This window comes from Pseudobutyrivibrio ruminis CF1b (assembly GCF_000424005.1).
In the GTDB taxonomy this organism is placed as follows: Bacteria; Bacillota; Clostridia; order Lachnospirales; family Lachnospiraceae; genus Pseudobutyrivibrio; species Pseudobutyrivibrio ruminis_C.
Window position 1 is genome coordinate 461,372 of the sequence record NZ_AUJB01000008.1, and the last position, 230,686, is coordinate 692,057.

The window sequence follows — 230,686 nt, forward strand, 5'->3', positions numbered from 1 at the left end:
GTATTCCAGATTGTAGGCGCTTCTACAGAGCGTATGGCACTTCTTAATGAAGGAGATGCATTCGCTGATTTCGTAGGTCCTTTAGGACAGCCTTCAGAGCTTTGTCTTGAAGAAGATTTAGAAGAGACTAAAAAGAAGAGCATAGTCTTCATCGCAGGTGGTGTTGGTACAGCTCCAGTATATCCACAGGTTAAGTGGCTTAAGGAGCACGGTGTTAAGACTACAGTTATTATTGGTGCACGTTCAAAGGATATCCTTTTCTATGAGGACGAGATGCGCGAAGTAGCTGATGAGCTTTACCTTGCAACAGATGATGGTAGCTATGGTTTCCACGGAAATGGTTGCCAGCAGCTTCAGGCACTTGTTGACGCAGGAAAGAAGTACGATCACTGCGTAGCAATCGGTCCTATGATTATGATGAAATTTGTATGTCTCCTTACAAAGGAGCTTGGCATTCCTACAGTTGTTTCTATGAACCCAATCATGGTTGATGGAACAGGTATGTGTGGAGCTTGCCGTCTTGTAGTAGGTGATGAGGTTAAGTTTGCTTGCGTTGATGGACCAGAGTTTGATGGTCACCTTGTAGACTTTGATCAGGCTATGGCTAGAGCAAAGCAGTACAAGACAGAAGAAGGCAGAGCACTTCTTAAGCAGCAGGAAGGTGACACACATCACGGCGGATGTGGACATTGTGGAGGTGACAAGTAATGGGAGACGTTTTAGTTAGAGTACCTATTTCAGAGCAGGACCCAAAGGTTCGTGCTACAAACTTTGAAGAGGTTTGTCTTGGATATACAGAGGAAGAGGCAGTAGAAGAGGCAGGTCGTTGCCTTAACTGTAAGAAGCCTATGTGTGTAGGCGGCTGCCCAGTTTCTATCAATATTCCTGCATTTATCGAGCAGGTTAAGGAGCGCAACTTTGAGAAGGCTTATGAAATCATTTCTGAGTCATCAGCTCTTCCAGCAGTTTGTGGTCGTGTTTGCCCACAGGAGTCACAGTGCGAAGGCAAGTGTATCCGTGGTATCAAGGGTGAGGCAGTAGCTATCGGAAAGCTTGAGCGTTTCGTTGCTGACTGGGCTCGCGAGAATGGAATTAAGCCAAAGAATACATCTACTCCAAACGGACACAAGGTAGCAGTTATCGGTTCAGGCCCTTCAGGTCTTACTGCAGCTGGCGATCTTGCAAAGCTTGGTTATGATGTTACTGTATTTGAAGCCCTTCACGAGATGGGCGGTGTACTTGTTTATGGTATTCCAGAGTTCCGTCTTCCAAAGGACAAGGTAGTAAAGGCAGAAGTTGAGAACGTAAAGGCGCTCGGCGTTAAGTTTGAGAAGAACGTAATCATCGGTCGTTCAATCACAATCGATGAGCTTATGGAAAAAGAAGGCTACGAGGCTGTATTCATCGGTTCAGGTGCTGGTCTTCCAATGTTCATGCACATTCCTGGTGAGCAGGCTAACGGTGTATTCTCAGCAAATGAGTACCTTACACGTAACAACCTTATGAAGGCTTTCAAGGAAGGTTATGACACACCAATCGCTCGCGGCAAGAAGGTCGTAGTAGTAGGTGGTGGTAACGTAGCTATGGATGCTGCACGTACAGCACTTCGTCTTGGAGCAGAGGTACATGTTGTATACCGTCGTTCTGAGGCAGAGCTTCCTGCAAGAGCGGAGGAAGTTCATCACGCTAAAGAAGAGGGCGTTATCTTTGACCTTCTTCAGAATCCAGTTGAGATCCTCGTTAACGAGGAAGGCTCAGTTCGTGGATGTAAGGTTATCAAGATGGAACTTGGCGAGCCAGATGCTTCAGGCCGTCGTCGTCCAGTAGAGATTCCAGGTAGCGAGTATGAAATCGAGTGCGATACAGTTATCATGTCACTTGGTACATCTCCAAACCCACTTATCTCTAGCACAACATCTGGTCTTGATACAAACAAGAAGGGTTGCCTTATCGCTACAGAGCAGGGCGCTACAACAAAGGATGCTGTATTCGCAGGTGGTGATGCCGTTACAGGTGCAGCTACAGTTATCCTCGCTATGGGCGCAGGTAAGACAGCAGCCGCAGCAATCGACGAGTACTTCAAGTCTAAGAACTAGACTAATATCAACTATATGGCGGTCTCTGGGAATCCCAGAGGCCGTTTTTTTATGCAATTTAGTCAGCTTGCCCCAGCCCCTAGATTTTTATGGTGGCCCGCTATGGCCCTGGTGTGTCCGTCTCCCTCACCTTCCACTATCGCTCTCACAGAATTATGATTTTCTAAATACTACGTGTCGCTTTCTTAATTGGTAAGTGTCTTTTCAATTCTTTGCACTTCTGTCAAGAATGTGTGCTTAACACAGACATGAATTTTATTTTATTTAATATTCTCCAAAATTTTTGTTGAAGGTTGCTGGACATTTGGAATGAGCTTAGTAGAACTTAAAGAGATATTTGAATTGTAAGGGCAGCTGCCGCTAGGACGGCGGCAGCAGTGGTCACCTGAAACAGGACGTTGAATGTGCCACGGTGCCCTTACAACCAAATATCCCTTTTTTAGTTCTACTTAGCAAATGGAACATGAAAGCAACCTCAACAAATAACTTTGGAGAATATTTATAGATACCTAACATGTCTGTGGAAAGCACAACATTCTCTTCGAAGTGCAAAACCAGTGAAAAGACACTTACAAAAGCTCCACTTGTAGTATTAAAAAAATCTATAATTCTGCTCAAATGCTTTAGTGGAAGGTGGGGGAGACGGACACCCCAGGGCCACAGCGGGCCAGTGAAGGTAGTGTGGGGCTGAGGCAGGGCTGAAATTTGGGCACAAAAAACGGCCACCATAAATGGTGACCGACATATATTAAATATTAGTCTTCGTACTGACCAAAAGCATACTTGAAGAATGATACTGGCTCCTTGCCTGCGTTCTTCTGAACTCTGCAATACTTCTCATAATCTGAATAAATTGTGTACATCTGGAATGATACTTCTTCGAACATTCTTATTTCCTCCTAAAAAATCTCTCTGTTTCTTGTTTACATGGCACATGATAAACCCCTGGTTGTACTTTGTCAACAAAAATATTGTAAAAGAATTGTGAAAAATGGACAAACCTATTTCTATTGAGTTAGTTTCCATGTCTGTGGTATTATTTATGTAAGGAAACTCGATATACAAATTATAGTTTTTGGGAGTAAAAACGTATGAATGAAAGAATTTTAGAGGGTGCGTTAAACGTATTCAAGGAAAAAGGTCCTAAGTTCACAATGGACGATCTTGCATCTGAAATGAAGATGAGCAAGAAAACTATCTACACAGTTTTCAACGATAAGAATGAATTAATGTGTGAGATGGTAGATTACGCCTTCAACATTATTAAGGAGGAAGAGGATAAGGTTTACAAAAATGACAAGCTTTCTACTGTAGAGAAGCTTAGAGGTATTCTTGTTGTACTTCCAGAGAATAGCTATGGATTTGATTATGCAGCCATGCAGCAAATGGCTGAAAAGTATCCTATGGCTCATGAGAAACTTAATAATCGTCTCGAGAGTGGATGGGAGAAGACTTTCGACCTCCTTAATAAGGGGATGGAAGAAGGCAAGATTAGAAAGATTAATCTTGAAATTTTTAAGCTTATTTATGGTTCCAGCGTAGAGCGTTTATTAATGGGTGATTTCCTTAAGGAAAGCAAAATGGATTATCCAACTGCTTTAAAGGAAGTCGTTGATGTACTTATTGATGGAATTCTTATAAAGGAAAAGTAAATGGCACAAAGAATTTATTTAGATAGAAAATGGCGATTTAACGAAAACTTTTCTGAGGATATGATTAATGAGCCAATGGAAAGCAGCACATTAGTCAACATTCCCCACACTGTTAAAGTGACTCCACTTTCATATTTTGATGAGAACATCTACCAGATGGTGAGTGGATATCAGAAGAGTATTTTCGCTCCTACTCAGTGGGAAAATCAGTTTGTTTCACTTGTTTTTGAAGGCGTAGGCCATGCTTGTGATGTTTATGTGAATGGAAAGCATTTGAAACATCACGAATGTGGATATACTGCTTTTTCTGTAGATATCACAAAGGTGCTGAAGCTTGGCGAGGAAAACCTAATCACTGTTAAAGTTGATTCCAGAGAGACACTTAATCAGCCTCCATTTGGTTATGTTATCGATTACATGACATATGGTGGTATTTACAGAGATGTATATTTCGAGGTTAGAGAAAAGGTTCATTTCAAAGACCTGATAGTTCAGCCATCATTACTGGAGAGAGTTTCTACTAATAAGAGATCTCCTAAGCAGATAAAGATGATGAATGTTCAGGGAATTGTTAAGACTGAGTGCTTCTTCAGAAAGAACGTATATAAGCTGGCAAGCCAGGAGAGATTATTCATCAGACAGTATTTGGACGAAGATTTATTATTCTCTCAGCCTGTAGGTGGTCTGGAGGAGAAAGACGGTGGATATTACCTCAGCCTTACAAGTGCACCTTCTACTGTAAAGCTTTGGGATATCGAAAGCCCTAGTCTTTATACTCTTAAGACACAGCTTATTCTTGATGATAAGGTAGTGGATGAGGTTAAAGAGACTATAGGCTTTAGAAGCTCAGAGTTTAGAAAGAATGGATATTACCTTAATGGTAGAAAGGTAAAGCTCAGAGGATTAAACAGACATCAGTCATATCCATATGTTGGTTATGCTATGCCAGAATCCATGCAGCGACTTGATGCAAAGATTCTCAAAGAGGAACTTGCATTAAATGCAGTAAGAACATCTCATTATCCTCAGTCACATTACTTCATTGATGAGTGCGACAGATTAGGACTTTTAGTATTTACAGAGATTCCTGGCTGGCAGCACATCGGTGGTAAGGAATGGCAGAATATTGCAGTAGAGAATACAAAGGATATGGTTCGTCAGTATAGAAATCATCCTTCCATTATTCTCTGGGGTGTTCGTATAAACGAATCACCAGATTGCGATGAGTTCTATGAAAGAACAAACGCAGCTGCCCACGAGCTTGATCCTTCAAGACCAACAGGTGGTGTAAGATGCATAGCAAAGAGTAATCTTCTCGAAGATGTATACACATACAATGATTTCTCATTCTCAGGAAAAAATAAGGGATGTGCTAAAAAGAGCGACATTACTTCTAATGAAGAAAAGCCTTATTTAATCAGTGAGTACAATGGTCATATGTTCCCAACAAAGCCATTTGACTGGGAGGAGCACAGGCAGGAGCATGCAATCAGACACGCAACAGTTGTTGATGCGGTGGCAGGAGAGGCTGATATCGCTGGCGCATTTGGCTGGTGTATGTTTGACTACAATACTCACAAGGATTTCGGTTCGGGAGATAGAATCTGTTATCACGGTGTAATGGATATGTTCAGAAATCCAAAGCTTGCAGCTTCTGTTTATGCAGCTTTCTCTGACACAGAGACAGTTTTGGATGTTACTACAAGCTTTGATATCGGAGAGCATCCAGCATGTAATCGTGGTAAATCTTACATTATTAGCAATGCTGATTCTGTGAGAATGTATAAGAATGATGTGCTTATTAAGGAATATGTTCCAGAGGATAGCAAATTCCAGAACATAAAGCATGGACCTATTTTGATAGATGATTTCGTAGGTGATGCTATTGAGCAGGACGGCGAATTCACAAAGGGTCAGGCTAAGCTTATTAAGAAAATCCTTAATGAGGTTACATTAAAAGGATTCAGACCTACACCAACACTTGCATGGAACGCATTCAGACTTGTTGCTTTCCATGGCGTGAGTCCTAAAAAGGCAGTGCCAATCTACAATAAGTTTATTGGTGACTGGGGTGGAGAATCCCGCGAGTATAAGTTTGAAGCTATTAAGGACGGAGAGGTTGTTAAGACTGTTAAGAAGGCGGCAGTTACTCAGGCTAAGATTGAGGCAAAGGCCAGCCATACACTTTTAACAGAGCTTCACACTTATGATGTGGCGAATATTCGAATTAAAATAGTAGATCAGAACGATAATCAATTGTTCTATTTTGCTCAGCCGCTGAGTTATGAAATTGAGGGTCCATTTGAGATACTTGGACCTAGTGTGGTTTCGCCAATGGGTGGCTGCACGGGAGTATATATTAAATCTATTGGTGAAGATGGCGATGGAAAGCTCACTATCAAATGTGACGGCCTAGAGCCAGTTACCATTGGATTGTCGGTGGAATGTTTAACTAAGTAATTAAGAGGGGTAAAGGTATAAGTAATGCAAGATAAGAGTAAAGTTATTTTTGGAAATGTTATTGCAGACAAAGATTACAACAAGGCGTGTAAATCTAAGAAAAAGTATGCCAAGAAATTTGGTGACGATTCTAATGTTGATTACAACATTGTTATCGAAAAGAATGCTCACATTGGCGATGCTCTTGGGGTTTATGACGTTCTTTTAAAGGATGGTCAGTCTAAGGAGCAGTTCGATACAGAAAAGGGTATTATTGTTGGAAATATCAGAATGGGATTCGGTCATTACCGTATTTCAATGGCTATGGCTTCAGCTGCAAAGGCTCTTGGCTATACTCCATACTGGATGGATTTAAATGGCTATCCACAGACTACATGTACAAAGGTTATCAGCCACCAGAACGATTTGTATTCAAAGGGCTCACGTATGTCAAAGAACAAGCTCTTCAACAAATTTATCTGGGAGCCAGCTAACTATGAGTGGTTCAGAAAGCTTTCTTATAATTCTTCAGATCAGAAGAACGCTGAGCTTATGGCACCTGTATATAAGAATGTACCAAAAGAGATTCCTGTTGTTGGAACTCACGTATGGCCGGCACAGGCAGCTATTCATGCTGGTATGAAGTACGTTGTAAATGCTATTCCAGATAACTGGCCAATGGCTCTTCATTTTGCAGAGGGCAGCGTTCACACAATCCAGTGCAAGAATGCTTACATGGGATACCGTATCTGTAATGGTATGGCACCAAATAATGCAGTATGTAATCCAATGCCAAATGATGATTTGGTTTACACAGGTCACTACATTGACCATGAGCTTGTTAGCAATATCGAGGCTGACTGCGATGCAAGAATGACCAGAAAGCATGATGGAAAGGCTATGCGTTTCCTTCTTACAATCGGTGGTGCTGGTGCTCAGAAGGAGATTTTCGCAGCTATCATAAAGTACCTCCTTCCAGCAATCAAGGAAAACAAGGCTATGCTTTATGTAAACGTTGGTGATTACAAGAATGTATGGGATGACCTTATGGCTGAGATTCCAGAGATGAAGGCTGTAGCTACTGAGCATTTCAATGAGTTTGAGGCTACATCAAAGTTTGCAGAGGATGCTATTACAGGTGATGTTTCAGGTATCCACGGCTTCTACCACGAGAACATTTTCGAGGCAGTTTATGTTACAAATCTTCTTATGAGAAGCTGCGATGTTCTCGTTACAAAGCCATCAGAGCTTGCTTTCTATCCAATTCCCAAGCTCTTTATTAAGAGAGTAGGAAAGCATGAGATGTGGGGCGCTATTCATTCAGCGGAAATGGGAGATGGTACATTAGAGTGCAGAGACATTCCTCATACTATTCAGATGATTGATATGTTTATGAAGGATGACAAGCTTCTGACAGATATGTGCGAGAGCATTAAGGTTAATAAGACAATCGGTCTCTACGATGGAGCTTACAAGGTAGTTGAGCTTGCTATGGGACTTAAGAATAAGTAATAAGGGAAGGGTAATTAAAATGGAAACACGAAAAAAATTAACAGGTACTGAGAAATTTGCCTATGGATTGGGAGCTGTAGGTAAGGATATGGTGTATATGCTTTCAGCATCATACATTTCAATATACTTTTTGGATGTAATGGGAATATCTGCGGTAGCTATAGGTATTCTTCTTATGGTTGCAAGAGTATTTGATGCTTTTAACGACCCATTAATGGGTGTTTTGGTTGCTAAGACAAAGTCACGTTGGGGTAAGTTCAGACCTTGGCTGATGATTGGAACCGTAACTAATGCTATTGTTCTTTATATGATGTTTAGCATTCCACCTTCACTTGATGGTGCTGGGCTTGTTGCATATGCATCTGTCACTTATATCCTTTGGGGCGTTACATATACAATGATGGATATTCCATATTGGTCAATGGTTCCTGCTTTTACAGAGTCAGGTAAGGAAAGAGAAGGCCTTTCTGCATTTGCTCGTTCATGTGCAGGCGTTGGTTCGGCACTGGTTTCTATTATTACTGTTATGAGTGTTGGTGCTCTTGGCAAGATGTGCGGAGGCAACACAGATAACGAAATCAACAGACTTGGATATAGCAAATTTGCACTTATTATTGCGTTAATATTTGTTGTATTTATTTCAATTACATGTCTTTTCATTAAAGAAAAATCTACAGTAGATATGAAGTCAGCCTCTATCAAAGACATGTTTAAGGCTCTTATTCAGAATGATCAGGCTATGACAGTTGTTATTGCCATTGTTATGATTAACACTGCACTTTATTTTACTCAGCAGTTGGTATACTTTTTCTTAAAGTATGATTTTAGCCCTGCTACATATCGTGATGATTTTACTCTTTTTAATACTGTAGGTGGCGGTTGCCAGATATTAGCAATGATGCTTTTATTCCCAATACTTAGAAAGTTTATGGATACAGTAAAAATATTCTATACATGCTTTGGAATGGCTGTTTTCGGATATATTTTGATTATTATCATTGCACTTTCAGGAACAGGAAAAATTACGTGGCTTCTTATTCCTGCAGCTCTTATTATGGCTGCAGTAGGCGTTCTCAATGTAATCATTACAGTATTCCTTGCAAATACAGTAGATTATGGCGAGTGGAAAAATTACAGAAGAGATGAATCAGTTATTTTTTCTATGCAAACCTTTGTAGTTAAGCTTGCATCTGGTATTTCAGGCTTCATGTCATCAATGGTGCTTGCTATATTTAGTATTAATCCTGATAAAGAGGCAAAAGTAGTTAAGGCTATTTCTGATTCACAGAGATTTGGTCTTCGATTTACAATGACACTTATTCCGATTGCTGTTCTTGCGATTGGCGCTATTGTATTCAAGAAGCGTTATATTCTTTTTGATACAAAGATGGATGAAATTACTGATGAAATTGAAGGCAGAAAAGCTATTTCATAAGATAGGAGAATAAAAATGATAAAAGCTGATGGTAAAGTATTTATTTTAAATACTAACAATACTACATACGCATTTCGCGTATTAGAGACAGGTCAGCTGGAACATTTGTATTATGGAAGGCTCATCCACGAGGATGAGCCATCTGTGCTTAATGAAAAGCGCGCATTTGCTCCAGGAAATACTGTTACTTACAATTCTGAGCATCCTGAGCTTACTTTGGAGGATGTCAGACTTGAAACTTCAGCAATTGGGAAGGGTGATTTCAGGGAGCCTATGGTAGAGGTAATCTGCGCTGATGGCAGCAGCACACTTGATTTTGTTTATGACAGCTATCAGGTAATTAACTGTAAGCCAGAGCTTCAGGGACTGCCTAGTTCATATGATGAGGATGACAATGCCAAGACACTTGAGGTTACATTAAAGGATAAGAATCATGGATTTACATTGGTGCTTTCTTATTCAGTGTTTGAGGAGTGTGATGTAATTACACGTACTGCCAGATTTATTAACAGCTCAGATGAATCTGTTAAGCTTACACGTATGCTTTCCATGATTCTTGACTATGATAGAGCAGGCTTAAAGGTAACTTCATTCCACGGTTCCTGGACAAGAGAAATGAACAAGGCTGATATGATTCTTACAGCAGGAAAGCTTGTTAATTCATCTTTTACAGGCACAAGTTCTAATCGCTGCAATCCCTTCTTTATGGTCGCAGAAGCTGATACCACAGAGACTGATGGCGATGTTTGGGGATTCAACCTTGTATATTCAGGCAACCACTATTCAGCTACTGAGGTATCACCTTGGGGAAAGACAAGAGTTGCCTATGGTATCAATCCACAGAACTTCTCTTGGACACTTGAGGCAGGAGAGGAGTTCCAAGCTCCAGAGGCAGTGCTTACATATTCTGGCGCTGGCTACAGACAGATGAGTCTGAACATGCACGATTTTGTTCGTGAGCACATCACCAGAGGCACTTGGAAGTATAAGGAGCGTCCAATTCTTATCAACAGCTGGGAGGCATCATATTTTGATTTCACAGACAAGTCTCTTGTAAAGCTTGCAAAGACTGCCAAGGATACAGGCATGGAACTTTTTGTTATGGATGACGGCTGGTTCGGCGAGAGAAATGATGATAAGAGAGCTCTCGGAGACTGGGATATCGTAAATACGAAGAAGCTTCCAGGTGGCCTTGAGGGACTTGCAAAGAAGATTAACGACCTTGGTCTTATGTTTGGTCTTTGGGTGGAGCCTGAGATGATTAATGTTGACAGCGAGCTTTATCGCAAACATCCAGAGTGGGCTATCGACATTCCGGGAATGGATCACGCTGAGGGACGTAATCAGAGATTACTTGACCTTTGCAATCCAGAGGTTGTTGATTACATGATAGACAGAATGAGCGAAGTTTTCGCTACACCTGGTCTTTCATATATCAAGTGGGATATGAACCGCAACTTCTCAGATTACTATTCAAAGTATCTTCCGGCTGAAAAGCAGCAGGAGGTTAGCCATAGATATGTTCTTGGATTCTATAGACTCCTTAGAACACTTGCAGAGAAATTCCCTGACATTCTTATGGAGGGATGCGCATCAGGTGGAAACAGATTTGATCTTGGCGCCCTTTGCTATTACCCACAGATTTGGGCAAGTGATAACACAGATGCAGTAAGCCGACTTACAATTCAGAATGGTTATTCATATGCATATCCACAGAGTACATATACAGCTCATGTATCTGCATGTCCAAACCATCAGACACTTCGTGTGACACCTATCGAGAGCCGTTTTGCTGTAGCAAGCTTTGGTGTACTTGGTTACGAGCTTAATCTTAATGAGGCAAAGTCTGAGGACATTGCCAGCGTTAAGGCTCAGATAGAACTTTATAAAACATACAGAAAGACACTTCAGTTCGGAGATTTCTATCGCCTTAAGGATGGAAACATCTACGAGTGGAGTATTGTGGATAAGAATAAAAACACTGCTGTAACTATGCTTATGCAGCGTGAGATTATGGCAGGAGAGCAGTATCTTAGAATAGATCAGGCCGGGCTTGATAATGATTCTAAGTATCACTTCTTTGGAAGAAAGCTTGAATATAATCTTAAAGGATTTGGAGATTTAGTTAATACAGTAGCGCCTGTTCATATCAAACAGGACGGCGTACTTCATAACGTAATTGCGAAGTTCGTAAAGATGCCAGGAGAGAATGAAGACTTTGTAGCTTCAGGAGATACACTTAACAATGCAGGTGTAAAGCTTTCACAGTCCTTCGTAGGAACAGGATATAACGAGCAGGTTCGTTACTTCCCAGACTTCGGAGCACGTTTATATTTTGCAGAGAGAATATAATAAAAGCAACTTGTAGCTATCAATCTCTTAGAGTTACTCAAGCGAAACTTTCTATGTTGAGCGGAGTAATTCTAAGGATTGAGAGCGTAACAAGTTGCTTTTTATTTTGACTTTTACTGTACTTTTTTATCAATGTAGTTGCTTTTGTATTTACTGTATACAATCTTTTGTGCTTTGTACAATCCTGTGTATCCTGATACCCAGTAAGAGAAAGCTACTGCTAAAAGGAAGTAAGGCATTGGCTCGTAGCCGAATAATTCAAAGCAGATAAGTAAGCTTGATATTGGACAGTTGGTAACTCCGCAGAAAAGAGCACCCATTCCTACGGCAGCCATAAGTGGTGCCGGAAGACCGAGGATTGGTCCCAGCGCAGCGCCTAAGGTCGCACCTATAAATAATGTTGGAACGATTTCACCACCTTTATATCCGCAGGATAATGTGAGGGTGGTGAAAATTATTTTAAGTAAAAAGAACTGTAATCCAATAGTTGCACCTGTAAAGCAGGATGCGATGATTGCAGAACCTGTACTATTGTAAGTCTGGTTTCCGACTAAAAGAGTAAGTATAAGAACTGAAGTACCACCAACAACAGCTTTTATGTATGGGTTAGTGAGCTTTCCTGAAAGGAACTCTTCATATTTATGCAGACAGGTACAAAACAATATTGATACGAAACCGCATATTACAGCGAAAACACATATTAAAACTGCGTTCTTAACTCCAAATGAAGGAATGTCAGGGATGAGATATTCATCAGCACCTAATCCCATTTTAGCTGCTATAGCTCTTGCTACAAGTGAAGAAATAACACATGGTACCAAAGCAGCATAGTGCATGATTCCTACAGAAATAACTTCCATAGAAAAAATTGCGGCAGCCATTGGTGTTCCAAACAATGCTGAAAAGGCTGCACTCATTCCACACATAATCATAGTTTTTTTATCTGTAGAATTAAGTCTGAAGGCGCGTCCAATCCCATTTCCAATGGCACCTCCCATCTGAAGAGCAGCACCCTCACGTCCGGCAGAACCACCGATTAAATGTGTAATGCAGGTGGCAATAAAGATCAGTGGAGCAAGTCTAAATGGAAGCTTTTCATCAGATTGAATGGCAGCAATAACGGTATTTGTTCCGCTGTCTTTTTCCTTTAGAACGGTTTTGTATATAAATGTAATAATGACTGCACCAACAGGTAGAAAATATATAATCCAAGGATGGGCTTCTCTTGTTTGAATAACAAATCTCATGGAAAGACCAAAGGCTGATGCGAAGGCACCAACAAATAATCCTACAAGTATTGAAGCAATTGTCCAGGATACTACAGACAATGCGCGATGGCCGTTGTGGTCTATTTTATGATAGGCTTTTTTCTTAAATTCGTCGTTAATCATGGTGTTCCACCTTTCTTTTTTATCGATAGTTTATATGCTATCATTATTACATATTATAGAAAAGGTATTTTTATTATGAAGAATGTTTTTATTGTAAACAAAGCATCAAGAACAGGAAAAGCGGCTGATACCTGGGCGAAAATAGATGAGTATTTGAAAAATAACAAAGTGGAATACCAAATCTTTTTTACTGCAGGAGCAGGTGATGCTACAGAATTTGCCCGTCAGGCTACAAGCTCGGGGGAGAAGGTAGGTCTTTTTGTTATGGGGGGAGATGGCACTTTAAATGAGGCTTTGAATGGAATAGCTGATTTTGAAAATACATTATATACCCCTTTGCCATCTGGTTCTGCAAATGATTTTGTGAGTGGTATTGGCCTTCAGGGGGATGTCGTTGATATTCTCGATAGAGCATTAAACACAGAGGAATACAAAATATATGATATAGGTAAGGTTATATATGAAGGCGGGGAGAGACTGTTTGGGGTCAGCTCTGGGATTGGAGTAGATGCCTATGTGTGTTTACAGGCTTTGACCAGCAGGTTAAAGAAATTCCTCAATAGATTTGGCCTGGGCGCTGCCACCTATGGGCTCCTTACTGTAGGTGATATTTTTACCATGCCATTTATCGATGGTGAAATTACCACATGGTTTAAAGATGAAAAGAGAGAGTTTTATTTTAATGGTACTATCTTTGCAGCAGCTATGAACTGTAAGGCCGAGGGTGGTGGAATACCTATGGCGCCAAATGCCAGACCAGACTCAGGATACCTAACAGCTTTTTGTGCTCATGATATAAGTAGACTGAAATGTCTGTGCCTGTTACCATTTTTAATAGCTGGAAAGCATGAGGGTAAGCCTGGTTTTAATTTATTAAATTTTGATAAAATCCATATCAAATTAAAATCGCCAATGTGCCTTCATGTAGATGGGGAACACGTTGGATTTTTTGAGGAAATTCGCTTTGAGTGTTTGCCCCATGCCCTGAAAATACGTGGCTGATGCTTATACAATTTATAAAAAAACTATTAAATAATCCACAGCTGTCGCATTGTTATTTTCTTTATACAAGGGTATAATGTTATAGAAAGTAACGGGGAGATTATTCTCAAAAATAATTAATAAGGAGGATGGAAATATGATTTTCCAAATTACTAATCTTTGGCAGATTCTTGGCTGGTGCTTAGTATTTGCTGGATTAATTCTCATGAATGAAATCGGCCGTCGTACAAAGGTCGGTGGAATGATTATCTTCGTAATCATCCCAGCTATTCTTACAGTTTATTTCATTCTTGCACATGTTGGTATGTTCGGTGGCGCAGCTAACCCTACAGTTGCTTATATGGATGGATGGTTCCACTACTTCAAGCTTTACGCAGCAGATATCGGATGCGTAGGTTTCATGATGATCAAGTACAAGTGGGGCATCGGTAAGGAAAAGTGGTTCGCATGGTGGCCTTGGTTTATCGTTGCAGCAAACATCATGATTGCTAATGTTTCTGATATGGAGTCTGCACTTGCAGCTTATCAGATTTCTGGTACTCTTTCAGGTGCTTGGTGGGCTTCAAACGAAGGTGTATTCATCTACGGTGGATGGTGGAACGTTGTTAACGCTATCGCTGGTATGATCAACATCTTCTGTATGACAGGATGTGTAAAGCTTTACACATCAAATGACAAGAATCAGTCAGATATGATTTGGCCAGACATGACAGTTTGGTTCATCATTGCATATGATGTATGGAACTTTGAGTACACATACTTAAATCTTCCTACACACACATGGTACTGTGGTGTTGCACTTCTTCTTGCTCCTACATTTGCTAACGCACTTTGGAACAAGGGTGCATGGATTCAGAACCGTGCTAACACACTTGCAATCTGGTGCATGTGGGCACAGGTAGTACCACTCTTCCAGCTTAAGGGTACATTCGCAGCTGTTCTTCCTCGTGTATACGGTGGCGCTACAGAGGCTGGTATCACAACAATGGATCTTTATGAGAAGGCTATCGCTCTTTACAATGCAGGCCAGGGCAAGACAGCAGCAGCTGGTGAGGCTATTGCAGCAATGGGTATCACAGCAGATCCTACAATGCAGGGCTTCGTAGCTATGATGGCACTTGCTGTTAACGTTGTATGTATCTCTGTTATCATCAGAAATGCAATCAGAATCGGTGGAAACCCATATTCTAATTGCGTATTTGAAGGAACAAAGGATTTCGACGAGGCTATGGCACGTGCAGCTAAGTAATTAATTTCACAGATTATTCTAAGCCCGGACAGTTTATCTGTCCGGGCTTATTTGTTATAATCAATTATAGTGGGGATAAGTGGGGGCTGATAATGGATATTATTAGGGGTTATGGAACAAGGCCACGTTGGCAAAAAACAGCTACGTTTTGTTTGTTGATGGCAGTCTGTATAGGCATCAACTTTTGTGGTGCTTTTTTTGCTAAACTTCTTGGCTTGCCCCTTTATTTAGATTGTATAGGTACCATGCTGGCATCTATGCTTGGTGGATATATATCAGGTATTTTTGTAGGATTGTTCAGTTCTATCTTAAATGGTATTTTTAGCGATCCGCGATTGGTTTCATATGGCGCTCTTAATGTTTTTATTGCCATATTTACAGCATGGGCATGTACCCATAAATGGTACAAAAAGCCTTTAAGATTTTTTACAGCAGTAATAATATATGCATTTTTAGGTGGATTTTTAGGCTCTATTCTTACTATTGTTCTTTACGGGTTTGGAAATGGAGTAGCATCTGGCTCTGTTGTTTATTGGTTTTCCGACATGGGAATGCCTAGATTGCTTGCTGAGATGCTAGGGGATTATTGTGTTGATATTCTCGATAAGTTTATCTCTTTTACAATAGCTGTTTTTGTCTGCACGGTTATGCCTAAGCAGATTAGAGGAAAGTTTAAGATTCATTCCTGGAAGCAGATGCCACTTAAATCAGACGCAGTACAAATCCTGCTAAACAATAAGACCAGAGGAAGATCTCTTCGAAACAAGATTATTTTCGTTTTGATTTTAATGGCCACTCTTATTGCAATAGTTTCAATTTCTATCAGTTATGCTTTATTTGTAATTACAATCGAAGCTTTTGCGAAAAGAGAGGGCGTAGTAGTTCCAAACTTTGTACTGGAAATATGGTCTGAAAAGTACCTGGTAAATCAGCTTTCGCTTTTTATAGGTGTATTTGTTTTTATCATTGTATTGTTTTTATATATAGCCAGATATCATCTGATTTTGCCTCTTAATTCCATGGCATATACTTTGGGATACTATTCCGACAAGGAAAATCGTTCTTTCGAGGAGATGGCAAAGGTTTTCGACGGACTTAGGATTCACACAGGTGATGAAACAGAAAACCTCTATCTTTGTATCGCTGATATGATTAAGGAGAGTGCTAATTATCTGGCAGATATTCAGCATAAGAATGCTACGATTTCCGACATGCAAAATGCAATGATTATTGTTCTTGCAGATATTGTAGAGAGTCGAGATCACAATACAGGAAATCATATTAAAACTACAGCTGAATATGTTGAGTTGATTATTGATGAGATGCTCTTTGAAAATATATATCAGGACCAGCTTACATCAAAGTTTATTTCAGATGTTTATCAGTCAGCACCTCTGCATGATATCGGTAAGATTAGCGTCAGTGATGTAATTCTTAATAAACCAGGCAAGCTTACTGATGAAGAATTTAATCTTATGAAAAAGCACACAATTGAGGGTGCAAAAATCATAGATAAGGTAATAGATACTGTCCCAGATTCAGATAATATTTATTTGAAGGAAGCTCGCGATTTGGCACTTTATCATCACGAGAGATGGGATGGCACAGGATATCCATATGGCATTGCAGGAGAGGAAATACCTCTTTCAGCCCGAATAATGGCGGTAGCAGATGTATTTGATGCCCTTGTATCAAAGAGGAGTTATAAAGAAGCCTACGATTTTGATAAGGCTATTAGCATAATAGAAGAAAGTGCGGGAACTCACTTTGACCCGTTGATTGTAAAAGCATTTATCAATGCTAAAGAAAAAATCAGAATAATTACAGAAGAGAAGGACTCGATTAATGACTAAAGTTTATTACTTGATGCATAGCTCTTTTTTAGTGGAGCTTGAAGACAGATATTTGCTTTTCGATTATTTTAACAAAGCTGTCTGTGAGGAGGTGGTAGCCTACAGAGGTTCGCTACCAGAACTGGATTCCAACAAAGCACTTTATGTGTTTGCCAGCCACAGTCACAAGGATCACTGGTGGCTTGAAAATCTCAGACTGGCAGATGACAGAACAAATGTGAAATTCATCCTTTCTAAGGACATTCGCCTTGGCAGGAATTACTTAACAAGAAATGGCTTTGATTTATCCATAAAAGATAAAATTACATTTGTTGCACCTCTTAAAAAGTATCAGGTAGATGATATGACTATCGAGACACTTCGTTCTACTGATGCCGGAGTGGCATTTGTGATAAATGTAAATGGCATGAATATTTACCACGCAGGTGATTTGAACTGGTGGAACGCAGAAGGCCGTGGAGAACTTTATGGTGAGGTTTACGGCCGTGAATATAAACGTGCCTTAAAACCAATTATGAACAGACATTTTGATTTAGGTTTTGTGGTACTCGATTCCAGAATGGGAGAAGATGGTTACTTCCTGGGAATGGAGCACTTTGTTAAGAATATTGAGTGTGACTATATTTTCCCAATGCATATGTGGGGCCAGTACCAGTGGGTTGAAAGATTTAAGAATCGTCCTGGCATGGCCAATCTGAAGGACAGAATTATCGACATCGACCAGGAAAATATGATTTTTGAAATAGAGGACTAGAATGGTTTTTAGCAAGAGCCTTACGGCTGAGGAATTTAATCCCGAGGTCATCATGAATTCTGGACAGGTTTTCAGAATGAAAAAGGAGACTAAGGGAGCTGATGGCATGCCAGATACTTACAGTGCATGCTCAGGAGATAATGACATATATTTTTATTTGAACAGAGAAAAGGACACCTGGGATTTTGCCTGCGAGGAAAATCAGTGGGATTTCTGGCAGAGATATTTTGATTTTGATACAGATTACATTGCTTTTAATGACAAAATTCGAAGCAGCAGTGATAAATTTTTGAAGGATGCATTGAAGGATTCCTTTGGAATGCGTATCCTCAGACAGGATTTGTGGGAAGTATTTATTTCTTATGTTATTTCCCAGAATAATAACATCCCAAAGATTAAGAAATCTATCCAGATTTTATGTGACAGATATTCTGATGGAATACATTTTCCAAAGGCTGAGACATTGTCCTACATACCTGAGGCGGAGCTGATGGATGGCACAGCTTTAGGCTATAGAGCAGATTACATCATTGGCATTTCACAGAAGGTGGCAGCAGGTGAGCTGGATATAGAAAAAATAAGCAAGCTGCCATATGATGAAGCTTATGGAAAGCTTCTTGAAATAAAGGGGATTGGGCCAAAGGTAGCCAACTGTATTATGCTATATGGGTTCCATTTTATGGAGAGCTATCCAATCGATACCTGGATGAAAAAGATTATTACAGAAGATTACAGTTCCTATACAAAGGACAAATATCTTGAATATATCAATGATTGTTACAGCGGATATCAGGGATATGTACAACAGCTTCAGTTCTATCACAAACGTAAATCAAAATGATTAACTATAAAAAGGGATTGAATAATGTTTAAATTACACATTTTCGCGTTACTATTAGGCACAATTTTAGACTTTATAATCGGTCCGCTTTACACCGTATGGAACCCATTTGATTCCATAGGTCGTTGGATCAAATTCCTGGACAGAGCACTTTTAGGGGATGAGATAATTCTCCTGGAGGATTCAAAGCAGAAAAATCTTGGACTTTGGATTCTGTTTTTAGTGTTACTTCCTGTGGTGGCAGTGGTAAGCTTCTTCGTGATTTTGGGATACGAAATAGCTCCTTTTGTAGGGGTGATTATTGAAGCTATCGCCACATATTTCTGTCTCGAAGCCAACCGTCTTTTTTATCTGGGAAGAGAAGTGATGAATTCCTACTACGGAGATGGAATTCCTGCTATGAGACATGCCCTTGAGCTTCTCACTGGAGGGGATGTGGAAGAGGATGATGAGGAAAGCCTGACTGCAAGAGCTGTTACCTATATAGCTAACGAGGCGGGGGATAGTGTTGTTTCACCACTTTTTGTTATGTTTCTGTTTGGACCTGTTGGAGGCTTCATCTATCGCACAGTTGATTTGATGGACGCCAGACTGGGCCATAAGAATAAAAGATATAATGAATTTGGGTTCTATACTGCCAAATTTAATCAAATTATTGACTGGCTTCCAGGAAGAATTTCCGGCGTGCTTGCAGTGTTTGCAGCAAGATATACCTTCGGAGATTTCCACGGAAAAAATGCCAGATACATCCACCTGAGAGACAGATATAAAGCTATCTCAGCATTTGCCGGAGCAATCGGTATTTGTCTTAAGGATGAAAGCATTGGAGACGCTGACAAAGTAGCAGAACCAAAGGACATCAGGATTGCTACAGCTCTTATGAGAAACATGTTTTTACTCTGTCAGCTGTTTTTAGTGATTTTATTGTTATTTTTCTGAAATACTGGTGGAATTTGAAAATAGTTTGCATTATAATTTGAGTAAGTATGTAATAAAGGTTTAATTGGTTACAAATATTGTGATTTAGGAGGAATTGCCATGTCTGCATTTTTATCTACTTTTGCAAGTTATCTGATTAAAATGATCATACTGGTTGCGCTAGGGATCTGCGGAGGCTTCATTGGAGTTAAGCTTCGCAAGTCAAAAAATAGGAAAGAAGGTATTGAGGAGTAATCCTTCGTCTTCTTCCAAGTAATATATTTTGGAGGACTTTGTTTTGAATAACGGTGTTAATGATTTACGACGCGCCTACTTGGAGTTCTTTGAGAGCAAAGATCATCTTTGCCTCAATAGCTTTTCTCTTGTACCACAGAATGACAACTCTTTGTTGCTCATCAACGCTGGTATGGCACCACTTAAGCCATACTTCACAGGTCAGGAGATTCCACCAAGAAAGCGCGTCACTACATGTCAAAAATGTGTTAGAACAGGTGATATCGATAATGTAGGTAAGACGGCTCGCCATCTTACTTTTTTTGAGATGCTTGGTAACTTCTCTTTCGGAGATTACTTTAAGCACGAGGCAATCGCATGGTCTTGGGAGTTTCTTACAGAGGTTCTTAAGCTTGATGCAGATCGCCTTTACCCATCTATCTACGGAGAGGATGAGGAAGCATTCGAAATCTGGACAAAGGAAGTTGGTGTAGCTCCAGAGCGCATCACACGTTTCTATCGTGATCCTGAGACAGGCGAGTGCGACAACTTCTGGGAACACGGTGCAGGTCCTTGTGGTCCTTGCTCAGAGATTTACTACGACCGTGGTGAGAAATACGGATGCGGAAAGCCAGATTGTAAGGTTGGTTGTGATTGCGACCGCTTCATGGAGGTTTGGAACAACGTATTTACACAGTTCAATGGTGATGGCCATGGCGGTTATGAGGAGCTTTCTCAGAAGAACATCGATACAGGTATGGGTCTTGAGCGTCTTGCAGTTGTTATGCAGGATGTAGATTCAGTATTCGATATCGATACAATGAAGGCTATTCGTGACAAGATTTGTGAGATGTCAGGAAAGAAGTATCAGGTTGATGCTCTTGATGATGTTTCTATCCGTCTTATCACTGACCATATTCGTTCATCTACATTCCTTATTTCTGACGGTGTTACACCTTCAAATGAGGGTAGAGGGTACGTTCTTCGTCGTCTTATTCGTCGTGCTGCTAAGCATGGTCGTGCACTTGGTATTTCAGGTACATTCATGGCTAAGCTTTCAGAGACAGTTATCAACGAATGTAAGGATGGTTACCCAGAGCTTTGGGAGAAGAGAGAATTCATCTTCAAGACTCTCACAGCTGAGGAAGAGCAGTTCAATAAGACAATCGACAATGGCCTTGAGATTCTTGCTGGTATGGAAGAGAAGCTTGTTGCCGCAGGTTCTAAGGAGCTTTCAGGTGAGGATACATTCAAGCTTTACGATACTTACGGATTCCCTGTAGATCTTACTGCAGAGATTCTTGAGGAAAAGGGCTTCACATACGATGCTGCAGGCTTCGAAGCTTGCATGGAGAAGCAGCGTCAGACAGCTCGTGCTGCTCGTAAAGAGACAAACTACATGGGTGCTGATGCATCTGTTTATGATGATATCGATCTTTCTGTTACATCTGAGTTCGTAGGTTATGACAAGACTACATCAGAGTCTACAGTTACAGTGCTTACTACAGAGACAGAGATCGTTGATACACTTGCAGAGGGAATGATTGGTACTATCATCGTTCCTGAGACACCATTCTACGCTACAATGGGTGGTCAGATTGGTGATACAGGTGTTATCTCTACAGCTAACGGACAGTTCACTGTTAAGGATACAATCAAGCTTAAGGGTGGAAAGATTGGTCACGTTGGTGAGATGACTACTGGTATGATTAAGGTAGGCGAGAAGGTTACACTTACTGTTGATGCTGAGCGTCGTGCTCGCATCTGCAAGAACCACTCAGCTACTCACCTTATGCAGAAGGCACTTCGTGAGGTGCTTGGTACACACGTAGAGCAGAAGGGTTCTTACCAGGATGCTGACAGAACTCGTTTCGATTTCTCTCACTTCGAGGCAATGACAGCAGAGGAAATTGCTAAGGTTGAGAAGATGGTTAACGAGAAGATTGCTGAAGGCCTTGCTGTTGAGACAGCTATTATGTCTATCGACGAGGCAAAGAAGAGCGGTGCTATGGCTCTTTTCGGTGAGAAGTATGGCGATACAGTTCGTGTAGTTAAGATGGGTGATTTCTCTGTAGAGCTTTGCGGTGGTACACACGTAAGCAACACATCAGAGATTTCCGCTTTCAAGATTCTTTCTGAGTCTGGTGTAGCCGCTGGTACACGTCGTATCGAGGCTATCACTGGTTCTGCAGTATTCGAATATTATGCAGACCTTGAGGCAAAGCTTAACGCTGCAGCTGCAGCACTTAAGTGTAAGCCAGCAGAGGTTGAAGAGAAGATTGCACACCTTCAGAAGCAGCTTAAGGAGACAAACTCAGAGCTTGATTCTCTTAAGGCTAAGGCTGCACAGGCAGCTGTTGGTGATGTTATGGATTCAGTCGTAGAGGTTAAGGGCGTTAAGCTTCTTGCTACATCCGTAGCTGGTGTAGATATGAACGGTCTCCGTGATCTTGGTGATGATCTTAAGACAAAGCTTGGCGAGGGTGTTATCGTTCTTGCGTCTGATTGCGATGGCAAGGTAAATCTTGTAGTAATGGCTACAGATGCCGCACAGGCAGCTGGCGCACATGCTGGTAACCTTGTTAAGGCTATTGCTCCTAAGGTTGGCGGTGGCGGCGGCGGTCGTCCAAACATGGCACAGGCCGGCGGCAAGAACCCAGCAGGTATTGCAGATTGCCTTGCAGAGGCAAAGAGCGTACTTGAGGGCATGCTTTAATTAAAACAATATTTAATAATTCAGAGCTTTCTTGGTAATACAAGGAAGCTCTTTTTTTGTCAACTTAAAATTCTGAACATTCAGTGAATAGATTGTGAAATGCAAGAAGAGTCAGAAAATTTACGCTACAATGACAATCGCCGCAATAGTTATATGGTATAACTATTCGTTATAAAAACACTATTGTTTTTCAATTTTAAAGGTGAAAAGTATGGAAAATGAGATTAAATGGTATCACAAGAAATGGGTGAGAATAGTGGCTGGAGTGTTGGCAGTTGTCATGATATTTACAACTGTTGGCTATGTTATGCTTCGAAATGAGGCAGATGAATTATATAAAAATCTAGCAGATTCAGACGAGTATTTGAAACGAAATAGTAGGAGTTTTTCTGACTCTTTTGATGCTGATAATTTGATTTTAAACATGAGTCAGTATAGCGATTTAAAGAAGTTGATGGAGGATGGTAAATACGAGGAGTCTATTGTCAAAGTTAAATCACTTCTTGAAACCGAGACTGATAGTGCGCGCGTTGAGCAGCTTCACGAGCTTTTATGCGAGCTGGATTATAACGTGGGAGACTACGAGGAAGCTGCAAAAGAAGCTGATATTTGCATTGACAGTTTAGAGGCTGCTAATACGTCATACCTGTTTTATTATCTTGGTGCAGTATCAAATATGCATACAGGTGAATACGATAAAAGCGTTAAATACATAGATACCATTTTGGAGCTGGGGGATGACCCACAGTTGTTCTACTACAGAGGCATTAATAATATGGCTCTGCAGGAGTTTGGAGAGGCATCTTCTGACTTTGAAAAATCCATAGAGTTGGGAAAGGATGATATTGATTTATATTACGATTTAGGAATATGTCTTATCTCAAACGGAGATGTTGATGAAGGTGTAGCAAAACTTGGATATGTAATTGATACGGACGATAGTCCGGAATTGACTGAGGCAGCCCAAAATATACTACTTGCAATGAGTCAAGAAGAGTAGGTTTTAGAGTAAAAAGTAGCGATGTGATTGTAATAGTTTTGAGTGAGGGCTCTACTATGGGAAAAGGATTCAGATTTTTTACAAACCTTGTATTTGCATTGGTGATATGTTTTGGGTTATGTGGTATTACTGTATATGCGGAGGAAGATGATTCGACAGCGGAAGCAGCTGAGCCTCAGGAGGCTGAGGAAGTTGAAGCTGAAACTGTTGATACAGTAGTGAAGAATGCAATTCAGACACAGATAGAAGAGGCAATCAATAATCTGGAAGATCCAGCTGATTGCTATGTTACTGTGGACAGTGGCACTTATGATGGCAATATTACATTGCAGGGTGCAGATCTTTCTAAACTTGGCGACAAGACTCTTTATATTCTTGGTGATGGTTCTTACCAGACAGATGAAGAGGGCGAACTAATTAAGACTACTATTTCTGCAGCTGGAAATGGTTCAGCTACAGTGAATGGTGATATTTATATTGATGGCCTCACTGTCATTCTCGGTGGAATTTATCTTTCTATGGGCAATAAAATCACTGTAATCGATTCCGACACAAGCATCTATGGAACAACAAAAGATGACAATCTGACAGTAGATGCAGGTAAGGATGCAAAAATTAAGATTGATACTGGTGAGGGGGCTGATACCATAATCATAAATGGGGTATCCGGTAGCTCTAGTTTGGATAATCCATTTGTTACCAATACAGGTTCAATAGTTATCGAATTGACTGGTGGTGATGGAGCGGATGTTTATGAAATAGACACCAGTGTTGGTGGAGATTTGATGTTAAAGACTCTTTTAGATCACGTATATGAGTCGGCTACGGCGATTACCATAAATGGTGATGCAGATGACAGATTACATCTTACGGGTTCGTTGAACAAGGATAGCGTTGATAGTGTTATTCATGGCAGTTCAGATAGTAGTGTTTCAGAGGAGAAGACTTATATCCAGAAAAAATCTTCTGATGAGTTTGATATTAATCTGGTTTCTGAAAAAGGTCTAAAGACACAAATTAATTCTATTGGAGTAGGTTCATTCACAGATGAACTTGAAAATAAAACTGAGGTGGTATTCAAGCAGGGAACAACTCCTATTCAGAATAAAGCCTTTATAGATTATGTCATTAGTCTTGAGGATACCACGAAAACTTCTATTACTGTTATTCCATCTGCTTTAGCAGATAATCTTGCACATTCTTTTTCACAGCTTAAGGTTGGAAAAGAACGTAAGGCAGTAAAAGTTGGAAATATTACAACAAATGGAATGAACCTTTTAATAGTTGGTAAGGAGGTAAAGGTTCAGGGGAACATTGATACAGGTTCAGGAAATGTAGTTATTAGAGCCAATGATTCAGATGACTACAATATCGATTTGAGTGAGATGATTCCAATGCCTGAATCAATTTCAGAAATTGTTCAGTCGGCAGTTCCTAATGATGGTAAAGCCTCTGTATTTAGTATTAAATCTACAGCATCTGTAGATGTGGAAGAAGGCAAGACCATAAAGGGAAATAACATCGACATTAAGTCTAGCAGCAAGCAGGACCAGCCACTTGTACCAGAGGCAGACAACGAGGCATTAAAGGGAATTAACTTTATAGCAGTCAAGGTTGGTAAGGCAGTTGTTAATCTCAAGGGAACAATCCAGGCAGCTGGTTCAGTTATAGGTAGAGCAATTTCAGCTATTACTACAGCAGCTTCCAATGAGAATCTTGCAAAGTGGTATATTCCAATCGCTGCAGGTGTACTTTTAGGTGAAGCTGGAATTAGTGTTCTTGGAAATATTACAGCAAGGGCAATTAAGCTTTTATCTGACAGCACAGTGAACTTAGAGGTTGCATCTACAGTAGGTGCACTTCCAGTTTCAATTTCTGTTGCAGCTATAGATAATGACTCTAAGGTAGAGGTTAAGGGTAATGCATATCTGAAAGCAGAACAGAATATTTCCATGGAGGCAACTGGAAAGATTAAGGCATCCACTGTTTCTCATGCAAAGAACAAAGAGAAGAAGGATGAGAAGGGACAGAAGACAGGTGCCGATACTGATGATGGAGATGGTGACCAGGCGGCAAAGAATAACGGAGCAAATACAGCAGACGGTGAAGAAGTAACTGAGTCAGGTAACCTCTATGGAGGATTCATAGCGGTTTCTGTAGCTATTCAGAATGTAGTAGCACATGTAATAGAAAACGCACTTGTAGAATCAACAAAGGGTTCTATAAATATTCTTGCAGAGGCACTTGAAAGTGTATTAACATCTGCAATCTCTTATGTACCTGAAACAGCAGATGATGCTGAAGGCGAAGATGATAAGGATAATGGTAAGGCAGCCAGTGATGCAGATACAAAATCTGACAAGGAAGGCGACGATACTGATAAGCGTTCAGTAGAAAATTCAAAGGATAGTGCTGCAAGTTTGCTTACAGCAGCTGGAAATACAAAAGAAGAAAATCAGATTGGCGATAAGCTTGATTCTGATGATAAGGATAAGATTGACAATTTAAAGAAGGGAATAACAGGAGACGATAAAGAGAATCCATCTGAAGAAGGTGAGGAGCCTAAGGAAGATGAAAAGAAGCAGGATGGAATAGACAAGGTATTTGATGATGCAACTCAGTCTGCAGATCCTGAAAACGATTCTGCTGCATCTGTAAAGAAGAGCTCAAGCCAGCTTGCAGGAGCATTGGCTGTTAACGTTCTTTTGAATACAGTAGAAGCTATTATCGAAACAACTAAGTCAGTCAAGGCTGTTGCCGGAGCAATCAGATTATTAGCTGATGCTTTCACATATTCAAAGGCAATAGCTAACGCATCCCAGGTTCAGAGTGCACAGGATGAGGATGATGCAAATGTGGCTGTAGGAGCGGCAGTAGCAATTAATATAGTTGATCACGAGAGCTTGGCAGAAATAAAACAGGGTAATATTGAGGCGAAGGAGCTTGTTGTATCTGCAAACTCTGGTTCAGAAGGTTTGCCTGTAACAGTTCATACTGAGGCAGTAGCTGGACATACAGATAAGAGTGAATATGGTATCGCAGGTGCAGTAGCTATTGATGTAGCTTCAATTAGTACAAAGGCTCTCGTAGGTGAGAAGGCTAAGCTTGTTGTTACTGATGATGGTTTAACAGTAAAAGCAAATTCAAATGAAAATATAAAGACTATTTCTACAACCAACGAAGAGATTGGCGAAAGCAATGCAAGGGTTGGTGTAGGTGTAGCTATTTCTGTAGATGTTTGTGGTGTAGACACTATTGCTCAAATTGGTTCTGAGAATGCGCAGACAGTTATCAATAGTGACATCGCATCCATGGCAATTGATGCTGCAAATAATCTTGTTGAAGAGATAGAAGCTACAGCAGGTGCAACTGGTAAGGTGGGCGTTTCTCCATCTGTAACAGTTGTTGTTTCCGGTGCAAACACAGAAAGCTATGCATACTTTATTCCTTCAACAGAGATAACAAATATGGATGGCGATTTTGAGCAGGACGCTACAAATAATGTAGAGCGTACTGTATCTGCTGACGCAAAGGCAGAAAGCCAGAATGGTGGAAGCGGTGCTTTGATCGTTACTGTTCTTAATGATAGTGCATATGCAAAAGGTAAGAGCGAAATCAACGCAAATAATATTAGGATTAATGCAGTTTCCAAGAGTGTATTAACTAAGGCTCATGCTCGTGCAAGCTCAAAGGGTGCAATGAAGAATGGTGGAAAGACTGATGGCGACTCTGATGACGGAGATGCTGATGCGGGTAATGGTGATGGAGACCAGGATAAGCAGGCAGATGAAGCCATAGCTGGTGCAAAGAGTCTTTCTAAGAATGTTGGTACAAAGAATGTAAATGAAAATGAAGTAGATAAGTTGACTGCAAACCGTCAGAAGGGACAGACCGCTGAGGGTTCAGTTAGTGTGGCTGCAGCTTTTGTTGTCAATGTAATGAGCAACGAGAGTATTGCAGTATTTGAGGTGCCAGTAATTAACGCGCCTGAAACTGCTATAGAGGTTACATCTTCAAATACAACTTCTGCATACGTATTTGCGGATTCATCTTCAGTAGCAGCTAAGTGTGATTCTAATGGTCAGGTTGAGTCAGGTTCTTCTGTAGGCGTTGGAGCAGCAGTTGCTATTAACGTAATTACGATTAAGAATGAAGCTCACATTAAGACAAATGGAGATATCAAGGCTAAAGATATTAGAGTTACTGCAACTAATGCTATAGATGAAACATACAATTATGACGTTAACACTTTGAAGACTTATGCAGTATCAGGTGCAGGTGCAGGCAATGTTGGTGTTGCTGGTAGCGTGGCAATAGCAGTGATAAATGGTAATGTTGATGCATTTATTGACTGTGGAAATAAGACCATTTATATAGTAGATGAAATTGGTAATATCTATATCCGTGGTTCTATCGACAATAATGAGGAGACAATTGCCTCTGCAGCTCTTTTAAATGGTGAGCCAGATAAGAATGATACAGATAAGGATGGCAATGAAAATGAAGCTATAGCAGACAGCAAAAAGGCTGAAGGTAATGATGGTAACAGTAAATCCGATGATGGAAAGAAGATTGTCGAAGTAAATGGAGAAAATAAGCAAAATGCTGGAGGACAGGATAATACTGCTACAAATACAAAACCTCCAACAGATTCAAATAATAATCCAAAGAATCCTAATGCTAAGGCAGGTGAAGAAGGTAAATCTTCATCTGTAGGTGTTGGTGCGTCTGTTGCACTTAACTACAGCACAATTGAGACAAACGCATATATTAATGCTTCAAAGATTGAAGCAAATTGGGGTGTAAGAGTATTTGCAGTTGAAAATATTGATAGATACACATTTGCAGTAGCAGGTACTGACCCTGTAGCGAAGGGAGCATCTTCTGCTATGAATACAGTTGTGGATGCTTCTGTTGCACTTCTTATTGAATCAGATCGTGTAAATGCATTTATAAGTGGACAGCCAACCATTAATGCATTTGAAGTTGCAATTGAAGCAGTTCATAGTGGGGAAGCAAGAAATCAGGCTAGTGGTTTTGCAGTTGGTAATCAGTCTGCAATAGGTGCTGCAGTTGCCTTTATATGGTCTGACTCTCAGGCAAAGGCTACCTTTGATGGTGTTATTACTGCAGCGGCTTTATATATAAATGCCGAAACCAGAGATACGGATCGAAGCCTTGCACTTGCATTAGCAAAGGGTACTACTCAGGAAAAGGCTAAGCCTGACAGCTCTGCTCAGCCTGGTACAAAGAATAATGATAACAAGACTGCAGAAAAGATAAACACTGCTTTAAATAAGACTAAGTCTGACAAGGCTGAAGGAGAGGCTACTAATTCAAAGGCTCTTTCTACAAATCTTTTAAAAACACAAAATGTTAAGACAGAATCTACTTCTACTAAAGACAGTAGTTCTGAAACAGGCAAGGCTGTAATAGAAGCTGAAGGTACTGTTAATACAGAGGTGACTAATAAGAACCAGTCAGGAGCTGGAAACAACAATATATCTACAGACGCTAAGGGTACAGAATCAAAGAAGGTAGATGTAGCTGCAGCTCTTGGTATCCTTGTGGCAGACCATAAGGCTGAAACATCTGTAGCAGGCAAGATTTACTGTTCTGAAGTAACAGTAAAAGCTAAAAATGATGCTAATTTCTCAGCCCTTGGAACAGCTATTACTATGACACAGCTCCCTACTACAGCAGCAGTAGCTCTTGGTGTTGCAGTTGCGGTAAATAAGGGTGAGGCCATTGCAAAGTTGGCAGATGGCATCGTTATTGCACCTAAGAAAGAAAATGAAGATGGATTCTTCATTATTATTTCTGCTGATGTTAATCAGAACTGTGACAATAATTATTTTGGTGCCCAGGCAGTTTCAGGAAGCATTGCAAAAGCTCAGGGTAATAATGATACTAAGGTGGCAGCAGCAGGTGCAGTTGCAATACTTATAACAGATGCAAATGCACAGGCAATAGTTGGTGACAATGCTAATCTTAAGAGTGGTGATATTAGTATTACAGCTAAGGATGACTACAAGTTATATGTAAGGGCAGGTAGTCTTAGCTATTCAACAAAGGCTAATGTTGGACTAGGCATATCTTATGGCATGCTATATGCAAACGACAGGATAAGTGCGTCTATAGGTCGTAATGCTGTAATAGAATGCAGGTCACTTGATGTAGAGGCTATTAAAGTACATGAAGATTTATTAGAAGGCCAGGGTCTGAAGGAATATATTGATAAGGCAATGGAGGTCTATGATGGTATTTCTTCTAATAAGACAGTAACAGCCAGGGGGGATGGTTCAAATGAAGAAGTAGTTATAGCAGATAGTGATATTAAGAGTATTTATACTGTTCAGGAAGCAACAAATATCATAAATCTCTTTGTATTTGATAACTATCATGTTGAAAGCTTTAGCGGTTCTGCAGCACTTGGACAGGGCGATTTTAATGGTGCAGGAGCAGTATCCTTTGCATTGCTTAAAACTGATGTAAACGCTGTTATTGGTGAGAATGCAAATATAAAGTTGATAAAAGGTTCTCTAAATTATGGTGATTACTCAGAAGATGAAGATGATTATAGACCAAAGGACGTATATGTATATGCTTCAGACAAGGCTGATTCAGGACTTTACACCATCGGTGTGGCTGCAGGAAATGCAAAGAACACTGCAGGTGCGTCTATAGTTGTTTTGATTGATCATAGTAATGTAAAAGCTGAAATTAAAAATGGAGCTGAAATCAAGTCAGAGAATAAGGGTGGTCTCAAGATACAAGCTGAAACAGGTTTGAATAATCTTATTGTTTCTGTGGCTTCAGCAGTATCCGCAAATGCATCTGGAACGTCAATTGTTGGTGGAAATGTAAATGTATTTGTAACTGACCATAAGACAATAGCTCAGCTTCATGATGGAGCAAATGTTGATGTTTACGGAAATATTGATGTTAACGCAGATTATGCAAACGATACAATCCTTGTAGCAGCAGGTGTTCAGGGGGGAAAGACTGGCACTGCAGTTGCAGGTGGAACAGTAGTAGTTGGAATTAATAAATCAGACACAGAGGCTCTTGTTGGTTCAGAAAATAGTGTGAATAAGACTTTATTGAAGTCTAGAACCGGCAATGTGAATGTTAAAGCAAATTCTATAGATAAGGCAGTAAGTGTTCTTGCAAGTGCTTCAGTAGCCATTGGGTCAAAAGCGGGTGTTGCAGCTGTTATTGACGTGCTCATTTCTAAGGCAAAGATTCTTGCAAAGATCATAAGTAAAGCTGATATTACTGCACAATATGGAAATATTAATGTTATAGCTTCTTCTGATACAAAGTTTACTGCAGTTGATGCTAATGTAGCCCTTGCTTCAAGCGGAACAGCTGCAGGTGGTACAGTGCAGGTAGGCGTATTTAGAAGAATCGTGGAAGCAGCAGTAGCTAAGGGATGCAATCTTATTGCTGGCGGCAATGTATTAATTAGTGCATACGGCGATGATAGAATGCTTGATATTCTCGCTGCCGCAGCAGCAGGTTCAGAGAATGCTATTGATGGAGTTATTGTTGTATCAATTGAGGAGAATATAATCAGAGCTATCCTTGAGAGCGATAAAAACAATGCTTCAAGGATTGATGCAGATGGTTCTATAGGTATTTCTTCATATCTTGATTCTGATACTATGCTTATTGCTGCTGGACTTAATGCAGCAAAGACCGTTGCTGCTGGAGGAACTATCTCTACAGTAATATTAAATAATACTATAGAAGCTGTAGCAGATTCTTATTCTTCACTTTATAGTGGAGGACTTAAGGCTCTCGTTATTCCTTCAGTTACAAATGGCTCAAAGGATAAAAAGAAAAAGATACGTGGTATTGCAATAGACTCAGGTGAAAACTCTGTATTCAGACTTATTTCTGCTGCAGGTTCTATTTCTGGCAAAGTGGGTGTAGAAGGTGTTATCAATACAGTAGTTAAATCATCTAAGGTTCACTCTTATGCAAGAGGTCATAACACATTAAAGGCAAAGACAAAAGAGGGCTCTATACCTTCAGATTTAGATGTTCCCCTGGATATTCAGGTCGTTGCCAATACATATAATAACAATATAGATGCAGCTGGAGCTTTAGCTGTAGGTGGAACCGTTGGTGTAGGTGTATCTATAGTAACGTTTGTTAATAGTGCAGAGGTAATTGCTGCAATTATTGACTTATCAGAAATTACATCTGATGATGGAAGCGTTAAAGTGGATGCTTATGCTTCTGAAAATGTGACTCTAATTGCAGTCAGCTTTGCTGGAGCAGGTACTGCAGCTGTTGGTGTGGCACCAAACGTCCTTGTATACAACAATAATGTAAAAGCATATATAACTGGTGAAAACAAAAATGTATATGCTAAAAAAGATATATCTGTTACTTCAACTGCAAATACAGATATTATATTGAATGCAGGTGGAGTTACAGCAAGTGGCACTGCAGCTATTTCCCTTGAAGGAAATGTAATTTACTTCAATAACAACAGTTCAGCATACATTGGACCATTTGTTACAGTTACAACTAAGAATGGTGATGTAACTATAAAGTCATCTACTACAGAAACTCTAAATGAAAATGCTGGTGGTATTGCTGGTTCAGGCACTGCAGCAGTAGGTGGTTCTGCTGATGTAGTAATTACAAATATTAATTCTAATGCCTATACGAGTGATCATGTAATAATAAATTCTGGCAAAAATACTAACATACAGGCAATTGATGATTATAGTTTCATAGGTATAGCAGGAACTATAGGAGGAAGTGGTACAGCAGCTGTAATAGTAAGTGCAATTGTTGCGGTTACACATAATACAATTAAAGCTCAGATTGGCGAATTAAATACCATTAATAGTGCTAGTGACATAAAGGTAGAGGCAAAATCTTCTAGAATAGTGGATACATTTGGACTTACTGTAGGTGCTGCAGGAGCTGCAGGTGTAAGTGGTGCTGTTGTAGTAATAGTAGAAGGAAAAGGAATTGATAAAGACTCTTATGATAGATTCCACGAAAATGCAGGTATTCATCCGGAAGAGATTGCTACGAATGGATATAAATATGCGGATACAAGAGCAGGAGAAACTTATAAAGTTGATAATCTAGTCGATGAGATTAAATCATCCACAGAGCCTACAAGAGATTCTGCCCAGACTATAGCAGATAAGGGGGCTAATGGTGGAACATATCAGAATTATGCAAACGAAGAAGGAAGAAGAGTTGAAGATGCAAAAGCGCAGAATACGTCGCTAGCTAATGCTACATCTGAGAATCTGTCTGGAAAGATTACAGATGCAAGTGATGTTAATCTTGCATACGTAGGACAGGGTTCAGTTCTTACAGCTGGTTCAAACATTAATGTAGTATCTACAGAAAACGTAGGCGCTCTTGTAATATCTGGTGGTGCAGGTGGTGGTACTGCTGGAGTAGGTGCAGGTATTGCTGTAGTGATAATCACGTCAAATGTATCTGCCCTTGTAGATTATAATGCAGTGCTCAATGCGGGCAAAGACATAAAGGTTGAAGCTACATTAACACATGAGAACGTTAAAATAGATAATTCTAGTTTAAGGTTTTATAACAGTGCTCGTACATACATAAGTGGCTCTGATACAGTTAGCAAAGCAAATTCACTTGAAAAAGACACAACAGGCAGCAGATTGTCTAATTACGGTATTTTTATTGTAAGTGGTGCAGTTGCTGGTGGTGAGGTAGGAGTCAGCGCATGTGTTTCTTATTTCAACAATTCTGCTGATGTAAGAGCTGTTGTACATGGAATAGTTTGTTCAGAACGCGGTAATATAAATATCACATCTAAAGTTGATTTAGGAAACGTAGGAGTACTTAATGTTTCATTAAGTGGCGGAGCTGTAGCTGTATCTGTAAGTGTAGCTATTTCTACAAACGAGGCAACAGTAAAAGCTACTCTTGATACAGATAGTGTTGCTCAGGAAAACACTGCTAATAAGGGTTCAATAAATGTTAAGTCTACTACCAATGCACACCTGCTCACTGTTAATGGAGCTTTTGCAGCAGGCGGAGTAGCTGTATCTCCTTTGGTATCCATATCAAATAGCAGAGTGGATTCAAAAGCATACATTGGTGGATATACAAGAATTAGATCAAAGAAATTAGATGTTAAAGCAATAGTAGAAGGAGATATTGAAGCATATCTTGGCAATTTAAATATAGGAATAGGAGCAGTTCCAGTAACGGTAGTTATTGCCAATAATAAAACAATTAACAAAGCGTATGTGGGACACTATGTTGATAATCCTAACAATTATGGTTATATAATTGCTGATTCACTGGATATTACTGCAACAGTAAATAGTAGTCTTTGTGTACATGGTTATTCAGTTGCCACAGGTGTTTATTCTGTAAATGGAACTGTTGATATTGCTGACAACAATGCAGAAAACAGTGCATATATTGAACGCATGAATACTTATGTTACAAATGATATAAACATACTTGCTGGTATGGCTGGATCTACAAAGGTTGTTGTTGGTAGTGTTTCTGCAGGTGTAGTAGGTGCAGGTGCAGTAGTTGCTATAGCAAATATTAATGGAATCAATAAAGCCTATGTAGAAATGGGAAGCTTTGAGCTTAAGAGTAAAAATCTTAGGGTAGAAGCTGCTGGTCTTACAAAGGATAGTGCATATGAAACAGAGGCTGTTACTACAGCACTTACAGGAGCGGCCGGTATTACGTTTGCTGCTACAATAAATTTTGTATATGCTACTAATAATGCGGTCAATGAAGCGCTGATAGATACAAATGGGATTCTTACGGCTACAGATAGTATTAAAATTATAGCAACAGGCAAGAGTAAGGCTTTGGCTGTAGGTGTATCTGGTGCGGTCGGAGGTGCGACAGGTAGTGTTGTATATGTAGAAGCTACTTTATCAGGAACAAATAAAGCTTCGCTTGTAGGTAAGTCGAATGCTGTAGTTACAACAAATTCTTTAGATATTTTATCTACAAGTAATGAGGTGAATACAAAGCCTTCTGATGTAACTATAAGTGTTTTGGGCTTTATAAGAATATCAATTGAACCTGAGGCAGCTGCTGAAGCTCGAATTTATGCAGGTGATATTAGTCTTGGCTCTTTGTCTGTCAACAAGGCAAATGCAGAGTCTTCTATGACAGTTACTGCCAATGTTAAATTTGATGGCGAAAAGCTTCAGATAGGCAATGGTAATGGCGAAATTAATATTAAAGTAAATGGTGCCAGCACAGCCAGAGCAAGGTCTGATCAGGCTAATCTTCAGTTTGCAGCCCTTGGTGCTGTAATGGTTGATGCAAATGCAGCAGGTGAATATAAAGCCACCTGGAATAATACCGCTAAAGAAACAGTAATAAGTGTTAAAGATATTAATATAATTAACAATTATGCATCCAAGGCAAATGCTAGTTTAACTCCATCTGCTTTTGGAGTGAATATTAGTTTTACTGACGCTAAATCTAATAATGCTACAGCTATGGCGTCTTCTATAGGTAAAGCTTCTGCAACAGGTGATATTAGTAATGCAACAGGAAACGTTAATATTGCCAGCATAGGAAGCTTAGTAGAAGCTTATGCCCATATTGAGGGAGTACTTGTAACAGCAGAATTTGCTAAAATTGTATCAAACATCTCAACAGCTAAAGTTGAAGTAGATAATTCTGCCTCCTTAGATGGAAGAAACAAAAATATTACTGCAAAGAATCTTACTGTTTTGGCTAAGCTTAATGAGGTTAATTCTATCGCCAAGGGCGGTTCGAATTCAAGCAAACTAAATCTTACATTTGTAGAGACAGATTATACTAAAATTACTGCTAAAGCAGATGTTATCAATAACGCATATATTAATGATGCAAACATAAATGCAACAGGAGCAGTTAATGTAATCGCAGATGTTGAAAAGGCAAGTGATGAAAACAAGTCATTAGGAAATGTTGTTCATGTTGAGGCTACTGCTGACCAACCAAAATACTCTATAAGTGTTGCAAGTGCTAACGTTGTGAGTACGGAAACGGATGCCGTAAGTACTGTTACCGCTAAGATTGTTGGAAAGAGTAATATAACAGCTAATCAGATAAGTGTTACATCTGCTGATGGCACGGAAGTTTCATCGAAGGGTAGTGCGCCTCAGGCTCAGATTGAGACTAATAGCGTTAACATTAAGGCTGCAGATATTTGTAGAGTAAAGGTAATTACCCAAGCTGCACAAGCTAGAGCAAGAGAGGTTGTTTCAGAGATTGGAGATAATGTAACTCTTACAGCAACTGGAAACAATATTGCAGTTCTTGCATTATCTGAACTGGACCTTTATACGCATCTAAATAAGATGAGTAATTATTCCTTAGTCAAGCTTGGAAATTATTCTTATGGAGTAGAAGTTGGTAAAACTTTTGTAAAAGCAAATATTTACGGAAAGCTCATATCTAATGGTAATGTGGATATTCTTGCAAAGGATAATGTCAAGTTAAAGGTAGATCCACTTGAGATTTTAAATGTAACTATTTTTCTATCTACTGATTTATTAGGAGCCTCAACAATTTGGAGTAAAGTCGAATCACAGAATGTAAATGTTATTTTAGGAAATGGTTATGATAGCTCTATTGAAGCTCCAAATGGAACCATTACTGTATTAGCAGTTTCATCTGGCGATGTTGAGAATGAAATTATTAATACTAATAAAGGTTTAGGAAATAAATGTAAGTTACATATAAGAGATGAGTATACTCGCTATACGACTGTGGATGTAAAAGATAACACGACTATATTCGCAGGATATGGTATTGCAATAAAAGCAGATGCTCAAAATGTTAAGATATCAAGTGCTGCTAATGGAGAGGCTCGTACGGCTGTAGAGATTTATGAGGTTTGGCCACAAATTAAATATAACGAGAATACAAATATTAATATTGGTGGTGGATGTGATATCACAGCTCAGCAAGGAGATAATTATATTGCGGCTCAATCAGAGAGCGATTTGAGTGCAAAAGCTAAGTATCACATTGAAAAAAATGCATATGGTACAAATAAACCTTTTACTCAAATCATTAGTATTGTTGATTTGAGAGTAGTCATTGCATCAAATAGTAACAAGAGAACTAATATTTACGGCAAAAATGTTACTATAGGAGCCTTTATTAATTTACAGAATCATATGTCAGAAGCTATTGCGGAATCCATTAGCGTAGTATCTGATACAATAGCGTCAAGTAGTGTGAATTCTAATAATTACTTGCTTGTAAATATTGGGAATGCAAGCATTATAGGTTATGACACAATATTTATATTTACCGATGCAAAAAGCCTTGAAGAGCATTCTAAATCGTATGCCAAAATAGAAGGCTTTTCTGGTAAAGTTACTGCTGAGGCTAATGTTGCAGGTAGTGTTATTGGTGATATTAACATAGGTAATAACGCCTATAAAGCAGTTATTATGGGTCCAGAGATTGTTATTAATAATGGACTTGATGACACTAAGATTAATATTAAACGTGATGTAGAGGCATATGGAGATACTATTGTTGAGGAAATAACAACATGGGTAGATGAAACCGTAAACGAAATTGAGGAGGAGACCAAAGACTGGCCATGGCCATTTAATAAACTTGTAGAATATTTAGTAGTTCGTCCAGTAAGATGGATAAATGAGAAAACTCAAAAAATTACGCACTCAGAGGTTACTAAGGAAGCGAAAGGTAATTATGAGATTAACGGCAAGGTTAATGTTAATCTTGACTTATATTGTAGTGAATATGCTGCAGGTGTTAACATTCTTATCGATGAAGATGGTAATGTTATAGCAACTGGTTTAAAGAATCCTGGTAATTATGTTAGTGTAGATAAGGATGCAATAACAGTTCATGACATTAAACGAACCAGAGGTGGTAAGTTTACACTTAAAGCACCAAACTGCAATGCAAGTGGAACTATAACCTATTATAATAGCGTATATATCCCAAGCCTAAATATTGATAATTATTCGGATCTTCCTTTATACATTAGGAATATCTCTATGGTTAGCGATGTGGCAAGAGATGATAGTGATGCTTTTGTAACAGTGGTTACTATGCCACGTGGAATTAATATTGTTAATGCGTCACTTGAACCAACAAGAGTTGAGATTATTTCACATGGTAATGGCGATGTAATATTTCCAACCGGTAAAGGTGGAAATGGCAGGTCTTCATATGACGATTTTGATGCAGGAGAAGGAAGCATCTACATCAAGATGAACGGAGGCAATGTATACACGCAAGGTAATGCATTTGTTGTGGCAAATACATTTAAGGTTGAAGGTGCTGGAGCGATAGGACGTTGCAATAATGTGGGCGTCTTAGACTCTTCTAATCCTTTCAATTTGTATTTGAACACAGTTGCGTTTATTAACAATAGTTACGTTAAGCGAGATGTAGATGTTGCAAGTGTATCTCTTGATGCTAAAGATTCAATTAATATTATGATTACACCTGTTGTACAGGTATTTGAGAAGGTAAATGAAATCTTATCAAGTGTAAGAAATTTTATCATTAGAAGTCTTAAAGCTAATAATGTATTACTTCAAATTGCTAATCAGTACTATACAACAATGATTGTTCCGTCTAATGGAACAGGTAAAGGGAAGAATAGTATTAGAGAATTCTTATCGAATGGTGCAAACTATAATGCTTATTTCTGGCTTGATACTGTAGAAGCAGATACTTTGCAAGTGGATGTTCCAGCTCCAAGAGGAAGTAGTACATACACTATATACGTAGATCCTGAAGGCTATAAGGTTAACAATCTTATTCTGAATCTTGGAAACCGAGTTGAATGGAAGTTCTATAGCAGTTATGATGTAGATTTATTTGGAGATGGATGGATTATTCAGCGGATATATGATAGAAATACGCGAGATTACATTGAAACATTAGAACTTAATGTAGAAAAAGAGAAGGAGGAAAAACTTCCAGTACTTAAGCATCTTAGAAGAACCCAGAGGAACAATACAGATGCAAACATTAAAAATGAACCAACACCACTCGGCTTCTTGGGAATTACCAGCATTGCAGGAATTTTAAGTAAACTTAAGAATGTAGTCGATTTCTCATTAGTTGTTAATATAAGTGGTTTGGATGCAGTTCTTGTTGCTAATGATTGTTCTGTTAATAGTATGCAGCGTGTAATTCTTGATTTATATACAGGTTGTGTGAACTTGGTTCGTAAGCCAAACGATTATAGCAATGCATTAAAAAAGTGTTTAGAGTTATTTGAGAATATTAAAAAGGTAGGAGGGGAGTATTATGAGGCGGCTAAAGATAAGCTGAATGAAGTAGTTGATAAACTATTTGAAGGAGGTAATCTTTACTTTTTTGACAAAATATTTAAAAAGTTTATTAATGATAACTTGTAAAATCTATGATTATAGTTGACAAATAGATATTTTATGCTAAAATGCTTGTTAGTGCTTTTAGATTAATGAGTACAAGTCCCCAAATGGAGGGAGGTTAGGATTAGACTATGTCATATGTTACAGTTAAAGAAAACGAGTCATTAGACAGCGCTCTTCGTAGATTTAAGAGAAACTGTGCTAAGGCTGGTATCCAGCAGGAGATTCGTAAGCGTGAGCACTATGAGAAGCCTTCAGTAAAGCGTAAGAAGAAGTCTGAGGCTGCTAGAAAGCGTAAATACTAATTTACAGCTTACAATTTTGAATTTATGGCCTATATCGTTACGGCGGTATAGGCTATTTTTCGGTTTATATACATGGAGGTTTTAAATGGCTTTTACAGTTGAAGAAGAAATTAAGCGTCGTCGTACATTTGCGATTATTTCCCATCCCGATGCTGGTAAGACTACTCTTACAGAAAAGTTCCTTTTATATGGAGGACAGATTAACCTTGCAGGTTCTGTAAAGGGTAAGGCTACAGCTCGTCATGCAGTATCTGACTGGATGGAAATCGAGAAGGAGAGAGGTATTTCAGTTACTTCTTCAGTTCTTCAGTTCGAGTATGATGGCTATTGCATAAATATCCTTGATACACCTGGACATCAGGACTTCTCAGAGGATACATATCGTACACTTATGGCAGCAGATTCAGCTGTAATGGTTATCGATGCATCTAAGGGTGTTGAGGCACAGACACGAAAGCTTTTCAAGGTCTGCGTTATGAGACACATCCCTATCTTTACATTCATTAATAAGATGGATAGAGATGCAAATGATACATTTGAGCTTCTTGATGATATTGAAAATGAGCTTGGCATCGCTACAGTTCCAGTAAACTGGCCAATCGGTTCAGGTAAAGAATTCAAGGGTGTTTATGATAGAAATACACGCTGTGTTCGTATGTTCTCTGATACACAGAAGGGGACAAAGCAGGGAGAGGAGCGTATTCTTTCTATCGACGATCCAGCTTTAAAGGACGAAATCGGACAGGATAAGTACGACCAGCTTATGGAGGAGCTTGAGCTTCTTGATGGTGCTGGCGCTGAATTTAATCAGGAATTAGTTACAGCCGGAGAGCTTTCACCAGTATTCTTTGGATCAGCTCTTACAAACTTCGGTGTTGAGACATTCCTTGAGCATTTCCTTCAGATGACATACAGCCCACTTCCACGTAAGAGTGACGCTGGCGAGATTAGTCCATTCTCTGAGGATTTCTCAGCTTTTGTATTTAAGATTCAGGCAAACATGAACAAGGCTCACCGAGACAGAGTAGCTTTCCTTCGTATTTGTTCTGGCACTTTCGATGCTTCAAAGGATTACTTACACGTTCAGGGCGGCCGTAAGGCTAAGCTTTCTGCTCCACAGCAGATGATGGCTGATGAGCGTAAGATAGTAGATAAGGCATATGCAGGCGATATCATCGGTGTATTCGATCCAGGTCTTTACAGCATTGGTGATACATTTACTTCAGCTAAGAAGCCATTTAAGTTCGAGGGTATCCCTACCTTCGCACCAGAGCATTTCGCACGTGTTCGTCAGATTGATACTATGAAGCGTAAGCAGTTCATGAAGGGAATCACACAGATTGCACAGGAAGGTGCCATCCAGATTTTCCAGGAATACAACACAGGTATGGAAGAAATCATCGTAGGTGTTGTAGGTGTTCTTCAGTTTGACGTTTTAAAATATCGTTTGAACAACGAATATAATGTAGAAATCGGTCTTGAGAACCTTCCATACGAACATATCAGATGGATTGAAGGAGATTACGACATCAATAAGATCTCTGGTACTTCTGATATGAAGAAGATTAAAGACCTTAAGGACAGACCACTTCTCTTATTTGTTAACTCATGGTCTGTTGGAATGGTTCTTGATAGAAACGAAGGTCTTGTTCTTTCAGAATTTGGTACTAACTAAAATCGTTATAAAAAGTGCTTGACTTACAAAAGATAGGCATGTATATTATTGGGCAGTGGCGTTCGCCACTGTCTTTTTTGTTTTTGTTTTTATTCTAATTTTTATCCCATTTTATTGTTGACATTTAATACCCATTTCACTATTATTATATTAAAAGAACGAACAGTTGTTCCGAACGGAGGTTTTATAAAATGGCAAATGAAGATAAGCTTAGAGCATTAGATGCGGCTATATCACAGATTGAGAAGCAGTACGGTAAGGGTTCAGTTATGAAGCTTGGCGAGGGCGCTAATGTACAGGTTGAGACAGTTCCTACAGGTTCTATCAGCCTTGATATCGCACTTGGTCAGGGTGGCTTCCCTAAGGGCCGTATCATTGAGATATATGGACCAGAGTCGTCTGGTAAGACTACACTTGCACTTCACGCAGTAGCAGAGGTTCAGAAAGCAGGCGGTATCGCTGGTTTCATCGATGCTGAGCACGCTCTTGATCCTAAATATGCTAAGGCAATTGGTGTTAACATCGACGAGTTATACATTTCTCAGCCAGACAATGGTGAGCAGGCTCTTGAGATTACAGAGACTATGGTACGTTCAGGCGCTATGGACATCATCGTAGTGGATTCAGTAGCAGCCCTTGTACCAAAGGCAGAAATCGACGGAGATATGGGAGACAGCCATGTTGGTCTTCATGCACGTCTTATGTCACAGGCCATGAGAAAGCTTACAGGTATCGTTGCCAAGACAAATTGCGTAGTTATCTTTATCAACCAGCTTCGTGAGAAGGTTGGCGTTATGTTTGGAAATCCTGAGACTACTACAGGTGGTCGCGCCCTTAAGTTCTATGCATCAGTTCGTATCGATGTACGTCGTATCGAGGCTCTTAAGCAGAACGGCGAGGTAATTGGTAACAGAACACGTGCTAAGATCGTTAAGAATAAGGTGGCACCTCCATTCCGTGAGGCAGAATTTGATATCATGTTCGGTGAGGGAATCTCACGTGAGGGCGACATCCTTGATGTAGCTACAAATCTCGATATCATTCAGAAGTCAGGCGCTTGGTATGCATATCTTGGTGAGAAAATCGGCCAGGGCCGAGAGAACGCTAAGATTTACCTTAAGCAGAATAAGGATGTTTGCGAGGAAATTGCAAACGCTATTCGCGAGCACTACGCTGAGACCGACGAGAGCGAAGTAGGCTTAGTTGGCGGTGAAAAGGAAGATATACCTACAGAGGTTATTGAATAATTATGGAAATCACATCTCTTGTTAAATTATCCAAGGGAAGAGCAAAAATCTGTCTCGACAACGGGGCAGATTTTGTTCTATATAAAAAAGAATATGAAAGCTATGGTATAGAAGAGGGGGCAGATTTATCCCCTGCAGACTATGAGGAGATTTGCACCGAGATTCTCATACCTCGCTGTAAGAAGCGCGCTCTTCATTTGCTGGAAAAGCAGGACCGCTCAGAGAAGAACCTTAGAGATAAACTAAAAGAAGGCGGTTATTCATCGGATATCATCGATATTGCCATAGATTATATCAATGATTATGGCTATCTGGATGATGCCCGTATGGCTGCCAGTCATGTTCGTTTTTACCAGGACAGCCGCAGTCGTAACAGACTTCGTCAGGACCTTATGGGAAAGGGCATTTCTTCTGATGTAATCGAGCGTGTTTTAGAGGAAGAATATACTGCAGATGAGCAAGAATTGATAAATCGACTTCTTGAAAAGAAGGGCTATGATAAAGAAAATGCCACTTATGAGGATCGTGGAAAGATGTATCGATTTTTGGCAGGCAGAGGTTTTTCATCTGAATCAATTAGTAAATCCTTAAATTGAGATTTAATTAAGCATAATTTTATTTAATTAAATTAAAACAAACTTAACTCATGCCCAGACTACTATATATAGTATACATTTTCTTGACATGAGCCCATTATAAAGTTAAACTAATTGTGTTGAAGTTTATAAATGAGAGCATTTATTTTAGCTTTTATTTTATATTCAAATTTAGAAAATTTTATAAGGAGGTGCTCCTGTGAACGTTGTAACGGTAATAGTTATTTGCCTTATCGTTGCAGTTGTCGCAGCTGTTGTTACACTTTTTGTAGCCAATAAGCATCATGAGACTCAGGGCAAGAATAAAGTAGATTCTGCCGAGGCTAAGGCTCGTGAGATTATTGATGAGGCTGTAAAGAGTGCGGAGGCCAAGAAGAGAGAGGCGATGCTCGAGGCTAAGGAAGATGCCATGAGACAGAAGAACGATCTCGACAAGGAAATCCGTGAGCGCCGAGCAGAGATTCAGCGTAGTGAGCATAGAATTTCTCAGAAGGAAGATAACCTTGAGAAGAAGCTCGAAGCGGTAGAGAAGAGAGAAGCTGAATTCGCTCGTCAGGAACAGCAGTTAAACAAGCAGCGAGAAGAGGTTGCAAAGCTTAATCAACAGCGTGTACAGGAACTAGAGAGAATCTCAGGACTTACCTCCGAACAAGCAAAAGAACAACTTTTAAAATCTGTAGAAGAAGACGTCAAATTAGACGCAGCAAAGCTTATTAAGGAAAGTCTTACTCAGGCAAAGGACGAAGCTGAGAAGAAGGCTCGTGAGATCGTTGTTAGCGCTATCCAGAAGTGCTCAGCAGATCACGTTGCAGAGACTACTATTTCAGTAGTACAGCTTCCAAATGATGAGATGAAGGGACGTATCATTGGTCGTGAGGGTAGAAATATCCGTACACTTGAGACAATGACAGGTGTTGAACTTATCATTGATGATACTCCAGAGGCAGTTATTTTATCTGCATTTGATCCAGTTAGACGTGAGATTGCACGTATTGCATTGGAGAAGCTCATTGTTGATGGTCGTATCCATCCAGCGAGAATTGAGGAGACTGTTGAGAAGGCTAAAAAGGAAGTAGAACAGCAGATTCGTGAGGAAGGCGATGCAGCCGCTCTCGAGGTTGGTGTTCAGGGTATTCACCCAGAGCTTCTTAGATTACTTGGAAAGATGAAATTCAGAACTAGCTACGGTCAGAATGTTCTTAAGCATTCTATCGAGGTTGCCCAGTTATCAGGACTCCTTGCTGCAGAGCTTGGTCTTGATGTGAGAGTGGCTAAGCGTGCTGGTTTGCTCCATGATATTGGAAAGGCAGTAGATAGAGAGCAGGAGGGTACTCACGTACAGCTCGGCGCAGATCTTTGTCGTAAGTACAAAGAGTCTCAGACAGTAGTAAATGCTGTAGAGGCACATCATGGCGATGTAGAGCCAGAAACACTTATAGCTTGTATTGTACAGGCAGCTGATACTATCAGCGCAGCTCGTCCAGGTGCTCGTAGAGAGGCTATGGAGACATACACAAACAGATTAAAAGAATTAGAAGAAATTTCTAACAGTTTTAAGGGTGTTGAAAAATCTTTTGCTATTCAAGCAGGTAGAGAGATTCGAATCATGGTGGTTCCTGAACAGGTTACAGATGCCGATATGGTCATCATGGCGAGGGATATTTCAAAGCAGATAGAAAATCAGCTTGAGTATCCAGGACAGATTAAGGTTAACGTAATTCGTGAGTCACGAGTTACAGATTACGCGAAGTAATTACTGGGCGGCTGGTTATCCAGCCGCTTTTTTAATGGAGGAACATAATAATCATGGAACAGATTAAAAGAATAGATAGAAAATTGGTTCATAGTGGAGCAATACTGGATTTTTATGAAGACACTATGCTTCTTCCAAATGGCAAAACAGAGACATGGGATTTCATCAGTCACAGAATGGGCGCAGCATGTGTACTTGCTGTAAAGCCAGATGGAAAGATTCTTATGGTAAGACAGTTTAGAAATGCACTTGATAGAGAGACACTTGAGATTCCTGCAGGTAAAAGAGATTCTGTAAATGAAGATACAGCTATTTGCGCAGCAAGAGAGCTTGAGGAGGAGACAGGATACAGAGCTGGTAAATTAGAAAAGCTACTGTCTCTTAAATCGACAGTAGCTTTTTGTGATGAGCTTATTGATGTTTATCTTGCCACAGACCTTGAGAAGGTTGGAGAGCAGAAGCTTGATGAATCTGAAGAAATCGATATCGAAGCATGGGATTTAAATGACCTGCTTGATATGTGCTATTCAGGAAAGCTTCAGGACGCCAAAACTGTGGCTGCTATAATGGCTTATGCAGCACGCCGTTAGTTTCTCTCGGCAATTGTATAAAGAAGGTGACGTGTGTCTTCCCATCCAAGGCATGGGTCTGTGATTGACTGGCCGTATGTCTGGTTTTCAGAGATAGGCTGGCAGCCTTCCACAAGGTAAGACTCAATCATGACACCTTTTACTAACTTCTTAATATCATCTGAGTGGTTGCGGTTGTGCATCACTTCTTTCACGATGCGAATCTGCTCCTTAAACTGCTTGTTTGAGTTTGAGTGATTTGCATCGATGATACATGCTGGATTCACCAAATCCATTTCCTCATACATATTGTGAAGACGAATAAGGTCCTCGTAGTGGTAGTTCTGAGTGCTGTTGCCGTGCTTTGAAACAGCTCCACGTAAAATAGTGTGGGCAAGAGGATTTCCTGTAGTGGTAACCTCGTAGCCTGAGAATGTAAAGTGATGTGGATGCTGTGCTGCATACACTGAATTAAGCATTACTGAGAAATCACCTGATGTAGGGTTCTTCATACCAGAAGCTACATCAAAACCTGAAACAGTGAGACGGTGATGCTGATCCTCTACTGAACGGGCACCGATGGCAACGTAAGAGAGAAGATCATCAACATATCCCCAATTTTCAGGGTAAAGCATCTCGTCAGCGGCAGTAAGCTCAGATTCTGTCATTGCACGGATGTGCATTTTTCTCATGGCAATAAGGCCGGCGAGCATATCTGGAGCTTCATTTGGATCAGGCTGGGATGCGATACCCTTGTAGCCGCTGCCAGTAGTACGAGGCTTGTTTGTATAAATACGAGGAACAACTAAAACTTTGTCTTTGATATCCTCAGCAACTCGTGAAAGCTTGCTGATGTACTCGCAAACAGCGTCTTCATTATCAGCTGAGCAAGGTCCGATGATACATAAAAATCTGTCGTCTTTTCCAGTGATAATATCAGCTACTTCCTTGTCGCGCTGAAGCTTCAGCTGTTGAACCTTCTCAGGTACAGGAAGCATTTCTTTGATTTCTTCTGGTGTGGGCATTTTCTTTAGGTAATTAAAACTCATTATTATTCCTCGTTTCTATATAAAATATTTTTGTTTAACTATTTCAACAGGCATGTCCTGCTCGGTCCAGAGCTTGAAGGCTGCGGCACCCTGATAGAGCAGCATGAATTTGCCGTTCATTGTTTTACATCCTACAGAATCAGCGTCCTTGAGAAGACGTGTCATTTCAGGATGATAGATGGTGTCGCATACTGTAAGGTTTGGATGAAGGAACTCTTTTGGAACAAGAGAAGTATCATCATCGCCCATGCCTACATTAGTACCATTTATAAGGATGTCACTTTCCTGAAGGGAAAATTCCATAATATCTCTGTCGGCAATGTCATAAACAAATACATCGCACTCTGTAGCCTTGGAAATCTTGTCGGCGTAATCGACAACTTTATCAAAAGTAGCATTTTTGCGTTTAAAAATATTTATTTTTGAAACGCCTTCAGTGGCTGCCTGAGTGATGATAGAAGTGGCAACACCGCCTGCTCCAAGCATGGAAATGGTAGAGCCTATGTATTGAATTCCACATTCTGTCATGGACTGAAGGAAGCCGATTCCATCGGTGGTATAACCGTAGAGTTTCCCATCTCTGTTTACAACTGTATTTACGGAATGAGCAAGAGATGCAACTTCATCAATCTCATCAAGGAGAGGAATGATGGAAGTCTTGAAAGGCATAGTAAGGTTAAAACCGCCGCAATTCATGGCTTTCAGGCCATCCACAACCTTGGCTAAATCATTAGGCTCAAGGTTAAATGCCATGTAAGAATTATCAAGTCCAAGGGTATCAAAAGCCAGATTATGCATGGCTGGTGAGATACTATGTGCAACAGGGTTTCCAAGTAAACAATATAATCTAGTGGAACCAATTGGATTCATACCTGCTTATCCTCCTACAAAAAATTATTATGATTTTAAATTATTATGATACTTTAATCAACTAAAGTCCACCCAAAAAATAAAGGTTTTCTGATTTGATGTGAGTAGTAAGTTGTGATACAATAAACCGGCAAGTAAATTAGTAGGCGTAGCGTAGTTGGATAACGCATCGGACTCCGACTCCGAAGACCGCCGGTTCGAATCCGGCCGTCTACAGTTAAAAGCCTACAATACTCACCGGAGGGGCACATGGATATTCATAAGTTAAAAGATAAGGTTAGATATATAGCAGGAATTTGCGGCGATTTCGTCGTTTTACATAAGAGATACTTTTTAGCTGGTTGCATTTTCATTTGCATGGCATGTGTTTTATTCTTAGGCACTGGAAAGTCAGCTAGCCAGGAAAAATCAGTTGAAGGCGTTTACAAGAATTACAAAGAAAATAAGAACGAAGAGCTGAATAAATTAATAAATGATTATTACAAGGCATACGCTTCAGGAGATACTGATGCTCTTAAGAAGGTTGCCGATCCTGTATCAGATCAGGAAGTTAGCTACATTCAGTTTTACAGCCAGTATATCGAGAGCTTCAATGATGTAAAGATTTTCACAAAAGAGGGTCTTTCAGAAGGTTCATATCTTTGCTCTGTTAGAGTAGATCTTAAATACAAGGATATTAAGACACCAGCACCTGGTCTTGATTTCTTCTATGTAGAGACAAAGGATGACAAGCTTTTCATCAACAATATTTACGGTTCATTCAATCAGACAAATAACATCTACGAGATGGATACAGAGATTTCTGATTTGATTGCTATTTTTATCCGTCAGCAGGATAAGTTAGATAAAGAGGCAGAAGTTACTGACGAATACGAAGCAGCAATCGAGAAGGACGCTGATCTTAAAACATTTATGTCGGAGACACTTCAGGCTGCTATCGTTCAGTGGAATTCTGATTATCAGGTTCAGGTAGCTGCCGCAGCTGAAGAGGCTGCAAAGGCTGAGGAAGAAGCTAAGGCAAAGGCAGAAGAGGAAGCTAAGGCTGCTGAAGAAGCTGCAAAGGCTGCAGAAGAGGAAGCTAATTCATTCACAGCCAAGACAAATGCTAAGGCTAATGTTCGTGCACAGGCTGATAAAAACAGCGACAGACTTGGTTCTGTACAGAAGGGCACTGAAATCACTGTTTACGGTGAAGAGGGCGACTTTTACAAGTTTGATTACAATGGCACAAAGGCATATATCACTAAGGATGCTGTAACAGTTTCTAATGGAGATGCCGCTGAGGAGACTCAGGAGGAAGAGGAAGAGACACCAGCAGCTACACAGAGCTTCAACAAGGGTGATAAGATTACAATCAAGTCCACAACAAACATCCGCTCAAAGATGGACACTTCTTCATCTAAGGTAGATGTAGCATACAAGGGTGACACAGTAGAGGTTATCATGAGCTATGCAGAGGGATGGACAAAGGTTAAATTTAAGAAAAAGGAAGGCTTCATTCGTACAGATCTTTTATCTAAGTAAGTCTTTCTGCTAATAAACTAAGATATTTATGGAGACCATGAATTTGGTCTCCATTCTGATATATGGATGGAGGCTTTAGTGGAAGAATTATACAGATTAAATAAATATTTGTCTGATGCGGGAGTGTGTAGCCGTAGGGCTGCGGATGCTGCCATTGAAGCCGGAGATGTTATGGTAAATGGCCAGCCGGCTGTGATGGGAATGAAAGTGTCTGCTGCTGATGAGGTTTTGTTTAAGGGCAAGCTTGTTTCAAATGTTGGCAAAAAGCAGGTGCTTATCGCCTACAACAAGCCGGCAGGAATAGTTTGCACAGCTGAAAAGCGTGAGAAGAATAATATTGTGGATCATCTGAATTATCCTGAGAGAATCTACCCTATAGGTCGTCTGGATAAGGACAGCACAGGGCTGCTTTTACTTACAAATCAGGGTGATTTGGTTAATAAGATAATGAGGGCAGTAAACGCCCATGAAAAAGAATATATTGTCACTGTTGATAAGGAAATTACAGCGGATTTCATTAAGCAGATGTCGGCAGGTGTGTATCTCACAGAATTAGAGACCACCACCCGCAAATGCCAGGTGACAAAGCTTGGACCAAATAAGTTTAAAATCATTCTTACCCAGGGATTGAATCGACAGATTCGCCGAATGTGCCAGGAGCTCGGCTACAGAGTTCGCACTCTTAAGCGCGTAAGAATAATGAATATCGAGCTTGGAAATCTGAAGGAGGACACCTACAGAGATGTGACTCCTGAGGAGCTGAAAAAGCTAAATAAAATGTTAGAGGGATCAAAGAATTAATGGAACTGAAAGAATATAAAAAGCTGGTAGACCAAATCGACTACCACATGGACCGATACTACAACCAGAACGAGCCAGAAATCAGCGACTATGAGTACGATCAGCTGATGCAACAGCTCAAGGCAGCTGAAGCTGAGCACCCAGAATGGGTAACACCAGATTCTCCAACACAGAAGATTGGTGGCGTTGCCATGCGTGAGGCAGGCGTAAAGGTTACTCACGATGTGCCAATGCTTTCTATCGAGGATGTCTTTACTAAAGAGGACGTAGTAGCATGGGTTGAAAAGGTTAAGGCGGTTCATCCAGATGCAAAGTTTTCTGTAGAGGCTAAGATTGACGGCCTTTCTATGACTCTCAGATATGAGAGAGACAGCCAGGATAAATTAAAGCTTAAGCTTGCCGAGACCAGAGGTGATGGTCTTATTGGTGAGGACGTTACAGAGAATGCTTTGGTTATTCCTGATGTTAATAAATATCTTGATTTACCATACGATTCACTTCAGCTTCGTGGAGAAGTTTACATGTCCCATGAGGATTTCGACAGATACAATGAGGAGCAGGAGCTTGCAGGTGGAAAGCTTGCAGCCAATCCTAGAAACCTTGCTGCAGGAACACTCCGTCAGCTTGATGCAAACATCACTAAGAAGCGTGGCTTGAAGATGTTTGTGTTCAACGTTCAACAGGGACCAGAGGAGCTTACTGAGAGCCATTGTAAGGGACTTGATATTTTGGACGAGCACAATGTGCCAGTTGTTTTCCATCGTATATGCGATAATTCAGAGGATATTTTATCTGTTATCGATGAGATTGGCGAGAAGAGAGAAGAGTTTGAATTTGATATAGATGGTGCGGTAGTAAAGATTGATCAGGTTGCATATCGTAGCGATTTCTCTACAAGCAGCAAATATTCAAGTGGTCATATCGCATATAAGTACCCACCAGAGGAGAAGGAGACAAAGCTTTTAGATGTAGAGCTTTCAGTAGGCCGTACTGGTCGAGTAAATCCTACAGCTATTTTTGAGCCAATTCGTTTATGCGGTACAACAGTTAGCCGTGCTACTCTTCACAATCAGGATTTTATTGATGAACTGAACATCGGTATCGGAGATACGATAGTAGTTTATAAATCAGGCGAAATCATTCCTAAGATTAAAGAGGTTAAGCACGATAAACGTCCAGATGGAGTTAACACATATAAGATTCCAAGTGTCTGCCCAGCCTGTGGCGGCCCTGTATCAAGGGATGCTGATACAGCAGATATGAAGTGCTCTAATCCTAGCTGTCCAGCTCAGTTAGAGCGTCATATCATTAATTTTGTATCAAGAGATGCTATGGATATTAGAGGATTTGGTGAAGTATATATCATCGACCTTGTAAGAAGAGGGTACATTAAGGACATTGCTGATATCTATTCTCTTAAGGATAAGCGAGATGAGCTTATTGAGGAGGGGATTATCGGTAAGGAAAAGAATACTGACAAGCTTTTAGCGACAATAGAAGCATCTAAAGAAAATGATGCAAATAAGCTCTTTACAGGCTTTGGTATTCCTAATGTTGGAAAGGCTGCTGCAAAGGCGTTACTTGGACAGTTCAAGGACATCGAAAAAATCATGGAACTGTCAGAAGAAGAGCTTATGCAGGTTAATGATATTGGAGAAATCAGTGCCAAATCTATTTATGATTATTTGCACGACCCTGTAAATATTGACATTATAGGCAGATTAAAGGCTGCAGGTGTTAATATGGAAGAGGAAGAAAAAGAAGGCGCTACAGACAAGCTTTCAGGCCTTACCTTCGTAATCACAGGAACACTTCCTACTATGGGCAGAAAGGAAGCTCAGGAGCTCATAGAACTAAATGGTGGTAAATGCGCCGGCTCTGTTTCAAAAAAGACCAGTTATCTTGTAGCTGGGGAAGCGGCAGGAAGCAAGCTTGATAAAGCCAACACATTGGGCGTGACTGTCCTTTCAGAGGAAGATTTATTGGCTATGGTGAATAGCTAAAAGTTTGTTGCTTATTCCATAAATGTACACATTTTAGGTGTAAAATCATGATATGGATGATATTCGCAATCTTCAACAGAAAAAGATTTTGATACTGCCTATGCTGACAGCTTTTGTTACAATTTTTCTGTTAGCAATAAGTGGTAGCATGCTCACAACGTCTTCTGAATCTGATATCAGCCCTTTGGAGAAGGGGTGGTCTATTAGTCGTGACAATTCAGTGATGAAAAACGTTGTGCTGTCAGAATATCATATAGGCCGCTCAAAAAGAGGTGATGTCATTACCATTTCAAATAAGATAAAAGTTGGCTCAGATTGCAATACTCTTATGTTTAAAAGCGAGCTATCGGCTATAGAGGTGCTGATAGATAATGAGCTGATGTATTCTTTTGGGCAAGATTTTTTTGAAAAGAGGATGTTTATACCTAAGCTTTTTAATTTTGTAACGCTTAATTTAAGCCCAGGTGTTCATGACGTTACAATCAAATATACTATTGGGGATGATTTTGCCATTAGACAATTATCCCCAGTTTTTTACGGTCAAAAACGTGACTTGATTCGAGCTTTTTTCAGCTTTAATAGAACTACCATTTTCATTGGTGGATTTTTAATTATATATTCATGTCTTTTATTTTCACTTTGGATTTATCTTTTACTCACTCACAAAAGTGCATTACAAGTTTATATTAGTGCGGATTTTGCTATGCTATTAGGATGCTATATATATTCTAGTAATGATATTTTATGTATATTGGGCGGACTTCATCAGGAGTTCTTTTCTATGATGGAGTACATTTCGTTTTATCTGTTTCCACTTGCTTTTTCAATGCTTTTTTATTCTTTGCATTCCGATGTTGAGGAAAAAAAGCAGAAAATTATTATTGTCTTAAATATCGTATTTCCGATTATTATTTTGTTACTGCATTTTTCTGGAGTGGTACACTTATACTTTTTCAAGGATTTTGTGGGAACGGTTGATGTTGTGGAAATTCTAATTCTGTTACCTATTCTCATTAAATGCTTAAAAAAACAAAGTGACAGTCAGGAAGATGTAGATTATATCGTTGGTGTTGATGCAGAAATTTATCTTATGATAGGGTTCACGATATTGGTGGCTTCAGCTCTTATAGAAATTTTTTTAAGTGTAATTTGGGGGACGAATGAAGATTTTACTCATGTTACTCTGTTTACCTCTATAAACTTATTTGAGATTGGAATGCTTTTCTTCATGGTGTGCCATTTTATTTATTATTTCATTAACAGTATTAACCATATGAGTGCTCAGAGAATGAAAGCTCAGTTGGAAGGCTTGGCATATACAGATGCATTAACTGGATTGATGAATAGAGCGGCATGCAGTCAGGAATTTGCAAATTTGCAGGGAGATTATGCTATCGTCAGCCTTGACCTGGATAATTTAAAATCTGTTAATGATACCTTTGGCCACGCAGTAGGTGATGATATGATTAAAGCTTTTGCAAAGGCTTTTGATAATTCTTTTAGTGATGCTGAGCTTAGGGCGCGCACTGGTGGTGATGAATTTATAGCTCTTTTTAAGAACAAAAAAGCTGATGCTATAGAAATGTGTATAAAGAAGTTTATGGATGAAATGAATCACTTTAATGAGGGAGATAGCAAATTTAAGTTGTCTGCATCTGTCGGATATGCTTTTAGTAATGAGGTGGAGAGCAGGAAATATGCTGATGTTTTCTATCTGGCTGATCAGCGTATGTACAGAATGAAGGAGGCGCATCATGGTTAAAACGGTATTTAATCTTGCGATATCCTTCATTGCATTTATCGTGCTTTTAATTATAGGCCATTTCTTTTTGCAGGCAGATAGTAAATACAATGTGGAAGAGCTTAATGAAGGATGGGATGTATATTATAATGATTCAAAATTTGAGGATGTTCAGATTTCGCAACTAAGGAATATTATTGGAAATGGTACATTTAAAGGGGATACTATTGTTTTAATAAAAAGAGATGTCGATTTAAGCAAGTATGTGGATGCTACTTTATTTTTTGAGTCTAACTATAGTGCATGGATGCTGTTTGTAGACTCAAGAATGGTGCAAAGTAACCAGGTGGAGGCATATAAGGCTGGTAAATTTATTGGTTGTGAGAATAATTTTGCTATTTTGCCAAAGCTGTATATGCCTGTAACCATAAAGCTTTCTTTACTAATCGCGGAGGATAATGCCTATGGGTATTTCGAACCACCGGTATTGGGTGGCTATTTAGATGTACTTCAGTATACCATTCTTAATCATGTATTTATTTTTATTTCCTCTGCATTTTTGATTATATTTGGTGTGATATTTTTTGCGATAGGAGTAGGCTTTCGAAGCGATATACCAGAAATCAATATGCAGATTTATTCATCACTGTTGTTTATTGTTCTTGGAATTTGGTTTTTGACCCAGTTTAAGCTGTTGGATTTATTTATAGAAACTTATGGGCATCAGACAGAGATAGAGTACATATCACTTTATATGGTAGTGCCATTTATGTACATGACAATGGGGTGTATGAGAAATTATCTTGAACGAAAGATATTCTTGGCTTTTGCAATCAGTGGAACTATTGTTCCTATATTACTTATAGTACTGCACTTTATGGGCAAGGTGCATATCAACAAGCTTCTATTTATATATCAGCTTGATGCTATGGTACTAATAGTTTTTATGTTTGTAATGATATTACTAAAGGATGCAAGGCAACATTTAGTTTCGCGGGCTCAGTTTTTGCAGCTTACAGGACAAGCTCTTTTGGCGGCATCATTTATTTTTAATTTGTTTTTTTACTATCTGGAAGTGATGGGAGTTTCAAAGCAGATTATGCTTTCAAAAAAAGCTGTTCCTTTAGGTGCGATGTGCATGGTTTTTGTGACCTTGTTGAATTACTATATTTTTATTTCAGATACATTTTCACGTCACAGGGAATATCAGTCTCTGAAACATCTTGCATATGCGGATGAGCTTACAGGGTTACCAAATAGAGCGAAATACGATAATTTCATGGAAAATCTTAATCAGCTGGAGGATGATTATTGTATTATAAGTATTGATTTGAATGGACTAAAAGCTGTAAACGACAATCAGGGACATCTTATGGGGGATAAATATCTTATTCAATTTGGAAAAGTATTGAATCACATATTTGGCAGAGAAGGGTTTGTTGCAAGAATAGGTGGAGATGAGTTTGTAGCCATACTTACTGGCGAAAAAATAAAAATTGTGGATCGGTTGATTAAGAATTTGAATACGGCATTAAAGCAGCTGAACAGCGCAGATTCCTCGATTCCTCGAAGCACAGCAGTAGGATATGCTTTTAGCTATGAGCTTCCGGGGGAGGATTCTAATTCTATTTATCTTTTGGCGGATGAGCGTATGTACAAGAATAAACAATTAACTCATGGCGGAAGGAGATAGGTTGTGTTATCATTAGTAAAGTTATTTATTTTACTAGATGATAAGGAGAGGGTAAGTATGCCAATTAGAACACAAAACGATTTACCTGCTAAGGCAATACTTGAGCAAGAGAATATATTTGTTATGGACGAGAATAGGTCCACTCATCAGGATATCAGACCTATCTCGATTGGGATTTTAAATCTAATGCCTTTGAAGGAGGCTACAGAGCTTCAGCTTTTGCGCTCCCTTTCCAATACACCACTTCAGGTGGATGTGACTTTCCTCACTGTCGGAAGCCACGAGAGCAAGCACACAAGTAAGACTCATCTTGATACTTTCTATGAGCGCATTGAGGATGTATATGACAGATATTTCGATGGTTTGATTATTACTGGTGCACCAGTGGAGCAGATGCCTTTTGAAGAGGTAGATTATTGGGAGGAGCTCACTCATGTGTTTGAGTGGACAAAGACTCATGTAACATCTACACTTCATCTTTGCTGGGGATGCCAGGCAGGATTATATTACCGCTATGGCATTAATAAATATGATTTAGATGAGAAGAAATTTGGTATATTCCCACACAGAGTTCAGAACAGAAAGATTCCACTTGTTCGTGGATTTGATGATGTTTTCTATGCGCCACACAGCCGTCACACAGGCGTACGCACAGAAGATATAGAGGCTTGTAAGGATCTTGTAGTTTGTGCTAAAGGAGAGGAAGCAGGAGTGTTCCTTTGCATGTCTAAGGATGGCAGCAATATTTTTGTGATGGGACACCCAGAGTATGATCGATTCACTCTCGATAACGAGTACAAGCGCGATAAGAACAAGGGATTGAAAATTGAACTCCCTGTTAACTATTATCCAGACGATGATCCAGAGCAGAAGCCGCTGCTTCAGTGGCGAAGCCATGGAAATATCATGTATTCTAACTGGTTGAATTATTACGTATATCAGAACACCCCTTATGAGTGGAATAAGATTAGCGAAAAATAGCGGATTTATAAGGATTTTTGCTATTTATGTAAACTGTTATATCTTATCGTAACGTATCGTAAGTTGTCATAACTTGTGGTGTCAAAATGGCGTAAAATAAGGATTTTTGAAAAGGGTGTCATGAGAAAATGGTGTCAAAATGGTGTCAATTTTTTTGACACCATTTGCCTTCCAAACTGAATATTTTTGTTACATAGAGTAGGTATTCTTTATTGAATAACTGCTCTTTTTTTGTCTCACTTATAGACAAAAATGAAATATTCATAAGGAGGTTAGTTGTATGGACTACGAACAGTTCAAAGAGCAGTTCAAAGAAGACCTTAAGAGTAATCTTGAGGCAAAAGGGCATGATATCGCCAGTGTAGATATCGCACCTTCACAGAAGCTTAATCAGGATGGTTATGATGCAATTTCTGTTAAGCTTGAGAATTCCATGATGGGACCTAGTGGTAATTTCTCAAATCTGTTTGCAGCATATGAGAAAACAGATGATTACGACCTGGTTCTGAACCACGCGACAAGGATGATGGATGACGCTATTTCTAACATGCCAAGCTACGATGCAAATCAGCTTACAGATTATGATTTCATCAAGGACAAGTTGGTACTTGAAGCAGTAAATGCTGAAAAGAATGCATCACTTCTTGAGAAGGTTCCTCACAAAGATATGGAGGATATAGCGATTGTATATCGTGTATTGCTTGGACAGTTGGATGATGGAATAGCATCAGTCGTTGTGACAAATGAGATGCTTGATAAGATGGATATTACAAAGGAGCAGCTTCATCAGGATGCTCTTATTTCATCTCCAGAGATTAGACCAGTTGAGGTTAATACTTTATTTGGAACAATTGCAGAGCTTATTCCGGATGCAGGATTTATGATTCAAGCTGACGGGCCAGAAGATCGAATTCTCGTTGGTACAGTGGCAGATAAGCATCATGGAGCTGGTGTTATTGCTTATGAGGGCTTCTTGGATGAGCAGGCAAAAAAGATGGGAGAAGACTTCTATATTATCCCTTGTTCAATCCACGAGGTGCTTTTAGTACCTGAGTCTATGGCTCACGATATAAATGCTCTTAAGGATATGATTTCCGATGTGAATTCATGTGAGGTTCCACCAGAAGACATCCTTTCGGATAATCTATATCACTATGATTCAAAGGAAAAGGTATTTGAGCTGGCAGAGAACTTCAAAGAGCGAATAGCTACAAAGGAGCGTGAGCCTGATAAAGAGGCTGAGAAAGAATCTGCTGTTGGTAAGCTTAAGAAGACCCAGGATAAGGTCAAGGAAGCTCCCCAAAAGGAGCATAAGCCGAAGTCTAAGGATAAAGGCGAAATGGCTATTTAGGCCAAATAAACTTAATACGAAAGGTGAGATGTAATGTCTAAAAAATATTTTTATGGTCGGCGGCAAGCTGACCTTTTTTCATTTGTAAGAATGCCAAAGCTATTGTTTTCAGAGGAGATGTTTGACAAGCTTTCCCTTCAGGCAAAGGTCTTGTATGGTTTCCTTCTGGATAGGATGAGTTTATCTGCAGAGAATGGATGGTTTGATGATGAAGGTAGAGTCTTTGTTTATTACACGGTTGCAGAGGTTGAAAAGAACTTTAAGTGTGGTAACAAAAAGGCCTGCAGTTTCTTCCAGGAGCTTGAGGATTTCGAGCTTATTGAAAAAAAGAGACAGGGATTAAATAAACCAAATCTCATCTATGTATTGGACTTTTCAGAGGAAGTGTCGAACGGACACTTCCGGAAATGTCCAAATGACACTTCTAGAAATGTCGAAAAAACATCTCAAGAAATGTCGTATGAACACTCTAATAATACTGAGTTTAATAAAACTGAGTTTATTGAGACTGAGTCTAGTCATGTCAAGTCTGAGAATGAAGGTGGTGTATGTGAAGGGCAGGACGAGACAGGACTTAAGAAAGATAACTATTCTGCAATCAGAAGTTATGTTGCAAAGCAGATTGGTCTTGAGGCTTTAAGAGTTGATTATCCGGATAACAGTATTGTGAATGAGCTCTATGAGCTGATTGTTGATGTGGTGACTTCTTCTCGCAAAGAGATTGTCATTTGTGGGGATACGAAGCCAATGAGCGTTGTTAAATCACAGTTCATGAAACTGAATATGTTTAACATCGTATTTGTTTTAGACAGGCTTGAGGAAAACAAGCCAAGCATCAGGAACATAAAACAGTATCTGCTTGCAGCTTTGTATAATTCTCTGATGACTACAGAGGCCTATTATCACACTCGTTGTAACAATGAAATTTTTAAGAATGAAGGAGGGCTAAACAATGAGTAAGCCAGTTGTTATGGCATTAGTAAATCAGAAAGGTGGGACTGGGAAAACCCAAAGTACAGAAAATCTTGGGATTGGTCTTGCTGCCGAAGGGAAAAAGGTTTTGCTTATCGATTTGGACCCACAGGGTTCACTTACCATCAGCCTTGGGTATCCAAGAACTGATGAGATACCGGTAACGGTAAAAGACATTATGGGAAAGGTGCTTAATGAGCAGCGGATTGAGCCAGGTGAAGGAATCCTTCACCACAAAGAAGGCGTTGATTTGCTACCAGCAAACATAGAGCTGTCTGGTATGGAATTATCTCTAGTAAACTACATGAGCCGTGAGAAAGTTTTAAAGGAATACATTGATTCCGTAAAAACGAATTACGACTATGTGTTAATTGATTGTATGCCTTCACTTGGAATGCTTACCGTAAATGCGTTAGCAGCTGCAGACCAGCTGGTTATTCCAGTTCAGGCTCAGTATCTTTCTGCTAAAGGTTTGGAGCAGCTTTTACAGACTGTTAGCAAAGTAAGAAGACAGATTAATCCTAAGCTTAAGATTGATGGAATTCTTCTTACCATGGTGGATAACAGAACAAACTATGCTAAGGATATTAGCAATTTGATTCGCGAGACTTATGGAACAAAGCTAAAGGTTTATAAGACTGAGATTCCTCATTCTGTCAGAGCTGCAGAAATCAGTGCTGAAGGAAAAAGCATTTATGCACATGATCCAAAGGGAAAAGTTGCAGATGCATATAGAGAACTTACAAAGGAGGTATTGAAGAATGGCGAAAGAGCGCGCAAACATTCAGCTGAGCAGTTACGATGATATTTTTGGAGGAGCTGTAGATGTGGAAGCAGCTAAGGCACCAGAAGGTGATGTAGTTGTTGAATTACCTCTTACTGATCTGCATGCTTTTGAAGGACATCCCTTCAAGGTAAAAGATGATGAGGATATGGCAAAGACTGTAGAATCGATTCAGGAGTTTGGTGTTTTACAGCCAGCCATCGTAAGACCTGATGGTGATGGTTATGAAATCCTTTCTGGTCACAGAAGACATCATGCCTGTGAGATTGCAGGACTAGAAACTATTCCTTGTATCGTAAGGGATTTGGATGATGATGCAGCTACTATCTTGATGGTAGACAGTAATTTGCAGAGAGAAGAGATTCTTCCTAGTGAAAGAGCCTGGGCTTATAAGATGAAGTTGGATGCTATGAAACATCAGGGAAAGGTAGCTCAATTAACTTCGGACCAAGTTGGTCCGAAGTTGAGCACTGAAATAATTGCGGAAGAAGCTGGTATTTCAAAAACAAATGTTAAGCGATACATTCGTCTGACAAACCTATGTCCAGAACTTCTAGACATGGTAGATGATAAGACAATTGCTTTTAATCCAGCTGTTGAGCTTTCCTTTTTAAATGCTAACCAGCAGAAGGATTTACTAGAAGCTATGGATTATGCTCAGTCCACACCTTCACTTTCTCAGGCGCAGCGAATTAAAAAGCTAGCTCAGGAAAATAAAATAACAGCTGAGGGGATGGGAATTATTCTTTCAGAAGAAAAGAAGCAGGATGTAGACAGGGTTACTCTTAAGAATGATGTGCTTAAGAAGTATTTTCCTAAGAGCTATACTCCACGTCAGATGGAAGATACGATTATCAAGCTATTGGAACAATGGCAAAAGAAACAGAGAAATAAAGATATGTGTTTATAGGAGGATAATCAGATGAGTGGTTATGAAGTGAGCATTAGTTTTGATGATATCGAAGATAAGGAAAAGCGGGATCAGGCAAAGAGGCTGGTAGCATATCAGTCCCTTTTAACAAAAGATACTGATGAAGAAAAGAGAGCAGCTGCCAATAAATAGGTTAGCTGCTATTTTTATGGAAAGGAGGTGAGAGCTTGCAGGAAGAAATTGAGGAGAAAACAGTCCGGCTTGCTATAACAGGTTCAAGACTAACTGTTAATGGAATTATTTCAGCTGTTAGGCTTTATATGCGCCATAGGGCAAATAAAAAGCTTGATAGTATTGATACTCATATTCAGGGTAAACAGTCTATTGATGAGCTTATTAAGCAGAATCAGGGTGTTGCTAGTATGGAGATTGGTGATAAAGGAATCAAAACCTTTGAGAGAATTGCCAAGAAATATGGCGTGGATTTTGCCATTATGAAAGATAAGAATCAGAATCCACCAGTGTATACAGCTTTCTTTAAAGCGAGAGATACAGATGCTTTAGAGGCAGTCATGAATGAGTATGCACAAAAGATGGTTAAGCGAGAACAAAGACCTAGTGTCAGAGAGAAGCTTAAGCGTCTCGTTGAAAAAGTGAAATCGCAACCAAAGAAAACAAGAACAAAGAAAAAGGAGCAGGTTAGATAAATGACAAAACAGCAGAAACGTTTGATTCTGCTGAACGTTCCTTACGTGTTGATGGGACTATTCGCAACAAATCTTGGAGAGGCTTGGAGAATAGCAGAAGGTGCAAATGTTTCGGAAAAGTTTGATGGATTATTTCAATCTCTTCCTATTGCTCTTTCTAACTTTCTCCCTAGCCTTCATCCATTTGATTTGATGGTCGGTATTGTTATTGGTGTTGTGATGAAGGTTGTTGTGATAATGAAGGGGAAGAATGCTAAGAAATATCGCCATGGTGCGGAGTATGGAACAGCACGATGGGGAAATCAGCAGGACATAGGGCCTTTCGAGGCTCCAAAGTTTGAGGATAATATCATCCTCACCCAAACAGAGCGACTGATGATGAGCAGTCGCCCTAAACAACCAAAATATGCAAGAAATAAAAATGTATGCATCACTGGTGGTTCAGGTTCAGGTAAAACAAGATTCTTTTTGCTGCCGAACCTACTACAGATGCATTCCAGCTATGTTGTTACTGATCCAAAGGGAGATGTAGTTATTAAATGTGGTAAGACGCTTTTAAAGCATGGCTATAGATTGAAGATATTTAATACAATCAATTTTAATAAGAGTATGCACTACAATCCTTTCGAGTATATTCATACAGAAAAAGATATCTTAAAGCTGGTAAATGCTCTTATTACTAATACAAAAGGCGATGGCAAGTCAGGTGACGAGTTCTGGACCAAGGCAGAAACCCTGCTTTATTCAGCACTTATTGGTTATATCCATTATGAGGCTCCTGAAGAGGAACAGAACTTTAGCACTCTCTTAGATTTTCTGAATGCATCAGAAGTCAGAGAAGATGATGAAGATTTTGAGAATCCAGTAGACATTATGTTTAATGAGCTGGAGAAAAAGGATCCTGAACATTTCGCTGTTAGGCAATATAAGAAATATAAGTTAGCAGCTGGAAAGACAGCTAAATCTATTCTTATTTCATGTGGTGCCAGACTAGCTCCATTTGATATTAAGGAGCTACGTGAGATTACAGAATATGATGAACTTCAGCTTGATACCTTAGGTGATCAAAAGACTGCCTTGTTCCTCATCATGAGTGATACAGATGCTACATTCAATTTCTTGATTTCACTGATTTACACTCAGCTTTTCAATTTGCTTTGTGAGAAAGCTGATGATGTTTATGGTGGCAAACTGCCTATTCATGTACGTTGCCTTATAGATGAGACAGCAAACATCGGTCAGATTCCAAACCTAGAGAAGCTGGTAGCTACAATCCGAAGCCGTGAGATTAGTGCTTGCCTATTTCTACAAGCCAAATCCCAGCTGAAAGCAATCTATAAAGACCACTGTGACACAATCATAGGTAATATGGATTCACAGTTGTTTTTAGGAGGTTCTGAGCCTACTACGCTGAAGGACTTAAGCCAGGCATTAGGTAAAGAAACTATTGATATGTATAACACTGGAGAAAGCAGAGGTAACAATCCTTCGTTTTCAACCAACTATCAAAAGGCTGGTAAAGACCTAATGACTATGGATGAGCTTGCAGTGCTTGATGGAGATAAATGCATCTTGCAGCTTCGTGGTGTAAGACCATTTTTGTCGGACAAATATGATGTCACTCAACATCCACTGTACCAGGAGACTGGAGAATATGATCCTAGAAATAACTTAGATATTGAGAAGTATCTTAGGAGTGGATTAAAGGTCAAAAGTGGAGAAATGTTTGATGTGGTGAAGATGTAATGGTATGGCGGTTGGCGCAGGCTTGCCGCCAAAATATAAAAAATTATCTATTTTGATTGTATTAAAATTGCTATACTTTATGTTGTAACTAATTAAATATGATGAGAACTCATTTATACGTAAATTCTCCAAACTGTTTTGAGGATATTTTTTCAAGTGCCCGCATTGGAAGAATTATAAGATAAATGTGTTTATCGAAATGAAAGCGCTATTAGGCGGAATTATGCTCTACTTAATAGTTCTTCTACAAATCGGAATTTTTAGAGGCAAATTATTGAAAGGAGCGGTCATGGAATATGTTCATGTAACAAAAGATAACCTCGAAGAGGAGCATATTTGCTGCGCGATATCAAATAATAAGGATGTTCAGGTTTCTTCTAAGAAGGCATGGCTTTCGGAGCGGTTTGATGAAGGACTTGTTTTCCTAAAGAGCGTAGAGCGCGGAAAGTGCTTTATCGAATATATCCCGGCGGAAAACGCATGGATTCCGATAGAGGCAGATGGATATATGTACATTGACTGTCTTTGGGTGTCCGGGGCTTTCAAAGGACATGGATATTCTACTGATCTACTTACTGCCTGCATCGAGGATACTAAGGAAAAAGGGAAAAAAGGGCTTTGTATTCTTTGCGCTTCAAAGAAGAAACCGTTTCTGGCTGATCCGAAGTTTCTGAAGTACAAAGGATTTGTCGTGAGCGATGAAGCTGATAATGGGATTCAGCTTTGGTATATGCCATTCGATAAAAATGCAAAAGCTCCGGTGTTTAAGGAATGTGCAAAACATCCGCATATAGAAGAGAAGGGATATGTTCTGTACTATACGAATCAGTGCCCGTTCAATGCAAAATATGTCCCGGTTTTGGAGCAGACGGCAAAAGAAAATGGTATTGCATTCAAGGCAATACATCTTGAAAGCAAAGAAGAAGCACAAAATGCACCGACACCGATTACGAATTATGCGTTGTTCCATGATGGAGAGTATGTTACAAACGAGCAAATGAACGATAAGAAATTCTTAAAACTTACAGGAAAGTGATATTCGTATTAACCGGAATACAATGTAGACCGACAAATCGGAGTTTGTTAAGCTTGATAAATGAAGGGATAATTGATGGCAAAAAATAACAAAAAAGTAACTAACATATTTGAGGTTATTAGTAGATTACCTGATGTGGAATTTAAACATTCATTTATTCCACCACTATTTTTATTGTGCGGATTTATACCATTCATCATAGATGGAATTGTTAATAAGTTTTTTATAGTATTAACTATATGTATATTTATTTTATGTCCTTTTATTATGCTTATTTCTTTATTTGAAAAAGAAAAGGAATACAAACACATCAAAATGTTGATGGTATTTGAGAGCGAATTGATAGTAGTTTTAACAATTACTATAAACTTATTAATCTATTATATTTTTGCTAATCTGTTGATTAACATAGCAATCACATTGCTTTTCATCGCATTAAGAATATTTAAAATTTATCGACTTGAGAAAAAAATAGAGGAAAGAACATATGGATATAATATGGATGGAAAGGTTAACTTATCCATTATTGGATTGGCGAGTTATATCGGTGCTAGATGCGGAATCTCAGCAAATAATGCCACAAATCCAGCAATTAAAAGCGCCTATTTTCTATTAATTTTGTTATTAATTGGAAATGTCCTTTTGATTTTATTTGCTGTGGATCCAATTGTTGCTTTTAGGATTAAGCTTAGAGAGAAAAATAAAGCGGTGAATTAATGGCAGAACCAAGATTTAGTGATGAATACTTCCAGAAAGCCATTCTATGCTATGAGGTTAGAAGCAATTAATCTGCTAATAGTATTTGACATAAACCATTAGATTGGATTCAATTTATTGTGTAAAATAATTAGAATATTTCTGCTAAACAACTTCAGGTTTGTCGAACTGAATATGAACCTTACATAGACCAGCGATTCTGGGGACGCCCAGATTCTCTGGTCTATTATTATGCCCAAAATCAGGTGCGCAGGATTAGGGTGTGAGACGTAACTATAAACTATATTTTTTAAAAGAAAGGAAAATTCGGAAGCTCGCTGCTTCCGAATGAAGGTGAAAAGATGATGGAGAGATTCCGGATGAAGGACAATGGATGATGGTGAGTTTTCGAACCAGGTATCAAAATGGCATTTTTTAATTCAGGTGTAGACGTAATGGGAACTTTAGTAACAGCAATCGGCGCAGGCCTTGGAGTTTGGGGCGCTGTAAACCTTCTTGAAGGATATGGCAATGACAATCCAGGCGCTAAGTCGCAGGGAATGAAGCAGTTTATGAGTGGTGGTGGAATCATCCTCATTGGTGTTAAGCTCATTCCACTCCTTGCAGGCTTGTTCTAAAGCTGGTATTAGAGTTTAATATTGAACCTGAAATTGGGGTTGGCGGCTTAATGAGCTGTCAGCTCCTTTTATGTTAAAGACGAAAGGAAGACATATGGATATAATATTTGATTCAATGGCTGACTATATGAAAAGTAAGCTGATTGATGGAATTATGTGGTGTCTAACAGGTCTTTTTGATGGTGTAAATGCAGAAGTAGCTAAAGTGACTGGTCAGGTATCAACAGGGCCAGCAACATTTATCGATGGAGTTTACCCTCTAATTAAATCGACTTCAGAAACGGCGTTAATGCCTATTGCGGGAATGATTCTAACGTTTATTGCGAGTTATGAGCTGATACAGCTTGTGGTGGCTCATAATAATCTGGCAAATTTTGAAACATGGATTTTTATGAAATGGCTGATTAAGACTTTTGTAGCGGTGATGGCAATAACACATTGCTTTGAATTTACAATGGCTATCTTTGATGTGACTACTCATGTAACATCACAGGCAGGAAGCTTTATTACTAATTCAACAGAAGTAACGTCATTTCAGCTGGCGACATTGAGAAGCACACTTGAAGGAATGAGTGTGGGTGAGATTTTACCTCTGTATGCAGAAGTTACTGCTTTGGCTGCAGGCTTCAAGATAATCCAGCTTATTATATTCGTTGTTATCTATGGACGAATGATAGAAATCTATTTGCTAGTTAGTATGGCTCCAATTCCATTTTCAACATTTGGAAATAAGGAGCAGAGCCATATTGGACAGAATTACGTTAGAAGCTTGTTAGCTATTGGATTCCAAGGTTTTCTGATTTTAATTGTTGTTGGTATATACGCAGTATTGATTCAGAACATCACTATTTCTGATGATATCGCTGGCACAATGTGGGGAGTACTTGGTTACAACATACTTCTTGTATTTAGCTTGTTTAAGACAGGCACTCTATCAAAAAGAATATTTTCAGCACAATAAAAGAAAGGATAGATATGGCAGTAAATGTAAAAGTCCCCAGCGATTTAACCAGGATAAAAGAAAAGGTTGCTTTTGGACTAACAAAAAGGCAGGTGATTTGCTTTTCTCTTGCTGCGCTTATAGGTATTCCAACATTTTTCTTGATAAAGAAGATTGCTACAGATATAAGCGTTCCAACGTTTGCGATGATGGCGGTTATGATGCCGCTATTTTTTGTGGCTATGTTTGAGAAAAATGGAGATACAGTAGAGCTGATTATGCAGCGAGCAATAGAGTTTAAGTTCAAGAAGAATCAGGAAACTGTTTTGTATGACAGAATGTATAGAAACGGGATATGCCTTACAGATGGAGACCTATATACAAAAACAATAGAGTTCTCTGATATCAATTATAAGCTGGCATCCGATGAACAAAAAGAGATTATTATGGATCAGTGGAAGACATTCCTAAATTACTTTGATACTTCTGTAGAATTTGAAATCACCTTTGCTAACGTATATGCGAATGCGAAGGATTTGGAAGAAAAGCTGAAGGTAAAGACCACAGGAGATAAGCTGGATGAGCTCAGAAAAGAGTATTCTAAGATGCTCCTGCAAAACAAGGGGTGCCTGGATGATGTGCTTATAAAGAAGAGATATCTAACTTTTGGTATTAGAGCCGAGTCTGTAAAGGAAGCTAAAAGCAGACTGGCAAAGATTGAAGATAAGGTGATTGATAACTTTGAGCAGATGGGGGTAGGTGCAAAGATACTAGATGGAGAAAAACGAATAGCGATTCTTGCACAGATGAACCTAGAGAACAATTCTCTAGAAAAGAAGATTGATTATCCATCGAAGAGTATCTTTAAGAAACCAGAGTATTTTGGTCAGGTAAGTTGCTTTTCTTATGATGCTCCAGAGATTTCAGATCAGTTTATTGAGAATCTACTGAATTTGGATTGTCAGCAGTTCATTAGCATTCATCTACAGTCTGTTAATCAGAATGAGGCTATTAGAGGCGTTAAAAGAAAGATAACAGATATTGATTCGAATAAGATTGATGAACAGAAAAAGGCTGTTAAAGGTGGCTATGACATGGACTTGATTCCAAATGACCTTAATCTATTTGGAAAAGATGCCAGCTCAATGCTTTCTAATCTGCAGAGTCAGAATGAGCGAATGTTCCACATGACGTTCCTGTTAATGACAACAGGTAAAACTAAGGAAAGTCTTAAGAACAATGTGAAACAGCAAAAGAGCATAGCTCAGCAGTTCAGCTGTGAGACCTATCCACTGGATTACAGGCAGGAGAAAGCACTTAAGAGCGTAATGCCGCTGGGCATTGATTTAATCAAAAAGTACAGGAAGGTAACTACTTCATCTGTAGCTATATTCATTCCATTTAGAATACCAGAGCTATTTAAGGAAGATGAGAATGATTTGTATTATGGTAGAAATGCTCTTACAGGTGAGCTGATATTTGCTGATAGAAAGAAGAACAATAACCCTAATGGTATGTTCTTTGGAAAGCCAGGTTCAGGTAAGTCTCTTGCAGCTAAAAGAGAGATTGCTAACGTGGTGCTATCAAGTGATGATGACATCATTATCAGTGATCCGGAAAGAGAGTATACGCCACTGGTAGAACTGTTTGATGGGCAGGTAATTCACATCAGCCAAAAGTCTACTCAATATATTAACCCTATGGATATTAATGATAACTATGCTGATGGTGAGGATGCAGTATCACTTAAGGCAGAGTTCTTGTTATCTTTATGTGAGCTTATCCTTAATCAGCGCAATGGCTTGACGGGTATACAGAAGACCATCATAGATAGATGCATCAGAAATGTATATGCCAAGTACTATGAGAATCCAATACCAGAGCGTATGCCCCTATTAGAAGACCTCTATAAGGAGCTTATGGCCCAATCTGAGCCAGAGGCGATAGAGGTAGCAACATCATTAGAGCTTTATGTAAAAGGCTCTCTAAACGTCTTTAATCATCGTACCAATGTAAATATTAACAACAGAATAGTGTGCTATGACATCAAGGATTTAGGTAAGCAGCTTAAGAAGGTAGGTATGCTTATTGTTCATGATCAGGTATGGGGAAGAGTCACTATGAATCGTGACATAGGAAAGACCACCCGTTACTACATGGATGAGTTCCATTTGCTTTTAAAGGATGAGCAGACAGCAGCCTATAGCGTAGAAATCTATAAGCGATTTAGAAAGTGGGGAGGTATCCCTACAGCCTTAACGCAGAATGTAAAAGATGTACTCTCCAGTCCAGAGATTAGTAATATCTTTGAAAACTGTGAGTTTGTCTACATGCTTAATCAGGGCTCTGAGGATAAGCAAATCCTGGCGGAAAGTCTTGGAATCAGTGAAGCTCAGCTTAAGTATGTAACCAATGCTCCTTCAGGTAGAGGATTGATGTTTTGTGGAAGTGTAGTTCTTCCATTTAAGGATAACTTCCCTAAGGACAATATGCTCTATCAGTATCTGACTACTAAGCCAGAGGAGCTTGCAGCCATTAAGCAGAGGGGAGGTATGTAATGTATGCATACAATCAGGATGAAAACGTAGGTGGAGATGCGCTGGATTATGGCCTGTCTGCAGCAAGTGAGACTCATGAGCTAACAAAAAAGATGATTAGAAAGAGAATCAAGAGGGCTCAGATTCAAAAAGAACAGGCTAAAGCTGCAACAGAAGCTACTAAACAGTCATCTAAAGCAACTGCGGAGGTTTCAAAAAAAGCTGCTGAAGAAGCAGCGAAGATTGCAAAAGAATTGTTTGATGCAGCTCGTAAGGCTATCCAGACTATTATAGAGTTTTTGATAGAAAATCCAGTTGTGCTTGTAGCGATTATAGTTATTGTAGCGTTATTTCTTGTGTTTCAAGCTTTTAAAGTGGAAATACTTACAATGTTTGGCTCAATGAGTGAAACTACTGTTGCAGGAACCTACACAGCCTACGATGAAGATATCATTGGCGTAAACTCTGATTACAATAAGTTGGAGAAAGAGTTAAGGAAAACAATAAACAATACGGAAACAGATTTTCCTGGATACGATGAATATGAATATCAGCTCGAAGAGATTGGTCATAATCCCTACGAGCTGATTTCTTATTTAACAGCTGTTTATGAGAACTTTACTAGGCGCGGTATGAAGGAAGTAATAAAAGAGTTATTTAATTTACAGTACAACCTTTCATATAGTTCCAGAGAAGAGACCAGGTATAGGACTGTTACCAAGTATGGTATAGAGAATGGTGAAGTCTATTCCTACCAGGAAATAGAAAGTTATACAGTAAGCATTCTCACAGTAAAGCTTAATAACAGAGGGCTTGGAAAAGTAATCGAAGGAAAGCCACTAACAGAAGTTCAAAGAGCCAGATACAATGTGCTTCTAGAAACAAAAGGAAATAAGCCAGATTTATTTGAAGACCTATATACAGATGTAGAGATTCCAGAGGATTTAGAAGTTCCTCCAGAAGCTTTAACGGATCAGACTTTTGCGGCAATGATAGCAGAAGGAGAAAAGTACCTGGGGAGAGCCTACGTATGGGGAGGCAGTAGTCCAAGTACAGGATTTGATTGTAGTGGATTTGTATGTTGGGTATTAAATCATTCTGGCTGGAGTGTAGGAAGAACAGATTGTAATGGTCTTAAAGCTAAATGCACTGTGGTTTCTGCAGAGGAAGCAAAGCCTGGAGATTTGATTTTCTTTAAAGGAACTCAAAGGAACAAAGCAGGAGCTACTCATGTAGGGATTTATTGTGGAGATGGAATAATGCTTCATTGCGGCAACCCAATTCAATACACATCTATTAATACCAACTACTATAAAAAACACTTTTTATGCTATGGCAGGCTGCCATAGGTGAAGGAGGATTTATGTTTGAAAGACTGGACAAAGTCAGAAGTGATTTAAAACGTGCTCAGGCAAAAAGGGATGAGTGGGATAACAAGGTAAAAGCTCTTCAGAAGAAATGTGCTGAGTTAGAAAAGACCTGTATTCATGAAATGATGGTTGCAGCAGATTTAACACCTGAACAGTTAGCAAATCTCATTGCTTATTCAAAAGATAATTTACCAGGCAATAAGCCGATAGAAGAAATCGCAAATACGAATATATCAAAGGAGGAAGATTTTGATGAAGAGGATGAAAACTAAGCTGATGATGCTTACAATGATTGGAATGCTTGCAGCAGCATCTGTTCCAATAAGTGCGAACGCACAAGTACCAGATAATGTAGATATGTCTGTAATAGATGAAGATGAATCTACAGAGGACGAGACACAGGCAATTGAGGAGATGGGGCCACTTACTCCAGATGGAAACCTATCGATTGTTGATGACTATGGAGCTACAGAGCAATCTGGAAAGCAGTTCATTACAGTTACAACAAAGGATGGAAATATCTTTTATATCATCATAGATAGAGACGATAATGGGGAGAACACTGTTCACTTCCTTAATCTTGTTGATGAGCAGGATTTGATGGCTTTATTAGATGATGATGAGAAGAAGGAATTAGAAAAAGCCAAGGAAGCTGCTGAAGCTGCAAAGGTAGATACAACAAAGACCGATACAACGGATTCTGAACAAGATGATAATCAGCCAGTAAAAACAGAGAAAAAATCTGGTAAAAGTAATGTTTTGGTTGTTTGCATCTTGATAGGAATGGCTGGTGTAGGCGGTCTTTATTTTTATAGCAACAAAGGTAGCTTTATTAAGAAAAAGAAAGGCCCAATCATAGATGACGATGAGGAATATATTGAGATTCCTTCAGAATCTGAAGACAAAGATTATGAGGATGTGCCTGTAGAATAGGAGGAAGCCTATGGATGGATTAGACATTGCAAATGAAAGACTTTCAAAGGAAGAGGAACTTACTGATGTAGAGGAAAACATTTTGCAGCAGCATACAATCTTTTCAAAAAAGAATTATTTGAAGTCTGCAGAAGATGCTGTTGAAGGGAATGACAATAACTTTGATGGCATCATAAATAATCTTCCAGAGGATAGTCCAACAGAAGTGACTTATAAAAAGGCAAAGGAGTTTGAAGAGAAAAGGCAGAGTGCCTGGGAGGCTGAAAGAATTGCAAAGACGCAGAAATCGCATCACTGTGAGACTTACAGATGATGAGCTGCAAAGAATGAAGTTTAAGATGGACGAGCTGGAAATAACTAGCATGAGTGCTTACATGAGAAAAATGATTCTTGATGGCTATTGTGTAAAGATTGATACCAAGGATTTGAATGAAATGGTCTATCTGCTTCGAATGTGCTCTAACAATTTGAATCAGTATGCTAAGAAAGCAAATGGTCTTGGCGTTGTATATGCAAGTGACATAAAAGACTTGCAGAAACGACTTGATAATATTTGGGAAGGCACAAGAAACATTATGCAGAAATTTGCAGCAATAGAATAAGTCGTATCCTTGTTATTTCTTTTTTTATTAAATAGACTAGTAAAAAAGATAACACATGGGAGGTTAAGATTTATGTTTGTAATGAGAGCATTATTAAAAATAGCATTGTTTCCACTAGTTGTTTTGCTTACAATGGGTTCAGTTTTGGCAAAGCTTTCTATAGAAATTGGAGCCAGAGTAGGTGCTATAATTATCAATGTTTTTCTTGTGATAGGCATCATTAATCTCATAGGTCACGATGTTGCTCTTGCAGCAATAAGCGGAGTAATCATTGGACTTGTTCTACTTGCAATATTCTTTGCAGCAAATGTACAGTTGTTGTTTGATTCACTTAGGGATTCTCTAAGGCGAATCTAAAAATAAAAAATCAATGGAGCGATCTTTTCCGATTTGGAGAAGGTCGCTTTTTTGATAGAAAGGAAAATCTATGGCGGCTACAAGACTAATGCCTTTGCATGTAACAAAGGGCAAAGATTTGGCTAAGTGCTTACAGGAAAGAATGGACTACACGGAAAACGAGCTGAAGACAGAACAAAAGAAATACGTCACAACCTATGGTTGTGATATTGAAACTGCAAACGAGGAGTTCATGCTTGCACACAAACTATACCACGACAGAGTTCGCTCAGTTCGTAAAGACGAAGTTATTGCTTATCAGATAAGACAGTCATTTAAGCCAGGGGAGATAACTCCAGAAAAAGCAAATGAGATTGGTTACGAGCTGGCCATGAGATTTACCAAAGGTAAGCACGCATTTACGGTTTGCACTCATACGGATAAGGCGCATATTCATAATCATATAATATTCAATTCTATAGCTTTGGATGGGAAGAGAAAATTCCGAGACTTCCGTCATAGTGGAATGACAGTCGGGAGAATTTCAGATATTCTCTGTTCTGAAAATGGGCTTTCTATTATAAATCCAGCACCTCGTAGTGAAAGGAAAAACCGAGGAAAGTATTATCGAGAAAATAACAGCAAAAGGCTGGAATTTATCAAGGATGTTGAAAACAAAGTTCTTGAAGGAAAAGGCAAAGGTTATATCAACTGGGCAAAGAAGTTTAATGCAAAACAGGTTGCTAAAACATTACTTTTTCTGCAGGAACATGAGATTGAATCTTATGAGCAATTGAAAGAAATAACAGATGAACGCTGCGGAAGAATGCAGGAATTGCAAGATTCAATGAAAAAGAAAGAATTGCGTTTGCAGAAAATCAAAAAATTGCAGAAGACAATTGTTGATTATGCAAAAACTAGAGAGGTGTTTGTCGCTTATAAGAAGAGCGGATATAGCAAGAAGTTCTGGGAAGAACACGAAGCTGATCTTCTGATTTATAAAGCAGCTGAGGATGTATATAAATCTCTTCCAAAGGGAACCAAGCTGGATATGAAAAAACTCAGAAAAGAATATGGAGAAATCTGTGCTGAGCGAAAAAAGGAGTTCCTAGAGTACGCTGAAATTAAGAAAAACATGAATCAGTATCTGATTGCTAGAAAGAATTTGGAAATGTTGTACCAGCAGGAAGAAGAGAAAAATGAAAAAGAGGGTCGACGCAGTCGTACCCGAAACTCTCATTCGCAGAATGAGTTGTAAAAGCCGCAAAAAGCATTTGTCGGACAAATGCCCTGCTTGCCACGCGAAAATATTGGCCCTGGGCCAACACTAGAATGAAAAACTTAAGGAGGATTTAAAACATGAAAATTAACGTAAAAACAAATAAGCTTGAGGCATCAACTAACAACGTCAGAGGTCTTTGCTCTGTCACATTTGGAGATAGTTTCGTTGTGAAGAATATCACAGTTGTAGAAAGTAAGAAGGGTGAGTTGTTTGTATCAATGCCTTGCTTTAAATCTAAGAATGTGGATGAAGAAGGAAACCCTATTTTTAAGGATATCGCATTTCCGATTACAAAGGAATTCAGAGAGGAGCTTTACAAACAGGTGTTAGCTTCTTATGAATCAGGTGAATCAAAGGAGTTTGAATGGAAGTAAAGGAGATCACGGAGAAGCTTGAGGAAGGCCTTCGTGATCTTTTTAATTCCGAAAAATACAAAACCTATCTTACTACCATGTCAAAGTTTCATAACTACAGCTTCAATAACACTTTGCTAATAGCAATGCAGCGTCCAGATGCAAGTCTGGTTGCTGGCTATGGAGCATGGCAGAAGAATTTTGATCGTCATGTAAAGAAAGGTGCTAAGGGGATCAAGATTATCTCCCCTGTGAAAATCAAAGTTGAAGTAGATGATGATAAAGCAGAAAAGGAAGGTGCAAAGAAAACTGTTGAAGTGACAAAGTTTAAAGTATCCACAGTATTTGATGTGTCTGATACCGAAGGAAAAGAATTGCCAAGCCTTGGAGTGAATCAGTTGTCAGGGCAGGTAGAAAAGTTTCATCAGCTTACAAAGGCTTTAGAGAAAATCTCAAAAGTACCAATTGAGTATAGAGACATCCAGGGAGAAGCCAAGGGATTCTATTCCAATAGGGACAATAAGATTGTGGTTCAAAAGAATATGACTCAGGTACAGACTCTCAAAACGCTGACTCATGAATTAGCTCATTCCATGCTTCATAGTAAAGTTGCTGAAAATGAAGGAGCAAACAAAGATAGAAGAACAAAAGAGGTGGAAGCGGAATCTGTAGCTTTTACAGTTTGCCAGCATTTTGGAGTAGATACTTCTGATTATTCCTTTGGATACATCGCAGGCTGGAGCTCGGGTAAGGAAATGGAAGAACTGAAATCTTCCATGCAGATCATCAGACGTACAGCAAATGAAATCATAAATGGAGTGACTACAGAACTTTTAAAAGAAGAAAATGCCAAGGAATTTGAAACTTCAAATGATGAGGTGGCTTTCAAAATTGGAAATGAATATCTGTCGGTTCAGACTACTGATGAAGGCTATGATTACACAATCTATGACGAAAACCTTCGAGTGAAAGATGGCGGTGTGATAGATAGACCGAATGATTCTATTGCTATTGTCACAGCTGAAATCGTTGCAAGTGAAATGATGGATACTTCTAGTGGAGTTAAGAAAATTGATTTTGATAAGCTTCAGGAAGATGCTGCATACAAAGCTGCCTACGATATCGAAAATATGGTAGCCGATAAAAAGCCATCAGTGCTAGAACAGCTGAAAGATAAATTCTCAGTGAAGAGTCATTTCGAAAAGAGGCCTGATGATGTGAGCCTGTAGGAGGTCGATTATGGAAAAATACTATATTGAACTTTATGATGGCAAGAAACGAGTAGGAAAGGAAAAGCTTGAAGTTGAGGATTACGATGAAGTTCTCAAAAGAGTTGCGGAGCTAATGGATACGCCTTATAGGATTGAGATTTTTGATGCTACAGCGTATAAGAATAGGCATAGGGAAGATATGGTTCTGTGAGGAGGATACTCGATGATGACAAAAGGCAATGGCAAATACTGTCATTGCCTTTTGTTAATATGTTGCAAATTGTTTAAAACAAGGAGTAATAAGTATTTATGACTATAGATGAAATAAAACATACATATTCGATGAGAGATATTGTTGAAAGTTATGGATTATCTATCACTAGAGCAGGATTTTGTCGTTGTCCTTTTCATGGAAAGGGAAGTGAAAGAACTCCTAGTATGAAAATATATGAGGATACATTTTATTGTTTTGCCTGCAATCAAAAAGGGGATATTTTTGCTTTTATTCAAGAATATGAAGGCATTACTTTTAGAGATGCTTTTATTAAGCTTGGTGGAGAATATAAGTATACAAGTAAGGAGGAACGAAAGAAATTACAAGAGAAATGGAAGCGACAAAAAGAGGAACGAGAGCGAAAGAAAGCAGAAGATTTGGCTTTTAAAAATATGCTAAGGGATGCCATTACTATAACACAATCTATTGACACAGAACCTTATTCTAATGAATGGTGCATTCTTAAAAATGCTAATCCAAAGCTTGTTTATTGGTGGGAATGTTTATTAGATGGAGAAGATATAAATCGAGAAGATGTATCAAAAGTAATTGCTAATTTGCATAAAAAATTAGAAGAAATAAAAAAATGAAGACAATGACAAAAGGTGACATCGTAATTTGATATCTTTTATCCAAGAACAAGGAAAAAGAATTCCATAGGAGGTAAATTATTATGGAAGATAAGAATGCAAGAATTGAAAAGCTTAAAGCTGCACAAGAAAAGATTGATAAAAAAATAAAAGAGTTGGAGGAGGCTAAACTCGAAGAAGAACTTGAAATGGTGGAAGACGTGAACGCAGAAAAGACAGATGAAGAAGATATTGTCAATGTATCAAAAAAGACTAATGAATGGAAAAAGGTGGCAGCCGTTGCTGGTATAGCTGCAGTAGCAGGCACTGGAGTATTTTTAGCAGTGCGTCAACCTTGGAAAGCTGCAAAAGTAGTTTGTCATTTGGGTCATGTTGTATAAGGAGAACTAGGTATGTGTAAGTTCATAAGTAGAGTAGTGTTTTGTGTTGCCACAGAGCTTGTCGCCCTGGCTATTGTAGACAAGATTAGAGGTGAAAAGAACGAAGCCTCTGATTTTAGTAATAATTAAATAATAGACGCAATACCAACTGCCCGGTTTTTTCTAGCAGTTGGTATTTGTATTTCAAGAAAAGGAGTAACTATATGACTGATGAAAAAATGTTTGACAATGAGTGCAAGAATGATAAACGTGAAAAAGATAATTGCACTCTATATACATCCAAGGAGAAAAGAAGTCTTTGGATATATGGACGCATAGATGAAAAGACATGTGCAGATGCAGCCTATTTTATCTATATGATTAATTGCGAAGATGATGATAGAGCTGACTATAGAAAAAAATACAAGCGTAAGCCAATTAAACTCTACATAAATTCGTATGGTGGAAGCATTTACGATATGTGGGTTGTGATAGATTCAATTTTGACATCTAAAACCCCAGTACATACATATTGCACGGGGTATGCAATGAGCGCTGCTTTTCAGATTTTTATATCAGGAAAGAAAAGGTATGTATCAAAACACGCAACTCTTATGTACCACCAAATGTATGCTGGTTTTTGGGGTAAATATCAAGACTTAGTCGAAGATCAGCAGCGAAATGATTATATGAATGAAGAACTTGAGGATTTCGTGATTGAGAGAACAAGTTTAACTAAACAGAAACTCAAGGCGATTCGTGAAAAGAAACGTGATACGTATTTTAATGCAGACGATGCAATAAAAAATGGAATAGCTGACAAAATAATAGAGGAAGCTGATATAAAGGCAAAAAAGCATGAAAAATAGGATTTGTGGAATGTGCAATTGCGGGAAGTTACACCCACTTAATGAGACTAATTGGTTTGAGTGTGCTAATTGTGAAGAGATATTTGAATTAGATGATTGTGGAGAATTCAAGATTGTGGATTATGAAGCATGGGCTAATCAAATATATGGTCTGAAAAAAATAGCCATTATTAATAATTGACAGAATGTGTCATACCAAAATGCTAACGTACATATAGAAACAAAAAAGTGATATCTAATTAGGAGTTCTATATGGCTAAAGAAAGTGAAGAAGAAAAGGCTCAAAAACGTGTAAATGAGCTACACAAAAAGCATGTTGAAGCAGGTTACCAATGGCTGGATGCAAAGGTGGTTGAGATATACCATAAAAAAGCATTATCACTAAGTACGTCAATTAACGATGTTGGAGCCAGGCGTCAATTACGAATTGAGCTCCAACAAAAGTACGGTTTACAGGAAATAGAAGCAGTAAATATTTTAAATGGATACAATGTTAATGACTACATAACGAAGTATTACCGTATTGAGCATAAGATACCTACGCTTAGAATTAGGCCTAGTAAGGATGATTTCTCAGACGAAAATGACGATGATTGGAGCTAATAGGAGCTGGTAGTATGAGAAGGATAATATAAAAACCATATGGGACTATGAGTTGGGGTAAAAATGTATAACAAATTAAGCAAAAAAATTTCTAAAAATACTGTGAATAAGGACAAAAACTGTCTTTTAGATGGTAAAATTGGGATTGTATAAGTGGTAAATGGAGGGAATATTGTTATGACTACAGATGCCTATTGGCGCATGTGGTTTTTGATTAGCGCCGTGGGAATACTGTGGTGCTTTTTTGTTTGTGGAGGTAAGAAAATGGGAAAAGATTTTGAAATTACAGTTACACATGTAGTTAAAGCAAGTTTGGGACCAGAAGATAATGAACGTGTGAATAATATTTTAAAAGAATTGAAATCTGTAATAGCAAAAAGTATAGCAAAATTCGATGATACTGATTATTTTGAGAATGGCTATGATGCTTTTTTTCAGTTATCCAATTCTGATTATACCGAACTTGTGGAATCAGTATATAAATGCTTAGAATCCGCACTAAGTCTTGTAGGAAGACGAAGAGTACAAGAAGCTTTTTTTAGAAATTATTATGATCTTTGCGATAAAGCTCTTAATGGAGAAGAATATGCAGATGAAATTATTACTATTTCATGGGGAAAAGATGAGATAGAAGAAATAAATGTAGATATTCATTCTGTTAGAGGAATAATTGAGGCTTCATTATGGCTGGCTGGAGTGGACATAATACGATCATTATGTACACCAGGCAATATTCCTAAAATAAGATAACCAAGAGGATAAAGACATGGCTAACAAAATAGAGAGAATACTTGGATTATATTCGAAGCTAATTAATGGCGGAACAGTCTATAAAGCTGAGGCTGCAACAAATTATGACGTTGATGAGAGAAGTATCGCAAGAGATATCAGTGATATTCGTGATTACTTAGATAGATCGCCAAGGAACAGACGAGGTGCTTTTTTGTTAAGTTAGCATCATACGTTTATCAAAAAAGTGTTGTGTGACAAAGGAGAAGTATCAAATGAGTGAGAACTATAAATCTATAATTTCTGATAAAAAAGTTGAAGCAGAAAAATTAATGACAAGCGAGCAATTTACTGCTTGTGATGCGGCTATACATACTGCATCGGTTGCTGCTGGAGCTATAGGTACGATTCCAACACCAGTAACGGATTCTATTTCGGATGAGCAGATTAAAATGGCGATAGCTTTGGGGAAAATTTTTGACCAAAAACTATCAGAAACTGCTGCTAAAGCACTAATTAGCTCTGTTGAATCAACTTTTGTCGGGAAAACGGGTATAAAACCTATTCTAATAGCCGGATGGATGGCTTCGGTTGCAGTAGCTGTAGGACGTACAAAAGCAATTGGTTGGTCTTTGGCTGTTGATTTTGCAAAGAAACAGCAGTAATTAAATACATCTCATTTGTAGATTAAATATGGTCGCTTGGTTCACTTTGGAATGTAGGAGTTACCAATATGAGGAAAGAGGATTTATTAGTAAAAAAAGTAATTGATACTATTAATCACAATCCATCATCAGATAATATCCATATTATTTTCAGACCAAAGATTTATGTATTAAATGATGAATACTATTACCTAGAGCTAGAATGGTCTATATCTGTACATGAAGTATCTATTCAAGAAGAGTTGAAAGCAGATATATCAGATGGAGATATTTTTGAAATTTGGCCAGATGCAAATATTATTGCTCGTGATGGAATATTTATATATTTGGATGATGTCGACATTGGAGAAGATGACATTGATTATTATGACCTTTGTAGTTCTGCTAAAGAAGTATTTGAAGCACTGTACAATATTGTCTATGAATTTACAGTTCAAAGAGAACATCTAATTGAGAAAAAGGATATGGAAACAATCAACAAATCATTAGATGAATATAGAAAGAGAGTGTTTAATATAATTTTTTACGAAACGGAAGAAAAGTAGAGGGTGAACATGGCTGATAAAACTGAACGCATTCTTGGATTATATTCAAAATTAATAAATGGTGGAACTGTTTTTAAAGCTGAAGCTGCCGCAAACTATGGTGTTGATGAACGAAGCATTTCTAGGGATATTAGTGATATCAGAGATTATCTGGATATTTCTGGACCAGAAGATGGCTGCATTAACACTATTGTCTTTGATAGAAAAATTGGTGGCTATCGACTTGAAGAAATCTATAAGCAGAAGTTTACAAATCCTGAGATTTTAGCTATTTGCAAGATTTTACTTGCTAGTAGAGCTCTTACTAAAAAAGAGATGGAACAAATGCTTGAAAAATTAGTGGATAGTTGTGTTCCTAAAGGGAATCAGGAGATAGTTAGGAATTTAATACGAAACGAAGAATTTCACTATATCGAACCACATCATAAAACCGTTTTTATAGATAGAATGTGGAAGATTGGTGAAGCAATAAACCAACATCACTATATTGAAATTCAATATAAAGGTGTTCAAGGAAAACATGGGCATACTAGAAAGATAAAGCCTGTAGCAATAATGTTTTCTGATTACTATTTTTATTTAGCAGCATTCATTGATGATGAGGAAGTTAAGAAGAATTTTGATGTCATAAATGATGCAAATCCTACAATCTATAGAATTGATAGAATGCAGGATTTCAAAGTGTTAGATGAGACTTTTAAGAATCCATATTCTGAAAGGTTCCAAGAGGGAGAATTTAGGAAACGTGTTCAGTTTATGTTTCCTGGTAAGCTAAGGAAAGTGAAGTTTGAATATAGAGGGTATTCTGTAGAAGCAGTGTTGGATCGGTTACCTACAGCAGAGATAAAGAGCGAGAAATATGATGAAAGTCTTGGAAGAAATATTTATGAAATAACTGCTGAAGTTTTTGGTGATGGAATAGATAGATGGATTAAATCACAAGATAAAGATGTTGTTCTTAAGTAAGCATTTATTTTTAGGAGGGTAGATTATGGCATCATTGGGAAAGGTATTAATTGGAGCAGGCGTAGGAGTACTGGCTGTGGCAGCGGCACCTTTTACAGGTGGTGGTTCTGTATTAGCTGGAGCATCATTGATGGGGTCGTTAGCTGGAGCTGGTGTTGCGGCTGCTGGAGCAGGTATTGTTGGAGCAACTGCAGCTGTACTCTCAGATGACGATGATAAGGAAACAAGAATTGTTAATAATTCTGAATCAACAGAGGATGAACAAAGTGTTGAAGAGGTTGATAAAGATTCAGATTCGTTAGGTGCTAAGACTGAGAAGAAAAACAAAAAGAGCTTTTCAGAAGATGAGCTGAATTTTCTATATACGGTTTTATCTGTTTCATACTATGTAGCATATTCAGACAATGAATTCCACAAAAAAGAAAAAGATATTATAGACGCTAAAATTGATGAAACATTAGATGGTGTGCCTCAAAAGATAAAACAGAAGGTAGTAGAAATTCAAAAGAAGGAAGAATGGTCATTTGAAGATGTAAAGATATATCTTGATAACATTACTGATTTTAACCAATTTGAAATCATTAAAGAATGGATTTTAAAAATAGCAATGGCGGACGATGTTTATAGTGATAGTGAGAAGGAAGTAGTAAATATCTTCGAAGAATATGTTAGGAAAAGGGAGGGGGATTTCCCACAGAATGCATATTCACTATTGGTAGTAGAAGAAGATGGAGTAATAAAAGATTTACGTCAGAGCACAGAGGAACTAAAATGGTTCTCCTTAGCTAAGGAGGATACATTGTGTCAAAAAAAGCTTATTGGCAAAGGTTTTGATGAAGCATTAGATGTTTTGAAAGAGTACTTTGATGATGAAGAAGTTGTTTCGTACTATAAAGGTGGAATTGTATTTAAGGGTGATGGTGAGTATTTAAAGAAGCTAATCAAAACAATAAAACATATAGAAATAGATATAGCTGATTAAATAGGAGGAGCCTTATGAGTGTTTTGGACAAAGATTTTATTACCTCACATAAAATTAATAGTTTTGTTAATAGCTTGGGAAGAGAAAATATTGGTAATCAGGTAAGTATTATTCATAATAAGAAAGAAAACGTTTTATCTAGATTGGTAGAAGAACAAAAAAATCAAAATAAGATTTCATATTTGATTAATGAAATTGGAATTAACGTTTATCAATCATACTTGAAATTTTTGACAAAACATGATGAGGCAGGCATGGGGTTATACACCCCTGTGGCTGATATATATGATAAGTTTAAGGCAGATAATCGAATTAGATTCTATAAAATAACCAAGTGGGTTAATGACAAAGAAGAAAAAAATATAGAGAAATTAGCTAATGTTTATCAAACGCTAAATGGAGAAACTGCTAATGTATGTTTATTATTTCATCGTACGGCTGAAAAGACGGAAACATATATAGCTGTTGTAAACAATGAAGCTACGGACGCGCTGGGTGTAACTAAAAAATACGCTAAATTAGTAAATAATGCATTTTCTGGAAATTTTCCAGGTATTGAATTTTTTCATGAAGAGGGAAAGGGGACTCCTGATTTTTTAAATTTCGAAAAAATAAAGAATAGTAATGTTGCTTCAGTGTCATGTATACCATCTGAAAAATCTGAAGATTTTATTAGTCAGAGTATGGAAAAACTTTTAGATGGTGTTATTCCTGCGGAGGGGAAGGAATATACGGTAATGCTTTTGGCCGAACCAGAAAAAAATTTGGCTGAAGTAAAATCAGATCTTTCATCGAATTATACAAATTTATCAAAATATGAATCTTGGCAGCAAAGTTTTAGCTTAAGTGACAGCAAAAATAAGAATACAACAACTTCGTATAGTTCTAATGTAAGTGCCATATTGATTAGTAAGAATGACTCAGAAAGCATTGCAGAAAGCCAAACATTAGGTGCAAGTGAGAGTATGGTCCAAAATAACACAAACTATGCTGTGAAACATACATTGGAACTAATGGATAAACAGATGGAAAGACTAGAAAAATGCTCTGCATGTGGTATGTGGAATTTTGCTGCTTATTTTATATCAGATGATATAGTTACAACCAATAATTTGGCACATATTTATATGTCGCTAATTGAAGGAGAGGATTCATATTTGTCTGAATCGGCTATTAATGTATGGAAAAATCAATCAGACGATGAAGAAGAAACTCAACGAGTTCTTAAATCATTAAGTATACTTCAACATCCAGTTTTCACATTAAATTATGAAAGTATAACAGATGATGAACTAAGCATATTACCGGCCTGTGTAAATGCATCTGTTAGAATGTCGGGAACTGAGTTAGCGCACGCACTTAATTTCCCAAGAAAATCGATTAGTGGCTTACCAGTCTTAGAAAGTGTTTCTTTTGGTAGAGAGGTATCTACCTATGAGAATAATGAAAATGCTCTGATTAATGTGGGAAAAGTTTATCACATGAGAAATGTAACAAATACAAATATACAGATTGATGTAAATAGCCTTTCTTCGCATGTTTTTGTTACAGGTTCTACAGGCACAGGAAAATCTAAATCGATTTATGGACTTCTAGACAATTTGTTTAATTATGATAAAGGAATTCATTTCTTAGTTATAGAACCAGTTAAAGGAGAGTATAAGTACACATTTGGTAAACAACATAATGTTAAAGTATTTGGATCTAACCCTAATTATACAGATTTGTTTAGGATTAATCCATTTTCTTTCCCGCAGGAAATACATATTTTAGAGCATATTGATAGACTAGTGGAAATCATGAACGTTTGTTGGCCAATGTATGCAGCAATGCCAGCTATTTTGAAAGATGCAGTAGAGGAATCATACAAGCTTTATGGATGGAATTTGAAATCTAGTACTTGCATAAATCAACCAGCTAGATTTCCTACATTCTATGATGTGCTGGAAAGCTTACAATTTGTTATGGACAAATCGCTATTTTCAGGTGATACAAAAAGCGACTATGCGGGAGCCTTAATCACAAGAGTGAAGTCGCTAACAAATGGTATAAATGGCCTAATGTTTTGTGCAGGCAGGGATGAAATTACCAATTTCGATTTGTTTGAACAAAATGTTATTGTAGATTTGAGCAGAATAGGTTCAATGGAAACAAAGTCTTTGGCTATGGGAATCTTATTAATGAAGTTGCAAGAGTATAAGTTGTCAGTGGCAACAAAAAATCAAATTGCAAATAAGCAGTTTATGGATCTGCCATTGCAACATATTACGGTTATTGAAGAAGCACATAATCTGCTGAAAAAAACCAGTACATCGCAGTCACAGGAAAGCTCTAACGTTCAGGGCAAATCTGTTGAAATGATTACTAATTCTATAGCAGAGATGAGAACTTATGGCGAAGGATTTATTATAGTTGATCAATCACCCGCCTTGTTAGATGAATCTGTGATAAGAAATACTAATACTAAAATTGTTTTGAGATTACCTGATGAGGCTGACCGAAAATTAGTTGGTTCTGCTATGGCCCTCAATGAGAACCAGATACAAGAATTGGCAAAGTTGCCTACAGGTGTAGCTGCTATTTATCAAAATAATTGGGTTGAATCCGTATTATGTAAGTTCCCATATGATCCGTCTAAAAAAAATGATGATATAAGTTTTGAGCCAGCAGATATAAAAGATTGGAGTGGAGATGTGCTTTCATCAGTATATTTGGAAAACTCAACTAGAAAGATTCGAAAGGAAGATGTAGATAGTGCGTTAGCCTGGATAGAAAAGATAAATTGTCCTAGTGAAACTAAGAGATTTATAAGCAATACAATTCTAGGGGACACCCTCACAGAAAAACAGAAAATGATTATATCATACAATATATTAGAGGGAAAAAAGTTAGCACTAGAAATGCAAAATGTTACAACAAGAGATGAAGGTATAAATATAGCAAAAAAATTTATAAAAAATAGATTTGGAATCGAAGATGATAATGTCGTAAATAATATGATTCTGTTATATGTGAAATCTATACTATCGGTAATAAAGGAAGGTGAATTTGTCAATAAATATGGGGATTTACAGAGCCATAAGATATTATAATATCATCAAAGAGAGGGGTTTATATGATTGAAATTGCAGGTGAAGTTGCAAAAGAAGCAATCGAATTATCTTCAGATGTTTCTTCGGAAATAAACAAACTTCCAGAGTTTATGCATGAGTCTAGTGAAATAGAGAAGCTTCCAAATACGCTTGATTCGAATATGGTTAATCTATTAGATGAAAAAACTGTTATAGAGGACGTCTTTTATGATGAAGAAATACAAGGTTTATATAATAACATTTGTAAACTATGTGACGAGTTTGAAAAAAGCATATTAAATTATGAAGCTGAAATAAATAGTTCGAGTTTAACTATCGATGAAAAAAGCAATACCATAAAAAAATGGATGGAAGATCATCCTAATGAAACACCCAGTACTTATGAAGAAAGAATAAAACAATCTCCTTCAGATGCTAAGCAAGAAAGAGGTACTTGGGAAGGTGAAAGAGGTGAATCAAAATATATTCCAAATGACGAATCAGTTAAGGAAATATTAGACAAATACGGGTTGGATGGAATAACATATAAAGATGGACAACCTGATTTCTCACAATGTTCTGAAGGGACCGTAGAGATTGATAAAATGACTGATGTTCGTACAGATAATAAAGGTGCGAATTTTGAACAGTGTGATGCCAAATGTGCTGATTTATGGAATCAACAAGCTAGAGATGGAAAAACTGATTGGACGGCAGATGATGTCAAAGCTTGGCGGAGAGAAAATCATTATTCATGGCATGAGAGAAACGATATGAAAACATGCGATTTGGTTCCAACTAAAATTAATGATTATTTTGGACATTTAGGTGGTGTAGGAGAGTGCAAAAAAATATTAAGAGATGTGGAGGATATTTTCGATGCCTAATAAACATAATTCTATAGATATTAAAATTTGGAATAGAGATTTTGAAGTTGAAGTCGAATTTGACACATATAGTGATGGTACAATTTTAGACTGCCAAAAGGATGCTATTAAAGAGCTTGTAAGAAAAAAACATATAATTGATGATTCTTTACCTAAAGTTAAAGAATATTGCAAAGCGATAGATGGTGAAAAAATAGATGGTGAAATTGATAATATTTTTAAATACGTAATTCCTAGAACATTCTATATTCAATCGCCCAACGATAAAATATCTCATGTGGTTGGACTAATTTGTGCATATAAATTTAATCCAGATTATGGATTAGTACTTAAGTATGTAGATGAACAATTACAAGAAATAGGTACATCCAATATTATTTATTAGAATAAATCACTTAGATTTAAAAATCATCTAGATATCCTTAAAAAATTTGTAGCCACTGAAAGCATGTGGTATTTAACATATAAGGGATATTTAATTCCTGCCTATATATTTAGTAGGCAGGAATTTTTTTGATTTTTTTAATAGATGGGAAAATATATTAATATACATGTTATACTATTCTTAATATGTATATATGGAGGCTAAAACATGAATAATTATAATGATGTGGTTATTGGTACGTCTTGGGATAACATTGATGAAGGGATTCGTGATGTTATTTATTTATTAAATAAAAAAGGATATAAGACTTGGGGATGTTGTGAGGGGCATTGGAGTGATAATTGTAATTGCTTTAATGCAGCATACATAGCTTTTCACAAAGATTATGTCCCGGAAGCTCCTAAATTAAAAGAGTTCAAAATTATAATAAATAAATTGATAGAACCCAAAGAATTATTTGAAACATATAATATGGATAATTATTTTATTTTTGACGTTTCTAATAACTCTGATAAGGTTTTTTTCTGGTTTGATATTCAGAATATAGGGAAAAGCAAAGAAGAACAAGTAGAGTTACACCAAAATCTTTTGGAAGAATTGCTAGAATGGGTATCTAATCTAAAAGAAAGAGATGAAGAATTATGTCTTCGCCGCAAAGAGTGGTTTAGCAGATTTAATGGAGCAATAGATAATTCTAAATTGCAGGATATTTATGATTGCTTGTGTGTCCCTGAAAATAAGGATATAAATTTAGATAGAGAATGGAATGATAAGTGGGCTAATATATTCGATAATAGTAGTTTAGATTATTATAGTAACTTAGAGAAGGGCTGTTTGTGCAATGGGTATTCATTGAAATATGTGGTTCTGTATAGTGATGGTAGAAATGTCTTTTTTGACTTCTATAATCCCGCAGAAGCAATTTCTTTTGCAAAAAAATTAGAAGAGGCGGAAGCGGAAATGATTGAGGAAGCTTCGTTTATGATTGCTTATAACGGAAAATTTGTTTCCTTGGATGATATTGGTATTTGCGATATAGAAGAAGATTCGATTTTAGATTATTTATATCTGTATAAGTTTCTTGCATATGAAAATACATTAGTTAAAAGCCCATATAATGGATTATACATTGATTTTAAATTTGAAATAAAAAATAGTACTGAATCTGTTTTTTCTAAAGAATGTAGATGGTGGTTTTGTGAATCAGATATGGACTGCTCATTTTGGAATGAAGAAGAGCAACGTTTTGATTTTGGACCTTTTTATGATATCAAGGAAACAAGAGATATTATTAATGATTTTATTAAGTCTAATTGGACTCAAGATAGCCTGGAATTAAATTGTCATGTTAAACTTGAAGATAGTGAACAATATGTAATGTTCCCTATTTCAAATGGTTCATATAGACTCATTGGGGGAGAAGATTTTAAAAATATTATGTTGACTGGTTTTAGACTTATGAATAATTAAGTAATAATTTGGAGGAACATAGATGACATTACGAGACCAATTAAAGAGTTTGTCTGCTGATTCAATCAATGATAATGAGAAAGTTGTGTTTGAATCTGAAATATATAATCTGCAAATGAAAGGGATGATGCCTTTTTGCTTTCGCATAATTGAAGAAATAATTGAAGATAAAATTGTTGTTACTGCGTCTAGAAGAAATTTTATTTCTGATGGAAATGGAAAATATATCATTGAGGATAATATTTTACAAAGTTCAATATGTCCAAACGAAGATTAGTAGTTTAATTATGTATTTATACATAATTTAGGAAAAGCCTTTGGGGGCTTTAATACTGACAAAAAATCCCCGCAGTGCTATTTGATAATAAGCCAAGTCGGGGATTTTCTGCTGAATATGAGCAATAAGAATAAAAAATGCTTTATATTGCAAATAAAAAATAGAGTGTAGCTTCACTTGTTGGAGGCTTTAGTTATGATGCAAGATTATTTATTATGGTTATCTTGTGTTAAAGTTGTATTTTTCCATTTTTTCCAATTCTTTTCATAAAGCTCTTTTACGAATTGTTTAGCATCAATAAATGATTTCTTTTCTACTATTTTCCCTGTATTGTCTTTGATATAGTCTCCTTTTTCATGGTCAAAAAATATATAGGTGTAATCTGAGTATTTTGACAATATTTTTTTTACAATTGAAATTCTTCCATCGATTGTTCTCTTAGAAAAAGGAATTTCAGCATGATAATTGTACGAAATTTTTTCTAGTGATTTAATAGCCTTAAAGCATCTAGGTTTTTTATATTTAGAAATAGTCGGTGAGGAAATTTTCTGAACAACAGGTTCTTTACAATAAATATTTTGTGCGGTAATTAATTTATTATTTGCCAGAAATGATTGATATTTTGCAATTTCATTATGTCCGTTTGGATAAGAACTTTCACACAAGTATGTTATTTGTTCGGGGCTGTTAATACTTTCAATATCATTTGGCGTTATTGCAAATACTCCCTTTTTTAAAATAATACTAAGTTTATTGTAATAAATACGAAGGTTAAGCAGGATTTTATACAAATCTTCTAGTGATGTATTGCATTCTTTATTAAGATAATCTGAATAAAGACAAAGTTCCTTTGGATAGTTAAAGAGAATTTCTTTTATATTATTTTCAATATATGATGATTTTACTTCAGACATAATGGATACCTTTCATTTTTATATAATTTTACTAAACAAATGTGAAGAAAATTTTACAACGATGAGTAAATGGTTTGAGCGAGAAAGGTAGTAGTTGTTTTTATAAAAAGATATTCATAAGTGTTAAAATTAATTCTTATTTAAAGAAATTTACATAATATTAGCTAAACCAAAGGATACTTCTCATGATATAATAATAAAGTTAGAAAAGTGTAGGTTTGTGCCTATTTCTACATAAGTTAAATTTGAAAAGATTAATTTGGGTAATAATTAATGAAAATAGATATGAGGGGTTAATGATGGAAGCTGAAAAAAGGCAAAAATTTTATGATCGATTTAGAATTGACGTTAATCAAGAAGGCGGTAGAGTAGTTGAAAAATTAGGTCTATCAAAGGATACCGTTAAAATTTTAAAAGCGAATCATATATATGATTTAAAGAAACTACTTTTTTTGACAGAAATTGGATTATATTCTTTGCCAAGAATAGATGGTAAATTTGTTGATGAGGTTTTGAGTTTTTTATCTACCTATAAAAGTAGAGGTTACATAAATGAGAAAAATAATGATAATTCATCATATATAAATGGTAACAATCTTTCTAGATATCAAATATTAAAGCAACTAATAAAACGTACAAATATATATTTAGAAGATGAGTTGATATCAAATGAGCGTGTTCTTGAATTAGAAATGGATTTTTTGGTTAAGGGGATTCGAGAGAATAATCATGATGAAGCTTTTTATTTGCATGCTGGTTCATCTGATTTATATTTATACGATGCTGTAGCGTTGGTGGTAGGAATTCTTACATCATTGGTATTAGATGAATATACCGTAGATGAACAGATTGATGATTTTGAGCCAGGGATGACAGTGATATATAACAATAATAAATATAAATACGAGGGATTTTGTGAAGTTGATAATAAAGGATTTTACAAACTTATAGGAAAAGATAAGAAGATTCAATATGTTAATGAAAAAAATAGGGGATTAATAATACCATACAATGGTAGTTCAGAAACATTGGATGGCAGAGGATTAAGAAAGATTACCAAAAGAACTGAATTCCTGAAGGAAGTGGTTGGGTTTAAAGAAAATGAAATTACATCCGTACCAGGTGTTTCTACAGTTATCTATATGGAACAAAAGATTCTTGATTATCTTTTGGATGAAATAACCATAGAATTTGGTGATTATAGATATAAGTTGCTAGAATTGGCAACAATAAGTTTCTTTACTGCAACAAAAGAAATATATAAAAAAGGTAATACTGGTAAAAATGAACCTCTTTTAAAGGTTACAAATAATATAGAGCGTGCTTCGGAGCTGGTTAAGGATAGAAGGACAATTGGTTTCATAGTGTGTGATGATGAGGTTTTACGAAAAAATGCTATTGAATTTGAAGCTTTATTAAAAAGAAAAAGAACGCTATTTGGTTGGCTTATTATAAAAAAGAAAAAGAATGACTGGTTGGCAAATATTATTGAAGAAAATGAAGATATAAGATTATTAGCGTTAACTCCTAATAAGCTACGCATCACAAGAAATAAAGCAAAAAATAATAATTTATTTGCAGATAGATTGGCAGCTATTAATCGTATTGAGCAAAAAAAAGAAATAACTGGAAAATTGTTCGATAGTCCATTTAAGTGGGGGGAGTATAGAAAAATACGTTGGAAACTAGAATCGGTATTAAATGATTCGCTTGATAACGAATATTCACTACAGTTTGTATATTGGGCTTACTCTGTACTTAAATTGTTTAATACAATTTTAATACCTATAGGTGTTTTTGAAGTTAATTCTGGACGTGAGATATATGATGAGATTGAATTGTATAAAACTCAGGTGGAGTTAATGCCATCTGCTGTACGTGAATATGTTAATGAAATAATTCTTTACATTGAATCTGTGTATCGGGGCTTGCATGAAGTTAATCCTAAATTGGACTACATAAAAGCAAATAGTATTCTGGCTACGGAAAAGAAAAAAGTGGCAATTGTTGTTCCTTCTAAGTATACAGATATTATAAATAATTCGCTGGTAGATGAATTGAGGAACTATGCTATTGATTTTCAGGTTATTACTGAAAATACAGTTCAAAATATTGATTTTAATTATTATGATGAAGTTCTATATTCAGGTTTACTCAATTTTGATAAGTATAATCCTTTTGAGATTAAATGTAGCGAAAGATGCCAGGTGTTGCTATTTGATTCACAAATAAGATTATTTAACAGTGAACAAAGAAAATATAACCAATTTCTCATGCTTTTAGATAATAGAATGGGTATAGAAATTGTTGAACATAATGAGCTTGAGGACAACGAAGTTATTGAAGATTCACAGATTGAGAAGACAATTAATGATTCCTTTATGAAGATTTTTATTGAAAGTGAAAAGCGTGAATATCAATCTTCAAGTATGTATAGTAGGGATAATCATTCGCTTACGGCGTATAGATATGGTCATTTTGATACTGGAGAAAGCATCTTATTTACAAAGGGATATGTTGCATATGTTTTTAATCTTAATGAGGGAACAGTTGACGAAGTAAGCGTTGATGAACTAAAGATAGGTGCAAAACTCATTTTTACAGTTAATGATAATAAGACGAAAGATATAGTTGATGAAATACTTGACGAATATGTAAAAGATGATCAAGTTGCCTATGACGCGCTAGTTGATGTCTTATATTGGAAAAATGAAATTTCCAAATTTAAAGAAGAAAGAGATTTCTCTTATAACGAATTAAGCGAATATTTTACTAAAAAAGGAGAGAATATTACTCCTCAAAGACTTAGAGGGTGGTTAGAGCCTGAAACTCACATTGTTGGTCCTAGAGAAAGTGATAAAGAAATATTTAAGTTTATAGGCAGAGAAATTAATTGTTCTGAACTAGAGCAGAATTTTGAAAAATATTCTGTTTCAACAGGGGTTGTACGCTCTACTAGACGAAAAATATTAGGAATGATACAAGAGGTTATAGTCGCAGATTTGAGAAATAAGGAAATTGATGAGAAGTTAAAAAAAGTAATAGAAAAAATACGTGCAATTACTGTAATAAAAGATCTTGATCAATTAGAGGTGATTGAGCCATTTGAAATATCAGTAAATCGTGCGAATAGACCTATAGAAAGTTAACGAGGAGAGTATAAGTATGGCTTTATACAACGAGCAGATAAATGCAAGAAGTGAACTTATTAATCAGATGAGAATGGAATTGTTAGGCCCTGGTTCAGAACCAATGACAGTGGATATAGATAGAGAAACAATATCGACGACTCCAGAAAAAAGATATTACGTAGGTGTATTGTATCCTCAGGGAAATAAATTTAAATTGCAAGATGATGATTTACAAGGTGAAAAGGATACAGGAAAAGAAACATTATTTGATGAAGGAATTAACGAGGATGTAGAAAAGGAAAATCAACTGGAAGAGAGCAAACGCGAAGATAAAAATTATGTTAATGACATGCAAGATGATTCAATGGATGAGAATGTCAATATGTCAACTAAGCTATTACCATCTTCAATGGGGTTAACATTTATAGCTAACAAAAAGTTAGAAAAAATAGTTGTTAACGCACAATTTGCACTTTATAAGAAAAGCGAAGTAGATAATTGTTGTTTGAAAATCCCCGCAGATGTTGAGAATTTTAGTATTCCAAGCCAATTTTTACAGTATTTTGGGTTTGATGAAGAGTCTCGTATTCTGCGATTAAAATGTAATTTCCCCGCAAAAAATATTAGGGATATTTATGAGAGAGACAATGTAGACAATGGTTCATTTCAATTCTATGCATATACATTACTAAAGATGCTAAATTCTGGATATGTCAGAGAACCTCTTTCTGGGAAAGTGGAAGTAGATTTTTCTAATAGCAATTATTTTGAACCACGAGAAATAATAGAAGGGAAAATAGCTAAAATTTGTGCATTAAGATACCATCTATTAGGTGATTATTATTCATATACCATAATGATGATTAATTCTAGACATGGAAAGGCAAGAGGAATTAATACAATTTTTCAACCACAACTGTCAATTTCGTCTGATGATAATAATCAATTAGTTTTCTGTGATATTGATGAGGTGAATAGAATTAGATATAGCGATGATGAATCAAAAATAAATGCATTGCTATATAGAAATAAAAAGAATTATGGTACTGGTCTAGGTGCTGCTGTTAATTGGAACATTGATAATAACGGTATTGGAGTACTGATGACTGATTTCTTCCCTGAAGTTAGTGTTCCACAAATGGATTATAGAGTTGATGCTAAATATGGTCTTGAAGACAAGGTTTTTAGCATGAAGTATCTTTCAGATTTGAATGAGACAGAAAAGAATGAAAAGATATTCGATTTACAGTTATTGTGTGATTCTTATTCAAAATGGATAGATGAGGTTAAAAATCAGTTTTCGAGCATAAGTAATGACCTATTGGAGACAGCTCAGAGCAATATTAATAATTGTATTTTTTGTATGGAAAGAATACAAAAGGGTATTAACGTTCTTAAGTCAAATCCTAACGCATGGATTGCTTTCCAATTGGCTAATCGAGCTATGTTTATGCAGAGAGCTCACATTAGCATTCAGAGAGACTTTGAAAAGAAATTTGTAGATGTATTTCCAGAAAATGACGAGGTTTATGATACGCTTCAAAATATAGATTACTACAATATTGAAGATAATTCCTTTTGGAGACCGTTTCAGCTTGCATTTTTGTTGATGAGTATACCTAGTATGACAGATGCAGGTAAAAATAAAGAGAGAGACTTAGTAGATTTAATATGGTTTCCAACAGGTGGTGGTAAAACAGAAGCATATTTAGGACTGACCGCGTTTTCTATTTTTTATAGAAGACTAGCTTATGATAGTGAAGAAGCTGGTGGAACCACAGTAATAATGCGCTATACTTTGAGACTATTGGCATCACAGCAGTTTACAAGAGCTGCAACATTGATATGCGCTTGTGAAGTGATTCGAAAAGATGGTGAATCTCGAAAAGGAAAATATCCTAAATATGATTTAGGTGATGAAGAAATATCGATTGGGTTGTGGATAGGAGGACAGCATACTCCTAATAAAGTAAAGGGAAATAGTAATGATAGTACAGCGCAGTTTTGTTATAACAAATTGTCCGAGGCCAATGCCCAAAATTTAACAAATTATAAAGAACGATATAATAAATTTCAAGTATTGAAATGCCCATGGTGTGGAACAAAGCTGGTCAAGGAAGTTGTAAATAATAAAACAAAAGGGGAATTTGGTTATCATGTGCCTAATGGAAAAAGCTTTTATTTTGCATGTCCACAAGAAGGTTGTGCATTTGAAGAGAGATTACCATTACAGGTAGTAGATGAAGAGTTGTACAAAAACCCACCTACATTACTATTTGCAACAGTTGATAAGTTTGCAATGCTACCGTGGTATAAAGAAACCGGCGCTTTTTTTGGTGTTGATTCAGAACATAGAACACCAGAATTAATTATTCAAGATGAATTACATTTAATATCAGGTCCTCTTGGAAGTATGGTGGGACTGTACGAATCTGCTGTTGATTATTTATGCTCATCAAAAGGATTTAGACCTAAAATAATAGCATCTACAGCTACAATATGTAGAGCTAAAGAGCAATGCTCTGAACTATATAATAGAAAAGTTTTTCAGTTTCCTCCACAAGGTATAGACCAAGGAGACTCGTTCTTCGCTCGTGAGGCAAAAGATTCCTTTGGCAGAGTGTATATAGGTATTTTGCCTTCAGGAAAGACTAAAGCTATGACTGAAAGTAAAATAATTGCAACTCTTTTGCAGAAAGAACAGGAATACAGAGCCTCTGATGATATCAAGGATTGTTATTGGACTGTTACAAATTACTTTAATAGTTTGAAGGAATTGGGAAAATGTTCTTCTATTATCCAAAATGATGTTAGGGATAATATTAGGCGTTTAGCACACAGATCAAATTATAAATACGGTATAAGAAATATTTTAAAGCCAGATGAGTTGACAAGTAGAGTTTCTACTACTGAATTGAACAGAACATTAGACAAGTTGGAAAAAATACGATATTCATCTGACCCAGATAAGAAAACCTATCCATCTAATATTCTACTAGCTACAAATATGATTTCTGTAGGAATTGATGTAGATAGATTAAATGTAATGACTATTCTTGGACAACCTAAATTGACCAGTGAGTATATACAAGCTTCAAGTAGAGTTGGAAGAAAGTATCCAGGTGTAGTATTTGTGCAGTATGATAGTGCTCGTAGTAGGGATCGTTCTCATTATGAACAGTTTAAGGCTTATCATGAGTCATTTTATAAATATGTAGAGCCTACGGGGTTAACACCATTTTCTGAACCTGCATGTCAGAGGGCATTACATGCTGTAGTCTTGTCAATTTTAAGACATGGTTTTAATTATGAAATGGATGAAGAGATATCAACATTTAATCCTGAAGAAATGAGGGATATTTTAGATTCAATTTCTAATTATATTATTAGTAGAATTGATGAAATTAATAATAGAAGAGAACATCCATCTGTTGGTGATACCGAAAGAATCACATCTGAAATAAACACTATTTATGATAGGTTAGCTACAATAGTAAGTCGCTCTCATAATAATGTAGTTTATGGAAATATTATGGGTGAAAAGCCAGCTGATGGCTCGAGGATATTAAAACCATTTGGCAAGGATAAAGATGAAGAATTAACATTTGACACTATGACGTCAATGAGAAATGTAGATCAAGGTGTAAATGCTACACTTCTTATTATGGAGGCTGAGGATGAAAAGAAAACCTTTGACTAATACAATAAAATATTCAACAAGAGTTACTCAATCTATTTTGCAGTATGGAGTCGGGGCAATGGTGGACTTCCCAGATCAAACACTGATGACAGCAGCTCCAGAGCATTGGGCGGGGAGTATAGAACATATAAGAGACCCTCGATTAGAAAATGCGTTAGGCGTAGACTATTTCGGTATGCCTAAGGAGGACAAAATTCATGGTGGAATTGGATATGTTAGATTTCCTGAGTGGTATTTTTGTCCGATTTGTAGAAGATTAAAACCGATTAATGAATGGGTAGAAGAATATAGAAAATATGGGGCTACCTCGAATGTTACAAAAGACCCTGATATGACGACTAAGCTTTGTTGTTATAAATGTAGCAAAACAAAGCCAAGTCTTGTTGCGTCTAATATTATTACTATATGCAAAAATGGTCATATTGGAGATTTTCCATGGGCTGATTGGGCGCATGCTAAAAGTATTCCGCCTAGAGAAAAATGTTGCGATAATCCACCTTTAGAGTTGAGAACTGGAGCTTCTCTCGCAGAGGGGTTACAGGGAATTATAGTTAAATGTACAAAATGTGGAGCTAGTGCAACACTTAAAGACGCGTTTTATCCGGACGTCTTTAAAGAGTTAGTTGAGAAAGGCTGGTCGGGTTTTGCTTGTCAAGGTAGACATCCATGGAAGCCTTCAAAAAATAGTAATTGTACTGAATTACCTGTAACAAAGCAAAGAGGAGATACCTCTGTTTATTATTCGAATACTGTAAGTTCCATTGTAATACCACTTTTTTCAGATCGAATTATGAATTCTATTTCTGAATCAAATAGTTTTAAAAAATATAAAGGATTTTTGGAAGAATTTGATGAAGATGAAAAAAAAGATTTCTTTGATAAAAAAATAGAAAAATGGAATGAGACAATTGCTACAGAAATCGGTCAAAAACCTGATGATATAAAGAGAATAGTATCAAAATTATTAGTTGGGAACGTGGATGGACAAGAAGAAACTAGAAAGATCGACAGTATAGAATATCGTTACGAAGAGTTTAGAGCTTTATCTGGCTTAGATGGGGAAATTGAAGGTTCTGATGATTTCTTACGAGAAGAAATGGATTCCGCTGAATATAATATTCCTGGCATTAAAAAAATAGTTTTAATAAAAAAACTAAGAGAGGTATGCGCATTAATTGGTTTTTCGCGTTGCACTCCCGTAAATAATGATGAAAATGAAGAGGGATTTGTTTCTATCAAGCGCAAGGACACAAATTGGTATCCGGGATATCAAGTAAGAGGCGAAGGTATATTTATTGAGTTTAATATGGATGAGCTAGATAAATGGGCATCTTCGCAATTTGTTCAACATAGAAATAAGTTAATGCTTAATAATTATAAATCTTCGGATATGGCTCAGCGAATGGGGTTAGATCCTATTCCTCAAAAAGTTCTTATACATACACTGGCACATTTATTGATTAAGCAGTTGAGTTATGAGTGTGGATATAATGTTGCTTCACTAAAGGAAAGAATTTATTACAACAATTCTGGGGATGAGAAAATGGCTGCAATATTATTATATACTGCAAGTGGAGATTCAGAAGGAACTTTGGGTGGACTTGTACGTCAAGGTAAACCAGATTCGTTACCAAGAATATTCTTTCAAGCTGTAGAAAAAGCTCAAATGTGTTCGAGTGATCCGATATGCATTACTTCTGAAGGACAAGGGCGGGAGGCCTTAAATCTTGCGGCTTGTCATGCATGTTCATTGCTTCCTGAGACTAGTTGCGAGCTTTTTAATATTATGTTGGATAGAGGTCTTGTAGTAGGAACATTTGAAAATCCATTTGGTGGATTTTATAGTTCTTTAATTAGAGATATGAATGAGTTAAAGAGTTATGAAGGTGATAGTAAAGAATCTATTGCTATCGATAATAAGCATTCAGAAGATAAGAATAACTCTAAGGTTACTATTGAGGATGAAGGTGCTTCAATCGGTGGAAATATCTCAGAATTGTTAGATTATATACAAGATGATATTACTGGCAGTAGGGATGAAATCTTTTGGGATTCTTTAAGAAAAAAATATGCTGGAGCTAAAATAGAATGTCCTATCTATATGGGAGCTATAGTTGTTGATAAGGACAGTGTTAACGTGGATTTGATATGGCCCAATAGTAAAGTAATGTTTTTCTATGAAGAAAACTATGAAGATTATAATTTTATAAAAGATAAAACGGACTGGACAATTATATGTAACTACAATTCTACGAATAATGTTGATGAATTTGTTCAGCTTATAGGAGATTAAAAAATGGCAATAATGATTCCAGATCAAGCTCTTAACGTGCCAAAATATAGCAGAGAAGACGAGATGTTTTATGCACTGAAAGAGAAACTATCAAAAGAATATTATGTTTTTTATTCTTTCCATAAAGTAACTGTAGAAAACAAAAAGATAGAAGAGAGTGAAACTGATTTCGTTGTCTTTCATCCACAAAAAGGAATCCTATGTATAGAAGCAAAAAATGGTAGAATAACTTGCGAGAATAGATACTGGAGATATTCTAGTGGTAAGCCTATTTGGAATGGTTTAGGACCATTTGAACAAGCCGATAAAGAAAAATGGGAGCTTCATGGTTTATTTAAGGACAAAGGTCAGATGGCTATTTTGAATAATTGTAAATTTTTGCATGCAGTTTGGTTGCCGTCGTATTCTGAGAAAGATATCAACAATAAAGTTATTAATTATCCATCTGAAGTTGATGCTAGATTGACTATTCCTTCGGAAGCACTAGTAGACCCTACAAAATATATTGAGAGAATATACTCTTATGATGTTCAAAAGGATGGAATTGTAACGAATTTAAATCAGACTCAGATTGAGTATATTATGTATGATGTACTGGCACCCAAATTTAATGTTGTTCCTACGATGAAAAGTGATATTGATTTAAATAATGCTACATTTGACAGATTGTTAGATGAGCAGAAAAACATTCTCAATTATTTAGAGGAACAAAAAGATGCTGTCATTAATGGTGTCGCTGGAAGTGGAAAAACATGGATAGCAGTAGAAAAAGCAAGAAGATGTTCCGATGAAAATAATAAAACACTTTTTATATGTTTTAATCGTTATTTAGTAGATTTTTTAAGAAAAAATAAAAAAATACAAAATGTTGATTACTATACTATCGACGGCTATGTTTATGAGTTGAATCAACAAGCAGAAGCTAGTGATTCTCTACCATCTATAAAAGAGTACAATAATGCAGTTAAATTAGTCTCGGATGCATATTTAGAGGGAAGATATCCGTATAAGAATATAATCATCGATGAGGGACAAGATTTTGGATTTGAACGAATTTATAAATCTAAAATAATAGAAACCTTGAAAACAATTATTCGTTCTGATGAGGTGGATGGTTGTTTTTATGTGTTCTATGATAAATTGCAGTTCGTACAGGGAAAAAAACTACCAGAATATATAATTGATGCTGATTGTAGAATGACACTGTATAAAAATTGTAGAAATACTGAAAATATAGCAAAGACATCATTGCGACCTTTTTCAGATATTAGAAAACCAAAACTAGGAGATATGGTTATTCAGGGTGATTCTACTGAGATGTATTATGCTGATGGTTGTGAGGAATCGTATGATATTATTCAGAATTGTATCGAATCTTGCGAAAGAGAAAACATAAACGATATTGTCATATTAACGTGTGCACCTAAAGTAGAAGATTCAATAATGTTCAAATTTGTCAAAGGCGATAAGCTATTAATTTCGAATAAGAAGTATACCTTTACCACATGTAAAAAGTATAAAGGCTTAGAAGCTGATGCGGTTATTTTGATTGATATTACATTTAGTATGATGAATTCAGACGATGTAAATCTATTTTATGTTGGATGTTCAAGAGCTAAAAATCGACTTTTTATGCTTTCACCAATGTCAGATGAACAATTAAAGGAGATATATCGAGTATTTAAAAAGAAAAAAGCATCTAATAATGCTAAGAAATCATTTGCAACTTTCTTAAATGCAAAATATATTCAATTGTAAGTTTTTTTATGGAGACCAGCTATGAATGAACAGGGACGAAATAATTGGAGTAGAGAGGAGACCATTTTAGCATTTGATTTATATTGTAGAACTCCTTTTTCTAAAATAGGAAAGAATAATGAATCAATCAAAGCTCTTGCTGCACTTATTGGGAGAACACCAAGTGCTGTTGGGTTGAAAATGGCAAATTTAGCACACTGGGATCCAGAGATTATTGCTGAAAATAAAAAGGGGATGGCGAACGGAAGTAAGCTTGATAAAAAAATTGTCGAAGAATTTTGGAATAATTGGGAAGAATTATCATATGAAGCACAAATAATTAAAGCTACATACTATAAGAAAAATGTTTATGAGATACTTCCAGATGATATTCAAGTAAACGAAATTCCAGAGGGAAAAGACCGAATTAAAGAGGTTAAAACACGAATAGGTCAAAACTTTTTTAGAAATGCAGTTTTAGAGGCATATAATAATAAATGCTGTATAACAGGGCTGTCATATCCTAAAATGCTTATAGCAAGCCATATAAAACCATGGAGAGATAGTGACCCAAAAAAAGAGAGAGCAAATCCAAGCAATGGGTTATGTTTAAATCCTTTTCATGACAAAGCTTTTGATATAGGTTTAATTACAATTGATAAAAACTATAATGTTATTATTTCTTCGAAAATTTATAATGCTGAAATGTCGGATGAAACAAGAAATTGGTTTTTTTATTACGATAGGAAAAAAATATTATTACCAGATAAGTTTTTACCCAATAAGGAATATATAGAATATCATAATGATGTGATTTTTTTAAAATAACTATCCTTGAGACATGTGTAATTATGATATTATATAATAGAATAAATAAAAAAGTGCGGCGGCACTTATCCGCTGTGAGCGTGGGACCACGTAGAAACCGAGGTGAATAATGAAAGAATTGAAAAAAATGGAATTTAAGCTTGGCGAGCTTTATTGTGGGCCAGGCGGGTTAGCTTGTGGTGCGTTGAGATCTACAAGCGATGATGGTTTATTAAGTATTTCGCATGCATGGGCTAATGATTATGATTATGATACATGTGCGACATACACTAAAAATATTTGTCCAGATAATCCGGATAGCGTATATTGCGGTGATGTAAGAGACTTAAATATTGATGAATTAGGTGACATTGATGCTTTCGCATATGGCTTTCCTTGTAACTCTTTTTCAAATGTTGGGGAGCATCAGGGCCTAGCAAATGAAAAGTTTGGACAGTTATATTGGTATGGAATAGAAGTTTTAAATAAATATAAGCCAAAATGGTTTATGGCGGAAAATGTATCAGGTATTAGGTCTGCTGGAAGTAATGATTTTAATATCATATTAGATGATATGAAGGCTGCCGGTTACAAACTTACTACACATCTTTATAAAGCAGAAGATTATGGCGTACCTCAAACACGACATAGGGTTATTATTGTAGGTATAAGAGATGATTTGGATGTTGAGTTTAAAGTTCCTAGCCCAGAACCATATAAAGATTGTGATATTTCAGCTAAAACCGCATTGAGTGGTATAACTGCGGATATGCCAAATACAGAAAAAAGAAATTTGTCTGATACTGTAGTTGCAAGGTTATCTTACATTAAACCTGGACAAAATGTATGGCAAGCCGAGGCTTCAGGAGATTTGCCTGACGAATTAAGAATTAGGACCAGAACAAAGATTTCACAAATATATAGAAAGTTAGATCCTGATAAGCCTAGTTATACTATAACAGCAGCTGGTGGTGGTGGAACGTATGGATACCATTGGACTGATAGGGAACTTACGAATAGAGAACGAGCAAGAATACAGACATTTCCAGATGATTATGAGTTTGTTGGTAAATATTCGTCAGTGAGAAAGCAAATAGGTATGGCTGTTCCATGTAAATTAAGTGAGGTTGTTACAACAGCTATATTAAATTCCTTTGCAGGAATCGAGTATGAGAGTATAGAGCCTAATTTAATGGAGAGTTAAAATGATTCTATTAAATACACGAGATGTGCAACTTATAACAAAGGATTTTGATGAACCTATATTGTATGAACCAGCTCTTATTGAAAATGGTTGCAATGATTTAAAGATAATCTCAGGTTTTACAGATTGTGATAGAATATCAACCCATATGATTGGTCTTGCTGATCGGATGGAGACTAATCAGTATATGAAAAATATTTCTGTTGATCTTATTGTAGGGATGACAAAAACGGGGATGACTTTAAAAAAACATAATGATATATGTAGGCTTGTTAAATATTTACAGGGTACTAGAAAAATGCCTAAGATAAATTGCTATTATATATCAAATGGTCCAGAGGTTCATTCAAAGGTTTATTTATGGTCTAAAAAAACAGATGAAACATCATGGGGACTGTATCCTTGGATTGCATATAGTGGTTCTTTAAACTATACAAATAATGCATTTTATAAAAGGAGAGAGGTGGTTAGTCCATGTGATCCATTAAGTGCGTTTATGTATTATCAAGATGTTTTTGAAGATACGATAAATTGTTTGGATCCGCAAGCTGTTGAAAGAGTGAAGAATGTTTCAAACAAAAAAGCTGATGAATATGTTATTGAAGATGTTGAGGATAAAGATTATTCATATTACGATAAGTTAGAGCCAGTTGAAACGATAAGAGTATCTTTACTAAAAGCAAATGGTGAGGGAACTGGCTATGGAAGTGGCATTAATTGGGGGATTCGTAAGAATGGATATAAAAGAAATCAGAATCAAGCATATATTCCCTATAATGTAGATGATAGAGTGCCGGGATTTTTCCCTGATAGAATTAATCCGGATGATAAAAATTGTCCTATTTTTAAAGTGATAACAAAGGATTTTGGTTCTTTCCATATGAGAATGGCTCAGCAGGGAAATAAAGCATTACATTCAGCTGAGAGTAATGCCATTCTTGGTGAGTGGATACGAAAAAGAATAAATTGTCCATCTGGAGGTTATATTACAAAGGAGATGTTGGATATTTATGGAAAAACCTATGTGACCTTTAGAAAATATGATGATGGTACATATTTATTAGATTTTTAATAACTATGATGTATGGGGGAATGTTGATTGGAGATTAATGTATGTCAGATACTAATACGATTAATGTAAAGATTGGGGCAAATATCGCTCGACTAAGAAAGTCAATTGGTATTTCTCAAGAAGATTTTGCATTCGATATTGGTTATTCAAAAAATCATATTTCTCATATTGAACGAGGAAATAAAAACATTACACGTAAGGTTATAGATGCTGTTGTTGAATATTTTGGTATAGACGAAGAAGAGTTATACAAATAATTAAAATCATGAAGTTATATTTAAAAGTGACACCTGATAAATATGAATTACCAGTTGCAGTGGCAGATAATCGGAAGATTTTAGCTGAAATGGTTGGAACTACGCCAGAATATGTTTCTAGCCAGATTTCAAAAAAAAGCAAGGGCTGGTGTGTTGTTAATATTACTGATGATGAAAACGCTATTGATACAGATTAAATTTATTTATAAATTGAGGGTAAATGATGCGTTGTCCTATAGATTATGTATTAACACAACAAGAATTAGAACTTTGTATTAATTTTGCAAGAGATAGTGCGCCAACCCAGCAGGATTATGAATTTGGTGAAAGGTCTACTGGCGCAAGAACTGCATTTGAAATATCAAGAGATAATTTAATAGGTAAGATAGCAGAGGTAGCTTTTAAAAACATAATTGAGGCTAACTATCCTTCTATTCCAGAAATAAATCTTGATTTTGAAGTATATGAAAGAGGAAAATACGATGAACAAGATGCGTCTATAAATGGTTACAATATAGATGTCAAAGGAACTAGAGAGGGTGGTCGATGGTTTTTGATTGAATGGAACAAGTTGCGTTTCAGATCTAGAGAAAACAAACTGCCACAATATTTTGCCGCATTTTCAGTTGGTTGGGATAGATTGAGAGATTATCCTTCAGGTAAAGCAACTTTCCAAGGATTGATACCAATTGCATGGTTAAGTTTTCCTCATGCAATAAAAGAAGCTCGTATTGAAATATTACGGAAGGATTCTTTTATTCCTAATACTGGAACACGTTTACAAACTGATAATTATGGAATTAGGTTTTGCCATCTAATTAGAAGTGACAAGGGAATTAATGCGTGTATAAATAATATGGTTAATGGCAAGGAAAAAGAAGTATTAGATTTTATATTGCCTGAGTAGAAGATGCTAGAGTTCTAGCATCTTTTTATATATCATGGTGTCGGAGATATAAAAAAATACACATTTGTATATTAGTATTATCAGGATAGCATATATATAATGACAATCATGGAGGCGAAAATCATGTTTTTATATAATAAACATAGGAATTTTACAATAACTATTGTTTGTGGGTGGTGTGGAAAAGAGATATCAGTAGTGACAACTCGTCCTAAAAAATGCCCATTTTGTGGCATGACATTATAATTCATTAAATGAGAGGAAAATGAACTATGTATAAAAAGCTTAAAATCGGAAAATCTAATGGGGTAGTCACAACTCTTTGTGTATGGTGTGGCAATCAGATTCCTTGGGTCAGTCGAAAGCCATCTAAATGTCCATTTTGTGGTGAGCAAGTTTAAGGAGATTCTTTATGTTTGGAATTAATTGGAATCTAAATGGTAATGTGGAGATTATCGACGATCTTATTACGTTAGATTTACTCACCGAAGATGACGAAGAGGATAATGAGGATGAAAGTATATAGAGTATCAATAGTATTATTAACTGGGTACTTGCTCATTGGTTGTGGGCAGACTAAAGAAGCTTCAAATAGTGATGAAGCTGTGGTTACTCAAACATCGGATAATCTTGATATTGCTGAAGTAAAAGATGATGTTATTGATTATTCCATGGAAGCTATTAATTTAGATGATGCATATCTTCAGTATAAGGATATTTTGGTAAAATTTATGGAATCTGGAGTCTTACATATGGCTGATCGGGATATAGAAACTCCAGAAGCGGAAATGAATACTGTACTAAAATATTCAAGTTTTGCAGTGGCAGACATTGATAATGACGATATTGATGAACTAATTGTATATTATGATGATGCTTGCATGGCTGGCATGATAGCTGTCATTTATGATTATATAGATGGTAAGGCTAGGTACAAATTTATGGAATTCCCGAATCTTAGTATTTATGAGAATGGTACAATAGAGGCGGGATGGTCACATAATCAAGGATATGCGGGAGACTTCTGGCCATATAATTTATATTACTATAATCCTGATACCAATGAATATGATGCAGTTGGCTCTGTTGATGCATACGACAAGGGGGTATATGAATGTAATAAAGAAGTACTTGATGCTAATGGAAGTCCCTTCCCTGCAGGAACTGATAAAGATGGAAATGGGTTTGTTTATTACATTTATGAGAATGGATTAGAAGATTATCAAAAGATTGAGCCGGTAGATGATGAAGAATATCAAAAATGGTTGAAACAATATACGGATGATACTAATAAGATATCGCTTGATTTCTATAGAATTACGAATGAAACGGTTGAGAGAATTGGTGATAAAGAATACTTTGAAAATATAAAGAATTCGAAATCAGATTTTTATGTGGCACCATATTATTAAAATGAGCTGGGAGAGTTATGCATGAATAAAAAAGACCAAATGACAGTAGAAAACTTTGTAAGCACCGGTATGGAGCTGGAGACTCTTTATACTTGTTTTCCAGATTTTTCTAAGGATGAGATTGCCGCAATTTATAATAATTACAATGAAAATATACTCAATAATAATGAGGGACAGACAATAAGCATTAATTGTACTTAAGATATTTGAACAACCTCATGGTATGAGGCATATTTCCTCATGAGAGTTACTCCTACTCCTAAAATAAAATTGATAAAATTTTATCAGGAGCGGGTAATGCTTATGAGAGAGAAAAAAACAATAATTCATGAAGTCGGATTACGGCTTGAGACTATACAAAATAATCTTGGTTACACACAAGAGCAAATGGCTGAAATGATGGATGTTTCTAAGGAACAATATAGGAAATATCTTAAAGGTATTTCTGAGATACCATCACATAAGTTAACGATATTATTAGAACAACAAGACTTTGATGTAAAGTATTTATTAACTGGTAAAAGTGCAGAGGAGGAGAAGACCTTCAGTGAGCATTTATCTACTATGTCAAAAGAAGGAAGGACACAATATATAAGAGACATCATTGATTACATGGAACAAAGAGTTATTAAATTATTTTAATATGAATGGTAATACTAAGATCAAGGTTTCGGCCTTGGTCTTTTTATTATATTAGGGGAACTAGCAATTTTTTAGTTATGACGGAGGAATGTTTGAAAAAATGAAAAGAATTTCGAAAGATGAAGAGGGTATTAATATCATCTGCGAAGGAATGGGATTTGATCCCAAGGTGGCTTATGAGCTTACCAAAATGATGTTAGAACAGTATAGCCGTAGTGTTGTCGCTGGCAAAATTCTTTCTAGTATGACTAAGGCATCTGATCAGGAAAAGAATAAAAGGCAGATGCGTAAGGACTTTTTGGAAATTATGAAGTTACCAATAGAAGAGTCAAAAGAAATGCAACGAAAGTTGCTTTGGCAAGTATCAGAATATGAATGGTTGGAAGCACCAAAGAATTATGTGTTAGAGGGAATGCAAGATTATGGTAATTCTGGCCCTATATATGTATCTATTATAAATAACAGATATATGACTAAGGACAAAAAGACAATGGTTGTGCTTGCTAATGAATTAGGATTTTCAGTTGCAAGTCTTGAAAATAAGAAAAGAGAAGCTATAAAGCTTTTTGGGATTATGATGTATCGATATGCTGCCAAGCTTGAAGAGGAAGATACAGAATAGTGTGGTATATGCCTACGGTTTTATAAACCGTGGGCATTCTTTTATTAGTTCGGTATGTAGATTTTCTAAATCTTTTAGATGTTGCTTACATGATTGTTATAGCATTGCTAGGGAATTGTTAGTACTCGTTTACATGATTGTTAGATTACAGTTAGACAATGTTTGTAGTATTGTTATGGGTCACTACAATTTGATTATGATAATATACTTTATGCGCAAGGGTGTTAAATGCTATAGCAGAAGGGGAGCTTAGATAAAATTTGGAAAGGAGAAAATGGTTATGATGTATCTACACGAAAAAATCTATTGCCCCTGCTGCGGTAAGGTTATTATTAGACGGCTAAAGGGTGTTATGGAAAACAATTGTCCATATTGCAAAAAAGGGCTGAAGGTTATAGTCAACGAAAAGGGAATGACTATTTTTAGTGAATTATCTTAAGATATATATTTAATTACATAGAATGAGCTAACTGTGGTAGCGAAGAATTAGTCTTGGAGCGTCAGGTTCGCAGGCAGCTAGTAAGAGTTTGTGGCACGGCTATGAATATCATTGAGTATTGAAAGGCGGGGCAAAACAGAAGGAAGTATCTATTAGATAGATATTCTGTTTTGCTTCGTCTTTTTTTGTTGCTCTTTTTTAGCTTCCTTCTGGAGCTCTGAGAGTAATAGATATTGAATCAGTGGGAATGCTATATAGCTAAATATCCATGATTTCCGAGATTTGGAACTTACTAATTTTTCAAATTTCGGAGGTTAAAAATGAATATAAATAATGAAAACAAAGAGTACGAACTTATAAATCTTAAATTTGAATATCCAGGAATAAAAGGTGGAGTTACCTGGGCTGTCATATCAGATCTTTCTATGGAGGAGCTGATGGAGAAATATGGGGATGAGTTATTGAAGTATTCGCCAGTAATTCTACTTTCAGTAGAACAGGGAGAAGCCTTTAAGGACTTTCATAGAAACGAGCATAAACATGATATGCGTGAAGCGAGAACTAAGCTTCCTATTAATTATAATGAAGAACTTCATGAATTTTTAGGTTTAATCACATCATCTAATGTTACAGAGGATGATGCAATTAATAAATATGATTTGGAATTATTAAGGGAATCAATAGATTCACTAACTGCAGTTCAGCAGAGGAGAATCAAATTGTATTTCTTTGAAGGTCTAACATTTAGAGAAATTGCAGCTAGAGAAGGTGTTAGTACGAAAAATGTTTATAAATCCGTTCAGGAAGCCATGAAAAAAATAAAAAAGTTTTGGGAATAGGGGTAACAAAACAGTTACCTCAGTGCAAGTAAGTGAAAGGCATTTTTGTCAGACATTTGAAAACTGAATATACATTCATCAGGTACGTTCCTGCGTAGTGGAGCCCCAACAGGTACGCCATGTGCGATATAGCCTCACTGGAAAATTGGTAACACCAAACTGGCCATGATACATGCAGGTATAATGATACTTCCGCTTAGCCACAATTATCGTAATGGGAGCGGCCCGGCGAGAACCGCGGGGAGGATAGAACCTATGGAGCTGTGTTGCAGCCGCCTGATAGAATCCCGGATAGTATCGGGGTGCGTGGCAAATAGATACTTACATTTAATGATTTTTATGGGGCGTCTTCTTTATATCTATGTGAAGGCGCTCTTTTTACATAAGAAGAAAGGAGGAGTTCTATGCTTGTAGTTCATCGTGGAGATATTTATTTAGCAGAATTAGGTGAAGGAGTAGGTTCTGAGCAAAGAGGCGAAAGACCAGTGCTTATTGTTCAAAATAATAAAGGTAATATCTTTTCGCCTACAGTTACAGTGCTTCCTATCACTACAAAGATTCATAAGAGTGAGGGAATGCCAACACATATACTTATTGATGATTTGAATGTGTTACCAGAAAAATCTGCAATCATGGCAGAGCAGATTACAACAATAGATAAGTCAAAGCTTATAAGAAAGCTTGGTATCCTTGACAAACGATTCATGAACAAGGTGGTAAATCCAAAGCTTTTGATTCAATTAGGTTTTTATGTGGAGGATAAGAATAAATGGAAAAGGCATTATTAACAGTAGAAGAATTTTGCTCATACCTTGGAATTGGGGAAACCAAAGCAAGGGAGTTGATAAGGCAACCAAGAAATGGTTTTAGCTTAAAAATTGGTAATAAGTGGTTTGTAAATAAAGCTAGATTAGATCAGTGGTTAGCTGATGAATGCGATAAGTATTAAATTGATATCCTAGACGTATATGTATTAAAGGATTTTAATTAAGACATAACAAGCGCTAGTTATTAAATTAAGATCAAATGAAGGCAGGTAGAATAAATGGGAAAAAGTCTAAACGGAAGAGAACTTGGAAAAGGTATTACTCAGCGTAAGGATGGTAGATATGTTGCAAGATTTATTGATCGGTATGGAAATAGAAAAAATGTATATGCTTCAAGTGTTAATGATATCCGCTTGAAGTTAAAAGCAGCCCAGTACGATGAGGAAACAAAAGAAGTTAAAGAATCAACAATTACATTAACACAATGGTATAATACTTGGCTTGATGTATATAAGAAAAACGCAATTAGGGTGGGAACAAGAACACATTATATGATGATTTATACAAAGCATATCGAGCCATTTCTTGGAGATATGTTGCTGACAGATATAAAGCCAACTAGTGTAAGAAAATTGTTAAATAATTTGGAAGATAACGGGTTGGGATATTCAACACAGAGTAGGGTTAAAATTATGTTGGTGGATATGTTTGATAAAGCAATAATGGATGGCTTACTTGTTAGAAATCCTGCAAAAAATATAAAACTTAAAAAGAACGACTTTAATCGTAGAGTATTATCAAAGGAGGAGCAGATAACATTTTTTGAATGTTCAAAGGGTACATATTTCGATAATCTATTTGTCGTAGCTGTTACTACAGGTATGAGAATAGGTGAGATTTGTGCTTTAACTTGGGAAGATATTAATCTAACCACTAAGAAGATTACAGTAAATAAAACTCTCACTTATCAGAAATATGAAGGTGAAGAATCGAAAACATTTCACATTGGACCACCTAAGACTAAAACAAGCAATAGAGAGATCCCTATCAGTCCTAAATGTGAAATTGCTTTGAAAAAACAATTCGTCCTCAGAAATAACATAATGTCTCGTCACGGAGCAAAACCTATAGATGGGTTAGATAATCTTTTATTTGTATCCAGATACGGAAGACCTCTTTGTGATCAAACTATAATAGATGCTATTGATAGGATTGTAAATGAAATTAATAGTTGTAGGGACGAGGCAGAGTTGTTTGACAGAATATCTCCACATTGCTTTAGACATACATTTGCTACAAGATGTTTTGAAGCTGGAATACCACCAAAGACTGTTCAGGTACTTTTAGGACATGCGACTTTGGATATGACTATGAATTTGTATACGCATGTAATGGATGATAAAAAGGATGAAGCAGTAATTGCATTAAATGATTATTACTTTGATATGGAACAGCAGAGTTCGGCATTTATGGAAGATGATTTTAAGAATGCCATAGTAGATAGCAAAAAGGTTATTTCATTTGTTTGATTAGTTTTTCGATTAGTGATGAAATGGTCCTTTTGGGCAATCAAAAGTTGTACTATAAAAATGGTGTCAAAATGGTGTCAGAACAAAATGAGAAGGCTGAAAACGTTGAATTATCAAGGCTTATAAAATTTCTTGGTGTTCTTATTACGTATATCAGAATACACCTTATGAGTGGAATAAGATTAGTGATAAGCTACCGGATGATTTTTAATGGATTGATATGGAACTGTCGCAGATATTGCGACAGTTCTTTTTTGTATCGAATGCGCGGGAGGTAAGGGCAAAATCTTGCTGAAAAATGTGCCTGTGTGGCATAACTAAGGGCTTGTTTTAAAATTTTACGGGTATAGTTTGAGAAAATGTAAATATACCCGTAATATTTGGCCTTTTATGCTTTGTTTAGTTTCAGATATGTTGAGTATCTAACCAAAATATAATAAGTGTGTATTAATATAGGGGAGATAATACACACTCATAGCATTTTAACAATATTTTTACGGGTAAATGAATGGATATTACATTAGTACCCGTAAAGTAAATTCAACAGAAGTTACTATTACTTGAAGGAAGAACTGGTAGAGTTTTGCAAAAACAATGGACTTCCTGCTTCTGGGGGAAAGGTAGAACTTACTGAGAGAATAGCGTACTTCCTAGATACTGGAAAGGTAAAGGAAGTATCCAAAACTAAGAGAGCTATCGTTGAAGTTGGCACTCTCTCTGAAGATACAATCATAGAAAACAATATAGTCTGTTCAGAGAAACATAGAGCTTTTTTCAAAGAAAAGACTGGTAAATCATTTTCATTTAATGTGCAGTTTCAGAAATGGTTAACTTCGAAGATAATCAGGGCAGAAGTTTGGATGATGCTATTAAATGTTGGAAATACAAAAAGAGCATGCAAGGGCATAATAAGTATGAAAAGTCGGACTTAGCAGCTCTCACTAATGCAAATACCTGGCATTATACTCACGGTTAATTTCGGCAATTTCCTTTTTGCCATCGATATAATCCTGGTACATATCCCAAGGGGAGCCGCCACCGAGCCAGCAGGAAGAGCAGTTCTCACAGCCGCCGCCACAGTCCAGAGAGCTGCGGATGATTTGCTCGCGTTCTTCTTTTGTGGTGTCCTTAATAAGAATTGATTTCATAGGGGTACCTCCTATCGATAATCCATAGAAACATCCATATATTCGCGCTTGCCACTGATATAATCATCAAAAGCAAGCTCTGGATCTTTGCCATGAAACACCTGGCATAATCCACAGTTATCACAGTCTGCAATACATTTATAGATTGAATTAATGTATTTGCGTCTTTCTATTTCTGTAGAGTCACTGATATTTGGTGCGCTCATATTTCTCATCCATCCTAAGTAAATTAATCAAACATATTCTAACATTACTATATACCAAGACGGTTAGGTGCGGTACTACTTTAAATTTATATCAACATATAAAATAGATTTAGAGGGAAATCCTCAGTAAAAAGTATATAATACAAAGAAAAGAATATTAACGAAGAGTTGGTTACATTATGATTAAACACATCCAATTAATAAACGATGACTACCTGGGACATGTAGATATCCTGCGTCATGCAAGCAGAGGCGTGCTTGTAATGGATGACAGGATTCTAATAGGTTACGCGGAAAATGGTGGGATTATCATGATTCCAGGCGGGGGCGTCGAGGGAGACGAGACATACGCAGAATGCTGCGTTCGTGAAATGCTTGAAGAGACAGGCATGAAAGTAAATGCGGTCAACGAGTATTTAGAAATAGAAGAGTTCTTTGATGTATGGAGACATATCAATCACTATTTTATTTGTGAGTTGGTGGAAGATACGGGGGTTACTCATTTTACTGAGGCTGAGATAGAAGCGGGATACAAGCCAGTTTGGCTGCCTATTAAAGATGCACTGGCAATATTTGCAGAATATGAAAAATATCGTAAAACCGATATACCAGTGTATGGACTGTACAAACGTGAATTAATAGCACTGCAGGAGGCACTGAGTCTCCTGCAGAAATAACAGTGTTTATATCAAAATATGAGAAATCCCAATTCAAGTATTAAGAAGTCATAGATTTTGGTTATTGCTACTATATTCAAGGAGATAAAATCATTCTAGAATAGAAAGGTATATTAGGAATTAAGTTATGGAATTATCTAGCATACATCACATTGCTATTATTGTGTCCGATTACGAGCGTGCTAAAGACTTTTATGTAAATAAGCTTGGATTTGGGATAATAAGAGAAAATTACAGACCACAAAAAGAGGACTGGAAGCTTGATCTTAGGGTTAATGAGAACACAGAGCTGGAAATCTTTGCACCAAAGAATCCACCTAAGAGACCATCATTTCCTGAGGCATGTGGTTTGAGACATTTAGCTTTTCATGTGAAAAACATAGAAGCTGAAGTGGAAGAGCTTAAAAGTAAAGGAATTGAATGTGAACCCATCAGAACAGATGAGTTCACTCATAAGAAAATGACCTTTTTCTTTGACCCAGATGGGTTACCACTAGAATTACATGAATAGCAAGCGGGGGTTGGACTACAGATTGTCCTCGCCCCAGCGCTTCAATTCTAACAGAATAGGAATAAGTGATTTTGCTTTGCCAGTAAGTGAGTATTCAACCCTTACTGGCATTTCGTCGTATTGGACTCTTGAAACTAAGCCGTCACTTTCAAGTTCTTTTAAAGACTGAGCCAGCATAGTGTTAGTGATCCCAAAAACAGAGCGGCGCAAATCTCCATATCTAACAACCTCATTGTTATCGATGACACAGAGAATCATAATTTTCCATTTTCCACCAACGATATTTAATACTTTCTTTAATCCGCAGCCCTTTCCAGCGATATCTTCGCAGAGAGGCTCTTTTTTTTCTTTACTCATAGTCAGATTTTCCTTACTAGGTTAATAAAATTTGCGTAGTTGATATATTTTTCTTACCACATATAATAAACATAGCGATTGAGAAAATCAAGTAAGATCAAGGATAGGAGATATTATGGTAAAGAAAAAGGCAAATCCAGATCGAAGTATTTGCGTGGCCTGTGGTGTTTGCGTTTTGCAGTGTCCAAGGAACGCGCTTAGCATTCACAAAGGTTGTTATGCAGTGGTAGATAATGAAAAATGTGTTGGCTGTGGGCTTTGTGCCAAGGCATGTCCTGCTAATGCAATTAATATCGTGGAAAAGCAGGAGGTGGCAAATGGCTAATACAAAAATAAAGGCTAAAAAACACTGGTATCAGTATCTTTGGATTTGGTCTATAGTGTATTTTGCACTTGGATTCTTTAACATATTATTTGCCTGGCTTGGAATGATAGATTTCATTTTGCCACTGATATTTGCAATAGTAGGCGGCAATAAATGGTTCTGTAATAATATGTGTGGTCGTGGCCAGCTGTTTTGGGTGCTTGGCAGAAATATGAAATGTTCAAGAGGAAAACCAGCACCAAAGTGGCTTTCATCTAAATGGTTTAGATATGGATTCCTGGCATTCTTTTTAACTATGTTTGGCACAATGGTATTTCAGACATACCTGGTATTCTCTGGAGCCGGAACATTAAGAAAAGCCATCAAGCTGTTTTGGACTTTTAAGGTGCCATGGCAGTGGGCATATTCTGGAAGCGTATTTCCAGACTGGGTGGCTCAGTTTGGATTTGGATTTTACAGCTTAATGCTCACATCCACATTGATTGGATTGATAGTTATGGTATTATACAAGGAAAGAACCTGGTGCACATTCTGCCCAATGGGTACAATGACTCAGGGAATATGTCAGCTAAAGGCAAATGAAAAATAAGGAGTTTAATTTAAGATGGAAAGAAAAGAATTAGCAGTAGAACTTAAGCACAACGGATATAATTGTTGTCAGGCAGTACTTTGTTCATTTAAGGATGAGCTTAATTGCAGCGAAGAAGATTTAAAGAAAATGGGTGCAGCATTCGGCGTTGGAATGGGTTGCATGGAGGCTACCTGTGGTGCACTTTGCGGAGCTCAGATGGTTCTCGGAATGAAGAAGTACGAGGGCGCTCCTATTCTCAGAGACGCAGCAGCAGTTGCAAAGGCATTTGAAAGCAAATGTGGAGCTACAATCTGTAAGGAATTAAAGGGTGTCGAAACAGGTGTGGTAAAATGCGAATGTGATGATTGCGTAAGAAATGCGGTTGAAGTATTAGCTTTCTAAGAATTCCATAAATAAAGATTTATATAAGACCTAAGTACATTTTGTGCTTAGGTCTTTTTTGACTGTAATTTTAAAATTAGTCAAAAAAGTATTGACTTCAGTTCGAACCAGAGTTATTATGACTAAAAATAAAGATTTAGTCAAAAAGAGGATACCGATTATGCCAAAAGTATATTCAGATGAAGAAAGAGAACAGATAATCAAAAGACTAAAACAAACCGCCAACGAAATGATGTTGAAAAAGGGCGTGAAGAAGGCCACTGTGGATGAGATTGTAAAAAGTGCAGGAATCCCAAAGGGTACCTTCTACCTATTCTATCCATGTAAGGAAGTGTTGTTTTTTGATGCGGCTCAGGATTTCCATGAGCAGGTGGACGAGTACATTACCACAGGATTCATGAAGATAATCCAGGAGCACAATATCGACCCGGAGCAGGAGGGAGCCTTCCTGGAAGTCATCGATGAAATTGCAGATGTAATCCTTGGGGCAATGGAGATAACTAATAATTCCTGCTTAAAGGTACTGCTTCAGCCAGAAGAGATGAATCAGGTCCTATCAAAGCTTCCTGAGGATTTGCTACAAAATCACAGAGATCAGGATACACAGATGGGAGCCGGCATCATTGCAAAAGTAGCAGCAAAAAAAGGACTTAATGTGGAGGCAGTGGTCGGTTCATTTTCCATGATTCTTTTTGGCTCAATGTATAAGCATGTTATCGGTGAGGAGAACCTTCGAGAAAGCATGAGGATGCTGATAAAAGGTCTTGTTTGGCAGATTTTAGAATAAGGAGATTTGGGGTTATGACAGACAAAAAAGTTATAGATGTAAAAAATGTATTTTTCAGTTACAGCAAGACACCATTCCTTAAGGACATTACTTTTTCTGTAAATGAAGGGGAAATTTTCGGATTCCTTGGTCCATCGGGGGCAGGAAAGAGCACGCTGCAAAAGGTCCTTACCGGTATCTGTACTGATTATCAGGGAAGTGCCAGTATCCTTGGAATCGAAAGCAAGAATCATGATAAGGACTTCTATGAGAAGATTGGTGTGGATTTCGAATTCCCAAGTCTTTTTGAAAAGCTGTCAGCCAGAGAAAATTTGGAATATTTCGCATCCCTTTATAGTGGTGAGACAAGAGATATTGATGAACTATTAAAAGAAGTGGGGCTTTATGAACACGCTGACAAGAAGGTATCTGCATTTTCCAAAGGCATGAAATCAAGGCTCAATTTTGTAAAATCTCTTATCCATAATCCTGATGTTTTGTTTTTAGATGAGCCTACAAATGGACTTGATCCTAATAATGCAAAAATCATGAAGGATTTGATACTTAAGGAAAAGGAGAAGGGCAAGACGATTATTCTTACCACTCACGACATGCATGATGCCACAGAGCTTTGCGATAGAGTGGTATTTATAGTAGATGGGCAGATGAAGGCTCTTGATACTCCACACAATTTCATCATGAGCCGCGGCGCAGCCAGAGTAACTTACACATACATGGAAAATGGAAAAGAGCGCACGGTGAGCACCATACTTTCAGAACTGAGTGGAGATGAGATATTGAAGAATCTCATCGACGAAAATCGTATCACATCCATTCACAGCGCAGAGCCTACATTAAACGACATTTTCATTGAAATCACAGGAACACACCTGGATTAGAGGTAGCTATCATGAGACAAACAAACGTAATTAAGGGCGACATTGTTTTCCAGTGGAAATATGGATTTTACCTGTTGTATCTGCTGGTTATCCTGGTATACATGATTATCTTTTCATTCTTCACTGGAGATACCAAGAACCTGATTGTGTCATGCTGTGTATATTCCGACCCGGCATCCATGGGCATGTTCTTCATGGGCGCCCTAATTCTACTGGAAAAGAGTCAGCACATAACCAATTCGATTATTGTATCTCCTGTAACACCAAGGGAATATATAGCAGGGAAGGTCCTTTCATTTGCACTGATTTCATTGATAGTGGGAGCTATACTGATTCTATTTGGCCACACGGATAATTATTTCCTGTGCATGCTTGGAATTCTTACCGGCTCAGTTCTTTTCAGCCTGTGCGGTGTAATTGTGGGAACTATGGTAAATACTCTTAACCAATATATTTTAGGCACAGTTCCTTTTGAGCTTGTAGGATTCGCTCCAGTCATTGCATATAGAGTGGGATTAATGTGGGACAATCCGCTGATGCTGATTCATCCGGGATGTGCAGCAATGAGATTAATCGAAGGCAAGGCGGATATGCTTGTTATGTCGCTGATTAGTTTGGCTGTGTGGATTTGCATTTTATACGTGATAGCAAACAAATGCGTTGTCAGGATGTACAAAAGGGTAGGAGAGTGAGAAAATGAACGCAACATGTAAGATGTTTAAATACATGACAAAAGAAATTACCAGAGACTACATGATGATTATGCTTGTGGTCACACCTTTTCTCGTGGGAGCGCTGTTTAGATTTGGAGTGCCTCTATTGGAATCAAAGGTGCTTGCCGGTTTTGGGTACGGAGATGCAATAAAACCATACTACGAGCTTTTCAGCTGGCTTCTTGCCATGTTGACTGGAATGATGTTTGCTTTTGTGGGCGGGCTGGTGGTACTTGGAGAAATCGATGAGGGAATAGCCAGATATATATTGATAACTCCGCCCGGAGAAAGAGGCTATCTCTTTTCAAGAATAGTAATGCCAGCTTTGATATCAGGCGTTATGTCAGCCTTTCTTGTGGTTTTATTTGCTCTTACGCCACTGAGCATTACTAAGCTTCTTGTGATGGTTGTTTCAACGACTTTATGCGGGATAATTACAGCCTTCATTGTGGTAGCTATATCTTCAAATAAAGTGGAGGGAATGGCTGTAGGAAAGATTTCTGGTTTATTTGGAATCACATTTTTTGCGCCAATTATACTGAAGGGAATGGTGAGATACCTGTTTTTCATTTTCCCAATGTATCATGTGGGTGTTTGGTCAAATGGTGGTTCAGTAATAAGCCTTGCAATTTCAGCAGTCCTTTTTGTTATCTGGGTTATGGCACTGTATAAGCTCTTCCGTAGAAAATTCAATTAGACAAATATAGGGGGGAACGATATGGAAATAAAATATAAAAAACTTTCAGAATCAGAACTTGAAACATTCATTGATATGAGAATAAATCAGCTGACAGAGGAATATACTTCAGAAGACAGGGAAGTGCCAAAGGGTGTAGATTTAAAATCAGCTCTTTTCGATTATTATCATAGGCATATGGCCGATGGTACATTTGTGTCATGGCTTGCCATGGACGGGGATAAGATTATTGGAACAAGCGGCATGTCTTTTGTGGAAAAGCCACCTTATTTCACATGCACATCAGGAAAGCTGGGCCTTCTTTCAAGCATGTACACTAACCCTGATTATAGACGCATGGGAATAGCCAAGGAGCTTCTTGATCGTGTGGTAAATGAGGCTAGAAACTATGGCTGTGGGGCAGTCCATATCACTGCGTCGGACATGGGAGTGAAGCTGTACACTGCATATGGCTTCAAACATAACGGTAATTTTATGATGTATAACTTGTAAAAATTATGATGCCAGCTAACAAATAAATAATGAAATAAAAAGTAAAGAAATGTCACAATGATATTGAATCATATCGAGAGTGGAGAGATGTTGTTGTATAGGAGGTAGTGTCATGACTGAGATTGAAATTAGAGAAATACGTGAAGCAATGTGATGAGGCTATCCGTCAGGTAGAGGGAATTAGAAGAGAATTGGAAGGAAGATTGAGACAGAGATGATAATCACACAGATAGCATCTAAAAATATTATGTAAATTAGAAGAAGCTGGCAGGTTAACCGCCAGCTTTCTTTATTCAAAATCCTTTATAACATCCATATCATAGCCCCAGCGTTTATAGTCTTTCTTAAGCTGCTCATAAGCATAGCGGGCATATTGATATTTATCGTCTTTTCCAATTTCAATAGCACAATCCAGCTTTCCATGAACTTCTTCAGAACGCCAAATGGCTTCTTCTACAGTTAGTCCATTAAGCTCAGTTTCTGCAGTAATTATAAAAATCTCTTTGTAACCGAGAGAATAGAGTAGATCATTATACATTTTCTTTTCCACTTCAGAGCAAGGCTCATATAAGAATATGAGTGCCTTAGTAGATCTTCTTAGGAGAATGCGTTTTCCGTTGATGGTATATATGTACTTTTGAATAAAGTACTTAAATAACATATGTGCTGCTGTGTAATCGGCCAGCTTTCCCATAACGATAGGGATACATAAGTCCAAGTACTCGTCATTAGGACTGATATTTGTACATTCGCTTCCTATAGCGGCTACTATATCTGTATTTTTACGAAATGCCATGAGACACTTTTCAGAAAAGATCTCTCTGGTCTTGTAGTTGTATATTTTTATATCAGCTGCTGAATCAAAAAATGCCATACGAATCTCCTTATTAATTTGATTATTGATGATTTATTATAGCATGACTGAATGAATATTTTCTATTTGCTGGGAGTAATAGTCTAAATTACAGCTTTATTCTTGTATGTGAAAATAGTTGAAAACACATCAATATTGATGTATTTTGAATATAGAATATTTGTGGGTTTTTAAAGGAGCTGAAGATGTTAGTAAAGAGTAATGCAGATCAAGAAAAGAGGATAGTGGAGCAACTCATTGACGATGATCCTGAGTTACTTAGACAGCATGAGTTATTTAAGGCTGAAATGGCATTTAAGCAGGAATTGATTGACGCTAGAAAGAAGAATAAGCTTACACAGAAGGATGTTAGTAAATTAAGTGGATTATCTCAACAGGCTGTTAGTAGAATGGAAAAAGGTGCTGGTGGAACACTTGAGACTATTATTAGATATTTGAGTTCTATGGGATATTCGTTATCGATTAAAAAGAACTAACTTATATGATTACGTTGAAAGCCGAAGGATTTTGTGACCCTTTGGCTTTTTTTATTTTGGTGAAATAATTATTCCTCAAAATAAGAAAAATAGTGCTTAAAGATTCGCGGAAGAGGATATATACTATTTTCATACGGTTATTTAGAATTTAATTATCAAATAACAAGAAAAGAGGGGTAGGTAAAAATGAAATGTCAAAAATGTGGTGCTAATGTTGGTTTTAAAGATGAGTTTTGTCCAGCATGTGGAGAAAAAATTGAGGGTAAAAAATATGGATTTTCAATCAATACTGAGCAGATTAAGGAAATGTCAGCAACAGCGTCTAAAGTCGGTGGTGAGATGTTAAAGAATGCATCGGCTACTTTATCAGAGAAAGCATCAGAAGCTAAAGATGCAGCCTTTGAAATGAAGGATGATATTACTGCTAAGATTACTGAGTTAGACAGAATGCTTGAAGGCTCTATTACTGAATACAACGATGCATATACACTTATGAATGATAAGGGAATGCAGTTATATATTCAGAGGTGTAGATCAATCGACAATATCAATAACGTTGAACTTTTAGTAAATAGTATTGCTAATCATCCAAAGAGTTTTGATACAGATTTTGAAGAAATAAATGTAAATAGAAAGAAGTTTGTGGAAGCATGTGAATTTGCCGAGAAGGAAGTTCAAGCAGCAAGAAACGCAGCTGGAGGTGCTGGTGCTGGATTAGCAGCAGGAGCAACTGTAGCGTTTATGGCGCCAACAGCTGCTATGTGGATTGCAACAACTTTTGGCGTTGCGTCAACGGGAACTGCAATTTCAACTCTTACTGGAGCTGCAGCTACCAATGCAGCACTAGCCTGGTTAGGCGGAGGCGCACTTGCTGCAGGCGGTGGCGGTATAGCAGGGGGAAATGCTTTGTTGGCTTTAGCAGGACCAGTAGGTTGGACAATTGCAGGAGCATCATTGCTAACATCTATTATTCTCTTTACGAAGAATAAGGCTAAGTTAAATAAAGAAAAGAATGAAGAAATTGATTCTGTAAAGAAGAATACAGAACGTATCAAAGAGATGGATGCAGCTATTCTTGATATTTTAAATCAGACAATTGATATTAGAGAAAAAGTTGCTGCAAATTATCAGGATTGCCTTGCTTTATTTAACGGTGATTATTCAACATTTACTGAAGAAGATAAGCTTAAGCTTGGCTCAATGGTGAATCTTACAAAGGCTTTATCAGTTCTATATCAGAAGCAGGTTAATCAGGAGGAAACTGAATAATGATTGAGGATATTATTAAGGATGTAACCTATGAGTATATTCAGAAATCAGAGATAGGTGAAAAACTTCAACCTGCTTTTCAGTCATTACAAAAAGCACAGGAAGCAACCATAGCATATGTGAATGATGATAGCTCAGATACATTAAAGAAAATACGTATTGGAACAATACTAACTTTTTCGATTATCAGTAAATGTGTTTCAGGAAAATCCGTTAAGCAATTTGATTCAAAGGATTGGAATGATATAGCTGCAAGTGTAGCTGAATATGCTGTAATAGAAGGTGATGAAAGATATAGCATTTGCATTTTTTCTATGTATGCAGATTATGTTGATGCTTCAGCTAATTTATTGGAGAGTAGTGGAATTGATACTGCAAAATGTGATGCAATAAGGGCTTTATCAGAAAGGGTTAGACTTCTGACTGATGAATTTATTCAGCAAAATATCACAGAAGTAGATTATACTGAACAGTGTCTATGGATATTGCTTGAGGCGATGATAAAGTTTTTATGTACATATACTAATCTTTATATTTCAGATGATAAAGCTGAATTCATTGAGAATGCAGCGATGTTTGCATTTGAGTATGGTAGATACACTTTATACAAGCAAGAGCAGGAAATTCTTCAGTTATACTTAGAACATCAGTGCCAACTTGATAATGAGTTAGAGCAGAAGCTTTCTGATTACAATAAGGCTCTTAAACAGAAGCAGGAAGAATTCAACAGACTTATCGAAGATGCTTATAGTCCAGATATTATGAATCGATTAAAGTCGTCTGTGAGCGTTGCTAGAAATGTAGGCGTAGACGAAGAAGAGATTTTAGATTCAGTGGATAAGGTGGATGATTTCTTCTCTTAAAAATATGAAAAGCATTCCGAGGCAATGAAGGGCGACGGAATGCTTTTTATAATTATAGGTTTATTATTGCCAATCAAATTGAATCACATAATTATCTACTAAACCAGAAACTGTCAGGAGACCTTCTAATGCATTCTCGGTGTTAGTTCTGGCTTCTTTCCAAAAATCGTTTTTCTGATTTAATTTCTCTTCTTCTCGAGTCTTTAAGCTATCCTGAAAATCGGCATAATCAGAGAGATTTACTTTTGTAAATACAGAAGATTTTACATCATATGACTGGAAGTTATCTGTATCCATTTCATGATATAGAACTTTTAATTCTGGCATTTGAACAATTATCTTGTGATGTTCATTGTCAATATCAAAATTGATATCTTCTATATTTAATCCAACACCTATTGTTCCAGAGCAAACATATACTTGTTGATTCTTAGTTAATGGAATTGAAATGCTTGTATTAAAAAACTTTTTATCTTTTTCAAATTGACCAGCGTCAGTGTAATAATATTTGTAAGAAACAAGTTCTTTTGCAGGAGCAATTACTTCTCGTAAAGTAGCTGCTGTGATTTCTACCTCTGGATTAACTTGGATTTGTCCTTCTTCAGAAGCTGGAATATCCAGAGAATTTTTTAAATCAATCAAGGCTTTCTTCTCATGTAGACTCATTCCTACAAAAAGGACAATGAATAATAAGACCACAAGCCCAACTGTCATTAATTTCGTTTTGGAAAGTGCAATGTTCACAGAATCACTTTTTACTTTTTCAGAAGTTTCTTCAATATTTTCCTGATTTGTTTTTTTCTCATCAGCCATGGTTTCTTCCTCTCAATATTATCACCAACGGTTTCATAAGTTACTAAAACAAATCATACAAGTTATATGTGTAACTTTTGTGTTTGATTTTCTCAAAAAACAAAGGGTTTTAGACTTTCCAATTAAAAAAATGTCACCAGTTAGCTAGTTATTTGACTGCACATTACGTGCAGTTTTACTGTGATTTTTATCTAATAAAAATCGCAAAATAAACAAGTCCTTATATAGAAAATCGCCCCTATGGGCACTTTATAAGGAGGAATATTAATGAATGCATTAGAAGAATTAAAAGTTAAACTGGACCATATTTATGAAAATGATTATGAACTAGTTAATCATGTCTTATCTTTAGTAGGAGAGCATGAGGAAGATGTAAAAGAACTGTTAACCTTCATAAATAAAGATTCAGATGTTAGTCGTATTTCTGTTGTTACGTGTGCTGGAGAGATAAATAATTGGCGTATGGACAGAATTATTGAAACAATTAAAGGAGGAATAGAAAATGAGTAGTGAATTATTGCCATATGAAGAAAAGGCTCAGAAACTAACAACTGAATTGAGAAGAATATTCCATGATGAAAGGGTTCCAATACTATTCGTGCTATCGGCTGTCGTAGATTATGAAGAAGATGTTGACGAGTTATTATATTTCATAAAACACGATGATGAGATTGATGAAGAAGCCATAACGGCTTGTGCACTAGAAATACAAGATCGTCGAGGAGAAGAATAAAGGATAGGGCATCTAAATGATGCCTTATTTTTTTGAAATAATTACAGCAAACAAGTACAATATCCCTATAAAACAATAAAGGACCCAAACAATGACACAAATTAACAGAAACGACATGCTGGAGCTCACCCGTAGATTTACATCAGCTCGTAGCAACTTAATTAGAATTGCGGGTGCGTATATAGATGAGGAAGGATATATAGACGGCACTTTTAACACAAGCTTCCTGAATCTGAAGGGAGCGGAAAAGAATAGATGTCTCGATATCGCAAAGGCGATACCATTTGCAAAGCCAAATGAGGAATTAGTTCAGTACAAGATTCCAGGTATGGGGCCAGGATCTATCTGGCAGATGATTTATGCAATTCGTGATTGCGAATTGAAAAATGATGCCCTGATGCTGAATCTTTACGAGCTTATAGCGGAGAAGTATCCTAAGGGAAGACCATATGCCATTTACATGTATTACGGTGCTTATGATGTGCCAATCAAGGGTAGTGATAAGGCTTACCAGGATGAATCCGAGGAGGTTTATCAGTATTTGATTCTGGCGATTTCCCCTGTGGATGAGGAGCAGATTCCACATTCACCTGAGTCGGGATTCCTCTATCCAGCATTCACAAACAGAAGCACGGACATTAATCATGTGAATTTCTACAGCCAGGATTATGAGGAAGCCAGAGAACTAATGAAGTTTTTGAATTTGGAGTAAGGAGAAACCTAAAAGCTAGGAGGAGGTTGATATGTTAATCGTACTAGAAGGTTTAGCGATGAGCTTTTGGTTGTTGCTCATCTGTGTAGTGGGTATAGCAAAAGATGGACCTGTGGGTCTTGTTAATTTCTATGAGAAGGATGCACAAGAAAGAGTAGTAGAACTGGGATTAACTACAAAAGAGAAAATCAAAAAAGCTGCAACGATTTCAGGGATAGCACTTATAGTACCATTGATAACAGTTGTTCCAGCGGTAGTGTACTTATTAAATGGAGTAACAGGTTTTTGGAATTGCTTCATTCAGCTTCTGTGTATATATATGATTATGAATCTGTTTGACCGATTTTTTATAGATGAATGGTGGGTTAATCATACAAAGGCCTGGATTATACCAGGGACAGAAGATTTGATGCCCTATGTTAATGGAAAAGCCAGAATTAGAAAATGGGTGGCATCACTCATTATGTTTCCTGTGTTGGCTGCAATAATATCTGGAGTGATACAAGCTTTTACTTGAAGGAATTAGAAGAGGATATAAGGATTAATGAAAATAGCAGTGAGTGCCTGTCTACTAGGCGAAAATTGTAAATATAATGGCGGAAATAACTTCAGTGAAAAGGTGGCCAAGTATGTGGAAGGTCATGAGGTGATTCCAGTGTGTCCAGAAGTATTGGGCGGACTGCCTACACCGAGGACACCAGCAGAGATTGTTGATGGAATTGTCACCCGAAAAGATGGAGTTTCTGTCGATTATGAATTTAGGACTGGTGCCCAGAAAGCTTTAGATATTGTGATTGAGAATCAGGTAGAACTAGTGATTTTGCAATCCAGAAGTCCATCCTGTGGAGTGAATACAATTTATGATGGGACATTCTCAGGTAAGACTATTCCAGGGCAGGGAGTGTTTGCAAGTTTGCTTGAGAAGAATGGTATCAGATTGGTAGATGTTGCTGATATTTTGGATTAGCTTGAAGGGAAAAAGGTTATGTGAATGGATTACATGAACAACAGGAGGAGAAGAGAGAATAATGGATTATGATTTAGCGGCAAATTATTGGATTGAGAAGGACAAGGCTTCTGTACATATGGAGCCAGAAGCGTTAACTGAGAGAATTTATGAGTTTATCAATGCTCACAACACATGTGCACTGGCTACAGGATGTGACAGCTTTGTTAGATGCACTCCTATTGAATATAGCTATATGGATGGCGTCTTTTATATGCTCTCTGAAGGTGGATTGAAATTTAAGGCACTTAAAGAAAATAAAAATGTCTCATTTGCTATATATGAACCTTATGGCGGCTTTGGTCAGCTGAAGAGTCTTCAGGTGATGGGAAAAGCTGCATTAGTTGAACCATTTTGTGATGAGTACATAAAAATATTGGCGCATAAGAAGATACCAGTAGAGGCTATGAAGAAATTGCCTCAACCAATGAATCTTATCAAGATAATTCCAGAAAGCTATGACTATCTTGATTCTGATTTAAAGAGAGATGGATTCAATAGCAGACAGCATAGAGAATTAGTTTAATAGAGCTTGGTGACTAAGGGAATTCTTCCATTGGAATTCTTTCTACCTGTAGGTAGTTTTCGTTGCTTTCGTTTTCAGTGACAGCCAGTTCTTCGTTGAAGCCTTTCAAAGCATCAAAGGGACTGAATATCTTAGCCCGCCTTGAGAGGTCCATGGCTGGATGTTTGATGGAAAAACTGTCGAACTTTTGATGGACAGGTTTTCCCTTCTCATATACCTTTTGGTATTTAAAGTTTTTAAGCATATTTAATCCTCCGGTTTCTAAGCAGACCGGAGGATTTTTTTATGCCTTGTGGCCTCCGATCTGCTGATTTCTTTCTATAGTTGTGGCTCCTTCTAGGAAGTTCGTTCCTTTTAACATGGCATTGGCTCCATATCTGCTTCTTACCTCCAACAGGGCAGCATGAATCTGCTTTTCTTTATTCAGCGCATCATAATCAGTGAATAAATCAAGCTGATAAACTCCGTTATCATCTTTTACATCACAGGCGCAGATTCCCAGGCGACGGAAGAGTATCCTGTGGTCACATTTTTTCTTTACAGCCTCCATGATAGCAGGTGTAACAAGCTTTGAAGTGTTAGTGGCTGTACGCAGATTAACAGTTCCGTTTGAATGGGCTGGATGAATTCTTCCATACCAGTCGATGGCCAGTGGACCGTCGTAGGTAGGGCAGTATTCCATGCTTTTGTAATCGTAGCTTACCCACCAGGTAAATCTGGAAGCTACCAGATTTTTCTTGTACATGTCGCAACACAGGATATCTATCATTTCTGTAATGACCACGCAGGCCTCCTCATATTTATAAGGGCGAGGGAGCACCTGACCATTGGAAAGAGAGTGGTTGTTAGTCCTGTAGTTTTTTATGTCTTTCATGGTAACAGGTTCGATGCCCCAGGCATGGTCTATGAGGATTTCAGCATCGATGCCGAAGGTTTTGTAAAACCATTCTTCATTCCATTGCGTCTGTTCGGCAATATCCCCCATGGTAAACATGTGGTTTCGCTCCAGGCGTCTGGCTTTACCAGAGCCTATTTGCCAAAAATCAGTAAGGGGCCGGTGGTCCCAGAGAAGAAGCTTGTAGGAATCTTCATTAAGGGATGCTATGCGCACACCGTCTTTATCTGCAGGAGCTTTCTTAGCCACAATATCCATGGCTACCTTTGCCAGATATAGATTGGTCCCGATGCCGACAGTGGCGGTAATGCCAGTCTGTTTCAGAACATCTCTGATTATGGTGAGAGCCATAACGTGGGCGGGGTTTTCACCTGTTTTAGCGGCAGTCTGCTCATACAGATGGAGATATGGAGCGCAGTCAATAAAGCATTCGTCGATGCTGTATACATGGACATCTTCGGCAGCTACATATTTCAGATAGATGCCGTATATTTTTGCGGAGACTCTTTCATACTCAGCCATTCTTGGAACGGCAGTGATGTAAAGAACTTTGGTTTTATGAATCTTTTCGTATTTTTCAATGGCCTGTTTTGCTTCAAAAAGTCGTGGTCTGCTGGGAACGCCGATAGCTTTCAGCGCAGGAGACACTGCAAGGCATATAGTCTGATCTGACCTGCTGGAATCTGCCACCAGAAGATTAGCTTTCAGTGGATCAAGCTTTCTGGCCACGCACTCCACAGAAGCATAGAAACTCTTCATATCAATAGCAATATAGCAACGATCATTCATGGTACCTCCTGATAGTAAAAATAGAACATAGTTTCGATTTGGCATAGTTATAATATACCCGAACAGGCATTCGAGTCAATCGAACAAATTATAAATTTTTTTTGATTATGGATACTCTGTTATTTTGGGGGCATGTTAGATATAATGAAAATCACATGTAATAGGTTGTTAGAATACATTGTATTGTTAAGGGGCAGGATGAATAAAAGCCAGGCACGTAAAATCCTTGGATTGGATGGTACGGAAGACGAAAGAGAAATAAAAAAGAAATATAGAAAGCTTATGCATGAGAATCATCCAGACTCAGCTGGAGATGATGCAGATAATGAGCTTGCGGCTAAAATTAACACTGCCTATGAGCTTCTTATGAAGGACTATAGCGGCCCGGAAAAGAAGAAAGCTACAGTGAAGAAAAAGCCAAAGAAACATTGGAATGGTAAAGAAAATCCTAATGCATATTGCGCCAGACCTATCTTTCATGAGGTGGAGGATTTGGATGGAGTAAATCTAGGCACCATAGAGATTGCCAGAGGCAGATATGTCTGGTCAAAGGATGAGGAGTTTTCTCTTTTTCTTAGAAGTTTATATGTGACCAGCAAAGAGCTTTTGGATAATGCCAGACCAAGCCTGTTCTTTGAACTGCCGGATGTGATTAAGCAGAAATATCTGGCTGACCTTACATATTTGCTGACAGGTCAGTTTATAGATGGCTCCCTCACACTTAAGGAGCTTGGAGTACTTGATATAGATGCATATAAAATCGATGCAATGGTGGAGCTGGATATCAATGCACCTACACCAAAGGTGGGCGACAGCTTATATCCTGCAGGAGTATCAAATCACAGGCTTTACCTCAGAAATAAAGGTGGTCAGATAGTAGGATATTTGAGCTTTAAAGATGACAGGTTATATTATGTCATTATCCCATTGTTTGAGCAGAAGAAGGCTCAGGTAAAAATGGTGGTGGCAGACAATGCATTAAAATCTAGAACTCGAAAGAAATACGCTGATTTGAATCTATGGATTAGATTAAATGAGACAGAGACCTCTGCTATTGAAAGCACAAATCTAAAGATTGATGAGCTTTTAAGCAGATATGGTAAGGAAGGACTATAAAGATGAAACTGTTAAAAGGTAGACCAGAAAATTGTGAAGAAAGACAGTCAAGGGAAATTCGTACATACGATTTTTTGGATAATCTTGGAATTGAATATGAGAGAACAGATCACGAGGCAGCGGCCACTATGGAAGTCTGCAACGAGATTGACAAAATTTTGGATGTCACCATTTGCAAGAATCTTTTTCTGTGCAATAAGCAGAAGACAAAGTTCTACTTGCTTATGATGCCAGGTGATAAGAAATTCAAAACAAAGGAACTTTCCAGCCAGATTAATTCAGCCAGACTTTCTTTTGCATCTCCTGAAGACATGCTTAAATATCTGGATATTGAACCAGGCTCAGTAAGTATCATGGGCCTAATGAATGATAAAGAACATGCTGTAAAGCTTCTTGTGGACGAGGATGTAAAAAAGGATGAGTACATTGGATGTCATCCATGCATCAACACATCCAGCTTAAAAATAAAGACTGTAGATATTTTTGAAAAATTTCTTCCAGCTGTAGGTCACGAACCAGAGATTGTACACCTTGTGGGAGAGTAAAGAGTATAAGGCTGCCTCAAATTTTTGAGGTAGCCTTTTCAATAACCATATCCGTAAGGGTCTGGGAGATTAAATCCCTAGGGTTTGAGGTTGGATTAATCCACTGTTCAATCTTGTCTTTAGGGAGCATGACAGGCATTCTGTCATGGATTTTGCCCAGTTCCTCGGTAGGCTCCTGAGTAAGGATGACAAATACAGGGTAGCCTTCCTCGATGCGATAAAGGCCACAAAGCCAGGTGGTAGTGCAGCCTGTTGGCTGAATGGCGTATTTGTCGCCAGTCTGTACTTTTCCGTCAGGACTTTTAAGATGCGCCCACTCATAGTAGTAGGCAGCGGGAATAATACATCTGTGAGATTGCCAAGCATCTTTGAATGTAGGCTTTTCTCCAGCTGTTTCTACTCTGGCATTGAAGAGAGTTCTCTTATTGTCTCTGGCCATAAATCCCCACTGCATTGGAAATACACTTTTAACACCCTTTGAATTAGGGGCAATGACAGGGACTATGTCTGTAGGACGGACTTCACCATCTGTGACAAGTGGTCTGGCGTGGGTATCTATAAATTTCATGGTAAGTGGAGAGCGTTCCGCCGCCTCCATAATTTCTCTAAGTTCATCAATTGTTATATCTAATGCATATCTGGTGCACATAATATTCCTCCGGTTTAAACAGCAAAAAATCCAGCTGATAAATTCAATTATAAATTTTTATCAAAATATTTCCACTTATACAAAATATTTACACTATCCATATGAGATGAGTAAGGATAAAATTAAGATAATTATGACTGAAGAGGAGGATTGTTATGCAAAAGTGGGCTAGATTATTATATCAACCAGCATTGCCTTTGAATGGAGATAGAATGGTGACCGGAAGCAGGGAGCACATTGATATCTCAAGGCGTGCAGCTGAAGAGGGAATGGTTTTATTAAAAAATGATGGGGTACTTCCTTTGAATAAACAGCAGCCTTTAGCAATATTTGGCAAGGGTATTGTGGACTATGTTAAAGGTGGCGGCGGTTCCGGTGATGTATTCTGCAAGTACGTGCATTCTCTCTATGATGGCCTTAAGGCTAAGGGCGTGGATGTGTATGAGCCACTTATAAATTTTTACAGGGATGATTTAAAGGCGCAGTATGCAAAGGGCAGATGCCCAGGTATGACTTCCGAGCCAGAAATTACAGAGCAGCTTCTTAAGGGCGCAAAGGCATTTTCTGATACAGCACTTATAGTGATCAACCGATTCTCAGGTGAAGGATGGGATAGAAGCAGTATTGAATGTAATAACGAGTTCAATCCATGGGAATCAGAGACTTCTATGCCAAAAATCTCAGCGGAAGTTTTTCCAGAGGGAGATTTTTATCTTACAGTTGCTGAAAAGAAAATGATTGAAACAGTTAAGGCCAACTTTAAAAAGGTAATCGCTGTGCTCAATATTGGTGGAATCATCGACTGCAGATGGCTTAAAGAAGAAGGAATCAATGGCGCACTTTACATGGGACAGGGCGGCATGGAAGGTGGAGATGCTGCAGCAAATGTTCTTCTTGGTTTGGTAAATCCATCGGGAAGACTGGTGGATACTTTTGCTGGTCAGTTGGAGGATTATCCATCCACAGCCAGATTCCATGAGTCCTTTGATTATGTGGATTACAACGAGGATATTTATGTTGGATATAGATATTTTGTGACCATACCAAAGGTTGCAGAAAAAATTGTGTATCCTTTCGGATATGGATTGAGCTATACCAGCTTTGACAGCAATATTTTATCCATGGCACAAAATGAGGATGAGTTCTATTTCACCGTTAAGGTGACAAATACAGGAAAAATGGCTGGAAAGAATGTTGTTCAGCTCTATTACAGTGCACCACAGGGCAAGCTTTTAAAACCAGCCGTTGAGCTGGGGGCATTCGCAAAGACGAAGTTACTTTCTCCAGGAGAGAGTCAGGAATTGGTTCTTAGTATTTCAAAATATACTCTTTCTTCTTTCGACGATTTAGGGAAGGTAAAGGAAGCAGCATATGTTTTGGAGAAAGGTAAATACAGCTTTACCCTTGGCGCAGATTCTTTAAACATGACAGGAGAGGTCTTTACCTGGGACAATTCAGCTGACGAGATAATAAAGCAGCTTAGTCACAAGCTTTCTCCAGTAGAGCTGAAGGAGAGAATGCTTTCTGATGGAAGCTATGAGGCGTTACCACAGGGACAGCACAAAGATATCAATGAATCTGTCATCGGTAAGATGGAGCCAGGAACGGAAGAGGCATTGACTCCAGCTGTAAGAGCCAGAGATAGATATTATTTAACCCATCCATATAAGGAGGGGACACATCCATTTTCAGAGGTTGCTGAAGGTAAGATTACTCTTGAAGAATTTGTAAATCAGCTTTCAACAGATGATTTGATGCATCTGGTAGGTGGTCAGCCTAACACTGGTGTAGGAAATGTATTTGGTTTTGGAAATCTTCCAGAGTATGGGGTACCAACTGCAGGCACAGCAGATGGCCCTGCCGGTATCAGAATTGCTCCAGAGACAGGGGTGCTTACAACAGCACTTCCTTGTGCCACACTGTTGGCATCCACCTGGAACAGGGAAATCCTGGAAGAAGTAGGAGATTTGGGCGGCAAAGAGCTCAAAGAAAATAACCTTTGTATATGGCTTACTCCTGCAATTAACATTCATAGAAATCCTATGTGCGGACGTAACTTTGAATATTATTCAGAAGACCCATTGCTTGCAGGTACTCTTGCAGCATGTCTTGTACGAGGAACACAGAAGAATCACGTGGGCGTTTCTGTAAAGCATTTCGCATGCAACAATAAAGAAACTAACAGAAAACACTGTGATTCAAGAGTATCAGAAAGAGCACTTAGAGAGATATATTTAAAGGCCTTTGAAATCGTTGTTAAGGAGTCTCAGCCTTATACAATCATGAGCTCTTACAATGTAATTAATGGCGAGAGAGCATCAGAAAGCAGAGACCTTTTAACAGGAATCCTCAGAGAAGAATGGGGATTTGAGGGAATGGTTACTTCTGACTGGTGGACAAGAGGCGAGCATTACAAGGAACTTAATGCAGGCAATGATTTGAAGATGGGCAACGGATTTCCAGAGCGTTTAAAAGCTGCAGATGAAAAGGGAGCCCTTGATCATGAACAGCTAAAAAAGAGTGCAATAGTCATTTTAAAAACTATTCTTAAGTTTGATTAGAATAACGTATATACGAATTATAAAAAAGGACACCTGTCTAAAAAAGGTGTCCTTTTTTTAGTGTCTCCCCTTCCATAAGATTAGAGAAGATTAATGAAGGGAGGACACTATGACAGGAATAGAGTTTATTGATGAAAAAGGTAGTTTTAGACTAAATAATCCCACACATACCAGTGGTTTATATCTGCCTTTGGCAAGTCTCAAAGGACTTAAAAGTGCAGTGACACCTGATTTTAATGGTGATGCTAAAACTGATCAGAATCATTTTTTGATTGGACCAAAGAGCATTATGAACTTAAGCACAGATAGAGATACCAGGAATTTCTTTTTGATTTTTAACGAGGAATTATGGTCGGTTACTGGCGTTTCTGCAATGCAGGAAGCAGATAAATATACAGAAAAAGAGGATTCTTGCAGCCTTAGGGCAGGCAGAATGTGGCAATCCCTTGAGCGTAAAAATGAAAAAAGAAACATTACAGCGGTGACCACCATCTTTTCTCTTCTAAATCAGAATGCAGAAATAATGCAAATTACAGTTACAAATACCGGTGATGAACCGGTGAGTTTTAAACCTGTAGGGGCAATTCCAATATATGGGAGAAGTGCTGATAATCTCAGAGACCACAGACATGTCACATCCCTTCTGAACAGGGCGGTAATCTGCGAAGACGGGGTGGTAATGAAGCCAACCTTATCCTTTGATGAGAGGGGACATCAGGTAAACAATGTGACCTACTACGTTTTTGGCTGTGAGGAAAACAATCTTCTTCCAGAGGAATTTATTGCAGATGCAGATAGGTATTTGGGTGAAGGAGGAACCTATCTTAGACCAAGAAGTCTATTGGATGGAAGAGGAAAATCAGATGTCTGGAAAAAGCCAGGGACTAAAGTGGATGGAAAAGAAACTGTAGGAGTATTGGGATTCTCCAAAAAGATATTGATGCCACAGGAATCTGTTACATATCAGATGGCTATTGGACTGGTGGAGGATGAGAATCTTTCTGAAATGGATGTAGTCAGAACATTGGTAAGAAATCATGAGAAGGTAAATAAGGTATTTCAGGAAACAAAAGATTACTGGGATAACAGAACTTCCATCAGCTTTAAGACCGGCAATAAGGCCTTTGATAATTACATGAACTGGGTAAGTTTTCAGCCGGAACTTAGAAGAATCTTTGGCTGTTCATTCCTGCCTCATCACGATTATGGAAGAGGCGGACGAGGCTGGAGAGATTTATGGCAGGATTGCCTGGCACTGCTTCTGATGAATGCAGAAGTTGTGAGAACTATGATTTTGGATAATTTTAAGGGTGTTCGGTTAGACGGTACCAATGCCACCATCATCGGCAGTAAACCAGGTGAGTTTAAGGCTGATAGAAACGGGATTTCAAGGGTATGGATGGACCATGGTTTTTGGCCATTTTTAACTGTGAAGCTCTACATGGACCAGACTGGAGACTTGGAAATATTAAATCAGGAGATTTCCTATTTTCAGGACGAAGAAAAATCAGAATATGCAGGAAGTGTATTTGAGCATATCCTGCTTCAGAATCTTGCTGCTTTCTATGATGTTGGAGAGCATAACCAGATTAGATTAAGGAATGCTGATTGGAATGATGCTTTGGATATGGCACCTGATAAAGGAGAAAGTGTTGCCTTTACCTGTGGTTATGCAGGAAATCTTAAGGATATTGCTACGTATTTACGAATCCTAAAGGCTAAAAGTGGAATTACACAGATGGCAATAGCAAAGGAAATGTTGATCTTATTGCAGGAAGATTCCTATGAAGTTTTCAACAGTCCTGCAGAAAGAAACAGTCTACTGAATAAATACAGAAAGACTGTATCTTATGGAATCTCTGGCGCAAAAGAACAGGTGGATATTGAAAGAATAGCCCTTCTTTTAGAGCATAAATCAGATTTTCTCATGAAACACATTCGAAGTCAGGAATGGGTGGGGGATGACCAGGGAAATGGCTGGTACAACGGCTACTATGACAACTTAGGCAGACAGGTGGAAGGATGTTTCGGCCAGGATGTAAGGATGATGCTTACAGGACAGGTATTTTCCATTATGAGCGGTACTGCAAAAAATGATGCAGTGGCGCAGATTGTTAAATCAGCGGACAGATATCTTTTCAAAGAAGAGATTGGTGGATACGTTTTAAATACAGATTTTAAGGAGTTGCGCACAGATTTAGGGCGCATGTTTGGATTTTCTTATGGTGATAAAGAAAATGGTGCAGTTTTCTCACATATGGCAGTTATGTTTGGAAATGCATTGTATCAACGTGGATTTGTAAATGAGGGGTACAAAGCATTAAACACTTTATTCAAAGCTGCATCCAATTTCGAGAAAAGCCGAATCCTTCCTGGAATACCAGAATATTTCAATGGTGAGGGAAGAGGGATGTACAACTATTTAACTGGCGCTGCAAGCTGGTATCTTTTGACTATGGTTACAGAAGTATTTGGCGTTAGGGGGAGTGCGGGCGATTTACATATAGAACCGAAGCTTGTAAGCAGCCAGTTTGATAGTAATGGAGTGGCAGAAATAAGTCTTCCATTTAGAGACCATAATTTTGTTGTGAGATTTGTAAATAAGAAAAATAAGAATTACGGGGAATATTCCTTAGGTCAGGTTCTTATTGATGGAACCTGTAAAGTAGAGCCACAACGTAAATCCGTTACAATTCCAGAAAATTGGATTTTGAATTGGAATGAGAAAAGCCATGTTATAGAGATTGAACTTAAGTAAGGAGAATGGTTATGGATATGAATACCAACGTGAAAGATGAGATAAAGGATTATGGAAGAAAAAGTGCTTTTGCCAGCTTTCTTCCAGGAATTGCTGGAGTGAAGGGAACTCCAATCTGGTGTTATTACGTGAACCGAGGTCAGGCTGTAGTGAGTTTTGGTGTAAGGGATAAGGATAATGGAATAATGGAGTTTTATCCTGCTCATACCGCCTATCAAACTGTAAACAAAACAGGTTTTAGAACTTTTATTAAGACTGAAAAAGATTTTTATGAACCATTTGCCAAGGCAAGTGAGGAAAACAATATGACCATCTATATGAATGGTCTCACAATCGAAGATAGAAATAAAGATCTTGGACTTAAGGTGAAGGTCAGCTATACCACACTTCCAGGTGAGCCTATAGGAGCTCTTATGCGCGTGGTGGAAATCACAAATGAAGGAAATGAGGCTCAGAATCTTCAGGTATTAGATGGTATGCCAGCGTTAGTTCCATTTGGTGTTGGACAGGAGAGTCTGAAAATGATGGCACAGACTACCAAGGCCTGGATGCAGGTGGAGGATGTAGATACAAAGTGTCCTTATTACCGAGTGCGTGTGAGCATGGAAGATTCCGCGGAGGTACAAAAGATTGATGGAGGAAATTTTGCATTTGCATGCTTTGAGGATGGCGAAAAGCTTTCTGTGATAGTGGACCCTAATGTGGTTTTCTCCTACGATTTGTCACTGGACAGCCCAGAGGGCTTTAAGGCAGCCTCACTTAATGATTTATTTGGACAGCATCAGAATACATCTAATGAATTACCTTGTGCTTTCTTTGGCGCGTCAAAAACACTTCAGTCAAATGAGAGTCTCACTATTTATGAAATGATAGGTCAGGTTCGAAACAAGAATGTTTTAAACGGATTCTTAGGCAACAAGATTAATGGAAATTATTTTGAAATTAAGTTTCAGGAAGCACTGGCACTTACTGAGAAATTAACAGAGGTTGTAGGCACAAAAACTGTCAATAAGAGTTTCGATGATTACTGCCGTTATACCTACATGGACAATGTACTTAGAGGAGGTCTTCCTATCAGCCTTACCGATAATCATACTTTCTATGTCTATTCCAGAAAGCACGGTGATTTAGAGCGTGATTACAACTATTTTTCCATGACACCTGAATTCTATTCTCAGGGAAATGGAAATTTTAGAGATGTTAATCAAAACAGAAGATGCGACACATTTTTCAGCCCACAGGTGGAAGCTGCCAATATAAAAATGTTTTATTCTCTTTTGCAGCTTGATGGCTACAATCCTCTTAAAATTGAGCAGATGCGTTATCAGGTGGCAGAGGATTCTTTGGGAGATATCAAAATAAATCAACCATTTACACCTGGTGAGCTGGTGGCGGCTATCACTGACGTGAAAGGCGTGATGGATAATGAGGGATGGAAGCTTTTTGAGGAGATTATGAAAGCTGCCGAAGAAACTGTTAATGCAGATTTCGGCGAGGGATATTGGAGTGATCACTGGACCTATAATCTGGATTTGGTAGAGGATTATCTTGAGATATATCCAGATCAGAAAAAACAGCTGCTTTTTGATACAAGGGTTAAAGCTTTTGATGCGGCAGTTAAAGTGAAGCCTAGATATCTAAGATACGTAAATACGAAGAATGGAATTCGTCAGTATAACTATCTGGAAGAAAGAGCAGAGGCATTAAAGGAAGCTGGTTTCGCAGCTGACAAAGCAGGAAATGAAGTGGAGATGTCTCTTATGGCAAAAATGATTCTTCTTTCTGCTGTTAAATTCGCAACCCTTGACCCAGAAGGACTTGGTGTAGAAATGGAGGGCGGTAAGCCAGGCTGGTATGATGCCTTAAATGGATTGCCAGGAATGTTTGGATCTTCCATGAATGAAACATATGAATTGGCAAGGATGGTTAAATTCGTAATTGCGAATTTAAAGGATAATGATAGAGACATCACATTCCCACAGGAGGTAGCAGAATTTATTCAGGAATTGTCTCAGATAGAAAGTGCTGGTGGCGATAGCTTCTTAAGGTGGAATAAGAGAAATAACCTGAAGGAAGAGTATAGAAATAAAGTGTATGAGAAACTTTCAGGAGCTAAAAAGGCTGTGTCAGCCGATATGCTTATTTCCTATTTGGAAAGTTTTGAGAAATGTCTTGATGAGGGTATAGAAAGAGCACTTGAACTGGGTGATGGAATTCCAATGGCATATTTTAGCTACCAGATGGATGATTTTGACGAGACTGATAATGGAATTTTTCCAAAGCATTTTACTATTCAAAAAATCCCATATTTCCTTGAGGGACCTGTCCGTTACTTAAAGCTAAAAGATTCATTGGATAATAAGAAAAAGATTTACACCAAGATTAAGTCTAGTGACCTTTATGATAAAAAGCTATCCATGTACAAGGTTAATGCATCACTTCAGGATGCAAGCTTTGAGCTGGGAAGATGCAGAGCCTTCACTCCAGGCTGGCTGGAAAATGAATCTATATGGCTTCACATGGAGTACAAGTATTTGCTGGAACTTTTACGAAGTGGACTGTACCAGGAGTTTTTCAATGATTTCAAAGATGCGGCCATACCATTTTTGGCTAAAGAAACATACGGCAGAAGTACCTTGGAGAATTCTTCATTTATTGCCAGTTCGAAAAATCCAAACCAGGCTATTCATGGAAAAGGCTTTGTAGCAAGACTTAGTGGCTCAACTATTGAGTTTATTAGTATGTGGAAGCTGATGTTCTTTGGTTCGCATTTGTTTACTGCAAATGAGTCAGGAGAGTTATGTTTTTCTCCTACACCAGCCATTCCAGAATATCTTCTTTTTGAAACTACTGATAAAAAATACAGGGTTGAAACCACAATGCTTGGTCACACAAAAGTGGTGTATGAAGCAGATATAAAGCAGGACTTCATTCCTGGAAATTATGAGATTACAGAAATAACAGTGGAGTATTCAGATGGAACTGTAGAGGAATTCAAAGACTCAATTATTTCTGGAGAGGCTGCAGTAAAAATCAGAGACCGTCAGGCAAAAAATATAAATATAAAAATGACACCTAACTAAAAAAAGTATCATTTTTTCAGTTTTACCATAATCCTATAATTCAAACATAACAAAGGTTACACAAGCAGTAACCAAGTAAATCCAAAAATTATTGGGAGGAAGAAAAAAATGAAAGTAAAAAAACTTTTAGCTACGCTTCTTGTAGGTGCCATGACTCTTTCTATGGTTGCTTGCGGTAGTGATGGCAGCGACAGCAGTGCAGTCTTGGAAGGGGAAAACGTAAATGCGGAAACTGTTGGTTCAGGTGATGAGAAATTAGTTGTATGGACACTTGCAAAGGATTTACAGACTTTTGCAGAGAAGTACGCTGAGACTCATGACATCCAGATTGAGACAGTTGTAATCGAGCCAGCAGATTATGCTACAAAGGTTCAGACAGCATTAAACGGTGGACAGACAACACCGGACATTATCGTTGGTGAGCCACAGATGCTTGAGGATTTCTATGATGCAGGTTATTTCGAGGATTTAAATCAGGCTCCATACAACGCACAGGATTACAAGGGCCAGATTGTAGATTATGTATGGGAAGTTGGTCAGGATGCAGATGGTATCCAGAGAGCTATTTCATATCAGATTACACCAGCCGGCATGTATTATCGTAGAGATATTGCAGAGAAGGTATTTGGTACGGACGATCCAGTAGAAATCGGAAAGCTTTTTGCTGATTACAACACACTTCTTGATACAGCAAAGACACTTAAGAACGCTGGCTACAGAATCTTTGCATCAGATGCAGAGATGTCATATTTCTCTGGTGACTCAGCTTGGGTAGTTGATGGCAAGCTTAATGTTGCTCAGGCAAGAAAAGATTACATGGATGTAGTAATCGACCTTTACGAGAATGATTACACAGCTTATGCAAACCAGTGGTCAACACCTTGGTATCAGGCTATGGCTGGCGAGGTACCTATCCTTACAGCTGATATTCAGAACTATGCAGATGATTCTGTAAACGTATGGGACGCTGAGGCATTTGAGGAAGCTACAAAGGATTTAGACAAGACTGAAGTATTTGCATTTGGTCTTCCAAGCTGGGGTGTTCTTACTCTTAGAGACAATGTAGGCGAGACATCAGGTAAGTGGGGCGTATGTGCTGGACCAGCTTATGGTTTTGGCGGTGGTACATTTATCGGTATCTCAGCATATTCTGAGCACAAGGATCTTGCATGGGATTTCTTAAAGTGGGTAACACTTGATGAAGAGACAGCTGAGTGGTGGATTGAGAAGTCTGAGGGTGACACAGTTTCACTTGTTTCAGTTCTTGAGAAGCACAAGGATGATGAGAATCCTGTATATGGAAATCAGAAGCTCTATGCCTTCTGGCAGGAGCAGGCAGCAGGAATTGATTATTCAAAGGTAACTCGTTACGACAAGATTATCGGTGATGCTTGGAGTGATGCAATTACAAACATTAAAACTGGTGCTAAGTCTAGAGAAGATGCAATCAACGAGTTCTACGATTTAGTAGAGTCAACATATCCAGAAATCGAAGTAGTAAGATAATAAATTCTAATTAATACGGGGCTGGCTGAGGCCGGCCCTGGTTATTGATAGCGAGATGAAGGGAGGAAATAATGAAAGCTTTTTCTATAAAGGATTTGATGAAGAATAGGAATAATGCGGCATACCTGTTTGTGCTCCCATTCATCATCGTCTTTTTAATCTTTAATGTTTATCCGGTTTTAAGAACTTTATTTCTTAGTTTTACCGAATATAAGGGTTATGGCGACCCAGTTTTCATCGGTATTGATAACTATAAGAGAGTAGTGGGAGATAAATTCTTCTGGAGAGCTCTCTATAACACAATAAAAATGTGGAGCCTTAATATTGTGCTCCAGTTAGGTTTGGCCTTTTTACTTACAATGGTCTTTTCTGATATCAAGTATAAGGTAAGGGCTCTTCCGGTTTTTAGAGCAGTTTATTATCTGCCAAATCTTATTGCTGCTACATCAGTAGCTTTCCTTTTTAAGACACTCTTGGATTGGAAATATGGAACATTTAACCAGATGCTCCTGACTATGGGTGTGATTGATGAGCAGGTGAACTGGTTGGGAGATACCAAAACAGCCTGGGCTGTTATAGCCGTGATTCAGGCATGGATGTGGTTTGGAAATTCTTTCATTATGCTGATGGCAGGTGTTCAGGGAATTCCTTCAGATTACTTTGAGGCTGCAGCCATTGATGGTGCCGGAAGATGGACTACATTTGGAAAGATTACCATACCTCTTTTAAGACCTATTCTTTTATATATTGCAGTCACATCTCTTATTGGTGGTTTACAGCTTTTTGATTTGCCATTCCTTATGAATGGTGCCGGTGGACCTTCTACACAGGGTGCACCTAGTGGAACATTGCAGACAACAGTAATGTATCTTTACAAATTTGGATTTGAAACACATCAGGTTGGCTTCGCTTCGGCAATTGCCTATACACTGTTCTTTATAATTTTATTTGTATCTATTATGGAATTTAAGTTCATTGGAGGAAAGGAGGACTAGTGCATGGAACATAAAATAAAAAAAGGAATATTATATGTGGCCCTTGTAGTGTTGGCACTTTCCTGTTTACTTCCTTTTTGGCTTATGATTGTCAACTCCACGCGATCAGGTGTTGAAATAACCCATTCTTTTTCATTCTTGCCAGGACACAGCCTGAAGGACAACTGGATTGTTCTCTTTGATTATGTAAATCTGTTCACAGGTTTCTTCAACAGTATAAAGGTAGCTGTGCCTGCAACTTTGTTAACTGCATATTTCTCAGCCATTACTGCCTATGCCATGGCTATGTATGAGTGGAAGGGGAATAGTTTAATGTTTAAGGTAATCGTTGTATTTATGATGATACCTTCACAGCTTTCACTCATTGGTTTTTACAACCTTTGCCAGAAGCTGAGACTCATTGATTCTTACGTGCCACTTATTGTGCCTGCTATAGCAGCGCCAGGTATTGTTTTCTTCTTGCGTCAATATACGAAGTCTACACTGTCAAAAGCTTTGCTCGAGGCAGCCAGAATCGATGGGGCATCAGAGATACTAACATTTCACAAAATTGTTCTTCCCATAATGTCTCCAGGAATTGCAACAATGTCCATTGGTGCGTTCATTGGAAACTGGAACTCTTATCTGGTGCCTTTAATATTATTAAATACCCCTCGCAAGATGACATTACCTGTTATGATTTCTACTCTTAATGCTGCAACTGATTTGCAGAAGAACCAGGGTGCTATTTACCTCGGTGTAGCCATTTCAGTTGTGCCAATTATGATTGTATTTAGCTTCTGTTCTAAATATATCATTAGCAGTATTTCTGCAGGTGGCGTCAAAGAATAATTAAGTAACCTGAAAACGGACTGGAGCAAAATTTATTGCCCAGTCTTGTTTTCGTTGAAACAGTTGGATGCAATCAGTATAATAAAAAAATGGAAACTAGAAGTAATTTATTAAAAAAGTCAATATCCGTAATTCTATTGTCAACATTAGCTTTAGGTTGTGGTCAAACAGGAAACTCTAATGAAAATCCCGGTTTAGAAGAACAGGTAAAATTCGATTGGTATATCAATTATTCATGGTTCAATACTGGTTGGGGAAGTAATGCAGTTTCGAGGGCAATTACTGAGAAAACCGGTGTGAACATCAATTTCATTACACCCCAGGGAAATGAAGAAGAAAAACTGAATGCTTTAATTAAGTCTGGAGCGCTTCCTGATTTGATTACGTTGGGCTGGTGGGAGCCTCAGGTAAACGAAATGATTCAAAAGGATATGGTTTACGCCATCAATGAGCTGGCAGACGAGTACGACCCATATTTTTATCAGGTATGTGATCCACAGGCCGTCAGCTTTTACACTCAAAGAGATGGAAATATATACGGCTATCCATGTTCTTCAGTAACGCCTGATGATGTGGAGCAAAACGATAACATAGGCTCTAATCAGACATTTCTGGTTCGAAAAGATATCTATGAGGCTATAGGAAGTCCTGATATGACCACCATAGAAGGCTTTGAGACAGCGGTGAAGAAGGCTGCCCAGATGTTTCCTGAGGTAAATGGAAAGCCACTGATTCCTTTAGGGGCTCATAATTTTGATGATACAGGAAATGTTTCTTTTGATAAGTACATGCAAAACTTTTTGGCAGTACCTTATGAAAAAGATGGGAAGCTCTACGACAGAAATACGGATCCAGAATATATTAAGTGGCTAAAGATGTTTAGGCGTCTGAATCAGCAGGGGTATATCACCACAGATGTTTTCACTGACAAGCGAATTCAGATGGAAGAGAAGATTGCTGAGGGAAGATATTTTTGCATGATGTATCAGTACACAGATATGTCTGACCAGCAAAAAGAGCTTTATGCAAAGTCACCTGGTAGCATTTATATAGCTGTGGACGGTCCTAAGAATGAAAATGGTGATGACCATATTCTTCCAACAAATACAGCAAGTGGGTGGACCATCACATTGATTTCCAAAAACTGTAAAGACCCAGAGAAGGCTATTAAGTTTTTGGATTATATGATTTCAGAGGAAGGCCAGAAGATGGTTTATCTAGGGGTGGAGGGAATTACCTATGATGTTGTGGATGGTAAAGAAGTGATAAGGCCAGATGTTCTTCAGCTATTGAATAAGGACAGGACATCCTACGACCAGATTTACGGAGCTGATGATGCATACTGGATGCTGCAGGACAATGTTATGCAATTGAAGTGGAAGACAGACTACGCATCACCTACTTCACAACTTGAAAAGTGGACCTATCAGTACGCCACCTACACTGGCCAGTATGATGTTATTTTTCCTGCAGATACCGAGGATGCTTACATTAACAGTCAGATAGAATTACTTTGGAGCAAAACTCTTCAGGATTTGTTGTTAGCGCCATCAGAGCAGGAGTTTGATGAGATATTGGATAATTACAAAGCCGAGCGAGAAGAACTTGGTTTTGAACAATTACAGGAGAACAGATATAAGTATGTCCTTGAAGCGAAAAATCAATTGGGAATTGATTAGAGGAATGAAATTAAATAACAAGCTTACTGGAATCATACTTGTATTTGTAATGATTCCAATAACCATTCTAAGTGGAATAATGTTTTACAACATGGAGCAGTCCACCATTCAGGAGAATTTATCCTACATGGATGCCACTATGGTTCGCAGGCAGGATAGCATAAAAAACAATGTGGATTCTATCAATATGACAACACAGTTTTTCCTGTCTAATCAGACTATGAATCAGGTTCTTATTGATGCCAACTCTGGGAAGGAGTACGACACTACCCAGTGGATTTCAATCTATCACAATGATGTGGCAGCTTTGGAGAGACTGATTAATAACAACCCTGTTTTAGGCGGAGTCAGATATTATTCCACCAACGATAATGTGCAGGAGCTAATGCCTGTTCTTTTCGACAATACCAGGTTGCAAAAACAGGAATGGGTAGCTAAAGCAGAAACAGGAGGATGGGTATTCAATTATAAGGATAGGCTTTTTGATGGAGATAACACACCAATGCTTGCCCTTATTACACCGGTGATGGACAGGAGATATGGTCAGTTGGGAGTGATTGAAGCCAACATGAAAATGCAGACTATGTTTCCTTCTCTTTATGAGAATATTTCAGATGAGACCAGCTGTTTTGTTACCGAAGATGGTGACGTTATTTTTGGAGGCAAGGAGAATCAGTTCGTTAATAAGACAGCGAAAGAGCTTGCCAACCAGATGCAGGAAGATATTTTAAAGGGAGAGGATCCAGGAATTAAAACTTTCTATGATAAATCTCAGAAGAGTGTTATCGCCTGCATGTATATTAAGGAGCTTTCAGGAACTCTTGTTTCGATGGAAGATATCTCTCCAAGTATCGATGGTGTTTATGCTCAGAGAAACAGCTTTGCTTTTGGTATGATTATCATCCTTGTGATGCTTACTTTTGCCATTAATGCAATCGTAAATCAGGTGCTTAAAAAATTCTACGAGATTCTTTCTACAATCAGAAAGGTTCGTAAAGGCGATATTACAGTTCGCACCAAGGAATCGGGCAGAGAAGATGAAATGGGCGAGCTTGCTCATCAGGTCAATCGAATGCTTGATAATATCCAGGAGCTGATGCGGCAGAATATCGACAGAGAAATACTTGCAAAAGACAGTCAGATTAAAGCTCTGCAGAATCAGATTAATGCTCATTTCATATACAACGTTTTAGAGTCCATCAAGATGATGGCTGAGATGAAGGAAGAATATGATATTTCCGATGCCATAACAAGTCTTGGTAAGCTTCTAAGATACAGTATGAAGTGGACTTCCAAGACGGTATATATTTCTGATGAGCTGGAATATATAAAGAACTACATGGCCCTCATTAATCTGAGATTCGATTACGAGATTTATTTGTCGCTTAATATTCCGGAGGAGATGCTTGGGCTTAGAATTCCGAAAATGTCTCTTCAGCCAATTATCGAAAATGCGATAATTCATGGAATAGAAGAGCTGGCAGACGATACCACAATCTACATTAAAGGAATAGTAGAAGGTGAGGATTGCAGAATAGAGATTACAGATAATGGAAGAGGCATGAATGAAGAGGAATTAAAGAGGCTTGAAGACAAAATAGCTGGACTTGCTCCAGATGGAGGGGGCTCAGGAAATGGAATCGGCCTAAAGAATGTTCAGGATAGATTACACATAGCCTTTGGTGAAAAATACGGAATTACGGTATCCACCAGAGAAGGTTGTTACACAAAGGTGTGTGTAACTATACCAATGAAGCAGGTTAGCATTCAGGAAGCTTATCAATAGTTTTAGGGGATAATTTTATGAAATCAGTACTAGTGGTTGAAGATGAGAAATTAATAAGACAGGGAATTGCATCCATGATTAAAAGAAGTGGTGTTCCTGTAGAGAAAATATATGAAAGTAATAATGGCCTTGCTGCTATGGAGATTCTAAAGAGCACAGATATAGACGTTATTTTTACAGATATCAGAATGCCCAAAATGAATGGTATCGAGCTGGTTCAGGAAATCCAGTCTTTAGACAATCCCCCTTTGGCTGTGGCTATTAGTGGTTATGATGATTTCGCATATGCGGTAGAAATGCTTCGACAAGGTGTAAGGGAATATATATTGAAGCCGGTGGAGCGTGAGAAATTACGTGAAATTTTGCAAAAGCTGGAAGATGAGATTAATCATCGTAAGGAGAATGAAAAGAATTCAGAAGCTATGGATAAGCAGCTTTTGAAATATATTCTCAGCGATAAAGAAACATCTGAAGATAATATAAAGGTTCTTTCTCGAAAGCTTACAGATGCAGTTGGAAGTGAATACCAGGTGGCAGTGGCCTCTGATTCATTGCATCTAAACTGTCCCCATGGAGTGACTCTTAATAATGTGGAGGGGCAGGATGTATTTGTTTTAGGAAGTGAGTACATAAGCGCATTACCTACAGATAAATATATAGGTGTAAGTGACTGTTTTTGTAGCGGTGAGGAGATAAAGAAGGCATATTACCAGGCTCGTTTTAGAAGAGGACAGGCTTTCTCCCTGGGAGAAGGATTTGTAGATACTGATTTACAAGATGCAAAGCAGGAGCTTATTGAAGAAGCTAAGAAGCTTATTTCCGGCAAATCTATTTCTGCCAAGGTGCAGATGATGGGCACCGACAGGATTGCGGATTTAAATAAGGAATGGGAAAGCATTTTTGTATCAGTATCAAGAGGCCAGATTCCTTCAAATGAGCTTTCAAAGGCGATACATAGTTTTGCAGCAGAATACAGTGCTGTTTATAAGTCAGATTTTCCATCAGAATTAATAGAGCCTTTAAATATGGAAAGTCTTGAAGCTTATAAAAGGGTATTTATGGAATTCATATCAGAGGCAAATTCTGTTATTAAGCAGGGGACTCAGGTGGACGCCAACCAGGCAAAGATGAAAGCGGCTATAGAATATGTTAATGCCAATTTCCAAAATGATTTGAACATGGCGGTAGTTAGCAATCATGTTTCCATGAACTATTCATTATTTTCATCAGAATTCAAAAACTATACAGGCACCAATTTTGTTAATTATGTAAAGGACCTGCGTATGACAGAAGCAAAAAAGCTCCTTAATGATACTGATTTGAAGGTCAATGAGATTTCAGCCAGGGTAGGTTATGACAATGAAAAGCATTTTATGAAGAGCTTTAAGGGCTATGTAGGCGTGTCGCCTAGTGAGTATAGGAAAAACGTCACCAGTAGAGTATAAATTTATTTTTCCAAATTAGAGAAATAAAATACTCCTAATCGCCATTTTTATACTGTTGTAGAGAAAAACTAACCCATATAATTAAATCAACAACACGGAAGTGTTATACTTACAACAAATAACATTTGAAAGAAAGGATGTATCATTATGAGTAAGAAATTATACAAAAGTTCAGACCGAAAACTTTGTGGTGTTTGTGGTGGTATAGCTAATTATTTCGATATTGATCCTACTGTTGTTAGATTGCTTTGGGTTTTATTTACTTTAGCAGGCGGATCAGGAATTCTTGCATATATTATCGCTGCAATCATCATGGACGATGAGCCAGGTTACATTGATATGAAAGATTAAGAAAGGGTGAGGGAGACAAAGATTGACTGAGACAACTACAAAGCGCTGGGGACTTATTACTAAAGTCCTACTAATGGTATTTCTTATTGTATTTTCCTACTGTGTGGCTTCAGCCAAGACTGAGAACCTGCCTGTGTTTGGCGGTTCTGTAGAGACGTTAGAGGAAGCCAAGACCACCGTTATGGGAATAGCAGGGGCAACAATTGCCATGTCTGTAGTAATCACATTTTTGCCAGATGATTACGCTACACCTTTAGCCGATTCACTGGCTGATATGAATAAGTATTTTATCTTGATGCTTGGAATGATTATGTTTGAGAAGCTTTTGGTTATCAAAGGTGTGCCATTGGTTTTCAGATTTGTAATTCCGCTGGCAATCATTCTGCTTCTTGCTTACATGTTCACCAAGAAGGAGTTCTTTAAGGCATTATCTATGAAGATATTTGCTTTGGCGGTAGTCCTTGTACTTGTGGTACCTTGCGGTACAGCTTTATCTGAAAAGATTTGTGCAGAGTATATGCCTTACGTGGAAGAGACAGTTAATCTGGCAGAAGATGGAGCTGAAAAGGTAGAAGGAATATCTGATACCACTGCTGACAAGGGCTTCTTTGAAAAGATTTCTGTGGCATTCCAGTCAGCCATTGATGGAGTAAAGGACCTTTTTGATTATTATAAGGGCATTATTCAGAGATTCATCGTATCTATTGTTATCCTGATAATTGCCTACTGTGTTATTCCGGTCTTGACTTTTGCGTTGCTGCTATGGATATTGAATCAACTTTTCCAGTTTAGCAGTTTTAAAATCAGAATGAGGAGTGGAGGCGATGAATAAGACTAATATCTTAAAGGCATTAAGCGCTGTTTTGCTGGTGTCGACTATTTCTATCATCATTGTGTTTAGCTTTAAGAAAGACAGCGGCGCAGCCAAATTTGATGATGGCATTGAAATGATTGATCCTAACACAATCAAGCTGAATGGCAGCGGAGTGCGTGTTTCATTTTCTGATGTAATTCTTTCAAAGCCAAATGAGACCAGAAAGCTGGTGGCATACGAGGTTACAGGGGATGTGAGCTACACCATTGAGGACAGAATGCTTGATTCTCTGGACTGGGATCCAACAAAGAAATATCAGACTGTTACATATAAAGGTAAAGGAAGTTTTGTCGTAGACCTTGATAAACTTAATAAATCTAATATTATTGATGATGAGGAAAACAAAATTCTGACCATCAAAATCAAACATCCATATCTGGATACCATCGAAATAGATCCGGATAAGGTGGAAATTGGAAGTCAGAAGAGTGGATTCTTCACAATCGGATCGATTAAACTGACGGTGCAGGATTACAACACCATTGAGAAGGAACTTAGCAAGAGACTTCGAGAAAGCTTTAATGAAGCTTCCAATGGACAAAAAGCAGATGACCTTGCAAAGAAAGCAGTTTATGATATCTATGAGCCTGTAGTGAGGGCCGTAGATAGCAGATACCAGTTGAAAGTAGAATTTATTAATTAAAAGACAAGGAACTGACAGATGGAAGAGAAACAGCACAAAAGAAGAGTTCGTTATTCTGGAAAATATCCAAAGAAATTCGAGGAAAAGTATAAGGAGCATAATCCAGAAAAATATAAGGACACCATAGAGCGAGTTATTAGTAAAGGCTCCACACCTGCCGGCATGCATATTTCTATTATGGTAAAGGAGATTCTGGATTTCCTTCAGATACAGCCAGGACAGCAGGGGCTGGATTGTACATTAGGCTATGGTGGCCACACAAGAAAGATGTTAGAGCAGCTTCAGGGAAATGGATGTATCTATGGACTTGATGTAGATCCAATCGAATCCGCAAAGACGGTAGAACGCCTTCGCGGATTTGGTTTTGGTGAGGACAATTTCCAGTTTAGACTTATTAATTTTGCAAACATAGATAAGGTGGCTGAGGAGGCGGGACAGTTTGATTTTGTTCTTGCTGACCTTGGTGTATCTTCTATGCAGATTGATAATCCTGAGAGAGGTTTTTCTTATAAGATAGATGGCCCTCTTGATTTACGTCTTGACCCTGCTCATGGTGAATCCGCTGCAGAACGCCTGCACAATATTACTGAGGAAGAGTTTATTGGAATGATGGTAGAGAATTCCGATGAGCCATATGCTGAGGAGATTGCCCATAAGGTATTTACACTTATGGCAAAGGGCAATCCTATGGATACCACCACAGCCCTTCGTGAGGCTATCACAGAAGCTCTCTGGAAGGTGCCTAAGGACGAGAAGGACCAGGCAGTTAAGAAGAGCTGTGCACGTGTTTTCCAGGCACTTCGTATAGACGTTAATAGCGAATTTGAAGTGCTGTATTCTTTCCTGGAAAAGCTCCCTGGAATTTTAAAGCCAGGTGGTCGTGTAGCCATTCTTACTTTCCATTCTGGAGAGGACAGACTTGTAAAGAAATCCTTTAAGGAGTTTGCAAGAGAAGGAGTATATTCTGAGGTTTCATCAGACGTTACTCGCCCATCTGCAGAGGAGTGCAGAATCAATCCAAGAAGCAAATCTACTAAAATGAGATGGGCTATAAAAGCGTAGATTTTTAGCATTGGTTTTCAGCCAATTGGACAAATTAAAAAAAGTATTGCGAATATTTATTTTGCGGTTGACATTCCTGAAATCCAATGCTATATTATACGAGTCGCTTGAAGCGGTAACAAAAACGCCGAAAGCTCTGGGATCTTAGCTCAGCTGGGAGAGCATCTGCCTTACAAGCAGAGGGTCACAGGTTCGAGCCCTGTAGGTCCCATTTAAAATCAAATATTAGTCACTATGGCGAGATAGCTCAGTTGGCTAGAGCACGCGGTTCATACCCGCGGTGTCGAGGGTTCGAATCCCCCTCTCGCTACTAAAAAGACCTAAGCAAATGCTTAGGTCTTTTTTCGTATCTTGGGGTGATTCGTCCCTTTTCTCAAATATTACACAAATATTAAATTGATATTGCATATTATGACATGTGTTGTTAAAATACTAGACAGGGGTTATTGCGGTGTCTATTTAAAGTAGACAACCCCATATTTTACAGAAAAGGAGAAGATGTTAATGAAACAAAGCAAAAGGATTTTAGCCAAAGCATTAGCATTTGGTCTTGTTGTCACATCTTTGGGAATGACAGTAAAGACTGATGTTGAAGCTGCAGGCGACACAGCCCACATTTCTGATGGCTGGTACTACATCAAGGGAGTGCAGTCACAGAAGTACCTCACTGTTGAGGGGAACAAAGCCAGCGGATGGACAAATGTATGCATCAGCTCTGGTACAGGCGTAGACGGACAGAAGTGGTATGTAACAAACACAAATGATGGTTACATCAACCTTACTTCAGGTCTCGGCAACTACATGCTTGATGTAGCAAATGGAGAGGATATTGATTCTGCAAATGTTGGAATCTATCAGGGCTACGGCGGAAATGCCCAGAAGTTTGTTGTTAAGACAACAGATAATAACGGTATTTATAGTATTGCAACAAAGACTTCAAATGCAGCTCGCAATCTTGATGTGAGCGGAAAGAAGACCGCCGATGGCACAAATGTAATTCAGTACAGAGCAAGTGGAAATCAGAATCAGCAGTGGCAGTTTGAGTCTGTTTATGGACAGGCACAGGAGACACATCCAACAGCTGCTCCAACACCAACTCCACAGCCAACTCAGACACCAGCTGCATCTACAAAGGGACTTGAGCTTTCTTATACAATAAATAACTGGGGCTCTGGTTACCAGATTAGCTATAAAATCACTAACAAAACAGGCAGCACAGTAAATGGCTGGACACTTAAGGTTAACAAGAATCAGGTTAACATTGGTTCAAGCTGGAACGTAAATGTTAAGACAAGCGGAAATTACTATGTAATCACTCCTGTTGAATGGAATAAGACAATTGCAAATGGCGCAAGCGTAGAGTTTGGTTCACAGGGTACAGGTTCTATTGGTGACAAGTTTGATTATGAGTTTGAGGGCGCTGCAACAGTTCAGCCAACTACAACTCCAGCACCTACAGCAACTCCAAAGCCAACAACTACACCTGCACCTACATCTACACCTAAGCCAACACCAACACCTACACCAGCACCAACACAGAATCCAAACTACAACCCAACTGCTAAGATTGAGAATTCAATCCCAGCAAAGTATTCTGCAGTTAGAACAGGTGCAGGCTCAGGTAAGATTGTAAACATTTCTTATACAGCACATGATTATTCCGCAAATAATCGTACATACACAAAGAGAGCTAATGTTTATTTACCAGCAGGTTATGACAGCAGCAAGAAGTATCCAGTTCTTTACCTACTCCACGGTATTGGCGGTAATGAAAATGAGTGGGGCATGACTGGAAACAACTCAAAGGTAAAGGCTATCATGGATAACCTTACATACTATGGTGATATCGATGGATTTATCGTAGTAACACCAAACGGTAAGGCTTCAGCAAGCGGTTCTACAGATTCATTCTATAACTTTGGTAAGGAGCTTAGAAACGACCTTATCCCATACATTGATTCACACTACAGCACATACACAGACAGAGAGCACAGAGCATGTGCAGGTCTTTCTATGGGTGGTATGCAGACAATCAATATTGGTATTGGTGAGTGCGTAGACTTATTTGGATATTTCGGAGCATTCTCAGCTGCACCAACAAGTAACACAGCAGCTAAGACAGCTGATATTCTAAAGAACAACAAGTATCCAATTTACTACTTCTACAACATTTGTGGTCTCCAGGATGGTATAGCTTACTCAAGCGCATCTACTGCAGCTAAGAACCTTCCATCAGTTTGCAACCAGTTCAAGAATGGTCAGAACTTTATGTGGCAGGAGCTTAACGGCGGACATGACTTCAATATCTGGTATCTTGGTTTCTACAACTTCGCACAGATAGCTTTCAGCAAATAAAATAGCTTTAAAAGGGAATCCAACTGGGTTCCCTTTTTTGTTGTGAAATCAGTGTGAAAAAAGAAAAATATTACTGTGAAACCCATTGAAAATTTTTTATGCTGTGATAACTTTTAAATGAAAATGGTTCTAAATTGAAAAAAAGGGAGTGTAATAATCATCGCTTTGATAGGAGACTAGACTATGAAGAAGATTATTTTTACACTCGCGGTTTTGGCGCTGGCTTTCGCTATTCCAAAGACAAGTATTGTTGTAAATGCTGCTGAGGTTACAGATTTTGATCCGGTTTACTATGCAGCAAATAACCCTGATGTAGTGGAGACATTCGGAAATGATCCTGAGATTTTGCTTGCCCACTATATTAATTGTGGCAAGGCTGAGGGACGTTTCAAAAATCTAAACGAAGAGGTTTCGGGAATTATTGTTGAACCTGAAGTAGCAGTGGTGGAACCAGAGCCAGTTCAGCCAGTTAGCCTTGTAGGCACAGTATTTGATAATTTACCTTATCCTACATATGTAGATGTAGATATTACAAATCAGACTGTTTCATATTTTGAAAACAATGTGCTGGTGATGCAGAGCCCTTGCGTTACGGGAAAGACTTCTGCAGGCCGTGGAACACCTAGAGGAACCTATTCTGTTAAGGCTCATATTCCTGGAAAGACACTTAGAGGTCCGACATGGAAGGTATGGGTTGATTACTGGATGAGGTTTACAGATTCCAACATCGGTCTTCACGATGCCACATGGCGAACAGCAGAGGAGTTTGGTGGTGATACATATATTAATCACGGATCCCATGGATGTGTAAATCTTCCTCATGAATTTGCGGCACAGTTATTTAATAAAGTAAATATTGGAACTAAAGTCGTAGTTAGATAATGAAGACTTTTCAGGGCGCAGGCATTTGTCTGTGCCCTTTTATTTTGAATATTGAAGGGACAACTGCTAAAATGAAACAAGTGAATAAAACAAGAGAACGGGGATTACACTATGCATAAAATATTATTTGTTTGCCACGGCTCGATTTGTAGATCACCAATGGCTAAGTATGTTTTTCAGGATATGGTAGATAAGCGTGGTATCAGTCAGGATTTTTATATTGATTGTGCAGCTATGACATATGAGGAAATCGGAAATCCGGTATATCCACCAACACGACAGGTGCTTAACGCACATGGAATTAATTGCGATGGGTATGCTGCTCGTCATATTCGTAAAGACGAATACGGAGAATTCGATTATATCATCGGAATGGATGCAGAAAATATGCATGACCTTGCATATGAATTCGGTCCAGATAAAGATGATAAGATTTACAGACTTCTTGATTTCACAGACAGACCAAGAGATATTGATGACCCATGGTACACACGTAAATTTGATGTTTGCTATGAGGATGTACTTAGAGGCTGTGAAGGCTTATTAAAGCATTTAGGATACTAGAACTATGCTTAAGGATAAGGATATAAGAGAGGCTTTATTTGATTATTTAGAGCTGGAATATGGCAAGACCAGAATCTTTGAAGAGAAGATGATAGGTAAATCTCGGGCGGACGTTATTATGGTGATTACGGGCGCTATAGTGGGTATCGAGATTAAGTCAGATGCAGACACTTATACAAGACTGGATAGTCAGGTAAAGGATTATGATAAATACTTTGATTACAATATAGTGGTGGTTGGAAGCAGTCACGCCAGCCATATTGATGAGCATGTACCTGAGCATTGGGGTATCATAACAGTGGATGAAGTTGATGATAAGGCTGATTTTTATTTTCTAAGACATCCTCTGGTGAATAAAAAAATGAAGCTGGAAAGAAAAATAGAGCTGCTGTGGAGACCGGAGCTGGGACTGATTCTTGAAAGATTTAACATGCCTAAATATGCAGGCCAGAGTAAACCATTTGTAAGAAAGAAAATAATAGAATGGACAAAGACTCCGCCTACAAAAGCAGAGATTACAAGAATAAAAAGAGCAGCAAAGGCTGAAGGTGTGGTACCTGAGATTCCTGAGACAAAGGTTGACCCAACGGCTTTAAATGCAGAGATAAGTGAGATTTTATTCGAGCGAGATTACGAGAAGCTTCTTGCAGATATAAAGGAATATCAGAAGGAAAAGAACCCTAGAAGAAGAGGCACAAAGAAGTCTACCCGAGTTAGAAGAATTAGGAGACTTGCTAAGAAACAATAGTATTATGACAACTAAAATGAGAGAATCTGACGAAAAGTTAGGTTCTCTTTTAATTTTATATTGATATTTATTCATTTTGTGTTAATATATATGAATAAAAATACAGAGCAGAGGAATAAAAATTCATGAAGAAGAAATTATCTCTTATCCTTTTAGCTATGACAGCAGCATTGTTTGTTGCCTGCGGAACAGCTGATAAGGACACAGGAAAACAGATTCAGTCATTGGACGATTTACCAGGATCACGCATCGGAGTTCAGCTTGGTACTATTGGTGATATTTATGCATCCGATTTAGAGGGTGATGAAGAGGGCACCACAATCGAGCGATACAATAAGCTTACAGATGCAGTTCAGGCTTTAAGACAGGGAAAGATTGACTGCGTTATCGTAGATGAGCAGCCAGCCATTGCCACTACAAAGGATGAAGCTAATCTTGAAATCCTTGACGAGCCATTCACAACAGAAGATTATGCTATCTGCATTGCTAAGGATAATGAGGAGCTTCTTGAAAAGGTAAACGGTGCTCTCACAGAATTAATGGAAGATGGCACCCTTGACCAGATTACAAAGAATTATATTGGCGCTGATACAAAGGGCACCTGTCCTTATGAGACACCAGCTGGCACTGTTTATGACAATGGAAAGCTTGTAGTTGTTTCAAACATTGCATTTCCTCCATATGAATATTATGAGAATGGTGAGGCAGTTGGTATCGATATGGAGCTTATCAAAGCTATCGGCGATAAGCTTGGTATGGAAATTGAGATTGAAGATATCGAGTTCGACAGTATCATCAATGCAGTAAGTTCACACAAGGCTGATGTTGGTATTGCCGGAATGACAAAGACAGAAGAGCGTCTTAAGTCTATCAACTTCTCAGAGTCATACGTAAAGACAAAGCAGGTAATCATCGTAAATAATGGTGAGGCAGCGGGAAGCAGTATCAGCTTCACAGAAAACCTTAAGAGAAATTTTGTAGATGACAGCAGATGGACATACCTTGTAAAGGGTCTTGTTAACACACTTATCATTGCCCTCCTGGCTGTACTTGCTGGTATGATTATTGGTTTTGTAGTTGCCATTGTACGTGTTACTTACGATAAGACTGGTGGATGGGCTATCGCAAATGCGATATGTAAGCTTTATCTTACAATCATCCGTGGAACACCTATGATGATTCAGCTTTTGATCATATACTATGTAGTATTCAAATCAGTTAATGTTCCAAAGCTTCTTGTAGCTATTATCGCATTTGCGATAAATTCAGGAGCATACGTTGCAGAGATTATGCGTGGTGGAATCATGTCAATTGACGGTGGGCAGATGGAGGCTGGACGAAGCCTTGGTCTCAACTACAAGCAGACCATGATTTCAATCATCCTTCCACAGGCAATTAAGAACGTACTTCCAGCACTTGGAAATGAGTTTATTTCACTTATCAAAGAGACATCAATCTGCGGTTACATCGGTCTTTTGGATCTGACTCGTGGTGGTGATATTATCAGAAGTATTACATACGAGGCATTCCTTCCACTGATAGCAGTTGCAATTATTTATCTTATTATTGTTCAGGTTCTCAACATGGGCGTAGGAAAGCTTGAAAAGAATTTACGTAAAAGTGAACAGTAATTAAAGGAGAGAAAAAATGGCTAATGAAGTTTTAATAAAGGTTGAGAACCTTTCAAAGTCTTTCGGAGACAATGAGGTTCTTACAAATGTAAATATGCAGATTGAAAAGGGAGAGGTTATTGCCATCATTGGACCATCCGGCTGTGGCAAGTCAACTTTCATCCGTACATTGAACCAGCTTGAGGATGTTTCTGGTGGTTCTATATATCTCGATGGCGAAGATATCACTAAAAAGGGAGTTGATATAAACGATGTTCGCCGTCGTGTGGGAATGGTGTTCCAACACTTTAATCTTTTCCCACATCTTACTATCAAGAAGAATCTTACACTTGCTCCTGTGAAGCTTGGGCTTATGACTCAGGCAGAGGCAGATGCAAAGGCTGCAGAGCTTTTAGAGCGAGTTGGTCTTTCAGATAAGGCTGAGGCTTATCCAGACAGCCTTTCAGGTGGACAGAAGCAGCGTATCGCAATCGCCCGTACACTTGCTATGAATCCAGAGGTTATTCTTTTCGATGAGCCTACATCAGCTCTTGATCCAGAGATGGTAGGTGAGGTTCTTTCGCTTATGAAGGAGCTTGCTGATGATGGAATGACAATGGTTGTTGTTACTCACGAAATGGGCTTTGCAAAAGAAGTTGCAGATCGCGTAATGTTCTTTGATGAAAAGGGAATCAAAGAGGAGGGTACTCCTGCTGAGATTTTTGAGTTCCCAAAGAGTCAGAGATTACAGGACTTCTTATCAAAAGTTTTATAGAGTTTATGCCTTCCTCTCGAGGGGAAGGCTTTTTTTTATTATTTAAAGTAGTATAATGATAAAAGTTATTTTAGTAATTGGAGATGAATAGAAATGGAATCTACACTTAGACGTACTTGGGCGGAGATAAACTTAGACGCCATTGAATATAATTACAAGAAAATAAAAGAGAAAATCGGAGCTGATGTAAAGTTCCTTGGGGTTGTAAAGGCTGATGCATACGGACATGGAAGTATTCAGGTGAGTCAGCTTCTAGAGGAGATTGGTGCAGATTATTTAGCTGTCAGCAGTGCAGATGAGGCTTTGGAGCTTCGTGTAAACGGAATTAAGATGCCTATCCTTATCCTTGGACACACACCAAAGGAGCAGGTTGGTCGTCTTATTGAATACAATATTACTCAGGCTATTACATGTAAGGCAAAGGCTGATGAATACAGTGCTGAGGCCGTTAAATGCGGTGGCACATTAAAGGTACACATTAAGGTGGACACTGGTATGTCACGCCTTGGTTATCTTTGTGACAACGGATACTTTGATACAGGTGTTGATGGCATCGTAGAAGCTTGCAATATGCCAGGTCTTGAGGCAGAAGGTATCTTCACACACTTTGCTGTTGCAGATGAGCATGGCGAGGATTGTGATAAATATACTAAGCATCAGTTTGAACTTTTCACAGGTGTTATTGAGTCAGTGGAAGAGAAGCTTGGCAGAAAGTTTGCCATCCGCCACTGTGCAAATACAGGAGCTACAGTAAGATATCCAGAGACTTATCTTGATATGGTTCGTCCAGGACTTTTGCTTTATGGATATGGCGAATTTGCTCATGAGCTTGGACTTAAGCCTGCCATGACAATGAAGACTACAGTTAGTACTATCAAGATTTATCCAGCAGGCACAGCTATCAGCTATGGTGGTGTGTTCAAGACAGAAAAGACTACACGTATCGGTGTTCTTCCATATGGATATGCTGACGGATTCCTTCGTAGTCTTTCAAACAAGTGCAGCCTTTATACAAAAGAAGGCCCAGCAAAGCTTCGCGGAAAAATCTGCATGGATATGTGCATGATTGATATTACAGATATGCCAACAGTTGATGTTGGAAGTGAAGTAGAGATTTTCGGTGAGAAGAATTCCATCGATGAGTTGGCAGAAATCGCCGGAACAATTCCTTACGAATTAACATGTGCAGTAAGCAAGCGCGTGCCTCGCGTATATTTACGTGGCGGCAACGTTGTTGATAAGGAACTTATGTTAAGAATGTAATTAAAATAAAAGACATCTTGTAACTATCAAGCTCTTGAAATTACTTTAGCGAGACGTGCTGTCGAGCGGAGTAATTCAAGGCTTGAGAGTGTAACAAGATGTCTTCTTTTTTAAAATGGCTCTTTTTTGTCTTTTAAGATTCTGTACACTCCGACTAGGCTAGTCACAAGTGAGAAGCAGTCGAATGCGAATACTGTCCAGTTTCTAAGTACAAAATCGTAGGTTCCAAAACTTAAGATACTTCCGATACAACCAAGCTTAATCACAAGTGGATTTTTAGAGCTTAGTGTAAGAGTAATAAGTGTAGCTGCAACAAATGGAAGCCAGTCCATAAGTCCGTGTGTGCCGGCTTTCTGGGGAAGCCATGTGAACCAAACATTGTATAAAGAAATATACGTAATTACGAACTGAAGAACGATAAAGAAAATCTTTAATGGAGTTGTAAATTTCCATTTTAGACAAACCGTGTTTCTTATTAAGCTCACGATATTTCCAACTACCGCAGCGATTCCGCCGATGCAGGCGTATGAAATAATAAAAAATATAAACTGCACATTCTGTGCTATAAGCATGCCTCTTTTTGTCTTTAAATAGCCAATTCCTACCATTAAAATACATGCAAGGATGGCGAATATCTGACTTACAATAAATAAATTCATTCTTTCACCTCAAAACTTAATTTTTACAGAAGAATATGATAAGTCATAAATGTGATAAAAAAAAGTACTAAATAGAAAACATAAAAATAACAATTTTATACATCTACAAAATCAAAAAAATGAGCACTTATTAGAATTGATTTGATATAATTTGGTTATCTAGTAAACAGATTGATTGAAGGAGAATGGTATGTCGAGTGTAAAGATTACATCAAGTTTTTGGGGGAGATACCGGGATCTTGTTCGTAGGGAAATGATCCCTTATCAGTGGCAGGTTTTGAATGATATTGCTGGTATCACTATTGAAAAAGAGAGGGATGATGCCAACATTCCAAGTGAAAAAAGTCATGCTATTGAGAATTTTAAAATTGCAGCTGGAAGAGTTCAGGGAACACATTATGGATGGACTTTCCAGGATAGTGATGTATATAAATGGCTGGAGGCGGTAGCTTATTCTCTCAGGGAAAAGATGGACCCTGAGTTGGAGAAGAATGCCCTCCAGGTTATTGATTTGATAGAGGCAGCTCAGGAGCCTGATGGTTATCTTGATACTTATTTTTCAATTCTTGGAATTGAGTATAAATATCAGAGCCTGGCAGGAAGTCATGAGCTTTATTGTATGGGACATTTTATTGAGGCGGCAGTGGCTTATTATACGACTACAGGCAATGAAAAAGTCCTTAATATTGCAAAAAAATGTGCTGATAATATAGACGAAAATTTCGGCCCAGAGGAAGGAAAAATTCACGGTTATGATGGACACGAAGAGATAGAGATTGGATTACTTAGACTCTACCATATTACTGGCGAGGACCGATATTTGAATCTGGCAAAATATTTCCTTACAGAAAGAGGAAAGCATCCTGATTTCTTTAAGGAGCAGGCTAAAAAATACAAGGGGCCTAATGCCCTTGACTGGGTTGCCAATGCGCCTAACACATATTTTCAGAATCATGCTCCTATATCTGAGCAGAAGACAGCAGAAGGACATGCTGTACGTGTGGTTTATTTATGTACTGCTCTTGCGGATTTGGCTGCAACAACTGGTGATGAGGAGATTATAAAGATATGCAGAACCTTGTGGGACAACATTGTTGATTGCAGAATGTTTATCACTGGTGGCATTGGCTCTACAGTAAATGGTGAGGCGTTTACACTGGATTATGATTTGCCAAATGACACAATGTATTGCGAGACATGTGCAGCCATTGGTCTTATATTCTTTGCTCGTCAGATGCTTAGAATTGATCCTAATGGCGAATATGCAGATGTTATGGAACGAGCTTTATACAACTGCGCGTTGGCTGGAATGGCCTTGGATGGAAAACATTTCTTTTATGTAAATCCATTGGAGGTTAATCCATTAAAATCCAAGAAGGATCCTACAAAAAGTCATGTTAAGCCGGTGAGACCATCATGGCTTGGCTGTGCTTGTTGTCCACCAAACCTTGCAAGAATGATTACTTCACTGGATGATTACGTTTATACGATATCCGATAATACGATTTTAGTTAACCAGTATGTTGATTCGGATTCTCTGTTAGATGTGGGAGACGGTGTGGTTCTTATTAAGCAGACTACCAGTTTTCCATGGGATGAGCAGGCTGGTCTTTACGTGAGCAATAACTCAGGAATTAATGTAAGGATTGGAATCAGAATTCCTTCCTGGTCTGAGAACTTCAGAATAAGAGTTGGTGGTAATCTTGTAGAGATTGATTCAAAGAAGGGTTATCACTACGTTGAGGTTGAGTCAGGAACCTCTGTAGTTATAGGTGTTAATTTTGACATGTCTGTAATAAGAAATTATGCTAATCCACATGTATCAGAGGATATGGGAAAAGTAGCTGTTTCACGTGGTCCGCTTATTTACTGTCTTGAAGGTGTAGATAATGGAGAAGATTTGAATTGTCTCAGCCTGCCTGTAAATGCCCACTTTGAATATAAGTTTAATCATAGTCTGCTAAATGGTGTGGGTGTTTTGACAACTACCGGAAAAAGAATTCAGCCAAGGTCAGACAAAGCCTTATACACTAAGGAGAGACCATCTCTTAAAGACGTTAAACTTACATTTATTCCATACTATGCATGGGCAAATCGTGGTGAAAATGAAATGCAGGTTTGGATTAGGGAATAAACTTTGTAATTTAGCTCTTTAAATCACTAAAGAATTAGGTTACAATAGATGAAATATTATTTTGACATCAGGAGGAATTATGGGTAAGGTATTTCGATTTCACAAAGATGTAGATACTGATCAGATTATCGCATCCCAGTATCTGCTATTCCCTACAATAGACGAGATGAAAGTGCATACTTTCGAATCGCTAAATTCAGATTTTGCATCTCAGGTGAAGCCGGGGGATTTTGTTGTAGCTGATGAGAATTTTGGCTGTGGCTCTTCCCGCGAGCAGGCACCTAGCGTGCTAAAGGCTCTGGGAGTAAAGGCTGTTATCGCAAAGTCCTTTGCCCGTATTTTCTATCGTAATTCTATAAACATTGGTATGCCTGTAATTGTCAGCAAGGAGCTATATGACGCTGTAAAAGATGGCGATGACATGGAACTTGATTTGCAGGCCGGTAAGATTACTGCAAACGGAAAAGAGTTTACATGTACGAAGCTTCCTGCAAAGATGCAGGAGATTCTTGACCAGGGCGGATTGATAGCGTCCCTTGATAAGGAGGACTAGATTATGGGCATGACAATGGCGGAAAAGATTATCGCTGCTGCGGCAGGTAAGGAGAGCTGCAAAGCAGGCGATATAGAGACTGTTACTTTGGACAGACTTATGAGTAATGATGGCACCACCCATCTTACTATTGATATGTATAACAAATTGAAAAATCAGCGCATTGCTGATGTGGACAAGCTTGTATGGATTATTGATCACAACATTCCTGCAGACAGTCCAAAGACAGCCGCTTCTCACAAGAAGATGCGCGATTTTGCAAGAGAGCATGGAATCACTTTTTACGAGGGCGAAGGAGTGTGCCATCAGGTAATGATGGAAAAGCATGTCCGTCCAGGTGAGCTTATTTTTGGTGCAGATTCTCACACATGTGCCTATGGTGCACTTGGTGCATTTGGTACAGGTGTTGGATGTACAGATTATCTTTATGCAATGGTGACAGGAACCTCATGGCTTCTTGTTCCAGAGACAATCAGATTCAACCTTCACGGCGCATTAAAAGAAGGCGTTTATGCCCGTGATTTGATTCTTACAATCATTGGACGCATCTCTGCAAATGGTGCAAATTATAAGGCTATGGAGTTCGCAGGTGATGGCCTTAAGGGCCTTTCAATTGCAGATAGAATTTCTATCTGTAATCTCTGCGTGGAGGCTGGAGCTAAAACAGCGCTTATGGAAGTAGATGATGTGGCACTTGATTACCTCAAGGCCCATGGTCGTGAGCCAAAGGCTATCTTTAAGTCAGATGATGATGCAGTATTTTCAGAGGTATTTGATATTGATTTATCTGAGATTGAGCCAATCGTGGCAAAGCCTCATTTCGTAGATAATATCGTTCCAGTTTCTGAGTGTGAAGGCACTAAGATTGACGAAGCCTTCCTTGGAAGCTGTAACAATGGTCGTATAGAAGACCTTCGAGTTGGTGCTGCTGTAATAAAGGGAAAGCATGTTGCTGACAAGGTTAGATTCCTTGTGGTGCCAGCCAGCCGTGAGGTCTATAAGCAGGCTCTTCAGGAAGGTTTGCTAGATATCTTTATGAATGCAGGTGCAATGGTTATGAATCCAAACTGTTCTGTATGCTGGGGTGCCTGCCAGGGTGTCATCGGAGAAGGTGAGACTCTGATTTCTACGGGCACACGTAACTTCAAGGGTCGCGCTGGACATAAGGATTCTTTCGTATATCTTGCATCAGCTGCTACCGTTACAGCGTCAGCTATTCGTGGATACATAACATCAGCAGATAAAGTCTAGAACAAAATCTAATTCACAATGTATTTGCTTTCTGAATGAAACATGTTAGTTGAATGAAGAAAGACAAATTATTGTGAATGTAAGATTTTGAGCACAACATAGAGGATTTGAAAATGAGTAAAATTTGGAAATTAGATAACGACATAGATACAGACATCATCTTACCTACAGAGTATCTCGCTTTTGAGACTGTGCAGGAGATGAAGCCTTATGCATTTTCTCCACTGAGACCGGAACTTGCAGCACAGATTCAGCCAGGAGATATGATTGTGGCAGGAAACAATTTCGGCTGTGGTTCATCAAGAGAGCAGGCGCCAGAGGTGGTAAAAGCTCTTGGTATTTCTTGCATTGTTGCAAAATCATTTGCAAGAATTTTCTTCAGAAATGCTATTAACAATGGATTGCTTCTCATCGAGCAGCCTGATTTATATGATGAGGTAAATGAAGGCGATGAAGCAGAGGTTATTCCTGGAAAGGAAATTATTGTTAATGGTAAATCCTATCCAATAGCTAGTCTCCCAGAAAATCTTACAGAGATTTTGGAGGCAGGCGGTCTTGTGAAGGCCATGAGAAAGCGTAACGGATTAGATTAATTGGGAGAATGGAATGGGACATACACTTGTTGAAAAAATAATTGGAAATAAGGTTGGACATGAAGTCAAACCTGGAGATATCGTTACTGTTGATGTGGACTGGTGCATGATTGATGACATCATGGTTCCTTTTGCAGTTCAGAAATTTGAGGAAATGGGATTTAAGAAGGTGGCCAAGCCAGATGGTGTGGTGCTGATTTATGATCATTTCCTTCCAGCTACTCAGGTAGATGACAGCAGACATTTCAGAGTGGGAGATGAGTTCGCTGAAAAATATGGACTCAAAAATGTTCACCGCACAGATGGAATCTGCCACCAGCTTATGACAGAAGCTGGTTATGTAAAGCCAGGAGATATTGCTTTTGGAACAGACAGCCACACTGTTACTTATGGCTGTGTAGGAGCATTTTCTACTGGTATCGGATATACGGAAATGGCAGGTATTCTTGGTACAGGTCAGCTTTGGATCAAGGTTCCTGAGACTATTAAAGTGGAGATTGAAGGAACACTCCATGGTAATGTCACATCAAAGGATATAATCCTTAGAATCATTGGAGATTTGACTGCTTCAGGTGCTACTTATCAGGCTATTGAATTTACAGGAAGTACTGTAGATGCCATGAGTGTAGCCAGCCGTATGACTATGTCAAACATGTCAGTAGAAGCCGGTGCAAAGTGCGGACTTTTTGCTCCAGATGAGAAGACTTGCGATTACTGCAAGATTCCTTACGACGATAGCATTAAAGCACTTCATGCTGATAATGATGCCCAGTATTCAAAGATTCTTAGATACAAGGCAGAGGATTTCAAACCAGTTTGTGCCTGCCCATCACTTGTGGATAATATTAAGCCTGTTAAGGAGCTTAAGGGCACAAAGGTAGATCAGGTATTTATCGGTTCATGCACAAACGGAAGATTGGAAGACCTTAGAGCTGCTGCCACAATCCTTAAGGGAAAACATGTGGCACCATTTGTAAAACTTATTGTTACACCAGCCAGTCGTAAGATTTATCGTGAGGCACTGGCAGATGGAACATTAGAGATTCTCTCAGATGCAGGAGCTATCATTACCACACCAGGCTGCGGACTTTGCTGCGGTCGAGGAGGCGGAATCCTTTCTGATGATGAGGTGGTTGTTGCCACAAACAACAGAAACTTCCTTGGTAGAATGGGAACAAGTAAGGTTCAGATTTATCTTGCAAGCCCTGTAACAGCTGCAGCTACTGCAATAGCAGGAGAGATTGTGGAAGGATAGATGAAATAAAAATATTTGAGGACCTGAGGGTCCTCTTTTTTATGTCGAAAATATAAGATTTGTTGCGCAGAATTGCGCAATTAGAAAGAAAAAATATACAAAATGACTAATCAATATTTGTAATTGTTTCTGAAAATGGTAAATAATATTGACACAGGTGTGTATTATCAGCTATTTTAAGTATCGTAATGAGCTGGAAACGTTTCCACAAGACCGGTTAATGCGGAACCGTTTGCGCAACATTGAAGGGGATCCCAATTATAATGTATGAGAAAATGGAGGATAAGGATGTTTAACAAAAGAATGGGTCGCAGTGTTTTATCACTATTAGTGGCCTCTGGTTTAGTATTTAGTGGTTTTAGTATTAACACTGAAACTGTTGAAGCAGCTCAAACTGGTGCATACGGTCTTCAGTCAAATATTAAAGATGGCAATATTCTACATTGCTTCGACTGGACATATCAGCAGATAATTGATGAGCTTCCAAATATTGCGGCAGCTGGATTTTCTACAGTTCAAACTTCACCTGCTCAGGCGGCAAGCTGCTCAAGAGGTGGAATCTGGTATATGCTTTACCAACCAAATGGTTTTTATGTTGGCGATGCAGGTCTTGGTTCAGAAAGTGACTTAAGAAGACTTTGTCAGGAAGCAGACAAATATGGAATCAAGGTTGTAGTCGACGTCGTAGCAAATCACCTTGCTGGCGATCACGCAAACATCGATGGTAGCCTTAAGGATTCAAGTCACTGGCATAACGAGTGGGGCGGTATTGATTACAACAATCGTCATCAGATTACTCACAGAGATATCGGTATGCCAGATATTAATTCAGAGGATCCTTATGTTCAGAATAAAGTAAAGAATTACATCTCTCAGCTTAAGTCTGATGGAGTTGATGGAATCAGATGGGATGCTGCAAAGCACATTTCTGTTCCATCAGAAAATTGCAGCTTCTGGAGAAATGTAATTGATAACTCAATTTTCAATTATGGTGAGATTCTTGATCAGCCTGTAGTCGGTAATGACTCATACGCACAAAGACTTATGAGCGAGTATACAGATTATATGTCTGTAACTGATTCAGTTTATAGTGCTACAGTAATGCAGGCTTTAAATCAGGGCTCTGTTCCATACAGCTATGGTTATTGGACAACAGCAAATGGTATCGAGGACAATGAGGTGATTTACTTCGCTGAAAGTCACGATACATATTCTAATCATTCGCAAGGGGAGGGCGGCTGGACTAAGTATATTGACCAGAACAAAGTTGACAGAGCATATGCAATCCTTGGTTCAAAAGCAAATTCATCAGCACTTTACTTCTCAAGACCATATGCTAAAGAAAAGACAGCAATCAAGGTTGGCGAAAAGGGAAGCACACACTTTACAAGCCCTGAAGTTGCTGCAGTAAATAAGCTTCATAACCAGTGTGCAGGCGAGAAGGAATACTATTCTACATATGGAAATGTAGCTATCGTAGCAAGACAGTCAGGTGCTACACTTGTTTTAGGCTCAGGATCAAATTGGGATGTAAGTGTTTCAAATCCAGGAAGTACACTTAGAAGTGGTACATATAAGGATCTTGTAAGTGGAAGCACATTTACAGTAGATGGATCAAATATCAGAGGTCACGTTGGATCAACAGGTATTGCAGTTTTACTTAAGGATGTTGGCCCAACTCCAACACCTACACCAACCCCAACACCTACACCAACCCCAACACCAACCCCAACACCTACACCAACTCCAACACCTACACCAACTCCAACACCACCAATCGAGAATGAAATTACAGTTTACTTCTCAAATAATGCTAATTGGAGCAATGTATATGTATATACATGGGGTGGCAGTGATACAACAGGTTGGCCAGGAAAGGCTGCAACTTTTGTAAAGAAGAACGAGTACAACGAGTCAGTTTATTCTGCTAAGATTCCAAAGGATATTAAGGGATTGATTTTCTCTGATGGAAATGGAAGACAGACAGTAGATATTAATTCTGGGTTTGTTGATGGATTAGGATATTATATTTCAGGAAATTCAGGTAACAAGAGTACAGTTGGCACCTATACTTTTTCTAATTAATATTCCTTAAACGGAAGGAGGATTCGCATTTGCGAATCCTTCTTTTGTTGATGGGTTAATCTTGTTATGCCTCAAAATATTCTTTTACTTTAGCTTCATTTATTTCTTCACCGATAATAATGAATACTTCCTGACCAACAGGCATTTGATTAAGCTCAAAGTCTTCTTTTGTAGCATTAAACTGATACCACACATCATCTTCCTTAAAGAATCCTTTGGCTCTAAAGATTTTGCCAAAGGCTGGGTCAGACATAAGTGCATCGATTTTTTCTTTAAGTCCGTCCTTTTTCATAGGAAGTTCCAGGAAGTAAAGAGTCTTGTAACCTGCATCATCAGTTCCAAGCTTCTTTATATATGAATGTGTGCTGTAGCCGCTGTTTGAGATTTTATCAAAATCGGCAGAAACAAGTTCATTCCAGTCCTTGGAAAAAACGATTGAATCAATATTCTTATTAAGCTTTGCCTTTTCGGCAGCCCTTTTAAGATGAGAGATAGTAGCCGTGATATGAGCATCATCTGTCATCTGGCTTCGGCTGAGAACAATCACTCCTGCATTTGCAATCTGAGATGCAAGGAAGAAATCTGAATCCTCAGAAAGGTTTTCGTCAAGCTTCGCATCTACGATAGTGATTACATTTCCTATTTCATACCATCTATCCAGTGGTTCATCTCTAAGTGAATCGAAGAATTCATCTACGTCAAAAATTCCAGAAGGTTCGATAATGACTCTGTCATAGCCACTCATTCCCATGGAAATAAGTTTTGTTTTAAAACGTCTTCTGTGGCAGTCTGCATCGCATCCCCCGGCAACCATTTCAAGCTCACAATTGTCGCCGCGAAGCTCATTTAGTAATAACATATCTACATTTACAGCACCGTAATCATTTTCAAGAATACCAATTCGCTGACCCTGATCTATAAAGTGCTTTGCATATTTTTTAAGGAAAGTGGTCTTACCGCTTCCCAGGAAGCCTGTAATCAAGTCGACTTTTATCATTTGTTACACCTCAAAATTTTTTAAACACAATTATTTGATATTATAGCATGTAGTGTTATAATCAAAAATACTATTTTTAAAAGGAGTATAGATTTCATGGGAATTGTAGTTTTAGGAGCAGTATTTATTGATATTAAAGGACACTCTACAGCAAGTTATATTCCAGCTGGTAGAAATGTTGGTACTGTAGAAGAGGTACACGGTGGTGTAAGTAGAAATGTAGTTGAGGATATTGCAAATGTTGAACTCAGACCTACATTTGTCAGCCTCGTTGATGATAGTGGTATCGGTACAGGTGTTTTAGATAAGCTTAACAATCACAAGGTAGATACAAGATTTGTTCGTCGCACACCAGACGGAATGGGCAAGTGGCTTGCGGTATTTGATAATCATGGTGATGTTGTTGCATCTATCTCAAAGCGTCCAGATCTTTCAGAAATCAACAATATTCTTGATGAGCAGGGTGATGAGATTTTCAAGGATGCAGACAGTATAGCTCTTGAAATCGATATGGAAAAGGACACTATCAAGAGAGTGTTCAAATATGCAGAAAAGTACAATCTTAAGGTTTATGCTGCAGTTTCAAATATGAGTATTGCAGTTGAACGTCGTGATTTCCTTAAGAATGTTGAGTGCTTTGTATGTAATCAGCAGGAAGCTGGAATCCTTTTCATGGATGACTATTCAGAGAAGACTCCAGAGGAGATGCAGGATATCTTATCTAAGAAGATTCAGGGTGCACAGATTAAGAAGATGATTGTTACTCTTGGTGGACAGGGTGCCGTATATGCTGATATTGATGGAAACACAGGATTCGTTCCAGCAAGAAAGGTAGATGTTAAGGATACAACAGGCGCAGGAGATTCATTCTTCGCAGGTGTTACTATTGGTCTTACATATGGAAAGACAATGGAAGAGGCTTGTGAGATTGGTTCAACACTTGCTGCATCTGTTATTGTTACTTCAGACAATGTATGTCCAAGATTCTTACCAAGTGAGTTTGGTATCGAGGTTAATGACTAGTAGTTTAAGCCAGAATCTGGAAGAGATAAATTGTTTGCATCGGCCATACAATATGCTTATAATAGTGACTTGAAAGGATTTCAAAGGCTGTATGACAGATAGGGAGAATATCAATTACAGACAGTTGTATTTTGATATAGATGGGACAATCAAACAGGAGACATACGTGTTTCACAGAGAGATGACAGCTGAGGAACAGGAAAAGTATGACTCATTAGTATCTGATTCCAATCAGATGACAATATTTGACTTTTTAAAGGCATAGGACTCCAAGGCTTTGAGGTTTCAAAGCTTTGGAGTTTTGTTTATATATAATTATTAGATGGGAGAGAAATTTATTATGGATTTAATTAACTCTAGTGTTGCTGAATTTACTGAACTTCTTGCTTCCAAGACTTCGGTTCCAGGTGGTGGTGGCGCCAGTGCATTGGTGGCTTCCATTGGAATAGCCCTTGGAGATATGGTAGGGGAATTTACCGTTGGTAAGAAGAAATATGCTGACGTTGAACCAGAAATAATAAAGCTTATGGAAAAAGCTCAGAAACTTAGAGTTGATTTACTACAGTGTATAGAAGATGATGCGGTGGCATTTGAACCTCTCTCAAAAGCATATTCTATGCCAAAGGAAGCTGAGGGCAGAGACGAAATCATGGAAAAATGCCTTAAAGATGCAGCTTCTGTACCTATGCATATTTTGGAGCTTGCCTGTGAAGCTGTGGATTTACAGAGAGACTTTGCAGATAAAGGCTCTGTGATTATGATCAGTGATGCCGCTACAGGAGTAACCATGCTTCAGGGAGCTATAAAGGGAGCAGCTGTTAATGTAAAGATTAATACAAAATCCATGAAGGACAGAATTTACGCTGATGAATTGGACAGACGTGTTGATGTTTTGGTTAAAGAATATGTAAGTCGTGCTGATGATATTTACAGCGATGTATGGAATAGATTATAGGAAGGTTAGATAGATGGCTAAGTTATTAAAGGGAAAAGATGTTGTTGAAGCTTTAAATGAAAAGCTTTCAAAGGATGTTGAAGAATTAAAGGCTAAAGGGATTACACCTACTCTTGGAATCTTAAGAGTTGGTGAGCGCCCAGATGATTTATCCTATGAGCGTGGTGCATTAAAGAGATGTGAACAGGTAGGAGTGGAAGTAAAGGTTACTGCACTTCCAGAAGATATATCTGAAAAAGAGTTTTTTGATACACTTGATAAATTAAATAACGATATAACAATACATGGAATCCTTATGTTTAGACCACTTCCAAAGCATATTGATGGCGAGAAGGCCAGAAAGCTTTTAAGAGCTGATAAGGATGTGGATGGCTGCACAGATTTGTCTCTTGCAGGTGTATTTACAAACACTAATCTTGGTTTTGCACCTTGCACTGCTGAGGCTGCCATGGAGATTTTAAAGTATTATGGTGTGGAGCTTTCTGGAAAGAAGGTGGCTGTTATTGGCCGTTCTCTTGTTATAGGTCGTCCTGTTGCCATGATGCTTATGCATGAAAATGCTACCGTAACTATATGTCATACAAAAACAGTAGATGTTCCTTCTATTACAAAAGATGCCGATATAGTAGTTGTAGCATCTGGACAAATGGAAAGTGTCGGTGCTGAATATCTCAGAGAAGGACAGACTGTTATCGATGTAGGTATCAGCTGGAATGATGAAAAGAACAAACTTTGTGGTGATGTTCGTTTTAATGAGGCAGAGCCTATAGTTGATGCTATTACACCAGTTCCTGGTGGAGTTGGTGGAGTTACTACAAGCATTCTTGTGAAGCACGTGGTTGAATCTGCACAGCGCGTTCATATATAATGGACATATAAAAGATTTAGGGAGAATACAATGAAACTTCAACAGCTTGAGGCAGGTCAGGTGGTTACACTGGAAATCCTGATTGGCGGTTCATCTTTTGAATTGAAAACTGAGGTGGTTGGAACCAATGCAGGCACAGGAGCATTGGTTAAGCCTTATGTATACAATAACATAGCGGTTGATTTTACTCAGGGCTCCCCTAAGAGTATGTCATTTTCTCTGCATTGCATTGATCCAAACACTGGTGGAAGGGTTGTTTGGAAAAATGTGGCAGTTAATCTTGTTAATTTCAAAGGCGTAGATTATTACGCCATCGATTCCAGCGATTTCGGAACAATAGCGGCATCCAGCGAGAGACGTGAGGATGTGAGAGTTATGGTTAAAAAGCCTGGCTCTGCCATGATGGAAGATGGAAGAAGATTTGCTGTCACGGTCCTAGATGTTAGTGACAGAGGTGTATCATTTGTTGGAAATGCCAACAGAGTTACTATTGGTGATAAGGTGGAGATTAATTTTGCCGATGTGGCTCACATGATTGATATTAGTTTAGGTATTATGGTGCAGATAGTTCGTGCCGAGGTACATGAAGACGGAATTCTTTATGCAGGAAAGGTCCTTGAAAGAGATAATAAGCTTCTTGCATATTTATGTTTTAAAGGAATGGATCGTAAAGCAAACAACCAGTCTAAATAAAGGTGACGTTGATGGCAGACGACAACAAGCTAAAACAAGAATTATTGTATATGGCCAGCATTACCTCCAAGTATGATTTCACCAAAATGGAAGTTGTTGAGGGGATACTGAGGCTAGAGAATGAAAGACGAATTCTAGACTCTGTTTTTGGGCGTCGTTTTAAGACTCGCATTTTTGACATAGCAGCCGGTGTTAAGATTGATGACACCTGTGTCCTTTGTGGCCAGCCTGCTGATAATCGAGTTATCTGTAATCACTGCATGGAGACTATACTTGGCAGTGAATATGCTAAAAATAAAATCAAGACTAAACAAAAGAAGAGGTTCTCATTACCAAAGATTGACTTCTCTAAGTTTAAATTACCAGAGATTAAGCTACCTAAAATTGTGCTGCCTAAATCAGTGGGAAAGCCAGAGGAAAAGCAAGTTGAAGGTTTTTCAGCTAAAAAGATTTTACAATATGCGACTATTATTTGTTTAACCTTGATTTTATTTATTCAAACTTGGCTGGTTTCAATAGCTTTAACCCTTCCGGATTACAATCCTGTTGTGGAAGCTAAGGTTTCTGTTAATGAACCTGTTGCAGTTTCAGATGTTGATACTGCCAAGGCTCAGCTTGAAAAGGATTTTCCAGCAGATCAGGGATACACTATCACTTTCGCTAGAGAGGACACCGACTATGTTGGAAGATTTTTGATAGATAAGGGTGACTGCTGTGTCGAGATTGAAGAGCAGCTTACTGACGAAGAGCGATACGATTACTTTTTTACAGAGCCAGTATTTATTTTTTATATTTCTAATATAGAAGAATTTTCTGCAAGAGTGGGCATGGCAGAGGTAAATCAGGCAGGCTCAATCCTTGTAATGGGCTCCTTCAACGATGGTAGAAGGACAGATAGTTTCTATAAATACAGATGATAATATAATCAGACAAAGCTTAAAAAATGGTCATTTGGCCGTCACATCATAGACATATTTCTCTGATACAATCCTTAAGACTTCAGAGAGGTTAGTTTTATTTTTTGAGGTTTTTATGAGATTAAGAGCAGATGAAGAAGCAACATTAAATTCAATTCTTTCGCCAATTAAGAATGATGAAAGAGTGCAGGATATGAAAAAATATACCCAGCACGGAAGGATTACCACATTTGATCATGTGGAAAGCGTAACAAGACTTAGTTATTGGCTTAATAAGAGATTGCATATAGGCTGTAACGAAAGAGTACTATCAGTAGGTGCTTTTTTACATGACTATTATTTATATGACTGGCATGAGACAGATGGAGGTCATGGACTTCACGGTTTTTCTCATTCTAATACAGCCATGGAAAACGCAAAGGCACATTTTGGAATCGGAGTTCATACACAAAATGTAATTGAAAGTCATATGTGGCCTTTAAACATTACCAAAATACCAAGATGCAGAGAGGCCTGGGTAGTATGTTTAGCTGATAAGTATGTTTCTACGAAAGAGACACTTCTTTGTAGATAAATACACAATATTTTTACATTTATGGAGCATTGTTCTATTGCAATGCTCCTTTTTAAATGTTATAACTGTATTATCAGAACTAGAACAGTTGAATCTGGTTCTCGAAATTTTCTTGGGCGAAAGGAAATGTTATGAAGAAAAAAATAGTTATATTTCTTATTGTGGCAGCAATAGTAGCTGGCGGCGCTTTTGCTGTTCTAAAATCAGGTCTAATTGGCGGCAATTCTGCCGTTTCAGATTCCTCATCTGAAATATATGTAATGTCATTATCTGAGATTATGGGAGAGAACAGCTCATATTCTTCAGATGTATTTATGGGCATTGTAGAAGGCCAGGAGTCTACATCTGTAACCAAGAGTTCAGATCGTGAGCTTGATCAGGTTTTTGTTTCAGAGGGAGATACAGTTTCTGTAGGAACTCCACTTTTCTCTTATAAGTCTGACAGCCTTGAGGCTGAAAATGTTCAGTACAATTTCTCAATTGAAAGCGAAAATATCAGTATTAATGAGACAAACAGAAATATTGAGAAGCTTACTAACGATTTAGCTAAAATCAAGGGCCAGTCTGACGAAGACATGGAAAAACGTGAGGATTTAGCAAATCAGATTGAAGGCTTAAAGACTGATATTGCCATTTCTCAGAATTCGATTGCACAGACTAAGGCAAAGATTGAAGAGAATATTAAGAAGATTAATAATGCCACAGTGGCATCTACTGTTGACGGTATAATCACTAAGATTGCAGATGACACTAACCCTTACACATCTGACGGTACATTTATTACTATCCTTGCATCTAAGGAGATGAGAGTAAAGGGGCAGATTAACGAGCAGAATGTTTGGTCAATCAACGTTGATGAGCCTGTTACACTTCGTTCCCGCGTAGAGAAGGATAAGACATGGAGTGGAACAATCACAAAGATAGATACAGAATCAAAGCAGGATGAAAATTCAGATAATCTCTATGGTGGAGGAAGCTCAGAAGACAGCTCTACTAAATATCCTTTCTATATAACATTGGATAGTAGTGAAGGTCTTATGATGGGACAGCATCTTTATATTGAGCTTGGTCAGACAGGCGCTCCAGAAATGGATTTCTCTGATGGAACATATTTATATGATTACTACATTGCTTATGATGAGGAAGGAAATCCATTTGTTTGGGCAGATAAAAATGGAAAGCTTGTAAAGCAGAGCATTGAGCTTGGTGATTATCATGAGGAGCAGATGGTTTACTCAGTATCTGGTATCGATAAGGACACCAAGATTGCATATCCAATGGAAGATTTAACAGAGGGTATGAAGACAGTTAGTACCGTTGAGGGAGAATAGTGATGATAGTTAAGCTTGAAAATATTAATAAAGTGTACGGTGAGTCTGGAACTGAGACTTCTGTACCTGCTTTAAATAATGTCTCCCTTTCTGTAAATGAAGGGGAATATGTGGCTATTATGGGCCCTTCAGGTTCTGGTAAAAGTACTCTGATGAATGTAATCGGATGTCTGGATAAGCCTACATCAGGTGTTTACTACTTTGGTGATAAGGACGTTCTTAAGATGAAGGACAGACAGCTTTCAGATTTGCGTCTTAATTCCATCGGATTCGTATTCCAGAGTTTTTATCTGATGAATGAAGAAAATGCCATTGAAAATGTGGCATTACCTCTCAGCTACGCAGGCGTACCAAAGCGCGAGCGTGAGCGAAGAGCTGTGGAAGCACTTACAAGAGTTGGCCTTGCTGACAGAGTTAAGTTCCGTCCAGATCAACTTTCCGGTGGACAGAAGCAGAGAGTTGCCATCGCAAGAGCAATTGTTAATAACCCAAAGGTTTTACTTGCAGATGAGCCTACTGGTGCCCTTGATCAGAAGTCTGGTGCAGCTATTATGGAGCTTTTCCAGAAGCTTAATGATGAAGGCACTACAATTATAATGATTACACATGATGCAAATATTGCTAGTCATGCCAAGAAGACTTATCGAATTGTTGACGGGCAGCTGTTTCATGGATTAGAGGAGGACAAACATGAAGAAAATAATTAAAGTAGTCCTCATTCTGGTTGTGCTGGCAGCGGTAGTCACAGGCGGATTATATTTGGGTTACACATACAAGCAGGGAAAAAAGATTGCCAAGGTAGCGCCACTATCAAATCTTGGAACAGATGAATACTGGGGCGACAGCATCGAAAGCTTTGGTCAGGTTACAGCGGACAAATCCCAGATGGGATATCTTCCTTCTAAGTCTGAGGTTTTAAGCGTTAATGTAAAAGAGGGCGACCACGTAGAAGAGGGCGACGTTATTTTAACTGTTAAGAAGGACTCACAGGACATAAATAACAAAAAGCTCCAGATTTCAAAGGCAATGCATACATTGTCTGTAGAACAGCTTAAACTGAATCGCCTTATGAAGACAGAGCCTGTGCCTACATATATTTATCAGCAGGATGTTTATGCGGATTATCATTATGTAGAAGCTGTAGAATACTATGACAGCAGTGTTTTAATCGGTGAAGAACTTTTCGATTATCACGGAAATACAGTTGGATTCACAGGTGTTGATACTGATGATACAACTGGAGAAACAATAAAATATCCGGTAGAGTCTGAGTCTGCTATTCAAGCCATTAAAAATAGAGCAACAGAAAAGAAGGATAGAAATGGCGTTTACTCTTACCTGCGAAGCAATACATATTTTGATTATGAAACAGGAAAAGTAGTAGGTGAGACAAGCTACAGCATTGATGGTGATGTAATAGATGAAAAGAAGAAGCCTGAGGGCATGAATGCCCAGGAGCTTAATGAAGCAATCCTGGATGCTCAGGATTCTGTTAAAAAGCAGGATTTAGAAATCCGAAAGCTTCAGTATGAGCTTGAGACAATGGAGAATACCACTGATACAGGTGATGTTGTTGCCAAGGTTTCAGGTACTGTGTCCAAGGTACAGGACCTTAATAATTACAACACTACTCAGCCATTCTTTATTGTTACAGCTACTGACGAATACTATATTTCTGGAAGTATTGGTGAATTCTATCTTGACCAGTTACATATCGGAGACATTGTCTCTATTTCATGCTGGGATAATGGAGCTACTGCAGATGGTAAAGTTACATCAATAAGCGATACACCTGCAAAAGATGGTGGTAATTTCTGGACTAGTGGTAATTCAAATAGTAGTAATTATGAGTTTAAAGCCAGCTTTGATAAAAACAGCGGTATCGATATTGGTTCTGCTGTAGATATTTCCATTACACCTTCTGGCCAGGAGGAGAAAGGTATTTATATTCCTGCATACCTTATCCGAAAGGACGCTGGTGGAAGCTATGTAATGCGAATGAATGATTCCAACAAGCTTGAAAAAGCTTATATTAAAGTAGGAAAGACTGTATGGGGCTCTCAGACTCAGGTTAAGTCTGGAATTACCATGGATGATTATCTTGCTTTCCCTTATGGTGATGGTGCCATCGAGGGAATTAAATGTGAGCAGGTTGAATATTTAGATGAATACGGAGGCTTGGGATAATGTTTGAAAATATACGTTTAGCGTTTAGAGGTATATGGACTCATAAACTCAGGTCTTTCCTGACAATGCTTGGTATTATCATCGGTATTGCTGCTATTATTGCCATTGTTTCTACTATCGAGGGAACTAATCAGCAGATTAAAGAGAATCTTATTGGTTCTGGCTCAAACACCGTTGATATTCAGTTATATCAGAATGACTGGCCTTTGGATATGAGTTATAGTGCTCCTCCTTTCGGAGTGCCACAGGTTTCTGACTCACTTATGGATGAAATCAGAGATATACCAGAGGTTAAGTCTGCCAGCCGTTACAACGTAAGAAATATTTACGATGGTGTATATTATCAGAATGAACCTATGAACGGCGGCTATGTAAAGGGTGTTGAGACAGATTATTTCAGCACTGCAAATCTTACTGTGAAGCAGGGAAGACTGTTTACTGAAAAGGAAGTTGAAGCCTTCAAGAAGGTTTGTATTGTAGATGAAAATATCGTGTCTACACTTCTTCAGAATGAAAATCCTATTGGAAAGATAATCGAGATAGGTGGAGATTCATTTGTTATCGTTGGTGTTGTAGCACCACGTTCTACATTTGAGCCTGTTATTAATACAATGGAAGATTATGACACTTACAAGCAGGATGAGTCAGGTGAAATTTACATTCCATACAGCGACTGGCCAATTTGCTATCGCTATGATGAACCTGAAAATGTTCTTGTAAGAGCTAATACTACAGATGATATGACTCAGGCAGGAAAGAAGACTGCAGATGCATTAAATGCAAATATTCATCCAGATGATGAAAGTATCAAGTACCAGTCTAAGGATTTGCTTGAGCAGGCTACAAGATTACAGCAGCTTTCATCATCAACTAATTCCATGCTGATTTGGATTGCAGCAATATCACTTTTAGTTGGTGGTATTGGTGTTATGAATATCATGCTTGTATCAGTTACAGAGCGTACTGCCGAGATTGGTCTGAAAAAGGCTATCGGTGCAAGAAAAGGTAAAATCATGGGCCAGTTCCTTACTGAGGCAGCTGTACTTACATCCATGGGTGGAGTGCTTGGTGTTGCCAGTGGTATTGGACTTGCCAAGATTATCTCTATCATGAGTGGCACACCTATTGCCATCTCATGGCCAGCAGCAATGATTGCAGTTGTATTTTCAATGTTTATTGGAATTGTGTTTGGTATCCTTCCAAGTCACCAGGCTGCTAATCTTAATCCTATTGATGCATTGAGGACAAATTAATGAAATTTATATCATGGAACGTAAACGGCCTTCGCGCTGTTATAGGCAAAAACTTTTGGGAATTCTTTGACAGCATTGATGCTGATATCATGGGTCTTCAGGAGATTAAACTTTCTGAAGGTCAGATAGAATGCGAAAAGGAAGGCTATCACATTTACTGGAATTATGCTGAAAAGAAGGGGTACTCGGGAACTGCAATCTTCACAAAGAAGGAGCCTATTTCAGTGACCTACGGCATTGGAATAGAAGAGCATGACCATGAGGGCCGTGTTATCACTTTGGAGTTTGAAGATTACTATTTCATCACCTGTTACACTCCTAATTCACAGAATGAGCTTAAGAGACTTGATTATCGTATGGTCTGGGAAGATGATTTCAGGGCATATTTATGTGAGCTCAATAAGAAAAAGGGCGTTATCCTCTGTGGAGATTTAAATGTTGCCCATGAGGAGATTGACCTTAAAAATCCAAAGACAAATAGAATGAACGCAGGCTTTACAGACCAGGAACGCCAGAAGATGACAGAACTTCTTGAGGCTGGTTTTGTAGACAGCTTCAGACATTTCTATCCGGATCAGACTGATATTTATTCGTGGTGGTCATATCGTTTTAAGGCAAGAGAGAAGAATGCAGGATGGCGTATAGACTACTTTATCGTATCTGCGGATATGAAAGATAGAATGAAGGATGCCAAAATACATACGGATGTATTGGGATCGGATCATTGTCCAATAGAGTTAGACTTTGAATAGGCACTTAGGTGCCTATTTTTTGTGCTTCAATATAAATTTATCGTAAAACAATAAAAAATTGTTGCAAAACAAATAATATAATGGTATAACATCATTAAGCAAAAAATGTGTACTTACGGAGGCAGATATGAATAACAAATTAGACCGATTCGTAAAAGCGATATTGGATTTTTGTTTTTGTGTGGGAATAATTATTGAGATAGCAGTTCCCTTTGGTTTGAAGAAAGCAGTTGAATTGATGACTCGACTTTGGAGAGATTCTTCAGCATACTCAGCCATACCAGACAATTATCCAGTTTCAGTTTGTTCCATAATGATAGTTGGAGCGTTTTGCATTTTGATTATGTATGAGCTCAGAAGAATGATGCAGACTGTAATCGATGATGATGCTTTTGTGCAGCAAAATGTTATCAGCCTTAAGAGAATGGGAACTTACGCCTTTTGTTTGTCGATTGTGAAATTATTGAGATGTTTTGTTTATTTTACACCGGCAGCAATAATAATAGCCGCAGCATTTTTCTTTGCTGGGCTTTTCAGTAAGGTTTTATCCAGAGTATTTGATAAGGCTGTTAGATATAAGGAAGAAAATGATTTGACTATTTAATTGGTATTTATGCGGGAGCAGAGATGATTGTTATAAATTTAGACGTAATGATGGCGAAAAGGAAAATAGGTTTGACCGAACTTGCTGGAAAAGTAGGTATTACATTGGCAAATCTATCAATACTTAAGAATAACAAAGCAAAGGCGGTTCGTCTTGAGACTTTAGATGCTATATGTCAGGCTTTAGATTGTCAGCCTGGAGACATTTTAGAATACGTAGAAGATGAGACTGAAGAGACCTAAAGAGTCTATAAAAAGGAGGATGTTATGGCAGATACATACACAGGACCAAAATATTCAGAGACAGAGATAGGCAATATTAAAAGTGAACCAATTCCTTTTGTGCAGAAGGTGGAAATTGAGGAGCAGAAGGGAGATGCAAAGGTATTTCGTAAATACGGAATTTTATCTTTAATCTTTTCTATTGTATATACTTTCTGCTTGTATAAGAATCATGCAGGAATCACATATCCAATATTTATGTTTGTTACTCTGACATTACTACATATACTCAGAAAAAAAGATGGATTATCTCTATTTACTACTAAAAATGGTAATAAAGCTATTGGAATATTCCACGTAGCGGCACTGATGCTTTTATCTATTCATAAGTGCATGTCTACTAGCTGGGCATTGTTATTCCTTGATGGTATAGCAATATTTTTATTATTCTTCAGCCTTGTGCTTTATCTCTATGTAGATACAACTGGCTGGGACATTGCAGCATGGGTTGGTGGAATTATGGTTTCAATATTCCTGCCATTCGCACATTTGCTCACTCCATTTTTCGATATGGTACAGTGGTTTAAGGGCAGAGGCGGAGATATCAGCAAGGAGAAGAAACAGGTTATTTCAGCAGTAGTTATTGGTATTATTTGTGCAATTCCAATGCTTGTAATCGTTATCTCTTTATTAAGCTCAGCTGACCTTGTTTTCAACCGTATGTTGGAGAAGATTGTAGAATCGATTCATCTTCCAGACAATTTTGAAGATATAGTTGGTATTACATGTACCCTGCTTTTAGCGTTTTTGGGAGCTTACCTTATCCCATTTGTATTTGATAAGGGAGAGATAAAGATTAAAGCCCGCGGAGAGGGAAAAGCTAATCCTATCATTGCCATTACATTTACAACAATTATTGGCTTGGTATACCTGGTTTTCTGTTTGATTCAGGTGATGTTCCTTTTCACTGGAACATTGGATCTTCCATCAGGATACACTTATGCAGAATATGCTCACGAGGGATTTTACCAGCTCCTTACAGTTTGTCTTATTAATGTGGTTATGGTTTCTGTTTGTACAAGAGAGTTTAAGAAATCAAAGGCTCTCAACTGGGTTCTTTTTGTAATTGGCGCATGCACATATATTATGATTGCATCATCAGTTACAAGAATGATTATGTACATTCAGGTTTACAACCTTACATTCCTTAGACTTTTTGTATTATGGTTCCTTGCAGTGCTTTGTATCTGGCTGGCATTTTTGATGGTTACCGTATTAAACAGAAGCTTCCCAGTGTTCAAAGCTTGTATGATAACAATTACTGTAGCTTATATTGGTTTTGTATTTGCGAATCCAGATTATCAGATAGCAAAATATGATTTGGCAGTTGTAAAAAATCATACTTATCAGGAATCATATGCCAAGATAGATGAATATGATTCTGTTACATATTACATCCTTAATAACCTTTCGACAGATGCTGCACCTGCACTTGTAGATGATGAACATCTTCTTCATAAGTTTGGTACATACATTGATAGCAGGGACAGATATTCAAAGAAAAATCGTGAAGGAATTAGAAAATACAATTTCTCATATGCAAGAGCGCAGAAGCTGTTTAAAAATGATTAAAAGTTGCCAGAATGTAAAAAAATTAAATGTAATGCTTTATATAACTCCAAATATGATATTATAGTCATATATCAGATACGGGAGGTGTAGGTATGGCAGATAAGAATAAAGAGGCAACATTTGTAGTTCATATAAATAAGTGTGAGAATGAAAGCTGGCAGGGCCAGGTGACATGGGCTGACCGCGACGAGAAGATTAACTTCCGCAGCGCAATGGAGCTCATGAATATTATGGATGCAGCATTAGATTCAGAAGAATAAGATATAACTCGAAATTAAGAAACCCCAGTTACACTCTCAAGCCTTAGATATTGCACCGTTCAGCTGAAGAAAGCTTCACTTGTGCAACACTAAGAGCTTGATAGTTACTGGGGTTTTATTTTACTTTAGATTTTTATTTTCCTGAAGCTTCATGGCACGTACTTTAAGTGGAAGTCCCCAAAGTGTGATGAATCCTTCAGCGTCGTGGTGATCATAAAGGTCGCCTGTTGTGAAGCTTGCAAGGCTCTCTGAGTAGAGTGAGTATGGTGATGTAGTGCCAGCCTTGATGATGTTGCCCTTGTAAAGCTTGAACTTAACTTCTCCAGTAACATACTCCTGTGTAGACTTTACAAATGCCTGAATAGCGTCACAAAGTGGTGTGAACCATTTTCCTTCGTAGCAAACCTGAGCAAGCTTATTGCCCATTTCCTTTTTCATTTCCATTGTCGCGCGGTCGAGACAAAGCTCTTCAAGCTGAGCGTGTGCCTCCATAAGGATAGTGCCGCCTGGTGTCTCATATACGCCACGAGACTTCATACCAACAACACGGTTCTCTACAATATCAACAATTCCAATACCATTTCTTCCGCCGATTTCATTGAGTTCTTTGATGATATCAGATACCTTCATCTGCTTTCCGTTTACAGAAGTAGGAACACCCTTCTCAAATGTCATAGTTACATATTCAGCCTTTTCTGGAGCCTTCTCTGGTGGAGTAGTAAGTACAAGAAGGTGATCGTAGTTTGGCTCCTGTGAAGGATCTTCAAGCTCAAGACCTTCGTGGCTGATATGCCAAAGGTTTCTGTCACGGCTGTAAGACTGATCTGTCGAGAATGGAAGGTCGATTCCATGAGCCTTACAGTAATCAATCTCATCCTGACGAGACTGAAGCTTCCATTTATCATTTCTCCAAGGAGCAATTACCTTAATATCTGGAGCAAGAGCTTTGATACCAAGTTCGAAACGAATCTGATCATTTCCCTTACCAGTAGCACCGTGGCAGATAGCTACAGCGCCTTCTTTTCTGGCAATCTCAACAAGCTTTGCAGCGATTCCTGGACGAGCCATAGCTGTTCCAAGAAGGTATTTGTTCTCGTAAATAGCACCAGCCTGAACGCAAGGTACAATGTAATTGTCACAGAAGTCATCAACAATATCTTCTATATATAATTTAGAAGCTCCTGATGCCTTGGCTCTCTCTGAGAGACCATCTAATTCTTCGCCCTGTCCACAATCGATACAGCAGCAGATAACTTCGTATCCATAATTCTCCTTGAGCCATGGAATGATAGCAGTGGTATCAAGACCACCTGAGTAAGCAAGTACAACTTTTTCCTGTGCCATAGTAGTTCTCCTTTATCTGATAATTTTGTGTTCCATTGAATGAATTTGAACAAATCATACACCACCTGATTTAATATTTCAAGTGCAAATTTATGCATAAATAGGGTATAAAAATGAATTATGTTAAAATTATACTTGATTTATCCGAAATATAGATGTATATTTATGCAAATTTATTTTATAAAATTTCACTGTAGTACTTTACTTTGTGAAAGTGAAGTACTACAATCAATAGTAAATTATTCATGACCGTTTTGGAAGTGAAAATTACACAAAATTAGAAAAGGAATGGACAGCTATGATTAAGGTAGGAATTATTGGTGCTACCGGTTATGCGGGAGCAGAAATTGTTAGGTTGTTATACAGTCATCCAGAGGCAGAAATCGTTTGGTACGGTTCCCGATCATATGTAGATGAGCGATTTGCTTCTATATATAAGAACATGTTCACTTTGGTAGAGGACAAATGTCTTGATGATAACATTGTTGAACTGTCAAAGCAGGTAGATGTTATTTTCACGGCTACACCTCAGGGATACTTGGCAGGAGTTCTTACTGAAGAGATTCTTAATAACTGTAAGGTAATTGATTTATCTGCAGATTATCGTATCAAAGACGTTGCTACATATGAAAAGTGGTACGGCATTGAGCACAAGAGTCCACAGTTTATAGAGGAAGCTGTTTATGGCCTTTGCGAGATAAATAGAGATAAGGAAAAGAATGCAAGACTTATTGCTAACCCAGGTTGCTACACAACATGCTCAATTCTTACCGCATATCCGTTAGTAAAGGCAGGTCTCATTGATCCATCTACACTTATCGTAGATGCAAAGTCAGGAACTTCAGGTGCAGGTCGTGGTGCCAAGCTTCCTAATTTATATTGTGAGGTTAATGAGAGCATCAAGGCATACGGTGTCACATCACACCGACATACACCAGAGATTGAAGAGCAGCTTGGATATGCCTGTGGACAGGAAATTATGATTAATTTCACTCCTCATCTTGTTCCTATGAACAGAGGAATCCTTGTTACAGAGTATGCAAGCCTTGTGAAGAAGGATGGAAAGCTTCCTACTAAGGAAGAAATTATGAAGGCATATCATGATGCTTATGATAATGAATTTTTCGTTCGAGTTCTTGAATACGGTGAGTGTCCAGAAACAAAGTGGGTTGAAGGCAGCAACTTTGTGGATGTAAGCTGCATCATCGATGAACGTACAGGCCGAGTAGTTATGATGGGCGCTCTTGATAATCTGGTTAAGGGTGCTGCAGGACAGGCTGTTCAGAATATGAATATTATTTTCGGACTTGATGAAAAGATGGGACTTGATTTTGCACCAATGTTCCCATAGGTTTTTGTTTTTCATCAGAAAAACAAAAACCGGACAATAGCAACATTTATCTGAAAGAGAAATGTTGTCCTGCAAAGCAGGATTATTGTGGGCTTTTCCTTATTGCCCACAATAACTCATAAGTGGTTTTAGTTAGGAGTTATATTATGGTTACAACAAAAGAAAGCGTTAAAGTTACTTTAGATTTAGGGGTACATATGAATTATACAATCAGGACTATGGAAGAAAGCGATTATGATGAGGTTTATGAGCTTTGGACTACTATCCATGGTTTTGCAATGAGAAGCCTGGATGATTCAAAAGAAGGTGTTGTTAGAGTATTAAAGAGAAATCCAGGGTTGTCTGTTGTTGCAGTTTCTGGTGGCAAGATTGTAGGTTCCATTCTTGTAGGTCACGACGGAAGAAGAGCTTGCTTCTATCACGTATGTGTTCATGAAGATTATCGTAAACACGGTATTGGAAAAGCTATGGCATCAGAAGCTATGATGAGACTTAAGGTTGAAGGAATCAATAAGATTCAACTGGTGGCATTTAAGGAAAATGCCCTTGGTAATGGCTTTTGGCAGGCTGAGCAGTGGATTATGCGAGATGATTTAAATGTATATGACTTCGTATTAAATGAAGCAAATATCACAGCATTTAATAAATAGGAGATTACTATGAAAGAGATTCAGGGTGGAATTACATCTGCAAAGGGATTTAAGGCTGCAAGTTGCGCAGCAGGAATAAAATATCAGGGACGAACTGATATGGCTATGGTATATTCAGAGGTTCCATGCGTCAGCGCAGGTACATTTACAAGCAATGTGGTAAAGGCTGCATGTGTTCAGTGGGATATGAATATCGTAAAAGCGAATAAGCCTATGCAGGCTGTTGTTATTAACTCAGGAATAGCAAATGCATGTACAGGTCAGGAAGGTTTTGACGCCTGTGAGGCCACCGCAAAGGGAGTAGAAAAGACTCTTGGCGTTAGCTTTGATTCTGTGGCTGTTGCATCTACCGGAGTTATTGGAATGCAGCTTCCAGTTGATAAGCTTGTGGCTGGTGTTGAAGCTATGGCACTTGCTCTTGATGGAAGTATTGAAGCAGGAACAGCCGCATCAAAGGCAATTATGACTACGGACACAGTTAATAAGGAAATTGCTGTAGAGTTTACAGTGGGAGGAGTTACAGCCACTCTTGGTGGAATGAGTAAAGGCTCTGGAATGATTCATCCTAATATGTGCACAATGCTTGCATTCCTTGGTACTGATGTAGCCATTGAAAAATCTCTTCTTCAGAAGGCTGTAAGTGAGGTGGTTGCAGACAGCTTTAACATGATTACAGTTGATGGAGATACATCTACAAACGATACACTTCTTTGCATGGCCAATGGATTGGCTGGTAATAAGACAATAGACAGTGAAGGTGCTGATTATGAAAGCTTCAAGGAAGCCCTTACATTCGTATGTACGAATCTTGCAAAGCGAATGGCAGCAGATGGAGAGGGAGCGAGCAAGCTTTTTGAGGCAAAGGTTGTAAATGCTAAATCGGTGGCTGATGCAAAGACTCTTTCAAGAGCCATCGTCGGTTCAAACCTTTCAAAAGCAGCAATCTTTGGATGCGATGCCAACTTCGGACGTTTCCTTTGTGCTATGGGATATTCTGGAGCTGATTTTGATCAAAACGATGTTGAGTTGTTTTTCAAAAGTGTAAATGGTGAGTTAAAGGTATTCGATAAGGGGACACCAATTGTTTTCGACGAAGACAAGGCTCTTGAGATAATGAAAGCTGATGCAGTAACAGTTTATGTTGATATGCATGAAGGTGATGCAGAGGCTACAGCATGGGGCTGTGATTTGACATATGATTACGTAAAGATTAACGCGGACTACCGCTCATAGGAGGGAAAAGTTATGGATAGCAGTATGCAGCCAATATTAGATAAGGCACAGGTTTTAATCGAGGCATTACCATATATTCAGAGATTTAATCGTAAGATTATGATTGTAAAATATGGTGGCAGCGCCATGGTTGACGAAGAATTGAAGAAGCAGGTAATACAGGATGTTACTTTGCTTAAGCTTGTTGGCTTTAAGCCTATCATCGTTCACGGCGGTGGTAAGGAAATCAGCAAATGGGTGGAGAAGAACGGCATCAAGCCAGAGTTCATCAATGGTCTTCGAAAGACTGATGAAGCTACAATGGAAATTGCTGAGATGGTTTTAAATAAGGTTAATAAGTCTTTGGTTCAGAACGTTCAGTCACTTGGAGTAAATGCTATCGGTGTATCTGGAAAAGACGGTGGTCTTTTAAAGGTGGATAAGAAGCTTTCAGATGGACAGGATATTGGCTTCGTTGGAGAAATTAAAGAGGTTAATCCAAAGATTCTTTTGGACCTTCTTGAAAAGGATTTCCTTCCAATTGTTTGTCCTATCGGAATGGATGACAATTTTGAGACTTACAATATCAATGCAGATGATGCAGCATGCGCAATTGCAAAAGCTCTTAATGCTGAAAAGCTTGCATTCCTAACAGATATCGAGGGCGTATATAAAGATAAGGACGACCCATCAACACTTATTTCTGAGATGACAGTCGATGAGGCCAGAGCACTTATCGGAGATGGATATATTGGTGGAGGAATGCTTCCAAAGCTTACAAATTGTATCGATGCAATTGAGCAGGGTGTTAACAGAGTACATATTTTGGACGGAAGAATTGCTCATTGTCTGTTATTGGAATTCTTTACTAACAAAGGTATTGGAACAGCTATTATCGGAAACAAGGACACGAGGTATTACGATGAATAAAAAGGAATATATCGAAAAAGCAGAAGAAAATTTACTACATGTTTACAATCGATTCCCGGTTATTTTTGATTATGGAAAGGGTGTTCATCTATATGATGAACTGGATCAGGAATATCTTGATTTTGCATCTGGAATTGGTGTAATGGCATTTGGATATGGAAATGAAGATTATGAAGATGCACTTATCACACAGCTCAAGAGAATTACTCATACGTCAAATCTTTACTATCATATTCCAATGATTGAGGCTGCAGAAAAGCTTTCCAAGGCTTCAGGAATGGATAAGGTTTTCTTTACAAATTCAGGAGCAGAAGCAATCGAAGGTGCGCTTAAAACTGCAAAAAAATATGCTTATACAAGAAGAGGTGCAGGAGATTATGAGATAATTGCCATGGAAAATAGTTTTCATGGTCGTACAGTGGGTTCACTTTCAGTTACAGGAACAGAGCATTATCGTGAGCCTTTCTATCCACTTATGGCAGGTGTAAAGTTTGCTACATTTAATGATTTTGGCTCAGTTCTCGCCAACCTTTCTGATAAGACATGCGCAATTATCATGGAGACAGTTCAGGGAGAGGGCGGATTATATCCAGCTGATAAGGATTTCCTTCAGAAGGTTCGCCAGCTTTGCGATGACGAAGGCATTCTTCTCATATTAGATGAAATTCAGTGCGGTATGGGACGTACAGGCAGCATGTACGCATTCCAGCAGTATGATGTAAAGCCGGACATTCTTACTACAGCAAAGGCTCTTGGTAATGGCGTACCAGTTGGAGCCTTTTGTGTAACTGATAAAGTGGCTGAGCAGTCATTGGTTCCAGGTGACCATGGTACCACCTATGGAGGAAATCCGCTTTGTGCTACAGCAGTCTCACAGGTGTTTGACATGTTCCAGGAATATAAGCTTACAGAACATGTTCAGGAGATAGCTGCTTATTTAGAAGATGTTTTGGATGTATTTGTAAATAAATATGATTTCGTTACTGAGCGAAGAGGAATGGGACTTATGCAGGGACTGGTTCTTACTATTCCTGTGAAAGACGTTGTTTCTAAGGCTTTGCTTGAAGAACATCTTGTGGTTCTATCTGCAGGAAAGGATGTATTGAGACTTTTACCTCCTCTTGTAATAACAGAACAGGATGTTGATGTATTTAAAGAAAAACTTGAGAAAGTATTTGATTCTTTCCTTTAAATATAAGGAAAAACACGGCTGAGAAGAATGTTATGAAAAAATCTACCGAAATAATAACGTAAAACTATTGTAATAAATGAAAATATTGGCTACAATGTACAAGTGATACTGACATTTCCTATGCTAAATTATTTATTTGGAATAGGAGATCGAATGAAAAAACTTTTAATTCTTGTGCTTTGTAGTCTTTTGTTATTCACAGGCTGCGGGCACGAATCATATTTTCAATCAACGGAATTGGTTAATGAAACGGAAGTTTCTGAAGAGGGAGCCTCTTCTGATTTATCAGAGGTAGTTCCACAGATTATATGTGTTCAGGTGGCTGGAGCAGTTCAATCACCTGGTGTATATGACCTTCCAGTCAATTCCAGGGTCTATGCAGCTATTGAAGCTGCAGGCGGTCTGTTAGATTCAGCTGATGATTCGGATATTAATCAGGCCTCTTTTCTTGAAGATGGACAGAAGATTTACGTTTACACAAAAGAGGAAAGGGAAGCACTTTTAATATCAGAAGAGGCATCTGAGGAAGACGGATTAATCAATATAAATACTGCCACCGAAGCAGAGCTTATGACTCTTCCGGGAATAGGTCAGTCAAAGGCATCTCAGATTATTTCTTATAGAAATACCAATGGTGACTTTACTTCCATAGAAGATATAAAAAATGTATCTGGAATAGGTGATGGTATTTTCAATCAAATTAATTCGCTAATAAAAATTTATTAAATCGAGGATAATTATGGCTAAGAAAGTATTGGTTGTTGACGACGAAAAGCTCATTGTGAAAGGAATCAGATTCTCGTTAGAGCAGGACGGCATGGAAGTTGACTGCGCTTATGATGGACAGGAGGCACTGGATTTAGCTACAGCAAATCATTACGATATGATTTTGTTGGATGTTATGCTTCCAAAACTTGACGGTTTTGAAGTATGCCAGAGCATTCGAGAATTCTCTACTGTTCCTATTGTTATGCTTACTGCTAAGGGTGACGATATGGATAAGATTCTTGGATTGGAGTATGGCGCTGACGACTATATCACAAAGCCATTTAACATTCTTGAGGTTAAGGCAAGAATTAAAGCTATTATGCGTAGAGCATCTCTTGGTGCCGCAGCTGCAGCTGAGCACAAGAACGAAGAAAACATCATTGAAAATGGTGATTTAGTTCTCGATAAGAGCAATAGAAGACTTACAATCCTTGGAGTAGAGTACAACCTTACATCTAAGGAATTTGATATGCTTTTACTTTTGGTTACAAATCCTAAAAAGGTATTTTCTAGAGAGGATTTATTGCATACTATTTGGGGTACAGATTATCCTGGTGATGAGCGTACAGTTGATGTTCATGTTCGTCGTCTCAGAGAGAAAATCGAGCCAAATCCAAAGGAGCCAAAGTACGTTCGTACAAAGTGGGGCGTAGGCTACTATTATCAATAAGAATCCTTCTAAGTATCTTGTAAAGAGAGTTTTTTAATGAAAAATAAATTTAGTTTTTCTGCTTTTCATAGCTTAGGATTTAAAATTGCACTTATAATATTATTAATAGGCATCATTCCATTCTTGGTTTGTGTGCCTATTTCTTTGAGGGCATACAAATCAGTCTCTATACATACTGATGCCACAAATCTTATGGCCCAGGCCGCTCAGTACAATAGCCAGCTCGTTACCAGTGGATACATTCTCGGTGAAGAAAACTCAGAGTTAGACACGGAACTTAAGGCTATTGCCGACAGCTATAATGGTCGAATTCTTCTTGTTAATTCAGCATTAAAGGTAGTTAAAGATTCATATTCAGTAGATATTGGAAAGACAGTCATCTGGGAGAATATTATTCATTCCATGCAGGGTGACTCACTTTATTTTTATGACGAAGATACAAAATATCTTATTGTCTCTGTACCACTTAGCAATTCAGACAATGAGATAGTAGGTACTTTAGTTATTAATAAGTCTATGGATTACATTGATCAAAATATAGATGCTTTTATTTCTTACTCATTGATTGGGTCTGTTATTTTGGTTTCATTATCCATTATCATAGCGGTTTTTGCGGCAATTCATTTCTCGCGTCCGATGACAAAGTTATCAGATTCACTTGATGGAATTATTCGAGAATATACCAATGAGCTTCCTGATAATAAATCATTTTTAGAGCTTGAGCTTATTTCAGGCAAGTTTAATGAAGTGTTTAAAAAACTTCAGGCTATTGATCAGTCACGACAGGAATTCGTATCAAACGTGTCGCATGAGTTGAAGACACCACTTACTTCTATGAAGGTTTTGGCTGATTCACTTAATGGTTCGGATGATGTGCCAATTGAGATGTACAGGGAATTCATGGTAGACATCGGTGATGAGATTGACCGTGAGACTAAGATTATTAATGACCTTCTTAGTCTTGTGCGTATGGATAAGAGTGGTGCACAGCTCAACGTTTCAGCTGTTAACATCAACGAGCTTATTGAGCACATTTTAAAGCGTTTAAAACCTATAGCTGAAAAAGCAGGAATCGAAGTAGTTTTCGAATCATTCAGACCGGTAGTTGCAGAGGTAGATGAGGTTAAATTTACCCTTGTAGTTACTAATCTTGTAGAGAATGCCATTAAATACAATGATGAAGGTGGTTGGGTTCATATTTCACTAAACTCAGATCATCAATTTTTCTACATTAAGGTAGAAGATAATGGACTTGGCATACCTGAAGATTCAGTTGATTACATTTTTGAGAGATTTTACAGAGCGGATAAGTCTCATTCAAGAGAGATTGGTGGAACAGGACTTGGACTTGCCATTACAAAGAGCGCCATTGCCATGCACAATGGTGAGGTTAAGGTGCGTTCAAAGCTTGGCGAAGGCTCTACCTTTGACGTTCGTATCCCTCTTAACTACATTGAAAAGGAGGTGCACTAATGAAGAGATTATTAGGATTAATTCTTTCGTGTTCATTAATGCTTTCCTTGACGGGATGTAGCACAGGAAGCGGTGAATACGACTCAAAAATCTATTACGTAAATACGGATAAGACCAGCATCACTGCGGTTGATTATGATATTCAGGCTACAGATACAGAGCATCAGATATCTGAAGTAATAGATATGCTTGGAAAAGATACAGGTGAGATTGATTACATCACCACTATTCCTTCGGGATTAGAGTTAAAGCGATGGGAGCTAAATGACGGCACTCTGGAGCTTTATTTTGTGGGTGATTATGATTCTCTGGACGTTTACACAGAGGTTCTTGTGAGAGCAGCCATTGTTAAGTCATTGGTTCAGATTAAGAAGGTTAAGTCTGTATTTTTCTATGTAAACAATGCGCCATTGACAGATTCCAGCGGTGAAGCTGTTGGTGCTATGACGGCAGATACGTTTATAGACGACTTCGGTCAGGAGACAGATTCTCTTTTATCTACAAGTCTTACTTTGTATTTTGCCAGCGCTGATGGAATGTCTGTGGTTGCAGAAAACAGACAGGTTTATTACAGCCGTAATGTTTCCATAGAGAAGCTTGTTATGGAGCAGCTTTTAAAGGGACCAGATGACAGCAGACTTTTACCAGCACTTCCGGCGGGAACAAAGCTCAATTCTATCTCAGTATCAGATGACGGTGTATGTATTGCCAACTTCGATGCTACTTTAGAGACTGCTATCACAGGTGTTACTGAGAATGTTACTCTGTACTCCATTGTCAATTCTCTTACTGAATTGGATAGCATTAAGCAGGTGCAGATTTTGGTTAATGGCGAGACACCACATTTATCTAATGTGGAAGTAGATTTATCTAATGCTGTGCCACGTAATGACTCGATTATCAATTTTACTTCTTTGGAAGAGGAAGAGACATATCTTGAAGAAGATGAGTATCTACCTGAGGACGAGGAATCCTTAGAAGAGAATACTACACAGGAATAATAGGAGGTTATATGTTACAAGGTCGCGTACTTTGTAGGATTTCCTTGGTGATTATTCTTTTGATAGCAATTAGTGCATATGCCCCCTGGGATTTTCTGGGGGTATATGATAAGGCTGAAGCAGCTGCCCTTTTGGAGGAAGGGCAGTGGGCTAAAGCAAAAGGTTATATATATCACAAGGAAATAAAGAAAGACAAAGTTCTTTATTATGTAAAAAACGCTTCTGTTACCACTGGAAGCGGATCACTTTCTAACACATCTTTTATATTCAAATTAGAATCAGACATAATTCCAAATTATTCAAAAGTAAATATTGAAGGTAAAGTAAAACATTTTTCTGCAGCTACCAATGAGGGCTGTTTTGATATGAAAAACTATTACAACTCCCTTGGGCTTTATCTGGAGCTGACTGATATTGGAGCTTACGATTATAGCTGCAATTCCTTTGTAGACCATGATTATGGGTTTAAAATCAGGCAAAGGATTTCATCGGTCTATGAAGTATATCTACTGGGGGAAGAGGCAGGATTTTTATCCAGTGTTGTTATTGGAGAAAAGAGTGGGCTGGATACAGAACTGAAAACCCTTTTTCAAAATGTTGGCATTGCTCATATTTTAGCTGTGTCAGGTTTGCATATTTCTGTAATCTGTATGGCAGTATACAAAATGCTTCGAAAAAGGGGAGTTGGATTTTTGCTTTGTGGCACCCTGGCTGGAATGGTGGCGGTGTGCTATGGCTTAGTCACAGGAGGAAGTGTCTCATCTGTCAGAGCTATCGGTATGTTTCTTATATATCTAGTAGCTCAGATTACGGGAGAGTGCTATGACATGCCTACAGCCATGGCGGTTGTGGCCGATATTCTTTTGCTTGGAAATCCTTTATATATCAAAAACGGTAGTTTTATTTTCTCTTTTGGAGCAGTAATAGGAATTTATTTTATAGTTCTGCCATTGAATAACGCATTTACGAATTACTTTATGTATCTCAGGCGTTCCAAAAAATCTCATGACAAGTTTTATGCTGACGAAACCTGGCTTCATAAAGTAATTCAGTATATTTGTAGCAGTCTGGTATTTTCCTTTGGAATGTTTGTAGCGATGCTGCCGCTGGTTACCCAGCTATACTATCAAACACCATTATATTCGGTGTTTTTGAATCTGTTGGTGCTGCCAATTATGCCGGTGGTGCTTGGAACAGGATTAATAGCAGGAATCATCGGAGCTTGTGCTGGACTTGGTTCATCTGCTCTTATTGGGTGGAAAATGTTTCCAGCGTTGTTTGTAAAAATCTTACTATTTATTTGTCATTGCATTATATACCAATATGAGTTGCTTTCTGATTTTGTTCAGAGACTTCCTGGCTCCACAATGGTTGTAGGATACCGAAGCATGTGGACTGTTGTGATTTATTATTTGATATTACTGTTTATAGTATATGGATTGGATTATATAACAAAAAATATTAATTCAGGTAAAAAGGTGAATCAAAGGAATTCATTATTGCTTAAAGCAGGTGCATTTATTTTCATAGCCATATTATGGCTGCACCCTCAAAAGGGAGAATTTGAAATAGATATCCTTGATGTGGGCCAGGGCGACGGAATCTATATTAACTCTGGTGATGGGGCACGTTTCTTTATTGATGGAGGTAGCACTTCATCAGATGCTGTGGGTCAATATACCTTGATGCCATTTTTGAAATACAAAGGGGTTGGTTCTATTGATTACTGGTTCATTACACATATGGATTTGGACCATGTGTCAGGAGTTCTGGAGTTACTTGAACGGGGCTATCAGATTGATAATATTGTCTTGTCGGCAGAGATTCCCGAAGGAGAAACTCTGTCACAGTTGTTGGCACTGGCAGAGCATAATGATACTAACGTCCTGTATATGAAACAGGGAGATGAGTGTGGTACTAGAAATTTATCCTTTACCTGTGTCTATCCATATTCAGGAATGGTTTCGGATGATGTTAATGACTTGTCATTATGTCTTCTTATGGAATATGAAAATCATGGATTGTTTTCTCGAGAAACTGAGGAGCCAGGGGGGTTCTTTGCCTTCTTCGGTGGTGACATAGCAGCTGAGCAGGAGCGGGCTATAGCTTCATCAGGCTTTGTAGACCACGTGGATCTGCTTAAGGTCAGCCACCACGGCAGTCGCTTTAGCTCGGATAGTGACTTCCTGTCGGCATTGTCACCGGATGTAGCAGTCATCAGCTGCGCCAAGATTAATCGATATGGTCACCCATCTGCTGAAGCGATAGAACGCCTTGAGGCCGCGGCAGGTTCCATCTATTACACCATGAACTCCGGCCGCGTGAGGGTGAACGCAGCAGGAGTGGATGAATATATCTCTGAGAAATTATTTTAATAGCCCATTGTTGAGTTACTACCTGTTATTAAGAAGAACGATTGGGGAGGGAGTAACTTATTTTGAGGTTACTACCTAGGAAAAGAAAAATTGAATAGATAGTACCTTAGAGAGAAATTTATACTACCTAGATTAAGAAAAGTTATACAGGTAGTAATATAAAAGGTAAAGTTTACTACCTTTAAAAAGAAAGTCTCTACAGGTAGTAGCCGAAATAGAAAAGTCTACTACCTAAGATTTGAAAACCACCACAGGTAGTAGCCAAAATCATAATGTTTACTATCTGTGTAAAGATAAAACACCACAGGTAGTAAACACAACTAAGTAGATTACTACCTGTGAAGCGTGGTCAATGATTAGGTAGTAATAATCGTAGTATGTTTGTGTAAATAATACTTATAGAGATATTGATATTTTAAAAGAGAGGTTTAAGTTGAAATGAATATAGGAATATTAGAAAAAGAACTCAATGAAATCGATGAATCGATAAAGAAATTAAGACTTAGGGAAAAAGTAGTGATAAAGTCTTCTAATTCTGTAGTTGTTAAGAAAGGAAATGGTGTGTACCAATATTACTATCGCGACGGATTAGGTAATCTGACGTACATACCGTCAAGAAATAATAATTATGCAAAAGAACTAGTACAACGAGATTACTACAACAAGTTAATGGATAAACTACAAGAACAAAAGAGTATTCTTGAAAAATTTATTAAAAGATATGAAGAAAACCCGATAGACGCAGTGTATGAAAAGTTTTGTAAGGGTAGACAGATACTAATAGAGCCTCTTCGTCCGATAGAACAAGAATTTGTTAACCAGTGGCTAGACGAGCATCCGGGTAATCAAAATCCATTTGAGAAAAGGGACACATATCTAACTAATCGCGGGGAATATGTTAGATCAAAGTCAGAAAAGATATTAGCAGATTTATTTTATCAAATGGGAATTCCATATCAGTATGAAGCTTCTTATGTATTATATAATGGTAAGATATGTTATCCTGATTTTATTCTACTAAATAAAAGAGATAGAAAAACATTTTATTGGGAACATTTTGGACTGGCTTCTGATAAGGATTATTCAGAAACAAATTTGGAAAAGCTATTAAGATATGAAAAGTCAGGGCTTGTTTTAGGAGATAATTTAATAGTTTCTTTTGAATCGGCTGGAATCAGCTTTGATGTTAAATTGATTGAAGAGAAAATCAAGACTTATCTTTTATAATGTATTAGAATACTATAGTGTGTAAACTGGTTGAAAAGAGGCGAGAATAATGGGCTCAAGAAAGATGAGCAAAGGAAGAGAAAACAGACGAAAAGAAAGAAGAAGTAAAAGGCGTAAAAGATTATTTACCCTTATTATGGAATTGTTGATTCTTGGCGGATTAGTATTCGGAGGATATAAATACTTTTTTCATAGAGACAGGCTTGAGATAGCCGAGAATATTCAACTTCCAGATTGGATTGATGTGCAGTACATAGATGAGGGGAATCCATCGCGAACAGGACTTAGGTTAGATGGAATCAATAATATAGTAATTCATTATGTGGGAAATCCAGGAACAACCGCACAGCAGAATAGAGATTTTTATAATCACGAGGATTCGGATGTTTGCTCACATTTTGTGGTGGGGATAGATGGTGAGATAATCAACTGTGTTCCACTTTATGAGCGTTCTTCAGCAAGTAATCATCGAAACCATGACACTATTTCTATAGAGGTTTGTCATCCTGATGAATCAGGAAAGTTTACTGAGGCTTCCTATGATTCTCTGATTAAATTAACAGACTGGCTTCTAAAGGAGTTTGGTATGAAGCCTGAGGACGTGATAAGACACTATGATGTTACAGGAAAAGAGTGTCCTATATATTATGTGAAAAATCCTGATGCATGGGAGCAGTTTCTTGCTGATTTATAAGAAAGATTAAGATGACAAGATGGTAAAAGCATCACTATTGTTTTAGAATACTTTAGTGATGTTTAAAAAAAGTTGAAAGGACTATAAATGACACTTACAACTCTTTGCTATTTAATAAAAGATAACAAATATCTTATGCTTCATCGCACCAAGAAGGAGCATGATATTAATTCTGGAAAATATATTGGTGTGGGAGGCCATATCGAAGAAGGAGAATCTCCACTTGAGTGCATCAAAAGAGAGGTAAAAGAGGAGACCGGTCTTACACTTAACAGTGCAAAAATGCGAGGTCATATTACCTTTGTTATGGGAGATGAGACTGAGTATGCACACCTATTTACCAGTGATGACTTCACAGGCACCATTACAGATTCCTGTGATGAGGGAGAACTTACTTGGGTAGATATTGATAAGGTGATGGATTTAAATCTCTGGGAGGGAGACAGGACTTTCCTAAAACTATTAGCAAATAGACAAGATTATTTTTCACTAAAGCTTGTTTATGATAAAGAAGACAATTTGATAGAGACAGTAATGGAGGAATAATTAATGAAAAAGAGACGAAGAAGACAAAGAAGAGCAATTTCAGTTGCAGTTATCGTAATTGCGATATTAATGATTATTGGATTAGCGGGATACTTATTCTTACAAAAGAATAATAATCAGGATGAGACAGCAGGGATTGATATTCCAGCAACTTCATCTACAGAAACAACAAAATCAGATGAAGCTGAGCCATCATCTGAAACATCAGAAAATACATATGAAAGCCTTATTAACGGCACTGGAAAGCTTAGCTTTGATTATTACAAAAAGAATGTATATATCGACAACGAATACCAGTCTTACCAGGATGAGTTTGTCAGCAAGCTTACAAAGGATGATTATACTATCTCTGAGCTTGTAGATGATATGAACGCAATCTTCAGCAACCCAGATAACTACTATGCCGAAGGAAAAGTTAAATCAGTAGAATACGCATATCTAGATTGTGGAAATGATGGAAACCAGGAAATGGTTCTTAGATTCACTTGTCCAATAGTCGAGGAAGCTTCAAGCATAGAGTTTATTCTTAAGGAAATTGATGAAAAAATTCAGGTTGTATATTCGTATTGTAGCTGGTCAAGAAGTGAAACATCAATTAATTATCAAGGCTTCATAAGTGGTGGTGGAAGCAATGGCGCCAGCAATCATGGCTATGACTGTGGAATAATAAATGCTGATGGTTCTTATACTTATGGATACTATGAGGAAGAAGAATATGACTTATCGATGCTTGCATACAGATATGGAGTAGAAAATCTTGATACCACAAGTCTTCCAGGGAATATTGTAGTCTACTCACTTCAGACAGAAAAAAGTACAGCAGATAAAATGGCTCCTATCGTATTTTCGTATTTAGTATATGATGATAATTTTAGTGAAACTTTAGACATTCCAAATCTGTACACTGACAGTGAGTATCAGAACCTCATAAATACCATACCAGATGCTCAGTTCATTCCTTATGATGAATTTGAGGCAAAGATTAATGCTAAGCTTGATTCAATTGGAGCAACGCAGACGGTTATTGGTAGCAACCAGCTTCAATATAATAAAATCAACCTTTAATCTTGTGGAATTACTATATTTGTGGTAGGATATACCACAGAAAAGCGATGACAGAAACAGTAGTATTTGCGGAAGCTAAGAGAGAGGACGCCTAGGCTGGAAGCGTCTAGTGGAAGCTTATATGAACACCATTCTCGAGCTGAACGTAGAACCTTATTATAAGGGAAGCGTCTCCGGGTAGTTCCGTTAAAGACAAAATGAGTGAAACGCTAAGGTGGAACCGTGCGAAATTTTACGATTTATGTAATTTGCACCCTTAGGAATGCTAGAAATAGCTATTCCTAGGGGTGTTTTTGATTTTGCACCCTTAGTACCAACAGGTAAATCACATTCATTTTAAAGGAGAAACATTATGGTTAATTTCAAAGAAGATGAGTCTTTAAACATGCTCAATCACTCTTGTGCCCACATGATGGCACAGGCTGTAAAGCACCTTTATCCAAACGCTAAGTTTTGGGTTGGTCCAGTAGTAGAAGAGGGATTCTATTACGATATGGATCTTGGCGATGTTATGCTCACAGATGAGGACATTGCTAAAATCGAAAAGGAAATGAAGAAGGTAGCTAAGTCTGGCTGCAAGATTTACAGAAGAGAAATCTCTAAGGCTGAGGCTCTTGAGATGTTCAAGGACGACCCTTACAAGATTGATCTTATTAATAACATGGATGAGGATACACAGACTATCTCATGCTATGATCAGGGAGATTTCACTGATCTTTGCCGTGGACCTCACGTAGATAATGTTAAGCTTTGCCGTTACTTCAAGCTTATTAAGCACTCTGGTGCTTACTGGAAGGGCGATGCTGAGAATCAGGTTCTTAACCGTGTATACGGTGTTTGCTTCCCAACACAGGAGCAGCTTGACGAGCATCTTGCACTTCTTGAGGAGGCTAAGGAGCGCGATCACAGAAAGATTGGTAAGGATATGCAGCTTTTCATGGCAGATGATCTTATCGGTCGTGGTCTTCCAATGTACCTTCCAAATGGTTACACAATTTGGACAGAGCTTGAGAACTACATCCGTAACAAGGAGCGTAAGCTTGGTTACCTCCACGTTATGACACCTTGTGTTGGTACAGTTCAGCTTTACCAGACATCTGGTCACTGGGATCACTACAAGGAGAACATGTTCCCAGCTATGGAAGTTGAAGGAGAGAACTTCGTTCTTCGTCCAATGAACTGCCCACACCACATGAGAATTTTTGCAAACCGTCCACACTCATACAAGGAGCTTCCTATCCGTATCGCTGAGATCGCTCACGATTTCCGTTTCGAGTCTTCAGGAACTCTTAAGGGTATTGAAAGAGGACGTCACTTCTGCCAGAACGATTCACATATCTTCTGTACACAGGAGCAGATTAAGTCTGAGGTTAAGAGCGTATGCGACCTTATCTTCAGCACATATGAGGATTTTGGAATCACAGATTACAGATGCGTTCTTTCACTTCGTGATCCAGCTGATACAAAGAAGTATCACCAGGATGATGAGATGTGGAACACAGCAGAGCAGGCTCTTCGTGAGACTCTTACAGAAATCGGCATCGAGTTCACAGAGGAAATTGGTGAGGCTGCATTCTACGGACCAAAGCTTGATGTTAATGTTAAGCCAGCTATTGGTAACGAGATTACACTTTCTACTTGCCAGCTTGATTTCTGCTTACCTGCAAAGTTTGACCTTACATACACAGATGCAGAGAGTAACAAGCAGACACCAGTCGTTATTCACAGAGCTATTCTTGGATCACTTGATAGATTTATGGCATATATTCTTGAGGAGACAAAGGGAAATCTTCCACTTTGGCTTGCTCCTACACAGGTTAAGGTGCTTCCTGTAAAGAATGATGATGAGGAGCTTAATGCATACTCTCAGAAGCTTGTTGATGCACTTAATGATGCAGATGTTCGTGTTGAGTTTGATACACGTTCAGAGAAGCTTGGTTACAAGATGCGTGAAGCTCAGATTCAGAAGGTTCCATATCTTGTAGTTCTTGGTAAGAACGAAGAGGCTGAGGGCACTGTATCATACAGACTTCACGGTGAGCAGGGCACTACAACAGTTAAGTTTGACGAGTTTGTAGAGCTTATTGTAAATGAGATTAAGACAAAGGGTCGTAAATAATAGAAATGCAGAATAAATGTAACCTTTGCCCTAGAAGCTGTAATGTTGACCGAGACAATTCTTTTGGAATTTGCCAGGTCAGCAACACAGTAAAGGTGGCTCGGGCGGCTCTCCATTTTTGGGAGGAGCCTTGCATTTCTGGTGAAAATGGAAGTGGAGCGGTATTCTTCAGTGGATGTCCGCTCCACTGTGTTTTTTGTCAGAATGAAGAGATTAGCCATGGCAAAGTAGGAAAAGAGATTACAACTGAACAGCTGGCTGAGATTTTCTTAAATTTACAGGCTCAGGGCGCCAATAACATCAATCTGGTTACAGGCACCCACTATATTCCTGCCATTGTTGAATCTGTTACCAAGGCACGTGAGCAGGGGCTTAAACTCCCAATCATCTACAACACCAGTGGTTATGAAAAGGTGGAGAGTCTTAAGCTTTTAGCAGGAATAGTGGATGTTTATCTGCCTGATTTTAAATATATGGATAAAGACTTGGCGGCAAAGTATTCTCATGCTTCAGACTATCCTGAAGTTGCAAAGGCGGCTATAGAAGAGATGGTAAGGCAGTGTGGCCAGCCTCAGTTTGATGAAAATGGTTTTATTCAAAAAGGTGTAATTGTACGCCAGCTGCTGTTACCTGGCCATGTAAAGGATGCTAAAAATATAATCAGCTACCTTCATGAAGTATATGATAATCGTATATACGTTAGCATGATGAGTCAGTACACGCCTATGGCTCATATTGCTGATAAATATCCAGAGCTTAATCGCAGGGTCACAAAACGTGAATACGAATCATATATTAATTTCGCCATAGAACTTGGAATTGATAATGCCTTTATTCAGGATAGAATGGTAGCAAAGGAGAGTTTTATACCTGATTTTAATTGCGAAGGACTACTTTAATGGATAGAGCAATTAGGGTATACTTTTATCTATGAGACGAATCGACGAAGATATTGCAAACGGACAATTTCAAAATATATATCTGCTTTATGGTGAGGAAGAGTACTTAAAGCTTCAGTACAAGAATAAGCTTATATCAGCACTTGTTAATGAAGGCGATAATATGAACTTTTCCAAGTATACTGACTCAGGGATTAATGTAAATCAGGTGATTGACCAGGCTGAGACTATGCCATTTCTTGCTGACCACCGAGTTATTCTTATTGAAAACAGTGGTTTTGGTAAAAAGATGCCTGATGAATTAGGAAGTTATCTTTCTACCATTCCTGATTTCACAGTATTTATTTTTGTGGAACCTACGGCAGATAAAAGAGGAAAACTTTATAAGGCTGCAAAGGCTGCTGGTCGTGACATAGAAATTAACATGCCAAACGAGACAGTTCTAGCCAAGTGGGTTGGCGGCATGCTTAAAGATTCTGGCAAGCAGATGAAAAAGGATGCCTGGGAACAGTTCCGTGATATGACAGACAGCAGCATGGACAACATGAAGCGAGAGATGGATAAGCTTATCACTTATGTTGGAGATAACCCTCAGATTACTGTGGAGGATGTAAAGGCCATCTGTATTCCACAGATTGAGACAAAGATTTTTGATATGATTAATTCCATTGCTACAAAGGATTTGCCTAAGACAATGGATTTGTATCAGGATATGCTCTCTGCTAAGGAGCCTCCTATGAGAATTCTTTATATGATAGTAAGGCAGTTCAGACAGCTGTCCGTTATCAGGGAATTAAAGGAGCTTGGAGACAATACAGCTACTATTTCCCGTAAAATTGGCATGCAGGATTATATTGTTCGAAAGAATGAAGCTCTTATTAGGAATTTAGGTTCTAAAGAGATTAAGAGTTTGCTTAAAGACGCTGCTACATTTGAGCAGCAGGTTAAGACCGGTCTTTTAGATGAAAATCTTGCTGTTGAAATGATAATAATGAAATATGCAGGCAAATAAAATAAGCTGAGCTAATTGAGATTTCAATTGCTCAGCTTTTTATAATATTATGCAGGTTTTGTTTTTTCCTGTGGTTTTTGCTTTGTATAAAGCTTCATCGGCTCGTTTAAACACAGTCGCATAATCATCGCCAGGCCTAAAGCTTGTGATACCAAGACTGATAGTAATAACACCAATTCCTTTAACATCATGAGATGAAACTCTTTTTCGTGCGTTTTCTATTTGCTTAAAAACCTTCTCAGCATGAAGGGTAGGAGCTAAGAATAGAAATTCTTCTCCACCCCACCTACCAAAGATTGAGCTTGGCAGTTTCTCAACTTCTGCATACATAGCCTTTGAAAGCTCAATCAAAACATGATCACCGGCATCGTGGCCATAGGTATCATTTATCAGTTTGAAATCATCAATATCGATAATTCCAATGGTCATATCCAAATTATATTTATTGGCTCTATGCAGAGCATCATGTACCAGACGGTCTAACATACGTCTGTTATAGAATCCTGTTAGTGAATCAGTATCTGCGATTTCCTGAAGCTGCTCATTTGCTTCCTGAAGCTCGGCAGAAGTAACATTAATAAAGTTAGCCAAACGTCTAACCATTGAAATTTGACCATGGATTTTTTCTTCCTCACTCATAGGAAGAACCTTTTTCTTTCCAGAGGTAGGTTGTGCAATTGCTTTATCGCCTTCACGCATACTTATTGCTATAAGTGTAACGTGATGCTCGATTATATAGTTGTCCATACGCATTATTTCGCCGCTGGAATAGAAACCTGCAACAGGTGCTATTTTTGCAAATGGAGATGTCTCTTTATTTATCAGATATTTCCAATAAAGACGTCTTACACCGCAGCTATAGAGGAAAATAGCCTGAGGAGCATATTCTGTAACAGTATTTAAAAGATTGCGAACATCGCTTTGTATAACGTCTGGATCACCGTAAGAAAGCTGTACAGGAGTACCTCTATCAATACTTGCAGCCAGAATAATAGATTTGTCTTCATCGTTGCAGGAGAAAGGTAATCGCATTACTTCAAAACCATGTTGCTTAGACATGATTGGGAATTCCAAAATGTTATCAAAGAAACTTTCATCTGCATGGATATCGAGATAATTTCTATATACTTCACCTGCAGGGATATTATTCAATTCGTATAAACGTTTTCCTTCAATTTTGTTTGCAAGGAATTCTTTACCAAGAGGCTTCCAACCTATAGCATGATGAACATCAATGTTAAGATTCTCTCCGGAATAAGTTATAAGTGCCACACCTTCATGGCATATTTCGGTTCCTACTATAACCTTAGTATTCGAACCTGAAATATCAACGTCAGCACTTCCGCCGCCAAATATAATAACGTCTTTTTTACATAATTGTGCGATATTAAGGACAGTTGTACTGTTGATTGATTTTAAAGTAATAAAGATTTCAGCGGCAGTGATTCCTTCGGTTTCGTCTATAATATCTTTAATCTTATTACCTACCTGAACCTCACCGTTTCTTTCGCATTCAACCATGTATGCTTTAACTTCAGTAGATTCAAAGATTGAAATAGCTAAAATAAGGCCCTCTTCAGACAACTGACCATTAAAGATGGCACCATTGGAACTGGTTCCACAAATGATTGCATCCGGGAACGCTTTCAAGATTTCCTGCTGTGCCTGAAGTAATAAATCGTCATCATATTGAATTGAATAAATATGGAAAAGCGCAGAAGAATAGGAGGTTCCTGCAATATCCGTTTGAACCTCTTTAAGATGTTTAGCTATTTTTGAAATGCTTGAAATTTCGTAGTTATACTGCTTCATTTCTTGTCCTCTGCACACAATTCGCACACTACTACTTGTTATAATACAATAAAAGTATGAAAGCTTAGTGAATACTAAATGTAAAGATTCATCTATCTGATATAATGAAATCATGGCTGAGAAAACTGTAAAATTATCAATTCCGGAAATTAATAAAGATACTACATTGTCGGTTCTGGCCACACTTGATGGAAAGAAGCTTGAACTTCCGGTAGAGTATGCCAAAGTGACAGGAGAGGAGCTTGCTGAGATAAGGGAAAGTTATGGCAAGCTTATTATTCCTTTGGAAGATGTGGTGCAGCAATGGCAGGAAAAGCTTTTTGAGGTTTCATTCAAGGGACATCTTTCAAAGCTGGAACTCATAGCCATTAACTCTGAGGGTGTTTTTGTTTGGGACAATGTAAAAATCTACAAGGTTAAACTTTCTACAGGCCATACTTTAAATCTTCTAAAAGCAAAGATGTTGGAAGGTAAGAAGTTTAACCGTAGAAGAGGTGTGCGAATTGCCCTGGATAAAACTATGGAGATTCAGCAGGGTGGAGAGATGATTAAAGTGGTAGTCAGGGATTTATCCTACTGCGGTTTAGGATTTGTTGAACCTGGCGAGTCAAAGATAAAAGATGGTGAGCCTTTTATTTTGTTCCTGGTTGAAAGTACTGATGAGGGCGACAAGCTGGTTGGAAAATTTAAAGGCAAAGTTATTAATCAAAGAGAGCTACCTGCAGGTGGTGTATTTAGCGGGTGTGTCATTTCTTCTGAACATTCTACATTCCTGCAGAGATACATTGCATTAAAACAGATGGAACAAATCAGTGGAAAGAAGAGAGCTGCCACTGTTGAACGTAATGTTGACGGTGTAAACTGGAAAAATAAGATAGTTAATTCGCTGGTGGAGAGTCTGGATGAGTGATAACAAAAAACAGCAACTTCATATTTCGGAAGTGACTCCAAACGATAGTATTGCTGTTACCGCTATGATGGATGGCAAAAAAGTAGAGATATCATGTACCTACGCGGAGCTTACAGAAGAGCAGAAGGCATTTCTTGACGTAAATTATGGTAATCACTATCTGCCAGTAGAGCTGATTACCATGGAGGTTGATGGGGAAGAGGTTCCCGTTACATTCCAGGGGCAGAATTCTGTTCTGCAGGTAGTGGTGGTCAATCCAGATGGTGTTTTTAAATTTGAGAACATACTAATTAGAAAAACAACTCTGCCAGGAGAGAAGACATTCCATCTTATAAATGCAGTTTCCACACTTGGCATTCGTTTTAACAGAAGACGTGGCGTAAGAGTAAACGTTGACACCCGAATGGAGTTGGAACAGGGAGAAGAGAAGTTTGTTATCCTGGTGCGTGAGATATCATATTGCGGATTTAGTTTTATTAATCTTTCTCAAAGCGATGTTGATATAGATAAACCATTTATCCTGAATCTGATTGAGAGGGATGGGGATAAATCTTTTTCTTATGGGAAATTTATTGGAAAGGTACACAGAACTGAAGAGCAAAAGAGCGGCCCTACTATTTACGGTTGCATTTTGGCTGACAAGCATGCAGATCAGCTTCAAAAGTATGTGGCTATGAAACAGTTGGAAGTCCTTACTGGTAAGAAAGCATTTGCTGAGGATATTCAGAAGACGTCTAATTCCGACAGATGGAGAGCAGAGGTGGCTGATGCCTTAGGTGATACATTGATAGATAATAGCGCAGAGAATTCAACTGAAAATGAAAATTAAGAAGCCCTAGTTAAATAGGGCTTCTGTTAATGATTTGTATTCTTTTATGCTATTTGATTTCCTAATTTTTTTGATAGCTTTAGCATCATCAGGAAAATTAGTTTCCCAGAAACTTAAAAATTCTTTCATTCTATGAAGTACAGGCTTTTCACCTGAAAGAATATCAATATACTGAACAAGCAAATCATTGTGAAATAATTTGAATTTATTAAGGTCCAGAGGAGAAGTCTTCTGGCCATTTTTATATGCAATTGAAAGCTCAGGATTAGAAATGAGACCACGTCCAATCATCACAGCATCAATAGCAGGATATTTTGTAAATGTATCAGCTATATCATCTGTAGTTTTAATTTCGCCGTTAAATACCAGAGGTGCCTTGGCATGTTCCATAGCATACTCAAAGAATTCTGGGTGAATTGGCTCTCTGTAAAAATCCTTTTGGACTCTGGGATGAATGGTGAGTTCTGAAATAGGATATTTGTTATAAATCTCTAATATTTCATAGAATTCTTCAGGCTCGATTTTTCCGAGACGCGTCTTTATAGATATCTGTACATCATCCTTTAAGCCTGAAAAGATATCGCCAAGCATCTGGTCAAGTTCTTCAGGATAATACAGAAGCCCAGAACCTTTTTTCTTTGCTACTACAGTGCCAGAGGGACAACCAAGATTAAAATTAATCTCTTTAAATCCAAGTGTAGCTATTTCATGAACAGCCCATAAAAAATGTTCAGCGTTATTTGTTAAAAGCTGAGGAACGGTTTTTGTAATATCATTTTTCTCTGGATTGATATCCTTAAATTCCCTGGTGGTAAATTTGAAAGTAGAATTAGGGGAGATGAAAGGAGTGTAGTATTTATCTACATCGCCGTAGTATTTACTAAAAGTGTTTCTGAATATACTGTCAGTGACTCCCTCGAGAGGAGCGAAGTATATCTTTTTTGTATTATCCATAGTTACTCCTAAAAAAATAAAAGCACTGGCTGACGGGACCAGTGCTCTAAAAAATTCTTATCTTAAATTAAGCAAGTGTGTTTACAAGCTTTGAAAGACGAGATACCTTACGGCTAACAGTGTTATCATGATAAACACCCTTTGAACCAGCCATCTCGATAACCTTGATAGCAGCCTTAAGCTCAGACTCAGCAAGTGCCTTATCCTTTGCCTCTACAGCAGCCTCAACACGCTTAACGTATGTCTTAACCTCTGATCTGATTGCCTTATTGCGCTCTGTTCTAACAGCTGTTACTAAAACACGCTTCTTAGCAGACTTAATATTTGCCATGTATTGCTACACCTCCAATTTGTATAAAAATTAAATGTTCTAATTAAAATACGTTGTAGCCGGACACGGACAGTTCAACGCATACTCGAATATAATAGTGAATAAATGTCAGTTTGTCAATAGAATTTGGCTATTTATCTAATAAAAATTTTGATAAAACCTGATTACTTACATCTATGCCTATATCTGTCAAAAATAATCGACCTTCTTTTGCTTCCATAAAGCCCTGATTACGAAGAGCAGTGATAATAGGACCGTAAATTGCCTCAATATCGATTCCAAACATCTGATAGAAATCAGAGCGGGCAACACCATCTATTTTACGAAGTCCTAAAAACATGAATTCTTCCATGGCATCCTTTTTTGAAAGCTGTTCCTCTGAATCAAAATATGGAGAGGATAATTCTGAAGGTGGAATATTGCCTGCTTCAATTGCTTCTGAAATCTCAACATATTTATAAATGTCTCTAAGATTAGTAGTACGGACATTATCAAAAAGGGAAGCAGAACCAAGACCAACTCCAAGATAAGGAACTCTGTCCCAATAGCCTACATTATGGCGGCATATCTTTCCATTTCTGGCATAATTGGAAATCTCGTAACGCTTATAGCCTTTGCCTTCCAAATATTCCATTGTAAATTTGTAAAGACGATAAGCTTCCTCATCTGTAGGCAATTCTTCAGTTTCCATTCCAGCTTGCTGTTTAACAGCATCGAATCTGTATTTTTCATAGAAAGGAGTGCCCTTTTCTATGATAAGAGAGTAAGCTGAAATGTGCTCAGGACGAAGCATTGTCACTGAATTTAAAGTCTTTTCAAGCTTTGCCACAGTCTGATGAGGCAGGCCTGTCATAATATCTACATTTACATTATCGAATCCAGCCTTACGTACTAAATCGAAGGTATGAAGGAAACGATTGAAATCGTGGATACGTCCTAATTCTTTAAGTTCATCATCATTTGCAGACTGAAGACCGATACTAAGTCTGTTGATACCGATAGAGCGGTATACATTAAGCTTTTCTGCTGAGAGGGTACCTGGATTACATTCAACGGAAATCTCTGCTAAAGGATATAGCTTGAAGCTTTCCTTTACTGTTGTAATAATGGCATCCATCAGGTCCTCAGAAAGCCATGATGGTGTGCCTCCTCCCACATAAATAGTGGAAATAATGCAGCCAGGGTGAGTGGCTGCAACATATTTTATCTCAGTACACAAAGCAGCGGTATAACGCCGCTGCATTTTTTCATCGAAAACCCCTGAGAGGAAATCGCAATATAAACATTTTTTGACGCAAAATGGTATATGTATGTACAGTTCGATAGGAGTCATTTTAATCCTCGTCAAGCTTGAGAACACTCATGAAGGCAGCCTGTGGAATCTCTACATTACCAACCTGACGCATTCTCTTTTTTCCTTCCTTCTGTTTTTCAAGAAGCTTCTTCTTACGGGAGATATCACCACCGTAACATTTAGCAAGTACATCTTTACGCATAGCTTTAACTGTTTCACGGGCAATAACCTTTGAACCAACGGCTGCCTGAATAGGAATCTCAAATAAGTGACGTGGAATCTCATCTTTAAGCTTTTCACACATCTTTCTGCCTCGCTCGTAAGCTGTTCCAGAGAAGACAATAAATGAAAGGGCATCAACTTCCTCTTTATTGATAAGGATATCAAGCTTAACAAGCTCTGATTTCTGGTAGCCCTTCATTTCGTAATCGAATGAAGCGTAACCACGTGAACGGCTCTTCAATGCATCGAAGAAATCGTAGATGATTTCGTTAAGTGGAAGAGTGTATTTAATGAGGGCACGAGTCTCCTCAATGTATTCCATACTGATATACTGGCCGCGGCGCTCCTGACAAAGGTCCATGATAGCACCAATGAATTCGCTGGTAACCATGATTTCGGCTTCAACCATAGGCTCTTCCATGTAATCAATCTCTGAAGGATCAGGAAGGTTGCTAGGGTTTGTAAGCTCTATCATAGTTCCGTCTGTCTTATGTACACGATAAACTACTGAAGGAGCAGTAGTAACAAGATCAAGATTGTATTCACGCTCAAGACGTTCCTGAATGATCTCCAAATGAAGAAGTCCAAGGAAACCGCATCTGAAACCAAAACCAAGAGCGATAGATGTCTCAGGCTCAAACTGAAGAGCAGCATCATTAAGCTGAAGCTTTTCAAGGGCATCTCTTAAATCTGGATACTTAGCACCGTCAGCAGGATATAAACCGCAGTAAACCATAGGGTTAACTTTCTTGTAACCTGGAAGTGGCTCAGCAGCTGGACGATTAACATGGGTGATAGTATCACCAACACGGGTATCTCTAACATTCTTAATAGAAGCAGTCATGTAACCTACCATACCTGCTGGAAGCTCGTCGCAAGGAATGAACTGGCCTGCACCGAAATAGCCAACCTCAACAACATCAAACTCAGCGCCTGTAGCCATCATGCGAACTTTATCGCCTACCTTAAGTGTACCTTCTTTTACTCGGCAGAATACGATAACACCCTTGTATGGGTCGTAAAGAGAATCGAAGATAAGCGCCTGAAGAGGGGCAGAAACATCACCTTTTGGAGCTGGAAGCTGATTAACAATAGCCTCCAAAACATCATGAATATTAAGTCCTGTCTTTGCAGAAATCTGTGGTGCTTCCTGAGCCTCGAGACCAATAATGTCCTCAATTTCCTCAATAACACGCTCTGGGTCTGCAGAAGGTAAGTCAATCTTATTGATTACAGGGATAACATCAAGGTCGTGATCAAGTGCAAGGTAAACATTTGCAAGAGTCTGAGCCTCGATACCCTGAGCTGCATCAACAACAAGAATAGCCCCATCACATGCTGCAAGGGAGCGGGAAACTTCATAATTAAAATCTACGTGACCTGGAGTGTCGATAAGATTAAAGATATACTCCTGACCATCATCGGCCTTGTAAATAATACGAACAGCCTGAGACTTGATAGTGATTCCACGTTCACGCTCAAGGTCCATATTATCAAGAACCTGTGCCTGCATCTCTCTGTCAGTGAGAGTGCCAGTCATCTGTATAATACGATCAGCAAGAGTAGATTTGCCGTGATCGATATGTGCTACGATACAAAAATTTCTAATTTTACTCTGATCCATAAATTACCTCTATAAAAAATACTGCAATTATCTTATCAGAGGCTAGTGAAAATAACAAGAATCGCAGGAAAAACAATGGGGTTTAACGACGTTTTTCTGGATGAGCCTTGTAGTATTCCTTCTTATCCTTATACATTCGTTCATCAGCATAGCGCATGGCATTTCTAAGACTATGACCCTTTGCGTCATAGTAATAGCCCACTGCAAAGTTTAGCCAGTGTGGATCAGAAGCTTTTTCTCGTAGAATATTGATTTTACCTATAAATTCTTCTTCAGTTATATCAAAGGAAATAATAGCAAACTCATCGCCACCTGCTCGATAGATGTTATCGCCACCAAAGATTTCCTTTAACAAGTTGGCGGCATCCTTAATGAGTTTATCACCGGTTGAATGTCCCTCATTATCATTGATGGTTTTCAAGCCGTTTAGGTCGCAGAAAGCTACGCTGAACGGTTGGTGATTCAGCTTAATTCTTGTAGAAAATTCATCTACATCTGTATTCATTCTATTTCTATTATAAACGCCAGTTAAAACATCAATGTTGCTTAGATATTCTAGTTTTTCCATGAATAAATGGTTAGCAACCTCAGATGTAAGAAAGAAGGCAACAAGCTCGATTACTTCCTTTACCTTTACAAGATTCTCTGTTTCAAAGCCTGTAAGGTAGAGGTAGCCGATTATTTCCCCCTGATGAATAAATGGAACCAGTGCGAGAGTATATACATCATGCTCCTTCAGACTGTTTACCCATTCAGGAGCTTTCTTTGAAAGCACATCTAAATCGTGTGAATTCTTTATTATTATACTGTTGGTTTTTGATAAGGCCTTTTCCCAGGAAGCAACAATTCTATAAGGAATATTTGAAAAAATATCTCTTACTGTATAAGGAAGCTTATCTCTTTTACGCATAGCTTCACTTATAATCTCAAAAGTCTTTCTCTCCTTATTTAAAGAAAGAATACATGCAACAAAAGAATCAGTATATTCCCTTAAGTCACTGGTTACGATATCCATGCTGGAATAGAAATCCTTTTCATTACGCAACTCAAGACATGTCTTCAAAACAAAACTGGAAATATCTGGTGGAATAGAAGAGTATTTTCCAGTATCCATTTCTTCGTTAAGGGTGTACATAAAAAGACAATATGAAATGTTTTCCTGACAAGAATGATTTATAGGCATGAGAATATTCTCAGTCCAAAAGCCATACATTTTTGAAGTATCCACATAAACATGGATATGCTCACCCTGCCAAGCAGCCCTAAAACAGATGTCCTCAAAATTAGGTTCCTTTGGAATCTGTGTATGATAAAGTTTGCCTTCTATTTCTAAATGGAAATTTTCATAATCAATAACAGAGGTATCATTATTAGAAGTGAACAAATCGTAGTAACTCTTTTTGAAAAGATCGTTAATGGCAAAAAAGCGCACATCACCACAACTTCCATCTTCATTTTTCTCAACTGATAAAACGGTACATGGAAGAATGAATGAATTTGCGAGAGTTTTCATTTGCTCATAGAAATTTGATGCCATATAACTGTCCTGTTTTAACTTTTTTAGATTAAGAAAAATTTTAATTCATAAATGTGCAGTTATTGTGAAAAATCTTTTAACGGAAACAACTTTTCATAAAGAAATAAATGATTTATTAAAAAAGTCTAAAGTCTGTTGACAAACCTATTTCGTAGGTGTAAATTAACATCAGAAAATGATTAGCACTCTAAACGAGTGAGTGCTACTAACCTAAAAATGGTTAATCGGGAGTGAGGTGAATGTATGGCAGATACAGAGCTTGATGAGAGAAAAGTTAAGATTCTAAATGCTATTATCAAAAACTATTTAGAAACAGGAGAGCCTGTTGGTTCACGTACTATTTCTAAATACACAGATTTAAATTTAAGCTCAGCTACCATTCGCAATGAAATGTCAGATCTTGAGGATCTGGGTTACATTATTCAGCCTCATACATCAGCTGGTCGTATTCCTTCAGATAAAGGATACAGATTCTACGTTAACAATCTGATAGCTTCAAAGGATAAAGAAGTTTCAGATATGAAGGAATGGATGATAGAGCGTGAAGAGAAGATGGAGACACTTCTCAAAAACGTAGCAAAGGTTTTAGCTACAAATACTCAGTACGCTACAATGATTTCCGCTCCATCAGTTGTTTCAAACAGATTAAAGTTTGTTCAGCTTTCTGCAGTTGATGAGAACCAATTGCTTTCAGTAGTGGTTATGGATGGAAACATCGTTAAGAACAAAATCATCCACATTGAAAAGCCGCTTGATAATGAGACATTACTTAAGTTAAACATGCTTTTGAATACAAATCTTAATGGCCTTGCAGTTGATCAGATTAATCTTGCGCTTATTACAAGACTTAAAGATCAGGCGGGCATCCATGATGAGATAGTTTCACAGGTACTTGATACCGTAGCAGAGACCATCACGGAGGATGAGGATTTACAGGTATACACCTCAGGTGCTACTAACATCTTCAAATACCCAGAGCTTTCAGATTCAAAGAAAGCATCTGAGCTTTTAGATACATTCGAAGAAAAGCAGTCGTTGATAGAGCTTCTCGCAGAAAATGCTTCTGAGGAGGAGACAGGCATTCAGGTATACATCGGTGATGAATCACCAATATCTACCATGAAAGATTGCTCGATTGTTACAGCAACATACGAACTTGGAGACGGAGTTAAAGGCACAATTGGTATTGTAGGTCCAAAGAGAATGGATTACGAAAATGTTGTTGATAATATAAAGAGTCTCAAGGGACAGCTAGATAAGCTGCTTCGCAATGAGAACAAAAAAGATAGTTAGGAGATTTCTTAATGGCAGAGAATAAAAAGGAAGAGTTTTCTACAGAAGAAGCAGTTAAGGAAGCTGTAGAGAACGCTGAAGAAATGAAAGAGGAAGCTGCAACAGCTGAGAATACAGAAGAGGCAGCTGAAGCTAAGGATTCTGAGAAGGAATCTAAGAAGGGCTTCAAGAAAAAGGAAAAGAAGAAAGACAAAAGAGACGAGCAGATTGAACAGCTTAATGACAGAGTTATGCGTCAGATGGCAGAGTTTGAAAACTTCAGACGCAGAACAGAAGTAGAGAAGTCTCAGATGTTTGCAACAGGTGCAAAGAGCATCGTAGAGAAGATTCTTCCTGTAGTAGACAATTTCGAGAGAGGTCTTGCTACAGTTGAGGAGGGAGCAGATCCATTTGCAGATGGAATGCTCATGATATATAAGCAATTGCTTACAACACTTGATGAGGCAGGAGTTAAGCCAATCGAGGCTGTAGGGCAGGAATTCAATCCAGATTTCCACAATGCAGTAATGCACGTTGAGGATGAGGAAGTTGGCGAGAACATCGTCGTAGAAGAGTTCCAGAAGGGCTATATGTACAACGACACAGTAGTCCGTCATTCAATGGTAAAAGTAGCTAACTAAGTTAATATTTAGGAGGAAATAAAAATGGGAAAGATTATTGGTATCGATTTAGGAACAACTAACAGCTGTGTTGCTGTTATGGAAGGTGGAAAGCCTACTGTTATTGCAAATACAGAGGGTGCTAGAACAACACCATCTATCGTAGCTTTTACAAAGACAGGTGAGAGACTTGTTGGTGAGCCAGCAAAGCGTCAGGCTGTTACAAATGCAGAGAAGACAATTTCTTCTATCAAGAGAGATATGGGTACAGACAATGGTCGTATCATCGACGACAAGAAGTACAGCCCACAGCAGATTTCAGCTATGATTCTTCAGAAGCTTAAGAGCGATGCAGAGAGCTACCTTAACGAGAAGGTTACAGAGGCTGTTATCACAGTTCCTGCATACTTCAACGATGCTCAGCGTCAGGCTACAAAGGATGCTGGTAAGATTGCTGGTCTTGATGTAAAGCGTATCATCAACGAGCCTACAGCAGCTGCACTTGCTTATGGTCTTGATAACGAGCAGGAGCAGAAGATTATGGTATACGATCTTGGTGGTGGTACATTTGATGTATCTATCATTGAAATCGGTGATGGCGTTATCGAGGTTCTCGCTACAGCCGGTAACAACAGACTTGGTGGTGATGATTTTGATCAGAAGATTACAGATTGGATGCTTGCAGAGTTTAAGGCTGCTGAGGGCGTAGATCTTTCAACAGATAAGATGGCTCTTCAGAGACTTAAGGAAGCAGCTGAGAAGGCTAAGAAGGAGCTTTCATCTGCTACAACTACAAACATCAACCTTCCATTCATCACAGCTACAGCAGAAGGTCCAAAGCACTTCGATATGAACCTTACACGTGCTAAGTTTGATGAGTTAACACATGATTTAGTAGAGGCTACAGCAGGCCCTGTAAATCAGGCTCTTAAGGATGCTGGTCTTAACGCATCAGAGCTTTCAAAGGTACTTCTTGTTGGTGGTTCTACAAGAATCCCAGCAGTTCAGGATAAGGTAAAGGCTCTTACAGGTCACGAGCCAAGCAAGACTCTTAACCCAGATGAGTGCGTAGCTATCGGTGCTTCTATCCAGGGTGGTAAGCTCGCTGGTGATGCCGGTGCAGGCGATATCCTTCTTCTTGATGTAACACCACTTTCACTTTCAATCGAGACAATGGGTGGTATTGCTACAAGACTTATCGAGAGAAACACAACTATCCCTACAAAGAAGAGCCAGATCTTCTCTACAGCAGCTGATAACCAGACAGCAGTTGATATCAACGTTGTACAGGGTGAGCGTCAGTTCGCTAAGGATAACAAGTCACTTGGACAGTTCAGACTCGATGGTATCCCACCAGCAATGAGAGGTGTACCACAGATCGAGGTTACATTCGATATCGATGCAAACGGTATTGTAAACGTATCTGCTAAGGATCTTGGAACAGGTAAGGAGCAGCACATCACAATCACAGCTGGTTCTAACATGTCTGATGATGATATCGAGAAGGCAGTTAAGGAAGCTGCTGAGTTCGAAGCTCAGGATAAGAAGCGTAAGGAAGCTGTTGATACAAGAAACGATGTTGAGAGCTTTGTATTCCAGACAAAGAAGGCTCTTGATGAAGTAGGCGACAAGATTGACGCAGCTGACAAGGCAGCAGTTGAGGCTGATATCGAAGCAGCTCAGAAGCTTCTTGATCAGTACACAACTCCAGAGGAGATGTCTGATTCACAGATTGGTGAGCTTAAGGCGGCTCAGGAGAAGCTTACAGAGTCAGCTCAGAAGGTATTCGCAAAGATGTATGAGCAGTCACAGGCAGCTCAGGGCGCAGCAGGTGCAGGCCCAGACATGAGCCAGTTCACAGGTGCAGGCGCTGGTGCAGGAGCAAACACAGGCGCAGCAAATGATGATGTTGTTGATGCTGATTTCAAAGAGGTTTAATTAAAATATATGGCTCCCTCGGGTACCGAGGGAGCTAAAAGTATAATGAAGGATTGATATAAAATGGCAGATAAACGCGATTACTATGAGGTTCTTGGTGTTTCCAAGACAGCCTCAGAAAGCGAGCTCAAAAGTGCATACAGAAAGCTTGCAAAGAAATATCACCCAGATATGAATCCAGGTGATGCTGAGGCAGAGAAGAAATTCAAGGAAGCCTCAGAAGCTTATGCGATTCTTTCTGATCCAGACAAGAGACGTCAGTACGACCAGTTTGGTCACGCAGCATTTGAAAATGGTGGTGGCGGAGCCGGTGGATTCGATTTCTCAGGTATGGATTTCGGTGATATCTTTGGCGATATTTTCGGAAGCTTCTTTGGAGGCGGCGGAAGAAGTGCTTCAAATGGTCCAATGCGTGGTGCAAATCTTCGCGCAGCTGTTCACATCACGTTTGAAGAGGCAGCTTTTGGTTGCGAGAAGCAGATAGAGATCACACTTAAGGAAGAATGTGCAGCATGTCATGGTTCGGGTGCAAAGCCTGGTACAAGCAAGCGTACATGTCCTAAGTGTGGTGGTAAAGGCCGCGTAATGGTTACACAGCAGTCTCTGTTTGGAATGGTTCAGAACGTTACTACATGTCCAGACTGCGGTGGTACAGGTGAAGTTATCGATACGCCATGTCCAGATTGTAACGGTACTGGTTATGTTGCCCGCAGAAAGAAGATTTCAGTATCTATTCCAGCAGGTATTGATAATGGCCAGAGCGTACGTCTTCGTGACAAAGGTGAGCCAGGAAGAAATGGTGGCCCAAGAGGCGATTTACTTGTAGAGGTAATTGTTGGAAATCACCCTACATTCCATCGTCGTGATTATGATATTTACTCAGAGGCTCCTATTTCATTTGCTCAGGCAGCACTTGGTGGTGAGGTTATTATTGAGACTCTTGACGGAAAGGTTTCATACGAGGTTAAGGCTGGTACTCAGACTAATACTCAGATTCGCTTAAAGGGCAAGGGTATCCCATCACTTAGAAATAAGGCAGTAAGAGGTGACCACTACGTTACTCTTGTAGTGCAGGTTCCTACATCACTTTCAAAGGATGCCAAGGAAGCTCTTCGTAAATACGATGAGCTTACAGGCAATACAGCTACAGGCGGTCCAAAGTCTGTAAAGACAGAGAAAAAGCGTAAGGGCTTCGCTGATAAAATTAAAGATGCAATAGATGATTTATAAAAATAAGCTAGTAGTTCAACGGGACTGCTAGCTTTTCTTTTACTCTTTTTAATAGTCGAATTTGCAATAATTTTGATGAGAAAGCTTGAATAAGAAAACTAAAGTAGTTTAAAATAGTTTCCATAGGGGATGAATAATTTGAAATATAATATTTGAAAATAATCGGAGGGATTATGCTTCAGGAAAGTATTAAAAAATTAGTTCAATATGGAATTAATCAGGGGCTTACACCAGAGTGTGAGCGCATCTACACTACAAATCTTTTGTTAGAGTGTTTTAAAGAGGATGAGTTTACTGATCCAGATTGTGATATGTCTGATATAGTTCTCGAGAACGTTCTTGCAGATCTTTTAGATGAGGCTGTAAAACGAGGTATCATTGAAGATTCTATTACCTACAGAGATCTATTTGACACTAAGCTTATGAATCAGCTTTGTCCAAGACCTTCACAGGTAATTAATGAATTTAATAACAAATATAAGAATGATGGCCCTAAGGCAGCTACTAATTATTTCTATGACCTTAGCAAGGCATCAGATTATATTCGTACATATAGAGTAAAGAAGGATTTAAAGTGGACCACAGAGACAGACTACGGTACATTGGATATCACTATCAATCTTTCTAAGCCAGAAAAGGATCCTAAGGCTATTGCTGCTGCAAAGAATGCAAAGCAGTCTGCTTATCCAAAGTGTCAGCTTTGTATGGAAAATGAGGGCTATGCAGGTCGTGCAAATCATCCTGCACGTGAGAATCACAGAATTATTCCTATCACTATCAACGATAGCAAGTGGGGATTCCAGTACAGCCCATACGTATATTATAACGAGCATTGTATCGTTTTTAATGGAGAACATACTCCAATGAAAATCGAGCGTGCCACATTTGTAAAGCTGTTTGATTTTGTAAAGCTTTTCCCACATTATTTCCTTGGAAGTAATGCAGACCTTCCTATTGTAGGCGGTTCAATTCTTAGCCACGATCATTTCCAGGGCGGATGCTATACATTTGCTATGGAGAAGGCACCTATCATTAAGGAATTCTCTGTAAATGGATATGAAGATGTTAAGGCTGGTATCGTTAAGTGGCCACTTTCTGTAATTCGTCTTCAGTGCGAGGATGAAAAACGTATCATTGATTTAGCAGAACATATTTTGAATGTCTGGAGAGGCTATACTGATGAAGCTGCATTTGTCTTTGCTGAGACAGATGGAGAGAAGCACAATACAATCACACCTATCGCAAGAAAGCGTGGAGATTTATTCGAGCTAGACCTTGCTCTTAGAAACAACATTACAACAGAAGAGCATCCTCTTGGTGTTTATCATCCACATGCTCACCTTCATCACATTAAGAAGGAGAACATTGGTCTTATTGAGGTAATGGGGCTGGCAGTTCTTCCTAGCCGTCTTAAGGGCGAGATTGAGCAGCTTGCTGATTATATTGTAAATGACAAGGATATTAGAAGTAATGAAGCCCTTGAAAAGCATGCCAATTGGGTGGATGAGTTTTCCAGGAATTACGACCACATCGATGCTAGCAACGTAAACGAAATCCTTGAAAAGGAAATCGGAAAGGTCTTCTGTGAAGTACTGGAGTGTGCAGGCGTTTACAAGTGCACCGAAGAAGGACAGGCAGCATTTATGAGATTCGTTGATGCATTATAATATTGATTCTTTAGCTCTTTGATGAGATATCATCAAGGAGCTTTTTTCATTTATTCTTTCTTTTAAATTCAATTTACCTTCACGTGACCTTCACTTTCCGCCGATAAAGTAAAGCCATAACAACATACCAACCAGAAAGGAGTCGGACTTATGGCTGAGATTCAAAAAGTTTTTAATCGATATGAAAAGAAATTTTTGTTGGATGAAAAAACTTATTTGGAATTCAAAAAAGAACTGGATAAGTATATGGAGGAAGATAATTACGGAATCCATACCATTAGGAATATATATTACGATACTCCAACAGATGAACTGATTAGAACATCAATTGAGGGACCTAAGTACAAAGAGAAATTTAGAGTTCGCTGTTACGGAACACCAACCTACGATAGTATGTGTTTCTTGGAGATAAAGAAAAAATATAAGGGTTTGGTAAATAAAAGAAGAGTGGCAATTCCTATGGAGGAGGCAGAACAGTATCTGATAGATGGTAAATTGCCATCAAACCCAAATCAGATTTTTAAAGAGATAGATTATTTCTTCAGCCATTACCCATTGGAACCAAAAAGATATATAGCGTATGACAGACTGGCAATGTTTGGAAAAGAGGATCCAGAGTTTCGAGTTACATTTGATATGAATATACGAAGCAGAGACTGTAATTTGACCTTATACAGTGATGAAGATAATGATTACTTGTTGCAGGAAGGTCAGAGACTTATGGAAGTAAAAATTTCTGATTCAATGCCTTTATGGTTTGCCAGATTACTTTCGAAGTATGAGATTTATCCGACATCATTTTCCAAGTATGGAAATTTCTATAAGAAACAATTGAAGGAAGCATAGTATTTAATAAGAGAAAAAGGAGTATATTTAATGGAAGCAATTTTAGCAGCTCTTCAGAGCACAGATGTGGAAACAACATTTAGTATTATGGATGCAATGATTGATGCAGGTCTTGCAGCAATTTTAGGACTTATTATTTCATTTACTTATATTAAAACAGGTAAGAATTCAAAGAATTTTGCAAGAACACTTATCATATTGCCAAGCTTGGTTTGCTTAGTTATGTTGGCGGTAAACGGAAATTTTGGAACCAGTCTTGCTGTAGTGGGAGCTTTTTCACTTGTAAGATTTAGATCATTGCAAGGAAGTTCAAGGGACATTGGATTTATTTTCTTTACAATGACTATTGGCATTATCTGTGCAATTGGTGAATTACCGTTGGCACTTTTGGTTACAGCATTTATTTGCGCGATTCATATGGTGCTTTTCTATACTAATTTTGCAGCAAATGACGTAGATGAGAAGGACCTTAGGGTAACAATTCCTGAAAATCTTGATTATAGTGATATTTTCGATGATTTATTCGAAAAGTACACTAAGAGCCATAAGCAAGTGGCAGTAAAGACAACAAATATGGGTTCTATGTATGAAATAAATTATCGTGTAAAATTATTAGATGAAATGCAGGAGAAATCCTTTATAGATGAAATCCGTATGAGAAATGGAAACCTTACAGTTGTTTGTGGACGTTGTGATATGAACGAAGCAGAGGAATTATAATATGAAAAATAAAATTGTAATTAGTATTTTAGGTTTATTACTTGTTGGTTCTCTAGTTGGCTGCAGTTTTAATAAAACTAATACAGCTACTTCAGCAAAATCAGAGGAACAGACAGAAACTACAGTCACCACAGAAGAGGTATCTTCGGAAACAGCTTATAGTGATGCTGCATCTGCATCAGCTGCTTATAAGGAACTGACTATTAAAACCGATTGGGATAGTAAAGCTACTGTTACATTTTCATCTGATGGAATGACTATAGATGGAAGTGGATGTTCTAATGAGGATGGTGTTTTATATATCACAGTGGGCGGTGCCTACACACTGACAGGCGCTAGTGAAAATGCATCCATACTTATAAATACAGATGAAAATGTAAAGCTGATACTCAATGGTGTTGAACTAAAGAGTGCAAAAGGCCCAGTGATTTATGGCCAGCAGGTTAAAAATCTGTATATAGAAACAGCAGCAGGCACTACAAATTCAATAGAGGATGCCTCTGAATACGAAACAGATTCTGAGGGAAATGACATCGGTAAAGCAGCTATTTCTTGCAACGATGATTTAATCTTCTTAGGAGAGGGAACTCTTAATGTAACAGGAAACTATAAGCATGGCATCGCCTGTGATGACAAGCTTTATATAGAATCTGGAACAATCAATGTAGTTTCAAATGTGAAGGATGGAATTCGTGCCAATGACCTTTTGAGCATAGACGGAGGAACTGTTAACGTCACTAGTGAAAACGAGGGTATCGAGTCAAAGAGCTTGATATTCATAAATGGAGGCGATATAACTGTAGATTCTGCAGATGATGGTATTAATGCCAGCTGCTATATAGAAATCAATGGAGGAACAGTTACTGTTAAAAGCACTAATAATGATGCTATAGATAGTAACGGTGGTTTTGATGGTTGCATTACCATAAATGATGGCGTTGTTAATGCTACTGGAGCTGGAATGCCTGATGGTGCATTAGATGCGGATGAATCTTCTGTAATCATTAATGGAGGAAAAGTGACAGCTACAGGAGGTTGCAATAGTCCAATCATCGAAAACGGTGGAGATAATAATATAACTGGCGAGACATTCTCAGGCGGAGGAATGGGTGGCCAAGGTGGCAAAGCAGGCCCAGGTGGACAGAAAGGTCAGGGTGGACCTGGCGAGAAGGGGGATTTTGATCCTAATAACCTTCCAGAGGACTTTGATCCTGAAAACAGACCAGAGCCACCAGAAAATGGTGAAAAAACAGAAGCACCAGAAGGTGGCACTGATAACCAACAGAATGATGATTCATTATAAGAATCAACTACTTGAAAAAAATAGAAATTGGTATAAAATAATTAAGGACTGCGGATTTTTGCAGTCCTTAGTTTATTTTGATATTGAGAGGAAATATAAATGAGTAAAGTAAGAACACGTTTCGCACCATCACCAACTGGTCGTATGCACGTTGGTAATCTTCGTACAGCTCTTTATGCATATTTAGTAGCAAAGCACGAGGGAGGAGATTTCCTTCTTAGAATAGAAGACACAGATCAGGAGCGTCTTGTTGAGGGCGCTGTAGATATTATTTATAGAACACTTGCAGCAACAGGCCTTATTCATGATGAAGGCCCAGATAAGGATAAGGGTGTTGGCCCATACGTTCAGTCTGAGCGTCAGGCAGCCGGCATTTACCTTGAGTACGCTAAGCAGCTTATCGAAAAAGGAGAAGCATATTACTGCTTCTGTGATGACGAGCGTCTTGCTGAGTGCAAGCAGGTTATCGGCGACAAGGAAATCCACATCTATGATAAGCACTGCCTTGGTCTTTCAAAGGAAGAGGTAGAGGCTAATCTTGCAGCTGGAAAGCCATATGTTATCCGTCAGAACAATCCTCGTACAGGCACAACTACATTCGTAGATGAGCTTTACGGAGAGATTACAGTAGATAATGCAGAGCTTGATGATATGATTCTTATCAAGTCTGATGGATATCCTACATACAATTTTGCTAACGTTGTTGATGATCACCTTATGGGTATCACACACGTTGTTCGTGGTAATGAGTACATTTCATCATCACCAAAGTACAATCGTCTCTATGAAGCATTTGGTTGGGAAGTACCAAAGTACATTCACTGCCCACTTATTACGAACGAGGAGCACCAGAAGCTTTCTAAGCGTTCAGGACACTCTTCATACGAAGACCTTATTGAGCAGGGCTTCCTTACAGAGGCTGTTGTTAACTTCGTAGCTCTTCTTGGATGGTCTCCAGAGAATGACAATGAGATTTTCTCACTTGAGGAGCTTGTTAAGGAGTTCGATTACCACCGTATTTCAAAGTCACCTGCAGTATTCGACATCACAAAGCTTAAGTGGATGAACGGCGAGTACATGAAGGCTATGGACTTTGACAAGTTCTACGAGATGGCAGAGCCATACCTCAAGGAATACATTAAGGGCGATTATGACCTTAAGAAGATTGCAAAGATGGTTCAGACTCGTATCGAGGTATTCCCTGACATCAAGGATCACGTTGATTTCTTTGATGCAGTACCAGAGTATGACAATGCAATGTATACTCACAAGAAGATGAAGACAAATGAGGAGTCTTCACTTGCAGTTCTCAAGGAGCTTCTTCCAGTTCTTGAGGCACAGGATGATTACTCAAATGATGCTCTTTACGCACTTCTTTCAGGATTTGCTGCAGAGCACGAATATAAGAATGGATACGTTCTCTGGCCAGTACGTACAGCTGTTTCAGGTAAGCAGATGACTCCTGGCGGTGCAACAGAGTTGATGGAAATCCTTGGTAAGGAAGAATCTATCAAGCGTATCAAGGCAGCAATCGAAAAGCTGTCATAATTGGGTTTAAAAATATTTGTTGGTTGACCTTGAATACTGGGCATAGAGGAGTTTTATGAATCTAAATGCCCCACAGAGACAGGCTGTTCTTCATAAAGAAGGGCCTTGTCTAGTTATAGCAGGCCCGGGTAGTGGCAAAACAGCGGTTTTGACACAAAGGGTTAGAGCGCTTATTAATTCTGGTGTACCAGCAGATCAGGTTTTGGTAATCACGTTTACCAAGGCGGCAGCGATAGAAATGAAGGAACGTTTCGAAGGTATATCAGAGGAGAAATCCCCGGTGACCTTTGGAACGTTCCATTCTTTATTTTGGGGAATAATTCAAAAGGAATTAGGCTATAAGAATTCCGACATAATTATGGGCCAGATGAGGGATAGAATCTGGAAAGAGGCTATGTATCTGGCAGGGGAAGACGAGGATGATATCCCAAGAAAGTACGCATATCTAAAGGATAAATATCATGTAGTTGATTTTGATGATATGCTTTCAAAAGCCTATGAACTTTTTATTAATAAACCTGCGGTATTAGCCAAATGGCAGAAGAGATTTTCATACTTTTTAGTAGATGAGATGCAGGATATGAATGACCTTCAATTTAAGCTTATTTGCATGTTATCAGCAAAAACTAAAAATCTGTTTTGTGTAGGAGATGACGACCAGTCTATTTACGGCTTTCGAGGAGCAAATCCAAAGATTATGCTTGATTTTGAGGAAAAGTTTCCTGGAGCAGAAAAGATTATCCTTGATTACAATTACAGAAATCCTGAGAATATCGTGGAAGCAGCAGGCAGGCTTATTGAGGTTAATAAAAACAGATTTAGCAAAGAAATCAAAAGTACAGCTCCAATAGGAGATATTAAGGTGAATGAGTCGTTTTCACCTGAAGAAGAAGCAGAGTATATCCTCAAAAAGGTTCTAGGGCTACATAATGATGGTAGTCCTTACGATGAAATCGCTATTTTATACCGTAATCATTCTGATGCAAGATATCTGGTAGATAAGCTGGTGAATTCAGACATTCCATTTTATTTAAAAGAACACATGCCTAATATCTATACACATTTTATTATTGCAGACATAGAGGCATATTTTCAGCTGGCACTAGGGAATATTACAAAGACCAGATTGCTAGGCATCCTTAATAGACCAAACAGATACCTTCACAGACAGTCTCTGGAAAAAGGTGCCAGTAAGAAAGCTATGCTTGATTTTTACAGGGTTCATCCTGTTAATTACAGGACTGTAGAGGCCTTGTGGGCTGATATTGAGCTAATTGGAAAGATGTCTCCTGTGGCTGCTGTAAGCTATATAAGAAAAGCCATGGGCTATGAGACATTTCTTATTGAAGAGTCTGTTGCTAAACAGGTTGAAGTGGGCGAATACTATGAGATTCTTGACTTTATTACTGAAGTTTTTAGGGAATGCAGGACTATTAGACAGGCCATAGACAAGCTTAATATCCTCAGATTAAAGATAGATTATGAGAATAAAAATACTAGTGTAGATAAGAGAGGCAAGGTTGGATTATATACGTTGCATTCCAGCAAAGGTCTGGAGTTTGATAATGTATTTATTATAGCTGCAAATGATGGTATTATTCCCTCAAATAAGGTAGAAAACAGGGAGGATATGGAAGGAGAGAGAAGACTATTTTATGTTGGAATCACAAGGGCCAAAAGAAAACTTTTTATATCTTATACAAATAAAAAAAATCGGGACAAGTCCCGATTTTTAGATGAAATGAAGTTGTAAATGATTATTCTCCGAAATCCTCATCACAGATTTCATCGAAACGCTTTGAAACTGCCTCATACTCCTCATCTGATTCGATGTTGTCAAGGGATGGAGCGCCAGTCTCATCTTCGAAATAACGATAGATGAAAACTTCTCCGTCCTCGTTTGGCTCACCGTTCTTATCAAGTGGAAGCAAAACGATATAATCCTGATCATTTACATCAAATATTGTAAGAATCTCGCATGTAACCTCTGAACCATCATCTAAATTCAAAGTAACTACTACATCATCATCCTCATTATCAACTGGGAAAACCTGATTCTCGTCCATCTTATACTCCTTTAAAGATAATATTTGTTTAAGAACTGCCCTTATGATATAATTCATCAATGGCGATGTCTAGTGATTTTTTGATATTTTCGCCATTTATTCTACAACATGCGAGAAAACGGGGCTTATTATGAACATTTCAAGAGGAGATTTTGGGGAATATGGTCCACGAATTAGTGGAAGAGATGCAGTAATATTCACATTTGCTGTGAAGCCTTCTGCTGAGAAAATCTCCATCATTTTATTCGATAAATCCACATTTAAACAATTACATTTAATAGAGCTTTCTAAGGATTATGCTGTTGGAGCAGTTTATTCTGTCCTAGTTTCGGGCATTAATCCTGACGAAGTATGCTATCTTCTAAAAGAAGATCGAAAAGTCTACGTTGACCCCTACGCTACAGCAGTAGTTGGTCGTGACAAATGGGCTGATGTGGAAGCTAGAGAGAAACGTCAGTTTAAGGTGTTTTCAGGTATTTCCCGAATTGATAAAGATTGGAAAGATACTAAGGTTCAAATAGCTCCTACGGATATGGTTTTATATAAGCTTCATTTAAGAGGCTTTACAGCGGGATTTAATATGTCTGAGGCTAAAATTGGCACATATAAGGGTCTTACATCTAAGCTTTCTTACTTGAAGAAATTAGGTGTTACCAGTATAGAGCTAATGCCTCTTTATGATTTTGAAGAATTGTTTTTAGAGACAAAGGCAGTAATCTCACCTAAGGGAAAGATTACAGAAGCTTTGGAATATACAGGAAAGATTAATTACTGGGGATTCGGCATTGCCAATTACTTTGCACCAAAGGCATCCTATTTTGGTGGAGCAGATTCTGTTTGCGAATCTATGAGAAATCTCGTTAGCACACTTCATGCCAACGGTTTTGAAGCAATTATGGAGTTTTCTTTTTCTACAGAGGTCAGCCCAGAGATTTATCTTGATTGCCTGAAATATTACGTTAAGTATTATCACATTGATGGTTTTCATATTGTTGGCTGCAATGCACCTATAGAGCGTATTGCTGCTGAGCCATTCCTGGCTGACACAAAGATTTTCTACGAGTTTATTCCAGAGGAGATTCTTTGCCAGGAGTCTGGAAAGAAGCATTTATTTATCTATAATGATTCCTTCATGAATGTTACACGCCAGATTCAGAACCATATGAATGGAAGTATGGTTCAGTTTGCTAACCACATGCGCAGGCAAAATGGCGCTTACGGTTTTGTTAATTACATGGCAAACGTGAATGGTTTTTCACTTTGGGATTCTTATTCCTACGGAGAGAAGCACAACCAGGACAACGGCGAAGACAACCGTGATGGTACTAATAATAACTATTCCTTCAACTATGGCATCGAAGGAAAGACTACAAATAAAATAATAAATGCAAACCGCTTTAGAGAAATGAGAAATGCTTTTACAGCACTTTTTATGTCTCAGAGCGTTCCACTTATTGTTGCTGCAGATGAAATGGCGGCTACACATGAGGGTAATAACAATCCATATTGTCAGGATAATAAGATTGGCTACACCATGTTTGCCAAGAACAAATCCAAGACCACTTTACAAAAGTTTGTTATGGAGCTTGTTGAATTCAGAAAGCACCATAAGTGCCTCAGGGGTGAGACTCCTTTTTACATGAATGACTACAAGCATCTTGGTCTTCCAGATATGTCCTTCCACGGTTCAGAGCCATGGATGATGACTATCGGAGAAGAGCAGAAGGCTCTTGGAGTTCTTTATAATGGTGCCTATGCTAATGAAAAGGAAGATGTTTTCGTTTGTTACAACTTCCACTATGACAGTGTGGATATGGCACTTCCACTTTTAGCGCCTGGAAAGCGATGGCGCCTCTGCTTTAACACAGCTGAGTTTGATGATAAGAGTGATTTTTCGCCTAAACCAATTCATGATCAGCAATCAATAAAAGTACCTGGTAATTCCATTTCAGTTCTTGTAGGAATCAAACCAGAAAAGAAATAAGGCTAGGAGTTATTCATGAAGGCTTGGGAACATTTTAAAACAATTACTCATCACAGACATTTAGTTATGAAGGGGTGCTTTGCTGTAGGTTTATACAAGCAGGGACTTCTCCATGATCTTTCTAAATATTCATGGACTGAATTTTCAGTTGGCGCAAAGTATTACCAGGGAGATAAAAGTCCTAATAATGCTGAGAGAGAGGATACAGGCGTATCTCTTGCCTGGCTTCATCACAAAGGTCGCAATAAACACCATTTTGAATATTGGATTGATTATGGTTTAGATGAACATCATGGCATGACAGGTATGGAAATGCCAGTCAATTATGTAGTTGAGATGTATTGCGACAGAGTTGCAGCATGTAAGAATTACCAGAAGGATGCATACACAGACAGAAGTGCTCTTGAATATTTTGAAAAGGGCAAGGGAAAATATATGATGCATCCCAATACTGCAAAACTTATAGAAGAGTTGTTGACTCATCTCGCTGAAAACGGTGAGGAAGCTACTAACGACTACATAAGAAGAGAGATTTTAAAGAATAAAAAGTAATTCGGAGATAATTTATTATGGAAAAAGAAAAAAAGGTTTTATATTCAGGAATGCAGGCCACAGGCAAGCTTACTATTGGAAATTATATTGGAGCCCTCAAAAACTGGGTTAATTTACATGAGGAGTATGAGTGCTTCTTTGGCGTAATGGACTTACATTCCCTTACAGTTAGACAGAATCCTACAGAGTTCAGACAGAATGCAAGACGTATCTATACACAGTATGTGGCAGCTGGCCTTGATCCAAAGAAGAATTGCATCTACTTCCAGTCACACGTTCCAGCTCACGCAGAGCTTGGATGGGTTTTAGACTGTTTTACATACATGGGTGAGCTCAACCGTATGACTCAGTTCAAGGATAAGTCAGCTAAGCACGCTGATAACATCAATGCAGGTTTATTTACATATCCAGCACTTATGGCTGCAGATATTCTTTTATATCAGGCTGACCTTGTACCAATCGGTGCAGATCAGAAGCAGCACCTTGAGATTTGCCGTGATGTAGCTGAGCGTTTTAACAACATCTATGGTGATGTATTTACTATTCCAGAAGGATATTTCCCTAAGACAGGTGCGAGAATTATGTCACTTGCTGAGCCTACAAAGAAGATGTCAAAGTCAGATGAGAATGTTAACGCTACAATCTATCTCAACGACGACAGAGACACTATCATTCGTAAGTTCAAGAAGGCTGTTACAGATTCAGATGCAGAGGTTCGTTATGATACAGAGAACAAGCCTGGCGTTTCAAACCTTATGGAAATCTATGGTGTAGTTACAGGCAAGTCTATGGACGAAATTGCAAGAGAGTTTGAAGGTAAGGGATACGGTGATTTCAAGCTTGCAGTAGGAGAGTCTGTAGCTGATATGCTTGATCCATTCCACCAGCGTTGTGCTGAGCTTGAGAAGGACAAGACTTACATTGACGAGTGCATTAAGGAAAATGCTGAGAAGGCTTCTTACTTTGCAAACAAGACATTACGTAAGGTTCACAAGAAGCTTGGTCTTACTGAAAGAATTAGATAGTTATAAAAATAATTGATTTCAAGACAGGAGTATGCTAATATAACTCCTGTCTTTTTTCGTTACATCTAAACATAATCCCCCAGGAGATTAATTGTATAGTATTGTTAAAACTGCTACCATTTTTGGTATCGATTCTAAAATTATATCTGTAGAAGCAGATATTTCTGAAGGTATGCCTATGTTTGATATGGTTGGCTACCTTTCATCAGAGGTGAAGGAGGCAAGAGAGCGTGTAAGAGCAGCTCTTAAAAATGAAGGTTATGCCCTCCCTATTAAGAGAATCACCGTTAATTTATCCCCGGCAAGTATTAGAAAAACTGGTGCAGGATTTGATTTACCTATCGCAGTTGCCATATTATCGGCCATAGGCATCATTAACTGTGACAGGTTGGAAAATGTATGCATATGTGGAGAAATTGCCTTAGACGGCAAAATTCAGCCTGTAAACGGCGTGTTATCCATGGTAATCGAGGCTAAAAAGAACAATATTGAAGTTGTTATCGTTCCTGAAGACAATTTAATGGAAGCAAGACTTGTTCCAGATATTGTTACTATCGGCGTAAGTCAGCTGAAAGATGTTATTGATTTATTAAATCAAGGACAATTTAAAATGAAGGAACTGAATGTCGATATTCAGGGCAAAGTAAAAGAGGAAGCGTACGATTTTTCAATGATAAATGGACAGCAGGCCTTACGACGCGCCTGTGAAGTGGCCATTTCCGGTATGCATAATTTGTTGATGGTAGGCCCACCAGGAGCTGGAAAATCAATGATTTCAAAATGTATTCCATCAATTTTACCACCCATGGATTCAGAGGAGCAGATGGAGCTGTCGAAGATTTATTCCGTTTCAGGAATGTTTGACGAGCGTATGGGATTGCTTACAAACAGGCCATTTAGAAGTCCTCATCATACAATTTCAGCACAGGGACTTGTGGGAGGAGGCCATATCCCTAAGCCAGGGGAGATATCCCTAGCCCACGGCGGAGTATTGTTTTTAGACGAGCTTACAGAATTTAGTAAAGCTACATTGGAAATCTTAAGACAGCCTTTGGAAGATAAGAAAGTAAATATAGCAAGAGCCCAGGGCAGTTTTACATTCCCAGCAGATTTCGTTCTGGTGGCAGCCATGAACCCTTGCTCCTGCGGTTATTATCCTGATTTAAACAGATGTCACTGCACCAGAATGTCTATACAGAGATATTTAAACAAGGTGTCGCAGCCATTATTGGACAGAATAGATATTTGCGCAGAGGCTCCAACACTTAATTTTGGGATGATTAATAAAAAGCAGGATAACGAATCTTCAGCAGATATAAGAAGCAGAGTCATAAGAGCACATGAAATACAGCGTAAGAGATATGCTGATTATGGATTCAGATTTAACAGCCAGATTCCAAGTAATTTAATGGAAACATTTTGTGCTTTGGGAGATGAAGAACTGGATTACATGGAAGAGATGTATGAGAAATATTCTCTGACAGCCAGAACCTATCATAAGGTACTTAAAGTGGCCAGAACCATTGCAGATATGGCAGGAAGTGAAGATATCGGTTTTGTTCATCTGCAGGAAGCTATTTTGTATCGTGGACTGGATAAGAAATATTGGGAGGAGTGCTAGTATGAACGAAATTGTATATCAGCACTGGTTCCTTTCCAATGAGGATATTGCTTTTACCAGAAAATCAAAATTAATAGATTATTTTTATGATTCATATCATATTTACCATGCTACAAAGAAGGAATTGCTTGATTCAAATCTTCTTGATGAAAAAGAGGCAGACGTTTTTATATCAAACAGGGAAAAATATGATTTAGCAGGAGAATATGAGGAATTTACACATACTCCTTTTTCATTTATCACTATAGAGGATAAAAAATATCCCGAGAAGCTTAAAAACATATATGAACCGCCTTATGGACTTTTTTATGTGGGAAAGCTGCCTGATTTTGAAAGGTGTGTTTCTATTGTAGGCGCAAGACGTTGCAGTGCTTATGGCAAAAAGGTCGCCCAGGATTTGGGAGAAGCCCTTGGTAATGCAGGCTATACTGTGATTAGTGGTATGGCCAGGGGAATCGATTCTTATGGGCACAGAGGATGTCTTGCTGCAGGAGGAAATACAGTTGCTGTATTAGGTTGTGGATGCGATGTAGTCTATCCTTCTGAAAATAGATTATTATATGAAGAGATTGCTAAAAATGGAGCAATACTTTCGGAATATCAGATTGGAAGCTGCCCAAAAGCTTGGAATTTCCCGCTTAGAAACAGAATTGTATCCGCCTTGTCTGATGTAGTAATAGTTGTTGAGGCCAGAGAGAAATCAGGTTCATTAATAACTGCAGATTTTGCACTTGAACAGGGAAAAGATATTTATGTTGTTCCAGGCAGAATTGGGGATTCTCTTTCAGAGGGATGCAACAAATTGATTACTCAGGGAGCAGGAGTCATATGTAATGTAAATCAATTTATTAATGAATTGGCAGAGGCATATGGACAACCAGTAAAGAAGCATACGTCAAGAAAGTCTGAAGGAATTAAATTGGATAAGAATCTAAGCAAAATCTATAATATGTTCGATTTATATCCTAAGAGTCTTGCCACGGTGTTAGAGGAAAGCGGGATGGATTATCTTCAGCTTTTATCAGCTGTTCTCACTCTTGAACGCATGGGATTGCTTTCCGAGGCCTTCAAAAATAATTATATAAAACAATTGTAATTTCGTATCGATTTTTGTGAAAAGGATTTAAATGTTCTGTCAATAATTAAAGTTTTTCTTGAAAATAGAAATTTGTTGTTGTATAGTGAGTAACGTTTCAATATAATATTGGAGCGAAACTAAAAAATGGAGATGGAGTTTCTATGGCAAAAAATCTGGTTATCGTAGAGTCGCCAGCAAAGGTGCATACCATTAAAAAGTTTTTAGGAAGTAATTACGAGGTAATGGCTTCTCAGGGACATGTAAGGGATATGCCAAAGTCTCAGCTGGGATTTGATCCTGAAAATGATTTTGAACCTAAATATATAACAATAAGAGGAAAGGGCGAGTTACTTGCAGCACTTCGTAAGGAAGTGAAGAAGGCAGACAAAATCTTTCTCGCAACTGATCCCGACCGTGAGGGTGAAGCTATTTCTTGGCATCTTACTCACGCACTTAATTTACAGGACAAAAAGGTATACCGTATTACCTTTAACGAAATTACAAAGACTGCTGTTAAGAATTCACTTAAGAATCCTAGAGAAATCGATATGGATTTGGTTGATGCCCAGCAGGCACGTCGTATGCTTGACAGAATGGTAGGTTATGAAATCTCACCACTTCTTTGGGCTAAGGTTAAGAGAGGTCTTTCAGCAGGACGTGTACAGTCTGTTGCTCTTAGAATTATCTGCGACAGAGAAAAAGAAATTGAACAATTTATTCCTCAGGAATACTACACACTTGATGTGCTTTTAAATACAGCAGGTGCAAAGAAGCCTATCGTTGCCAAGTATTATGGCGACAAGACTGGAAAGAAGGATATTTCCGATAAGGAAAGCCTTGATAAAATTATGGCCGAGCTTAATGGAGCTGATTTCAAAATCGCTTCTATTAAGAGAGGTACCCGTGAAAAGAAGGCACCACTTCCTTTCACAACATCTACTATGCAACAGGAAGCTTCAAAGGCTTTGAATTTCTCAATTCAGAAGACTATGAGCGTTGCACAGCAGCTTTATGAAGGTGTTAGCGTTAAGGGCCACGGCACAGTGGGTCTTATCACATATCTTCGTACTGATTCTACACGTGTTTCTGATGAGGCTAAGGCCGCTGCAGAAGAGTTTATTTCTGCAAATTACGGAGATAAGTACTTATCTGAAACAGCAGGTAATGCTAAGAAGAATAGCAGTAAGGTACAGGATGCTCACGAAGCAATTCGTCCAGCAAACATTGAGCTTGTTCCTTCAGAGATTAAGGACAGCCTTACACGTGATCAGTACAGATTGTATCAGCTTGTTTGGAAGCGTTTCGTTGCCAGCCAGATGGCAAATGCTCTTTATGATACAGTATCACTTAGCGTTTCAGCTAAGGATCAGGTGTTTACAGCATCTGAATCATCAATCAACTTTGATGGTTTTATGATGATTTATACAGCTGCAGATGATGAGGAGGATTCTAAGACTCATCCACTTGCAAAGCTTACAGAGGAGACTGAGCTTTCCTTCAACAGCTTTGAGGAGAAGCAGCACTTTACCCAGCCATCGCCACATTTTACTGAGGCATCATTGGTTAAGACTTTAGAGGAGCTTGGAATTGGTAGACCTAGTACTTACTCACCTACAATTACAACTCTTTTAAAGAGACATTATATTACAAAGGAAGCTAAGAACCTTTTCGTTACTGAGCTTGGTGAGGTAGTTAACTCTATCATGGTTGATTCATTCCCAATCATTGTTGACGATAAGTTCACTGCTAATTTAGAGCTTCTTTTGGACGGCGTTGAAGAGGGCACCGTAGAATGGAAGTCAGTTGTCAGAAATTTCTATCCAGATTTGGAGAAGGCAGTTAAGATTGCCGAGGAAGAGCTGGCAAAGGTTGAAATTCACGATGAGGTTACTGATGTTATCTGCGAGGAATGCGGAAGAAACATGGTAATCAAGTTTGGACCTCACGGAAAGTTCCTGGCATGTCCTGGATTCCCTGAGTGTCGTAATACAAAGCCATTCTTAGAGAAGATTGGAGTTCCATGTCCTAAGTGTGGCGGAGATGTTGTAATTAGAAAATCTCAAAAGGGCAGAAAGTTCTTTGGCTGCGCTAATCACCCAGAGTGTGATTTCATTAGCTGGTCAAAGCCAACGACTGTTAAATGTCCAAAGTGTGGCACCTATATGGTAGAAAAGGGCAATAAGCTTGTTTGTGGAAACGACGAGTGCAGATTTGTCCAGAGTCAAAATTAACCTGTGAATATTTAAAATATTCTGAAATTAATTGAAATTTGACACATTAAGTGCTATAATTTGTACAATTCAGAATTGACTTTAGAAGTCAGGGGAAAAACAGATGCTATGAAAGGTTTGCATTTTGTTTTATTTAGGAGGAATATATTTAAATGAGTGTACAGTTATTAGACAAGACTAGAAAGATTGGAAAGCTTCTTCACAACAATAATTCATCGAAGGTAGTTTTTAACGATATTTGTTCAGTATTAACAGAAATCCTTGATTCTTCTGTACTTGTTATTTCTAAGAAGGGAAAGGTTCTTGGTCTTTCACACCTTCCAAACACAACAGAAATCGGTGAGCTTATCGTTGATGAGGTTGGTGGATTTATCGATCCACTTTTAAATGAGAGATTACTTTCTAT

207 protein-coding genes and 3 tRNA genes (2 of these 210 cut by a window edge) are annotated in these 230,686 nt (G+C 38.2%); 187 read left to right on the top strand and 23 right to left on the bottom strand.

What is annotated here, in order from left to right; genetic code table 11:
* Positions 1–708: the 3' portion of a sulfide/dihydroorotate dehydrogenase-like FAD/NAD-binding protein gene (locus G592_RS0104365; protein WP_028246736.1), read on the top strand. 183 nt of this gene lie to the left of the window's left edge; only the last 708 of its 891 coding nucleotides appear in the window; the start codon falls outside the window, past its left edge; the stop codon is at positions 706–708.
* On the top strand, positions 708–2,096 hold the full coding sequence (gene gltA / locus G592_RS0104370) for an NADPH-dependent glutamate synthase (protein WP_028246737.1): 1,389 nt from the start codon (positions 708–710) through the stop codon (positions 2,094–2,096). Before G592_RS0104365 ends, gltA begins: the two co-directional genes overlap by 1 nt.
* Positions 2,097–2,851: 755 nt before the next feature.
* On the opposite strand, the gene G592_RS17930 is transcribed toward gltA, so the two are convergent.
* Complete coding sequence (locus G592_RS17930) at positions 2,852–2,983, bottom strand: hypothetical protein (protein WP_278244618.1); 132 nt, start codon at positions 2,981–2,983, stop codon at positions 2,852–2,854.
* Between the two features lie 204 nt (positions 2,984–3,187).
* Here G592_RS17930 and G592_RS0104380 point away from each other — a divergent pair, with 204 nt between their 5' ends.
* From G592_RS0104380 to G592_RS0104400, 5 genes are read left to right on the top strand one after another with little or no spacing between them, the layout of a single operon-like run.
* Positions 3,188–3,748, top strand: a complete 561-nt coding sequence (locus tag G592_RS0104380; protein ID WP_028246738.1) for a TetR/AcrR family transcriptional regulator — start codon at positions 3,188–3,190, stop codon at positions 3,746–3,748.
* Positions 3,749–6,208, top strand: a complete 2,460-nt coding sequence (locus G592_RS0104385; RefSeq protein WP_028246739.1) for a glycoside hydrolase family 2 protein — start codon at positions 3,749–3,751, stop codon at positions 6,206–6,208.
* A 24-nt stretch (positions 6,209–6,232) separates the two neighbouring features.
* Entirely contained in the window at positions 6,233–7,699 is a 1,467-nt protein-coding gene (locus G592_RS0104390; protein ID WP_028246740.1) for a DUF6937 domain-containing protein, read from the top strand.
* A gap of 19 nt (positions 7,700–7,718) precedes the next feature.
* The gene (locus G592_RS0104395) at positions 7,719–9,134 is read left to right on the top strand and encodes a glycoside-pentoside-hexuronide (GPH):cation symporter (RefSeq protein ID WP_028246741.1); all 1,416 of its coding nucleotides are present in this window, start codon (positions 7,719–7,721) and stop codon (positions 9,132–9,134) included.
* 15 nt (positions 9,135–9,149) lie between these two features.
* Entirely contained in the window at positions 9,150–11,486 is a 2,337-nt protein-coding gene (locus G592_RS0104400) for an alpha-galactosidase (RefSeq protein WP_028246742.1), read from the top strand.
* A 113-nt stretch (positions 11,487–11,599) separates the two neighbouring features.
* Here G592_RS0104400 and G592_RS0104405 read toward each other — a convergent pair whose 3' ends face one another.
* Complete coding sequence (locus G592_RS0104405) at positions 11,600–12,877, bottom strand: chloride channel protein (protein WP_196801820.1); 1,278 nt, start codon at positions 12,875–12,877, stop codon at positions 11,600–11,602.
* 75 nt (positions 12,878–12,952) lie between these two features.
* Here G592_RS0104405 and G592_RS0104410 point away from each other — a divergent pair, with 75 nt between their 5' ends.
* The 16 genes from G592_RS0104410 (at position 12,953) to G592_RS0104485 (ending at position 44,990) form a co-directional block, all read left to right on the top strand.
* Entirely contained in the window at positions 12,953–13,879 is a 927-nt protein-coding gene (locus tag G592_RS0104410; protein WP_028246744.1) for a diacylglycerol/lipid kinase family protein, read from the top strand.
* 136 nt (positions 13,880–14,015) lie between these two features.
* On the top strand, positions 14,016–15,128 hold the full coding sequence (locus G592_RS0104415; RefSeq protein WP_028246745.1) for a DUF5692 family protein: 1,113 nt from the start codon (positions 14,016–14,018) through the stop codon (positions 15,126–15,128).
* Between the two features lie 92 nt (positions 15,129–15,220).
* Positions 15,221–16,981, top strand: coding sequence for an HD-GYP domain-containing protein (locus G592_RS16925; RefSeq protein ID WP_051194757.1), 1,761 nt, complete (start codon positions 15,221–15,223; stop codon positions 16,979–16,981).
* The gene (locus tag G592_RS0104425; RefSeq protein WP_028246746.1) at positions 16,974–17,735 is read left to right on the top strand and encodes an MBL fold metallo-hydrolase; all 762 of its coding nucleotides are present in this window, start codon (positions 16,974–16,976) and stop codon (positions 17,733–17,735) included. The genes G592_RS16925 and G592_RS0104425 overlap by 8 nt, the downstream gene beginning before the upstream one ends.
* A gap of 1 nt (position 17,736) precedes the next feature.
* Positions 17,737–18,576 (top strand): DNA-3-methyladenine glycosylase 2, encoded by an 840-nt coding sequence (locus G592_RS0104430; protein WP_028246747.1) that lies wholly within the window; start codon positions 17,737–17,739, stop codon positions 18,574–18,576.
* 24 nt (positions 18,577–18,600) lie between these two features.
* Positions 18,601–19,515: a cobalamin biosynthesis protein CobD/CbiB gene (locus tag G592_RS0104435; RefSeq protein ID WP_028246748.1), complete on the top strand. Its 915-nt coding sequence runs from the start codon at positions 18,601–18,603 to the stop codon at positions 19,513–19,515.
* A gap of 99 nt (positions 19,516–19,614) precedes the next feature.
* Positions 19,615–19,749 carry a hypothetical protein gene (locus G592_RS17935; RefSeq protein WP_255405294.1) on the top strand — a complete coding sequence of 45 codons (135 nt, stop codon included), beginning with the start codon at positions 19,615–19,617 and terminating at the stop codon, positions 19,747–19,749.
* A gap of 43 nt (positions 19,750–19,792) precedes the next feature.
* Complete coding sequence (alaS, locus tag G592_RS0104445) at positions 19,793–22,444, top strand: alanine--tRNA ligase (protein ID WP_036951736.1); 2,652 nt, start codon at positions 19,793–19,795, stop codon at positions 22,442–22,444.
* 211 nt (positions 22,445–22,655) lie between these two features.
* On the top strand, positions 22,656–23,444 hold the full coding sequence (locus G592_RS0104450) for a hypothetical protein (RefSeq protein WP_028246750.1): 789 nt from the start codon (positions 22,656–22,658) through the stop codon (positions 23,442–23,444).
* Between the two features lie 56 nt (positions 23,445–23,500).
* Complete coding sequence (locus tag G592_RS0104455) at positions 23,501–38,848, top strand: hypothetical protein (protein WP_028246751.1); 15,348 nt, start codon at positions 23,501–23,503, stop codon at positions 38,846–38,848.
* A 107-nt stretch (positions 38,849–38,955) separates the two neighbouring features.
* On the top strand, positions 38,956–39,129 hold the full coding sequence (rpsU, locus tag G592_RS0104460) for a 30S ribosomal protein S21 (protein WP_015549455.1): 174 nt from the start codon (positions 38,956–38,958) through the stop codon (positions 39,127–39,129).
* A gap of 85 nt (positions 39,130–39,214) precedes the next feature.
* The gene (locus G592_RS0104465) at positions 39,215–40,804 is read left to right on the top strand and encodes a peptide chain release factor 3 (protein ID WP_028246752.1); all 1,590 of its coding nucleotides are present in this window, start codon (positions 39,215–39,217) and stop codon (positions 40,802–40,804) included.
* Between the two features lie 191 nt (positions 40,805–40,995).
* Entirely contained in the window at positions 40,996–42,051 is a 1,056-nt protein-coding gene (gene recA / locus G592_RS0104470) for a recombinase RecA (protein ID WP_028246753.1), read from the top strand.
* A gap of 2 nt (positions 42,052–42,053) precedes the next feature.
* On the top strand, positions 42,054–42,647 hold the full coding sequence (locus G592_RS0104475; protein ID WP_051194758.1) for a regulatory protein RecX: 594 nt from the start codon (positions 42,054–42,056) through the stop codon (positions 42,645–42,647).
* Between the two features lie 199 nt (positions 42,648–42,846).
* Positions 42,847–44,400: a ribonuclease Y gene (gene rny, locus G592_RS0104480; protein ID WP_028246755.1), complete on the top strand. Its 1,554-nt coding sequence runs from the start codon at positions 42,847–42,849 to the stop codon at positions 44,398–44,400.
* 53 nt (positions 44,401–44,453) lie between these two features.
* Positions 44,454–44,990 carry an NUDIX hydrolase gene (locus G592_RS0104485; protein WP_081660308.1) on the top strand — a complete coding sequence of 179 codons (537 nt, stop codon included), beginning with the start codon at positions 44,454–44,456 and terminating at the stop codon, positions 44,988–44,990.
* Here the strand turns inward: G592_RS0104485 and G592_RS0104490 are convergent.
* Positions 44,987–46,018 (bottom strand): 3-deoxy-7-phosphoheptulonate synthase, encoded by a 1,032-nt coding sequence (locus G592_RS0104490; protein ID WP_028246757.1) that lies wholly within the window; start codon positions 46,016–46,018, stop codon positions 44,987–44,989. The two genes, G592_RS0104485 and G592_RS0104490, sit on opposite strands and share 4 nt — an antisense overlap.
* Before the next feature lie 15 nt (positions 46,019–46,033).
* Positions 46,034–46,888 carry a shikimate dehydrogenase gene (locus G592_RS0104495; RefSeq protein WP_028246758.1) on the bottom strand — a complete coding sequence of 285 codons (855 nt, stop codon included), beginning with the start codon at positions 46,886–46,888 and terminating at the stop codon, positions 46,034–46,036.
* Positions 46,889–47,030: 142 nt separating this feature from the next.
* Between G592_RS0104495 and G592_RS0104500 the strand changes: the two genes are divergently transcribed.
* The 44 genes from G592_RS0104500 (at position 47,031) to G592_RS0104725 (ending at position 86,668) form a co-directional block, all read left to right on the top strand.
* Positions 47,031–47,104: transfer RNA gene (locus G592_RS0104500), tRNA-Arg, on the top strand.
* A 33-nt stretch (positions 47,105–47,137) separates the two neighbouring features.
* Complete coding sequence (locus G592_RS0104505) at positions 47,138–48,412, top strand: SH3 domain-containing protein (protein WP_028246759.1); 1,275 nt, start codon at positions 47,138–47,140, stop codon at positions 48,410–48,412.
* Between the two features lie 66 nt (positions 48,413–48,478).
* Positions 48,479–49,213 carry a pseudouridine synthase gene (locus tag G592_RS0104510; RefSeq protein ID WP_028246760.1) on the top strand — a complete coding sequence of 245 codons (735 nt, stop codon included), beginning with the start codon at positions 48,479–48,481 and terminating at the stop codon, positions 49,211–49,213.
* Entirely contained in the window at positions 49,213–51,216 is a 2,004-nt protein-coding gene (gene ligA, locus G592_RS0104515; protein WP_028246761.1) for an NAD-dependent DNA ligase LigA, read from the top strand. Before G592_RS0104510 ends, ligA begins: the two co-directional genes overlap by 1 nt.
* A 52-nt stretch (positions 51,217–51,268) precedes the next feature.
* Positions 51,269–52,978 (top strand): GGDEF domain-containing protein, encoded by a 1,710-nt coding sequence (locus tag G592_RS0104520; protein WP_028246762.1) that lies wholly within the window; start codon positions 51,269–51,271, stop codon positions 52,976–52,978.
* A complete protein-coding gene (locus tag G592_RS0104525) occupies positions 52,971–54,650 on the top strand; it encodes a GGDEF domain-containing protein (protein ID WP_028246763.1) in 1,680 nt (559 codons plus the stop codon). Before G592_RS0104520 ends, G592_RS0104525 begins: the two co-directional genes overlap by 8 nt.
* 57 nt (positions 54,651–54,707) lie before the next feature.
* Complete coding sequence (gene metA, locus G592_RS0104530) at positions 54,708–55,631, top strand: homoserine O-acetyltransferase MetA (RefSeq protein WP_028246764.1); 924 nt, start codon at positions 54,708–54,710, stop codon at positions 55,629–55,631.
* 280 nt (positions 55,632–55,911) lie between these two features.
* Complete coding sequence (locus tag G592_RS0104535; protein ID WP_028246765.1) at positions 55,912–56,982, top strand: DUF5688 family protein; 1,071 nt, start codon at positions 55,912–55,914, stop codon at positions 56,980–56,982.
* 33 nt (positions 56,983–57,015) lie between these two features.
* Positions 57,016–57,942, top strand: a complete 927-nt coding sequence (locus G592_RS0104540; RefSeq protein WP_028246766.1) for a replication initiator protein A — start codon at positions 57,016–57,018, stop codon at positions 57,940–57,942.
* Positions 57,935–58,759 carry a ParA family protein gene (locus G592_RS0104545; protein ID WP_028246767.1) on the top strand — a complete coding sequence of 275 codons (825 nt, stop codon included), beginning with the start codon at positions 57,935–57,937 and terminating at the stop codon, positions 58,757–58,759. Before G592_RS0104540 ends, G592_RS0104545 begins: the two co-directional genes overlap by 8 nt.
* Positions 58,716–59,648 (top strand): ParB/RepB/Spo0J family partition protein, encoded by a 933-nt coding sequence (locus G592_RS0104550; protein ID WP_028246768.1) that lies wholly within the window; start codon positions 58,716–58,718, stop codon positions 59,646–59,648. The genes G592_RS0104545 and G592_RS0104550 overlap by 44 nt, the downstream gene beginning before the upstream one ends.
* Positions 59,649–59,660: 12 nt before the next feature.
* Positions 59,661–59,801, top strand: coding sequence for a hypothetical protein (locus G592_RS17505; RefSeq protein ID WP_155942154.1), 141 nt, complete (start codon positions 59,661–59,663; stop codon positions 59,799–59,801).
* A 35-nt stretch (positions 59,802–59,836) separates the two neighbouring features.
* On the top strand, positions 59,837–60,316 hold the full coding sequence (locus tag G592_RS0104560; protein WP_028246769.1) for a PcfB family protein: 480 nt from the start codon (positions 59,837–59,839) through the stop codon (positions 60,314–60,316).
* Entirely contained in the window at positions 60,317–62,062 is a 1,746-nt protein-coding gene (locus G592_RS0104565) for a VirD4-like conjugal transfer protein, CD1115 family (RefSeq protein ID WP_028246770.1), read from the top strand.
* A 289-nt stretch (positions 62,063–62,351) separates the two neighbouring features.
* Complete coding sequence (locus tag G592_RS0104570; protein ID WP_028246771.1) at positions 62,352–63,098, top strand: N-acetyltransferase; 747 nt, start codon at positions 62,352–62,354, stop codon at positions 63,096–63,098.
* 75 nt (positions 63,099–63,173) lie between these two features.
* A complete protein-coding gene (locus G592_RS0104575) occupies positions 63,174–63,815 on the top strand; it encodes a hypothetical protein (RefSeq protein WP_028246772.1) in 642 nt (213 codons plus the stop codon).
* A 404-nt stretch (positions 63,816–64,219) separates the two neighbouring features.
* Positions 64,220–64,432: a Maff2 family mobile element protein gene (locus G592_RS0104580; protein ID WP_028246773.1), complete on the top strand. Its 213-nt coding sequence runs from the start codon at positions 64,220–64,222 to the stop codon at positions 64,430–64,432.
* A 94-nt stretch (positions 64,433–64,526) separates the two neighbouring features.
* Positions 64,527–65,393 carry a VirB6/TrbL-like conjugal transfer protein, CD1112 family gene (locus tag G592_RS0104585; protein ID WP_028246774.1) on the top strand — a complete coding sequence of 289 codons (867 nt, stop codon included), beginning with the start codon at positions 64,527–64,529 and terminating at the stop codon, positions 65,391–65,393.
* A 14-nt stretch (positions 65,394–65,407) separates the two neighbouring features.
* On the top strand, positions 65,408–67,930 hold the full coding sequence (locus G592_RS0104590) for a VirB4-like conjugal transfer ATPase, CD1110 family (RefSeq protein WP_081660309.1): 2,523 nt from the start codon (positions 65,408–65,410) through the stop codon (positions 67,928–67,930).
* The gene (locus G592_RS15655; protein ID WP_051194759.1) at positions 67,930–69,258 is read left to right on the top strand and encodes a C40 family peptidase; all 1,329 of its coding nucleotides are present in this window, start codon (positions 67,930–67,932) and stop codon (positions 69,256–69,258) included. Before G592_RS0104590 ends, G592_RS15655 begins: the two co-directional genes overlap by 1 nt.
* A 14-nt stretch (positions 69,259–69,272) precedes the next feature.
* Positions 69,273–69,551 carry a DUF4315 family protein gene (locus G592_RS0104600; RefSeq protein ID WP_028246776.1) on the top strand — a complete coding sequence of 93 codons (279 nt, stop codon included), beginning with the start codon at positions 69,273–69,275 and terminating at the stop codon, positions 69,549–69,551.
* On the top strand, positions 69,532–70,212 hold the full coding sequence (locus G592_RS15660; protein WP_051194760.1) for a DUF4366 domain-containing protein: 681 nt from the start codon (positions 69,532–69,534) through the stop codon (positions 70,210–70,212). Before G592_RS0104600 ends, G592_RS15660 begins: the two co-directional genes overlap by 20 nt.
* 10 nt (positions 70,213–70,222) lie before the next feature.
* Positions 70,223–70,525: a DUF4316 domain-containing protein gene (locus tag G592_RS0104610; RefSeq protein ID WP_028246777.1), complete on the top strand. Its 303-nt coding sequence runs from the start codon at positions 70,223–70,225 to the stop codon at positions 70,523–70,525.
* A complete protein-coding gene (locus G592_RS0104615; RefSeq protein WP_036951743.1) occupies positions 70,482–70,814 on the top strand; it encodes a plasmid mobilization protein in 333 nt (110 codons plus the stop codon). Before G592_RS0104610 ends, G592_RS0104615 begins: the two co-directional genes overlap by 44 nt.
* A 72-nt stretch (positions 70,815–70,886) precedes the next feature.
* Positions 70,887–71,171, top strand: coding sequence for a hypothetical protein (locus G592_RS0104620; protein WP_028246779.1), 285 nt, complete (start codon positions 70,887–70,889; stop codon positions 71,169–71,171).
* A gap of 70 nt (positions 71,172–71,241) precedes the next feature.
* On the top strand, positions 71,242–72,408 hold the full coding sequence (locus G592_RS15665) for a relaxase/mobilization nuclease domain-containing protein (protein ID WP_036951746.1): 1,167 nt from the start codon (positions 71,242–71,244) through the stop codon (positions 72,406–72,408).
* Positions 72,409–72,509: 101 nt separating this feature from the next.
* Positions 72,510–72,806, top strand: a complete 297-nt coding sequence (locus G592_RS15670; protein WP_051194762.1) for a SpoVG family protein — start codon at positions 72,510–72,512, stop codon at positions 72,804–72,806.
* Positions 72,797–74,014, top strand: a complete 1,218-nt coding sequence (locus G592_RS15675) for an LPD16 domain-containing protein (protein WP_051194763.1) — start codon at positions 72,797–72,799, stop codon at positions 74,012–74,014. The genes G592_RS15670 and G592_RS15675 overlap by 10 nt, the downstream gene beginning before the upstream one ends.
* Positions 74,015–74,024: 10 nt before the next feature.
* The gene (locus G592_RS0104640; RefSeq protein ID WP_028246780.1) at positions 74,025–74,207 is read left to right on the top strand and encodes a hypothetical protein; all 183 of its coding nucleotides are present in this window, start codon (positions 74,025–74,027) and stop codon (positions 74,205–74,207) included.
* A gap of 98 nt (positions 74,208–74,305) precedes the next feature.
* Positions 74,306–74,860 (top strand): CHC2 zinc finger domain-containing protein, encoded by a 555-nt coding sequence (locus tag G592_RS15680; protein WP_051194764.1) that lies wholly within the window; start codon positions 74,306–74,308, stop codon positions 74,858–74,860.
* An 83-nt stretch (positions 74,861–74,943) separates the two neighbouring features.
* On the top strand, positions 74,944–75,240 hold the full coding sequence (locus G592_RS0104650; RefSeq protein ID WP_028246781.1) for a hypothetical protein: 297 nt from the start codon (positions 74,944–74,946) through the stop codon (positions 75,238–75,240).
* Between the two features lie 203 nt (positions 75,241–75,443).
* Positions 75,444–76,088, top strand: a complete 645-nt coding sequence (locus G592_RS16930) for a ClpP family protease (RefSeq protein WP_028246782.1) — start codon at positions 75,444–75,446, stop codon at positions 76,086–76,088.
* Between the two features lie 252 nt (positions 76,089–76,340).
* Positions 76,341–76,691, top strand: coding sequence for a hypothetical protein (locus tag G592_RS0104670; RefSeq protein ID WP_028246784.1), 351 nt, complete (start codon positions 76,341–76,343; stop codon positions 76,689–76,691).
* 264 nt (positions 76,692–76,955) lie between these two features.
* Positions 76,956–77,441 (top strand): hypothetical protein, encoded by a 486-nt coding sequence (locus G592_RS0104675; RefSeq protein ID WP_028246785.1) that lies wholly within the window; start codon positions 76,956–76,958, stop codon positions 77,439–77,441.
* A 16-nt stretch (positions 77,442–77,457) separates the two neighbouring features.
* Positions 77,458–77,646, top strand: coding sequence for a hypothetical protein (locus G592_RS0104680; RefSeq protein ID WP_028246786.1), 189 nt, complete (start codon positions 77,458–77,460; stop codon positions 77,644–77,646).
* A 49-nt stretch (positions 77,647–77,695) separates the two neighbouring features.
* Positions 77,696–78,085 carry a hypothetical protein gene (locus G592_RS0104685; protein ID WP_028246787.1) on the top strand — a complete coding sequence of 130 codons (390 nt, stop codon included), beginning with the start codon at positions 77,696–77,698 and terminating at the stop codon, positions 78,083–78,085.
* Between the two features lie 68 nt (positions 78,086–78,153).
* Positions 78,154–78,630 (top strand): hypothetical protein, encoded by a 477-nt coding sequence (locus G592_RS0104690; RefSeq protein ID WP_028246788.1) that lies wholly within the window; start codon positions 78,154–78,156, stop codon positions 78,628–78,630.
* Positions 78,631–78,639: 9 nt separating this feature from the next.
* Positions 78,640–79,596, top strand: a complete 957-nt coding sequence (locus tag G592_RS0104695) for a helix-turn-helix transcriptional regulator (RefSeq protein WP_036951749.1) — start codon at positions 78,640–78,642, stop codon at positions 79,594–79,596.
* Positions 79,597–79,621: 25 nt separating this feature from the next.
* Positions 79,622–80,578, top strand: a complete 957-nt coding sequence (locus G592_RS16935) for a TerB family tellurite resistance protein (RefSeq protein WP_028246790.1) — start codon at positions 79,622–79,624, stop codon at positions 80,576–80,578.
* 14 nt (positions 80,579–80,592) lie between these two features.
* The gene (locus G592_RS15700; RefSeq protein WP_051194765.1) at positions 80,593–83,670 is read left to right on the top strand and encodes an ATP-binding protein; all 3,078 of its coding nucleotides are present in this window, start codon (positions 80,593–80,595) and stop codon (positions 83,668–83,670) included.
* Between the two features lie 23 nt (positions 83,671–83,693).
* On the top strand, positions 83,694–84,536 hold the full coding sequence (locus G592_RS16940; RefSeq protein ID WP_051194766.1) for an HNH endonuclease: 843 nt from the start codon (positions 83,694–83,696) through the stop codon (positions 84,534–84,536).
* On the top strand, positions 84,529–84,921 hold the full coding sequence (locus G592_RS0104715) for a DUF6985 domain-containing protein (RefSeq protein ID WP_028246791.1): 393 nt from the start codon (positions 84,529–84,531) through the stop codon (positions 84,919–84,921). Before G592_RS16940 ends, G592_RS0104715 begins: the two co-directional genes overlap by 8 nt.
* A gap of 207 nt (positions 84,922–85,128) precedes the next feature.
* Complete coding sequence (locus tag G592_RS0104720; RefSeq protein WP_028246792.1) at positions 85,129–86,391, top strand: hypothetical protein; 1,263 nt, start codon at positions 85,129–85,131, stop codon at positions 86,389–86,391.
* Between the two features lie 22 nt (positions 86,392–86,413).
* Positions 86,414–86,668 (top strand): hypothetical protein, encoded by a 255-nt coding sequence (locus tag G592_RS0104725; RefSeq protein ID WP_028246793.1) that lies wholly within the window; start codon positions 86,414–86,416, stop codon positions 86,666–86,668.
* 206 nt (positions 86,669–86,874) lie between these two features.
* Here the strand turns inward: G592_RS0104725 and G592_RS0104730 are convergent, their stop codons facing one another.
* Positions 86,875–87,582, bottom strand: coding sequence for a hypothetical protein (locus G592_RS0104730; RefSeq protein WP_028246794.1), 708 nt, complete (start codon positions 87,580–87,582; stop codon positions 86,875–86,877).
* Between the two features lie 296 nt (positions 87,583–87,878).
* Between G592_RS0104730 and G592_RS0104735 the strand changes: the two genes are divergently transcribed.
* The 19 genes from G592_RS0104735 (at position 87,879) to G592_RS18065 (ending at position 109,872) form a co-directional block, all read left to right on the top strand.
* Complete coding sequence (locus G592_RS0104735) at positions 87,879–90,731, top strand: DrmE family protein (RefSeq protein WP_028246795.1); 2,853 nt, start codon at positions 87,879–87,881, stop codon at positions 90,729–90,731.
* Positions 90,732–90,747: 16 nt separating this feature from the next.
* Complete coding sequence (locus G592_RS15710) at positions 90,748–94,413, top strand: helicase-related protein (RefSeq protein WP_051194767.1); 3,666 nt, start codon at positions 90,748–90,750, stop codon at positions 94,411–94,413.
* Complete coding sequence (drmB, locus tag G592_RS15715; protein WP_051194768.1) at positions 94,391–96,706, top strand: DUF1998 domain-containing protein; 2,316 nt, start codon at positions 94,391–94,393, stop codon at positions 96,704–96,706. The genes G592_RS15710 and drmB overlap by 23 nt, the downstream gene beginning before the upstream one ends.
* A 3-nt stretch (positions 96,707–96,709) precedes the next feature.
* Positions 96,710–98,464, top strand: coding sequence for a nuclease-related domain-containing DEAD/DEAH box helicase (locus G592_RS0104750; RefSeq protein WP_028246796.1), 1,755 nt, complete (start codon positions 96,710–96,712; stop codon positions 98,462–98,464).
* Positions 98,465–98,485: 21 nt separating this feature from the next.
* On the top strand, positions 98,486–99,271 hold the full coding sequence (locus tag G592_RS0104755) for an HNH endonuclease (RefSeq protein WP_028246797.1): 786 nt from the start codon (positions 98,486–98,488) through the stop codon (positions 99,269–99,271).
* 109 nt (positions 99,272–99,380) lie between these two features.
* On the top strand, positions 99,381–100,454 hold the full coding sequence (locus G592_RS0104760) for a DNA (cytosine-5-)-methyltransferase (RefSeq protein WP_330365388.1): 1,074 nt from the start codon (positions 99,381–99,383) through the stop codon (positions 100,452–100,454).
* Position 100,455: 1 nt separating this feature from the next.
* Entirely contained in the window at positions 100,456–101,526 is a 1,071-nt protein-coding gene (locus tag G592_RS0104765) for a restriction endonuclease PLD domain-containing protein (protein ID WP_028246799.1), read from the top strand.
* A gap of 41 nt (positions 101,527–101,567) precedes the next feature.
* Positions 101,568–101,783: a helix-turn-helix domain-containing protein gene (locus tag G592_RS0104770; protein WP_028246800.1), complete on the top strand. Its 216-nt coding sequence runs from the start codon at positions 101,568–101,570 to the stop codon at positions 101,781–101,783.
* Between the two features lie 26 nt (positions 101,784–101,809).
* Positions 101,810–101,980, top strand: a complete 171-nt coding sequence (locus tag G592_RS0104775) for a hypothetical protein (protein ID WP_155942155.1) — start codon at positions 101,810–101,812, stop codon at positions 101,978–101,980.
* 23 nt (positions 101,981–102,003) lie between these two features.
* Positions 102,004–102,690: a hypothetical protein gene (locus G592_RS0104780; protein ID WP_155942156.1), complete on the top strand. Its 687-nt coding sequence runs from the start codon at positions 102,004–102,006 to the stop codon at positions 102,688–102,690.
* A gap of 512 nt (positions 102,691–103,202) precedes the next feature.
* Complete coding sequence (locus G592_RS0104790; protein WP_028246803.1) at positions 103,203–104,102, top strand: hypothetical protein; 900 nt, start codon at positions 103,203–103,205, stop codon at positions 104,100–104,102.
* A gap of 21 nt (positions 104,103–104,123) precedes the next feature.
* On the top strand, positions 104,124–104,303 hold the full coding sequence (locus tag G592_RS0104795) for a hypothetical protein (RefSeq protein WP_028246804.1): 180 nt from the start codon (positions 104,124–104,126) through the stop codon (positions 104,301–104,303).
* Between the two features lie 102 nt (positions 104,304–104,405).
* Positions 104,406–104,744 (top strand): helix-turn-helix domain-containing protein, encoded by a 339-nt coding sequence (locus tag G592_RS0104800; protein ID WP_196801821.1) that lies wholly within the window; start codon positions 104,406–104,408, stop codon positions 104,742–104,744.
* A 100-nt stretch (positions 104,745–104,844) separates the two neighbouring features.
* Positions 104,845–105,366, top strand: a complete 522-nt coding sequence (locus tag G592_RS0104805) for a hypothetical protein (RefSeq protein WP_028246806.1) — start codon at positions 104,845–104,847, stop codon at positions 105,364–105,366.
* Positions 105,367–106,125: 759 nt separating this feature from the next.
* Entirely contained in the window at positions 106,126–106,644 is a 519-nt protein-coding gene (locus G592_RS0104815; RefSeq protein WP_028246807.1) for a sigma-70 family RNA polymerase sigma factor, read from the top strand.
* A 404-nt stretch (positions 106,645–107,048) separates the two neighbouring features.
* Positions 107,049–107,432 carry a type II toxin-antitoxin system PemK/MazF family toxin gene (locus tag G592_RS0104820; RefSeq protein WP_028246808.1) on the top strand — a complete coding sequence of 128 codons (384 nt, stop codon included), beginning with the start codon at positions 107,049–107,051 and terminating at the stop codon, positions 107,430–107,432.
* Positions 107,414–107,593, top strand: a complete 180-nt coding sequence (locus G592_RS0104825) for a helix-turn-helix domain-containing protein (RefSeq protein ID WP_028246809.1) — start codon at positions 107,414–107,416, stop codon at positions 107,591–107,593. Before G592_RS0104820 ends, G592_RS0104825 begins: the two co-directional genes overlap by 19 nt.
* Before the next feature lie 96 nt (positions 107,594–107,689).
* On the top strand, positions 107,690–108,940 hold the full coding sequence (locus tag G592_RS0104830) for a tyrosine-type recombinase/integrase (protein WP_028246810.1): 1,251 nt from the start codon (positions 107,690–107,692) through the stop codon (positions 108,938–108,940).
* A gap of 560 nt (positions 108,941–109,500) precedes the next feature.
* Positions 109,501–109,872 carry a DUF6434 domain-containing protein gene (locus tag G592_RS18065; protein ID WP_334290640.1) on the top strand — a complete coding sequence of 124 codons (372 nt, stop codon included), beginning with the start codon at positions 109,501–109,503 and terminating at the stop codon, positions 109,870–109,872.
* Between the two features lie 9 nt (positions 109,873–109,881).
* On the opposite strand, the gene G592_RS0104840 is transcribed toward G592_RS18065, so the two are convergent.
* Positions 109,882–110,088 (bottom strand): hypothetical protein, encoded by a 207-nt coding sequence (locus G592_RS0104840; RefSeq protein WP_028246811.1) that lies wholly within the window; start codon positions 110,086–110,088, stop codon positions 109,882–109,884.
* 11 nt (positions 110,089–110,099) lie between these two features.
* Positions 110,100–110,294 carry a hypothetical protein gene (locus tag G592_RS0104845; protein ID WP_028246812.1) on the bottom strand — a complete coding sequence of 65 codons (195 nt, stop codon included), beginning with the start codon at positions 110,292–110,294 and terminating at the stop codon, positions 110,100–110,102.
* 179 nt (positions 110,295–110,473) lie between these two features.
* On the opposite strand from G592_RS0104845, the gene G592_RS0104850 reads away from it, so the two are divergent.
* Both G592_RS0104850 and G592_RS0104855 read left to right on the top strand, forming a co-directional pair.
* On the top strand, positions 110,474–110,971 hold the full coding sequence (locus tag G592_RS0104850) for an NUDIX domain-containing protein (RefSeq protein WP_242830143.1): 498 nt from the start codon (positions 110,474–110,476) through the stop codon (positions 110,969–110,971).
* 127 nt (positions 110,972–111,098) lie between these two features.
* Complete coding sequence (locus tag G592_RS0104855; protein WP_028246814.1) at positions 111,099–111,482, top strand: VOC family protein; 384 nt, start codon at positions 111,099–111,101, stop codon at positions 111,480–111,482.
* Positions 111,483–111,497: 15 nt separating this feature from the next.
* Here the strand turns inward: G592_RS0104855 and G592_RS0104860 are convergent, their stop codons facing one another.
* A complete protein-coding gene (locus G592_RS0104860) occupies positions 111,498–111,839 on the bottom strand; it encodes a winged helix-turn-helix transcriptional regulator (RefSeq protein ID WP_028246815.1) in 342 nt (113 codons plus the stop codon).
* A 115-nt stretch (positions 111,840–111,954) separates the two neighbouring features.
* On the opposite strand from G592_RS0104860, the gene G592_RS0104865 reads away from it, so the two are divergent.
* From G592_RS0104865 to G592_RS0104900, 8 genes are all read left to right on the top strand, one after another.
* Positions 111,955–112,164, top strand: a complete 210-nt coding sequence (locus tag G592_RS0104865; protein WP_028246816.1) for an ATP-binding protein — start codon at positions 111,955–111,957, stop codon at positions 112,162–112,164.
* Positions 112,157–112,753 carry a 4Fe-4S binding protein gene (locus tag G592_RS0104870; RefSeq protein WP_036951766.1) on the top strand — a complete coding sequence of 199 codons (597 nt, stop codon included), beginning with the start codon at positions 112,157–112,159 and terminating at the stop codon, positions 112,751–112,753. Before G592_RS0104865 ends, G592_RS0104870 begins: the two co-directional genes overlap by 8 nt.
* A gap of 15 nt (positions 112,754–112,768) precedes the next feature.
* Positions 112,769–113,137, top strand: coding sequence for a C-GCAxxG-C-C family protein (locus G592_RS0104875; RefSeq protein ID WP_028246818.1), 369 nt, complete (start codon positions 112,769–112,771; stop codon positions 113,135–113,137).
* Positions 113,138–113,297: 160 nt separating this feature from the next.
* Positions 113,298–113,924 carry a TetR/AcrR family transcriptional regulator gene (locus G592_RS0104880; protein WP_028246819.1) on the top strand — a complete coding sequence of 209 codons (627 nt, stop codon included), beginning with the start codon at positions 113,298–113,300 and terminating at the stop codon, positions 113,922–113,924.
* A 14-nt stretch (positions 113,925–113,938) separates the two neighbouring features.
* Complete coding sequence (locus G592_RS0104885) at positions 113,939–114,802, top strand: ABC transporter ATP-binding protein (protein ID WP_036951768.1); 864 nt, start codon at positions 113,939–113,941, stop codon at positions 114,800–114,802.
* Between the two features lie 11 nt (positions 114,803–114,813).
* On the top strand, positions 114,814–115,494 hold the full coding sequence (locus G592_RS0104890) for a hypothetical protein (protein ID WP_028246821.1): 681 nt from the start codon (positions 114,814–114,816) through the stop codon (positions 115,492–115,494).
* Positions 115,495–115,498: 4 nt separating this feature from the next.
* Positions 115,499–116,212: a hypothetical protein gene (locus G592_RS0104895; RefSeq protein WP_028246822.1), complete on the top strand. Its 714-nt coding sequence runs from the start codon at positions 115,499–115,501 to the stop codon at positions 116,210–116,212.
* 21 nt (positions 116,213–116,233) lie between these two features.
* Complete coding sequence (locus tag G592_RS0104900; protein ID WP_028246823.1) at positions 116,234–116,704, top strand: GNAT family N-acetyltransferase; 471 nt, start codon at positions 116,234–116,236, stop codon at positions 116,702–116,704.
* A gap of 289 nt (positions 116,705–116,993) precedes the next feature.
* Here G592_RS0104900 and G592_RS0104910 read toward each other — a convergent pair whose 3' ends face one another.
* Positions 116,994–117,578 (bottom strand): rod shape-determining protein, encoded by a 585-nt coding sequence (locus tag G592_RS0104910; RefSeq protein ID WP_028246824.1) that lies wholly within the window; start codon positions 117,576–117,578, stop codon positions 116,994–116,996.
* Between the two features lie 185 nt (positions 117,579–117,763).
* On the opposite strand from G592_RS0104910, the gene G592_RS0104915 reads away from it, so the two are divergent.
* The 3 genes from G592_RS0104915 (at position 117,764) to G592_RS0104925 (ending at position 120,186) form a co-directional block, all read left to right on the top strand.
* Positions 117,764–118,054, top strand: coding sequence for a helix-turn-helix domain-containing protein (locus tag G592_RS0104915; protein ID WP_028246825.1), 291 nt, complete (start codon positions 117,764–117,766; stop codon positions 118,052–118,054).
* Positions 118,055–118,240: 186 nt separating this feature from the next.
* Positions 118,241–119,323, top strand: coding sequence for a zinc ribbon domain-containing protein (locus G592_RS15725; protein ID WP_196801822.1), 1,083 nt, complete (start codon positions 118,241–118,243; stop codon positions 119,321–119,323).
* Positions 119,323–120,186 (top strand): hypothetical protein, encoded by an 864-nt coding sequence (locus tag G592_RS0104925; RefSeq protein ID WP_028246826.1) that lies wholly within the window; start codon positions 119,323–119,325, stop codon positions 120,184–120,186. Before G592_RS15725 ends, G592_RS0104925 begins: the two co-directional genes overlap by 1 nt.
* Before the next feature lie 63 nt (positions 120,187–120,249).
* Here the strand turns inward: G592_RS0104925 and G592_RS0104930 are convergent, their stop codons facing one another.
* Complete coding sequence (locus G592_RS0104930) at positions 120,250–120,999, bottom strand: DUF4230 domain-containing protein (protein WP_028246827.1); 750 nt, start codon at positions 120,997–120,999, stop codon at positions 120,250–120,252.
* Positions 121,000–121,266: 267 nt separating this feature from the next.
* On the opposite strand from G592_RS0104930, the gene G592_RS0104935 reads away from it, so the two are divergent.
* The 6 genes from G592_RS0104935 (at position 121,267) to G592_RS0104960 (ending at position 123,976) form a co-directional block, all read left to right on the top strand.
* The gene (locus G592_RS0104935; protein ID WP_028246828.1) at positions 121,267–121,509 is read left to right on the top strand and encodes a hypothetical protein; all 243 of its coding nucleotides are present in this window, start codon (positions 121,267–121,269) and stop codon (positions 121,507–121,509) included.
* Complete coding sequence (locus G592_RS0104940; RefSeq protein ID WP_028246829.1) at positions 121,502–121,732, top strand: hypothetical protein; 231 nt, start codon at positions 121,502–121,504, stop codon at positions 121,730–121,732. The genes G592_RS0104935 and G592_RS0104940 overlap by 8 nt, the downstream gene beginning before the upstream one ends.
* Before the next feature lie 91 nt (positions 121,733–121,823).
* On the top strand, positions 121,824–122,444 hold the full coding sequence (locus tag G592_RS0104945; protein ID WP_028246830.1) for a DUF4317 family protein: 621 nt from the start codon (positions 121,824–121,826) through the stop codon (positions 122,442–122,444).
* Positions 122,445–122,475: 31 nt separating this feature from the next.
* Positions 122,476–122,961: a hypothetical protein gene (locus tag G592_RS0104950; protein ID WP_028246831.1), complete on the top strand. Its 486-nt coding sequence runs from the start codon at positions 122,476–122,478 to the stop codon at positions 122,959–122,961.
* Positions 122,962–122,988: 27 nt separating this feature from the next.
* Entirely contained in the window at positions 122,989–123,411 is a 423-nt protein-coding gene (locus G592_RS0104955; RefSeq protein ID WP_028246832.1) for a DUF523 domain-containing protein, read from the top strand.
* Between the two features lie 61 nt (positions 123,412–123,472).
* Positions 123,473–123,976, top strand: a complete 504-nt coding sequence (locus tag G592_RS0104960) for a pyridoxamine 5'-phosphate oxidase family protein (RefSeq protein WP_028246833.1) — start codon at positions 123,473–123,475, stop codon at positions 123,974–123,976.
* Between the two features lie 13 nt (positions 123,977–123,989).
* Here G592_RS0104960 and G592_RS15730 read toward each other — a convergent pair whose 3' ends face one another.
* Both G592_RS15730 and G592_RS0104970 read right to left on the bottom strand, forming a co-directional pair.
* On the bottom strand, positions 123,990–124,220 hold the full coding sequence (locus G592_RS15730; protein WP_036951773.1) for a hypothetical protein: 231 nt from the start codon (positions 124,218–124,220) through the stop codon (positions 123,990–123,992).
* 39 nt (positions 124,221–124,259) lie between these two features.
* Positions 124,260–125,660 (bottom strand): hypothetical protein, encoded by a 1,401-nt coding sequence (locus G592_RS0104970; protein WP_028246834.1) that lies wholly within the window; start codon positions 125,658–125,660, stop codon positions 124,260–124,262.
* 198 nt (positions 125,661–125,858) lie between these two features.
* Between G592_RS0104970 and G592_RS15735 the strand changes: the two genes are divergently transcribed.
* Entirely contained in the window at positions 125,859–126,776 is a 918-nt protein-coding gene (locus tag G592_RS15735) for a J domain-containing protein (protein ID WP_036951778.1), read from the top strand.
* Between the two features lie 2 nt (positions 126,777–126,778).
* Positions 126,779–127,321: a prolyl-tRNA synthetase associated domain-containing protein gene (locus G592_RS0104980; RefSeq protein WP_028246835.1), complete on the top strand. Its 543-nt coding sequence runs from the start codon at positions 126,779–126,781 to the stop codon at positions 127,319–127,321.
* 16 nt (positions 127,322–127,337) lie between these two features.
* Here G592_RS0104980 and G592_RS15740 read toward each other — a convergent pair whose 3' ends face one another.
* Positions 127,338–127,970 (bottom strand): SOS response-associated peptidase, encoded by a 633-nt coding sequence (locus G592_RS15740; RefSeq protein WP_036951781.1) that lies wholly within the window; start codon positions 127,968–127,970, stop codon positions 127,338–127,340.
* Positions 127,971–128,125: 155 nt separating this feature from the next.
* Here G592_RS15740 and G592_RS0104990 point away from each other — a divergent pair, with 155 nt between their 5' ends.
* The 22 genes from G592_RS0104990 to alr all read left to right on the top strand — a co-directional run bounded on the left by G592_RS0104990 (position 128,126) and on the right by alr (position 155,741).
* The gene (locus G592_RS0104990) at positions 128,126–130,531 is read left to right on the top strand and encodes a glycoside hydrolase family 3 protein (protein ID WP_028246836.1); all 2,406 of its coding nucleotides are present in this window, start codon (positions 128,126–128,128) and stop codon (positions 130,529–130,531) included.
* A 109-nt stretch (positions 130,532–130,640) separates the two neighbouring features.
* Positions 130,641–133,289, top strand: coding sequence for a GH36-type glycosyl hydrolase domain-containing protein (locus G592_RS0104995; protein WP_028246837.1), 2,649 nt, complete (start codon positions 130,641–130,643; stop codon positions 133,287–133,289).
* Between the two features lie 11 nt (positions 133,290–133,300).
* On the top strand, positions 133,301–136,372 hold the full coding sequence (locus G592_RS0105000; RefSeq protein ID WP_036951784.1) for a hypothetical protein: 3,072 nt from the start codon (positions 133,301–133,303) through the stop codon (positions 136,370–136,372).
* Between the two features lie 108 nt (positions 136,373–136,480).
* Positions 136,481–137,878: an ABC transporter substrate-binding protein gene (locus tag G592_RS0105005; protein ID WP_028246839.1), complete on the top strand. Its 1,398-nt coding sequence runs from the start codon at positions 136,481–136,483 to the stop codon at positions 137,876–137,878.
* A gap of 71 nt (positions 137,879–137,949) precedes the next feature.
* Positions 137,950–138,873 (top strand): carbohydrate ABC transporter permease, encoded by a 924-nt coding sequence (locus G592_RS0105010; protein ID WP_028246840.1) that lies wholly within the window; start codon positions 137,950–137,952, stop codon positions 138,871–138,873.
* Positions 138,874–138,876: 3 nt separating this feature from the next.
* On the top strand, positions 138,877–139,704 hold the full coding sequence (locus G592_RS0105015) for a carbohydrate ABC transporter permease (protein WP_028246841.1): 828 nt from the start codon (positions 138,877–138,879) through the stop codon (positions 139,702–139,704).
* 35 nt (positions 139,705–139,739) lie between these two features.
* Complete coding sequence (locus G592_RS0105020) at positions 139,740–141,383, top strand: extracellular solute-binding protein (RefSeq protein WP_242830144.1); 1,644 nt, start codon at positions 139,740–139,742, stop codon at positions 141,381–141,383.
* A complete protein-coding gene (locus G592_RS0105025) occupies positions 141,346–143,169 on the top strand; it encodes a sensor histidine kinase (protein WP_028246843.1) in 1,824 nt (607 codons plus the stop codon). The genes G592_RS0105020 and G592_RS0105025 overlap by 38 nt, the downstream gene beginning before the upstream one ends.
* Positions 143,170–143,186: 17 nt before the next feature.
* Positions 143,187–144,614: a response regulator gene (locus tag G592_RS0105030; protein ID WP_028246844.1), complete on the top strand. Its 1,428-nt coding sequence runs from the start codon at positions 143,187–143,189 to the stop codon at positions 144,612–144,614.
* A 147-nt stretch (positions 144,615–144,761) separates the two neighbouring features.
* Positions 144,762–144,965 (top strand): PspC domain-containing protein, encoded by a 204-nt coding sequence (locus tag G592_RS0105035; RefSeq protein ID WP_036951787.1) that lies wholly within the window; start codon positions 144,762–144,764, stop codon positions 144,963–144,965.
* 22 nt (positions 144,966–144,987) lie between these two features.
* The gene (locus tag G592_RS0105040) at positions 144,988–145,797 is read left to right on the top strand and encodes a hypothetical protein (RefSeq protein WP_028246846.1); all 810 of its coding nucleotides are present in this window, start codon (positions 144,988–144,990) and stop codon (positions 145,795–145,797) included.
* On the top strand, positions 145,790–146,482 hold the full coding sequence (locus G592_RS0105045) for a DUF4230 domain-containing protein (protein ID WP_028246847.1): 693 nt from the start codon (positions 145,790–145,792) through the stop codon (positions 146,480–146,482). Before G592_RS0105040 ends, G592_RS0105045 begins: the two co-directional genes overlap by 8 nt.
* Before the next feature lie 18 nt (positions 146,483–146,500).
* Entirely contained in the window at positions 146,501–147,544 is a 1,044-nt protein-coding gene (gene rsmH, locus G592_RS0105050; RefSeq protein ID WP_028246848.1) for a 16S rRNA (cytosine(1402)-N(4))-methyltransferase RsmH, read from the top strand.
* 138 nt (positions 147,545–147,682) lie between these two features.
* A tRNA-Val gene (locus G592_RS0105055) sits at positions 147,683–147,755 on the top strand.
* Positions 147,756–147,780: 25 nt separating this feature from the next.
* Positions 147,781–147,854 (top strand) — tRNA-Met (locus tag G592_RS0105060).
* A gap of 194 nt (positions 147,855–148,048) precedes the next feature.
* Complete coding sequence (locus tag G592_RS16945; protein WP_028246849.1) at positions 148,049–149,899, top strand: alpha/beta hydrolase-fold protein; 1,851 nt, start codon at positions 148,049–148,051, stop codon at positions 149,897–149,899.
* A 183-nt stretch (positions 149,900–150,082) separates the two neighbouring features.
* Positions 150,083–150,781: a L,D-transpeptidase gene (locus G592_RS0105070; protein WP_028246850.1), complete on the top strand. Its 699-nt coding sequence runs from the start codon at positions 150,083–150,085 to the stop codon at positions 150,779–150,781.
* Between the two features lie 111 nt (positions 150,782–150,892).
* Positions 150,893–151,345, top strand: a complete 453-nt coding sequence (locus G592_RS0105075) for a low molecular weight protein-tyrosine-phosphatase (RefSeq protein ID WP_028246851.1) — start codon at positions 150,893–150,895, stop codon at positions 151,343–151,345.
* Between the two features lie 4 nt (positions 151,346–151,349).
* Positions 151,350–152,093 carry a sce7726 family protein gene (locus G592_RS0105080; RefSeq protein ID WP_028246852.1) on the top strand — a complete coding sequence of 248 codons (744 nt, stop codon included), beginning with the start codon at positions 151,350–151,352 and terminating at the stop codon, positions 152,091–152,093.
* A gap of 125 nt (positions 152,094–152,218) precedes the next feature.
* Positions 152,219–153,724 (top strand): ABC transporter substrate-binding protein/permease, encoded by a 1,506-nt coding sequence (locus G592_RS0105085; protein ID WP_028246853.1) that lies wholly within the window; start codon positions 152,219–152,221, stop codon positions 153,722–153,724.
* Between the two features lie 16 nt (positions 153,725–153,740).
* Complete coding sequence (locus G592_RS0105090; RefSeq protein WP_028246854.1) at positions 153,741–154,478, top strand: amino acid ABC transporter ATP-binding protein; 738 nt, start codon at positions 153,741–153,743, stop codon at positions 154,476–154,478.
* Positions 154,479–154,571: 93 nt separating this feature from the next.
* On the top strand, positions 154,572–155,741 hold the full coding sequence (gene alr, locus G592_RS0105095) for an alanine racemase (protein WP_028246855.1): 1,170 nt from the start codon (positions 154,572–154,574) through the stop codon (positions 155,739–155,741).
* A 110-nt stretch (positions 155,742–155,851) separates the two neighbouring features.
* Here the strand turns inward: alr and G592_RS0105100 are convergent, their stop codons facing one another.
* A complete protein-coding gene (locus tag G592_RS0105100; RefSeq protein WP_028246856.1) occupies positions 155,852–156,400 on the bottom strand; it encodes a YgjV family protein in 549 nt (182 codons plus the stop codon).
* Between the two features lie 190 nt (positions 156,401–156,590).
* On the opposite strand from G592_RS0105100, the gene G592_RS0105105 reads away from it, so the two are divergent.
* From G592_RS0105105 to G592_RS15755, 6 genes are all read left to right on the top strand, one after another.
* On the top strand, positions 156,591–158,534 hold the full coding sequence (locus tag G592_RS0105105) for a glycoside hydrolase family 127 protein (RefSeq protein ID WP_051194769.1): 1,944 nt from the start codon (positions 156,591–156,593) through the stop codon (positions 158,532–158,534).
* Between the two features lie 79 nt (positions 158,535–158,613).
* A complete protein-coding gene (leuD, locus tag G592_RS0105110) occupies positions 158,614–159,087 on the top strand; it encodes a 3-isopropylmalate dehydratase (protein ID WP_028246858.1) in 474 nt (157 codons plus the stop codon).
* A 3-nt stretch (positions 159,088–159,090) separates the two neighbouring features.
* A complete protein-coding gene (locus G592_RS0105115; RefSeq protein ID WP_028246859.1) occupies positions 159,091–160,338 on the top strand; it encodes a 3-isopropylmalate dehydratase large subunit in 1,248 nt (415 codons plus the stop codon).
* A 113-nt stretch (positions 160,339–160,451) separates the two neighbouring features.
* Complete coding sequence (locus tag G592_RS0105120) at positions 160,452–160,931, top strand: 3-isopropylmalate dehydratase (protein WP_036951792.1); 480 nt, start codon at positions 160,452–160,454, stop codon at positions 160,929–160,931.
* Between the two features lie 13 nt (positions 160,932–160,944).
* Positions 160,945–162,186, top strand: a complete 1,242-nt coding sequence (locus tag G592_RS0105125; protein ID WP_028246861.1) for a 3-isopropylmalate dehydratase large subunit — start codon at positions 160,945–160,947, stop codon at positions 162,184–162,186.
* Positions 162,187–162,474: 288 nt separating this feature from the next.
* Positions 162,475–164,271, top strand: a complete 1,797-nt coding sequence (locus G592_RS15755) for an alpha-amylase family glycosyl hydrolase (protein WP_028246862.1) — start codon at positions 162,475–162,477, stop codon at positions 164,269–164,271.
* 64 nt (positions 164,272–164,335) lie between these two features.
* Here the strand turns inward: G592_RS15755 and G592_RS0105135 are convergent, their stop codons facing one another.
* On the bottom strand, positions 164,336–165,268 hold the full coding sequence (locus G592_RS0105135; RefSeq protein ID WP_028246863.1) for a GTP-binding protein: 933 nt from the start codon (positions 165,266–165,268) through the stop codon (positions 164,336–164,338).
* A gap of 96 nt (positions 165,269–165,364) precedes the next feature.
* Here G592_RS0105135 and G592_RS0105140 point away from each other — a divergent pair, with 96 nt between their 5' ends.
* The 16 genes from G592_RS0105140 (at position 165,365) to G592_RS17690 (ending at position 178,538) form a co-directional block, all read left to right on the top strand.
* A complete protein-coding gene (locus tag G592_RS0105140) occupies positions 165,365–166,291 on the top strand; it encodes a carbohydrate kinase family protein (protein WP_028246864.1) in 927 nt (308 codons plus the stop codon).
* A 91-nt stretch (positions 166,292–166,382) separates the two neighbouring features.
* Positions 166,383–166,556: a hypothetical protein gene (locus G592_RS17510; RefSeq protein WP_155942157.1), complete on the top strand. Its 174-nt coding sequence runs from the start codon at positions 166,383–166,385 to the stop codon at positions 166,554–166,556.
* A gap of 75 nt (positions 166,557–166,631) precedes the next feature.
* Positions 166,632–167,246: a cyclodeaminase/cyclohydrolase family protein gene (locus G592_RS0105150; protein WP_028246865.1), complete on the top strand. Its 615-nt coding sequence runs from the start codon at positions 166,632–166,634 to the stop codon at positions 167,244–167,246.
* Between the two features lie 13 nt (positions 167,247–167,259).
* Positions 167,260–168,114: a bifunctional 5,10-methylenetetrahydrofolate dehydrogenase/5,10-methenyltetrahydrofolate cyclohydrolase gene (locus tag G592_RS0105155; protein ID WP_028246866.1), complete on the top strand. Its 855-nt coding sequence runs from the start codon at positions 167,260–167,262 to the stop codon at positions 168,112–168,114.
* A gap of 30 nt (positions 168,115–168,144) precedes the next feature.
* Complete coding sequence (locus G592_RS0105160) at positions 168,145–168,807, top strand: PilZ domain-containing protein (RefSeq protein WP_028246867.1); 663 nt, start codon at positions 168,145–168,147, stop codon at positions 168,805–168,807.
* Between the two features lie 11 nt (positions 168,808–168,818).
* Complete coding sequence (locus tag G592_RS0105165; protein ID WP_028246868.1) at positions 168,819–169,724, top strand: hypothetical protein; 906 nt, start codon at positions 168,819–168,821, stop codon at positions 169,722–169,724.
* Between the two features lie 115 nt (positions 169,725–169,839).
* Entirely contained in the window at positions 169,840–170,298 is a 459-nt protein-coding gene (locus tag G592_RS0105170) for an HD domain-containing protein (protein ID WP_028246869.1), read from the top strand.
* A gap of 131 nt (positions 170,299–170,429) precedes the next feature.
* Entirely contained in the window at positions 170,430–171,629 is a 1,200-nt protein-coding gene (locus G592_RS0105175; RefSeq protein ID WP_028246870.1) for an efflux RND transporter periplasmic adaptor subunit, read from the top strand.
* A gap of 2 nt (positions 171,630–171,631) precedes the next feature.
* Entirely contained in the window at positions 171,632–172,336 is a 705-nt protein-coding gene (locus G592_RS0105180) for an ABC transporter ATP-binding protein (protein WP_028246871.1), read from the top strand.
* Positions 172,320–173,816, top strand: coding sequence for a biotin/lipoyl-binding protein (locus G592_RS0105185; protein ID WP_028246872.1), 1,497 nt, complete (start codon positions 172,320–172,322; stop codon positions 173,814–173,816). Before G592_RS0105180 ends, G592_RS0105185 begins: the two co-directional genes overlap by 17 nt.
* Positions 173,816–175,069, top strand: coding sequence for an ABC transporter permease (locus tag G592_RS0105190; RefSeq protein ID WP_028246873.1), 1,254 nt, complete (start codon positions 173,816–173,818; stop codon positions 175,067–175,069). The genes G592_RS0105185 and G592_RS0105190 overlap by 1 nt, the downstream gene beginning before the upstream one ends.
* Positions 175,069–175,821, top strand: coding sequence for an exodeoxyribonuclease III (locus G592_RS0105195; protein WP_028246874.1), 753 nt, complete (start codon positions 175,069–175,071; stop codon positions 175,819–175,821). The genes G592_RS0105190 and G592_RS0105195 overlap by 1 nt, the downstream gene beginning before the upstream one ends.
* A 127-nt stretch (positions 175,822–175,948) precedes the next feature.
* Complete coding sequence (locus tag G592_RS0105200) at positions 175,949–176,425, top strand: DUF2975 domain-containing protein (RefSeq protein ID WP_028246875.1); 477 nt, start codon at positions 175,949–175,951, stop codon at positions 176,423–176,425.
* A 23-nt stretch (positions 176,426–176,448) separates the two neighbouring features.
* The gene (locus G592_RS0105205) at positions 176,449–176,667 is read left to right on the top strand and encodes a helix-turn-helix domain-containing protein (RefSeq protein WP_028246876.1); all 219 of its coding nucleotides are present in this window, start codon (positions 176,449–176,451) and stop codon (positions 176,665–176,667) included.
* Positions 176,668–176,691: 24 nt separating this feature from the next.
* Complete coding sequence (locus tag G592_RS0105210; RefSeq protein ID WP_028246877.1) at positions 176,692–178,278, top strand: DUF4153 domain-containing protein; 1,587 nt, start codon at positions 176,692–176,694, stop codon at positions 178,276–178,278.
* A gap of 92 nt (positions 178,279–178,370) precedes the next feature.
* Positions 178,371–178,538 carry a hypothetical protein gene (locus G592_RS17690; RefSeq protein ID WP_176757619.1) on the top strand — a complete coding sequence of 56 codons (168 nt, stop codon included), beginning with the start codon at positions 178,371–178,373 and terminating at the stop codon, positions 178,536–178,538.
* A gap of 120 nt (positions 178,539–178,658) precedes the next feature.
* Here the strand turns inward: G592_RS17690 and G592_RS0105220 are convergent, their stop codons facing one another.
* A complete protein-coding gene (locus tag G592_RS0105220; RefSeq protein WP_028246878.1) occupies positions 178,659–179,882 on the bottom strand; it encodes an argininosuccinate synthase in 1,224 nt (407 codons plus the stop codon).
* Between the two features lie 298 nt (positions 179,883–180,180).
* On the opposite strand from G592_RS0105220, the gene argC reads away from it, so the two are divergent.
* The 17 genes from argC (at position 180,181) to holA (ending at position 199,066) form a co-directional block, all read left to right on the top strand.
* Positions 180,181–181,233 (top strand): N-acetyl-gamma-glutamyl-phosphate reductase, encoded by a 1,053-nt coding sequence (gene argC, locus G592_RS0105225; RefSeq protein WP_028246879.1) that lies wholly within the window; start codon positions 180,181–180,183, stop codon positions 181,231–181,233.
* Positions 181,234–181,379: 146 nt separating this feature from the next.
* A complete protein-coding gene (locus G592_RS0105230) occupies positions 181,380–181,883 on the top strand; it encodes a GNAT family N-acetyltransferase (protein ID WP_330365392.1) in 504 nt (167 codons plus the stop codon).
* Positions 181,884–181,892: 9 nt separating this feature from the next.
* A complete protein-coding gene (gene argJ, locus G592_RS0105235; protein ID WP_028246881.1) occupies positions 181,893–183,116 on the top strand; it encodes a bifunctional ornithine acetyltransferase/N-acetylglutamate synthase in 1,224 nt (407 codons plus the stop codon).
* Between the two features lie 12 nt (positions 183,117–183,128).
* Positions 183,129–184,025, top strand: coding sequence for an acetylglutamate kinase (gene argB, locus G592_RS0105240; RefSeq protein WP_028246882.1), 897 nt, complete (start codon positions 183,129–183,131; stop codon positions 184,023–184,025).
* Positions 184,018–185,217 carry an aspartate aminotransferase family protein gene (locus G592_RS0105245; RefSeq protein WP_028246883.1) on the top strand — a complete coding sequence of 400 codons (1,200 nt, stop codon included), beginning with the start codon at positions 184,018–184,020 and terminating at the stop codon, positions 185,215–185,217. Before argB ends, G592_RS0105245 begins: the two co-directional genes overlap by 8 nt.
* Positions 185,218–185,370: 153 nt before the next feature.
* Positions 185,371–185,943, top strand: coding sequence for a ComEA family DNA-binding protein (locus tag G592_RS0105250; protein WP_028246884.1), 573 nt, complete (start codon positions 185,371–185,373; stop codon positions 185,941–185,943).
* Positions 185,944–185,956: 13 nt separating this feature from the next.
* Positions 185,957–186,655 carry a response regulator transcription factor gene (locus G592_RS0105255; RefSeq protein ID WP_028246885.1) on the top strand — a complete coding sequence of 233 codons (699 nt, stop codon included), beginning with the start codon at positions 185,957–185,959 and terminating at the stop codon, positions 186,653–186,655.
* Positions 186,656–186,691: 36 nt separating this feature from the next.
* Positions 186,692–188,128, top strand: a complete 1,437-nt coding sequence (locus tag G592_RS0105260; RefSeq protein WP_028246886.1) for a sensor histidine kinase — start codon at positions 186,692–186,694, stop codon at positions 188,126–188,128.
* Complete coding sequence (locus G592_RS15760; protein WP_051194770.1) at positions 188,128–189,129, top strand: GerMN domain-containing protein; 1,002 nt, start codon at positions 188,128–188,130, stop codon at positions 189,127–189,129. Before G592_RS0105260 ends, G592_RS15760 begins: the two co-directional genes overlap by 1 nt.
* An 11-nt stretch (positions 189,130–189,140) precedes the next feature.
* Positions 189,141–191,504 carry a DNA internalization-related competence protein ComEC/Rec2 gene (locus tag G592_RS0105270; RefSeq protein ID WP_028246887.1) on the top strand — a complete coding sequence of 788 codons (2,364 nt, stop codon included), beginning with the start codon at positions 189,141–189,143 and terminating at the stop codon, positions 191,502–191,504.
* A 438-nt stretch (positions 191,505–191,942) separates the two neighbouring features.
* Positions 191,943–192,731, top strand: coding sequence for a hypothetical protein (locus tag G592_RS0105275; protein WP_028246888.1), 789 nt, complete (start codon positions 191,943–191,945; stop codon positions 192,729–192,731).
* 49 nt (positions 192,732–192,780) lie between these two features.
* Positions 192,781–193,425, top strand: a complete 645-nt coding sequence (locus G592_RS0105280) for an N-acetylmuramoyl-L-alanine amidase family protein (protein WP_036951799.1) — start codon at positions 192,781–192,783, stop codon at positions 193,423–193,425.
* Between the two features lie 87 nt (positions 193,426–193,512).
* Entirely contained in the window at positions 193,513–193,971 is a 459-nt protein-coding gene (locus tag G592_RS0105285; RefSeq protein WP_028246890.1) for an NUDIX hydrolase, read from the top strand.
* A 3-nt stretch (positions 193,972–193,974) separates the two neighbouring features.
* Positions 193,975–195,036 carry a hypothetical protein gene (locus G592_RS0105290; protein WP_028246891.1) on the top strand — a complete coding sequence of 354 codons (1,062 nt, stop codon included), beginning with the start codon at positions 193,975–193,977 and terminating at the stop codon, positions 195,034–195,036.
* Positions 195,037–195,388: 352 nt separating this feature from the next.
* Positions 195,389–197,155: a threonine--tRNA ligase gene (thrS, locus tag G592_RS0105295; protein ID WP_028246892.1), complete on the top strand. Its 1,767-nt coding sequence runs from the start codon at positions 195,389–195,391 to the stop codon at positions 197,153–197,155.
* Between the two features lie 5 nt (positions 197,156–197,160).
* On the top strand, positions 197,161–198,054 hold the full coding sequence (locus tag G592_RS0105300; protein ID WP_155942158.1) for a radical SAM protein: 894 nt from the start codon (positions 197,161–197,163) through the stop codon (positions 198,052–198,054).
* A 31-nt stretch (positions 198,055–198,085) separates the two neighbouring features.
* Positions 198,086–199,066: a DNA polymerase III subunit delta gene (holA, locus tag G592_RS0105305; protein WP_028246894.1), complete on the top strand. Its 981-nt coding sequence runs from the start codon at positions 198,086–198,088 to the stop codon at positions 199,064–199,066.
* A 39-nt stretch (positions 199,067–199,105) separates the two neighbouring features.
* On the opposite strand, the gene G592_RS0105310 is transcribed toward holA, so the two are convergent.
* Positions 199,106–200,878 (bottom strand): diguanylate cyclase, encoded by a 1,773-nt coding sequence (locus tag G592_RS0105310; RefSeq protein WP_028246895.1) that lies wholly within the window; start codon positions 200,876–200,878, stop codon positions 199,106–199,108.
* Positions 200,879–200,990: 112 nt separating this feature from the next.
* Here G592_RS0105310 and G592_RS0105315 point away from each other — a divergent pair, with 112 nt between their 5' ends.
* Both G592_RS0105315 and G592_RS0105320 read left to right on the top strand, forming a co-directional pair.
* Positions 200,991–201,788 carry a PilZ domain-containing protein gene (locus G592_RS0105315; protein ID WP_028246896.1) on the top strand — a complete coding sequence of 266 codons (798 nt, stop codon included), beginning with the start codon at positions 200,991–200,993 and terminating at the stop codon, positions 201,786–201,788.
* Complete coding sequence (locus G592_RS0105320) at positions 201,781–202,617, top strand: hypothetical protein (protein ID WP_028246897.1); 837 nt, start codon at positions 201,781–201,783, stop codon at positions 202,615–202,617. The genes G592_RS0105315 and G592_RS0105320 overlap by 8 nt, the downstream gene beginning before the upstream one ends.
* Before the next feature lie 6 nt (positions 202,618–202,623).
* Here the strand turns inward: G592_RS0105320 and G592_RS0105325 are convergent, their stop codons facing one another.
* The 5 genes from G592_RS0105325 to G592_RS0105345 all read right to left on the bottom strand — a co-directional run bounded on the left by G592_RS0105325 (position 202,624) and on the right by G592_RS0105345 (position 208,579).
* Positions 202,624–203,571, bottom strand: a complete 948-nt coding sequence (locus G592_RS0105325; protein WP_028246898.1) for a tRNA dihydrouridine synthase — start codon at positions 203,569–203,571, stop codon at positions 202,624–202,626.
* A 67-nt stretch (positions 203,572–203,638) separates the two neighbouring features.
* On the bottom strand, positions 203,639–203,902 hold the full coding sequence (rpsT, locus tag G592_RS0105330; RefSeq protein WP_028246899.1) for a 30S ribosomal protein S20: 264 nt from the start codon (positions 203,900–203,902) through the stop codon (positions 203,639–203,641).
* Positions 203,903–204,032: 130 nt separating this feature from the next.
* Positions 204,033–205,235: a radical SAM family heme chaperone HemW gene (hemW, locus tag G592_RS0105335; protein WP_036951804.1), complete on the bottom strand. Its 1,203-nt coding sequence runs from the start codon at positions 205,233–205,235 to the stop codon at positions 204,033–204,035.
* 1 nt (position 205,236) lies between these two features.
* Positions 205,237–207,042, bottom strand: a complete 1,806-nt coding sequence (gene lepA, locus G592_RS0105340; protein WP_028246901.1) for a translation elongation factor 4 — start codon at positions 207,040–207,042, stop codon at positions 205,237–205,239.
* 82 nt (positions 207,043–207,124) lie between these two features.
* The gene (locus tag G592_RS0105345; protein ID WP_028246902.1) at positions 207,125–208,579 is read right to left on the bottom strand and encodes a GGDEF domain-containing protein; all 1,455 of its coding nucleotides are present in this window, start codon (positions 208,577–208,579) and stop codon (positions 207,125–207,127) included.
* Between the two features lie 243 nt (positions 208,580–208,822).
* On the opposite strand from G592_RS0105345, the gene hrcA reads away from it, so the two are divergent.
* From hrcA to G592_RS0105400, 10 genes are all read left to right on the top strand, one after another.
* Positions 208,823–209,872, top strand: coding sequence for a heat-inducible transcriptional repressor HrcA (gene hrcA, locus G592_RS0105350; RefSeq protein WP_028246903.1), 1,050 nt, complete (start codon positions 208,823–208,825; stop codon positions 209,870–209,872).
* A gap of 11 nt (positions 209,873–209,883) precedes the next feature.
* The gene (grpE, locus tag G592_RS0105355) at positions 209,884–210,492 is read left to right on the top strand and encodes a nucleotide exchange factor GrpE (RefSeq protein ID WP_028246904.1); all 609 of its coding nucleotides are present in this window, start codon (positions 209,884–209,886) and stop codon (positions 210,490–210,492) included.
* A gap of 24 nt (positions 210,493–210,516) precedes the next feature.
* Positions 210,517–212,409, top strand: a complete 1,893-nt coding sequence (gene dnaK / locus G592_RS0105360) for a molecular chaperone DnaK (RefSeq protein ID WP_028246905.1) — start codon at positions 210,517–210,519, stop codon at positions 212,407–212,409.
* Between the two features lie 63 nt (positions 212,410–212,472).
* The gene (gene dnaJ, locus G592_RS0105365; RefSeq protein WP_028246906.1) at positions 212,473–213,639 is read left to right on the top strand and encodes a molecular chaperone DnaJ; all 1,167 of its coding nucleotides are present in this window, start codon (positions 212,473–212,475) and stop codon (positions 213,637–213,639) included.
* A 173-nt stretch (positions 213,640–213,812) separates the two neighbouring features.
* Complete coding sequence (galT, locus tag G592_RS0105370) at positions 213,813–215,306, top strand: UDP-glucose--hexose-1-phosphate uridylyltransferase (RefSeq protein ID WP_028246907.1); 1,494 nt, start codon at positions 213,813–213,815, stop codon at positions 215,304–215,306.
* Between the two features lie 150 nt (positions 215,307–215,456).
* Positions 215,457–216,152, top strand: coding sequence for a polyphosphate polymerase domain-containing protein (locus G592_RS15765; protein ID WP_036951808.1), 696 nt, complete (start codon positions 215,457–215,459; stop codon positions 216,150–216,152).
* Between the two features lie 30 nt (positions 216,153–216,182).
* Complete coding sequence (locus G592_RS0105380; RefSeq protein WP_155942159.1) at positions 216,183–216,872, top strand: DUF4956 domain-containing protein; 690 nt, start codon at positions 216,183–216,185, stop codon at positions 216,870–216,872.
* 1 nt (position 216,873) lies between these two features.
* Positions 216,874–218,175, top strand: a complete 1,302-nt coding sequence (locus tag G592_RS0105385) for a carbohydrate-binding domain-containing protein (RefSeq protein ID WP_028246909.1) — start codon at positions 216,874–216,876, stop codon at positions 218,173–218,175.
* A gap of 99 nt (positions 218,176–218,274) precedes the next feature.
* Positions 218,275–219,723: a glutamate--tRNA ligase gene (gene gltX, locus G592_RS0105395; RefSeq protein WP_028246910.1), complete on the top strand. Its 1,449-nt coding sequence runs from the start codon at positions 218,275–218,277 to the stop codon at positions 219,721–219,723.
* Positions 219,724–219,778: 55 nt separating this feature from the next.
* On the top strand, positions 219,779–221,476 hold the full coding sequence (locus G592_RS0105400) for an ATP-dependent helicase (protein ID WP_028246911.1): 1,698 nt from the start codon (positions 219,779–219,781) through the stop codon (positions 221,474–221,476).
* A gap of 4 nt (positions 221,477–221,480) precedes the next feature.
* On the opposite strand, the gene G592_RS0105405 is transcribed toward G592_RS0105400, so the two are convergent.
* Positions 221,481–221,789, bottom strand: a complete 309-nt coding sequence (locus tag G592_RS0105405; RefSeq protein ID WP_028246912.1) for a DUF1292 domain-containing protein — start codon at positions 221,787–221,789, stop codon at positions 221,481–221,483.
* A gap of 130 nt (positions 221,790–221,919) precedes the next feature.
* Between G592_RS0105405 and G592_RS0105410 the strand changes: the two genes are divergently transcribed.
* The 7 genes from G592_RS0105410 to codY form a co-directional block, all read left to right on the top strand.
* Complete coding sequence (locus G592_RS0105410) at positions 221,920–223,773, top strand: alpha-amylase family glycosyl hydrolase (RefSeq protein WP_028246913.1); 1,854 nt, start codon at positions 221,920–221,922, stop codon at positions 223,771–223,773.
* A gap of 15 nt (positions 223,774–223,788) precedes the next feature.
* Positions 223,789–224,325 carry a DUF5662 family protein gene (locus G592_RS0105415; RefSeq protein ID WP_028246914.1) on the top strand — a complete coding sequence of 179 codons (537 nt, stop codon included), beginning with the start codon at positions 223,789–223,791 and terminating at the stop codon, positions 224,323–224,325.
* Between the two features lie 17 nt (positions 224,326–224,342).
* Positions 224,343–225,350, top strand: a complete 1,008-nt coding sequence (gene trpS / locus G592_RS0105420; RefSeq protein ID WP_028246915.1) for a tryptophan--tRNA ligase — start codon at positions 224,343–224,345, stop codon at positions 225,348–225,350.
* 91 nt (positions 225,351–225,441) lie between these two features.
* Positions 225,442–226,971, top strand: a complete 1,530-nt coding sequence (locus G592_RS0105425) for a YifB family Mg chelatase-like AAA ATPase (RefSeq protein ID WP_028246916.1) — start codon at positions 225,442–225,444, stop codon at positions 226,969–226,971.
* Position 226,972: 1 nt separating this feature from the next.
* On the top strand, positions 226,973–228,067 hold the full coding sequence (gene dprA / locus G592_RS0105430) for a DNA-processing protein DprA (RefSeq protein ID WP_051194771.1): 1,095 nt from the start codon (positions 226,973–226,975) through the stop codon (positions 228,065–228,067).
* Between the two features lie 143 nt (positions 228,068–228,210).
* Entirely contained in the window at positions 228,211–230,280 is a 2,070-nt protein-coding gene (gene topA, locus G592_RS0105435; protein ID WP_028246918.1) for a type I DNA topoisomerase, read from the top strand.
* A 152-nt stretch (positions 230,281–230,432) separates the two neighbouring features.
* Positions 230,433–230,686, top strand: partial view of a GTP-sensing pleiotropic transcriptional regulator CodY gene (codY, locus tag G592_RS0105440; RefSeq protein ID WP_028246919.1) — the 5' end (the start) only. It continues 523 nt past the right edge of the window; only the first 254 of its 777 coding nucleotides appear in the window; its start codon is at positions 230,433–230,435; its stop codon lies beyond the right edge, outside the window.

Excerpts from the sequence above, each read along its gene's own strand:
- gltA (WP_028246737.1), top strand. The coding sequence starts at position 708 with ATGGGAGACGTTTTAGTTAGAGTACCTATTTCAGAGCAGGACCCAAAG.
- G592_RS17930 (WP_278244618.1), bottom strand. The coding sequence starts at position 2,983 with ATGTTCGAAGAAGTATCATTCCAGATGTACACAATTTATTCAGATTAT.
- G592_RS0104380 (WP_028246738.1), top strand. The coding sequence starts at position 3,188 with ATGAATGAAAGAATTTTAGAGGGTGCGTTAAACGTATTCAAGGAAAAA.
- G592_RS0104385 (WP_028246739.1), top strand. The coding sequence starts at position 3,749 with ATGGCACAAAGAATTTATTTAGATAGAAAATGGCGATTTAACGAAAAC.
- G592_RS0104390 (WP_028246740.1), top strand. The coding sequence starts at position 6,233 with ATGCAAGATAAGAGTAAAGTTATTTTTGGAAATGTTATTGCAGACAAA.
- G592_RS0104395 (WP_028246741.1), top strand. The coding sequence starts at position 7,719 with ATGGAAACACGAAAAAAATTAACAGGTACTGAGAAATTTGCCTATGGA.
- G592_RS0104400 (WP_028246742.1), top strand. The coding sequence starts at position 9,150 with ATGATAAAAGCTGATGGTAAAGTATTTATTTTAAATACTAACAATACT.
- G592_RS0104405 (WP_196801820.1), bottom strand. The coding sequence starts at position 12,877 with ATGATTAACGACGAATTTAAGAAAAAAGCCTATCATAAAATAGACCAC.
- G592_RS0104410 (WP_028246744.1), top strand. The coding sequence starts at position 12,953 with ATGAAGAATGTTTTTATTGTAAACAAAGCATCAAGAACAGGAAAAGCG.
- G592_RS0104415 (WP_028246745.1), top strand. The coding sequence starts at position 14,016 with ATGATTTTCCAAATTACTAATCTTTGGCAGATTCTTGGCTGGTGCTTA.
- G592_RS16925 (WP_051194757.1), top strand. The coding sequence starts at position 15,221 with ATGGATATTATTAGGGGTTATGGAACAAGGCCACGTTGGCAAAAAACA.
- G592_RS0104425 (WP_028246746.1), top strand. The coding sequence starts at position 16,974 with ATGACTAAAGTTTATTACTTGATGCATAGCTCTTTTTTAGTGGAGCTT.
- G592_RS0104430 (WP_028246747.1), top strand. The coding sequence starts at position 17,737 with ATGGTTTTTAGCAAGAGCCTTACGGCTGAGGAATTTAATCCCGAGGTC.
- G592_RS0104435 (WP_028246748.1), top strand. The coding sequence starts at position 18,601 with ATGTTTAAATTACACATTTTCGCGTTACTATTAGGCACAATTTTAGAC.
- G592_RS17935 (WP_255405294.1), top strand. The coding sequence starts at position 19,615 with ATGTCTGCATTTTTATCTACTTTTGCAAGTTATCTGATTAAAATGATC.
- G592_RS0104450 (WP_028246750.1), top strand. The coding sequence starts at position 22,656 with ATGGAAAATGAGATTAAATGGTATCACAAGAAATGGGTGAGAATAGTG.
- G592_RS0104455 (WP_028246751.1), top strand. The coding sequence starts at position 23,501 with ATGGGAAAAGGATTCAGATTTTTTACAAACCTTGTATTTGCATTGGTG.
- rpsU (WP_015549455.1), top strand. The coding sequence starts at position 38,956 with ATGTCATATGTTACAGTTAAAGAAAACGAGTCATTAGACAGCGCTCTT.
- G592_RS0104465 (WP_028246752.1), top strand. The coding sequence starts at position 39,215 with ATGGCTTTTACAGTTGAAGAAGAAATTAAGCGTCGTCGTACATTTGCG.
- recA (WP_028246753.1), top strand. The coding sequence starts at position 40,996 with ATGGCAAATGAAGATAAGCTTAGAGCATTAGATGCGGCTATATCACAG.
- G592_RS0104475 (WP_051194758.1), top strand. The coding sequence starts at position 42,054 with ATGGAAATCACATCTCTTGTTAAATTATCCAAGGGAAGAGCAAAAATC.
- G592_RS0104485 (WP_081660308.1), top strand. The coding sequence starts at position 44,454 with ATGGAACAGATTAAAAGAATAGATAGAAAATTGGTTCATAGTGGAGCA.
- G592_RS0104490 (WP_028246757.1), bottom strand. The coding sequence starts at position 46,018 with ATGAGTTTTAATTACCTAAAGAAAATGCCCACACCAGAAGAAATCAAA.
- G592_RS0104495 (WP_028246758.1), bottom strand. The coding sequence starts at position 46,888 with ATGAATCCAATTGGTTCCACTAGATTATATTGTTTACTTGGAAACCCT.
- G592_RS0104505 (WP_028246759.1), top strand. The coding sequence starts at position 47,138 with ATGGATATTCATAAGTTAAAAGATAAGGTTAGATATATAGCAGGAATT.
- G592_RS0104510 (WP_028246760.1), top strand. The coding sequence starts at position 48,479 with ATGGAGGCTTTAGTGGAAGAATTATACAGATTAAATAAATATTTGTCT.
- ligA (WP_028246761.1), top strand. The coding sequence starts at position 49,213 with ATGGAACTGAAAGAATATAAAAAGCTGGTAGACCAAATCGACTACCAC.
- G592_RS0104520 (WP_028246762.1), top strand. The coding sequence starts at position 51,269 with ATGGATGATATTCGCAATCTTCAACAGAAAAAGATTTTGATACTGCCT.
- G592_RS0104525 (WP_028246763.1), top strand. The coding sequence starts at position 52,971 with ATGGTTAAAACGGTATTTAATCTTGCGATATCCTTCATTGCATTTATC.
- metA (WP_028246764.1), top strand. The coding sequence starts at position 54,708 with ATGCCAATTAGAACACAAAACGATTTACCTGCTAAGGCAATACTTGAG.
- G592_RS0104535 (WP_028246765.1), top strand. The coding sequence starts at position 55,912 with ATGGACTACGAACAGTTCAAAGAGCAGTTCAAAGAAGACCTTAAGAGT.
- G592_RS0104540 (WP_028246766.1), top strand. The coding sequence starts at position 57,016 with ATGTCTAAAAAATATTTTTATGGTCGGCGGCAAGCTGACCTTTTTTCA.
- G592_RS0104545 (WP_028246767.1), top strand. The coding sequence starts at position 57,935 with ATGAGTAAGCCAGTTGTTATGGCATTAGTAAATCAGAAAGGTGGGACT.
- G592_RS0104550 (WP_028246768.1), top strand. The coding sequence starts at position 58,716 with ATGGCGAAAGAGCGCGCAAACATTCAGCTGAGCAGTTACGATGATATT.
- G592_RS17505 (WP_155942154.1), top strand. The coding sequence starts at position 59,661 with ATGAGTGGTTATGAAGTGAGCATTAGTTTTGATGATATCGAAGATAAG.
- G592_RS0104565 (WP_028246770.1), top strand. The coding sequence starts at position 60,317 with ATGACAAAACAGCAGAAACGTTTGATTCTGCTGAACGTTCCTTACGTG.
- G592_RS0104570 (WP_028246771.1), top strand. The coding sequence starts at position 62,352 with ATGGAATATGTTCATGTAACAAAAGATAACCTCGAAGAGGAGCATATT.
- G592_RS0104575 (WP_028246772.1), top strand. The coding sequence starts at position 63,174 with ATGGCAAAAAATAACAAAAAAGTAACTAACATATTTGAGGTTATTAGT.
- G592_RS0104580 (WP_028246773.1), top strand. The coding sequence starts at position 64,220 with ATGGCATTTTTTAATTCAGGTGTAGACGTAATGGGAACTTTAGTAACA.
- G592_RS0104585 (WP_028246774.1), top strand. The coding sequence starts at position 64,527 with ATGGATATAATATTTGATTCAATGGCTGACTATATGAAAAGTAAGCTG.
- G592_RS0104590 (WP_081660309.1), top strand. The coding sequence starts at position 65,408 with ATGGCAGTAAATGTAAAAGTCCCCAGCGATTTAACCAGGATAAAAGAA.
- G592_RS15655 (WP_051194759.1), top strand. The coding sequence starts at position 67,930 with ATGTATGCATACAATCAGGATGAAAACGTAGGTGGAGATGCGCTGGAT.
- G592_RS0104600 (WP_028246776.1), top strand. The coding sequence starts at position 69,273 with ATGTTTGAAAGACTGGACAAAGTCAGAAGTGATTTAAAACGTGCTCAG.
- G592_RS15660 (WP_051194760.1), top strand. The coding sequence starts at position 69,532 with ATGAAGAGGATGAAAACTAAGCTGATGATGCTTACAATGATTGGAATG.
- G592_RS0104610 (WP_028246777.1), top strand. The coding sequence starts at position 70,223 with ATGGATGGATTAGACATTGCAAATGAAAGACTTTCAAAGGAAGAGGAA.
- G592_RS0104620 (WP_028246779.1), top strand. The coding sequence starts at position 70,887 with ATGTTTGTAATGAGAGCATTATTAAAAATAGCATTGTTTCCACTAGTT.
- G592_RS15665 (WP_036951746.1), top strand. The coding sequence starts at position 71,242 with ATGGCGGCTACAAGACTAATGCCTTTGCATGTAACAAAGGGCAAAGAT.
- G592_RS15670 (WP_051194762.1), top strand. The coding sequence starts at position 72,510 with ATGAAAATTAACGTAAAAACAAATAAGCTTGAGGCATCAACTAACAAC.
- G592_RS15675 (WP_051194763.1), top strand. The coding sequence starts at position 72,797 with ATGGAAGTAAAGGAGATCACGGAGAAGCTTGAGGAAGGCCTTCGTGAT.
- G592_RS0104640 (WP_028246780.1), top strand. The coding sequence starts at position 74,025 with ATGGAAAAATACTATATTGAACTTTATGATGGCAAGAAACGAGTAGGA.
- G592_RS15680 (WP_051194764.1), top strand. The coding sequence starts at position 74,306 with ATGACTATAGATGAAATAAAACATACATATTCGATGAGAGATATTGTT.
- G592_RS0104650 (WP_028246781.1), top strand. The coding sequence starts at position 74,944 with ATGGAAGATAAGAATGCAAGAATTGAAAAGCTTAAAGCTGCACAAGAA.
- G592_RS16930 (WP_028246782.1), top strand. The coding sequence starts at position 75,444 with ATGACTGATGAAAAAATGTTTGACAATGAGTGCAAGAATGATAAACGT.
- G592_RS0104670 (WP_028246784.1), top strand. The coding sequence starts at position 76,341 with ATGGCTAAAGAAAGTGAAGAAGAAAAGGCTCAAAAACGTGTAAATGAG.
- G592_RS0104675 (WP_028246785.1), top strand. The coding sequence starts at position 76,956 with ATGGGAAAAGATTTTGAAATTACAGTTACACATGTAGTTAAAGCAAGT.
- G592_RS0104680 (WP_028246786.1), top strand. The coding sequence starts at position 77,458 with ATGGCTAACAAAATAGAGAGAATACTTGGATTATATTCGAAGCTAATT.
- G592_RS0104685 (WP_028246787.1), top strand. The coding sequence starts at position 77,696 with ATGAGTGAGAACTATAAATCTATAATTTCTGATAAAAAAGTTGAAGCA.
- G592_RS0104690 (WP_028246788.1), top strand. The coding sequence starts at position 78,154 with ATGAGGAAAGAGGATTTATTAGTAAAAAAAGTAATTGATACTATTAAT.
- G592_RS0104695 (WP_036951749.1), top strand. The coding sequence starts at position 78,640 with ATGGCTGATAAAACTGAACGCATTCTTGGATTATATTCAAAATTAATA.
- G592_RS16935 (WP_028246790.1), top strand. The coding sequence starts at position 79,622 with ATGGCATCATTGGGAAAGGTATTAATTGGAGCAGGCGTAGGAGTACTG.
- G592_RS15700 (WP_051194765.1), top strand. The coding sequence starts at position 80,593 with ATGAGTGTTTTGGACAAAGATTTTATTACCTCACATAAAATTAATAGT.
- G592_RS16940 (WP_051194766.1), top strand. The coding sequence starts at position 83,694 with ATGATTGAAATTGCAGGTGAAGTTGCAAAAGAAGCAATCGAATTATCT.
- G592_RS0104715 (WP_028246791.1), top strand. The coding sequence starts at position 84,529 with ATGCCTAATAAACATAATTCTATAGATATTAAAATTTGGAATAGAGAT.
- G592_RS0104720 (WP_028246792.1), top strand. The coding sequence starts at position 85,129 with ATGAATAATTATAATGATGTGGTTATTGGTACGTCTTGGGATAACATT.
- G592_RS0104725 (WP_028246793.1), top strand. The coding sequence starts at position 86,414 with ATGACATTACGAGACCAATTAAAGAGTTTGTCTGCTGATTCAATCAAT.
- G592_RS0104730 (WP_028246794.1), bottom strand. The coding sequence starts at position 87,582 with ATGTCTGAAGTAAAATCATCATATATTGAAAATAATATAAAAGAAATT.
- G592_RS0104735 (WP_028246795.1), top strand. The coding sequence starts at position 87,879 with ATGATGGAAGCTGAAAAAAGGCAAAAATTTTATGATCGATTTAGAATT.
- G592_RS15710 (WP_051194767.1), top strand. The coding sequence starts at position 90,748 with ATGGCTTTATACAACGAGCAGATAAATGCAAGAAGTGAACTTATTAAT.
- drmB (WP_051194768.1), top strand. The coding sequence starts at position 94,391 with ATGAAAAGAAAACCTTTGACTAATACAATAAAATATTCAACAAGAGTT.
- G592_RS0104750 (WP_028246796.1), top strand. The coding sequence starts at position 96,710 with ATGGCAATAATGATTCCAGATCAAGCTCTTAACGTGCCAAAATATAGC.
- G592_RS0104755 (WP_028246797.1), top strand. The coding sequence starts at position 98,486 with ATGAATGAACAGGGACGAAATAATTGGAGTAGAGAGGAGACCATTTTA.
- G592_RS0104760 (WP_330365388.1), top strand. The coding sequence starts at position 99,381 with ATGAAAGAATTGAAAAAAATGGAATTTAAGCTTGGCGAGCTTTATTGT.
- G592_RS0104765 (WP_028246799.1), top strand. The coding sequence starts at position 100,456 with ATGATTCTATTAAATACACGAGATGTGCAACTTATAACAAAGGATTTT.
- G592_RS0104770 (WP_028246800.1), top strand. The coding sequence starts at position 101,568 with ATGTCAGATACTAATACGATTAATGTAAAGATTGGGGCAAATATCGCT.
- G592_RS0104780 (WP_155942156.1), top strand. The coding sequence starts at position 102,004 with ATGATGCGTTGTCCTATAGATTATGTATTAACACAACAAGAATTAGAA.
- G592_RS0104790 (WP_028246803.1), top strand. The coding sequence starts at position 103,203 with ATGAAAGTATATAGAGTATCAATAGTATTATTAACTGGGTACTTGCTC.
- G592_RS0104795 (WP_028246804.1), top strand. The coding sequence starts at position 104,124 with ATGAATAAAAAAGACCAAATGACAGTAGAAAACTTTGTAAGCACCGGT.
- G592_RS0104800 (WP_196801821.1), top strand. The coding sequence starts at position 104,406 with ATGAGAGAGAAAAAAACAATAATTCATGAAGTCGGATTACGGCTTGAG.
- G592_RS0104805 (WP_028246806.1), top strand. The coding sequence starts at position 104,845 with ATGAAAAGAATTTCGAAAGATGAAGAGGGTATTAATATCATCTGCGAA.
- G592_RS0104815 (WP_028246807.1), top strand. The coding sequence starts at position 106,126 with ATGAATATAAATAATGAAAACAAAGAGTACGAACTTATAAATCTTAAA.
- G592_RS0104820 (WP_028246808.1), top strand. The coding sequence starts at position 107,049 with ATGCTTGTAGTTCATCGTGGAGATATTTATTTAGCAGAATTAGGTGAA.
- G592_RS0104825 (WP_028246809.1), top strand. The coding sequence starts at position 107,414 with ATGGAAAAGGCATTATTAACAGTAGAAGAATTTTGCTCATACCTTGGA.
- G592_RS0104830 (WP_028246810.1), top strand. The coding sequence starts at position 107,690 with ATGGGAAAAAGTCTAAACGGAAGAGAACTTGGAAAAGGTATTACTCAG.
- G592_RS0104840 (WP_028246811.1), bottom strand. The coding sequence starts at position 110,088 with ATGAAATCAATTCTTATTAAGGACACCACAAAAGAAGAACGCGAGCAA.
- G592_RS0104845 (WP_028246812.1), bottom strand. The coding sequence starts at position 110,294 with ATGAGCGCACCAAATATCAGTGACTCTACAGAAATAGAAAGACGCAAA.
- G592_RS0104850 (WP_242830143.1), top strand. The coding sequence starts at position 110,474 with ATGATTAAACACATCCAATTAATAAACGATGACTACCTGGGACATGTA.
- G592_RS0104855 (WP_028246814.1), top strand. The coding sequence starts at position 111,099 with ATGGAATTATCTAGCATACATCACATTGCTATTATTGTGTCCGATTAC.
- G592_RS0104860 (WP_028246815.1), bottom strand. The coding sequence starts at position 111,839 with ATGAGTAAAGAAAAAAAAGAGCCTCTCTGCGAAGATATCGCTGGAAAG.
- G592_RS0104865 (WP_028246816.1), top strand. The coding sequence starts at position 111,955 with ATGGTAAAGAAAAAGGCAAATCCAGATCGAAGTATTTGCGTGGCCTGT.
- G592_RS0104870 (WP_036951766.1), top strand. The coding sequence starts at position 112,157 with ATGGCTAATACAAAAATAAAGGCTAAAAAACACTGGTATCAGTATCTT.
- G592_RS0104875 (WP_028246818.1), top strand. The coding sequence starts at position 112,769 with ATGGAAAGAAAAGAATTAGCAGTAGAACTTAAGCACAACGGATATAAT.
- G592_RS0104880 (WP_028246819.1), top strand. The coding sequence starts at position 113,298 with ATGCCAAAAGTATATTCAGATGAAGAAAGAGAACAGATAATCAAAAGA.
- G592_RS0104885 (WP_036951768.1), top strand. The coding sequence starts at position 113,939 with ATGACAGACAAAAAAGTTATAGATGTAAAAAATGTATTTTTCAGTTAC.
- G592_RS0104890 (WP_028246821.1), top strand. The coding sequence starts at position 114,814 with ATGAGACAAACAAACGTAATTAAGGGCGACATTGTTTTCCAGTGGAAA.
- G592_RS0104895 (WP_028246822.1), top strand. The coding sequence starts at position 115,499 with ATGAACGCAACATGTAAGATGTTTAAATACATGACAAAAGAAATTACC.
- G592_RS0104900 (WP_028246823.1), top strand. The coding sequence starts at position 116,234 with ATGGAAATAAAATATAAAAAACTTTCAGAATCAGAACTTGAAACATTC.
- G592_RS0104910 (WP_028246824.1), bottom strand. The coding sequence starts at position 117,578 with ATGGCATTTTTTGATTCAGCAGCTGATATAAAAATATACAACTACAAG.
- G592_RS0104915 (WP_028246825.1), top strand. The coding sequence starts at position 117,764 with ATGTTAGTAAAGAGTAATGCAGATCAAGAAAAGAGGATAGTGGAGCAA.
- G592_RS15725 (WP_196801822.1), top strand. The coding sequence starts at position 118,241 with ATGAAATGTCAAAAATGTGGTGCTAATGTTGGTTTTAAAGATGAGTTT.
- G592_RS0104925 (WP_028246826.1), top strand. The coding sequence starts at position 119,323 with ATGATTGAGGATATTATTAAGGATGTAACCTATGAGTATATTCAGAAA.
- G592_RS0104930 (WP_028246827.1), bottom strand. The coding sequence starts at position 120,999 with ATGGCTGATGAGAAAAAAACAAATCAGGAAAATATTGAAGAAACTTCT.
- G592_RS0104935 (WP_028246828.1), top strand. The coding sequence starts at position 121,267 with ATGAATGCATTAGAAGAATTAAAAGTTAAACTGGACCATATTTATGAA.
- G592_RS0104940 (WP_028246829.1), top strand. The coding sequence starts at position 121,502 with ATGAGTAGTGAATTATTGCCATATGAAGAAAAGGCTCAGAAACTAACA.
- G592_RS0104945 (WP_028246830.1), top strand. The coding sequence starts at position 121,824 with ATGACACAAATTAACAGAAACGACATGCTGGAGCTCACCCGTAGATTT.
- G592_RS0104950 (WP_028246831.1), top strand. The coding sequence starts at position 122,476 with ATGTTAATCGTACTAGAAGGTTTAGCGATGAGCTTTTGGTTGTTGCTC.
- G592_RS0104955 (WP_028246832.1), top strand. The coding sequence starts at position 122,989 with ATGAAAATAGCAGTGAGTGCCTGTCTACTAGGCGAAAATTGTAAATAT.
- G592_RS0104960 (WP_028246833.1), top strand. The coding sequence starts at position 123,473 with ATGGATTATGATTTAGCGGCAAATTATTGGATTGAGAAGGACAAGGCT.
- G592_RS15730 (WP_036951773.1), bottom strand. The coding sequence starts at position 124,220 with ATGCTTAAAAACTTTAAATACCAAAAGGTATATGAGAAGGGAAAACCT.
- G592_RS0104970 (WP_028246834.1), bottom strand. The coding sequence starts at position 125,660 with ATGAATGATCGTTGCTATATTGCTATTGATATGAAGAGTTTCTATGCT.
- G592_RS15735 (WP_036951778.1), top strand. The coding sequence starts at position 125,859 with ATGAATAAAAGCCAGGCACGTAAAATCCTTGGATTGGATGGTACGGAA.
- G592_RS0104980 (WP_028246835.1), top strand. The coding sequence starts at position 126,779 with ATGAAACTGTTAAAAGGTAGACCAGAAAATTGTGAAGAAAGACAGTCA.
- G592_RS15740 (WP_036951781.1), bottom strand. The coding sequence starts at position 127,970 with ATGTGCACCAGATATGCATTAGATATAACAATTGATGAACTTAGAGAA.
- G592_RS0104990 (WP_028246836.1), top strand. The coding sequence starts at position 128,126 with ATGCAAAAGTGGGCTAGATTATTATATCAACCAGCATTGCCTTTGAAT.
- G592_RS0104995 (WP_028246837.1), top strand. The coding sequence starts at position 130,641 with ATGACAGGAATAGAGTTTATTGATGAAAAAGGTAGTTTTAGACTAAAT.
- G592_RS0105000 (WP_036951784.1), top strand. The coding sequence starts at position 133,301 with ATGGATATGAATACCAACGTGAAAGATGAGATAAAGGATTATGGAAGA.
- G592_RS0105005 (WP_028246839.1), top strand. The coding sequence starts at position 136,481 with ATGAAAGTAAAAAAACTTTTAGCTACGCTTCTTGTAGGTGCCATGACT.
- G592_RS0105010 (WP_028246840.1), top strand. The coding sequence starts at position 137,950 with ATGAAAGCTTTTTCTATAAAGGATTTGATGAAGAATAGGAATAATGCG.
- G592_RS0105015 (WP_028246841.1), top strand. The coding sequence starts at position 138,877 with ATGGAACATAAAATAAAAAAAGGAATATTATATGTGGCCCTTGTAGTG.
- G592_RS0105025 (WP_028246843.1), top strand. The coding sequence starts at position 141,346 with ATGTCCTTGAAGCGAAAAATCAATTGGGAATTGATTAGAGGAATGAAA.
- G592_RS0105030 (WP_028246844.1), top strand. The coding sequence starts at position 143,187 with ATGAAATCAGTACTAGTGGTTGAAGATGAGAAATTAATAAGACAGGGA.
- G592_RS0105035 (WP_036951787.1), top strand. The coding sequence starts at position 144,762 with ATGAGTAAGAAATTATACAAAAGTTCAGACCGAAAACTTTGTGGTGTT.
- G592_RS0105045 (WP_028246847.1), top strand. The coding sequence starts at position 145,790 with ATGAATAAGACTAATATCTTAAAGGCATTAAGCGCTGTTTTGCTGGTG.
- rsmH (WP_028246848.1), top strand. The coding sequence starts at position 146,501 with ATGGAAGAGAAACAGCACAAAAGAAGAGTTCGTTATTCTGGAAAATAT.
- G592_RS16945 (WP_028246849.1), top strand. The coding sequence starts at position 148,049 with ATGAAACAAAGCAAAAGGATTTTAGCCAAAGCATTAGCATTTGGTCTT.
- G592_RS0105070 (WP_028246850.1), top strand. The coding sequence starts at position 150,083 with ATGAAGAAGATTATTTTTACACTCGCGGTTTTGGCGCTGGCTTTCGCT.
- G592_RS0105075 (WP_028246851.1), top strand. The coding sequence starts at position 150,893 with ATGCATAAAATATTATTTGTTTGCCACGGCTCGATTTGTAGATCACCA.
- G592_RS0105080 (WP_028246852.1), top strand. The coding sequence starts at position 151,350 with ATGCTTAAGGATAAGGATATAAGAGAGGCTTTATTTGATTATTTAGAG.
- G592_RS0105085 (WP_028246853.1), top strand. The coding sequence starts at position 152,219 with ATGAAGAAGAAATTATCTCTTATCCTTTTAGCTATGACAGCAGCATTG.
- G592_RS0105090 (WP_028246854.1), top strand. The coding sequence starts at position 153,741 with ATGGCTAATGAAGTTTTAATAAAGGTTGAGAACCTTTCAAAGTCTTTC.
- alr (WP_028246855.1), top strand. The coding sequence starts at position 154,572 with ATGGAATCTACACTTAGACGTACTTGGGCGGAGATAAACTTAGACGCC.
- G592_RS0105100 (WP_028246856.1), bottom strand. The coding sequence starts at position 156,400 with ATGAATTTATTTATTGTAAGTCAGATATTCGCCATCCTTGCATGTATT.
- G592_RS0105105 (WP_051194769.1), top strand. The coding sequence starts at position 156,591 with ATGTCGAGTGTAAAGATTACATCAAGTTTTTGGGGGAGATACCGGGAT.
- leuD (WP_028246858.1), top strand. The coding sequence starts at position 158,614 with ATGGGTAAGGTATTTCGATTTCACAAAGATGTAGATACTGATCAGATT.
- G592_RS0105115 (WP_028246859.1), top strand. The coding sequence starts at position 159,091 with ATGGGCATGACAATGGCGGAAAAGATTATCGCTGCTGCGGCAGGTAAG.
- G592_RS0105120 (WP_036951792.1), top strand. The coding sequence starts at position 160,452 with ATGAGTAAAATTTGGAAATTAGATAACGACATAGATACAGACATCATC.
- G592_RS0105125 (WP_028246861.1), top strand. The coding sequence starts at position 160,945 with ATGGGACATACACTTGTTGAAAAAATAATTGGAAATAAGGTTGGACAT.
- G592_RS15755 (WP_028246862.1), top strand. The coding sequence starts at position 162,475 with ATGTTTAACAAAAGAATGGGTCGCAGTGTTTTATCACTATTAGTGGCC.
- G592_RS0105135 (WP_028246863.1), bottom strand. The coding sequence starts at position 165,268 with ATGATAAAAGTCGACTTGATTACAGGCTTCCTGGGAAGCGGTAAGACC.
- G592_RS0105140 (WP_028246864.1), top strand. The coding sequence starts at position 165,365 with ATGGGAATTGTAGTTTTAGGAGCAGTATTTATTGATATTAAAGGACAC.
- G592_RS17510 (WP_155942157.1), top strand. The coding sequence starts at position 166,383 with ATGACAGATAGGGAGAATATCAATTACAGACAGTTGTATTTTGATATA.
- G592_RS0105150 (WP_028246865.1), top strand. The coding sequence starts at position 166,632 with ATGGATTTAATTAACTCTAGTGTTGCTGAATTTACTGAACTTCTTGCT.
- G592_RS0105155 (WP_028246866.1), top strand. The coding sequence starts at position 167,260 with ATGGCTAAGTTATTAAAGGGAAAAGATGTTGTTGAAGCTTTAAATGAA.
- G592_RS0105160 (WP_028246867.1), top strand. The coding sequence starts at position 168,145 with ATGAAACTTCAACAGCTTGAGGCAGGTCAGGTGGTTACACTGGAAATC.
- G592_RS0105165 (WP_028246868.1), top strand. The coding sequence starts at position 168,819 with ATGGCAGACGACAACAAGCTAAAACAAGAATTATTGTATATGGCCAGC.
- G592_RS0105170 (WP_028246869.1), top strand. The coding sequence starts at position 169,840 with ATGAGATTAAGAGCAGATGAAGAAGCAACATTAAATTCAATTCTTTCG.
- G592_RS0105175 (WP_028246870.1), top strand. The coding sequence starts at position 170,430 with ATGAAGAAAAAAATAGTTATATTTCTTATTGTGGCAGCAATAGTAGCT.
- G592_RS0105180 (WP_028246871.1), top strand. The coding sequence starts at position 171,632 with ATGATAGTTAAGCTTGAAAATATTAATAAAGTGTACGGTGAGTCTGGA.
- G592_RS0105185 (WP_028246872.1), top strand. The coding sequence starts at position 172,320 with ATGAAGAAAATAATTAAAGTAGTCCTCATTCTGGTTGTGCTGGCAGCG.
- G592_RS0105190 (WP_028246873.1), top strand. The coding sequence starts at position 173,816 with ATGTTTGAAAATATACGTTTAGCGTTTAGAGGTATATGGACTCATAAA.
- G592_RS0105195 (WP_028246874.1), top strand. The coding sequence starts at position 175,069 with ATGAAATTTATATCATGGAACGTAAACGGCCTTCGCGCTGTTATAGGC.
- G592_RS0105200 (WP_028246875.1), top strand. The coding sequence starts at position 175,949 with ATGAATAACAAATTAGACCGATTCGTAAAAGCGATATTGGATTTTTGT.
- G592_RS0105205 (WP_028246876.1), top strand. The coding sequence starts at position 176,449 with ATGATTGTTATAAATTTAGACGTAATGATGGCGAAAAGGAAAATAGGT.
- G592_RS0105210 (WP_028246877.1), top strand. The coding sequence starts at position 176,692 with ATGGCAGATACATACACAGGACCAAAATATTCAGAGACAGAGATAGGC.
- G592_RS17690 (WP_176757619.1), top strand. The coding sequence starts at position 178,371 with ATGGCAGATAAGAATAAAGAGGCAACATTTGTAGTTCATATAAATAAG.
- G592_RS0105220 (WP_028246878.1), bottom strand. The coding sequence starts at position 179,882 with ATGGCACAGGAAAAAGTTGTACTTGCTTACTCAGGTGGTCTTGATACC.
- argC (WP_028246879.1), top strand. The coding sequence starts at position 180,181 with ATGATTAAGGTAGGAATTATTGGTGCTACCGGTTATGCGGGAGCAGAA.
- G592_RS0105230 (WP_330365392.1), top strand. The coding sequence starts at position 181,380 with ATGGTTACAACAAAAGAAAGCGTTAAAGTTACTTTAGATTTAGGGGTA.
- argJ (WP_028246881.1), top strand. The coding sequence starts at position 181,893 with ATGAAAGAGATTCAGGGTGGAATTACATCTGCAAAGGGATTTAAGGCT.
- argB (WP_028246882.1), top strand. The coding sequence starts at position 183,129 with ATGGATAGCAGTATGCAGCCAATATTAGATAAGGCACAGGTTTTAATC.
- G592_RS0105245 (WP_028246883.1), top strand. The coding sequence starts at position 184,018 with ATGAATAAAAAGGAATATATCGAAAAAGCAGAAGAAAATTTACTACAT.
- G592_RS0105250 (WP_028246884.1), top strand. The coding sequence starts at position 185,371 with ATGAAAAAACTTTTAATTCTTGTGCTTTGTAGTCTTTTGTTATTCACA.
- G592_RS0105255 (WP_028246885.1), top strand. The coding sequence starts at position 185,957 with ATGGCTAAGAAAGTATTGGTTGTTGACGACGAAAAGCTCATTGTGAAA.
- G592_RS0105260 (WP_028246886.1), top strand. The coding sequence starts at position 186,692 with ATGAAAAATAAATTTAGTTTTTCTGCTTTTCATAGCTTAGGATTTAAA.
- G592_RS15760 (WP_051194770.1), top strand. The coding sequence starts at position 188,128 with ATGAAGAGATTATTAGGATTAATTCTTTCGTGTTCATTAATGCTTTCC.
- G592_RS0105270 (WP_028246887.1), top strand. The coding sequence starts at position 189,141 with ATGTTACAAGGTCGCGTACTTTGTAGGATTTCCTTGGTGATTATTCTT.
- G592_RS0105275 (WP_028246888.1), top strand. The coding sequence starts at position 191,943 with ATGAATATAGGAATATTAGAAAAAGAACTCAATGAAATCGATGAATCG.
- G592_RS0105280 (WP_036951799.1), top strand. The coding sequence starts at position 192,781 with ATGGGCTCAAGAAAGATGAGCAAAGGAAGAGAAAACAGACGAAAAGAA.
- G592_RS0105285 (WP_028246890.1), top strand. The coding sequence starts at position 193,513 with ATGACACTTACAACTCTTTGCTATTTAATAAAAGATAACAAATATCTT.
- G592_RS0105290 (WP_028246891.1), top strand. The coding sequence starts at position 193,975 with ATGAAAAAGAGACGAAGAAGACAAAGAAGAGCAATTTCAGTTGCAGTT.
- thrS (WP_028246892.1), top strand. The coding sequence starts at position 195,389 with ATGGTTAATTTCAAAGAAGATGAGTCTTTAAACATGCTCAATCACTCT.
- G592_RS0105300 (WP_155942158.1), top strand. The coding sequence starts at position 197,161 with ATGCAGAATAAATGTAACCTTTGCCCTAGAAGCTGTAATGTTGACCGA.
- holA (WP_028246894.1), top strand. The coding sequence starts at position 198,086 with ATGAGACGAATCGACGAAGATATTGCAAACGGACAATTTCAAAATATA.
- G592_RS0105310 (WP_028246895.1), bottom strand. The coding sequence starts at position 200,878 with ATGAAGCAGTATAACTACGAAATTTCAAGCATTTCAAAAATAGCTAAA.
- G592_RS0105315 (WP_028246896.1), top strand. The coding sequence starts at position 200,991 with ATGGCTGAGAAAACTGTAAAATTATCAATTCCGGAAATTAATAAAGAT.
- G592_RS0105320 (WP_028246897.1), top strand. The coding sequence starts at position 201,781 with ATGAGTGATAACAAAAAACAGCAACTTCATATTTCGGAAGTGACTCCA.
- G592_RS0105325 (WP_028246898.1), bottom strand. The coding sequence starts at position 203,571 with ATGGATAATACAAAAAAGATATACTTCGCTCCTCTCGAGGGAGTCACT.
- rpsT (WP_028246899.1), bottom strand. The coding sequence starts at position 203,902 with ATGGCAAATATTAAGTCTGCTAAGAAGCGTGTTTTAGTAACAGCTGTT.
- hemW (WP_036951804.1), bottom strand. The coding sequence starts at position 205,235 with ATGACTCCTATCGAACTGTACATACATATACCATTTTGCGTCAAAAAA.
- lepA (WP_028246901.1), bottom strand. The coding sequence starts at position 207,042 with ATGGATCAGAGTAAAATTAGAAATTTTTGTATCGTAGCACATATCGAT.
- G592_RS0105345 (WP_028246902.1), bottom strand. The coding sequence starts at position 208,579 with ATGGCATCAAATTTCTATGAGCAAATGAAAACTCTCGCAAATTCATTC.
- hrcA (WP_028246903.1), top strand. The coding sequence starts at position 208,823 with ATGGCAGATACAGAGCTTGATGAGAGAAAAGTTAAGATTCTAAATGCT.
- grpE (WP_028246904.1), top strand. The coding sequence starts at position 209,884 with ATGGCAGAGAATAAAAAGGAAGAGTTTTCTACAGAAGAAGCAGTTAAG.
- dnaK (WP_028246905.1), top strand. The coding sequence starts at position 210,517 with ATGGGAAAGATTATTGGTATCGATTTAGGAACAACTAACAGCTGTGTT.
- dnaJ (WP_028246906.1), top strand. The coding sequence starts at position 212,473 with ATGGCAGATAAACGCGATTACTATGAGGTTCTTGGTGTTTCCAAGACA.
- galT (WP_028246907.1), top strand. The coding sequence starts at position 213,813 with ATGCTTCAGGAAAGTATTAAAAAATTAGTTCAATATGGAATTAATCAG.
- G592_RS15765 (WP_036951808.1), top strand. The coding sequence starts at position 215,457 with ATGGCTGAGATTCAAAAAGTTTTTAATCGATATGAAAAGAAATTTTTG.
- G592_RS0105380 (WP_155942159.1), top strand. The coding sequence starts at position 216,183 with ATGGAAGCAATTTTAGCAGCTCTTCAGAGCACAGATGTGGAAACAACA.
- G592_RS0105385 (WP_028246909.1), top strand. The coding sequence starts at position 216,874 with ATGAAAAATAAAATTGTAATTAGTATTTTAGGTTTATTACTTGTTGGT.
- gltX (WP_028246910.1), top strand. The coding sequence starts at position 218,275 with ATGAGTAAAGTAAGAACACGTTTCGCACCATCACCAACTGGTCGTATG.
- G592_RS0105400 (WP_028246911.1), top strand. The coding sequence starts at position 219,779 with ATGAATCTAAATGCCCCACAGAGACAGGCTGTTCTTCATAAAGAAGGG.
- G592_RS0105405 (WP_028246912.1), bottom strand. The coding sequence starts at position 221,789 with ATGGACGAGAATCAGGTTTTCCCAGTTGATAATGAGGATGATGATGTA.
- G592_RS0105410 (WP_028246913.1), top strand. The coding sequence starts at position 221,920 with ATGAACATTTCAAGAGGAGATTTTGGGGAATATGGTCCACGAATTAGT.
- G592_RS0105415 (WP_028246914.1), top strand. The coding sequence starts at position 223,789 with ATGAAGGCTTGGGAACATTTTAAAACAATTACTCATCACAGACATTTA.
- trpS (WP_028246915.1), top strand. The coding sequence starts at position 224,343 with ATGGAAAAAGAAAAAAAGGTTTTATATTCAGGAATGCAGGCCACAGGC.
- dprA (WP_051194771.1), top strand. The coding sequence starts at position 226,973 with ATGAACGAAATTGTATATCAGCACTGGTTCCTTTCCAATGAGGATATT.
- topA (WP_028246918.1), top strand. The coding sequence starts at position 228,211 with ATGGCAAAAAATCTGGTTATCGTAGAGTCGCCAGCAAAGGTGCATACC.